The following is a 227,261-nucleotide window of genomic DNA, read 5'->3' as shown; positions in this document are numbered from 1 at the left end:
GACGTCGCGTGATGTCCGTCACGCTGCCGGTTTCGCCGGCTTCTTGGTCTTGCGCGGCTTGGCGCTCACGGCCTTGCGCGGCGTTGCCGGCCGGATCACCGTCGGCCGGCCTACGGACCTCGCCGCAACTTCATCCGGCTCGGGTCCGGCCCTGAAATGCGCGCGGCAAGGCGGCGAAAGCTGCGATCTGTTGCGGATCATGCAGGCCGTGATGCGGTCGATATCGGGAATGTCGGAACTGCACAAGCGGAACGCATCGCCCGTGCAGGCCTGCTGCTGTTCGGCGGTATAGGCATGGCCCGCCGTGGACCAGATCGAAACCAAAAACGGGACGGCAAGCAGCCATCCAGGCTGGAAACTCACTGCTTGAAAAAGCTTCATTAAATCCCCCAGCGCAAAGTTTGGCGGAATTGTGAGTGAACGCTCCCGGATTCGCAAGCACGGGTGGCCGACGCGTCACAGCACAAGTGTCGCGGCAGTTCGCGCGCCAAACCAGGTTCAAAGGGAATTCAGTGGGATGAAGGCTGGTACAGTTGGGTGGGTACTGCCGCGCTTCAGCTTCTTCGTTGATTTTCCTAAGTATTTTGCGCCCGAATCATTCCACTTTGTAGCAGAGTTTTGTATTCCCGGATAGCGCGCAGCTCGAGGGCTCTCACGGAGCGCACATACAACTACAGGCCCCACGATTGTTTGCCCGATGATGTAGGTGCGCTAAGGCCTTGTTGCGAACGTAATTCCACGATTGCGGTGGATTTCTAAACTCGGACGTCTTCATTCCTTTGACTGTCTCCTTCAGTTCCCGCAACCTGTAGATTAGTTCATCGGGAGACGATAGTTTGTCTGATCTAGTCAAGATCCGGCTGCGCTCTGGAGATGCCGAAATTGAGCTTGAGGGGGCACGCTCCGACGTTGATCACCTGCTGGAGCGATGGTGGCAGCAGCTCGGCCCCAGCAAGGGACGCCGTGAAAGCCCGGAGGGGGGCTCTGGTCGCGAGGAGCGTAAGGCGTCTTCCCGGCGCCCCGCCCCGGCAGTACCTACAGACTCGAAGACAGCAAACGGCCCAGACCCCACCGACGTTGCGAACCGAGTCAAGGAGAGTGAGCACTTTCGCCAGATCGAGCGTAAGATACTTCATGCCCCCCGGGACCTTTACAACAAGGCTGCGTTTCCCCTCTGGTTCTCGGATGAGGCGCTCACATCCGGAGCGGTTCATCGCATTTTGGAGGCCCTCGACGTGCGCATTGATTTGCCGTCGATTTCGAGGGTCATGAAAAAACACTCGAAGCAATTCTTGTTGAGCGGAAAACGTCAAAGGGGCGGTGCGCCATCCGCCTATCGATTGACTGCGAATGCTCGGTCTGAATTTCAGAAATGGTTGATGGCCGAGGATGCAGACCGAGCTTAGGCAATTCGCTCAGAAGATTGCAAAGAATGGCCTGACGGAAGTTGGATGCGCAGTTGCTCTAATGTGGTTTTTAGAGCGGGGGCGGACAACAACTGAGGTGACGCCCGCTTATCTTGCCGAGTTGATGCATGATCTTGCCCTCAAGGGCAGAGTTAATTTGACGCGCTTCCGGGAGCAGCTGCTCAGAAATTCCGACGTTATAAAGGGAAAGACTTCCGGTAGCGTACGGCTGCGCTTGGCCAGCAAATCTCGGCTCGACGACAAGTATCTACCGTTGTGTAGGAACTCAGAGCCCGTCCAGACCGACGACCATCTCATCAGGGCGGACCTATTTGCCACTGGGCCAGCGTATTTGGCTCGGTTGGTCGCAGAAATTAACGGCTGCTACCATTATGGGTTCTACAACGGGTGCGCAGTCCTCTGTCGGCGCCTGATGGAGCGGCTGTTGATCTCGGCATTTGAGAAACAGGGGCACGGGTCGGCGATCAGAGACGGTTTGGGAGAGTATATGGCCCTCGCGGACATCATTGGACGAGCTGCCTCTGGCCACCACATCAAATTGTCTCGTGGTACGCAAGGCGCAATGTCAGCAATCAAGAGTTTGGGCGACCTTGGTGCCCATCATCCGTTTCACATGGTCCGGCAGAGGGAAGTTGACGATCACAGGCTCGATTTTGCGAAAGTCATTTCGGAACTGGACGCTTTGGCAAAGTGATAGGACCGGCTCCACAAAGACGGTTCGCTGCGAAAAGCGGAACGTGCAACTGGGAGCGGTTCGAATGATAGCCTTGGGGAAGCAATGGTAGACAACTTCGTAAAGGTCGTTGAAGCCCTTTCAAAGCTCGGGAGTGCGCTCGCGTGGCCCTTGGTTGCCCTCACAGTTCTGTGGTGGTTTCGCACCTCCCTTCGGGAATTTATTACCAACATGTCCGAAGGATCGGTCAAGCTGTTTGGATTGGAAGCGTTTGCCAAGCGTAAAGCTATTGAAGCAGTCGCCACAGCAGAAGTCGCCAAAATCGAGGCTTCTGACGGCCCCACTCCTAGATCGATGATATGGCTTCAATCAGTGGGAAAGTCTCGACGTCTTGCTGATTGGCTCGCTCATGTATCGTTGAACGACCTCGCCGGTAGAAAGGTGCTTTGGGTTGATGACAACCCGGACAACAACGTCTTCGAAACGGAGGCACTCCAGGCATTGGGAATTGAGGTCGAATTTGTAACGACCACCTCTGAGGCTATGCGCAAACTGCAGAAAAATGATTACGACGTTGTCATTTCTGACATGACTCGCTTCGAAGATGAGAAGGCTGGATATTCGTTACTGAATAGGCTTCGGGATTTCCGGCCCGGCACGCCTTTTATCCTCTACAGCAGCACCAATACGCCGGATCAAGAGCGCGCTATTGTCTCACAAGGTGCATATGGCTCGACTTCGAGGGCATCAGAGCTAGTCGAGCTTGTCGTCTCAGCAATCCGGGAAGAGATCAGTGGCACCAGCCGCCACTCCCGAGCTGTCCGAGATATGATGGCTCTCCGAAACCGACGAGCCGGTTGACAGACGCCAAGCAGCCGAGTCCTTTCAATAGGAGCCATGCAATACCGAATCGTTGAGATTCCAAAAGGCGCATTGTCCTAATCTAAACGGACCATTGGGCGCCTTACGGCGGGCGGCTCCCTAAGGCGCCCTCGAAGTGACGTCCAGCCCCTGCCCATCCATCAAAACGGAATCGCTGGGATTCCAAAACGCGCATTGCCCTCGCGCCCATCTGTATCTATTTCTCAAAATTTTAGTACGAGACACACCCTGGCCCTCCCTAGGGCAGGGAATGGTCCTTGCAGGAAATCAGCTTGCTGCTTGGGCCATTGCTATCACACGCTGCGACTATCCCGCAACGGCTGGTCGATGGGCGGTGAGCAGAACATCGGAAACGCTATCGGAAGCTTGCTTGGCCATTGATGCGACTACTGATCAGGAGTTGGAGGAATATGTTCTCCTTCAATGGGCAGCGCTTGTTTGGCGAACGAATTTCGATTTACCCGCTCGATCGACACCGCTAAAAAGGCTCACTTCGCTCTTTCTGAGGACTCATCACGAGCGATTAGTATGTATCGGCCTGTTACGTATCACCGAGGACGAATTTGAAAAGTCGCGGGTTGCTGGTTCAGTTGATTAGCCCCTTACTCAAGCGCAAGGCTTTGCTTCCCTCGGGATGCGGTCGTGTTGCACTGGCCCTCGGTATCTATGCAGTGCTCGGCCTATCAACGTCCGGTTTGGCTTCGGATGTTCCAATGCCAAGCGGCTTCGCTACCGCTGCCGGCAATCCGCCAGCGCCAGACACGCAATTTACCGATCAGAACGGCCAGAGAATTACGCTCGGATCATTCCGAGGAACGGTGACTGTAGTGAATCTGTGGGCCACGTGGTGCGCGCCCTGCATCAAGGAAATGCCCTCTCTTGCGCGACTTGCGGCGCGACTACCCGACGCGGTCAAAGTCATTGCGGTTAGTCAAGATAAGGGGGGCGCCGCAGCAGCCAAGCCGTTCTTGGATCGAGTCGATGTGAAGGGCTTACAGGTCTACTACGACCCTTCGGGTAAGCTATTCCGGGATTTTGGGGGGCGCGGCATGCCCACAACATTTATCCTGCGAGGTGATGGGGCTGTCGTCGCCCGGCTGGAGGGCGTCACAGAGTGGGACGCCGAAAGTGTGGTGGCTTTTCTGCTTGCTCTGGCCAAAAAATAGCCACCATGGTTGCAAGCCCAACTAGAAACTGTATAAGTTAGCGACTTCAGCAATTAGGGGCATCACCATGATACTTTTGCGGGCATTGGCCTTCGTTTTGGCCGTAGTTCTCTTTAGCTCACCTTCTGCGGCAACTGAACTTTGTGACAAGTCGTCTGCAGCGCAGGCCGCAGAGATTGCAGGCCTAGGCGCTCCCGATGCGAAATTTGTGATCGCTTCGGTTGACACACTTGGTAAGGGACTGGTCGAGCAAGTATCGAAGGATTCGAACGTTGGCGACCAAGGGAGCGCTATGCAGGTTGCACAGTCCCGAAGCACCGGCTGCTCGGTGGGCTGCTCTACCGGTTGTTCGAGTGGCTGCTCTTCCGGCTGTTCGGTCGGGTGCTCGGTCGGCTGCCGTTAACAACTGTCTACGATCAGTACCATCCATCGGACTGCGGCCCGATCGAAAGATTGGGCCGTTTTCGTATGGGCATTGGTCACAACGACCTTAGGTACTTTAGCGATCATCGAGGGGAACGAGGCTGCTAAACTTCTCGCCGCAGTGGCTCTGCCGCTTGCTCCGAGATTCGAGTCAATTGCAACACGCGTCTGCCTCAGCGTTGTCGCCGCAATCGTACTCTTCCTTGGCGAGTCCAGCTTCACTGTGGCGCTTCCGCTGGCTCTTTGGTTGGCTCGCCTAAATGGCGCGGGAGCTACAGCAATCCTTGCGCTGACCGCCATCAAGCTCCTTGCATTCCACTTTCAGTCCCTGTCCGACCTGTCCGAAGTATCTGTGCATGTCGGTTCACTAGTATTCTTGAGCCTGCCTGCCCTAACCGCTGCAGTCATATTAGGTCGCGACATTGGGCTTCGAGCTACAGCTGCATTCATCATCAGCAGTCTAGCGGTGCTTCTTTGCGTGAACTTGGGGGGCGCTCGATGGATCACATATGAAACGTTTACTTCGCCCACTTTCCGTGCGGTTTTGGTGCTGCTGCCGATTGCGGGCGTGATTCCGTTCTTGAGATTGAGCGTGGACGATTCTTCACGCCGACTTGTCGTTTGGCTAGGCCCAGGCTGCCTTCTTGGCCTGATAATTGCCCTGCTCCTTCCGACGCGACCAATCAGCTCAATTGTCTTCGATGAGTCCCACGGACGCTGGGAAACGGTCCTAGCCTCATTTGGACCGTCCGATTTCGGCCGAGCCGCGAATTACACCTACAGTCTCTTACTCCATCATGCCGCGAGACTCGTCGGAACAGCATCAGCGTTCGAGACCGAAGACATGCCCCTCCCGCAAACGGACGCAGCGTTTGTACTGAAAATGCCGTCCGAAGCGCTTTCGTTAGAATTTTCAAATCGGCTAGAGGCGTGGATAAGAGGAGGCGGCAGGCTGATTGTAGTTGCCGATCACACCGACCTTTTTGACAGCACGCAGAACCTAAACGCGTTCCTGAGACGATTCGGCGTGATGATTGGCACCAATGCCGTTTTCGATGCACGAGGACTGCCGAATGTGCCGACTACGAGTTGGGTAGATTTCGCGTTTGGTAAAATCAATGCAACGGGCGAACCGTGGGCTTGGCAGACCGGGGCAAGCGTAAGCTTGTTGCCTATGCACTCAGTAGAACTTGCAAGCTACGGCCTATCATTCTCCGAACCCGGCGATTATTCACGTGCTAATCGATTCGGAAAGTTTATGCCTCGCGTTTCTCTCCGCTTTGGGAATCATACTTCTGTTGCAGGTCTAACCGTTGGTAGCGGCGCCGTTGTCGCTGTCCTCGACAGCACGCCCTGGTCGAATTTTTCGTTTTTTGCGGGTCAGTACAAGGCCCTTTTTAATTCCATTGTCAACGCGCTCACCCATCAAGCTTCTCTCAAGGTTTGGGGATGGAGTGTTCTCGCGCTCGCTGCTTTTGCTTGCGTTGTGGCGGTGTGGCGTCATCCGCTCGCATTGGTGGCTGGGGGGTTGACGCTAGGGCTGGTGATTGGGTCTGCCTCACGAGTTGGATTCAGCTCGTTCGATCCCCCTGTCGAGGGCCGTGATTACGGTTTGAAGGTTGTTATCGGCGGCAGCGTTCGTACTGAGTTTCTCAAACAGCTGATCGCGCCTGGTGAAAGAAGCTTTGCGCGCATCATCTCGGCGATGGCGAAATACGACCTGAATCCGTCGTCCTCTAGACCTGGATTAGAAATCACTGAGCTTTCTGCGAGTAGTCGGTGGTTGCTTGTTCAGCCCGATGTGCGTCAACTGCCAAGCGCGCAACATGTTATTTCACACTTGGAGAGGGGCGGAGACCTGACGGTTCTGTTTAGTCCGGAACAGGCGGCGAGCCCGGAGATACGCGCCTGGATAGAAGGCCTCGGGCTCGTTACGCAACGGTCGATTGGCCTTTCCGTGGGCGAGGATTCGCGACCGGGCGGAATCCTGAATAGACGGGGGGCGATGCTTCTGCGCGACATACGCACCATAACGGTGGCAAAGCAAACGAGTCGTTTGAAAGAACGCGCGAGCGACGCACTCATGCAATCCTATACGGTTCGGCCAACGAGGTTTCCGCGCACAAGCGGGCTGTTCAATGTGGGGTTTTCGAGTGATCAATTTTCCGATGATTCGGTCGGAGACATTTGGGAAGGCACATCTCCCTCTGCCCTCGGCAAGCTCCGCGAACAACAACTAGCTGCGGCATTGTTGGGAAAAGACGTCGACGATCCTATGCCGCGAGATATTTTTCAGCAGCAGAGCAACGAACAGCATCCGCACCTTCCTGAGTACATCATGCTGGTTGACGGAAAGACTGCAGTTAAGGGCACATTCCAAGACGAGACGAGGAGCCCTTCAACTCCCCACCAGTCCCTCCTCCATTTTCCAACACTCAATGAAGATCCGGTGGGGTACCTGAAGGAGCTGCGCAACCGCTCACTTTCGTTTGTGAAAGCGGCGTGTCCCAGAAAGGCTAAGATAACGCAGTGTGAAAGCCGATTGATAGGACCGGATATGATGGAATGGATGGTGTCCTGGGCGTCGTCAGATGACGAAGATATGATCGCTGTGGAATTGCTCCACGAAAGGCGTTTTTCTGGTCTTGGTCAGACAGTGAATGTCGTTTTTGCTAATTAGGCCTTCGGGGCAATGCGCCGCCATATCGGCAGCGGCTGGAATCAGCAGTTTTGCATTTCCACTAATGTCGCCCTGGCATCTTCTTTGTCCGACTTTCGCCGGCATCGCCCTGATTGTCGCGGTGCAGTCGAAGATGGCGGGTAACGCAATTTCTTTTCTCACAGTCGCCGCAGTTTCTTTTCTCACAGTCGCCGCAGTGCTCTCAGGGTTGATTCCCTCGCCGCTCGCTACGTCCACTCTTGCTGCAGCTGTGCTTGCTTTTTCTGCGGCCCCGACTGTTGGTGCAGCCATTCTGTTGTTGGAGACGTCGTTCGTCGGAACACTTCAACAGCTTAGTGCGCAAGCTTTGTTTTTCGTGGGGCTCGAAAGCACGGCGCCGGCCTTACTCGCTATCCTGTGCATAGCAGCGTTGAAGCCGCGAATTGCGATCCAGGCTATGATCGGCGGAACATTCGTCCTTGTGATTGGCTTCGCCGCACACCGCCTGGGTGGATCGCCCCAGCTTCAGATGGCTCTTTCCGCGTTGCCAGCGTGCGGCCTGGGCGCATGGGCGGCAACCAAAAAGCGGCATTCGCTCGGGGGCGCTCTTCCGATCGGCATTGCCGTTGCGCTGATAGTTGTCTCCTGGTTGTGGACGCCTCCGCGTAGCGGAAATGAGGTCTTTGTTTTCACTCCCACAGCCGACGAGACCAGCGAAGCGAGTTTCTTTAGGAACTATGAAAGGGCCCTAAATTTTGCTGGTATCGCGGCAAAGCAAGTGACCACACCCGAGAAAATACCTCCTCACGCCACGGTGCTGTTGCCCTGGTTAACAGTTCCGTCTCGCACAGAGATTGGGCGGGAAGCCAACGAGTTACTTGGCCAACTGGCGCGGACACGCAAGTGGACTGTGATCCTTTTCGGCGAACACAACAACCTCGGTGGAAGCTCGGAGCGCATTCGCGAAATAACTGGCAAGTCCTTGTTACGGAATGATCTGACGGTACCGCCCGGCAACACAGATGACTCAGGCCCCCTCCGCGTCCTCGATTTTTTTGATTGGCCGCAGGCCTCGATTTTGAACCGCGGGGCTAGTGTCGCCGCGGGGTCGCTTTGGGACAAAGTTCTGATCTCAGGAGACGGTTGGTGGGCCGAGCGTGACATTGATGAGTGGCTTTGGGTCGGAGACTACGTTTGGCAGCGCGGTGACAGAACGGGCCGATTGCCGTTGGCGGTAGCATCTGACACCGGCGATGCTCGCTGGGTGGTGGTTGGTGACAATAGCTTCGTGCTCAACAACCAAATCTATTCTGATCCTCGGGCCCTTCTCAGAGTTTTGGAGATGGCGACACTGTGGCCCGCTTTCCTTCGAGACATCCTGCTGAGCTTGCTAGCCATAGCGGCTTGTGGGGTATCGCATCTTTTGGCGGCACAAAGACTTGCTGCCGGCTTCGCGCTCATGCCAGCCAGCCTGGCTGTCGTGGCGGCGGTGTATACCTTGGCAACACGGCCAATCCATTGGCAGGACACATACATCGGGCAGGCCGGTTTCGATCAAAGCAATTTCAATGTTACTTTCGCCGACTATCCTGAACTCTTTGAGACTGGTCGGGTGCTTAGGTTAGATTCGCCCATGTCCGGACGTGTGAATCTTCCAACTGGTGACGTATTGCTATTTGGCCTCGTTGACAGTGAAGCTGACATCGGAGAAGCGAAATTAGATGGCTGTCGCAGACTGGGCGCACTCACTTCGTCCGAGGGGCCCTTGCTCATGGACGCACAAGTGTGCCGTGTGCAAGGCTCAGCTAAAGTATTAATGGGTACGCCCACCGGGGCTGCAGCTATCGCTACCGCCAATAAGAACCAGCGAATATTTGTTATTCTCGATCGAGCATTCCTTGCGCAAAACGCCCCCGTTGCGAATATCGAGTGGTTGAAGAAAGAACTCAGAGCGTGGCGCGAACAGCCCCTCCCACAATAGTCCGAATTGTAGCAGGCGACGTGTCGTTGCGAGAGCCTTGGCCGGGCGAACTCGACTTCTTTCGTGGCCGTCCAGACGTGGCTGGTCTAGCTGCAGAGGACAATTGCGTGGTGCTAAATCCTTATACTGATCTGAACGAAGAGCAGAAATCTGCTGTGGCATTGAACGAGGCGGCACGCATCGTGATGCGACGTGAGGGGCTCTGCCCAGATTTTGATCTAACGATAGAACAGAAGACGGCATTCGCAAGCTACGGCCCGATTGATGCCATTCGGGCGACGATAGTCGCGCGGATCGTGTCAGGCGACCCGAGCTCGTGCGAGCCAACTCCCGAGCAGATTGAGTTTGCAAAGATAGTTGCGGGGAAGATGGGCCTGACAACGGGGTAGCTCTTCATTTGCCGAATCCGTTGCTCAACGTTCAGTAGTTGACTACTCGGGAGGCCTACCGCAACCAAGCTCATCCAAAAGCGCCGGAGACCCCGATCAGCCATGCAAAACGGAATCAGTGGGATTCCAAATCGCATGTTGTATAAAAACTAAATGGTCGTATATGTTTTATACAAATGGTCGCGAGGACCTTTGCATGTCTACGGCTCCCCTAATCACCTACGTCCGCGTATCCACCTCGGCTCAGGGCCGGTCAGGCTTGGGCATTGAGGCGCAGCGAAACGCCCTCGCCCACTTCGCGGCCACCGAGGGATACGAGGTGGCCCGGGAGTTCGTTGAGGTCGAGACGGGCAAGGGCTCGGACGCGCTGGACCGCAGGCCACAGCTCAAGGCCGCCCTGGCTGCAGCCCGAAAGCTCAAGTGCCATGTGGGTGTGGCGAAGCTCGACCGGCTCAGCCGCGACGTTCACTTCATCTCCGGCCTCATGGCCCACAAGGTGCCCTTCGTGGTCGCTGAGCTTGGCCCCGACGTAGACCCGTTCGTGCTGCACCTCTTTGCCGCCCTGGCCGAGAAGGAACGCGCGCTGATCTCGACCCGCACGCGGCAGGCCCTTTCGGCTGCAAAGGCTCGTGGGGTCACCTTGGGCAACCCAAGGCTCCACGCGGCTCGCAAGGGCGCAGTTGAGGCCGTGAAGGCGGAAGCAGATCGGTATGCTGCGAATGTCCTCCCCATCATTCGAGAGGCTCAGAGGGCGGGCGCGCGAACACTCAGGGAAATCGCGGAGGCGCTCAACGCACGAGGGATAGCCACGGCACGCGGTGGCCAATGGTACGCCCAGTCAATCGCAAACATTCTGGAACGGGCTTGAGAGAAGGAGCAGCCACCAAGGGCAGCAGGGCGCGTGGCGCACATTACCTAAGGGGCGCGGGGCAGTGGGCACAGCGAGCTGTGTGGGCTTCCTGGGCGCCTCTAGCCCTGGCCGCCTACGCTCTCGTAGATGCACCCCGCCCCCCAGTGTGCATAAATATGAGCAGCTTCCCCGGCTTAGCCCTAGCTAAGCCTGTGTTCGGTTTGGCAATCCGGTGCGCTGGGTAGCCAAGCGGGGGAACGGGGGGCATTTTGGGTCCCATCTGGCGGTATGGTACCGTTTCCAGGAGCAACCCCACCCCCTGGCTTCAAAAAGCGAGGGCTAAAGCCAAAGGCCTCTGCTCGACTTCAGAGAGCCGAGTGGCCTTTCGAACAGTACCGCTTGGGGCCCCCATACGCCCTCACAGCGGTCAAGCTAATGCTGGAGCGTGATCCGGGCCGTGGCATCTAGTCGTCGTCGTTATCGCGACCGATTGTCCTTGGGTCTAATCCACGGCTCCAATCGCGGTCCGGCCCTAGTCCTCCACCCGGGGCGATGGACAAGCCACCGTCGGGGCCGATTGATTGTCCGCCTCCCGGACCGATCGATAGTCCACCACCCGGACCAATTGACAGCCCGCCTCCGGGACCGATGGACCTGCCACCACCGGGACCAATCGAGTCACACCCACCGGGACCGATTGAACCTTGAATGCAGTTTCTCCATGCCTGGGCGTGCGCTGATGACGTGTACCAACTCACAAGCAGCAGCACGAGAAGTGAAATGCGGTTCATGGTCCCAGCCCCTCGACGGTTCAAAGTGTTACGACCGAGTCTAGTGCTCGCGTGCGATGCCAGGCAAGTGCTACCTCTCGGGTGCCTGCGGTTTCCAATGCCCCCGCGAAAACCGATGAGACACCTCCATATGACTCTACGGAGTCCACTGGGAGGCGTTTGGGCGTCCGCTACCCTGTTGGCCGAAGGAGCTGGAAACGAATCCAGAGTCCCTTCTGGCCTCTGAGGAGTATGCTGGGCTCGGCGCCCCTCTCCGACCCTGCTGCCCAAATCACGTTTTTGCAACACCGCGAGCCTTGGCAGGACCAGCTGTCGGTAGTGTCAAATTCGTTCTCCGTTATGCTCCGGGCCCCCTCCGGCGCTCCTCCCCCCTCCCCTCTCTCTTCCGGTGTATATTAGCTGCTAGCAGCTATAGGTGGTCCCCCTTAAGGTAACCCTAGGGGGGTCTAGTGTCATGGTGATCGTCTGTTGACCTTGATTAGAGGCTCCGCATGCAGATGGTACCAATAAGAGCTGCGCAAGACTTCGCAGGTCACGGCGGCATGCTCTTGAGGCACAATCAGGCTGTCGTGCACGGCTAGGCTTGGGATGGCCCGCATTTTCATTAGCGCGACCATCGTCCCAACAATTACCTGGCTCTCCGCAAACATAAGGTCCGCCCAAGTGCGAACACGGCCGCCTATGGGCTGGCCCCAGCGTTCAAGAATGGGATGGTGAGCGATGATCTCATCCCGAAGCTTGCCCACAGTGTATCGCTTTCGGTCCAAAGGATGCCCGTGGTCCTTTTCGTAGTTCTTCAGGAGGTCCGAAGGCCATTTGCGGAGCAGCGCGGTATTCCCGAACGTCGCGGCCACCCAAAGCTTGACGATGTCCCGCGCCTCCTCGCCCAGTTCAGGGATAAAGTAGGGGTCCTTTTCCCTGTCGAGTTGCACGCCATGCCAAGCGTGGAAGATGGTCAGGTAACTTGCTCGCAGATCAATCTCGACTACCGGCGAGCCATTGACGGTCATTTCAAGGCGCTTTTCGCCGCTCTGCTGTTGGTAGTTCGTGGTTGCGGGTTGGCTGTAAAGACGCCCGCCCTGATTCCAATTGAAGTGTGAGGCGTCGCCGTTCTGGAAGATGCGGACATAGCCACGGTGTATGCAGCCACCGCCGAGGGACTGCTTTGCAAGAAACTCATTCAGCTCCCGCACGTCTGCTTCCAGCTTTTGGGACAGGTCCGTGTGCTCGAACTTCATGATGCTGCCCCGAACCTTGCGGCCTGCATCCCGCGTGCTCGCGGCGCGCTTCTGCAGCGGGTGCTTCGGCAAGCCGTAGTCGAAGTGATCAACCGCGTTGTCCAAAGTAATCCCGTGCTCGGCTGCGAGCGCAAGGAGCTTATCTGTAGGACGATAGCGCGAAGCATACCGCCGACTGACCAAATCCGGGCCGCCCTCATCAAACCCGCCAAACCACTGATTGACGCCCTCCTGATGTTCCACAAGGTCCAGTTCTCTTAGAGCTAGTTGGAGGGGAAGAAACACGCGGGCTCCTACAGGAGCGCCTGTGAAGCCGTCTGTCTTTAGTGACCGAAAGACCCATTTGCTGTTAGTGGTCAGCAGATCAGCTAGGAAAGCTGCGATAGCTAGCTTGAGTTTCTTGCGGTTCGTCTTGGCTGCCCCCGTAGCCTCTGCGCGGGCCAACTGATGCAGCACCTGTTCATAAACTGCTTCGGTGAGAGCCTGCGCCGCTTCGGTGCAAGCGTGCCCCTCAAGGGAAGCGAAAGTAGCATCTCGCAGCTCAGCTCCATTGGATGCCTCCGTTTCCGGGACGGCCTTAAGTGCGTGTGTCGGCAAAGTGGTCTTCTTCCTCTCGTTACTTGTGTAGACGTTGGTGTGCCCAGCGACCGCACGCAGGTGTTCCTCGGCGTACGGGATTGCTCATTGGTATTAGAGCCGAACCGGTTGCAGCCACGTCAAAAATTCAGGTTGGGCCAGCTACTCGGCAGCGGCCTAATTGGCGGCGATTTCCTCCCGAGTAGCGCATGCGGCGAGCAGCACACGGGAAGATCAGCAACGATATTGAGTTGGCCCGACGGCTGGCGTGCTCAGGCGGAGTGAGCTGCAATGAGTGTGGCGACGTTTGTCGTGATGCTCGACATCGGTATTCCTCTCTTTTCTTGGTGTCCCGGTGAGCCCCTTACCGGTCGTTAGGTTGCCTTGGTGCCGCGTGTTCGCTTTGTTGCCCCCAGTGGCCGGACACGCGACCTGTTCGGCGAGGGGTTACACGTTCAATCCAGCTTGTAGCGCGGGAATTTCTTGAGTGCCTTGGCCATGTCCTCGGCGGTCGGCTGTCCGTACTTTCTGCCTTCACTAGCGGGAGCGTGGCCCGTGATGGCGTCGTGCACTTTCTCCGTGATCCCCACGCGCTCGGCGATCTGCTTAAACGTGTGCCGCCACGCGTGCGTTGGGCTCAGTTCCGGGTCGGTTACGCCTTGCTCTCGCACCCACTCCGCCAGCTCTCCCCGAACGTTGCCCGCCCTGCTCCGACTGGGGTTCATTGGATCGCTGCTTGCACGGTGCGGTGTCTTATCGTCGTAAAATAGTGCGCCCTTCCCTACCGATCGGACCATGTCAAGGAACCCTTGGGCGATCAGATGCTCATGGAGCGGCACAATACGCGTCTTCCTTGTCTTGATCGTGCCCGCATCTGGCATGAGCTTGATGAAATGGAAGCTGCCGCGCTGCTCGATATCATCGCCACGGAGTTGCGTGACCTCGCCCGCACGCGCACCAGAATACGCGCAGAGCCAAGGCACCCACCGCTTAGCTCGGTCCACAGGTGTCTTCGGGTTCTTGACGGCCAATGCGGCCTTCAGGATCGTGCGAGCTTCTTCCTCGGTGAAAGCCTTTGTCTCGCGACTCCGAAGTTTCCTCGGAACATCCACCTTGATGTCAACGAATGGATTTTTTCTGACGTGCTTTTGCTCCGCGCCCCAACCAAACACGCGACGCGATGACGAAAGCCACACTTCACGCACCGTAGTCGCGGAACGCTCCTCGGTGACCAAGCCTCTCACCCAAGAACGTGCGGCCTCCTCGGTGATCCCATCGGCACCGACATCCGCAAAATGACGCTGCATCTCAAGAAACACGGCACGCCAGCGCTGCACAGTATTTTCTGCGGGCTTAAGGGCCTTCACAAATGCTTCGAACAATTCCCAGCAGCTAATGCCTGTAGCTCGCGGTGACCCATCGGTGAACGCTGGGAAGCTGTCCGGAGTATCGTCACGGGAGTAGTCGCCGTTGGCGCGCCGTTCTAGCAACGTTATGGCAGGCAGGAGATTGTCACTAAGAGCATCGACAAAGAGCGCATAGGCGGTGGTGTTCAGCGCCTTGCCCTCGCTGGCAAGAAATGTCGCCACACGCGCCATCTCCGCGACCCGCGGCCTCACTGCTTCGCGAACCTCGGGCTCCTTCTGCCACTCCCAGTGAGGATCGGCCTTGGGGTTATCGTGGTAGCTTTCGGGTGCCTCGGGATAAATCACATCCCACACGAGGTGATCACTCATTTCCCTCCAGCGCTTCGCCGGTCCAGGGTCATTCTCGTGCAGCTTCACAAACCAATTGTACCAGCGGCCCGCGAGCGCGATTGCGTTGAGCCTCGTCAGTGGCTGGCCCTCGCCGTTCCTTTGCGCCCGCAGGGTGGCAATGCGGGTCTCGACCTCGGCCTCCCACTCTCCTAAGCGGGCCTTGGCTTCATGTCGGGGCGTGTCAGCTGGCAGCTTCAGATGGGCCTCGCGCTTCACGCCGTACAGCCGTTGGTAATCCTCGCGAACGTCCTCGGGGACGACCTTGCGGGCGAACCATCGATTGTCAGGAAGTCTGTTGAGTGCGACCATTCGCAACGCCATTTGTGCAGCCTTTTGTATTTTAGGCGGCGCAAATACTGCTGGTCTATCAGTAAGATGCTGAGAACGCGGTGTTATCCGCAATCTTGGTACAGTTGGGTGGGCTCGAACCACCGACCTCCTGTTCCACAGACAGGCGCTCTAACCAACTGAGCTACAACTGCATCCTGCGCGAGGGCTCCTAAGCGTCCCTCGAATGGGCCGGAAACTAGGTGCAACGCCTCGCTTTGGCAAGGCCGCTACATCACCGATTATAGTCGCCGCAGAAGTGTTTTGCGTTCATTTTTTGGATGGGCGACCAGGTGGCCGGCCCGGTCGTGACAGTAAAAAGCCCGGGCCGCTTCGCCCGGGCTTTTCGTCGTCGAGGTGAAGCGCGATCAGGCCGCGGGTTTGTAGTACTTGGCAGCGGACGCCTTGATCGGCTCGACGGTTTCGGTCGCAACCTTCTGGCCGAGCTCTGCAAGCTCCTTGGCCTGGGCGGCGAAGGTCTCGTACTGCTTCTTGGTATGCGCGGTCCACAGCTCGAGCGCCGCAGCCGGTGTCTTCACGCCGAACAGCTCCTGCGCGAAATCGAGTGAGGCCGAAGTGTTGGCCTTGAAGAACTCGATCAGCTTGGCGCTGTACTCGCTGGCGCCTTTGCTGGCCGAGGTGAACACGGCCTCGATGGTGCCGTTATGGGTTTCGGCCGCATCCTTGAACTTGGCGTAGCTGTCGCGGGCCTGCGAGACGCCCTTTTCAGCGAGTGCGCGCATCTGCTCGGGCACTTCGAAGGGGATGATGGAGGCAGAGAAGGGATCGGTGGAGCTGGTCACGGCTTGCATCCTTCACAACGGGGTTAAACGATGTTCCCCCTCGCGGACGCGGGGCAGATAAGCGGCCGAAAGGGTCACGTACACGCGCATTCACGGAAGTGCCCATCCACGGGCTTGCCTAATAAGCACCCGTATCATGTCAAATTTGTGCAACGCAATGCACATTTTGGTGCAACGCCAAAATATTCTCGCTCCGGGTGCGGGTTCCATCCAGAGTGTTCGGTGGTTGCAGCTGTGGCGGTGCGGTCAGATCAGCTTTTTAGGCGTTGTCGCGTCGAGAGCGGCCCCGCTGACGACCTGGCCCATTTCAGTGGCCTGCTCCGCCAGCGCGCGTAGTTGCGCCTGCACACATTCGCTGTGCAATCGCATCAACGCGTCGGCAAGGTGAAGGCTCGAGGCGGTTGAAAGTGGCGCGGCCAGGTTAAGGTTATCCGCCGCTAAGATTACCGGCGACGGGGTAGGCCCGTGGACCGCCGGGGCCGGCTTGCGATACTAACGAAGTCTTAACCCTATCGGCGTTCAGGCTGCCGATTTGATGCCGGACGGTCATGTAGCTAACGATGAAGGATGCGGAATCTCAGTGGCGGGCGCAAAGCGACCCGCGATTGGCGGCCTATGCGGCAAGCCGCCTGCCCGCATGGTTGTGGACGGCCGACGGCCGTCGGATCCTGTGGGCCAATGCGGCCGGCGTCCGCGTGTTCGGCGCCACCAGCGCCGCAGCCCTTACGGAGCGAACCTTCGGGCCGGCCGACCGGCACCGGCGGCAGATCGCGCGGCTGGCCGGCCGGTTGCTCGCCAACGGCGCCATCCGCCTGGAGCGCCTGCAGGGATTTGGCGCAGCCCCTGGCATGCTCGCGACCTGCGGCTGTTCGCGGTTCGACTTTCCGAATGGCAGCCACGGCGTCCTCATCGCTGCCGGCAATCTCGCGCTAATCGCGCCTCGGCTGACGCAGGCATATCAGCCGCCGGAGGTCGAGATGCAGCCGGTCATCGCAGCGTCACGACCGGACTCGCAACCGGTCGCGCCCGCCATGCCCGCCATGGAGCAGCCGGTCACCCGGTCACCGGCTCCGGACTATCAACAGCCGGCGCTATCGGGCGAAGCGCCCGCCGAGTTTGCGCTGTTCGACGCATTGGCCGAACCGGACGTCGCCGAAGCGCCTCCCGTGGCCGAAACCATTTCGCGCACGCCCTCACCTGCGTTCGAGGCATTTGCCGGCCAGACCGCGCAGGGACGCCGCCTGCCACTGCGTTTCACCTGGCAAATGGATAAAGAAGGCCGCTTCACGCTCGGCAGCGACGAATTCACCGGCCTGATCGGCCCGCGCTCCACGGCCGTGTTCGGCCGTCCCTGGCGCGAGATCGCCGAGACGTTCGGATTCGATCCGGACGGGCGGATGATAAAGGCGTTCGCGACGGGCGCGACCTGGAGCGGCATCACGCTGAACTGGCCGGTCGATGGCGGCGGCACGCTGCCGGTCGAATTGTCGGGATTGCCGATCTTCGACGGGGCGCGGAATTTCATCGGCTATCGCGGCTTTGGCGTCTGCCGCGATTTCGATGCCCTCGCGCGGCTGGCCGCCCGACGCCTTGCGGAATTGTCCGGGCAAACGGTGATGCCGCCAGAAGCGCCCGCTGCTGGGTCTGTTGAGGCGGCCAGCGCTACCTCGCCTTCGCAGGACGAATTTCCCGAACCGATTGCTGCCGAGACTTCACATCAAGAAGATCTGGAGACGGCGATGGAACGTCCCCAGGAAAGCGTCGAGGAAAGTGCCAAGGAGAGCATCGAGCAAAGCATCAAGGAAAGCATCGAGGAAAACGTCGAGGAAAGCGACAACGACACGCTGACGGAATTTCCGGCAGATAATATCCTGCCATTCCGCGCGCCCGGCGACACCAAGCCGCTGTCGCTGACGCCGGTTGAAAACAGTGCCTTCCACGAACTTGCGCGCCAATTGTCGGCGCGGCTCGACACCGAGAATGGCAATGAGACGGACGCGCCCGACGGCGAGCGAGAAACCATCTTCGCACCACTGACGGCATCGCCCGTGCGCGAAGTGGCCAGTGTGCCGCCCGAATGGCTGGCGCCACCCGAGCCGCCCGCGCGCGGCGAAGCCGCGCGCGACAAGACGCTGCTCGACCTCTTGCCGGTCGGCATCCTGATCTATCGGCTCGACCGGCTGCTCTATGCCAATCCCGCCTTCCTGACCCAGATAGGCTATGCGAGCCTGCATGCGCTGGAAGATGCCGGCGGCCTCGACGCGCTCTATGTCGAACCCGGCGCTTCGAATGCGTCCTCGACATCGGACACTGGCCGGCCGGTGATCATCTCTGCAAGCGAGCCTGCAGATGGCGATGCGCCGTCATCGGCCGCAGAGGCCCGCCTCTACACGATTTCATGGGACGGCGATTCTGCCCTCGCCCTGATCTTCTCGGGCACCCGCCATGAGGCCGAGGCAGTCACGGCCACCATCGCGCAGACCGAGCCGGCAGCCGAGGCGGAAATTTCGCCGCCATCCGACGTCGGCCACGCCAATGCCGAAGAACTCGCTGCCATCCTCGACACTACGGCCGAGGGCATCGTGATGTTCGATGCCAAGGGCGACATCAACGCAGCCAACCGCAGCGCCGAAGCGCTGTTCGGCCGCGACGGCGACGAGCTCGTGCAGCGCAATCTCGCCGATCTCTTTGCGCCCGAGAGCCAGCACGCCGTGTTCGAATATCTCGCCGGCATCAAGGCATCCGGCGTCGAAAGCCTGCTGGAGCAGGGCCGCGAGGTGCTCGGCCGCGAAAGCAAGGGCGGCATCATCCCGCTGTCGATGACCATCGGCCGCACACGGGCCGACGGCCCGAACTTCTTCGCAGTGTTCCGCGATCTATCGCAGGCCAAGAAGACCGAGAGCGACTTGCGCGAGGCGCGGCGGCTGGCCGAACGCGCCGCCAACGCCAAGGCCGACGTGCTGGCGCGGATCAGCCACGAGGTGCGGACGCCGCTGAACGCCATCATCGGCTTCTCCGAAGTGATGATCGGCGAGCGCTTCGGCGCGCTCGGCAATGAGCGCTATCGCGAATACTTGAAGGACATCCGCGCCTCCGGCGAACGCGTGGTCGCCATCATCAACGACCTGCTCGATATATCGAGGATCGAAACCGGCAAGCTCGACCTCGCTTTCAGCCCTCAGAACCTCAACGAGCTGGTCGAGACCTGCGTGGCGGTGATGCAGCCGCAGGCCAATCGCGAGCGCATCATCATCCGCACCTCGCTGGCGCACGCGCTACCGCCGGTGGTCGCGGATGCGCGGGCGCTGCGCCAGATCACGCTCAACTTGATCGGCAATTCGATCCATCTCGCCAAGGCCGGCGCGCAGGTCATCGTCTCGACCGCCTTGTCCGATTTCGGCGAGGCGATGCTGCGGGTCCGCGACACCGGCAATGGCCTCAACCACAATGAGGTGGCTGCCGCGCTCGAGCCGTTCCGCACGCGGGCGCCGTCGGACAAGTCCGAGAATTCGGCCGTCAGCCTGTCGCTGACCAAGGCGCTCGTCGAAGCCAACCGCGCCAGATTCCAGATCAAGACCGGCGGCCGCAGCGGCACGCTGATCGAGATCGTGTTTCCGCACGCGGTGGCGCGCGCCTAATCGGACGAACGGCGCGTAGGCGCGGCGTTGATCAAGCGGCTTTTTGCGGAAGAAAGTCCGGAACGCTGAGCCGCTGGCTGCGCAGGTAATCGGCCATTGGTCCGACCACCTTGAGGACGGCCGGTCTTGCCGTCATGCGCTGCCGCCATTGCAGAAGTCTCGGCGTTTCACTGGTCATGTCGGCGCCCCAGCGGGCACCGAAGAGCTGGGCCATATAGAACGCGATATCGGCAAAGGAATATTCGCCGCCAAGAAACTCGCGATCGCCGAGCACGCTTTCCATCGTTTGGTAGTAGGCGGCAGCGCCGGCGCGCGCGAGCTCTGCCGCAGGATCGTCAGGGGTTTTCCAGAGCTGCATCAATTTGATGATGTGCGGGAAATAGACCTCATCCGATTCATGCTCCAGCCGACGCGACCAGGCCCGTGCCGCAGAGGTCGCTGGCCACAGCGCAGGCTCGGGCTTGATGTCCTCCAGATACTCGAAGATCTGGGTGGAATCGAAGAGCTCGAGGTCACCGTCGATCAGCACGGGCACCTGGCGTTTTGGATTGATGCGCAGCACTTCCGGATGCTTCGGCGAGTATCCCTCCTTCATGGTGAAGGGGACCATGATCAGTTCGAAATCGATGTTCTTCTCATGCGCGGCGATCTGAACCTTGGCACCGAACATGCTGAGGGGACCGGAGAACAGCCGAATTCTGCCGGTGCTGCTTCGATGCGCTTCTCGATCGGATTCGCTGTTCTCTTGCATCGATGTCCCACTTCTCATCATCCGGCAAAACAAACAGGTTGCCCTGTTTTTGTCAATCCGGTAGACCGCTCACGATACGAACAGCGGCGGGAGTTTTATGACGAAAAAGCCGGCCAGCGGCCGCTCGCGAACCAACGATCCAGCCGGCGTCCGAAAACGCATTCTGGATGCCACAGCGGACGCCTTTCAGAAGCGTGGCTATCACTCGACCAGCACGCACGACATTGTTAGCGCGGCCGGTGTGACGGCGGGCGCCCTGCACCATCATTTCCCGACCAAGAAGGTGCTTGCGCTCAACGTCATCGAGGAGCGGGTGGCGCGAGCCGTCGAGAGGCATTGGCTCGAGCCGGTCAGGTCGGCACGCCGCGCCGAGGAAGGAATACGCAACGCGTTCGAGCAGATCGCGTCAAGCCTCGACCGGTCCCGGACCATCCTGGGATGCCCGCTCAACAATCTGGCGCTCGAGCTTTGCGCGGCAGATTCCGAATTCCGAGAGGCGATCGAGCGGATCTATGACAATTGGCGCCAGGTGATTGCGGACAAGCTGCGGGGGGATTTCGTCGCCGCTTCCGACGCCGAGGCCCTGGCCACTTTCGTCATTGCCTCCTATTCGGGCGCAATTACCCAGGCGAAGGCCAAGCAGAGCACGGCCCCGCTTAGGACCTGCGCCGCGCAATTGTCGGTTCACTTTCGCTCCCGGCAAGCGCCGAAGGCCAAAGGCGCTCACGTTTCAAAGTCTTAGCGAAATCTTCGGGCCCGGCTCGGACACGTGAACGTCCGTCTGGACAGCGGCGGCATTTCCGGCTGATATGCGGCGAATTGACACACAGCCGCTCCGCGTGAGCCTGGAGGAAATCCCATGATTCCGTTTCAAACGCGCCTGTTCGGCGCGGTCGTTGCGTTGGCGCTTGCAGCCAGCCCTGCCCTCGCGCAGCAGCTCGAGCTCAAGATCATGGCGCCCGCAGCCCCCGGCGGCGGATGGGACCAGACTGCCCGCTCGATGCAGCAGGCGCTCGTCGCCGCCAAGATCGCCCGCAGCGTCCAGGTCACCAACGTGGCAGGTGCGGGCGGCAGCGTCGGAATCGCGCAGTTCGTCAACGGCGCCAAGGGCGACGGTAACCAGATGATGGTGAACGGCTTCGTCATGGTGGGCGCGCTCGCGATGAACAAGTCGCCGGTGACGCTCGATCAGGTGACGCCGATTGCGCGGCTCACCGAGGAAATCCAAGTGATCGTGGTGCCGGCGAATTCGCCGCTCAAAACCGCACAGGACCTTGCCAATGCCGTGAAGGCCGACATCGCCAAGGTCACCTTTGCCGGCGGTTCGGCCGGTGGTGTCGACCATGTGATGGCGGCGCTGTTTGCAGGGACGATCGGCGCTGACGCCAAGAAGATCAACTACATTCCGTTCTCCGGCGGCGGCGAGTCCCTGGCAGCCATTCTCGGCGGCAAGGTCACCGCGGGTATTTCGGGCCTTTCCGAATACGAAGGCCAGATCAAGTCAGGCAAATTGCGCGCGCTCGGCGTCACCTCCGAGAAACGCATCGCCGGCGTCGACATTCCGACGTTCAAGGAACAGGGCATCGACCTCGTGATCGCCAACTGGCGCTCGGTCGTCGCGCCTCCCGGTATCACGGCAGAACAGCGCAAGGTGTTGAGCAATGCCGTGGAGAGCATGGTCAAGTCGGATGCCTGGAAGGAGATCCTCAAGCAGAAGGGCTGGGAGGACGCCTATCTCGGCGGTGATGCCTTCGCCGATTTCCTGAAGAAGGAAACGACGCGCGTCACCGACGTGCTGAAGTCGGTCGGTCTCGTCAAATCATGACGGCTGACAACGCCTCCAACGATGCTCCGCAGGCACCGCCCTCGCGGCGCATCGATCCCGCCGGTCTCGTCATTGCAGCGGCACTCGCGGTGCTCGCCGCGGTATTGGTGTGGGACGCAAGCCGCCTGCCCACCACCACGATGTACGGCATGGGACCTGAGGCGATGCCGATCGTTGTCGCCGTCGGGCTTGGCCTGCTCGCGATCGGCAATTTGATCGATGCCTTGCGCGGCAACCTGCCGCCGCGCGAGAGCGCCGATCCCAAGCCGGTGCTGCTGATCCTCGGCGGACTGGCGCTGTTGATCGCCATCATCGGCTTCGGCGGCGGCTTCATTCTTGCGACCTCGGTGCTGTTCGTCGCGACATCGGCAGCGTTCGGGCGGCGCGCCATCCTGACCGACCTCGTCATCGCCCTCGTGATGAGCACGCTGATCTATCTCGCTTTCGATCGGCTCTTGACGCTCAGCCTGCCCGCCGGCCCCCTGGAAAGACTGCTGTAATGGAAAGTTTCGCCGCGCTTGCGCATGGCATGGCCGTCGCCGTGCAGCCCATGAACCTGCTCTATGCGCTGATCGGCGTATTCCTCGGCACGGCGGTCGGCGTGCTGCCCGGCATCGGGCCGGCGCTCACCGTCGCCTTGCTGCTGCCGGTAACCTACAAGCTCGATCCGGGCGGCTCGCTGATCATGTTCGCGGGAATCTATTACGGCGGCATGTATGGCGGATCGACCACCGCCATTCTCATCAACACGCCGGGCGAGAGCGCCTCGATGGCGACCGCGCTCGAAGGCAACAAGATGGCGAAGGCCGGCCGCGGTGGTCCGGCGCTGGCAACGGCTGCGATCGGCTCGTTCGTCGCCGGCACCATCGCCACAATCGGCCTCGCCTTTCTCGCGCCATGGCTGGTGGATTTCGCGGTGCGCTTTGGGCCTGAGGATTATTTCGCGCTGATGTGCGTGGCCTTTGTTACGGTATCCGCGACGTTCGGCGATTCGCCGATCCGCGGGCTGACCAGCCTGTTCATCGGGCTAACGCTCGGCCTGATCGGCATCGATAAGCTCACCGGGCAGGCCCGGCTCGCCTTCGGCATCCCGGAGCTGCTCGATGGCGTCGAGGTGACGACGCTGGCGGTCGGCTTGTTCGCTGTCGGCGAGGCACTCTACGTCGCCTCGCGCCGCCATCACGCCGAGGAGCAGATCGAGCCGGTGCGCGGCTCGCTGTGGATGACGATGCAAGACTGGAAGCGGTCGTGGAAAGCGTGGCTGCGCGGCACGATGTTCGGCTTTCCGATCGGCGCCCTGCCCGCCGGCGGCGCTGAGATTCCGACCTTCCTGTCCTATTCCACCGAGAAGCGGCTGACGAAACACCCGGAAGAATTCGGCAAGGGCGCGATCGAAGGCGTCGCGGGGCCAGAAGCCGCCAACAACGCTTCCGCCGCCGGCACGCTTGTGCCGCTCTTGACACTCGGGCTGCCGACTTCGGCCACCGCTGCGATGATGCTGGCGGGCTTTCAGCAATACGGGCTGAACCCGGGACCGCTATTGTTCGCGGAACGGCCGGACTTGGTATGGGGCCTGATCGCGAGCCTCTTCATCGCCAACGTCATGCTGTTGGTGCTCAACCTGCCGCTGGTCGGCCTCTGGGTACGGCTGCTCGCAATTCCGCAGCCGTGGCTGTATGCCGGCATTCTCGTTTTTGCGACCATGGGCACCATCGCGGCGAAGCCGTCGGTGGTCGAGCTCTCGATGCTGGCGGGTTTCGGCCTGCTCGGCTTTCTGATGCGCCGGTTCGATTTTCCGATTGCGCCTGTGGTCGTCGGTCTCATCCTGGGGCCGATCGCCGAAAGCCAGTTGCGCCGCGCGCTCGCGATCAGCCTCGGCGATCCCATCGTGCTGCTGCAGAGCCCGATGTCGGCGACGCTGCTAGCCATCGCGCTGATCGCGCTAGTAGCGCCCTTCGTGCTGAAGGGCCTCGACCGCTTCAAGGCAAGCGAGGATTAGTTCTTCGGCGCCCTTCGCAGCCCGCGGGCGGCACAGATCTTGCTCGAATCCAGCCTGCTCCATTGCATCCGCCTGCGGATCGCCTGTTCCGGGCATTTTGGATTGCGCTGCCTTGTCGTTGCCGATCTGCACTATTCGTTGCCACAATTCGACTGGCTGCTCGCCGCGGCTCCGCAGTTCGATGTCGTCATTTTTGCCGGCGACGCACTCGACATCGGATCGTTCGTCGACTTCGACCTGGGGTGGCAAGCGTTTCTTCGGCGATGTCGAACTGGAGCAATGGATCGCGCAATACCAGCCGTCGATGGTAATCTCGGGCCACGTGCACCAGTCGCCCTTCATCCCCGATGGCTCCTGGTTTGATCGCATCGGCACGACCTGGGTCTTCAACACCGGCCTGCAGCACGGCCGCCCGCCGGTCTGTATCGTGATCGACCTCAATGAGAACGCAGCGTTCTGGATTGCCGCCGGCGAAGCGCAACGCATCGACCTGCGCGCGCCCCTGCTGCGGCCGGCGACGCCGATCGAAACTCCACCGACCTGGCTTATATCATTGGGTCGGATTGCTGACCCGCTTTTCTCCTCATCGACAAGCGCTGGAGAAGTTCAGGAAAAGCAGGCGTGACATGTTTCACGAAGGGAGTCATTCAAGGGCTCTCGCGGAAAGCGTCAGATTGTTCGCTATCGAACGTTCGTTACGCAAACCGGATATTCCGCAACGAGTTGTCGTGTTGCACTGACAAGCAGATCCTGCGCGAATTTCTCGTCACGAGCTCCCGCGCAATTTGCCACCGGCGTTGATCGTATCAGCTTGGTTGCTGCGCGTGAGGTTTCGTAAGCCCGCAGCCTAATACCGCAAGCGACATACCATCGCGCAAATATTGAATAGCTTTTTTGTAGCAGTGGTCCAAAATCCGAGCCCGCCAGCCAGAACAGTTTGGGGGAGCCAATGCAGCAGATTGCAGACTGGCTCGAGAAGCTTGGGCTTGGACAATACGCATTGCGTTTCGCCGAGAACGGAATCGATCTCAGTGTCCTTCCCGAGCTGACGGATCAGGACTTCGATAGACTTGGAGTCCTGATCGGTCATCGCCGCAAGATGCTGCGCGCGATTGCCGAACTCAACCAGGCCGAATTAGTCGACGCGCAGACTCGGCATGCTGCCGAGCGACGTCACCTCACCGTGATGTTCTGCGATCTGGTAGGCTCGACTGAACTCTCTGCTCGCCTTGATCCCGAGGACATGTGGGAGGTGATCCGCGCCTATCGGACCGCATGCGCGAGGGCTATTGCCGCCTACGACGGCAGCATCGCCAGGTTTATCGGCGACGGAGTGCTTGCCTATTTCGGCTATCCTCGCGCGCACGAGGATGATGCCGAGCGCGCCGTGCGCGCCGGGCTCGACATGATCGCCGCAATAAGACTTGAAACCCGCGCGGAACGGGTTGAGGTGCGGATCGCGATCGCGACCGGGCTTGTGGTGGTAGGCGACCTCATCAGCGGCGGCGCCTCGGAGCAGCAGGCGATGGTCGGCGATACGCCGAACATCGCGGCCCGGCTGCAGAGCCTGGCCGAGCCGGGGGCGGTCATCGTTGCGGCATCGACGCGCGATCTGCTTGGCGATCTATTCACTTTCCGCAGCCTCGGCCTCCGCCAAGTCAAGGGCATCTCCGAGCCGATCGCGGTCTGGGCGGTCGAAGGTGGAGCTGCGTCGGAGAGCCGCTTCGAGGCAGTGCGCACAGCGCGTTCGATGGGCTTTGTCGGCCGCAAGCCAGAAATCGAGTTCGTGCTCTCGCGTCAGCAGCTGGCCTGGCAGGGCCAGGGCCAGGCGGTGTTGATTTCGGGCGAGGCCGGCATCGGCAAATCGCGCCTCGTCGCAATGCTCTGCGAGAACGCTTCGCTCGGGGCACATTGCAGGGTGCGGTATCAGTGCTCGCCTTACCACATCAACAGTGCGCTTCATCCCTTTGTTGCTCAACTCGAGCGCGCCGCCGCCATCAGGTCACAGGACACGCCCGAGCAAAAGCTCGACAAGTTGGAGGCAATGCTTACACGCGGAACGCAGCGGGTGGCCAACGCGGCGCCGCTGATCGCAGCACTTCTTTCGATCGCAACAGGCGAGCGCTATCCGCCACTCGGCTTGAATCCAGTGCAGCAGCGGCGACAGACGTTCGCCGCCCTGCTCGATCAGCTTGAGGGTTTGGCCCGGCAGCAGCCTGTGTTGATCGTCTGTGAAGACATGCATTGGGCCGACGCCACCACGCTTGAGCTGTTTGATCTCGCGGTCGACCGGATCAGGGGCTTGCCGATCCTCGCGCTCATGACGTTCCGGCCGGAGTTCGAACCGCCCTGGGCCGGTCTCGCCAATGTCAGCGTGCTGCGGCTCGATCGGCTTGACCGGCAAGACGCGCGCGCCCTGGTCGAGCAGGTAACCGTCGGTCGACAGCTGCCAGGCGAAATGATGCGGCAGATCATCGATAGGACGGACGGCATCCCGCTGTTCATCGAGGAGTTGACCAAGACAGTACTGGAGTCCGGACTGCTCGTGGAAGACGCCGGACGCTATCGCCTCGATCGTCCGCTACCGCCGCTCGCCATTCCCGCGACGCTGCAGGACTCGCTGATGGCGCGTCTTGACCGGTTGGCCCCGGTCAAGGAAGTAGCACAGATAGGCGCCGCCATCGGCCGCGACTTCTCATACACGCTGCTGCGGTGTGTGGCGGGGCGCGATGATCTGACGCTGAACGCCGCGCTGAGGCAGTTGGAAGAGGCCGAACTGCTACTGCGCCGCGGGACGCCGCCGGAAGCTAGCTACACCTTCAAGCACGCGCTCGTCCAGGAGGCGGCTTATGAGAGCCTGCTCAAGAGCCGCCGGCAATTGCTTCACAAACATATTGGCGATGTACTGCGCGACCAGTTTCCGGCCATCGCCGAAACCGAGCCGGAAGTCGTGGCCTATCACTTCACCGAAGCGGGGCTCGACGGGATCGCCCTCGACTGGTGGCGCAAAGCAGGTCAGCAGGCGCTCAAGCGCTCCGCCTATACCGAGGCAATCGCGCATCTCGGCAAGGCGGTTGCGATTGCCGATGGACTGCCGGACGACCCGGGCCGAACCATGAACCGGCTTCATCTTCAAATCACTTACAGCCGCGCGCTGCGGGGTAACCTTGGGCACAACGCCCCCGAAACGGTCGCCGCATGGACACGCGCTCGGCAGTTCGCCGCTGATATCAATGATCCGGTTGAACTGGCCCCGATCTATTCGGGTCTGTTCAATGCCTGCCTCACTCATGGCGAGATCGCGCCGATGTGGGAGCTGGCGGATGCAACCATGACCGCCGCCAACAGACGACCGGACTCGCCGGTAGCCGCAGTGGTAGCACATTGGACGAACGGGGCGACCTGCTGGTTCGGCGGCGACTATTTGAACGCGAGGGCGCATCTCGAGCAGGCGCTCGCGATCTATGGTGCTGAACCAAATCTCGAGACTTTCAGGGCGTCGACGCTGGACCTGCCGTTCGTCATCATGAGATTTCTTGCGTTGGTGCTTTGGCCGATCGGGCAGATCGATCGCGCCCGCCGGTTTGCCACGGAAGCGGTGCGCTCCTCGGGAGAACAGCGCGCGCTCTCCCAAGCCAACGCGCTGGTTCACAAGGCGGTTTTCGATGGACTATGCGGCGGGCCATTACAGCAAACCGAGACAATCCTTGCGCTCGCTCTCGCCCGTGACCATACAATGCCTTTGTATGTCGCCGCCGGCACATACCTGACTGGCCTTGCAAAGTGGCGTGCCGGCGACCGAGAGGCCGGGCTTCTTGAAATGCGTCGAGGCTGGACCTTGCTGCACGAAAATGACTGCTACCTTTGTGAACCATTTTGGGGAATGCAAGTGGCCGTGGCGAATGCCGCGGCGGGGCAAACGGACACTGCATTGGAGATTTTGCGCGAGTTGATCGCCACGACCGAACAGTCAGGTCAGCATTGGCTTGATGCCGAACTGCATCGTGTGCAGGGTGAACTCCTGTTGCGCCGCGATCCCTCGAACGTCGGCGGGGCCGAATGCGCCTTTAGCAAGGCGCTCGAGATAGCTCGAAGCCAGCAGACGAAAGTTTTCGAGTTGCGCAGCGCAATTGGACTTGCGCACCTTTGCATCAACAGCGGCCGAGAAGCGGCCGGATCCGAGGCGCTCGCGCGCGCCTTGATCGATTTTGATGAGGGGCAAGAGCTCCCCGAGATCGAGCAAGCGAAGAAGCTGTTTAGGAGAAGCTGCTAGCTCTACTGTCATGGCCGCTCAAACCCCTCATCCTGAGGAGCCGCGAAGCGGCGTCTCGAAGGATGTAGGCCACAGACGGGGCCTCATGGTTCGAGACGCGCTTCGCGCTCCTCACCATGAGGAGCTTACGACCCAGTACGACCAGCCGATGCTTTTGCCAATGCGTCTAAAGCCGCGAATCGGGAGCCTGGCGAAACCTCTGTCGGCGTCAGGTTGATCATGCCCGCAACTGTCGCACTAAGCGGCTGATCGAGCAGTACCGACATCTCACGGTACGCCGGCGCCAACTGCCTCAGATCTTCGCGAGCATGGCGGCTTTGAGCTTCGCGATGCGCGCTTCATCGCGCTTGTAGAACGTCCATTGCTTGACCCGCTTGGCGCTCAACAGTCCCGCCTGCGAGAGTATCTTCAGATGCTCGCTCACCGTGGGCTGGCTGACGCCGAGCTTCTCGGCAATCAGCGCCCCGCAGACTCCGTCCTTGACCAGATCGCCGTCGAGCTGCTCGCGAAAATGCGCGCGGGGGCGTTTCAACCATTCCAGGATCAGGAGCCGCCGATCGCTGGCCAGCGCGCGAAATGCAGACTCGACGTCGTCGTCCAAAGAAGGCATATTGCTAATTAGCTAAATAACTAATTCCTGTCAAATCTGGAAATGCCTTGATGAACGCGCCGGTGGACGCCGTAACCTCTGAAACGATCGCAAAATGTGAGCCACTCATTCGGCCCTTTATCCGGAGGACGCCGGTCGTCGAAGTCGACGGCAGCGAGTTCGGCCTTCCCGGCCACACGCTGACGCTCAAGCTCGAGCTGCTTCAGCACTCCGGCTCGTTCAAGGCGCGCGGCGCTTTCGCCAATCTGTTGACCCGCAACGTGCCGGAGGCTGGCGTGGTCGCGGCGTCCGGCGGCAACCACGGCGCGGCGGTCGCTTATGCCGCGATGAAGCTCGGCAAGCCTGCCAAGATTTTCGTCCCCAGCGTCTCTTCGCCTGCGAAGGTGCAACGCATCCGCGACTATGGCGCCGATCTCGCGATCGAGGGCGACCGCTATGCCGATGCACTCGCAGCCAGCGAAACATGGGCAGAGCGAACCGGCGCATTGCCGGTGCCGGCCTTCGACCAGCAGGAAACCATCATGGGGCAGGGAACGATCGGCATTGAACTTGCCGATCAAGCGCCGGATATCGACACGCTGCTTGTATCGGTGGGCGGCGGCGGATTGATCGCGGGGATCGCCGCGTGGTACGCCGGCCGCATCAACGTGATCGGCGTCGAGCCGCTGGCATCGCCGACCTTGACCAAGGCTTTTGAAGCCGGCCGTCCCGTCGATGCGGAGGCCGGAGGGCTGGCGGCGGATTCGCTGGCGCCGCGGCGCGTCGGTGAGCAGGTCTTTCCGATCGTGCAAAAATACGCGCGACAGACCGTGCTCGTTTCCGATGCCGCGATCGTCGACGCACAGGCCGCGCTCTGGCGCACCTTGCGCATCGTCGCAGAACCCGGTGGCGCAGCGGCGTTCTCGGCAATCCTGTCGGGCGTTTACAGGCCCGCCGCGGGCGAACGGGTCGCCGTCGTCATCAGTGGAGGCAATACAGCCGCGGTGAATTTCGAGCAGGCGCGTTGATCGCCGGTAGGACGCTACTTCCAGTTAACGTCCTTGCACTCAGCACCGAGCATTACTTTGGAATCACTCTAAATCGTTTGCTGGAATCGCTCTAAATCGAGGCATTCGCGACATCCGGTCGCTGACGGCAGGATAGAGGCTGCGCTACTGAGACCGGCATCTCCACCAGCTTTTGTCGGGCAGCTTTCATGACGAAATTCCGCGCTACCGCCGCAACCGCAGCGTTGCTTTGTTTCATCGCGTTCGGAGCCTCGCCGGCGTCCGCCGATGGCGAGGTCAACGTCTACACCTATCGCGAAACCAAGCTGATCCAGCCATTGTTCGATGCCTTCACCAAGGATACCGGCATCAAGGTCAACGTCGTCTCGGCAAGCTCCGGCCTCGAGCAGCGCATGAAGGCCGAAGGCGCCAACAGCCCGGCCGACGTGCTGCTGACGGTCGATCTCGGCCGCCTTGACGATGCCGTGCAGGCCGGCGTCACCCAGCCGATCAAGTCGGTGGTGATCGACGAGATCGTGCCGGCGCAATATCGCGATCCGGACGGCCAGTGGGCCGGCATCTCCATGCGCGCGCGCGTCATCTACGCCTCGAAGGACCGCGTCAAGCAGGACAAGATCACCTATGAAGAGCTCGCCGATCCCAAGTGGAAGGGCAAGATCTGCATCCGCTCTGGCCAGCACATCTACAATAACGGGCTGTTCGCGGCCTATGTGGCCAAGTACGGCGAGGCCAAGGCCGAGGAATGGCTGAAGGGCGTGAAGGCCAACCTGGCGCAGAAGCCGTCCGGCGGCGACCGCGAAGCCGCGCGCGACGTTGCGGCCGGCAAGTGCGACATCGGCATCGGCAACACCTATTACTGGGCGCTGATGATGAACAACGACCCCGAGAAGAAGCCGTGGGCGGAAGCCACCAAGGTGATCCTGCCGACCTTCGAAGGCGGCGGCACCCACGTCAATCTCTCCGGCGTCCTTCTCGCCAAGCACGCACCGAACAAGGCCAACGGCATCAAGCTGATCGAGTGGCTCGCCGGCGCGAAGGCGCAGCAGATCTACGCCGATGCCAACTACGAATACCCGATCCGCGCCGGCGTCGCCGTCAACCCGACCATTGCGGGCTATGGCAAGCTTGTCGCCGATCCGATGCCGATCGCCAAGATCGTCGCCAACCGCAAGGCAGCCTCAACGCTGGTCGACAAGGTCGGCTTCGACAATTGATCGCGATCGGCGGCAAAGCGTTGGAATCGTGATCGTACGGCACACACAACTGCGTCCCCTCTCCCATTGCGGGGGAGGGTTAGGGAGAGGGATGGCGGCAACGGCGGTGTGCGTGCCTTACCCCTCTCCCCAGCCCTCCCCCGCAAGGGGGGAGGGAGCCCACCTGCGCAAGCGGAAAAATCTCGGCTCATCTCGCCGACGTGTGTCGGCGTGACTCCCGTCACCCACTCGGGCCGGATCGCCGCAGCGATTGCGGTTGCGACCGCCATTCTCGTCGCTGCCCCCGTCATCTCCATCGTCACCCTCGCGCTGCAGCCAGCGCCTGATGTCTGGCAACACCTGATCGACTATGTGCTGCCGGCAACCATTCTCGATACTTCGCTGCTACTCGGCGGCGTCGGCGTCTTGTCGCTGGCAATGGGCACCGGCACCGCGTGGCTGATCTCGCTGCATGAATTTCGCGGCCGAGGCATTCTGCTGTGGCTGGTGCCGCTGCCGCTGGCGATCCCGACCTATCTTGCGGCCTACGTCTATGTCGACCTGTTCGAGCCGCTGGGGCTGGTCCACCGGACACTTGCGCTGTGGCTTCCGATGCAGGACGCGGTGCGCATGCTTCCCAACTTGCGCTCACTGCCCGGCGCGATCTTCGTGATCGCGCTGGTGCTCTACCCCTACGTCTATTTTTCGGCCCGGCCGATGTTCCAGCTTCAGAGCGCCGAATTCGCGGAAGCCGCGCGGACGCTCGGCGCCGGGCGATGGACCATCTTCTGGCGCGTCTCGCTGCCGATGGCGCGGCCGGCGCTGGCGGTCGGCGTCGCACTGGTGTCGCTCGAGACGCTGAACGATATCGGCGCCAGCGAATATCTCGGCGTCCGCACGCTCACCGTCTCGGTGTTCACGACCTGGCTAAATCGCGGCAGCCTTGCCGGCGCGGCGCAGCTTTCCTGCTTAATGCTCGCGATCGTGGCCGGCCTGATCGCGATCGAGCGTTACGGCCGGCGCAACATCACGGCGGAGTTCTCGGCCGAGAGCCCTCGGCTCACCCAGCGGACTGAGCTTGCCGGCGTCAAGGGCGCCTGCGCCTTCGCGGCCTGCCTGTTGCCGGTCGCGCTCGGCTTTCTGGTGCCGCTGCTGTTTCTGGCGCATCAGAGTTTCAAGCGCGGGCTGCTGGCGAATTTCGATGCAGCGTTGTGGCGCGACGCCTTCAACTCGGTCGCATTCGCGAGCCTTGCCTCGCTGGCGGCGCTGCTGCTCGGCTTTGCCACCATTCTGGCCTGGCGCTGGCGGCCGGATGCGCTGCGCGCGGTTGCCCTGAACGTTGCGCAGACCGGCTACACCCTTCCAGGCCTCGTGCTGGCGATCGGGCTGCTCGGGCCGGTGCTCGCGATCGATAACGCGCTGAACGCGATCGCAGGCTGGCTCGGGCGATCGCTGCCGGGACTGATCGTGGTCGGCTCCGGCGCCGCCGTGGTGATCGCCTATGTGATCCGGTTTCTGGCGGTGCCGACCGGGTTCATCAAGGCAGGGTTCGAGCGGATCCCGCGCGACTATGACGACAGCGCGCGGGCCGTCGGCGCCGGCCAGACTACGACGATGCGGCTGATCCATCTGCCCCTGTTGCGCCCCGCGATGCTGGGCGCGGTCATTGTCGTGTTCGTGGATTGCCTGAAAGAATTGCCCGCAACTCTGCTGTTGCGGCCCCTCAATGTCGAGACGCTGGCGACATCGATCTATCAATACGCGAGCCGCGGCAGTTTCGAGGACGGCGCACTGGCGGCGCTATTGATCGTCGCCGCCAGCATCGGCCCGGTAGCGTGGCTGACGCGGTTTTCCGATGTGCCGGCCGGGCCGGCGTGATTCCTAGCCCACGCGACTACGCGACTAGATCGCACGCGTGAAGCGGCGAAAGCCCGGCGATCCCGTGATCGACTCGAATGCCGGATCGCGCTTCTCTTCGGCAAAGGTAAAACCGGCTTTGGCATAGCATCGCTCCGCGGCCTCGTTGCCGATCAGAAACGATATCGAGGCCTGATTGAAGCCCGCCTGCTTACCGGCCGATAGCGCATGATCGATCAGGGCCTGCACCAGTCCGCGGCCGCGATATTCAGGCAGCGTCGCGACATGCTCGATCAGCCATTCGCCCTCGCCGCCCTGCACCCAGCAATTCGCTCCATAGGCGCCGCGGCGGAAGATCGCCGTCAGATCGGTGGCGCTCAACCCTATCGCGGTCGCCACCTCCTTGATCGCCGCCCGCGCGGCGGCCTCGGTGCCGGTTGCGGGCAGCGCGCAGAGCGATGCCGCCGGGTGGCCCTCGACCTCAGCGACGATGAATTGGGTGATGTGCCACCAGGATCGGGTTTGCGCGATCGCGGTGCATTCGACGAACGACAGGCATTGCGGCTCATTCCAGCCAAGCGCGATGTCGAACCAGCCGCGCGGAAACGGGCCGCGCTGCGACGAGAGGATATTGCGGGCAATGAAGCTTACGTCTTCAGGACGAGCGGGACGGATCGCAGGCTGCGACTGCCCCGCCGCCATAGCCTCAGACGTTCTTCAGCGCGACACGGAACTCGGCTTCGGTCTTGGCCTTCACCTCGTCCAGCGTGACGCCATCGGCAAGCTCGATCAGCGCCATGCCGTCCTTGCCGTGCTTGTCGATGGTGAACACCGCGAGATCGGTGACGACCATGTCGACGACGCGCTCGCCGGTCAGCGGCAGCGTGCACTTCTTAAGGAGCTTCGGGCCGTCCTTGGCGGAATGCTCCATCACCACGACGACGCGCTTGACGCCGGCAACGAGATCCATCGCGCCGCCCATGCCCTTCACCATCTTGCCGGGAATCATCCAGTTGGCGAGGTCGCCGTTCTGCGCCACCTGCATTGCTCCGAGGATCGACAGATCGATGTGTGCGCCCCGCACCATGCCGAAGGAATCGGCCGACGAGAAATAGCTGGTCGACGGCAGTTCGCTCACCGTCTGCTTGCCGGCGTTGATGAGGTCGGCGTCCACCTCATCCTCATAAGGAAACGGGCCCATGCCGAGCATGCCGTTCTCGCTCTGCAGGCTGACGTCGATGCCTTCGGGGATGTAGTTCGAGACCAGCGTCGGAATGCCGATACCGAGATTGACGTAGTAGCCGTCGCGCAACTCTTTCGCGGCACGAGCGGCCATCTGTTCACGGGTCCAGGCCATGAGGGCTCTCCTGCTTCGAGTTGGGTTAAGCGGCGGGCCGCGGGCGGGTGTTGCGGAACTCGATCCGCTTCTTGCCCGTGCCGACCTCGATGATGCGTTTGACGAAAATGCCGGGCGTGTGGATGCAGTCCGGATCGAGTTCGCCGGCCGGAACCAGATGCTCGACCTCCGCCACCGTGATCTTCGCGGCCGTCGCCATCATCGGGTTAAAATTGCGCGCGGTCTTGCGGTAGATCAAGTTACCGGCGGTGTCACCCTTCCAGGCGTGGACGATCGCGAGATCGGCGAACAGGCCGCGCTCCATGATGTACTTCTCGCCGTCGAATTCCTTCACTTCCTTGCCTTCGGCGATCAGCGTGCCGACGCCAGTTTTGGTGTAGAAAGCCGGGATACCGGCGCCGCCAGCGCGGATGCGCTCGGCCAGCGTGCCCTGCGGGTTGAATTCGAGTTCCAGCTCACCGGCAAGGTATTGCTGCGCGAACAGCTTGTTCTCGCCGACATAGGACGAGATCATCTTTTTGATCTGCCGGGTTTCCAACAGACGGCTGAGCCCGATGCCGTCGACGCCCGCATTGTTGGAAACGACCGTCAGATTCTTGACGCCGGAATCGCGGATCGCGTCCGACAGGGTTTCGGGGATACCGCACAGACCGAAACCGCCCGACATGATCATCATGCCGTCCTTGAGAACGCCCTCGAGTGCCGATTTGGCGTCGGGATAAACCTTGTTCATGGAAATAAGACCTGATGGAGGGAACGGCCGAAAGCCGGCATTATCGGGAATTATTAGGCGAATTCTTCGCGGTGCGTCAATGACGCGGGGATTATGCCACCGAAGTGCCTGCGGAGCGCCATGTCGGCCTTGAAAGCGTCAAGAAAACCCTTCAAGTTGCGTGAGTTGGCACCGGCTGACCGATGCGGCGCCTGTCCTGATCAGCGCCTCTTAATCAGCAAGACCCTAAAGACAGCAACCCGACTTCGGTTTAATCAGATCCGGAAATGTCATTGACGATGGCCCAAGGAATGAAGCGCCTCGGGATGCCGATTGCGGCGCTGTTCGGGGTGGCCGTGCTCGCCCTGATCGGAACTTCCTGGTTCCTCAACCGCGATGCGCTCCGGCAGGCGGTCGAGGCGCAGATCCGCGCCGTCACCGGGCTCGATCTGATCGTCACCGGCGCCATCGACGTCTCGGTGTTTCCGGGCAGCTACGTCTCCTTCCACAATGTTGGGCTGAAGGGCGGCGGCACTACCGACCCCGCCCTGCAGGTCGACGTGCTGACCGCGAACCTGCGCCTCTTACCATTGCTGCTGCGCCGCTTCGAAATCGCTGACGTCATGATGCTGCGGCCGCATATCCGCGTCGTGAGGGCGGGCAATGGCGAAAGCAACTGGACGCCGTTCGTCGAACGGATCGCGCGCACGATGAAACCCGGCGCGGAAAACCAGGTGTCGTTCTCCGAAATCCGGATCCAGGACGGCGCGCTGAAATACGAGGACGCCACCAACAACGTCAAAGAGCAGCTCAACGACATCGATCTCTCGCTGGCCTGGCCGTCGATTTCGCGTTCCTTCGCGGCGACCGGACAGTTCGACTTTCGCGGCGAACGCGTCGACGGCTCGATCTCCGCCAGCGACTTCGTCGCAATGCTCTCGGGCGAGCGCTCGGGCCTGAAGGCGCGGCTGGTCAGCGCGCCCTTGAAGCTCGCCTTCGACGGTTCGGTCGCCAACCGCACCAGCCTGATGATGGAAGGCACTGTGACCGTCGACAGCCTGTCGCTTCGCAACGCGCTGCGCTGGATGGGACAGCAGGTGCCCGGCAGCGGCGGGTTCGGCCGCTTCGCGCTGAAGGCCCGCGCCAGCGTCGTCGGCGCTTCGGTTGCGCTGACCAACGTGAATGTCGAGCTCGATGGCAATGTCGCCGAAGGCGTGATGACGGTCGCCAATAACGGTCGCCAGACGTTGCAGGCGACGCTCGCCGCCGGCAACCTCGATTTCACGCCCTACATCTCGACTGTCCGCCTGCTGGCGAGCGGCGCGCGCGACTGGAATCGGCAATTGTTCGACCTGTCGTCGCTCTCGGCTACCGACCTCGACATGCGCCTGTCGGCGGCGCGGGTGACCGTCGGCGGCACCAGACTCGGCCGCACCGCCCTTGGCGCCAACCTGCGCGGCGGCGCGCTGGCCCTGTCGGTCGGCGAAGCACAGATGTATGGCGGCATTGCCAAGGGCTCGTTCGGGATCGCGCGCTCGGATACGGTGGCCGACGTCAAGGCGCAGTTGCAGTTTACCGACGTCGATCTGCAAACCTGCGCCAACGAATTGTTCGGCATCACCAAACTGTCCGGCCGCGGCAATCTCGGCCTCTCGCTGGTGGCGTCGGGCTCAAGCCCGTTCGGCCTCGCCTCCTCGCTCGACGGCACCGCGACCCTCACCGGTCATGACGGCGCGATCGCGGGTTTCAATGTCGAGCAATTGTTGAAGCGGCTGGAGCGGCGGCCGCTGTCCGGCGGCGGCAATCTGCGCAGCGGCTCGACGCCTTACGACAATCTCAACGTTTCCGTGCGGTTCAATGACGGCATCGCAACCGTCGAGGACCTCCGCGTCGACGGCCCGACAACGCGCCTGACCTTGACTGGCACGGCCTCGGTGCCGGCCCGCGAATACGATCTCAAGGGCGTCGCCAGCCTTACCCAGGCTGCCGGGGGCGGCGGCGACAAGGGATTTGAGCTGCCCTTCGTGGTGCAGGGGCCGTGGGACGATCCGCTGGTATTTCCCGATCCGGAAAGCCTGATCCGCCGTTCTCCGGGAGCGGCCCCGCTGCTCGATGCGGTGAAGGACCGCAAGACGCGCGATGCCGTACGCTCGGTGATCGAACGGTTCACCGGCGGCGCGGCGAAGCCGCCGGCACCGGAGACGGCCGACGGAGCGAAAACGAACTGAAGTCTGGTTGCTGCGGTTCGCAGGCGGCGTGAAGCTGCGAGCGTGAAGGCGATCGGGAACTACGCGGCTCAGCCAGATCAGTCATTCGCATGCGGTGCCCTCCCTCCAGGACTGATCGTCGCCGGTTCACTTAGGAACCCGGCTCCTCCCTGCGTGCTTATCCCTGAAACAACGGTCGTTCCCCAAACGCCGTGCATAGGCGCGATATGCCGACCTCACGCGCGAGACAGGGATCGCCTGCTCACGAGAGTCGCAGCTCCGATCTCACGTCTCGTCTGGAGCGGGCAGCGCCGACGGCCGGCAGGGAGCGACGGAGGAGACGACGATGAACCAGCCGACGGAAAAGGAAATTGAGAACCGCGCGTATGAGATTTGGGAGCGTCACGGCAGGCCAGAAGGCAGAGACGCCGAATTCTGGCGTCTGGCGGAGCAGGAGCTGCGAAACGAGGACAAGTCCTCGCCCGTGCGCACGCCCGACACGCTGTAAGCGGATTGCGCTCTCGCGCGGCGACAGTCGCGCATGGTGCAACATGATGTCAGTCGTCCAATCTGAAGCGCCTCTTCCGCAGCCTTTCGTTCGAGCCCTGTGCTTGCGAAAGCAGGCGTGACCTCTCACGCGGGAGCCGGTCATGCAGATAGCCGTGATAGGAGGGACAGGACTGATCGGATCGGCGATCGTGGCTCGCCTCGCCTCGCGTGGTCATTCGGTCATCTCGATGAGCAGGAGCGGTAGCGATTCCGCTGCCACAGCCGACAGAGTCGATCTCTCCGAGGCGACCTCGCCCGCCTATTGGCTGCCACATCTCGCCGGCGTGGAGGCGGTCGTCAATTGCGCCGGCGTGCTCCAGGACAGTCCGGGCGTATCGGCTTCCATGGTCCATCACCACGGCATCGCCAATCTCTTTGCCGCCTGCGAGCAACTGCAGATACGCCGCGTCATTCATTTTTCTGCCATCGGAGTCGACCGCGAGACGCCGAGCGCATTCTCTCGAACGAAACTATCCGGCGACAAAGACCTGATGGCGCGCGACCTCGACTGGGTCATCTTGCGTCCGTCCGTGGTGATCGGCCGCGCAGCTTACGGCGCCAGCGCACTGATGCGCGGCTTGGCTGCCTTGCCTGTCATTCCGATCATGCCGAACACGGGACAGCTGCAGATCGTCCTGCTTGAGGATGTAGTGCGAACGGTGGAACATTTTCTCGACCCTGCTGCGCCGTCGCGGCAGGTCGTCGAGCTGGTCGGCCCGCATCGTTATTCATTCGGCGAGGTGGTTGCCTTGATCCGCCGCTGGTTCCGCTGGCCGCCGGCGCGGCAGGTTAGCCTGCCGCAGTTCGCGTCGAGCCTCATGTACAGGCTCGGCGACATGATCTCTTATTTCGGCTGGCGGCCTCCGGTACGAAGCACCGCCGAGCGGGAAATGGTGCGCGGCGCCATCGGCAATCCCGACGACATGCAGCGGCTTGGGCTCCAGCCCAAAAGCCTGCCCGAATTCTTCGCCGCTGAACCCGCTTCCGTGCAGGAGCGCTGGTTTGCCGGCATGTATTTGCTCAAGCCGCTGATCTTTGTCGTCATAGCTTTGTTCTGGATTGCAACGGGAATCATTTCGCTCGGCCCCGGCTGGGGTTATGGCATGGGCCTGATGGCCGAAGGCGGTGTGGAAGGAACGGCCGCCGCACTCACCGTCATCGCGGGCGCCTTGGCCGATCTGGTAATCGGGCTTGCGATCGCCTATCGGCCGACCAGCCGCTATGGCCTCTATGCGGCTATCGCGATTTCCTTCGCCTACGCGATCATCGGCACCATCCTCGTTCCCCGCCTCTGGGCTGATCCGTTGGGGCCGATGCTGAAGATCTGGCCGATCATCGTGCTGCACTTCGCGGCGCTGGCAGTTCTCGAGGATCGATGATGCTGTATTTCGTCCTCAAATATCTCCACATTGTCGGCGCCGCCGTACTGCTCGGCACGGGATCGGGCATCGCGTTTTTCATGCTGATGGCGCATCTTTCCGGCAAGCCGGCCGTGATCGCGGGCGTCGCCCGCATCGTCGTGATTGCGGACTTCATCTTCACCGCGACCGCTGTCGTCGTACAGCCGATCACGGGCGCGCTGCTCGTCTTGCATGTCGGCTATTCGTTCTGGGATGGCTGGGTGATCTGGTCGATCGTGCTGTACATATTGACGGGCGCGCTGTGGCTGCCGGTGGTGTGGATGCAAGTGCGCCTGCGGGATTTCGCGATAGAGGCTGCGGCGAAGGGCAAGCCGCTTCCGGCCGAATACCATCGAATCTTCTGGCTCTGGTTTGCCTTCGGCATTCCTGCATTCACAGCTGTTGCTGTGATCATGTGGCTGATGATCGCAAAGCCGCAAATTGCGTTTTTCTGAGACGGGCTATTTGCTGATCATCTGATAGAAAGCGAGGACGTCGATCAATGCTGCGGCTCCCGCGACCACGACGATCATCAAGGTGAACGCGTGAAGGAGATACTTTTTGTACGCAGGCCGCCTTTCACGCGCCGCCGAAAACTCTCTTGCGAACGGCTTTGAGAAAACGAGAATCACCGCGATAGCCAGACCAAGAACGGTCATTGCAACGCCCCAGAAGGCGCCGACATTGACCTGTCCGGCAAATCTCCAAAGCGCAAAAGCGGCAGCTCCCAGAAAGAAGATAAAACGCAGCACCTGCATATCGGGCAATTCTGCTGAACAACCAAAGTCCCACCAGAATAACCAGCGCAGCTACCGCGTGAATCGCAAAACCATCGCTGACGCGTGGCAGATACCATTGTGAATAAAGGAAGGCGCTGCAATTCACGGCCGCTATCAAAGCTGAAAGCCAAAGCGCCGTCCTGTAACCGCATCGCTCAAGCATGTACCCCCCTGCAAATGTCGCGCGATTCCACTGAAATCGAAGCCATAACCCCGAAGCCAGACAGTCACGGAACGTCGCTGCTCCGGCCACTACCAACACTATAGGGCTTGTTCAAAAAATAACTGCGGTTGCCCAGCGCCGCTTCGGCATACTGGTCGATCGCGACGATGATCGCCTGGACGTGGGCGTGGCACCAGCCTTCGCGCGTCGCCATGATGCGAACTTCCGCCAGCGCCTTTATCCACGGCGGATTATCCGCGTTGTGGTCGTACCATCGGAGCGGTCCTGACATCCCCGGCCTCTGTTGATGAAATCTTCCAGCTCCGCCCGCTTGCGCGAGAGCAGAAGCTGCGCCCTCGCACTGGCCAGGCCGGATTGATCGAGCTGGCGCGCAAGCTGGTCCAGCTCGATAATCCGCCGGCGCAGGGCCTCTATCGGGTCATTGCTCACGGCAGGCGGTCGCCCCCGGCTGAGGGCTTCCTGCTGGCCGCACGCACTTCCAGTTTCAGCCGCTCGTCGACATTGAGCAGCCGCTCTTCGCCGCCGAGCCGGTTCCGCTCGCCGATCAGACCGACCATCGCAACCCGCATCGCCATCAAGCGCGTGGCCGCCGCCGAGCAATCCTCATCCCGGTTGACCTGTTTGCGGATGTTATCCTCCGCGCTCAGCATATCCGCCCGCAACATCCTGATTTTTCTGCGAATTTCATTAAGCTTGTTGTCCATGGGCCACCTCGCTGGGACTGAACCCTATAAGAACAAATAAAGAACAAATTTCAAGTTAAGAGTCCGCATCGAATTAAAAATTCTTCCGGTAAAGAATCCTGGAGTTGCCCGATGCCCCGCCTCCCCGACCAGGTGGACGCTCCGATGACACCCCGCCAATCGGCGATGCTCCGCACCCTCAGCGCCGAGGCCTATCAGCCCAAATTATTCGAGAAGAACCTGACCGCGCAGGAAGCCGAACGGCGCATTGCGGCGCTGAAGGCGGAGATTGAGCTGGCGAATTCGTTTTGAAGCGTAAGCGTGGCCCGGATGGGGCCACCGGTCGTTACCCGCCAGTTGCTATGGCGATCTTCGAATAGACCAGAGGATGGCGTTCGTGAGAATTCGCTGGAAGCGGGCGTCCTGCCAAACTGAGGGCGCGTGGCCGAGCGCCGTATAGAATACGCGTCCCTCGCCGTAGAGACGGGTCCATGCGAGAGGCCAACCATAGAACCGTTGATGCACTCCGGGCCTGCCGAGGTCCACCGTGCGTGGGTCGAGGCGCAGGAGCACGCTTGATCCACGATAGTCGAAGTCGCTGATCTGGTAGATCTCGTCCTCGATTTGCAATGAATTCCCGAGAAACGCCACCAGAGGATCGCTGGGATCAACCACCTCGATTGTCACAGCCTGATGCCAGGGATGGCCATTGAAGTAGCCGCCGATCAGATCGAGATAGTCCGGCCATGTGTAGAATGTGTCCGTCGCCGAATGAACACCGAGGAATCCGCCGCCCGAGAGCACAAAATTGAGAAGAGCCGCCTTCTGCGCGTCGCTCATCGGAAGCTCTCCTGATGTGAAAAACATCACCGCGGCGTAGCGCTGGAGGTTCTCGGCGGAAAATTCAGACATGTCCTCCGTTGCGGTGACTTCAAAGTTACCCGAATTGCTCCCAAGCTGAGTCAGGATTGCCTTGGAAAGCGGTATGACGTCATGCCGGTAGCCGGCCGAGTAAGAGAAATAGAGGATGCGCGCTGCCGAGCGCTGCGCATGCGCGCCAAGTGGTCGGATCGCCGCCGCGCCGCCGAGGAGTGCGATGAACTCGCGTCGCCTCACAATGCTCTCCGCGAAATCCACTCAACCAACCTGTGTTGAAAGAATTTAGCACAGATCGAGCCCAGCTTCCTGCGGCATCGCCTTCTGCCGTCCTATCAGCGTCACGCGGAGCGGAGGTGAGCGCGCAAAGCAGACTGGTTCCTGATGTGCGCCGCGCTCCCGCGCAACGGATTGCTTCCATCTTCGTTGAAGCGTCGGGGACAAGGTGCTTTGCCCGCAATGACGCCACAAACGTGTTTTTCCACCCTACGCAAGTCGGGCATCTGCCATCTGGATAACGTCGGATGGTTGCGCTATCATTATCCAACCGGTTAAAAACCCGGCGTTTTCAGGGAGAATAACGTGATATCTAGGAGACTTAGCTCGCTTTCGCTCGCCGTCGCTGCCGTTGGGCTGTTTTACGCCACGGCACCCGCGCTGGCCCAGCAGAAGACCATCACCGTCTGGTTCGGCAAGGGTTTTTACAAGTCAGAAGACGACGCGCTGCTGGAAGCGATCAAGAAATTTGAGGCCAAGACCGGCATCAAGGTCGAACTGTCACAATACGCGATCCAGGACATGATTCCGAAGACGGTGGCGGCGCTCGATTCCGGCACTGTGCCCGACGTCGCCTATTCCGACAGCTATGACGTGCAGGCGCAGGGCAAGTGGGCCTTCGAAGGCAAGCTGGAAGATCTTTCCGATATCATGACGCCGATGAAGTCGGCGTTCGCGCCGAACACGCTGGAGACCGTCAATCTCTACAACGACGTCACCAAGAAGCGCGCCTATTACGGCTTTCCGCTGAAGCAGCAGAGCATGCATGTGCAGATCTGGCAGGACATGCTGGAGCAGGCCGGCTTCAAGCAGAGCGACATTCCGACCAAGTGGGAAGACTACTGGTCGTTCTGGTGCACCAAGGTGCAGCCGGCTATCCGCAAAGCCACCGGCCAGCGCGTCTACGCCGTCGGCCAGCCGATGGGCGTGGAATCCACCGACAGCTTCCAATCGTTCTACACCTTCATGGATGCCCACAACGTCAAGCTAGTCGACGACGACGGCAAGCTCCTGGTCGACGATCCCAAGGTGCGCGAAAATCTGGTCAAGGCGCTGAAGGATTACACCGATACTTACATCAAGGGCTGCGCGCCGCCCTCTTCCACCACCTGGAAGGATCCGGACAACAACGTCGCCTTCCACAACAAGACGATCGTGATGACGCACAACTTCACGATCTCGATCGCGGCAAAATGGCTCGACGATGCCAATAATCCGGCACTGACGCCCGAGCAGCGCGCGCTTGGCAAGAAGAACTATGACGAGGTCATCATCACCTCGTCCTTCCCGAACAAGCCGGACGGCACGCCGATCAAATATCGCTCCGACGTCAAGACCGGACTGATGTTCACGTCAGCCAAGAACAAGGCGGAAGGCAAGGAGTTCATCAAATTCCTGATGCAGGAAGAGAATCTCCGCCCCTATATCGAGGGCGCGCTTGGCCGCTGGTTCCCGGTGACCACAGCCAGCCAGCAGAGCCCGTTCTGGCAAGCTGACCGCCATCGCAAGGCCGTGTACAATCAGTTCACCGGCGGCACCACACCGTTCGACTTCACCAAGAACTGGAAGTTCACGATTTTGAACAACGAGAACGTCTGGGCCAAGGCGATGAACCGCGTGGTGAGCGAGAAGGTGCCGGTCGACAAGGCCGTCGACGAACTGATCGCCCGCATCAAGCAGGTCGCGGGTTGATGTAAACGATCCCGGCCGCCGCGAAGTATGATCTCTGTCGTCCCTGCGAACGCATGGACCCATACGCCGCGGCGGTCGTTCTAAAGGGCGCTGGTCGACGGCTTGTGCTCAACAACAAAAGCCGATGGTTATGGGTCCCTGCTTTCGCAGGGACGACGCCTTAGCCTGAGCCGGCATCTCGTTTTAAGAGTGAACGTATGGCAATCACGCTTTCGGGCGATCACGCGATCCCAAGCCCGCCTTTGTCAGCCCGGCTGACGCCGCCTCAGGTCTGGGGCATCCTGCTGCTCGCGCCGTATCTGCTCGTGTTCCTGGCCTTCGTGGTCTACCCAGTCGGCTACGGCCTGTGGCTGGCGCGGCATCCGGCGAGCTATGTCGCGCTCTATCACGACCCGATCTTCGCGCGCGCCGCCGTCAACACGCTGATCTTCCTGCTCGTCGGCATCAACGTCAAAATGGCGATCGCGCTGTTCCTGTCCGGCTTCTTTGCCCAGCAGCGCACCTGGATCAAATGGCTGTCGGTGCTTTTCATTCTGCCCTGGGCGGTGCCGTCGATCCCGACCATCCTCTCCGTGCGCTTCATGCTCAATCCGGAATGGGGCGTGATCAACCAGCTGATCTTCAAGTTCACCGCCGAGGACGGCCCGAACTGGCTGAACGATCCGACGGTCGCGCTCGGCATGGCGATCGGCGTGCACATCTGGAAGTCGCTGCCGTTCTGGACACTGATCCTGCTGACCGGGCGGCTTGCCATCTCGCATGATCTTTATGAAGCGGCCGAGGTCGACGGGGCGAGTTGGTCGCAGAAGTTTCGCTACATCACCTGGCCGTCGATGCAGACGCTCTACATCACCTGCACGCTGCTTTCGATGATATGGACGCTCGGCGACTTCAACAGCGTCTATCTGCTCACCGGCGGCGGCCCTGCCGATCTCACCCACGTTCTGGCCACGCTCGGCATCCGCTACCTCAGGCTCGACCAGCTTTCGCTCGCGATGGCGTCCATCGTATGCGCGCTGCCGTTCGTGCTGCCGCTGGTCTATTTCATGATGAAACGGTTGTCGCGATGAAGCTGCCCTCACTCAAGGAAATCGGCAACGAGGCCAAACTGCTTCTGATCGGCATCCCCGTGCTGATCTGGACGCTGGTGCCGATCTACCACATGTTCCTGTTCGCGATCTCGCCGAAGGAAGACGCGTTCTCGGGCAAGCTGTGGCCCACGCATCCGACGCTGAACAATTTCAAAATCGTGTTCTATCAGGAGCACTACTTCCTGCGCGATTTCTGGATCCAGTTCTTCAATTCGGTGGTGATCGCGCTTTCCGCCGGCGCACTGACGCTGGTGATCGCGACCGCCGCGGCGTTCTCGATCTCGCGGCTGCGCGTTCCCGGCGGACGCTGGGTGATGAATCTCGCGCTGTTCACCTATTTCATCCCGGCGGCATTCCTCGCCGTGCCGATGTACCGCACCATGGGCAACTACGGCCTTCTCAACAATCACTGGTCGCTGATTCTGGCGATGGTGACGATCGCCTCGCCTTACGCGATCTGGGTGTTGAAGCAGGCCTCCGACAAGCTGCCGGTCGAGCTGGATGAAGCCGCCACCATGGACGGCGCCACCACGTTGCAGCTGTTCCGCCTGGTCTATATCCCCTTGATGATGCCCTCGCTGGTCGCGATCGGCACCTATGCAATCCTGCTCGCCTGGAACGAGTATCTCTACGCGTTCCTGCTGCTCTCGAAGGATACCGAGATCACGCTTCCCGTGGCGCTCGGCAACTTCCTGGCCGCGGACGACTCGCCGTGGGAATTGTTGATGACCACCGGCTTCATCTACGCGCTGCCGCCAGCCGCGATCTACTACGCGTTCAAGCGCTACATGGTGGGCGGGCTGACGGCGGGTGCGGTTAAATCCTGAAGCCGCGTCTTAGAACGTCATTGCGAGGAGCGCAGCGACCAAGCAATCCATTCCTCCGCTTGCCGCGACATGGATTGCTTCGCTTCGCTCGCAATGACGGCGGCTAGAGCGGCGCTGCGCTCTTGCCTTGCGAGCCCGACAGCTTCGAAGCGAGCGAGGCGATCACGATGACGACGGAGATCAACGCGATCACCATGGTTGAGATCGCGTTGATCCCGGGCTTCACGCCGAGCCGCACTTCGGAATAGATCCGGATCGGCAGCGTCGCCGAGCCCGGGCCGGTGGTGAAGCTTGCGATGACGACGTCATCAAGCGAGAGCGTGAACGCCAGCATCCAGCCGGCGACAATCGACGGCACGATCAGCGGCAGCGTCACGCGAAGAAAGGCCTGCACCGGATCGCAGCCAAGATCCATCGCGGCCTCTTCCAGGCTCCGGTCGATCGAGGCGAGACGCGACTGCACGACCACGGTGACGAAACACATGGTCAGCGTGGTGTGGGCGATCGTCACCGTCCAGAAGCCGCGCTCGGCATTCAGCGCCACGAACAACAAAAGCAGGGAAAGCCCCGAGATCACTTCCGGCATTACCAACGGCGCATAGAGCATGCCGGAAAACAGCGCCCGGCCGCGGAAGCGTTCGCCGCGCACCAGCCCGACCGCGGCGAGCGTGCCGAGCAGCGTTGCGATCGTGGCCGAGAGCGCGGCGACGCGCAGGCTCATCCAGGCCGCATCCAGCATGGCGCGGTCGTTGAAGAATTCATGGTACCAGCGCAAGGACCAGCCGCCCCACACCGTGACCAGGCGCGAATCGTTGAAGGAATAGATCACGAGGATCACGATCGGCAGGTACAGAAACGCCATCCCGAGCGCGAGCGCGGTGATGTTGAAGCGCGACATTTGGCCGATCCGCGGCGCCATCAGCCACCTCCCGCAAGCGTGCGGCGCTGCAGCCGGTCGTACAGCAACAGCGGCGGTACCAGCAGCACCAGCAATGCGACGGCGGCCGCAGCGGCCACCGGCCAGTCCTTGTTGGTGAAGAATTCGAGCCACAGCGTCTGGCCGATCATCATCGAGCCGGAACCTGCCAGGAGATCGGGGATCACGAACTCGCCGACGATCGGGATGAAGCACAACAGCGCACCGGCGCCGACGCCCGGCAGGGATAGTGGAAACGTCACCAGCCAGAACGCCTGCCGCGGCGATGCGCCGAGATCGGCGGCCGCCTCCAGCAGCGACGCGTCCATCTTGGAGAGCGTCGCATAGAGCGGCAGGATCATGAACGGCAGGTAGGAATAGACGATGCCGATATACATCGCGGTATCGGTCGACAGCCAGACCACCGGTGCGGAGACCAGGTGCAGCGCCAGCAGCACCTGGTTGAGCAGGCCATCATGCTGCAAAATGTTGATCCAGGCATAGATGCGGATGAGAAACGACGTCCAGAACGGCACGATCACCAGCATCATGGCGATCGGCTGCCAGCGTTGCGGCAGGCGCGCCATGCCGTAGGCGATGGGATAGCCGATCAACAGCAGGATCAGCGTCGACGTCACGGCGACGACAATGCTGCGCAGGTAGGAGCTGATGTAGAGGCTATCCGAGGTCAGTAGCTTGAAATTGTCGAATGAGAGCTGGGCGAAGGCTTCCTTGATCGCCGTCCATCCTTCCGCGAAATCGAACACTGGCACGTAAGGCGGCTGCGCGATTGCGGTCTGCGACAGGCTGATTTTCAGCACGAAGCCGAACGGCACCAGGAAGAACAGCACCATCCACAGATAGGGTGCGATAGCGGCATAGCGCGCCGGCTGCGCGAAGATGCGGCGCGCGCTCATCGCTCCAGCACCACGCCATCGTCAGGCGTGAACCACGCTAGCACGCGCTGGCTTACGCCATAGGTATGGATGTCCAGCCGCGTGGTATTGGTCATCGACGAGCGTACGACCGTACCGGAATCGAGCTTGATCCTGTAGACGGTCGAGCCGCCGAGATAGCTGACATCGGCGACTACGCCTGCCAACCGGTTGACTGCGTGCGAATGGCCGGCGTCCGACGCCGGGCCGTGATGCCACAGCTTCACCTTCTCGGGGCGGATCGCAACCGAGACGGCGGTCCCGGTGACCATCTGACGCTGCTCCGCGACCACGATGTTTCCCGCATCCCTCGTCGCAATGGTCAGGCGATGGTGATCATGCGAAACGACTTCGCCGTCGAACAGGTTGACGTCGCCGACGAACTCGGCAACCCAGCGCGAGCGAGGGGCCTCGTAGAGATCGCGCGGCGTTGCGACCTGTTCGAGCCGCCCGGCGTTCATGACGCCGATCCGGGTCGCCATCGTCATCGCCTCTTCCTGGTCGTGGGTGACGACGATGAAGGTCATGCCGAGGCTGCGCTGCAGCTCCATCAATTCCTGTTGCGTGCTCTCGCGCAGCTTCTTGTCGAGCGCGGCCAAGGGCTCATCGAGCAGCAGCACCTTTGGCCGCCGCGCCAGCGAGCGAGCCAGCGCCACGCGCTGCCGCTGGCCGCCGGAAAGCTGATCCGGCTTGCGCCTCTCCATGCCCTCAAGCCTGACCAGCGCAACCATCTCGCCCACGCGGGTATCGATCGCGGCGCGCGCCATCCCGGCGCGCTTCAGGCCGAACGCGATGTTGTCCCGCACCGAAAGATGCGGAAACAGCGCGTAGTTCTGGAACATCATGTTGACGGGCCGCTCATGCGGCAGCACCGGCGCGATGTCGCGGCCGCCGAGCAGGATGCGGCCCTCGTCAGGCGTCTCGAAGCCGGCCAGCATCCTGAGCAGCGTGGTCTTGCCGCAGCCGCTCGGACCGAGCAGCGCAAAGAATTCGCCCGCCTTGATGTCGAGCGAGAGCCGGTCTACCGCGCGAAAACTGCCGAAATTCTTGGTAACCCCCTCGATCCGCAGCAAGGGCATGTCGGCGGCCGCATCGGCAGGCGCAGCGGGCCTTGCCGACGCCGCTGCCTTGTCGATCTTCGGCGTGTCGATATTGGGCGATTCTCCGGTCATGCCACCTGCCAGTCGCGAAGGTCGAGCAAAACGGCTGAAGCGCCGTCCGTATCAGCTACGGCGCTCTATCGCAAATACCTCAATGGCCGCAGTCCGGCCCCGCAGGCGAACCTCTCCCAGCGCTTCGACGGCGAAGGCCGGCTTGAGCTTCATGAGGCGCAGCAGATCGGCCGATACCAGCAGATTCCGCCCGGCCTCCTTGCAGTGCTCCTGCAGCCGCGCCGTCACATTCACGGTATCGCCGAAATAGGCAAGCTGGCGGCGTGAGCTGCCGCACTCGCTGATTGCGACGTGACCGGCATGCAGACCGGCGCGGAAGCTCGGCACCATGCCGAACTCCTGCCGGTAAGACTCCGCTCGTTCCGCGATGCTGTCGGCAATCGCAAAGAAGCAGTCGATGCAGCGTCCGCCCGACATCCTGCGATCAAGCGGCCATGTCACGATGACCTCATCGCCGACATAGGCGTGGACCTCGCCGCCATGCGCGACGATCGCGCCGTCAATGTCGAAGAAGAAGCGGGTAAGCAGGCCTTGCACGCGCACCTCACCCATCGACTCAGCAAGCGAGGTCGAGCCCGCGAGATCGAGAAACATCAGCACGCGCGCTTCCCGCACCGGGCTGCGGTAGCGCCCGAGCGCCACGTTGAACAGCACGCGGCTGCCGACCAGCCGCGTCAGTTCGAAGGCTGACAAGACGACCAGGGACGCGAAGAAGCTGATCGCAACGATGCCGGGAAACTGTTCGATCAGCCACTTCGTCTCGATCCATTCCCAGTACAGCGTCACTTGCAAGACCAGCGCCGCGCTCGCGACAACGATGGCCATGGTCGCGGAGCGCACCGCCAGATCCATCAGCAGCGGCCATTTGCTGATCCACGCACTTCGTCGCGACGTGAAGTAAAGATGAACACCCCAGCAGGCCAGCGTGATACCCATCCCATGCAGGATGCTCCGGAGATAGTTTGGCCACGTGGCTTCGATCGGATCGTCAATGAAATAGCGATAGGCTATTCCCCCGAGTGAGCCGACAAAGGCCAGGAAAACAGTTGGCCTGATTACGCGCCGCATCTCCAAACCATTCCTCAGCTTGACGCGGCCATGAACGCCGCCAGGGCCTCGCGATCCGCCGGTTGCATAGTCATGCCGAGCTTCGAGCGCCGCCACAGGATATCGTCCGGAAAGCGCGCCCATTCCTTCTGCATGAGATAGCGGACCTCGGCACCCGTCAATTCCGATCCGAAGGCCGGGCCGAGATCGCTGCGCTCTCTGGCGTCGCCCAGGATCTCTTTGACTTTCGTTCCGTAGGCGGCGACCAGACGTTTGGCCTGATCCTCGCCGAGAAACCGCCAGCGCTCCCGCACCTCCTCGACCTCATCGTCGAAACGGTTCCAGGCAAAATCGCCGCCGGGCAGCGGCGCGTTCGCGGTCCAGCGCGGCGACATGGGATAGAACGGCGTCAGCTCCGAGACTGCCCTCTCCGCGCGCAACCGCGCGGTCGTGACGTCGCCGCCGCAAACCGTGAGCAACGGCGCCTTGCCGCGCCCATGATCGAGCAGCATCGCCCCATCGCGCTGATGCCGCCTGCCCGCGAGACTCGGCACCACGTTGGCGCCGGAAAGCGTGCGCACCACGTCGACGGTTTCGATCCGTTCGCGGAAATAGCGGTTCGCTGCATCGCAGAGATAGGCGACGTCGTCCGCCGCCATCGCAACGATGGCGGGATCACCCTTGAAGGCATGGCTGGCGGTGCCGATCAGCGTAAAATCGCGCTCATAGGGGCTTGCGAAGATCAGCCGTCCGTCGCTGTTCTGAAACACATAGATGTTGTCGCAGTCGAACAGGCGGCTCACGACGATCTGGCTCATCTGCACGGCGGCGACCTTCGGCGGCGTCACGCGCAACACCGTCTCGGCGACGGACGGCGTCCAGGCGCCGGTGACATTGGCGACCGCCCTCGCCGTGACCACTTGGCGAAAGCCGCGATCGATCGTTACCAGCCGCCACTCCTTGCCGCGCTCGGCGCGGGTACAGCGCGCGCCGGTGCGGATCACGGCGCCGCGCGCCGCGGCATCGACCGCGGTGAGGACCACGAGGCGCGAATCGTCGACGACACAATCGGAACATTCGAAGGCAGTGCCGAACGGCCGCTTCAGCGCGTTGCCGAGTGGATGATGCGTGACGTCCACGGTTGCCGAAGCCGGCAGGCCGCTGCGCGAGCCCAGCCGGTCGTACAGCAGGAGCCAGGAGCGCAACTGCCAGTCCGGACGCTCTTCCGAATGGGCGGGAATAGCAAAGCGCATCGGACGCACCAGATGCGGCGCGATCCTGAGCCAGACATCGCGCTCAGCAAGCGCCGAGCGAACGCGCAGAATATGCCGCCGCTCCAGTCCCGCGAAATCACCGTGGATCAGCCGCGGCGAGGCCGAGGAGGCGCCACCGCCGAGATCGCCCTGCTCCAGCAGGATGACGCGCAAGCCACGTCCGACGGCGTCGCGCGCGATGCTGACGCCGTTTAGTCCGCCGCCAATGATCGCGAGATCGTAGTCCGCCATACGCAAGGCTAGTGAAAGAGAACTTCAGTTCACTACACTAGGCCATGATGGCCAAAAGAGGATGTCGCTCGCGGGATCAGGCGCTGGCGAGCTTGCGCTCGGTCTCGACGTTGTTGGCAGCGTTGCGGCCCACCAGGATGGCGTAATGCCCGATCGGCTGGGGCTTGCCGAGCAGATAGCCCTGCACTGCGTCGCAGCCTTCGTCCGAGAGGAAGCCGAGTTGTTCCTGGGTCTCCACGCCTTCGGCAACGATCGACATTTCGAGGCCGTGGCCGAGATCGATGACGGCACGCACGATCGCCGCCGATTGCGGGTTGCGTCCGAGATTCATGACGAAGGTGCGGTCGATCTTGATCTTGTCGAACGGGAACGCCTGGAGGTAGCTCAGCGAGGAGTAGCCGGAACCGAAATCGTCCATCGAGATCCGCACGCCGAGCGCCTTCAGCCGCCGCAGCAGCGCCAGGCCGCGGTCGAAATCCTCGATCAGCACGCCTTCGGTAATTTCGAGCTCGAGCCGGTCGGGCGCCAGGCCAGTCTCGAGCAGGATCGAATGCACTAGGCTGACGACGTCGCCGTGCATGAACTGCGCCGGCGACAGGTTGACGGCGATCTGCAGCGGCACCGGCCAGGAGGCAGCCTCGCGGCAGGCTTCGCGCAGAATCCAAACGCCCATCTCGACGATCAGGCCGCTTTCTTCGGCGAGCGGGATGAAATCGCCCGGTGAAACGAAGCCGCGCACCGGATGGATCCAGCGCGCCAGCGCCTCGAAGCCGATGACCTTGCTGGTAGCGGCCGTCGGTCCTGCCGCGGCCTGCGGCTGGTAGTACAACGACAGTTCGCCGTTCCTGATCGCCATCGAGAGGTCCTGGTGCAGCACGCGGCGATCGCGGATCTGCTGGTCCATCTCGGGCTCGAACACGCTGATCGAGCCGCGCGACTTCTGCTTGGCGCGGAACAACGCCGCGCCGGAATTGGCGAGCAAGGAGGCGGCGTCCGAGCCGTTATGCGGGAACACCGAAATGCCGGTCGTGACTCCGGTCCGCACCGACTTGCCGTCGATCACGAACTCGTCCGACAGCGTATGCGCAAGCTTCTCGGCGAGCGCCTTGCCCGCCTCGGGCTGCTTGCCGTCGATGATCAGGCCGAACTCGTCGCCGGAAAGGCGAGCCACCACCCCGCCGCGGGCGCAGGCCTGGATACGGCCGGCAACCTCGATCAGGAGCTTGTCGCCGGTGGCATGGCCGAACACGTCGTTGATTTCCTTCAGGCCGTCGAGGTCGACGCACAGCACCGCGAATTCCTCGTCGGTGCCGGCACAGGCCTCGATCATCTGCGCCAGCGCCTGCAAGAAGGCTGCGCGGTTCGGCAGATCGGTCAGGCCGTCATGATAGGCCATGTGCGCCATCCGCGATTCGGTCTGGCGGCGATCTGTGACGTCCTCGTGGGTCTTGATCAGGTATTGCGGCTCGCCAGCCTCATCGAGAACCGTCATGCGGCGGGTCAGGAACAGCCGCAAGCCATCCTTGGTCGAGATCGGATGCTCTTCGGTGAGCAGGCCGCGTTTCTTGATCGCGGCCTCGTCGCGCGCGATGATCAATTTAGCTTCGCGCGGATTGAAAATGTCGGCGGCGGTCAGGCCGGTGGCATCCTCGCGGCGGCGGTTGAGAATGGTCTCCGCGCTGCGGTTGGCGAGCAAATATCGTCCATCGCTGACGCGCTCCACGATCAGCGACACCGGGATGTTGTCGACCACCAGTTCGAGGAATTTCTTGGTGTTTTCGAGCTCGCGCGACAGCGACCGGCGGTCGGTCACGTCGTCAAACAGCGTGATCAGGAATTCCGGCTTGTTGCTCTCGTTGCGCGCCACCACGCGGTTTGCGGACAGAACGCGCTTATCGTCGCCCCGTTCGACGACGTATTCATTGCGATGATAGCCTTCCGGCGCGGTCAGCGCCGCCTGGTCCGCCGCCTCGATGCTCTTCGCAGTGTCGGGCCGGAAGATCTCGTCAGCACGCTTGCCGATGACGTGATCGCGGGAGAAGCGCGAGAACCGCTCGAACGCGCGGTTGGCGAAGATATAGCGGCCGTCCTCGATGTTCTTGGCGGCGACGCAGACCGGCACGTTGTCGAGCACCGACTCCAGAAACTTGGTGGTCGATGCCAGCTTGCGCGACAGCTGGCGCTGCTCCGTGCAATCCTCATGTGTTCCGATCGTGCCGCCATTGGGCAGGCGGAAGATCTTCGACAGCACCGACCGCCCACCCGGCAGCTCGGTGACGATGCCTTCGGGACGGCGGGCAAGCTTGCTGAACTCGTCGACGGAGAGATTGAGCAATCCCCGCGCGCGCCGCAGTTCGAGCAGTTCGCGGCCGGTCATTTTGCTCGAAATCTCGGCGCGGCTGAGCCCGTATATTTCGAGAAAGCGGTCGTTGCAGAAGACCACGCGGTTTTGCGCGTTGGTCATCATCACGCCCTGGTTCAGCGTGTTGAGGGCGGAGCTGATAAACGCGCTGCGCTGGGCCTGGGCGCTCCTGGCCCCGCGCCGAGCCGTCAATATCCAGATCCCGATCGCAACCAGGAAGGAGAAGGCGGCGATCCCCCCGAGCAGGAGCTCCCAGGCCAGATGGGGATCGAATTCGCCGATATAGCTCGCTGGCGCAAAGCCCGAAGGCGCGGCGGCCTGCGCAAATCCGCAGCTCGCAGCCATGGCGAGCAGACAGACGAGGGCCTGCGCCGGAATCGAATTCTTCCGTCCTGCCTGCCGGTTGCTGTCAGCCATTACCCACCCGAGGTTTGCGGGCGGAGTGTCTGGCTTGACGGGTTTGGATCGGGTAAACGCCTACCCGTACAATTCTAAAATATGACCCAAATTACGGCAATTGCCCCGACATGATTAATGCTTCACTAACGGGAAGACGTGCGAGACGTATTTCGAGGCAAACCAAAGGGTTGGCTGACGGCTTCACCGAAGGAAATGATCATCGCGGCGTGTGGCAGGCGCCGACTTACGCACCAAAATCCCGGGCCTGAAGCTGACATGGAAAAGGTTGATTGCGTCGTCGTCGGAGCGGGTGTGATCGGGCTTGCGATCGCACGACGCCTGGCCCAGGCGGGCCGCGAAGTCATCGTGATTGAGGCCGCCGAGGGCATCGGCACCGTCACCTCCTCGCGCAACAGCGAGGTGATCCACGCCGGCATCTATTACCGCGCTGGCAGCCTGATGGCGCAGATGTGCGTCAGCGGCAAGCACGCGCTGTACCGTTACTGCCGCGACCATGGCATTCCGCATCGCAATTGCGGCAAGCTGATCGTGGCGACGACACCGAGCGAAACCGAGAAGCTGCAGTCGATCCGGGCCCATGCCGAGGCCAATGGCGTCGACGATCTGCAACTGCTGACGGGCGAGGCAGCGCGGGCGCTGGAGCCGGCGCTGAACTGCGATGCTGCCCTGCTCTCGCCGTCCACCGGCATCATCGACAGCCATGCCTACATGCTGGCGCTGCGCGGCGATGCGGAAGAGGCCGGCGCGGCCTATGCCTTCCATACGCCGCTGCTGCACGCCCGGGCCGGCAGCGACCGGATCGAAATCGAGACCGGCGGGGAGGCGCCGATGACGCTTGCCTGCGACCTGCTCGTCAACGCTGCAGGGCTCGGCGCCCCCGCGGTAGCCCGCGGCATCGATGGGATGCCGGTCGGGATGATCCCATGCGCTTATCTCGCCAAGGGCAATTATTTCAGCTGCAGCGCGCGGGCGCCGTTTTCCCGCCTGATCTATCCAGTGCCGGAGCCCGGCGGGCTCGGCGTGCATCTGACGCTCGACATGGCCGGACAGGCGCGTTTCGGTCCGGACGTCGAATGGGTCGAGAGCATCGACTATGCAGTGGATCCAGCCCGTGCCGAACGCTTCTATCCCGCGATCCGACGCTACTGGCCGACGCTACCGGACGGCGCGCTGATGCCGAGCTATTCCGGAATTCGACCGAAGATCGTGCCGCCGGCCGTCGCCACGCAGGACTTCCTGATCCAGGGCCCCGCCGATCACGGCGTTGCCGGACTGATCAATCTGTTCGGTATTGAATCGCCGGGACTAACGTCGTCGCTCGCGATCGCCGATCACGTCGGCAACCTCGCAGGGCTTTGATGGAAGTCGAAAGCGGTACCTACAGGCGGATGAGCGCAGCGGCACCCATCCGGCCGTGTGGAATTTGATACTTTGTGGGACTGGTTAGTGGAGAGTTTCGTCGGCGGTTTGTTTCAGCCGCTCGATCTGATCCTTCACCATCAGCTTGCGGCGCTTCAACTCGACAATTTGCAGATCGTCTGTGGATAGGTGCAAGAGCGCTTCGTGCAACTCGTTCTCGAGAATCTTGTGTTTACGTTCAAGTTCAACAAGATGCGCCTGTAGTGCCATTCGAAATCTCCTCGGTGGGTGAACCTCAGATTCGATCCGGACGCGGGAGTGTACACCAGCCGACAAATCTGTCGATGGGTATCCCAAAATCGCGCCTCTCAATATTTTCGGATTTATCTGTAACCAATCGTGAGTATGGAACTGGATCAGCTTGCGTAGCAGCGCCGCAGGCACGATATTGATCGCCAGCCAGTAAAATCCGTTCACAACCTCATCGCGTTTTCAGCTAAGCTACACCATGACCGACGATGATGAGCGCGAGCTTGAAAACGAGCTCGCCCGGCTGCAGCAGGAACATCGCGATCTCGATGCGGCGATCGATGCGCTGCATCAGTCGCCTGCGCCGGATTTGTTGCGGCTGCAGCGGCTGAAAAAGCGCAAGCTGCAACTGCGCGACCGCATCGCCTTCATCGAAGACCAGATCACGCCCGACATTATCGCCTGATCGCTGCGCCGCCTCGTTCGGCCTATTCACTTCGCCGCAAGCGCTGGCGCGTTCGGCAGTTCTTTCCCCGACATCCACAGGCGCGACGATCCCGCCGCGCGCCCTGCCGAAAAAAAACCGGCTTGCGACCGGCGGATGCGCCTTGACTTGATGAGAACAAAAAGTGAACATATGCCTCTGCCGCCAGCCTCGGGAGTACAGCCATGTCCACCACGCCGCCCCTCTCCGACAACAGCCGCTACGAGCAGGCCTGCGATCAGGCCATCGCGATGTGCGACGGCAATCTGCGCTCGACGATCAAGGCGCTGATCATGGCAAACGAGTACCTGGAAATCGAGCTGGAGGAATTGCAGGCAGCCATCGCTGCTGGCTGTGTGCCGGCGCGAAGCTCTCATCTGGAGAGCGACGCTGCCTGATCGATCACAACAGGAGCAAGACAATGGCCGATGTCACCTATTACGTCGCAATGCCATTCCTGCAGGACGATAGCGGCGCGCCGGTCGCGGGCACCGCGGAAGAATGCCAGAGCCCGACGACGGCGTTGCGGCGCGCCGAAACCATGTCGCGAATGGCCGGCAGCATCGGCGCCATCGCCTTCAGCCGCAGTGGCGATCCCATGCTCGGTGAATTCAGCGATGCGAAGCTGCTGCGCAAATTCGGCAATGTGCCTGATGATCTCAGTGAGCTGTAACAGATCGCATTTCTGGACCGCGCGTCTCTATCTCGGACCCGGAGCCGACGCGTAGTGCATTCCCATGCCGGCGCTCTGCTATCTCCATCATCGCGCTCCGCTGGCTTGCAACGCGCGTTCGCGCAAATTGGCGCGGCGCGATTTCACACTTCGTGCCGCCGCAGCGCCTTGCGCACATACATCGCGCTGTCGGCCGCTTCCAGCGCGCGGCCCGCTTCGGAGTGGGTGTCGAGAATGGTGACGCCGGCAGACGCGCCCGCGGTGATGGTGCGGCCATCGAACTCGAATGTCAGGCTATCGATCGCTTCCTCCAGTGCGGCGGCCTTGGCCCTGGCGTCGGTCTCGCTTAGATTCCAGAGCAGCAGCGCAAACTCGTCGCCCCCGAGACGGCCGACGACGTCGGAAGCGCGCACATGCGCCGTTAGCGTCGCGACGATGGCCTTGAGCACCTGGTCGCCAGCGGCGTGGCCGAAGGCGTCGTTGATCGGCTTGAGGCGATCGACGTCGAGCACGACCAGGGCGCCGGAGGCGCGGTAGCGTTTCATATAGGCAATCGCGCGATTGAGTTCGCGCTCGAAGCCGCGACGGTTCGCAATGCCCAAGAGGTAGTCGGTATCAGCGGAAGCCTGAAGTTCCTCGATCTGCGCCTGGGTCCGGGCCAGTTCCGCCTTGAGCCGGCGAATCGTTGCCCTGGCGCCGTTGGATACCGTCGGCGGCCGGGACACCTGTTCCGATGCCCGTCGGGACGCGACTTTTCGCCCGGAAGCCGCGCTTTTGGGGCGTTTTCTGGCCCCCGAGGCGCTCGCCCTGGTTTTTTTCTTCATGGCCTTCCCTGTGCAGGCTCGCTTATCAAGGCTTGCCGGGATTCACCAAGACAGGATAGTCCATTCCTGATCCCTTGCCACGCCTTGGATGAACCCCTGGCCGATCCTATAATTCGGCCTATGTTTCTGGATTCCCGAACAGAATTGACGAGATGACCGCCCCAATCGCCATCATCATGGGCAGCCAGTCCGACTGGGAGACCATGCGCCACGCCGCCGAGACGCTGACGGCGCTCGGGATCGACTGCGAAAAGCGCATCGTCTCGGCCCATCGGACGCCGGACCGGCTATTTGCCTTCGCCAAGGGCGCCAAGGCGGCTGGCTTCAAGGTCATCATCGCCGGCGCAGGCGGCGCGGCGCATCTGCCGGGCATGGCGGCGGCGCTGACGGAACTGCCGGTGTTCGGCGTGCCCGTCGAATCCAAAGTGCTTTCGGGTGTCGATTCGCTGTACTCGATCGTGCAGATGCCGGCAGGCGTTCCCGTCGGGACGCTGGCGATCGGCAAGGCCGGCGCCATCAACGCTGCGCTGCTCGCGGCCAGCGTGCTCGCGCTGAATGATGTCGCGCTCGCCGGCCGGCTCGCCGCCTGGCGCCAGCAGCAAACGGATGCGGTCAAGGAGCGCCCAGAGTGACGGCTGAAGGCAAGGTGAAGCTGAAGCCGGGCGACACCATCGGAATTCTCGGCGGCGGACAATTGGGCCGGATGCTGGCCATGGCGGCGGCGCGCCTTGGCCTCAAGTGCCAGGTGTTTTCACCGGACCCGGACTCGCCCGCCTTCGACGTCGTGCTGAACGCGACCTGCGCCGAATATGCCGACGTCGAGGCGCTTGAGCTGTTCGCCAACGACGTCGACGTCATCACCTATGAATTCGAGAACGTGCCGGCTGCGACCGCCATGGTGCTGGCCGCACGCCGTCCCGTGTTGCCGGCGCAGACGATCCTCGAAACCACGCAGGACCGGCTGATCGAAAAAGATTTCGTCAAGCGCCTCGGCATCGGCACCGCCGATTACGCCGATGTGTCGTCGCCGGAAACGCTGCAGGCCGCCATTGCGCGCATCGGCCTTCCCGCCGTGATCAAGACCCGCCGCTTCGGCTATGACGGCAAGGGCCAGTCGATCATTCGCGAGGGCGACGATCCCGTGCGCATCTGGGAAGAGCTCGGCACCAAATCCGCGATCCTCGAAGCCTTCGTTCCGTTCGAGCGCGAGATATCCGTGATCGCCGCGCGCTCGGTGGACGGTCAAGTCGAATGCTACGACGTCACCGAAAACGAGCACCGCGATCACATCCTGAAATTCTCGCGCGTACCGGCTGCGATATCGGATGAGCTGGCTGCGGAGGCGCGCGCCGTCGCCGAGAAGATCGCAACCGCGCTCGACTATGTCGGTGTGCTCGCAGTCGAATTGTTCGTGGTCACCGAGAATGGCAAGCCGAAAGTGCTGGTCAACGAGATCGCGCCGCGGGTACATAATTCCGGGCACTGGACGCTGGACGGCGCCTCGATCTCGCAATTCGAGCAGCACATCCGCGCGATCGCCGGCTGGCCGCTCGGCAAGCCGGTTCGTCACGGCGAGATCACCATGACCAATTTGATCGGCGACGACATCTTGACCTACGAGCGATGGCTCGCGGTCCCCGGCGCCACGGTCCACCTCTATGGCAAGGGCGCGCCGCGGCCGGGCCGCAAGATGGGCCATGTCACCGAGGTGGTCCCGGCGCGCAGGAAATAACGCTTACCGGCTTTCGCCGATCAGGCTGTTTTCAAGCCTTCGACAACGCCGGCGGGCTCCTCACTGAGCCAGCGATAGATGACGCCGCCGAGCGCTCCGCCAATCAGCGGCGCCACCCAGAACAGCCAAAGCTGCACTATCGCCCAGCCGCCGACGAACAACGCGGGTCCAGTGCTGCGCGCCGGATTCACCGAGGTGTTGGTGACGGGAATGCTGACGAGATGGATCATCACCAGCGCCAACCCGATCGCCAGCGGCGCAAAACCCGCGGGCGCCTTGCCGTGGGTGGCGCCCATGATGATGAACAGGAACATCATGGTCATCACCACCTCGGTGATGAAGCAGGCCATCATGGTGTACTGGCCGGGCGAATGCGCATCATAGCCGTTAGCGGCGAACCCCTTGCCGAGATCGAACCCCGGCGCGCCGATTGCGATCACATAGAGCAACGCCGCAGCAACAATGGCGCCGACCACCTGCGCGATCACATAGGGGAGAATCTGCTGCGCCGGAAATCGTCCGCCCGCCGCGAGGCCGACCGTAACCGCGGGATTGAGGTGGCAGCCCGAGATGTGGCCGATGGCATAGGCCATGGTCACGACGCTCAGGCCGAATGCCAGAGACACTCCGACGAGCCCGATCCCGACCTGGGGGAAGCCGGCCGCAATGACTGCGCTGCCGCATCCCGCAAATGTGAGCCAAAACGTGCCGATTGCTTCAGCGGCATATTTCTTGGTGTTCATACGCGCCTCCCGCATGTTTTTGCGTTCCCGGATGCTAGGAGGACGCCGTGAAGGGTGCGTTATTTGAGGAATTCGGGGTTCGCAGCGGCCGAATCCCGCCGATTTTCGGGGCCTTTCCGGGCCAGAAACCGCCTTCTCAGGTGGACATCTGCGCTTTTGTCTGCTACATGCCCGCGCTCAGGGTTAAGGGCCAGGGCTTTCGCCGGCCCTTCGCTTTACCAGAATTCCGATCCGATCAATTGAAAGAGGATGCCGCGTGCAGGTTCTCGTTCGCGATAACAACGTCGATCAAGCCCTCAAGGCGCTGAAGAAGAAGATGCAGCGCGAGGGTATCTTCCGCGAGATGAAGCTCCGCGGCCACTACGAAAAACCGTCCGAGAAGAAGGCCCGTGAAAAGGCCGAAGCCGTGCGCCGCGCGCGCAAGCTGGCCCGCAAGAAGCTGCAGCGTGAAGGCCTGCTGCCGATGAAGCCGAAGCCGGTGTTCGGCGCCGGCCCAGGTGCGGACCGCGCCGGCGGCCGTGGTGGCCCGGGTGCCGGGCGTGGACCGCGCTGAGCGCGTCCTTCAGAGATTGAACTGAAACGCGGGCCCCGAGCCCGCGTTTTTGTTTTCGCGTTCCGTCCTCCGCAACAGCGGCTGCACGAAACATGTGGTGGGGCCATTTTGGCCGATGCATTTTGCGGCCCGTCACGCTACCTACGGCGCATTGAACGCGAGAGTAAGCCGCTGCATGGCCGTTACGGATTGCAATGCCCTTCACTGCGCTTCACGGTCCACGGCCATTCCCATCACGCTGCTCGCGATTGTTCTCACCATTCCCCTCGGTGGCTGTTCGTTTGATCTGGGATCATGGGGATCGGACAAGCCGCAGGCAATCGATCAGAAGCCGACAGGCACGATCAGCGGACAGAATGTCAGCGACGCCCAAGGCTACGCCGCGCGCGGCCAAGCCCTCGCCAAATCCGGCAAGACCGAGGAAGCGCTCGCGGACTTCGACCGCGCGCTCGCGCTCGATCCCTACAACGTGCAGGCCCTCTATGGCCGCGGCCTGATCTATCAGGCCGACAAACAGCATGAGCAGGCGATTGCAGACTTCACCGCCGCCAACGGCCTGACCCCGCAACGGGTCGAGCCGCTGCTGGCGCGTGCCAACAGCTATCTCGCCATCGACAAAGCAAAGGAAGCCGCTTCCGATCTCGACGAAGCAGTGCAGGCCGATCCGAGCAGCGCGCAAGCCTGGTCAGCCCGCGGTGTCACCTACGAACGGCTCGGCGACAAGGCCAAGGCGTTCACCTCGTACGGCCGTGCGCTGGCGCTACGGCCCAAGGATGAAGCTGCGCGAAGTGGCCTGGCGCGCACCGGCGGTTAGCCTTCTTCGGATTTGATTGGATCCGAATCTCGCCGCCGTCTGCTTGATGCGCTTTCGCGCGCCAAACAAAAAGCCCCCGGATCAAGTCCGAGGGCACGCTTCGCTCAAAGAGCCGTAGATTATTTCGGCAGCACCGCGTGGAAGATCGACTTGGCGGTCGACAGCGCGTCCTCGGCCGCCGCCGTGGCGCGTTCGCGCACGGAAGGTTCGGCCATTTCGGCACGCAGATCGAGCGGGCGCGAGGTCGGAATATCGGCGGGCGGGACCGGACGGTTCGGATCGTTGGCCTCTGCATAAGGCGGACGCGCCTGCGAGCGGGTCTGGCCAAACGGCTCGCCAGCCGGTGAACCCGAAATCATGATGGGCGGCGGCAGCGGACGAAGCGCCGGTGCATTCGTGGTGGTGGGCGCGTTCGCGACCTTCGGCGCTTCGGGTGCGCGGGCCGGTTCGGCAACGCGCGGCGAGGTCTCGCCGTTGGCGCGCAAGCGCTCGATCGCAGCGCGCGCCAGGTCGTTGGCGTCGCGACGTTCCTCCGGCGCAGCCGCAGTCTCGACCGGGACAGCCGGCGCGGGCGGTGCGGCCGGCGCAGCCGCCGCAACCGGAGCCGCCGGAGTATTGACGGGCTGGATGGGCGACGGCAGCACCACGCGAATCTTTTCCTTCTCGCGCGGCGCTGCGGCATGACGGCGGTCGACGTCGGCCGGGCTTTCGGCCGATTTCACCTCGGACTTGTTCGTATCGGGCTTGTTCGTGTCGGCCTTGTTCGCATCAGGCTTGGCGTCAGCTTTGATCTCAGCCTTCTCATCGGCCTTCTGGATCTTTTCGGCCACCGCCGACCGTTCGGCGGCGTTCTTTTCCATGATGGCCTTCTCGGAGATTCCCCTCGCCTTCACGCCGGCCGCCGGGAGATTGCTGACGTTGGCTGAGCTCTCGCCAGACTTGGCATCTGCCTTGTCTTCAGCGGCATTGGCTTCAGCCTTGCCGTCGCCCTTGGGGTTAGCCGCAGACACCGCGGCGGCGGCAGGGGCGTCCGCCGGCTTGGCCACGATGTAGTGATTGACGATGTACGCCCCGATGACGGTCGCAGCCACCGAGGGGAAGATGTCCACCGCAAATTTCTTGAGGTAATTCAGCATTTAGGGCACTCCCCACGGTCGTCCAAATGCCGGAACTTTGAGGCACATTGAGGGATCAACTGCGACGGATCGGTGGCAATTCAGCAGTTCCTGTGCAGACGCCGCGCTCTCGGCGTTGGACGACGGAAAATGCCCCGCGGTTCCCCACGCCATTGAAGGCAGCCCACCGCGCTCAGCAAGCTGGGAACCTGACATGAATGGTCAGGGCTTCAGCTCGACCTCCAGGAACACGATCTCGCTTGCCGTCTCGTTGAGCACATCATGCTGGACGCCGGCTTTCCGGAAATAGGATTTGCCGGCCGCGAGCTGCGATTTCGTCCGTTCGCCGTTCGGCGCGACGATGGTCATCTCGCCCGAGGTCACCGGCACGATCACGTAGTCCATCTCGTGGGTGTGGTAGCCGGTAGCGCTGCCCGGCGCCAACCGCCATTCGGTGACGCGGACTTCTGATGTATCGACCTGAACGTCGGATTTGGCGGCGAGCATGCGTTCACTCCAGTGGGATTACGGCACGAATACCATGAACAGGTACACGGCAAACACCAGCATGTGCACGAGCCCGAACAGGATGTTGGTGCGCCCGGTGCCGAAGGTGAGCATGCTGACAACGAAGGTCAGTACCAACAGCACCATCTCGGGCGCGTTGAGCCCGAGATGCAATTGCTTGTCGAGCGTGTAGGCGACCACCGCGACCGCCGGCACCGTCAGCCCGATCGTGGCGAGCGAAGAGCCAAGTGCGAGATTGATGCTCTTCTGCAGGTCGTTCCGGCGCGCCGCGCCGACAGCCGCAACGCTCTCCGGCATCAGGATCAACAGCGCCACCACCACGCCTGCGAAGGCCGGCGGCGCGCCGATCATGGCGGTTACCGCATCGACGGTCGCCGAAAATTTTTTCGCCAGCAGCACCACCGCCAGCAGCGACAGCAGCAGCAGCACGATGCTGACCACAAGCATCCGATTGGACAGCCGGGATTCGTCAAATGTCTTTCCATCGGCCCGGTTGATGAAATAGTCACGATGCCGGATGGTCTGGGTGTAGAGGAAGAAAGCGTAGAGCACGACGGTGATGACGCTGACGAAACCGAGCTGGGCCGCCGAATAGACCGGCCCGGGCGCCGTCAGCGTATAGTTCGGCATGATCAACGTGATGGTCGCCAGCACAAACAGGACGCTGAGATAAAGGTTCGAACCCGAGACCTGAACATCCTGCTCTCGGTAGCGGAAGCCGCCGATGAAGATGCAGAGGCCGACGAGGCCGTTGCACACGATCATCACCACCGCAAACACTGTGTCGCGCGCCAGTGCCGGCAGCGGCTTTTCGCCGGCCATGATGGTTGCGATCAGGGCGACCTCTATGATGGTGACCGCAAGCGTTAAAAGCAACGTGCCGTAGGGCTCGCCGATCCGCTCGGCGATCACCTCGGCGTGGTGCACGGCCGCAAACACGGTGCCGAACAGGATCGCCAGCAGCACCACGGCAAACACGCCCCCGCCGACCGACGGCGTAAAGCTGATCCCGAGGCCGGTAGCCGTGGCAAACAACAGCACCGCCAGCGCGGGGAATATCCACGCCGATTTCGGCATCGGTCCGTATGAGCTCATGCGGAAAAATCCTCGAAAGTTCGTGGACGGCCGAAGGCGCCCTCTGAGCGGCCATCACCCCCCTGCAAGGTTGATGAAATTTCGCGCGATTTCAATCGCGCCGAAATTGTCCAGATCGTTATGACCGCCCCTCGCTAGGCGGACGAACCGTTTCGGTTCGTTCGCCAGCGCAAACAGCCGTTCGCCAAAGGCGACGGGTATCGCGACATCAAGCGCGCCATGCATGACGAGCAGCGGAACCTTGATCCTCGCGATGCGCTTGTCCGAATGGAACTGATCCCGCATAAAAATGCGGACCGGCGCGAACCAGAACGCTGACGCGCCCACGTCCGCGAGGGAGGTATAGGCCGATTCCAGGATCAGTTTTCCGATAGGCTGTTCAGCCGCCAGCGCAACAGCGACACCGGTGCCGAGTGAAAATCCCCACGCAACGATCCTGTCCGCGCGGTAGCGCGCTGCCGTGAAAGCGTAGGCCGCTGCGGCATCCTGCAGCAATCCCTGCTCGCTCGGGTGCCCGCTCGAGCCGGCATAGCCGCGATACGAGAGTGCGACGATGCCCATCCCGTCGGCGATCAGGCCGCGAAAGCGGCCGAAGAAGCCGGCGAGATAATCGCCATTGCCGTGGAAATACAGGATGACCGGGCGGCCGGGTCTCGCCGGAACATGCCAGACGATGACCTTCTCGCCATCAGCCGTGTTGAGAACGTGCTCTTCAGCTTCCGGAAAGCCCATTGCTTGCGGCGGCGTACGCACGCTCGTCGGGGCAGGAAACAGGACGGCGCGCTGCGCGAAGAAAAGCGCGATGAGGCCCAAGACATAACCGGCTGAGACGGTGATCAGCAGCCATTTCAGCGCGGTCATGAATTTCCTGCGATCGCGTTACATCCCCTTGACGATATTCTCGGTCACCTTCTTGGCATCACCAAGGAGCATCATGGTGTTGTCGCGATAAAACAGCGGATTGTCGATGCCGGCATAACCCGAAGCCAGAGAGCGCTTGATGAACATCACGGTGCCGGCCTTCCAGACCTGCAGCACCGGCATGCCGTAGATCGGCGAGCTCTTGTCTTCCTCGGCGGCCGGGTTGGTCACGTCATTGGCGCCGATCACGAAAGCAATGTCGGCCTGCGCGAATTCGGAGTTGATGTCCTCGAGCTCGAACACCTCGTCATAGGGCACGTTGGCTTCCGCCAGCAGCACATTCATGTGACCTGGCATGCGGCCCGCCACCGGGTGAATCGCGTACTTCACCTCGACGCCTTCCTTCTTCAACAGGTCGGCCATTTCACGTAGCGCGTGCTGCGCCTGCGCCACGGCCATGCCATAGCCGGGGACGATGATAACCTTGGAGGCGTTCTTCATGATGAAGGCGGCGTCGTCGGCCGAGCCGAGCTTGGCCGGCTTCTGTTCGCCGGAGCCGCCGCCAGCCGCCGCGGTCTCGCCGCCGAAGCCGCCGAGAATGACCGAGATGAACGAGCGGTTCATCGCGTGGCACATGATGTAGGACAGGATCGCGCCCGAGGAGCCGACCAGCGCGCCGGTGATGATCAGCGCGGAGTTACCCAGCGTGAAACCGATGCCGGCCGCGGCCCAGCCGGAATAGGAGTTCAGCATCGAGATCACGACCGGCATGTCGGCGCCGCCGATCGGGATGATCATGAGCACACCGAGCACCAGCGCGATGATGGTGATCAGCCAGAAGTCGATCGCGCTGCCAGAGCGTACCAGACCGAAGATGAAGAACACTAGCGCAAGTCCGAGCGCGATGTTGATGGCGTGGCGGAATGGCAAAATGATCGGCGCACCGCTCATGCGAGCCGAAAGCTTGAGGAACGCGATCACCGAACCGGTGAAGGTCAGCGCGCCGATGGCGACGCCAAGCGACATTTCGACGAGGCTGGAGGCGTGAATGGCGCCGGGCTTGCCGATATCGAAGGCTTCCGGTGCGTAAAAGGCGCCCGCGGCGACCAGCACCGCGGCCATGCCGACCAGCGAGTGGAAGGCCGCGACAAGTTCCGGCATCGATGTCATTGGCACCCGCCGCGCGATGACAGCGCCGATGCCGCCGCCAATGGCGATGCCGAGCACAACCAATAGCCAGGCCACGCCGTCAGCCGGCGGATGGCTCGCGAGCGTCGTGCCGATTGCGATCGCCATGCCGATCATGCCGAACAGATTGCCCTGGCGTGATGTCGCGGGGCTGGATAGCCCGCGCAGCGACAGGATGAAGAGCACGCCCGCCACGAGATACAGCAGTGCAGCCAGATTGGCGTTCATCTCAGGTCCCCATTGTCTTCGTCACCCGCGAGGTGCACGCCATTTCACTTGGCCTTCTTCTTGTACATCGCCAGCATGCGCTGGGTGACAAGGAACCCGCCGAAGATATTCACACAGGCAAAGATCAGCGCGACGAAGCCGAACGCGCGTGCCCAGCCGCTGCCGCTCGAGATCATCGGCACGCCGACCGCGAGCAGCGCGCCGACCACGATTACCGAGGAGATCGCGTTGGTCACCGACATCAGCGGCGTGTGCAGCGCGGGCGTGACCGACCAGACCACGAAGTAGCCCACGAATACGGCGAGGACGAAGATCGACAGCCGGAATACGAAGGGATCGACGGCTTGAGCGATATGCTCCATGGCTTCTCTCCTTAGGCTTTCGGCTGGAAGTTCGGATGAATGACGGCGCCGTCTTTGGTCAGCGCCGTGGCTTTCACCAGTTCGTCGTCCCAATTGACCGCGAGCGCCTTGTTTGCCTTGTCGACCAGGGTCTCGATGAAGGAAAAAAGGTTGCGGGCATAGAGGCCGGATGCCGAGGCCGCCACGCGGCCGGCGACGTTGGTGTAGCCGACGATCTTGACGCCATCGACCTCGACGACTTCGCCCGCTTTCGCGCCCTCGACATTGCCGCCGCGCTCGATGGCGAGGTCGACCAGCACCGAGCCCGGCTTCATCGATTTTACCATCTCGGCGCTGACGAGCCTCGGCGCCGGGCGGCCCGGGATCAGCGCGGTGGTGATGACGATGTCCTGCTTCTTGACATGCTCGGCGGTGAGCGCGGCCTGCTTGGCCTGATACTCTTTCGACATTTCCTTGGCGTAGCCGCCGGCGGTCTGCGCGTTCTTGAATTCCTCATCCTCGACGGCGAGGAACTTGGCGCCGAGCGATTCGACCTGCTCCTTGGTGGCCGGGCGCACGTCGGTTGCGGTGACGACGGCGCCAAGTCGGCGCGCGGTCGCGATTGCTTGCAGGCCGGCGACGCCGACGCCCATCACGAATACCTTCGCCGCCGGCACGGTGCCGGCCGCGGTCATCATCATCGGGAAGGCGCGGCCGAAGGCTTCGGCCGCCTCGATCACCGCGCGATAGCCTGCGAGGTTCGCCTGGGAGGACAGCACGTCCATCACCTGCGCGCGGGTGATGCGCGGCATCAGTTCCATCGCAAATGCCGAGATACCGGCATCTGCCATCGTCTTCAGCGCCGCTTCATTGCCGTAGGGATCCATGATCGCGATCACCAGCGCGCCGCGCTTGTATTTGGCGAGTTCGCTGGCTTCGGGCCGCTTCACCTTGATGACGATGTCGGCGTCCTTCAAGGCGTCCGCGCTGACGGTGGCGCCGACCGCGGTGAATTCGGAATCCGGCAGGCCCGACTTGATGCCCGCGCCCGGCTCGATCGCGACTTCGGCGCCGAGCGCCTTGAACTTCTTCACGGTATCGGGGGAAGCGGCAACGCGCGGTTCGGACGGATCGATTTCCTTGGCAATCGCAATCTTCATGGAGCCTCCCCCGGCGCGGCGGGCGCGCGCGCAAGCAAACTAGCGTCTTTTTCGCTTAGTTGGATACCGGTTTCGCAACCGGCATGCGTGCAGAATTCTGGCCACCGCCGTTGCCGGCGGTGCAGCCAGAGATGCGTCAGGTCAGGAAATAGCCCATCAGGGCGACGATGATCACGACCGCGGCCGTGCCGTATTTGACGAGCATGATGAACCCTTCATAGGTCTGCTCGTGGGCTTCATAATCGTTGCCGTCGGCGGTCGTGTAGGCAACTTCGCTATGGTCTGCCATCGGTATCCCCAGTGAAAATCCGCGTTTCTCGCGTGCAATTACCGCAAAGCCCTTGGGAGGGCAACGGTCCCTTGCCTATCGGGTCATTCGGAAGGCCAATTATCCCGGATCCAGCAGGCAACGAAGCCGTTTCGGGGCCCGACTAACTCGGACGGAAGGCGAGCCGCTCCTAGGCCACCACGAAATCGAAACGCCCGGCGAGCCAGCCCGCGTTCTTGGCCGTGCGCACCAATAGCTCGCGGCGGAACAGGCCGTCGGTGCGATTGAGCGATTCGCCCGGAAAATAGAGCTGGGTGGTCAGCACGCGGCCGCCGCGCGGCTGCACCTTCACGTGGATATGGCGCGTGCGGCCGACATAGGCGCCGGGCACGATGCTGCGCAACCGGTAGCGCCCTTCCGCGTCGGAGAACTGATGGCCGCGCAGGCGGAAACCGGAATTGTCGTAGCGGCCCTGGTCGTCGGCCTGCCAGAAATCCAGCAAGGCTCCGGCGACCGGCTTGCAGGCGCGGGTCAGAACGAAGCCGGCCAGTTCGATCCGTTGTCCCGCCATGCCCTCTTCAATCAGTTCGATCCGCTCCGGCGAGGATGGCTTGAAGAACGGCCCTTCGGTCTGCGCCAAGGTGGCGGCGTCGCCGTCATGGCATGCGGGCGTAAGGGCCAGCGGGGCTTCGGCAATGCCAGCGTCGATGGTGAGCAGCGAACCGGCGGCGAAGACGCCCGCTCCAAGCACCGCGCGTCGTGTCGGGGTGTCAATCATGGGGCACTCCCCTCTTGTCACCACCACAATGTAGGGCGACGGCGGCGGAAATTGTATCCGCGCCCCATCACAAATCCGTTCCGCGGCCGAGCGATCAGCTCATCGCTTCGAGTTCGTCGATCAAACCCGAGATGACGGAGAGCCCGCCGTCCCAGAACTTGGGATCCTTGGCATCCAGCCCGAACGGCTTCAGCAGCTCGGAATAATGCTTGGTGCCACCGGCCGCGAGCATGGCGAGGTAGCGCTCGGCGAACCCCTCGGAAGCATTCTCATAGACCGCATAGAGCGAGTTCACCAGGCAGTCGCCGAACGCATAGGCATAGACGTAGAACGGCGAATGGATGAAATGCGGGATGTACATCCAGAAGTTCTCGTAGCCCGGACGGATGTCGATCGCCGATCCCAGGCTCTCGCTTTGCACGCTGAGCCAGATCTGGCCGATCCGCTCGGCGGTCAATTCGCCGTCCTTGCGCTCGGTGTGCACGGCGCGCTCGAATGAATAGAACGCGATCTGCCGCACCACGGTGTTGATCATGTCCTCGACCTTGCCGGCGAGCAGCGCCTGGCGCTGCTTGGCGTTCTTGGTCTGAGACAACAGCCGCTTGAACGTCAGCATCTCGCCGAACACGCTTGCCGTCTCGGCCAGCGTCAGCGGCGTCGGCGCCATCAACGCGCCGTTCTTGGCCGCAAGCACCTGGTGCACGCCATGGCCGAGCTCATGCGCAAGCGTCATCACGTCGCGAGGCTTGCCCTGGTAGTTCATGAGCACATAGGGATGCGCCGACGGCGTGGTCGGGTGCGAGAACGCACCCGGCGCCTTGCCGGGCCGCACCGGCGCGTCGATCCAGCGATCGGTGAAGAAGCGCTCCGCGATCGCGGCCATCTCGGTGGAAAATCCGCGATAGGCCGTCAGCACCATTTTCTGCGCTTCCGGCCAGGCGATGGTACCGGTCGCCGCAAAAGGCAGCGGCGCGTTGCGGTCCCAATGCGCGAGCTTCTTCTTTTTGAACCAGCCGGCCTTCAGTTTGTAGTAGCGATGCGACAGTAGCGGATAGGCTGCGCGAACCGAGCCGACCAGCGCATCGACCACCTCACGCTCGACGCGGTTGTTGAGATGGCGCGAATCCGCAACATCCTGGAAGCCGCGCCAGCGGTCGGAAATCTCCTTGTCCTTCGCAAGCGTGTTGGTGATGAGCGCAAACGTCCGCTCATTGTCCTTGAACGTCTTCGCCAGCGCCTGCGCGGCAGCCTTGCGCTTTGCCGGTGCACGGTCCTGCAACAGATTGAGTGTCGGTTCGATCGCGAGTTCCTTGCCGGCGACCTTGAAGCGTAGGCTGGAGATGGTCTGGTCGAACAACCGATTCCAGGCGGCATAACCGCTCTGCGACTTCTCGTGAAACAGCTGCTCGACGCGATCCTCGAGCTGATACGGCTTGTCCTTGCGCAGATCCTCGATCCAGGGTCGGTAATGCCCGAGCTCTGGCGTCTCCATCGCGCGCTCGATCACGGCATCGTCGATGCGGTTGAGTTCGAGCGCGAAGAACAGCAGGTGCAGTGAAGCTGCCGTTAGCCGCTCGGAGACATCACCATAAAACTTGGAGATCGCGGGATCGACGGTGTCGCCTGCATGAACGAGGCCGGCATAGGAGCCGAGTCGGCCGGCGAGATCGTCGATCGCCTCGTAGCGCCTGACGGCTTCGGCAAGCCAAACACCGCCATCGTCGCGAGCAACACCTTCCGCCAGCTTTCCTTTGTAGTCCGTCTCGAACACCACGCAATCGGCATCCATCTTCTGCAGGTCGCGCGCGATCTCGGGCGCATCGATCCCCGAATAAAGATCAGCAAGGTTCCATTCCGGCAGCTTGCCGGCCTTGGATCTGGCTGCGCTCGCCTTGCTGGCCGTGGCGGGCTTGCGGGACGTCTTGCCGGCCCGAGAGGTCGCAGATTTTGCGCTCATGACACTTTCAAAATCAGGAGGTGATCAGGAAATCGGCGGGAGATCAGGCGAAAGCCGCAAGCTGCGGGACTAGCTGGACGAACAGCTCTTCGCCTTCGACGAGCCACGGCTCGGCCCTTTCGTGGACTGCGCTGCGAGCCGCGCACCACAACGTGATCGCGCGGACCATGAGCCACGATGTCGACGGGACTGCGGCCCTGGCGTGCAACGCAACAAGATCGAGGTTTCGGTGCTCGAACAGCAGCCGGCCGAATCCGTCTTCCAGGATGTAGCGATCGCCGATTCGGGAAACGCACAATTCACAAGCTTGATCCGGCAGCGGACTCAGCAGATAAAATTGGACGTCGCCCTTTTCCGTCGTGCCGGTTTCCCATTCGCGTCCGGTCCCCGGTGCTGTCGCGACGCTCAGTGCCGCCAGGATAGTGCTCAGCTCCCTTTGGCTCCATTCGCCGGAGTTCTGTTTGCGCTCGAACGCAACGACGCTCATTTGCTCTCCGCTCCGAACAGCAGCCGGTGCAATTCCGGCTCGTAGTACATTAACAAATGCTTCGCGAAGGCTGCTTGTTCAATACCTAATTCGTTAGCCCATGCCCCCATGATTTCAGTTGGAACTCGGCTGAAGCCATTCTCGACCTGTGAAATGAAAGTGTAATACTTCAGGCCAAGACGTGCAGCGAGATCCGCCTGCGACAATTCGGCATCCGCCCGGCGCTGCTTGAGCCAGTCCCCCGCCAGCTTCCGCAATTGCTTGGCTTCCGGCGCAGCCTTGCCGGCAGACCGTTCAGCGAAACCGTCTTGATGTTTCACTCGTTTCATGATTACTAAACTAGTCAGATGGGATACCAGGATCGGTGAAGTTCCCTACCACAATCCCAGCTCGCGAATAAGCATCCGATGGCCTTCTTGGATCGCAGTCAGATTGTCCGAACGAACGACCGAGGACCTTCGGCTCGGGGCAAGGAGCTGTTTGCCGGCATCCTGATCGTGGCGCTGATCGCGACCGTCGGAATCCGGAACGTGGTGCCGGTAGATGCACTGGCGCCGGCGATCGTCACCCTGCTCTTTGCGGTTGCCGCGGTAGCGGCCGGTTTCGCGCTGCTCTGTCGGAGCGATCGTTTCCGTACCATGTGGTTCGACCTCGCTGGAGGCCTGACGTTCATCGGCGTCGTGCTCTCCGCTCTGATCGAGCCGGACCAGATGATCAGACTATTCAACCTCTCGCAGCAGCCAGAGTAACGAGAAGAAATCTGCGCAGTTTGACTGCGATGTTTTTTACGCGCGTCCAAGCCCGGGCCCCTCTGGCAGTTCAAGCGAACTGCGATGTCGGATTGGACCAATTCACGGAGTGGCCCGCATGCTGGAATTAATCACCTCACAACACCTGACGGCGCTTTTCCAGGTCATCATGATCGACCTGGTGCTCGCCGGCGATAATGCGATCGTCATCGGGCTTGCAGCCGCTGGACTACCCGAGGGTCAGCGCAAAAAAGCGATTCTGATCGGCATATTGGCCGCCACGGCGCTGCGCATCGGCTTCGCCTCCGTCACGGTTCAATTGCTGCAGATCATCGGACTGCTGCTCGCCGGCGGCGTTCTGCTGCTTTGGGTGTGCTGGAAGATGTGGCGCGAGCTGCGTACGTCACATGATGAACCGAAATTGCAGAGTCTCTCGGCCGCAAGCGCCGCCGATGCGTCAGCCACTACGGGTCCTCGAAAGACGCTTGGTCAGGCCGTGTGGCAGATTACGCTCGCAGACGTCTCGATGTCGCTGGACAACGTACTCGCCGTCGCGGGCGCGGCCCGCGAGCATCCGATGATTCTGGTCTTCGGCTTGGCACTCTCCATCGCGCTGATGGGCCTCGCCGCCAACTTCATCGCGCGCCTCCTGGAAAAGCAGCGCTGGATCGCCTATGTCGGCCTCGCCATCATCCTCTATGTGGCTCTCGACATGTGCTACCGCGGCGCTTTGGAGGTATGGCCACACCTCAACATCTAGCCGCTTCTCAACAACGCCGTTTTTCAACGATTAAGAGGTCCTTAATCGGCTTCGGCGAAAGTGCCCCGATTCGATACACTGCAGTAGCGTTCGGGGAGAGCCATGGCTGCCACCATTTTGATTGCCGACGACGACGCCGTGCAGCGCCGTTTGGTTGAAAACATGGTGCAGAAGTGCGGCTATGAGCCCCTCATCGTCGATAGCGGCGATGCGGCCGTGGCCTTGCTGACGGCGCCCGATGCGCAGGCGATTGATGCAGTCGTGCTCGACCTCGTGATGCCCGGCCTCGACGGGCTCGGCGTGCTCGCCAAAATGCGCGAAGCGGGCCTCGGCATCCCCGTAATCGTGCAGACCGCCCATGGCGGCATCGACAATGTCGTTTCGGCGATGCGCGCCGGCGCGCAGGATTTCGTGGTCAAGCCGGTCGGCTTCGAGCGGTTGCAGGTGTCGCTCCGCAACGCGCTCAATACCAGCGCGCTCAAGGGTGAATTGCAGCGCATCCGCCATAGCCGCGAAGGCCGCCTGACCTTCGCCGACATCATCACCCGCAGCGAGACCATGGCAGCCGTGCTGCGCACCGCGCAGAAGGCGGCCGCTTCCAGCATCCCGGTGCTGATCGAGGGCGAGTCCGGCGTCGGCAAAGAATTGTTCGCCCGCGCCATTCATGGTTCCAGTGACCGCAAGTCCAAGGCCTTCGTCGCGGTCAATTGCGGCGCCATCCCCGACAATCTCGTGGAGTCGATCCTGTTCGGTCACGAGAAAGGCGCCTTCACCGGCGCCACCGAGCGCCACATGGGCAAGTTCGTCGAAGCTTCCGGCGGCACGCTGTTTCTCGATGAGATCGGCGAGTTACCGCTGGCTGCGCAGGTAAAGCTATTGCGCGCGCTGCAGGAAGGCACCGTCGAAGCGGTCGGCGGCCGCAAGCCGGTGAAGGTCGACGTTCGCATCATTTCGGCGACCAACCGCAAGCTGCTCGACCTCGTGAAGAGCGGCGCATTCCGCGAGGACCTGTTCTACCGCCTTCATGTGTTGCCGCTGACGATCCCGCCCTTGCGGATGCGGCGCGAAGACATCCCGCATCTGTTGCGGCATTTCCTGGCGCGCTTTGCCGCCGAGGAAAACCGCACCATCACCGGAATCAGCGGAGAGGCCGTGGCCCATCTCGCGCAACTCGACTGGCCCGGCAATATCCGCCAGCTTGAGAACGCGGTGTATCGCGCTGTGGTGTTGAGCGAGAGCGACATGCTCGGCCTAACCGATTTTCCGCAGACGGCCGGCCAGGCCACACCGGACGGCCAACTCCCGCACAGCGAACCGCTGATCGTCGCGCCATCGGCGGCGCCATCCTTGGTTTCGGGTAGCGAAATACCGATTGCGCCGCTCGCCGGTGCCGGCAGCCTTTCCATGCTGACCGCCACCGGCGAGGTGCGGCCGCTCGAAGAAATGGAGAACGAGATCATTCGTTTCGCGATCTCGCATTACCGCGGGCAGATGTCGGAAGTCGCGCGCCGGCTCAAGATCGGTCGTTCCACGCTCTATCGCAAACTCGATGAAGCCGCGGCCAGTGATCCGGCCGAAGGCGGCGCGCGGGACGTTAGTTGAGCCGCGATGGAGCGCACGGCGCCTTGCGCGATTATGGCGTCCGCAAGGCAAAGATCATGGCAAACCAACGACATCCGTCGTTCGGAAGCTTTTGAACCGTGGCTTGGCGGTGACAGACAAAGGGCGGGGCGCGTGGCAAAAACGCTCGACCCGAGTTCAAATAGTCAAATAGGTAGTTTGAGGTCAGTTTGTCGTGAGTTGTCCCGCATGGCGCTGGCTGCATGAGAGGGGCATATGTATCGTCTGCGTTGAATCGTGGCGTGCAGGCGTACGACTGAACCGAAGCCAGCGCTTTCCCGCGCAAGCTATGATGAGCGATGTCAACTGTTCCATGCCGGGGCAGTTTCGCCCAAGGGGGTTTGATGATGCGTGACTGTTCGATCAATCGTGCAGGATTTGACCGCGTGCTGATGGCCGTCGCGGCAACCTTCCTCACGGTGTCTGCGACCTCAGCACTGGCGGGTCAGTCGACGACGCCACGCCCCAGCGCTGCCGAGCTCGCGATCGATGCAGCAATTCCCCGTCCCGAACCCGCCAACGTTCCGCCGCCGACGATCGGCGATTTCAAGATGGATTCCACCGCCTCAGTGCCTGATGCAACCAAGGCGATCGACAAGCCGGCCGAGCCGAGCGCGCCTGCCAAGGCCCCCGAGTCCAAACCGGCCGACGTTGCTACCGCGCCTGCAGCCAACGATCCGGCCATCTCCGCACCTCCGGCTGCGACAGCTGCCGCGCCCGCCGCCGAACCCGCCAAGGAGCCCGTGAAGGTCAGCACCGTCGCACCGGCAGACCAGCCGGTCGCGGACAGGCTGCGCGACATGCTCGGCACCAAGTCGCTGCGCTATTTCGACCGCAAGAACGAGCGCGCGGCCGTCGAAAAATTCTACGCGGCGCGCGACTACGCGCCGCAATGGACGCAGGCCGGCAAGTTGACCGACAGCGGCAAGGGCGTGATCGCCCGCCTGAAGGACGCCGCCGCCGAAGGCCTCAATCCGGCCGACTATCCGCTGCCGGATTTTGTTTCCGCCGCCGCTTCGCCCGATCAGCTCGCCGAAGCCGAGCTGAAGCTGACCGCAAGCATGCTCGACTATGCGCGACAGGCCCAGAGCGGTCGGATGCACTGGTCGCAGGTTTCGGCCGACATCCTCTATCCCGAGCACCCGACCGACCCGGCCGAAGTGCTCGCCAACATCTCCACTGCCAAGGATGCGTCCGCCGCACTCGACGGCTACAACCCGCCACACAAGCTCTACAAGGATCTGAAGGCCAAGCTCGCCGAGCTGCGCGGCCAGGGCGACGGACCGATGATCTATATCGCCGAAGGTCCGGCGCTGGCGTTCAAGGCCGCCACCAAGAAACAGGGCGAAGTGGCGCCGGAAGATCCGCGCGTGCCGCAACTGCGCGCCAAGCTCGGCGTCGCCGAGAACCCCGACAGCACCCACTACGACGCCAAGGTTGCCGCCGCTGTGCGCAAGTTCCAGGAAAGCGTCGATCTCAAGCCGACCGGCGTGCTCGACGATCGCACTGTCAAGGCTATTAACAGCCCGAAGCGCGACCGGCACATCGATACCATCCTCGTCAATATGGAGCGCCTGCGCTGGCTGCCGCGCCAGCTCGGCGCAGCCTCGCTCGGCAATGCCTATGTCATTCTCAACGTTCCTGACTTCACGCTCAAGGTGATGCAGAACGGCGCCCCGGTCTGGACGACGCGCGTGGTGACCGGAAAGCCAGGTAAGCACGCCACGCCGATGCTGACGGAGACGATGAAGTTCATCACCGTCAATCCGACCTGGAACGTACCGCCGTCGATCATCTACAACGAATACCTGCCGGCCCTGCAGCAGGATCCAACCGTGCTGGATCGCATGGGTCTGAGGCTCGAGCGCCGCCGCGACGGCAGCATCCACATCTCGCAGCCGCCCGGTGAAGCCAATGCGCTCGGGCGTATCCGCTTCAACTTCCCGAACAAGTTCCTGGTTTATCAGCACGACACCCCGGACAAACATCTGTTCGCCAAGGAAGAGCGTGCGTTCAGTCATGGCTGCATGCGGGTGCAGAACCCGGATGTGTACGCAGCAACGCTGCTCAACATCACCATGCCGAACGAGCGCTACACGCCGGAAAGAATTCGCAGCATGTACGGCCGCAGCGAGATCGACCTGAAATTCCCCACGCCGATCCCGGTCAACATCACCTATCAGACGGCGTTCGTGGATGACGCCGGCAAGCTGCAATTCCGCAAGGATATCTACGGCCGCGATGCTGCGATGATCGCGCTGCTCAAGAACAGCCGCAGCAAGGACCTGGAGGCGATGATCGCCCACGCACAGCCGAGCTATTCGCGGCCAAGGGACCCTCTGCCGGCTGGGGTCAGCTTTGCCAGCGACAACACCTTCTCGTCTGGTCCGTCGTTCTTTGAGCGCCTGTTCGGGGGTCCGTCGACCATGACGCCGCCGGCCCCGATCGGCCGTAGGCCGCAGCCGCGCTTCACCCGGTAATCCGGAGGATTACGGCCTAATGACCAGATTTCTCAATGAAATCAACAATCTCTCCCTCCCGGAGAGATTGTTTACGTTAACCATTATCCCTGCTGCATAAGGCACCATCCCTGCCGGATCAGGCACCGGCCCTTTTTCGCCACAGTCGACGCGTTAGGTTAAGGCTTGCTTGGGGGCAGGACGGTAAACCTCGGTTAACCGTCCTGCTTTAAGAAAGCGTTCACCGTCTTTTGCCGGGGGTCTGCAAAAGAACAACGTGAACGCTCGTCGACTGGGTGGGCTCATACGTGCTGGCTGGTTTCGCGCGCCAATTCAATCCGCTTGCTCTGCCAAAGGCCGGATGTCGAATCGGGCTGACCACGCTATTGCTGCTGGCCGGCGCCGGCACGGTGCATGATGCGACGGCGCTGAACGAAACCCGCACCCTCTCCTTCCACCACACCCATTCCGGCGAAGACCTCACCGTCACCTTCAAGCGCGACGGCCGCTACGACGAAGAAGCGCTGAAAAAACTCAATCACTTCCTCCGCGACTGGCGCAGCCAGGAACAGACCACGATGGATCGGCACCTGTTCGATATCATCTGGGAAGTCTACCGCGACGTCGATGGCAAGAAGCCGATCCAAATCATCTCCGCCTACCGTTCCCCCGCCACCAACTCCATGCTCCGTCGCCGCTCCTCCGGCGTGGCGCGTTTCAGCCAGCACATGCTCGGCCACGCGATGGATTTCTACATCCCGGACGTGCCGCTCGAGCAGATCCGGGCGGCAGGCCTCCGCCTGCAGCGTGGCGGCGTCGGGTTCTATCCGACCTCCGGGTCGCCGTTCGTTCATCTCGATACCGGCAGCGTCCGTCACTGGCCGCGCATGACCCACGATCAGCTCGCCAAGATCTTCCCGGACGGACGGACCGTGCATCTGCCGTCCAATGGCGGGCCGATGAAGGGTTATGAGCTGGCACGCGCCGACATCGAGCGTCGCGCCAATGGCAGCGACGCGCCAACTATCAAAATGCCGAACCTGTTCGCGGCGCTGTTCAAGAGCGGCAAGCAGACGGAAGAGGATGACGAGGGCGCCAGCGCTCCCATCAAGAACGAGAAGCCGGCGCCCACCAGCGTGGCCGCCGTCAAATCCGCCGAACCGGTCCCGACGCCGCGCGCCAAGCCGGTCGGTGCGACCATCCAGCTCGCCGCAGCCGACGCGCAAATCGTCGCGGCGTCGAAAGCGAAGCCCGAATCCAAGCCTGAGGCGAAGCCGGTTGTGCAGGCCGCCGCCGATGGCGGCGAGCCGAAGCCGCAGACGCCGGCCGATATCATCAATTCCCGCGGCTTCTGGGACGATGTGCCGAAAGATCCCAACCAGGCCACTCCCGCGCAAATCGCAGCTTTCCGCGCCCGCCAAGCGCTCGCAGCCGCCACCGATCCGCAGCCGACCGCCAGCGTCACCGAATCGTTCAACCGGGCGATGGCTTATGCACCGGCCGCCTCGCCGGTCGACCGCGCTAATATCGTCGCGGCCTCCGCGCCGGTTCCGCGCTCCGTCCGCCCGGCGCGCAATGCCGGCACCGCCGCGACCGAAATCAACACCGTGGTCGCCAAGGGACCGCAGGGTAGCGCCCAGGGTCAGGGCGGCGTAGTCGCAACCTCGACCCGTCTTGCCGCTGCGCGCGGCAACGATATCTGGATGCGGGTCGTAATGCTGGCGCCGAGCGCAAGCACCTCGATGTCAACGACTGTGTTCGGCGACACCGAAATGACCCAGATGCGCGCCTACTTCGTCAAGCCGCAGGCCGCGATCGCCATGACCTTCTCGGATGATCCGATGATGGGCATGAGCTGCGACAGCTTCACGGGATCGGCGACCGCGCAATTGCCGACCCAGTCGTTCGTGATGCGCACCGCCGCGCTGCGCTAGGCGCTCATCGTCATTGCCGGGCCTGACCCGGCAATCCATCCCTCTCGCATGAATCTTTCTGAAGCTAGACGGATACGCGGGTCCCGGCCACGCGAAGGCTTCGCCGCGGCTTTTTCCGTGCTGGCGCGCCGAAGCTTTAGCGGAGGCGGCAAGCCCGCGTATGACATCGTGAGACGCCTCACAGCATTCCGAGAGCCTGCATATAGGTCTCCAGGATGGTTTCCTGCTCGGCGCGCTCATTGGCGTCCTGCTTGCGCATGCGCACGATGGTGCGCAGCGCCTTGGTGTCGAAGCCGTTGCCCTTGGCTTCGGCATAGACGTCGCGGATGTCGTCGGAGATCGTCTTCTTTTCTTCTTCCAGCCGTTCGATGCGCTCGACGATGGCCTTGAGCTGGTCTTTGGCGAATCGGGTTGCGGGCTCGTCCTGGACGGCAGCGGCGGCGGAGGTGGCCATCGGATACTCCTGAAATGGAACTGATGGGTGATGCTGAAAGATCAAGCGCCGCACGCGTTACCGCACGGCGCTTTTGCAGGAGTGACCCTCAAGATCGGGGGCCCTTGCGTCAAGGCAACATCACGCTCATCCACAGCGCGCCCACAGGAGATGACGGCGAGCCGTCATTCGGGGCGATGCGAAGCATCAAGCTATGCTGCGCGGTTGCGCACCTCGCAATCTCGAGATTCCCCGATGCGAGCCCAGTTACGTCGAGATTAAAAAAGCGGATTAGAGCTCAGTGCCCGGGATTAACCTTCTTCATCGCCGACAGCTGCTCGGCCGTCGCCGTCCCCTGATATTTCGCCTTCCACTCCTCATAGGGCATGCCGTAGACCGCCTCGCGGCTCTCGTCCTTGCTGATGGCGATACCCTTGGCATCGGCCTCCTCTTTCATCCAGTTGGAGAGGCAGTTGCGGCAGAAGCCGGCCAGATTCATCAGATCGATGTTCTGAACGTCCGTCCGGCTACGCAGGTGGCTGACCAGGCGCCGGAAAGCGGCGGCTTCCAGTTCTGTTCTGGTTTTGTCGTTGATCGTCATGGCGGTGCTGCCTCACATGGTGCCGGGCATATTGATGTCAGGTGGGAATTTGTCACAGATTTTGCCATATCTGCGCGCAAAATTGGCAACCTCACATGGAGTCCGGATTTCCCATAGCGCGGGAAAGGCGTTTCCCGGCCGTTGACAGTTCCCGCCGGGTTACGCGAAATCATCAATGATTTTGATATAGCTTCGCTGCATGACCGCAAAAGATTCGCGCTGCTTGGCCCACTTCCCCGCTCGCATGGCCGCCGGTCTGGCGCCCGTGCTGGCATTGGCGGCCGCGTGTCTATGGAGCAACCCGGCGGCGGCCGATTTCCGGCTCTGCAACAACACATCCAGCCGGGTCGGCATTGCGCTCGGCTACAAGGATGCCGAAGGATGGACCACCGAAGGCTGGTGGAACGTGTCCTCGCGCAGCTGCGAGACCCTGCTGCGCGGAACTCTTGTCGCACGTTACTATTACATCTACGCGCTCGACTATGACCGCGGCGGTGAATGGTCGGGACAGGCCTTCATGTGTTCGCGTGACAAGGAATTCACAATCAAAGGCACCGAGAATTGCCTGGCGCGCGGCTACGACCGCACGGGCTTCTTCGAGGTCGATACAGGCGAACAGCGAGCGTGGACCGTGCAACTGACCGAAGCCAACGAGCAGCCCGCACAACGCGTACCGGGAATTCCGGGCACGATGGGACCGGGCGGCCCCGGCGGGGTTCCCGGCCTGTCCAATCCGCCGGGCGGACCGGGTCTGCCGCCAGCCCCGGCGCCCAAGCAATGAGACGGCTTCGTCGCATCAAGATTCTCGCGACCCTCGGCCCGGCATCATCAGACAGCGCGATGATCCGGAAGCTGTTCGAGGCCGGCGCGGACGTGTTCCGCATCAATATGAGCCACACGCCGCACGACAAGATGCGGGAGCTGGTCACGACCATCCGCAATGTCGAGAGCAGCTACGGCCGGCCGATCGGCATTCTGGTCGACCTGCAAGGACCGAAGCTGCGTCTTGGCGCCTTCGCCGAAGGTTCGACCCAGCTCAAGAACGGCCAGAGCTTCGTGCTCGATTCCGACAAGGCGCCGGGCGACAATAGCCGCGTGCAGCTGCCGCACCCGGAAATCCTCGCGGCCCTTAGGCCGGGCCATGCGTTGCTGCTCGATGACGGCAAGGTGCGCCTGATCGCCGAGGAAACCTCGCCTGAGCGCGCGGTGACGCGGGTCGTGATCGGCGGCAAGATGTCGGATCGCAAGGGCGTCAGCCTGCCTGATACTGATCTGCCGGTGTCGGCAATGACGCCGAAGGACCGCGCCGATCTCGAAGCTGCGCTGACCACGGGGATCGACTGGGTCGCGCTCTCCTTCGTGCAGCGCGCCGAGGACGTTCAGGAAGCCAAGCGGATGATCCGAGGCCGCGCCGCTGTCATGGCCAAGATCGAGAAGCCGCAGGCCATCGACCGTCTCGCTGAAATCATCGACGCTTCGGATGCGCTGATGGTGGCGCGCGGCGATCTCGGCGTCGAACTGCCGCTGGAGCGGGTGCCGAGCCTGCAGAAGCAGATGACGCGGATGGCGCGCCGCGCCGGCAAGCCGGTGGTGATCGCAACGCAAATGCTGGAATCGATGATCCAGGCGCCGGTGCCGACCCGCGCTGAAGTCTCCGACGTCGCAACCGCCGTCTATGAAGGGGCCGATGCCATCATGCTGTCGGCGGAGTCCGCCGCCGGCAAATTCCCGGTCGAGGCGGTCTCGACCATGAACCGCATTGGCGAGGAAGTGGAGCGCGACCCGACCTATCGCGCGGTGCTGTCGGCGCAACGGGCCGAACCCGAAAATACGGTCGGCGACGCCATCGCTGACGCTGCGAGGCAGATCGCCGAGACACTGGAATTGTCGGCGATCATCTGCTGGACCTCATCAGGCTCCACCGCGATCCGCGTGGCGCGCGAGCGGCCGAAGCTGCCGGTGGTCGCGATCACGCCCAACATTGCGACGGGCCGCAAATTGTCTGTCGTGTGGGGCGTGCATTGCGTGGTGGCTGAAGACGCCCACGACCAGGACGACATGGTCGATCGCGCCGGCTCGATCGCGTTCCGCGACGGCTTTGCCAAGGCAGGCCAGCGCGTGATCATCGTCGCCGGTGTGCCGCTCCGCATCCCCGGCACCACCAACATGGTGCGCATCGCCAATGTCGAGCCGGAAGGCGCTGCGGAGAAGTGAGGCGTCACGCCGTTCCGGGCACGGCTCAGCGCCACGGAGAATGACGCTGCAGAGCAGCGGGAGCAGCACTAAACCAGTGTCGCGTCCAGCGTGATGTTCGTGTTCAGAACTTTCGACACCGGACAACCGGCTTTGGCCTTGCCGGCCAGCTCCTGAAATGCCGCATGGTCAGCGCCCGGTATCTTCGCCTTCAGCGTGAGATGAATCGAGGTGATGGCAAAACCATCGCCCTGCTTTTCCAGCGTGACGTCGGCGTTGGTTTCCATATGTTCGGCGGTGAGCTTGGCTTCGCCCAAAATCAGCGACAGCGCCATGGTGAAACAGGCGGCATGCGCCGCGCCGATCAGCTCTTCCGGATTGGAGCCCGTCTTGCCCTCGAAGCGACTGGAGAAGCCGTAGGGATAATCGTTCAGCGCGCCGCTTTTGGTGGAGATCGTGCCCTTGCCGTCCTTGATGCCGCCCTGCCATTTGGCAGACCCTGATGTCGTGGTCATTGCATGCTCCTATCGCGGGTTGGACCGTCGATAAGCCGCAAGCTGGCAAATGGTTGCGACAAATACGTGTAGCAGACAGAAGAAAAGTTCCTACGCTCCGACCAGCGCCTTGGCCGGCAGCACTGCCTGAACCACAAGGCCACGAGCGCGCGCATCCATCACGCCGACGGCGCGCAGCGCCAGGAGCGTGACGGTTTGCACGGCGTCGCGCAGCTTCGCAGGATCCTCGAGATTCTCAGGCGCCAGCGGCCCGACCAGCGATTCATGCAGTGCGCCGAGCAGCGCGGTGGCGGCAAGCGCCGTATCCTGTGCCGGCAGATGGCCGGCTCGCACCGCGGCATCGATCCTCGCGGCAATCTCGCCGGAGATTTCGCGGCGGCTGGCGAGCCGCGACACCGAGACGTCGACATCTACGGGCTCCGCCAGAATGCCCCAGGCGAGCTTGCGCTGTGACAGCACATGCACGGCGACGGTCGTGACGGCGGCGGCGAGCGCCGAGGACGGCCCCGGCGCGGCATCCGCCGCGCGGCGGATCGCTGCCAGTTCGTCGCGCGACACCTCTGCAATCAGTTCGGAGATCAGCTCGGCCTTGGACGGGAAGTAGCGGTAGACGGTGCCCGCCGCGACGTTGGCGCGGACCGCCACGGGCGCGATCTGCACCGCCGCCATTCCGCCCTCGGCCGCCGCATCCCGCGCCGCCGCCAGGATGGCGCTACGCCGCGCCGCCAGCCGCTTTACGACCTGATGGGTTCGCCGATAGACCATGGCGCGTTTTCCGTCCCCGGCGCGCCCTCAAGCCGGCGGAGCCTGCCGGAACGCGCACACCTTCAATGGCTTGAGCGATAAGGCACACTCATCGCTTTGAAGAAGTGAACAACTATTCACGGCTGATGACAAGATGGTTTCAGGACTATCGGAACCGATAACAGGATCGAAACGCCGGTCCGCTAGCCTGCTCCGGATGAGCAACCCCAGATTGTAGCGCGCGAGTGTACCCATGCCTTTGACCATCGCAGGATGGCGCCCGGCTTCGACGAGAAGCGCGCCATCCGCGGACTCTTCGATACGGCGTAAAGCAGCGTTTTTAATGGGTGGCGTGCTGATCGGCGCGATTGCCTACAGGCTTCTGACCCCGGCCACTCCCGGCATTGATTTGGCCACCCTCGCGCTACCGGGCGCGGGACGAGCGGCCGTGCGCCGGCGCATCTGCGCGAACGGCCGTCATCGTCGTGCACGGCCAGAGCAACGCGGCGAACTATGGAAGCGCCCGATATACGGCGCGCGAAGCGGTCGACAATTTCGATCCCGCGACCGGCAAATGCTTCGCCGCAGTCGATCCCCTGCTGGGCACCGATGGCTTGGGTGGGAGCTTTGCAACGCGGCTCGGCGACATTCTGATCCAGACGGGACGCTACGATCGCGTAATCCTGGTGCCGCTCGCCAAGGGCAGCTCATCGCTGTCCTTCCTGAACAACGAGGGAGCGCATCTGACAACAAACGGCATCTCGAAGCTCAAGGCTGCCGGAATGACGCCGACGCATATTCTTTTCCAGCAAGGGGAAACCGACGCGAGATTGACGACGACCACCGAAGAATATGCTTCGTTGCTGCATCAGCTCGTGAAGCGATTTCGTGCGGCTGGTTTTCACGCGCCGTTCTATCTGTCGCGAAGCACAAAATGCGGCAATGCCGAGCCGAAGAACATGGCTGCGGTCCGCGCCGGTCAACTCGCCGCGGTCGACGAAGCGTCGCTGAACGTCCGCCTCGGGCCTGACACCGACACGATCGGTAATGAAGGCCGCAGCCCCGACGGCTGCCACATGAACGAGGCCGGGACGCTTGCGAATGCCGCGCTATGGGCGGCGTTCATCAGATAGTGACCGGCGATTCCGCGCCGTCGTGCGAAGCACTGAAGACGTCCCCCGTGCGCTGTTCACGCGCCTGCCGCGACGAGCCTGGGCGCCGGCTCTTGCCGCCACCACGACCCGGCGCGGCGCAGGATCAGCGCGCCCACGATCAGCGTGGCGCCAAGACCGGTCGGGATGCCGGTGAACATGTAGCAAACGATGAGCGCGATGACGGCTCCCAGCGCCGGGAGCTCGTAAGGACGAAAGTCGCTCTTTAGTCCCATGCGCATCAGGAAAGCGATCGGGATCGCCAAGACCATCATGTCGTACATGAAGAGATAGGGCGTGGTCAGCAGCGTGCCGGCGGCAAGGGCTGCGGCCTTCAACGTGTAGGGTACGCGGCTTCGCCACATCAGCGCCAGCACCACGGCAACGGAAGCAGTCAGAACCCATTGGAACGCCCAGCCGAGCGGCTCGCTGCCGCCGAAGTAGCGCACCATCGAGAAGATGCTTTGCAGCTTCCACCAGGTGGCCTTGCCCTCGGTCAGGAAGGCCTGCGAGAATCGCGGCATCCAATGGAAGAACGCCAGCCAACTTTCGATGCCGAAGGCGAACGCGGAGGCAAGCGCTACCACGACTGCCGTGACGGCGGCGCTGATGAACACCCGCCAATGCCCCGCTGCGATCAGCACGATCGGAAACAGCAATCCGTATTGCGGCTTGTAGGTCAGAAGCCCGAGGCAGATCCCTGCAAGGACCGGACGGACGGGAATCAGATAGAGCGTGCCGCCGATCAGCGCCGCGGTGAGGAAGCCGTTCTGCCCGACAAAGGAATTGACGATCACGGTCGGAATGGCGAGCGCAACCAGAAGGCCGAAATTGCTGCCGACGACCGCACGCATGACGGCAAGATAGGGCAGCATGCTGACATACACCCAGCCGGCATAGCCGACCGAATAAGGCAACATCGCCAGCAGCGCGGCGACGAACAGGAAAGGCGGCGGATAGTGCCAGGCAAAATAGCCGACGAAATCCTGACCGAGCTTGGCGAGCTCGATCTGTTTCTGGATATCCCAATCGTAGGCCTGCGCCGGAGCGCCATCGAGCACCAGGCGGCCAGCGGCCCAGACGTTGATGAAATCCGTCGGAATACCGAGGCCGTTCGAATCGTAGATCCACGCGCTCGAGAAATAGGCCACGGGGCACAGCGCGACGTTGGCAAGCGCCAGCGCAAAGCACACCTTCACGAGCCACTCGGGAATCGAGGACTGCTCACGTGCGGTCTTGGGGGTGGAAACAAAGGCAGTCATGCGCGGTCCTTGCCAGGGCGCGCCCCTGTCCCAAGGCGCACGTCCCAAAGCAATAGGCCGGACTGAATTGAGGAAGTCTTAAGTTTTCGCGCGGCGACGGCGGTTTTTCGTTGCCGTCCCCTGCCTTCGCAAGGGACGATATGTTGCAGAAGCACGCCCCCCTACTCCCAGCTCAGCGCCCCGCCGTTCTGGTATTCGATCACCCGCGTCTCGAAGAAGTTTTTCTCCTTCTTCAGATCCATCGCCTCCGACATCCAGGGAAACGGATTTTCGGTCTCCGCGAACACCCGCTCCAGTCCGAGCTGCGCGCAACGCCGGTTGGCGATGAAATGCATATAGGTTTCGCACAGCGCTGCATTGAGGCCGAGAAAACCGCGCGGCATGGTGTCCCGTCCATACGCCGCCTCGAGTTCGGCCGCCTCGCGCACCATGGCGCGCACTTCTTCCTGAAAGGCCTTGGTCCACAGATGCGGATTCTCGATCTTGATCTGGTTGATGACGTCGATGCCGAAATTCAGGTGAATCGATTCATCGCGCAGGATGTATTGGTACTGCTCAGCGATGCCGACCATCTTGTTGCGACGGCCGAGCGAGAGGATCTGCGCGAACCCCGTATAGAACCACATGCCTTCGAAGATGACGTAGAAGGCGACGAGATCGCGCAGGAAAGCCTGGTCGGCCGCTGGCGTTCCGGTTTTGAAATCGGGATCGTCGAGATGCTGAGTGTGCTTGAGCGCCCACGCTGCTTTATCCGTAATCGAGGGCACCTCGCGGTACATATTGAACAGCTCGCCCTCGTCCAATCCCAGACTCTCGACGATGTATTCGAAGGTGTGGGTGTGAACGGCCTCCTCGAAGGCTTGCCGCAACAAATATTGCCGGCATTCCGGGTTGGTCAGATGGCGATAGATCGCCAGCACGATGTTGTTGGCGACGAGGCTTTCGGAAGCCGCGAAGAAGCCGAGATTGCGCTTGATGGCGCGGCGTTCGTCCTCGGTGAGGCCGTCGCGCGATTTCCATAACGCGATGTCGGCCTGCATCGAGACTTCGGTCGGCATCCAATGATTGTTGCAGCCGGCGAGATATTTCTCCCACGCCCATTTGTATTTCAGCGGCAGCAATTGATTGACGTCGGCGCGGCAATTGATCATGCGCTTGTCGTCCACGGATACCCTAGCGCCGCCCCGGTCGATGGCGCCGAGGCCGGCTTGGTCGGCTGCCGGGGCTGCCACGGGAGGCGGCATTCGGCGCAGGGGCGCGGAGGGTTCTGACCAGTCGAGCACTTTGATGTCCTTTTCTTCTGGCCGCTTACTGGCAGGCCTCGCATTCGGGGTTGTCGATCGAGCACGCCACCGCACCGGATAGATCAGGCGCCGTGACCTCGGACGGGACAATGATCGGCGCGGCCGCCGACAGGACAGGCGCGGCCGCGACGGCATTGAGCTTGCCGTCGGTGCCCCGAAGCGTCGACTTCTCAACATGCGTCGCGCTGCGCGAGCGCAGGTAATAGGTCGTCTTCAGGCCACGCGCCCAGGCCAGGCGATAGAGCGCATCGAGCTTCTTGCCGGAAGGATTGGCGATATAGAGATTGAGCGACTGCGACTGGTCGATCCATTTCTGCCGCCGCGAGGCCGCCTCGATCAGCCAGCTGCTGTCGATCTCGAAGGCGGTGGCGTAGAGCGCCTTGAGGTCATCGGGAATGCGATCGATGGCGCCCAGGCTACCGTCGAAATATTTTAGGTCGTTGACCATCACCTCGTCCCACAGCCCGCGCGCCTTGAGGTCGCGCACCAAAAACTCGTTCACCACGGTGAAGTCGCCCGACATGTTGGATTTGACATAGAGGTTCTGATAGGCGGGCTCGATCGACTGCGCCACGCCGCAGATGTTGGAAATCGTCGCCGTCGGCGCGATCGCCATCACGTTCGAATTGCGCATGCCGGTCGATTTGACGCGCTCGCGCAAGCGATCCCAATCGAGCGTCATGCCGCGATCCATCGAGAGACCCTCGCGGGCTTCCGCCAGCAGTTCGATCGAATCGATCGGCAAAATGCCCCGGCTCCATAGCGAGCCGTCGAATGACGGATAGCGCCCGCGCTCGGCCGCGAGATCGATGGAGGCCGAGATCGCGTAATAGGAAATCATCTCCATGCTGAGATCGGCGAACGTCACCGCCGCATCGGAAGCGATCGCGATCCGCAGCGCCTGCAGCGCATCCTGGAAGCCCATCAGTCCGAGACCGACCGGGCGGTGCCGTAAGTTGGAGCGGCGCGCCTCGGGAATGGTGTAGAAGTTGATGTCGATGACGTTGTCGAGCATCCGCATCGCGGTCGCCACGCTGCGCTTCAGCCGCGTCTCGTCGAGCCGGCCCTCGCGCACATGGTTGAGCAGGTTGATAGAGCCGAGATTGCAGACCGCGGTTTCGTCGTCGGAAGTATTGAGCGTGATTTCGGTGCAGAGATTGGAGGAATGGATCACGCCGGCATGGCGCTGCGGAGAGCGCAGGTTGCATGGATCCTTGAACGTGATCCAGGGATGCCCGGTCTCGAACAGCATGGTCAGCATCCTGCGCCAGAGATCGGTGGCGCGGACCTGCTTGAACACGCGGATTTCGCCGCGCGCCGCCTTTTCTTCATAGAACGCGTAGCGCTCGGCGAACGCCTTGCCGTAGAGGTCGTGCAGGTCGGGCGTCTCGTCCGGCGAGAACAGCGTCCATTCACCATCTTGCTCGACGCGCTGCATGAAAAGGTCCGGCACCCAGTTCGCGGTGTTCATGTCGTGGGTGCGGCGGCGGTCATCGCCGGTGTTTTTGCGCAGGTCGAGGAATTCTTCGATGTCGATGTGCCAGGTTTCGAGATAGGCGCAAACCGCGCCCTTGCGCTTTCCACCCTGGTTGACGGCGATCGCGGTGTCGTTGGCGACCTTCAGGAACGGCACCACGCCCTGGCTCTCGCCATTGGTGCCCTTGATGTGCGCGCCGAGCCCGCGCACGCGGGTCCAGTCGTTGCCGAGCCCGCCGGAATACTTTGCCAGCAGTGCGTTGTCCTTGACCGACTTGAAGATGCCGTCGAGGTCGTCGGCGATTGTGGTGAGGAAGCACGATGACAGCTGCGGCCGCAGCGTTCCCGAATTGAACAGCGTCGGCGTCGACGCCATGAAGTCGAACGACGACAGCAAATCATAGAATTCGATCGCGCGCGCCTCCCGGTCGATCTCACGGAGCGCCAGGCCCATGGCGACGCGCATGAAGAACGCCTGCGGCAGCTCGATGCGATTGCCGCGCACATGCAGGAAATAGCGGTCGTAGAGCGTCTGCAGCCCCAAAAACTGGAACGCCAGATCGCGCTCCGGCTTCAGCGCGGCGGCGAGCTTGTTCAGGTCGAAGCGCGCCAGATCCGGATCGAGCAGTTCGGCCTTGACGCCGGCCTTGATGTAGGCCGGAAAGTACTCGGGATATCGCACAGCCATGTCGGCCTGCGAGGCGCTGGTCGGCGCGCCCTGCACGAAAGAGAGCACCTCGGTGCGCAGCTTGTCGAGCAAGAGTCGCGCGCTGACATAGGCGTAGTTCGGCTCCTGCTCCACAAGCGTGCGCGCGGCCATCACCGATGCCAGCGCCAGCTCACCCTCGCCGATGCCGTCATAGAGATTGCGTTGCGTTTCGGCGAGTACGGAGGGGGCGGCCACACCCTCGAGGCCGGCACAGGCTTCCTCGATGATCAGCGTCAAGCGCGCGATATCGAGCGGAACCTGCGCGCCGCTCACCAATGTGACGCGCAGCGAAGGCTCGCCCGAGGGCTTTGCAGCCTTCACCGTTTCCTGCTCGGCACGCTGACGCGTGCGCTCCTCGCGATACAGCACATAGGCGCGCGCCACCTTGTGGTGCTCGCTGCGCATCAAGGCCAATTCGACCTGGTCCTGCACGTCCTCGATATGAAAGGTGCGCCCCTCGCTCATCCGGCGGGCCAGCGCGCCGACGACATCCGCGGTCAGTTGCTCGACGATTTCATGCACGCGGCGGGAAGCCGCGGCACTATGTCCCTCAACCGCGAGAAACGCCTTGGTCATCGCAACCGAAATCTTGCTGGCATCGAATTTCGAAACCGTGCCGTTGCGGCGGATCACCTGCATCGGGGGCTGCGCATTCGGCACGGCGAGCTGCTCGGGGCGCAGGTGAACGAATGGAGCAGCGCTGACTTCGCGATCGAGAGAGAGTGACATCAAGAGACCCCGTGATGTTGTTGAGGCCGGATGTCAGAGAGGACGCTGCTTCAAATGCGGGCGGGAAACGCCGGCATGAGTCTGCAAGCGCCGCCGGGACACCCCGCCCGTGGACGTTGTTTCGGTGTCGCGGCAGGTCTCCTGGCTCGCAGGTCGCCGTTGTTCCCAGTCTTCCCAATGCGATGCCGCATCAGTGACTTCAGGGATGGGAACAACTCACTGCTTACAGTTGCGGGGGCAGCGCCGGATTCTTGCGCTCGTTCGCGCAATCACCGGCTTCCCTCTTAGCCACCAAGACTTGCGTCATAGCGGACCGTGACGTCTATATCTGGTGCGATTTGAACAATCGTGTCAATGGCGCGCACACCTCCCGCGCAAAAATTTTGGTCCATGCTGTTGAAGCTTGTGAACAACCGCTGCCTCGCGCCGATACGGCCGATCGAGTTGACGCGCGTGCCGTGTTGCCGATAAGTGATCGCGTCGTGGTTCTTCGGGCTCTCTCTGGCCCGAAGCTAAGAGGGAAGCCGGTGCGAAGCCGGAGCTGCCCCCGCAACTGTAAGCGGCGAGCCGCTGTCCACCAAAGCCACTGAGACCTCGCGAGGTTTCGGGAAGGCCGGACAGCAGCGAGGACCCGCGAGCCAGGAGACCTGCCTCGGCAACATACACGTCCTCGGGCGGGGTGTCCCGGTGGTGCGGTTGCGATTCCGCGCGCGCTGCTACAGCGGAATCCAGACGTGTCACTTCGGCCTTTGCCCCCAACTTTATGGGGTTAAGCCATGTCTTCCAAAGCTGCGTCTTCCACAGCTGCGTCTACTTCCACAATCTCCACTTCACTTCCCGTCGCCTCGCTCGGCACGCCGCGTATCGGCCCGCGCCGCGAATTGAAATTCGCCCTCGAAAGCTTCTGGTCGGGCGCGTCAGACGAGAAAGCCCTGATCGAAGCCGGCGTCGGGCTTCGCGCCGCCAACTGGGCGCGCCAGAAAAAGCTCGGCGTCAGCGTGATCCCGTCGAACGATTTCTCGTTCTATGACCAGGTGCTCGATACCGCTGCGATGGTCGGCGCCATTCCAGAAATCTATGGCTGGAACGGCGGCCCGGTCCCGCTTGCGACCTACTTTGCGATGGCCCGGGGCGCGCAAGGCAAAACGCATGAGGCAGGTTGCGGCCATGCCCACGGGCACGACGCGGCGCATGGCGTGCCAGCACTGGAAATGACGAAATGGTTCGACACCAACTACCATTACATGGTGCCGGAGCTGACCAGAGAGCAAAAGTTCGTCCTCGCCTCGCGCAAGCCGATCGAGGAGTATGAGGAAGCGAAAGCGCTGGGCTATCAGACTCGTCCCGTGCTGCTCGGCCCGGTCACGTTTCTCAAGCTCGCCAAGAGCAAGGATGCCGGATTTAATTCTCTATCCCTGCTCGACCGCCTGCTGCCGGTTTACATCGAGGTGCTGCGCGAGCTCGCCTCCCGGGGCGCGGGTTGGGTTCAGATCGATGAGCCATGCCTTGTGCTCGACCTCGATATCGTCGCACAGCAGGCGCTGCAGCATGCCTATGTGGAGATCGCGAGCGCCGTGCCGCAGCTCAAGATCATGCTGGCGACCTATTTCGGCGGCCTCGGTGGCAACCGCGATACCGCGCTGGCGCTGCCGGTCGCCGGCCTGCATCTCGACCTGGTGCGCGCGCCCGAGCAAATCGAGGATCTCGCCGACTTTCCTGATGAACGCGTGCTGTCGCTCGGAATCATCGACGGTCGCAACATCTGGCGCGCTGATTTGAGCCGGATTCTCGATTCGATCGAACCCGTGGTCGCAAAACTTGGCAAGCACCGGGTGCAAATCGCCCCATCCTGCTCGCTGCTGCATGTCCCGATCGACCTGGCGCTCGAGACCGGGCTCGATCCCGAGATCAGGAGCTGGCTGGCATTTTCGGTGCAGAAGCTCGAGGAACTGACCACGCTCGGAACGGCGCTTGGCAGCGGCCGCGCAGCGGTCGAAGCGAGCCTGAAAAATTCGGACCAGGCAGCCGCCGCGCGCAAGGCCTCGCCGCGAATCCATGATGCGAAGGTGGCGGCGCGCGTCGCCGGCATCGATGGTGCGATGCGTCGCCGCGCGAGCGCGTTCGCCGAACGCTCGACCGTTCAGCGCAAACGTTTCAACCTGCCGGCGTTTCCGACCACGACGATCGGCTCGTTTCCGCAGACGGCCGAAGTGCGAAAAGCCCGCGCGGCGCATGGCAAGGGCACCCTGACCGACGAAGTCTACAAGATCTACCTGCAGGACCAAACGGCGCGCGCAGTGCAGTGGCAGGAAACCATCGGGCTGGACGTACTCGTGCATGGCGAATTCGAGCGCAACGACATGGTGCAGTATTTCGGCGAACAGCTCTCAGGCTTCGCCTTCACCACGCATGGCTGGGTGCAGTCCTACGGATCGCGCTATGTCCGTCCGCCGGTTCTGTTCGGCGACGTCTCACGCCCAAAGCCGATGACGGTCGAGTGGTGGCAATACGCCCAGTCGCTGACCAAAAGGCCGATGAAGGCGATGCTGACCGGTCCGGTCACCATCCTGAACTGGTCGTTCGTCCGCGACGATATTGCGCGCAGCGAGGCCTGCCGGCAGATCGCGCTGGCGATCCGCGACGAAGTTGCCGACCTCGAGGCCGCCGGCGCCGGCATGATTCAGATCGACGAGGCGGCGCTGCGCGAGGGCCTGCCGCTGCGCAAATCGGATTGGAAGGCCTATCTGGACTGGGCCGTCGACGCCTTCCGCCTCTGTTCGTCCGGCGTCCGCGACGAGACGCAGATCCACACCCACATGTGCTACTCGGAGTTCAACGACATCATCGGCGCGATCGGCGCGATGGACGCCGACGTGATCTCGATCGAGACCTCGCGCTCGAAAATGGAGCTGCTCGACGCCTTCAGGGATTACCGATATCCGAACGAGATCGGCCCCGGCGTCTATGACATCCATTCTCCGCGCGTGCCCCAAATTACCGAGATGACCGGCCTCCTCCGGCTGGCGCGAGAGCGGCTTGCCGACACCCAGATCTGGGTCAATCCGGATTGCGGATTGAAGACGCGCAAATGGGAGGAGGTGCAGCCCGCGCTCGTCAACATGGTCGCCGCGGCTCGCGAATTGCGGGAATCCGCCTAGCGTGAGACGCGCCCCGTCTCTAGTCTTGCCGCAAATGAAGGAGATCGCGATGCGCTTCTGGATTCAATGCACGAGGTTCGAGACGGGCCAGCCCATCCATATCAACATCGCGCTCGTCGGCAGCATGGCGCGCGACGGCGAGCGCACCGTGCTCGCCTTTGTCGGCGGCGACGGCGAGACGATCGAGGTGACGGAGACGCCGGAACATATCCTGGCCGTTCATCTTGGCGCGACGGGAATGGCGTAACGTGCAGGGACCGCCACTCCGTCATTGCGAGCGAAGCGAAGCAATCCATTCTATCCCCGTGCCGAGGCATGGATTGCTTCGTCGCCTCGCTCTTCGCAATGACGACGACAAAAAAACGCGGCGTTTCCGCCGCGTTTCTTGTTCGATATGCAACCCGCTTTACGCCTGCGGCTGCGGCTCCAGGCCGGGGTCCGGATCAGGACGCGGGCGCGGCTTGCCGGCGGGCGGCACGGCGGAAGCGCGCGGCGTGCTCGGCTCGAGCACCGACTCGCGGTTGGGCTTCTTGCCCTTCAACAAATCGATGATCTCCTCGCCGGTCAGCGTTTCGAACTCGAGCAGGCCCTTGGCCAGGGTCTCGAGATCCTCGCGCTTCTCGGTGAGAATCCTCGTGGCCTCCTTGTAGCCTTCCTCAACCAGCCGCTTGATCTCCTTGTCGATCTTCTGGACGGTAGCTTCCGAGGCATTCTGGGTGCGCGACACTGACATCCCCAGGAATACCTCGTCCTGATTCTCGCCATAGGACACGGTGCCGAGCTCTTCCGACAGGCCCCAGCGCGTCACCATCATACGCGCCAGACGCGTCGCCTGTTCAATGTCGGAGGCAGCGCCCGAGGTAACCTTCTCGCGGCCGAAGACCAGTTCTTCGGCGACGCGGCCGCCCATCATGATCGCCAGTCGCGAGGTCATCTGCTCGAGCGACATCGACAGCTTGTCGCGTTCGGGCAGCTGCATCACCATGCCGAGCGCACGGCCGCGCGGAATGATCGTGGCCTTGTGGATTGGATCGGTCGCGACGACGTTGAGGCCGACGATGGCGTGGCCGCCTTCGTGATAAGCCGTCAGCAGCTTCTCTTCCTCGGTCATGACGAGCGACTTGCGCTCGGCGCCCATCATCACCTTGTCCTTGGCTTCCTCGAACTCGGCCTGCGTCACCATGCGCTTGTTGCGCCGGGCGGCGGTCAGCGCGGCCTCGTTGACGAGGTTCATCAGGTCGGCGCCGGAGAAGCCCGGGGTGCCGCGCGCGATGGTCTTGAGGTTGATATCCGGCGCCAGCGGCACCTTGCGGACGTGAACCTTCAGGATCTGCTCGCGACCGACGACGTCAGGGTTCGGCACCACCACCTGGCGGTCGAAACGGCCGGGACGCAGCAGCGCGGGATCAAGCACGTCGGGGCGGTTGGTCGCCGCGATCAGGATCACGCCTTCATTGGCCTCAAAGCCGTCCATCTCGACCAGCAATTGGTTGAGCGTCTGTTCGCGCTCGTCATTGCCGCCGCCAAGGCCGGCGCCGCGATGACGGCCGACCGCATCGATTTCGTCGATGAAGATGATGCACGGCGCGTTCTTCTTGGCCTGCTCGAACATGTCGCGGACGCGGGAAGCGCCGACGCCGACGAACATTTCGACGAAGTCCGAACCCGAGATGGTGAAGAACGGCACGTTGGCTTCGCCCGCGACCGCGCGCGCGATCAGCGTCTTGCCGGTACCGGGAGGGCCGACCAAGAGCACGCCGCGCGGAATGCGGCCACCAAGGCGCTGGAATTTGCCGGGATCGCGCAGAAACTCGACGATCTCCTGCAGGTCCTGCTTGGCCTCGTCAACACCGGCGACGTCCTCGAAGGTGACGCGGCCATGGGCCTCCGTCAGCATCTTGGCGCGTGACTTGCCGAAGCCCATCGCCTTGCCGGCGCCGCCCTGCATCTGCCGTGACAGGAAGATCCACACGCCGATCAAAGCGATGAAGGGCAGCCAGGAGACGAGCAGTGAGACGAACCACGGCACGTTGTCGCCGGGCGGCTTCGCGGTGATAGAGACCTTGCCGTCATAGAGGCGCTTGACCAGCGTCGGGTCGTTCGGCGCATAGGTCTGGAATGAGGAGCCGTTGGTGAAGGTGCCGTGGATTTCCGGGCCCTGGATCACGACATCGCGCACGCGGCCCTGGTCGACCTCGCTGAGCAGCTGCGAGAACGAGATGTCCTGCGAAGAGGTACGCTGACCCGGATTCTGGAAAAGCGTGAACAATGCCAATAGCAGCAAGACAATGATGACCCAGAGGGCGAAGTTGCGCAGATTGGCGTTCATTGATCTTCCTTCGTGGTCGCGCGGATCGCGGCCCTATGTCCTTGGCAGTAAGCCTTGAGTATCCTTGGGTAGTGAGGCGAGAATCCCCGATCCACTGCATCCCAATTTAGGTGGCGCCAGGGTCAATGCCAAGGGAACCACACAGGACTATTTAACGCATCTTAACGCGATTCCCGGTCAAAAAATGGGGCAAAAAGCCGAGGTTTATCCGGGGTGGTTAAGGCTCTCAGTCCCGATAGCGCAAATGTTGCCGAATGGAAATGCTTCTCACACCCGCCTGCCCCGGCGCGGCGGCGCGGGATCGATATGAATCCGCCCCTCGGTCAGGCTGATCGCAGCCCCGGCAAGCGTTTGTTTGAGCCTTGCCTGCTTCCGCCCGTTCGCAATGGCGTTGTCCAATACCGCCGATAGCGTCTCGACCTTGCCGAGTTCCGCAGGCCCTTCGTGGCCGGCCCGGTCAATTGCGCGCTTGAGCAGCCTAATCCGGATCTCCTCGGGCAGACCGGCAAACGCCTGCGCGTCGAACCCGAAACGCGCGGCATCGTCGCGACCACTTAAAGCGAGGTAGCGCTCGGCACCATCGGCCAATACTTCGATAGCGGCATTGGCGCGCGCCAGCCTCGACGCCAGCCGCGCCAGGTTTCGACTGTCGCCGCCCTCCTCGGCCAGAGCCGGCATCAAAGCGCGCAGCCGCGGGCGCGTGAAGTTCATGTCGCGATTGGTGGGATCGTCGGCAAAGGCAATCTTCGCCTTGCCCAGCGTCGCAACGAGCCGGGATTTCGGGATGTCCAGGAGCGGCCGCGCGAGCCACAAGTCTTCGCGCTCTGTCTCGCGCGCCATCGCTGCGAGGCCGGCGATACCGCTGCCGCGCAGCAACCGCATCAACAGCGTCTCGGCCTGATCGTCTCGGGTATGCGCGGTCAGGATATGGGTTGCGCCGGTCGCCCGCGCGGCGTTCGCCAACAGCCGATAGCGCGCCGCGCGGGCCGCGGCCGGCAAGCCGGTCTTCGGTTTGGCTCCGGTCCAACGCAGCGTGCGATGGGGCACTTCGAGCGCGCGTGCGAGGCGCTTGACGTCGCGTGCTTCGCGCGCGGCCTCGGGCCGCAAGCCGTGATCGACGGTGACGGCCAGCAATCGCGGCCCGCGCGAGAGCGCCCGGCGCCAACGCGCGGCAAGCCACATCAGCGCAAGTGAATCCGGACCGCCGGACACCGCCAGCACAAGCGCGGGCGCGGCCTTCCAAGGCGCGAACAGCTCTTTTGCTTGCTGCACCGAAATCGGCGCGTGGTCGTCGTCAGGCATGGCGTCGCCAGTCTATCCGAGACCGATGGCGGCCTCGACCGGCTTTCGCTTTAGCACTTAACCCGCTTCTGCTCACGATCGACGGCGGCTTTCACGCCGGCAGATGCGCGCGGATATTTCCGCGTGACTTCCCCGAGCGCCGCGCAGGCAGCTTCCTTTTCTTTCAGCGCTGCCAGCGACTGGCCGAGGCGCAAGAGCGCGTCGGGCGCCTTGCCCGACTTGTCGTATTTGGAGGTCACGCCGAGAAACGCTTCGGCAGCGTCGCGGTATTGCTGGCGCTGGAAATAGCTTTCGCCGAGCCAATACTGCGCATCCCCGACCAGCGGATCGCTCGGATATTTCTGCGCAAAGTTCTTCATGGTCTCTTCGGCCAGCGCATAGTCCTTACGCTGCATATAGCCGATGCCGAGATCGAACTCGTCCTTCGGCGTTGCCGAGGGCGGCAGCGTGGTCAGTGCGGCGCTGGCGCCCGGTCCTGGACCGCGCGGAGGCGGCGCGGCTGCGGCAGGCGGCGGCAACGCTCCGCCCGCATCGCGCGGGCCACCAAGGTTGAGCGGCTCGCCGGCACCGCGTCCGCCTGGGGGGCCGACCGCGGCATCGCTCGAAATCGGCAGCTGGCCACCGCCGAGCGCCCGTGGCGCTCCGGGGGCGTTGGGATTCTGGGTCGGGTCGAAAGCATCGCCGCGGCGCCTTCCGCCTGCTGCCGGGGCTCCGGGCTCCTGCACGATGGGCGCGGGCGAGGCGATCTGCGGCTGCCGGTCATAGCCGGGCTGCGCCTGCGGGTAACCCTGGGGCTCGCGATAGCCCTGCCGCCCGTACTGCGGATCGGCGGCCGGACCGGGCTGGACTGGCGGCGGTGCAGCAGCCACGCTGGGCTGCGCCGCTGGAGGCTGACCGCCCGGTGCCGGCGGCGCGGCGCCGAGTTGGCGCAGCCGCTCTTCGAGCTGCCGATTGCGGTACTGCAACTCCTCGTTCTGGCCGGTCAGTTGCCGGAGCTGGTTTTCCAGCCGCTGAATCCGCATTTCCGCGTCCGCATCGTCGGACTGGACCTGGCCCTGCGGGTAGCCTTGCGGAGAGCGTTCACGTTCCCAAGGGAACGTGATCTGGGCGGACGAGGGCTGGACAGACAAAGCGAGCATCGCGGCCATCGCCGCGACGCCCGCTGCATTGAGGAATCTGGATGACATTTTGCCCTGACGACGAAATTCACGTGTCAAACGAAAGCAGAACACTCTGAGTGAGGGAGTACGCCGGAATTGTGACTGGCATCTCCGAATCGGTTCGCTCGTTCCGGTATGGTTTAGTATCCCCTTCAAGACAAGCCATATGGCCCGGCGGGTCGTTCACAAATCCAGGGAGCTGCAGCTCATGCACGTGTCCGTGAACGGGGTGCGGCTGTTCTTCGACGTCGAGGGCGCGAAGCTCGTTCCCGATGGCCCCATCATGCGGGAAAAGCCGGTGCTGCTGATGCTGCATGGCGGCCCGGGCGCCGACCATTCGATCTACCGGCCAGCCTATTCCGTCTTGTCCGACGTGGCCCAGATCATCTATCTCGACCATCGCGGCAACGGCCGCAGCGAGGACGGCCGGCAAGACGGCTGGAATCTGGCACAATGGGGCGACGATGTTGCCGCGTTCTGCGACACGCTCGGCATCGTCGATCCGATCGTGCTCGGGGCATCGTTTGGCGGCACGGTCGCGCTGTCCTATGCCACGCGGCACCCGGAGCACCCCTCCAAGCTGATCCTGATCAGCACCGAAGCCCGGGGCGGTTCCTATCCGGAGCGTCGCGTCGCGTTGTTCGAGCGCTTTGGCGGGCCGGAAGCGGGCGCGCTGGCTAGGCGCCGGTTCCTGCAGACTCAAGAGCCGTGGGACCTGGCAGAGCGCGACGCCTGGCGGCGGATCGCGATGCCGGCCTATACGCGAATTCCGCGTGATCCGGATATGGCGCGCCGTGCGGTCAATCGTCCGGAGGTGGCGCTGCACTGGTTCGCGAGACCCGACGGCGAAAGCGACAAGTTCAACATGTTTCCGGATCTTGCCCGCATCCGGTGTCCAACCTTGGTGCTGGGCGGGGAGGACGATCCGATGCACCCGATTGAGAGCCAGGCAGATATCGCCGCCGCCCTGCCGCCGCATCTCGTGCAGTTCGAACGCTTTGCGGGCTGCGGACATGGCGTCGTACCCGACGTACCCGAGCGCGCCATGGCCGTCATCCGCCAGTTCATCACCCGGCCAAAATAAAACCGGCGCCCGAAGGCGCCGGCTGTGAACTGCGGAAAAGCGATTCGCCTCAAGCGCCGGCGTTCAGCACCGTGACGGCGCGGCGGTTCTGCGACCAGCAGGAGATGTCGTTGCAGACCGCTACGGGGCGCTCCTTGCCGTAGGAGATCGTGCGCATCCGGTTCGGATCGATGCCGCGCGAAGCGAGATAGCTGCGCACCGACTGGGCGCGGCGTGCGCCGAGCGCGATGTTGTATTCGCGGGTGCCGCGCTCGTCGGCATGACCTTCGATGGTGAAGGAATAGCGGTTGTAGGTCTGCAGCCACTGCGCCTGCTTGTCTAGCGTGGCGATCGCCTGCGGGCTCAGATCGGTTTGGTCGCTCTCGAAGAACACGCGGTCGCCGACATTGACCACAAAATCCTGCTGGCTCCCCGGGGTCGCCGCGCTGGCCATCGCGCCATCGGCGCCGACGTTGTTCTTGGCGCAGGCGCCCATCGACAGCGCCACAGCGACCACAGCCGCCAGCTTCCATCCCTGGAGGATACGCATCTGGTATTTCATTCCGGAGCCTCCACGCTCACGTTTTTCGACTGCTATCCGGTCTACAGATCGATGGTTAAACGAACGTTCCGTCAACCTTGATGGAACCTTGCCAGACCCGATCAAATGCCGACAAACCGTGAAAAGCGATTGCGATAGTTAATGATTTGTAAATGTGGCGCGATGGTGAAGGCAAGCATCATCTTGCCCAAAAACCCGACGGGTGAGGTTTAGCCAAAATTCGCAGGCTCAGCCGTTCGGCACAATCGAGGGGCGCTCGAAGGATTTGACAACCGCGCCCGGAAAGAATCGGCCCTCAGCCGGGCGCTCGAACAGCATCCGCCGCTCAAAGGCGCTCGAGCGCATGATAGGAAAACGGGTCAAGACACGTTCCCGCACGGTTGGAAAATCGCACGCCATCAATGCCACTTTCTTCAACACGTTGGGAAACGAACGGGGCTCGGCAATGGTCTCCTGCAGGAAGACCCGGCGATAAAACGCCTGATGCTCGGCACGAACCTGCGCGAGCCCGGTATCGGCGTTGAAATGCTCACATGCCAGATAGGCTAGCCGCACCGTCAAGTAGGGCAGTTCCGGATAACGTTGTGCCTTGTCGGGATCTGCAACAAATCGAGCGGGATCAATGATGACTTCGCCGCGATCGAGGCGCGGGTGAAGAACATCGCCGAACAGTTCGGTTGCAAAGGACGTCCGCGATTCCGGCGTCAGAACGTGTACGCGGAGAGAACTGCAGAGTTCACGGTCGACATAGATTCCGAACGTCCAGGCGTTCGGCGCATCGTCGTAAGGATCGCTGACGCGCTGAGACTCTGATGGCAGGATTAATCCGCCATGCAGATAGGCTCTGTAACGCATCAAATAGAGAGCGTCCTTTTCCTCGGGAGTTTCTAGGAGTCGGTAGTCGACGCGATCGAATAGCCCTGCCCCCCGCACAAAGAGCGGATTGCGCGGTTCGGCTCCAGCCTTCATATGAGCTCCTAATCTTCCGACAACTTCCACGAGTAACGGAAGATTAATGGTTCCTTAACAAAATTGCAAAGGCTTAGAAACGTTAGGGTTAACCTTTGCAGCCCGCAAAAATCCGGATGAGCCGTATCGAGCGCACGGACACCCCGGGGTTGATTACCCTGAAGTCAGGGCGATAGATCGCGAAGCAACAGCGACGATCTGATCGTCAGGCAAGCGGCGACCATGCGACGCGTTGAGCAGCTGCCTGACGCGCACGGCGGGGACCGGCGGGCTGAACAGATAGCCCTGCGCTTCCGTTACCGCCCCGTCGGCGCTGATCAATTCGAGTTGCTCGTTGGTCTCGATGCCCTCGACCGCGACCGACATTCCAAGATCGGCTGACAGCCTGGCTACGCCGCGCAGGAGCGTCAGCGGTCGGTCGCTATCGATCCCTTCCAGGAAGGAGCGATCGATCTTCACCTTCTGCAAGGGGAAGTTGTGCAGATAGCTGAGGCTCGAATAGCCGGTGCCGAAATCGTCGAGCGATATCCGCACACCGAGCGAATGCAATTGCGACAGCACATCGTGCGTCAGTTGCGTGTTACGCAGCAGCGAGGATTCCGTGATCTCGATTTCGAGCCGGTTCGCCGGCAGGCCGGAGACTTCGAGGGCGTAGCGGACTTCGCTCAGCACGTCGCGTTGGTGGAATTGCTGCGGCGAGAAGTTGACGGCGACGCTGACACCTTCGGGCCACTTCATGCATTCCATGCAGGCCTTGCGCAAGATCCAGCGGCCGAGGTCGACGATCAGACCCATGTCCTCGGCGATCGGAATGATATCGGTCGGCGAAACCGTGCCACGAACCGGATGATTCCAGCGTATCAGCGCCTCGCAGGTGGAAATCCGTCCCGATTTGAGATTCACCAGCGGCTGGAAGAACAGCTCGAATTCCTCGTTGGCCAGCGCCTTGCGCAGGTCCAGTTCGAGGATACGGCGGGATTCGACGATTTGCGCCATCTCATCGCGGAAGAAGCAGAAGGTGCCGCGGCCGTCGGCCTTGGCGCGGTAGAGCGCCATATCGGCGTTCTTGAGCAGTGTGTCGGCACTAATGCCGTGCGAAGTCATGGCGATGCCGACGCTGGCGCCGATCTCGACCAGATGATTGTCGATCTTGTAGCGCTCGCTCAGGCGGTCGACGATGCGCCGGGCGAGGCCGGCGGCGTCGTCGGCGGAATGGATGTTCTGCTGGAACACTACGAACTCGTCGCCACCGAAGCGAGCCACGAAATCCTCGGGCCGCAGCATCTCACGCAGGCGACCAGCTACGGCGCACAGCAACTGGTCGCCACAGGGATGACCGAGCGTGTCGTTGACCTGCTTGAACTGGTCGAGGTCGATGAACAGCAATGCCGATAACTGTTCGGCGCCCTGTTGGGCCGCCAGAAGATGTCCGATCTCGTCGCGGAAATTGACCCGGTTGGGGAGATCGGTCAGTTCGTCGTACCGCGCCAGATGGCTGATCTTGGCTTCGGAGTTACGCCGCTCGGTAATGTCTTCCAGGAGCACGACCGCGCCGCCGCCAGCCATCGGTTGGAAAGTCCAGGATAGCGAGCGGTTTCTGGAGATGTCGGGATCGGCGGTGACGAGGTCCTTGGCCTGCGAATTCTCGATTTCGGCGAGGATCATTTGTCCGCTCGCCGTCGAGATCGATCCGGCACCCACGCAAGCGGCGATGATGTCACGCGCGTTAGCGCCCTGCTGCACGAGATCTTCGGACAGATCCATCATTTCGCGGAAGCGGTGATTCATCACCGCAAGCTCTCCGTCGCTTCGAAACATGCACAGACCGTGGGGCATGTTGTTCAAGGCAGTATCGAATTGTGCAGCGAGCGCCGCCTCGCGCTCGCGCGCCAGAAGCGCCCGCAAGAATATGCCGTGCAGATTGGCCGACATCTGCATGACGACAAGCAGGAATGCGGCGGTGATAATTGACATGGCGACGTAGTAGGGCGTGCCACGCAGCGCCAACGCGATCACCATCGGACCGAAGGCAAGTGCAGCCTGCAGCTGGAATATCCATTGGCGTCCATAAGCCCTGCCTGCACCTCCCGACACGACCCCGGTAATGACGGACAAACAAATCATGTGGGCGACGGCATCGTCGCTGCTCAGCATAGTGACAGCGCCCCATATGCCGATTGCAGCGGCCTGGATCATCGCCCCGATCTGATATCGCTGTTTCCAGCGTTCAGCTTCATCAGCCGTCAGGCTCGCTTTGCGCGCTTGGTACCGCTGCAAATCGAAAGCCCGGATCGCGCCGGCCATCAGCAGAAGCCCGAGGCATGCCCAGATCAGATTTTCGCCGGTCTTCAGCGCGGTCAGGCTCGCGGCGACGGCCAGGAAGAAGATTCCAACATGCACCGGACCTTGAGTTTCGAAGAGCGAATCGATCAGCGCTGCCGAAATCTTCGGCGATATCTGTCGCTGATCCGGCTCTCCGCTCTGATGGGCGAGCTGCATTTCGGGGGCACGTGTCCTGTTGGGGTAGGTAGTTCTACCCTTCCCAGATGAAGTCTTTCTGAGGGAACATCGTTACCGAGACGTTGCTCTTCTCCAGCGCGAGTAAAAATTTGCCTGAAAAATCAGCAGGCTAGGCAATGTTTGCCGATTAACGACTGTGCGGCCGCGCGGCCCTGTTCCATCAGGACAACAATGGCGACCAGGCCGGATCGGAGGCAAAACCGGGCGTTGGTACGCGCAATTCGTTGCGACCGGAGATATCGACCGTGTAAAGCGACGGCCCGGCGTTGCCACCGGGATCGCGGAAGAACATCACGACGCGGCCATTCGGCGAGAAGGTCGGCCCTTCGTTGTGGAAGCCGGAGGTGAGGATGCGTTCGCCCGAACCGTCGGTCTTCATGATGCCGATGGCGAATGCGCCGCCGCCCTGCTTGGTGAAGGCGATGTAGTCGCCGCGCGGCGACCACACCGGCGTCGAATAGCTGCCCTCGCCGAACGAGATGCGCTGCGCGCCACCGCCATTGGCCGACATCACGTAGATCTGCGGCTTGCCGCCGCGGTCGGACTCGAAGCAGATCCGGCTGCCGTCGGGCGAATAGGACGGCGAGGTGTCGATCGCCGGCGTATCGGTAAGCCGCGTCATCGATTTCGAGCGCAGGTCCATCACGAACAGGTTCGAGTTGCCGCCCTGCTGAAGGCTCATGATGATGCGCTGGCCGTCCGGCGAGAACCGCGGCGAGAACGACATGCCGGGGAAGTTGCCGACGATCTCGCGCTGCCCGGTCTCGACATTGAACAGATAGACGCGCGGATCACCCTGGCCGAACTCCATGTAGGTGATCTCTTGCGTTGACGGCGAGAACCGCGGCGTCAGCACCAGATCGGAGCCCTTGGTGAGATAGCGGACATTGGCGCCGTCCTGATCCATCAGCGCCAGCCGCTTGACGCGGCGCTCCTTGGATCCGGTCTCGTCGACGAACACGACGCGACTGTCGAAATAGCCCTTCTCGCCGGTCAGACGCTCGTAAATCTGGTCGGAGATGATGTGGGCGATGCGCCGCCAATATTCCGGCGAGGTGAAATATTGCTGCCCCGCGAGTTGCTGCTGCTGGTTGACGTCCCAGAGACGGAATTCGGCCTTGAGGCGGCCGTCACCTTGCCGTGTCATGCGGCCGAGCACCAACGCCTGCGCGCCGAGTTGCTTCCAGCTCTGAAACTGCGGGGGGCTGTCGGGATTGCTGATGCGCTCGATGAACGCCGCCTGGTCGATCGGTGCGAACAGCCCGCTGCGCTTGAGGTTGTTCGTGATGACTTGCGACACGCCGACGCCGACCTCGGCGTCGCCAGGCGTACCTGCCACGAAATTCGTAATCGCGATCGGAAGCGGGGTGAATTCGCCCTCGGGAATGACGACGCGCTTTGGCGCCTGTGCGAAGGCGCGCGGGCCGGCCATCAGCAGGCCTGCCGAGGCCATCCCAGTGATGATCTGTCGACGGCTCGGGCGAAACAACATGCGTGGCAATCCATCTTTGTCAGTCATTGCTTCGATCTTGCTCATGTGTGATCGCCAAGGGGCGAGCGCAATCAGACCTTTTCTTTGAACACCGGCGCAAAATATTTCCACTCCTCATAGAACGCCGCCGGCAGTTTGTAAGGCTGGCATTCGATGATCGCGCGCAGCGCGCTCTCCTGATAGACGCGAAGGAAGGGCGTCGCCGGAACGCCTTCCGGAACCGGCGCGCCTTCGAGGGTGCCGTCGCGCTTCAGACGAATGGCAAACGCCACTTCAGGCTTCTGCGACTCGATCCCGCCATAGGGCTTCTTCCAGCACCGCTCGACCTGGCGCTGGAACATCGCGCCCCAGGTCGCGGAATTGTCCGCAGCCGTCCCTTTGGCGGTGCCGAGCGCGGCATTGGAATTCATCGTGTCACCAGTCGTGGCCTGACGCGTCGGGTCGCGCTTGTCGAGCAGGGCCGCAATCTGGTTCTGGTCGAAGTGCCGTTCCACAATCCGCTGCTGCTTCGGCGGCTCCGGTGGCTTGGCGGCCTGCACCGGCTTCGGCGGCGGCTTCTTCTCTTCCTTCTTGATGGTATCGCCGATCTGATCGACCTTCTGCTCAGGCTTTTTCTCGACCGGCTTTGCCTCTTCCTTCGGCTTCTCGACGACTTTCGGCGGGTCGGGTTTCTTCTCGACCGGCTTCTCCTCGGCCTTGGGCTGTGGCGGCGGTGCGGTCTCGGTCACGACCGGCGCCTTGTCGCTGATCTTGCCAACGGTGTCGTCGACCGGCTTGGCCTCGGCGATCTTCTCGACCAGCGGCTTCGGATTTTCTTTCTTGCCGGTCTTCATGCCGGCCATCACCTTGGAAAGCTGGTCGGACGAAACGACATCGACCGGCACAGAATCTTCCGGCGGCATCTCAAGCGCCTTGGTCGAGAACGACAGCATCACCCACCCCAGCACGAGCACGTGCAGGGCAACCGACGCCAGAACCGTCTTGTCGACCTTGACATTCACTTGAGCTTTCCCGCTCCCAAGTTTTCCGCTGCCAAGTCAGCCGTCGCGTGCCGCATACTTTAGGACCCCTGCTCCGGCACGATCACAATATTCGCCTTGAATCCCGCCTGCCGAATATACCCCAATAATTTCATCATATCCGTGTAACAAACGTCCTTATCCCCCCGCAGGTATACCACCCTCTCGGTCTCCGATCTGGTCTCCCGGATCGCCGTTATCTTGGGCAGGAGCTCATTGGCCGGGATCAGCGTATCCCCCAGATAGAGCTCGACATTCGAATTGCAGGCACCGCCGGTGCGCTTGACCGACAATGTCAACGGCGGGGCGTTGGCCTGGAGCTGCTTGCCGCCGCCGGCGACGGGCAGATCGATATCGATCGTCGAGGTCATCAGCGGCGCCGCCACCATAAAGATGATGAGCAGCACCAGCATCACGTCGACCATTGGCGTGACGTTGATCTCCGCCATCACGGCGGCGCGACGCCGGCCGCGGCGTCCACCGCCGCCACCGGCCGAACCTGCCATGTTCATCGCCATGATCGTGATCTCACGCTGCGCTCATCATGTGCCGTCCTCATCCCCGCTCATCGATCTGGCGGGACAGGATGGCGGAAAATTCGTCGGCGAAGCCTTCCAGCCGCTGCGCCTGCCGGTTCACCTCTGATGTGAACTTATTGTAGAAAATGGTCGCGGGGATGGCGGCGATAAGACCGATGGCGGTCGCAAACAGCGCCTCCGCGATGCCCGGCGCCACCACGGCGAGCGACGTGTTTTTCGAGGCCGCGATCGACTGGAAGCTCGACATGATGCCCCAGACGGTTCCGAACAGGCCGACAAAGGGGCCTGCCGAGCCGACGGTCGCCAGCACAAGGAGCCTCCGCTCCAGACGCTCGACCTCGCGCGCGATGGAGACGTTCATCACCTTCTCGATCCGCATCTGCAGGCCAGCGAAGGAGCGCGACTGGCTCTCGAACGAGCGCTTCCACTCGCGCATCGCCGCGACAAAGCACGCCGCCATCGATTGCGTCGGTTTTGCCGACAGCGCGCGGTAGAGTTCCTCGATCGACTGTCCCGACCAGAACGCCTGTTCGAAGCGGTCCATCGCGCGTTTGGTGCGCGAATAGAGGAAAATCTTGTCGATCGCGATCGCCCAGACCCAGACCGAGCAGGCGAGCAAGCCGAGCATGACTGCCTTGACGACCCAGTGGGCCTGCAGAAACAGCGCGATCAGCGACACGTCGGCCGACACCATCGGCAAGGCTGACTGAGCCACGTCGGCGGGATTCATGAGCGGTATCCTCTCAACGCAAGTGTCCCTATTTCCTCCGGGAGCAAATGGCTGCCGGTTTCCACAGCCGCGCGTCGGGCCGGCGATTTTGCGCCAGCGCGAGAGCCTCTCTTTTGTCGCGTGGGGGGCCCGCCGAAAGCCGGGCTTTGCTTCCCCTGCCAACATGTCAAAACGAGGGCTGTCAGCGCGTCATTCCGTCCCTAACCAGACGCTAAGCATAGTTAACGCGAGGTTACCAATAGGGAATTTGGCTGCCGGAAATCTAGGCAGGCGAGGCGGTTACCGGCCTCAAGCCCCCCCGGTTCCCTGCCCGGACAGGTGTCCCGGGCCCGTGGCCTCGCCCTTCGGGACGAGCGCTTCGCAGCTTCTTCAGAGTGAGGGAACAAGGAATTCGCCGTCGTCCCTGCGAACGCAGGGACCCATACTCCGCGGCCGTTACTGCTGAAAAAGACAAGATGACAAACACCTCACAAAGCCAATTGCCGCCGATGGTTATGGGTCCCTGCGTTCGCAGGGACGACGGAAGAGCTTTCGGACTCAATTTTCAAAAGGTGACATACCTTCGCGATCTCGCGGCGCTGATCGCCCGAGGTTTGCATCTTCTTTCGCCCTTCTGAAGATCAGAGGGCGCAGGGAAGACCGGGTGCTGGCTGCACCCGCGGTCTCGTGTGCGGCTTGCGCATAAGAAAATGCACACGAGCATACAGGTACAGCGGAAACACTCCGGCCTTCCCTGCGCAATGGCTTTACGGCTTATAACGTGCTCTTCCCGGCGAACGGCTTTTTTGCCACCGTCGCCCGTGAGAAGCTTCGCTTCTCCAGGACTTAATGCCAGCACCGCGACATCAGAACCACACGACTTCGCCGTACGCATCCGGCGCGCACGTCTTTCGCGCCATCAGCGTCCATCGCATCTCACCGCGCGTTCGTGACGTTCGCGAAGCGCCCCTCATCTTGCGGTGAGACGGACGGAGTTATGCCGCTGATTTGGGTGAAAACGGAAGCGGAATATTTTTGATTCCGGCACTTGACACTATTTCTGAAAATCAGAAGCAATTTGCCATCGGTTGAAATATCGCAGGCCGCAGCGTGAAATTGCGCTTGCGTGCAAGGCAAATCAGTTCGCAGCAACTGCATGAAATTGTAGCCCGCATGAGCGCAAGCGACATGCGTGGTTCGTTCCGAGATCGCCACGACGAGCACGACAATGAGTGCCCAGCAAGCGAGATAAGAATGCGTTTGATCATTGCTGGCGTGACGGAGAATTTCCGAGTGTGCCGGTTACCGTCAGGCAGCAGCTTTGTTCTTGATTGCACCAGCTAGCGCCGTGAATATGGCCCCGCCAGCACCTCCGGCGACCGCGTGTGAGACAATACCGCCAATACTCAGATCGCCCGACTGCGCTGCGGCCATGATCGATGGCAGCAACAGTGTTACGACCTGGCCGAGCACCCCGCCTCCGACCAAGCCGGCAACAACGTTACCAATCGTACCGAGATCGAAAGTTGGCGATGACTTGCCCGCACCCAGACCGCCAAGCGCTCCTGCAACGAGGTTTATCAGAATCTGTTCCATGCTGATCTCCGTATGACTCGCGACAAACGGGATTGATCTCGCGTAGACTATCACCGCACACGAAACCGATCCATGGATAAATCTCAGGTTGAGTCAGGCGCGACTTGGCGGGTCGAGCGGCCTGTCCGGTTTCCTTCTAGGATCCAGACGCGGTGCCAGCGCTGGACTTGTTCAGTTCGCAGTCCGCGGATGAAATTGTAGCCCGCATGAGCGCAAGCGAGAATACGGGGTCTCTCTCAACATGGGTCCCGGGGGTCGCTTCGCGGGCTACGGTCCCGTGCGCCTTCAGGCGGAAACCTCCGGCTCCGGACAATTGGTCAATCGCGCGGGCACGCCGACGGCGGTGCAACCTGCGGGCACGTCGTGCTCGACGACCGCGCCGGCGCCGATCTTGGCGAAGTCGCCGACGCTGACGTTGCCGATGATGGTCGATCCGGCGCCGAGATAAACGCCGCGGCCGATCTTGGGCGCGCGATCCGGCTCGGAGTTTTTTCGGCCAATGGTGACGTTCTGCAAAATCGTCACCTCGTCGCCGATGACGGCAAAGGCGCCGATGATGATGCCGGTGGCGTGATCGAGAAACACCGACGTTCCGATCGAAGCGGAGGGGTGAATGCTGACGGAAAGCTGGTCGGACGACAGGCTTTGCAGGAGCAGCGCGAGATCGTTGCGCTTATCGCGCCAGAGCCAGTTGGAGACGCGCCAGGCCTGCAGCGCGACGTAGCCCTTGAAGTTCAAGAGCGGCGGTAGCAGCGTTGTCATCGCGGGATCGTGAATGGCGATGCTCTGCAGATCGCGACTTGCGGCGTCAATCAGATCGGGCGAAGCCGCGAACGCCTCACGGGCGAGCTGCGTAAAGCGCGCGCGATCTTGCGCGGTATTGCCGAGCCGCGCGCCGATCTGGTGCGCGAGCGCGTGGGCGAAGTCTGGATGATCGAGAATGGATGAGGAAAGCGCGGCGCCGAATACGCCGTCGCGCGCCACGGCGCTTTCGGCTTCGCTACGGATCGCGTGCCAAAGGTGATCGACTGAGGCAATTCCGTTCATGGCAGCCGCCTGAAGTTAGCGTTCGGAGAATATAGAGCGGCCGCGAGGAAGCGCCAGACGCTTAATCTTGAATGATCGCTCTCCTCTCCCGCTTACGGGGATGTCGCATCGTCATTGCGAGAAGCGCAGCGACGACTTGTCCGCCGAAGCCTTGGCGAAGGCGGAAGCAATCCATCTATCCGCTTGCGGCGCTATGGATTGCTTCGCTGCGCTCGCAATGACGGCCGGATGGGGAACTCTCTCCATACGGGCAGTGTGACTCGTGGAGGCCCCCCACTCCGGGCCTCCCCCGCAAGCGGGAGAGGGAGAGCGGTGCCGGCGCGGCTGCGTCTCGATCCTGTTCGCGCTTAAGACACTAGACATTATTCAAAAACAAACCGCCCACCTGCTTTCGCAGATGGGCGGCTGTATCCGCCGTCGGGCGTCATGGGGGCATCACGCCTGCGGCTGAATGCCTGTCCCGAGGTCTCGAACCTCAACCCTGCTGCGGCTGGTCGTTCGGCGGGGTCGGACGCTGCTTGTGCTGCGCCATGAAGGCGTCGAACTCTTCCTTGTCCTTGGCGTGGCGCAGGCGCTCGAGGAAATTCTTGAACTCGACCTGCTCTTCCTCGAGCCGGCGCAGGGTTTCCATGCGGTACTCGTCGAAGGCGCGGTTGCCGCTCGAGGGCGGGCCGAAGCCGAAGCCGCCGAAGCCGCGACGCTCCATGCGGTTGCGCATCCGGTCCATCTTGTACTGCATCCGCTCCATCTTGTTCTGCCAGCGGTCTCCGTTGCTCCAGCAACCCATTCTTCTGCTCCCTAGTGTGAATAAGAGAAGGGCAAGTCCGATCGGCCACCAGATGATGAAGCCTAGGATCGTCACGACAATCCAGCCGGGATGCCAGGGGCTCTCAAGCATATTGGGGCGATAGGTCTGTTCAGTCGGGCCGCGCCATCGATTGACATCTGCGGTGTAGGCCATTTCCCTCTCCATGACGGCAATCACGCCGTTGTGAATGTAAATAACATTTACATACCTAAACCAATCCGCGTTTTTGTCAAGCGGGCGCCTCGCCGCGCCCTCGAAAATTATTTTCGGTTCCCCCAAGGACCAGATGGTGCGCCGCCGGCGGGCGGCACCGGCGGCGGGCCTGACGGTTTTGGCTCCGACCGGCGGTCGGTCGGGAAGCCGAGCCCGCGCAGATAAATCAGCACTTCGGCTTCCAGGAGATCCTCGGGCGACATCGGCAGTTTGCGCCGCGCCGCATCGCCGCGCCCGAACAGCGAGGCCACGCCGTGCGACATCGACCAGATGTGCAACGCCATCATCATCGCCGGCGGCCGCGGCACACCGGGCGGCGTCATCGCCGCGAGCCGCTCGGCGGCGGCGCGGATAATGGCGAATGCGCGCTCGCTCGCAGCCATCAATGTCGGGTTGGAATCGACTGGAATCCCGGATTCGAACATCGCCGAATAGAACGCCGGCTCGTTGCGCGCGAAGGCGAGATAGGCCTTGCCGACCCGCTCGAACGCCGTGACGGTGTCGGGACGGCCGTCGTCCCAGGCCTGCGTCAGCATGGCCTCGAACTGCTCGAAGCCACGTTGCGCGATCGAGGACAGCAATTCATCGCGGTCGCGAAAATGCCGGTACGGCGCGGCCGGACTGACGCCGGCCATGCGTGCGGCGTCCGCAAAGGTGAAGCCGGCCGGGCCCTTTTGCGAAATCAGGTCGAGCGCCGCCTGCAGCAATGCCTCTTTCAGATTGCCGTGATGGTAGCCACGCTCGCCGCGGCGGTCCTTTTGCCAGCTCATGTGAATGGCTTTTACATGAGCTGGCCGTAAAGGTCACTTATTTTGAGACCGTTAACCGGGCGTTCATCAAGGTTAACAGCGTGCAGGGCGACGCCAATTCCGGACGATTCTACCCGCCCGGGTCTAACCGCCCGGGATCGGGAGGACCGGCATGACCTCGACGCGCTCGCCGGGAAAGATCGTAAAGTGCGGGTGGTTCTCGAACAGTTTCGCGGCGGCCTCATGCGAGCCGGCGCGGACCACCGTGAAGGCGCCCATCTCGTTGGCGATGTCGGCAATACCGTTTGAATCGACCTTCTTGGTCTTGCCGAGCGGGCCACCAATGGCGGTGATCGCCGCCTGGTGCTTTTCGACCCAAGCCTTCCATGCCGCGATACCCTGCTGTTCCCTGGCGCGCCGCTCGACCTCAGGCAGCGCATTCCAGGCCGCCATTTTCGCGCTGGTCTTGCTGCCGAGGAAGACGGCGAGGAACGTACCGTTGGTGCTCATGATGTTTCTCCTCCCTTGACGGATGGGCGATAGGCTCCCGACTTAACGGCGCACGCGGAGCCCTGTTGCAGCGCCTCCAGACTCACTGCGCCTTGTGCGCATTTCCCTTCTGCAGCTCCTCGAAGCCTTTCGCCGCCTGCTGCACTTCCTCGGAGAAATCCTCGATCTCCTGCACCTGGCGGATTTCGATGATCTCGTTCGCAGAGGCCGGGCACTTTTTCGCCCACTCGATCGCCTCCTCGCGCGACTTCACGTTGATCATCCAATAGCCGCCGAGCACCTCCTTGGCCTCGGTGAAGGGGCCGTCGGTGACGACAGGCTTGCCGGTGGCGAAGGAGACCCGCGCGCCCATCGACGGCGGATGCAGCCCGTCGAGCGCGATGAGGACGCCGGCTTCCTTCAGCGCCTCGTTGTACGCCATCATCGCCTTGACCCGTTCGGGGTCGAGTTGGACGTCCGGCGGCGCGGTCTCATAGCCCAGGGGGATCATCAGCATCATGAATCGCATGGTGGGTGTCCTCGTTCGAGTTGTTGTCATTCCGGGGCGCGCAAAGCGCGAACTACGGTGCGCGATCGCGCACCTGAGAATCTAGCGCTACAATCTCGGGATTCCGGGTTCATCGCTGCGCGATGCCCCGGAATGACAGGGATGTTATTTCTTCGCCGTCTGGGCGCGCAGCCGCTCTTCCTGCTCGCGCAGTTCGGGGGTGAGGGCTTCGCCGAAATCTTCCGTTGAAAACACCTGACGGATTTCGATCTCGTCGCCTTCGGCGAATGGCGCACGCTTCATCCACTCGATCGCTTCATCCAGCGACTTGGCGTTGATCAACCAGAATCCGGCGACGAGATCGCCAGACAGCGGAAACGGACCGCGGGTGACGCCCTGCCCGCTGCCATACTTGATCCTTGCACCCTTGGAGGTCGGATGCAGGCCCTCGCCCGCCTCCATCATGCCAGCCTTGACCAGTTCCTCGTTGAACTTGCCCATTGCGGTCAGGAGTTCCGTGCTCGGCATCACGCCAGCTTCGGTATCCTTGCTGGCCTTCACAATCACCATGAATCGCATCGCTGTTCTCCGTTTCGCTCCTGTTGGGCGGCGAGGGTCGCGCCGGCCTTCGTCAACAAGACGATCGGGCTTTTACGCCCCCGACATGTCAGTGAGAATTATTTCTGGAGTAATCGTGCCCCGGGGCGCGGTGCAGCAAGCCGCTTGGCTTGATGCGCCGCAGAACCGGGGCCCATAGGTGTGAAAGCCGCTGGACCCCGGCTCTGCGAAGCGGCACTGCGTGCCGCATCGCGTCCGGGGAACGAGACAGAATGCACGGTGGCGCTACCCATTCTGCTTGACGAACACGCCGTTCTGATACGACGCGCCGAAGTAGACGTCGATGCGTTTTACCTTGTCGCCGTCGAACACGAAGAACTCGGTATTGCGAAAGCTTTTGCCGTCCTTGGCCACACAGCGATAGGTCACGAAAGCCTCGGTACCGTCGACCACGATCTTCTCAAGCTCGTGCCGCTCGATCCAGTCGCTGTTCCGCCAGCAGCGCTCGAAATAGGTCGGCTTGTCGATGGCATCGTCGTAGGGGCTGGTGAAGCGGAATTCATCACTGAACGCGTCCTCGACGAATTTGCGATCGCTGGCCAGATAGGCGGCAAAAATCGCGCGGATCGTATCCGCCCTGCTTGCATGAACCATTTAGCGCTCCTTCTTAGGTTTCCTTGGGCACCATATGGAAATAGGGCTCCGCTTCCTTCAGCACGCGCGCGAAGGAGGGCCGCGCCTTCAGCCGCTCCAGATAGGCGGCGACGTTGTTGTGTTCGTCGCCGAACGGCTCTGCCATGTTGCCGTAGAACAGCGATGGCGCCGCGGCGCAATCAGCCAGCGTGAAATCCTCGCCCATCGCCCAGCCGCCGCCGGCCATCTGCTGCTCGATCATGGCGTAGGAGGTCCGCAGCTGCGCCCTCGCCTCCTCGACACCGAAAGGATCCCGCTTTCCTTCCGGCCGCAGCCGGTCAACCACGATCTTCTGCATCGGCAGATGCACATAGAGATCGTAGAAGCGGTCGCGCAGCCGCGTTTGCAACGCCCGCGCAGGGTCGTCGGGGATCAGCCGCGTGCGGCCACCATGGTAGCGGTCGAGATATTCGACGATGATGCTGGATTCCGGAACGATCTCGCCTCGGCCATCGTCCTGCAGAACCGGGAACTTGCCGATGCCCCACAGCTTCACCAGCGCCGCGCGCTCGGCTGGATTGCCGAGGTCGACCAGGTTCGGCGCGAACGGGATCTCGTTCTCGTAGAGCGCAATCAGCGCCTTCCAGCAATACGACGCCAGTGGATGGAAATGAAGCGTGAGCGACATGAGCAACTCCCTGGACAACTCCCTCACAAGTCGGCGCGCCGCCAAGCGCGCCGACATTCAATCATCGATTACTTCGCCGTTGCCGGCGCGTAGCGCAGGATGACGATGCCGGTCGACAATGGCCGGCTGTCGATCAGCCTGAGCTTGACCTTCTCGCCCGGCTTGAACAGCGGAGTACCGCCGCCAAGGATGATCGGGTTCACCGCGATGCGGAATTCGTCGATCAATCCGTGCGGAATTAGCGTGGCGGCAAGATCGGCGCTGCCGAACAGAAAAATATCCTTGGTGCTGTCGCGCTTCAGACGGGCAACCGTCCCCGGCGCATCGGCGTCGAACAGTTGCGTGTTGTTCCAGTCAGACTTCTTCACCGTGCGCGAGAAGACGTACTTGGGCGCCGCGTTCATGAAATCGGCGACCTCGCCGGTCGCGTTCGGCCAGTGGCCCGCCATCAATTCGTAGGTGACGCGGCCGAACAGCAATCCGCCGGCCTCGTTCAGCTGCTGGACCGACAACTGCTCGAGCTCCTCACCCCAGACGTCGGAATGCCAGGAAATGTCGCGATTCGGACCGGCGATGAAGCCATCCAGCGTCATCAGGTTCCACATGTTCAACCTCGCCATTGCATTTCTCCCTTCAAAACCGATTGCGGATTGCAACTGGTTGTACCCTGAGGCAACTGGTGCAATATTGCAAGCAGTTTTTTTCGCCGGCGCCAGGCTGCCGGCCGGAGACCGCCCATGACCGACGCCCAGCGTTCCGGTTGCCCGATCAATCTCTCGCTGGAAGTGCTCGGCGACAAATGGAGCCTTCTGATCATCCGCGACATGATGTTCGGCAACCGGCGGCACTTTCGCGAGCTATTGACCAAGTCGGAGGAAGGCATCTCCTCCAACATCCTTGCCGACCGGCTGAAGACCCTGCTCGAGCAGGGCATCATCACCCGCGAGGATGATCCCACGCACAAGCAGAAGGGAATCTATTCGCTCACCGAACAGGGTATCGAGCTGTTACCCGTCCTCGCGCAGATGGCGGCCTGGGGTTATCGATATCTGCCCGTCACCGAGGAACTCGGCATCCGCGCGCGGCTGCTCAGCGAGGGCGGACCGAAGATGTGGGCCGAATTCATGGACGAGTTGCGCGAGAGCCATCTCGGCGCGAAGCGGCGCAAGCGAACCGGTCCATCTGTCGGCGAGCGTTTGCAGGCGGCGTATGAGAGCGTCGTGAAACGGAGTTAAGTCTGCGGCGCACGCGCACGGCGAGCGCCGCGCCCTGAGACATCTTTAAAGATCAATATCAGATTGCGATGTGATCCGTCATATTACGGAGAACAGCGTTAACGCAATCTTTCTGCCTTCCGGTCAACGTCGCGCCATAGCAACGAGGCTCGGGTGGATTGGGTCATGGCCTCGTCATTTACCGCCAGTGGATGGGGCCTTCCGTGTTTCAGCTTCTCAAGAGTTCTTCGGCAGACAAGGCGCTGGTCGACGCGCTCGGCCGCTCGCAGGCCATGATCGAGTTCAATCTCGACGGCACCATCATCACCGCCAACGACAATTTCCTCAGAACACTCGGCTACTCGCTCGGCGAAATCCGGGGCAAGCATCACAGCATGTTTGTTGCCCCGTCGGAGCGGGACAGTGCGGCGTATCGCGACTTCTGGGCGGCGCTGAAGCGCGGCGAATACCAGGCGGCCGAATACAAGCGGATCGGCAAGGGCGGCCGCGAGGTCTGGATCCAGGCGACCTACAATCCCGTTCTCGACGCTGCCGGCAAGCCGGTCAAGGTGGTGAAGTTCGCGACCGACATCACCGCGCGCAAGATCAAGAGCCTGGAGGACGCCAGTCAGATCGCGGCGATCAGCCGCACCCAGGCAGTCATCGCCTTCGAGATGAACGGCACCATCGTCACCGCCAACGAAAACTTCCTGCGCGCGATGGGCTATACGCTCGCCGAAATCCACGGCAAGCACCACAGCATGTTCGTCGAGCCGTCGGAGCGCGACAGCGCGGCCTATCGCGAGTTCTGGACAAAGCTCAACCGCGGCGAAAACCAGTCGGCCGAATACAAGCGGATCGGCAAGGGCGGCCGCGAAGTCTGGATCATTGCCTCCTACAACCCCGTGCTCGACGACAACGGCAAGCCGTTCCGGGTGGTGAAGTTCGCGACCGACGTCACCAAGCAGAAGCTTTCGACTGCCGACCTCGCCGGCCAGATCGCCGCCATCGGCAAGTCGCAGGCCGTGATTGAATTCAACATGGACGGCACCATCATCGGCGCCAACCAGAACTTCCTGAAAACGGTCGGCTACTCGCTGGAGGAAATTCGCGGCCGGCATCACAGCATGTTCGTCGAGCAAGGCGAGCGCGACAGCGCAGCCTATCGCGAATTCTGGGCAAAGCTGGGCCGTGGCGAATATCAGGCCGCCGAATACAAGCGGATCGGAAAACACGGCAAGGAGGTCTGGATCCAGGCATCCTACAATCCGATCCTCGACCTCAACGGCAAGCCGTTCAAGGTGGTGAAATACGCTACCGACACCACCACGCAGGTGCTGGTGCGGCTCGGCAATGAGCGCGTGCGCGGCATGATGGAATCGGTCGCAGCGGGTACGGAGGAACTGAACGCTTCGGTGCGGGAAATCTCCGAGGCGATGACCAAGTCGCGCGAGACGGCGTCGACGGCGGTCGAGCGGGTGGAAGCGGCCGACGCCCAGGCGCAGCGGCTGAACGAAGCGGCGCAGGCGATGAGCGGCATTGTCGAACTGATCGGCAACATCACCGGCCAGATCAACCTCTTGGCGCTGAATGCGACGATCGAATCGGCGCGCGCCGGCGAAGCGGGCCGCGGCTTCGCCGTGGTCGCCTCCGAGGTCAAGAACCTCGCCACCCAGGCCAAGCAGGCAACCGACAAGATCGGGCAGGAGATCGGCAACCTCAACGGCATTTCCGGCGACGTCGTCGGCGCGCTAAACAGCATCAAACAGGCGATCCAGGGCGTCAGCCAATACGTCACCGCGACCGCTGCTGCAGTCGAGGAGCAGAGCACGGTCACCTCTGAGATGTCCTCCAGCATGCAGCGTGCCGCCGCCGAAGCAAAGGCGATCGCGCAGCGCTAGCGATACGACATGCAAGACGCATTGATCCGATATGGGATGACCGCCTGTATCGGATTCTGCATATCGGGCGTCCGGCAGGGCCGAATTCTGCATCGCTGCCGCCGCGACACGCGTTGGAGCTTGGGTTATTAGAAGCGGGAAATCTTCTCTCTCGCTAACGGACCTGCCCATGCCCTCCGCTGCTCAGAAAGTTGCTCTCGTCACCGGCGCCGCGCGCGGCATCGGGCTTGCAACCGCCAAACGCTTTCTCGCCGAGGGCTGGAAGGTGGCGCTGCTCGACATCGAGAACGAGTTGCTGCATGGCGCCCTGGCCGGCATCGCCGAGCCCGACAATACGCTGGCGCTGCATTGCGACGTTTCGGACGCGAGCGCAGTGGCAACCGCGATTGCGTCGGTGAGCGCGCGCTTCGGCCGGCTCGACGCGCTGGTCAACAATGCCGGCATCGCCGTGTTCGCGCCGCTGCTCGACACGTCAAACGAAGACTGGAGCCGGATCCTGGCGGTCAACCTCACCGGGCCGTTCCTCTGCACCAAGGCGGCGGCGCCCCTGATGCGCGAACATGGCGGCGCGATCGTCAACATCACGTCGATCTCGGCGGTGCGCGCCTCGACGCTCCGCTCGGCCTACGGCACCAGCAAAGCCGGCTTGGCGCATCTCACCAAACAGCTCGCGGTCGAACTGGCTTCGCTCGGCATCCGCGTCAACGCCGTCGCGCCCGGCCCGGTCGAGACCGCGATGGCGAAGCAGGTCCATACGCCGGAAATCCGCGCCGACTATCACGACGCCATTCCGCTCAACCGCTACGGCCTTGAGGAGGAACTGGCGGAGGCGATCTTCTTCCTGTGCAGCGATCGCGCCAGTTACATCACTGGCCAGGTTCTCGCCGTCGACGGCGGTTTTGACGCCGCCGGCATCGGCCTGCCGACCCTGCGCGGCCAGCGGCGGAATGGGTAAAAGTACACGCTTCGCTTTGCCACCTGGACATCTATCGCGCCGCAATACGGAGCAACACGGCCCTTTCAGGTGGAACATCCGGCTTCATGCTCGGTGTTCCCAGTGCAAATGCGGTCACGAGCAGTAGAACGCCCGCGCAGATAGTGCTGAGAAATAGCTGATCCATTCGGCCCAACGAATTGCCCTAGCGTTCGTTCCGGGGTCAATTCAACGAATAGCCCCGTCCGGTACCTGCGAAATTTCAAACGAAGCAGCCCCCGCCGAACCGCGTGGCGACTTGCGATCTGCGGCACTGAGCGGCCGTGCGATTGCGTCATGGTTCACCGAGGCTGGCGGCCCCGGTGCAGGCACTTGACGAAACCTTGCCACATATCTCAGCGTAACTGCGCCGGGGGTCAGTGCTGACGAGGGAGCCGCGCATGCGAATGGCGGTCATCAGGGTAGTCGTTGTCGCCGCCGCACTGGTTGCGGCAACTGTTCCTGCGGGGGCGGAGATCCGCATCCTCGCGAGCCCGGGCGGACAGGTCGGACCGTTTCTCGAACTGTTCGATCGCGTGCGCGAATCCGGCGAGCGGGTGGTGATCGACGGGCCCTGCCTGTCGGCCTGCACGCTGGTGCTGATGACGGTGCCAACGGACCGCATCTGCGTGACGCGCCGCGCGGTGCTCGGATTTCACGCCGCGCGCTCGGTCGATGGCCGCGGCCGGATCTATGCCGAGCCGGAAGCCTCGATCGCGGTGCACGCGGCCTATCCGCGGCCGGTGCGGGACTGGATCAGTCGTCACGGCGGACTGACGTCGCGGCTGTTGCTGCTGCGCGGCCGCGAGCTTGCGGCGATTTATCCGCGGTGCAGATAATCCGAGGTGCAGATAAAATGTAGGGTGGGTTAGCGGAAGCGTAACCCACCAAAGTCTCGATGCCGGTTAGTCCGTTGGTGGGTTACGGCTTCGCCTAACCACCCTACGAAGCTGCGGCCTCAGATCCCTTCCTTCGGGCAGTTCACCATCCAGGGGATGCCGAACTTGTCGACGCACATGCCAAAGCCGTTGGAGAAGAAGGTCTGGCCGAACGGCATCCGTACGGTGCCGCCTTCGGCGAGCGCTTTGAAGCGGCGCTCGGCCTCCGCGGGATCCTCGATCTGCAGCGAGACGGAAAAGCCCTGTGGTTGATGGTAATCGCCGGGGGTGGCGTCGGAGGCCATCAAGACCTCACCGTCGATGGTAACGCTCGCATGCATGAGCTTGTTTTTCCAGTCCGGCGGGACCGGCATATCGGGCGGTCCGCCCTCATACCGAAACATCGCTCCGATCTGGGCCCCGAGAACCTTCTCATAATATTTTAGCGCTTCCTCGCAATTGCCGTTGTAGAACAGATAGGGATTGAGCTGCATCGCCGGCTCCTTTGCTTGTTAGGCAGTGTCATTTGCGTTCCCCCGACGAAGCGCAACGCGAAGTGATGCGCTGCTGTTCCTGGCTCCATCGATGGGTCCCGGCTCAGCGTCGCATCACCTCGTGCTGCGCCGCGCTCGGGACACGATAGTTGCTTTCATGTCTCGGTGAGCTTCTTCAGCTTGGCGAGACCGGCTTCGAAGTCACGGCCGATCATGTTGTCCAGATTGATGAATACCTGGATCAGCCTGGACATGAAGTTCGCCGGACCATGCATCACCCATGTGACATGGGTGCCATCGCCCTGCGGCAGCATTGTGAACTCGGCCGTGTTGTGCCCTTCGAAAGGCGTAAAGAAATCGAGCTTGATGACGATCCTGGACGGCGGCGCCGCCTCGAGAATTTCCATGCGGCCGGAACCGACATTCTTGTACCGTCCCACGCATAGGTAGCGCCCTTGCCGCTATCAGCACCGCCATAGGTGCGCTTCATCGCCGGGTCCTTCTCTTCATAGGGCGACCAGCCGCGCCACTGGTGAAAATCCGAAATCAGCGGAAAGATCTTTTCGGCCGGCGCCTTGATATCGATCGCGCGCGTTACGTGCAGCGTAGCCGGCTTGGTCGCGGCGAGAACGAGGATGACCGCGATGGCGATCGCCAGGATGATCGCGATGATGACAATGACTTCGAACATGATCAGCTCCGTGACGGCAATTCTCGTTGAAGCAAGTCAGCGGCGGAAGGGAATCAGGCGCTGCAAATTGCGATCGCGCAGCCACAGCCCGCCCCACAGCATCAGGCCCAAATAGAGCCCGAACAACGTATGCGTGAACAGCGGGCTGTCGATACGGACATGCGAAGCGATGGCGCTGCCGAGATAACCCGTGAGCAGGATCGCGCCGAGGATCGATGTCGGCGGTATCGCGTAGAGCATCGTGCAGATGATGGTGATGGCGCCGAGGCTGCGCATCAGCGTATCGCTTGAGCCATAGCCCATCCGGTCCATGGTTTCGGTGACCACCGGCCACGGCACCAGCTTGATGGCGCCGTCGAACAACAGAAACAGAATGACGAGGCCGGAGAGAATGCGGCCGACCCAGCGTGTGGGAGTTGCGACGGGCGCAGTCTCGGTGATAATAGTCATGATCGATCCCCGTTGTCTTGAATGGCTGCTCGGATTCAAGACGAACGAGGGAGGTGGAAACCGACAAGGAGCGAGAACTTTTTTGCAGCCGCCCGGAGGGGAAAGTGGACATCGCCCAGGGCTGAGACGAGGTCCGAAAATGAGAGAAAGCGGACGTCATCCAGAGCCACATCGCTAAAGATAATAGCTATGTGGTTAGGATCGTCAGCATGGCCTCACAGGCTTTCTCGGCTTCGGCATACGTCTTAAAGGGTGATCCGCCCACCCTGATCGCAGGCTTGTTAATATGGATAGGACGCCATGAAGCTACAAAGCCGGGCTTGCCGTGAAGTCCGGGCCCACCGCTACTCTCGTTACTGATCACGAACGAAAATCCGCGCTCGCTCGCGCTCCATATCTCCATCTCCTCTGTCGCAGGACCAATGCGGCTGAAGTGCAGGGGCATTTCACCCTCAACGTATCGGTGAGACTGCCGTAACTCGACGCTTCTCCGTTTCCGTGGTTCCAACCTTCCTTGCAACTTTTCCCGGCGCAATCCTCCATGCGGATCGACCAAGCCTCGTTGTCCGCCTGATTGGGTGCACGGCATGGAAAACCCAATGGTATAATGCCAGTCTTATCAAGTTCGCCAACTTCCAAATCGCAATCTTCCGGCGCGAGTTGGATCGGTAGCCACCGCAGAGCCTGACACGACATCCCTGAGGGCCTAAAGGGCGCGTGTAACCAATGCCGCCACCCGCCTCTGGAAGCCGCTGATCTGTCTGAATGCTTCCCGCCGCTCTGATCCTTCAGGCAGCCGTTGCGCGGCTTCCCACAAGTTCACTAGCAACCGCGCCATATCGATCAATTCATTAAATTCCGGCATTCCAACGGTGCGTTGGTTCAATGTTAGATCCTTTTGATACGAACGAACCAATTGAGGGATGGCTTGATAGCGCGCGGTTCGTAAGGGAAGAGAGTAAAATACAACTCGCCTTATCGATGCAGTTGCCGCTCGGAAGTACTGGCGCAACAAAAGGTGCTCTTCTCCACGCACGCGGCGTAACATCGATCTCCAGCTTTTACTCATGTTGAGTACGAGGAGCAGGCAGCGTTTGCGACATCCCTAATGTCGTGCAGTCGTCATATTGGCGCCGGTGCGTTCTAGGCTACGCGCTGATGGCCAAGGCGAACTGGGTTCTCTCTCTGCCATGGGCGAATGACATGCATTGTAATGCGCAGCCGCTGGGCACAAGGCTTGACTGAGTGCGCACCATTGCGGGCATAGGAACAGACATGAAAGCCGCGAGTTGATCGCTGAATGCAGAAGTCGTTCCTGACAGGGTTATTGGGCTATGAGAAACATTGTGAACGAGACCGGTGAGATCATCGCCAAGGCAACACATGACGGCACATTGGTCGGCGGGCAACACCGCATCGCGGTGGCGGCTAGCCTCGGTCAAAAGCTGCTTTGGCAAGACAACGGCGAACCTGTGAACCTTGACGCCTTCTTCAGGCATCCGAGTTCTCAGCGACACATAGCTTGAGGCGCTCGCTGACATAGCGCCAGCCGGACCAGCCCTCACTGAGTATGACGAGCAGCACATGATCACGTACATGCGCGTGCTTGATGCTGATCAACAAGGCGCCGATTGGCGTGATGTCTCTCGGATCGTGCTGCGCATCGACCCCGACACCCGAGGCCGACCGCGCGGCTTGCGTTCGAAGGTCGTCGCGCGCGGTATAATCGCAAACTTGGATGCTTCGATGCCAGCGAACACTCGCGTCAGGCGGTCGCTATCATACAAAATACGCGGGCCGTTCCGACATATTCCTAATCGTCTCATTTGAAATTAGCTTCTGCACTTCCCCAGCTCTGTGCCACCCCGTTCCTGCCCATTTGAGAAACACCGGCCACATGGGGCCATCGGAGTTTCGGTGCTGATCACATCGAAGGCGGCATCACAGAGCGAATTCTAGCGCCACCTTCTCCCACAACGGGAGAAGGGAAGAAACCGCACGAGAAAGAAACTACTTCCCCGCTTTCTTGCCCCGGGGCTGGCTGTCGCGCTGCAGGCGGTCGAGGTGCATGCGGATGTGGGCGGCTTCGGCCGACGTGTTCGCCAGCGCGATGGCACGGTCGAAGGCGACGCGGGCTTCCTCGTTGCGGCCTAGCTGCATCAGGAACGCGCCGCGCACGCCGAAGAAATGAAAATAGTTCGACAGCCGCGCCGCCAAGGGCTCGATCATGTCGAGCGCGGCCTGCGGGCCCTTCACCTTGGACACGGCAACCGCGCGGTTCAGCGTCACCACCGGCGACGGCTGCATGATCTCGAGCGCGCCGTAGAGCAAGTCGATCTGGGTCCAGTCGGTATCCTCGGGCTTTTCGGCGCGGGCATGCAGCGCCGCAATCGCAGCCTGCACCTGATAGGGCCCGCTGCGGCGATGGCGCATCGCCTTGTCGATGAGCGCCAGCCCCTCGGCGATCAGCGCTTTGTTCCACTTCGATCGGTCCTGGTCGTCGAGCAGGATCACCGCGCCATCGGCATCGAACCGCGCATCCGCCCGCGCATGCTGCAGCAGCAATAGCGCCGTCAGCCCCATGATCTCGGGCTCGCTCTGGAACAGCCGCAGCAGCAGCCGCGCTAGGCGAATGGCCTCCTCGCACAGCGGCGCGCGGATCTCGGCAGTGTCGCCGCTCGCCGAATAGCCCTCGTTGAAGATCAGGTAGATCATGGCGGCGACGGAGGCGAGGCGTTCCGAACGCTCCACCGCGCCCGGCGTCTCGAACGGCACGTTGGCATCGGCGACACGCGCCTTCGCCCGGGTGATGCGCTGCTCCATTGCGGCTTCCGAGACCAGGAAGGCGCGCGCGATCTGCTTCACCGTCAGCCCTGATACGATGCGCAGCGCCAGCGCAATCTGCTGCGTCGCCGGCAGGTCCGGATGGCAGCAGATGAAGAGCAGCCGCAAAATGTCGTCGCGGTAGTGCGAGCCGTCGAGCCGCTCGGCAAGCTGTTCCTCGGCGTCATCGAGATCGGAGATCGCCTCGTCCTCGGGCAGCGCCTCCTGCTTCTTGCTCCGCCTGATATCGTCGATCGCGACGTTGCGCCCAACCATGATCAGCCACGCCGCGGGATCGCGCGGCGGGCCATTCTGTGGCCAGCTCTTCAGCGCGCGTAAACAGGCGTTCTGAAACGCTTCCTCGGCGGTGTCGAGATCGCGGAAATAACGCAAGAGCGCGCCGACCGCCTGGGGGCGAGCCGAGGTCAGCGCGCCATCGATCCAGGCGGTATCGGTCATGGCTGCACGCTCCCCAGCGTAAAGTGGCCGACGGGCCGGATCTCATAGGCGCCGCCGGGATTGGCCGAGCCAAGATCGCGCGCAACCTCGAGCGCCTCGTCGAGATTCTTGCAATCGACGACATAGAAGCCGAGCAGTTGCTCCTTGGTTTCGGCAAAGGGGCCGTCCAGCACCAGCGGCGGGTTCTCCTTGCGCAGCGTGGTTGCCGCCGTCGTCGGCAACAGCCGCGCCACCGGGCCGAGCCGGCCCTGCTTGGTGAGCTTGTCCTGCACGACGGCAAGTTTCTTCATAACCGCGGCATCCTGTTCCTTGGTCCAGGAGCCGACGAAATCCTCGTCGTGATAGCAAAGAATGGCGTAAAGCATGGCAGCCAGGCATCTCCGTTCGTATTGATGACGAACGATTATGCCCGCTGCCGACAGGTGCGTCGAAGAAATTTTGGATTGTTCCGCCGTCAGGGCCCGACGATTGGAGGCGGCGGCGGATTGAAGTGTCTGTAAGCGCCAACGATCGCCGTGGAACAAAGGCCGCACAGCGCCAGGACAAGGAAGATGATCTTCGCCCTACGCCCGAAGGCCTCGGTCCGACTGGAGCCTGCGCAACGGTGGCTGTTCCGCCAGGAAAGCGCGAGCGAGATCGCAATCGCCGCGATGATCACAGCCTGAACCATCGGCAGACACCATACCTGGCGGCGTCCCGGTGCGACTTCCTCGCTTCAAGCCGCAATTTGCGCATGGGAAGTCTCCCTTGTTGCATCAAAGGAGGCTAGACAGACGGATCGATCCACGATGTGAGGCGGGTCACGCCGTCTTTGGCGCTAGATGAGGAATGGCAATGACGAAAGGTGCGCTCGCGCTGCTGGTGCATGGCGGGACTGAAAACTGGTCGCCGCAGCGCTGGAAGCGCCGGTTCGACGAGGTCTGCTCCGACCGGCCCGTTCTGCTGCTTCCCAGTGCCGCGTTCCATCCGGCCGAGGTGCATTATGCCGCGGTGTGGAAGCCGCGGCCGGGCGAACTCGCCGCCTTCCCCAATTTGCGGGTGATCTTCAACCTCGGCGCCGGCGTCGATGCGCTGATGGTCGACCGCACCCTGCCCGACGTGCCGCTGGTGCGCGTTGCGGTTGGCGACCTCACCGCGCGAATGACCGAATATGTCGTGCTGCATGTGCTGATGCACCATCGGCAGGAGCCTTACTTGCGGCAGTCGCAGCGTGAAAAGCGCTGGGCGCCGAAATCGCAGTGGGCGGCCGGCGCGATCTCCGTCGGGATCATGGGGCTCGGCACGCTCGGCGCTGACGCGACCGACGCCCTCATGCGCCTCGGCTTTCGCGTCGCGGGCTGGAGCCGGAGCCCGAAGACGATCGACGGCATCGAATGCTTTCACGGCGAGGCACAGTTTGATGCATTCCTGCGGCGGACTGACATCCTGGTCTGTCTCTTGCCGCTGACGCCGGAGACGCGGCACATTCTGAACCGGCGGCTATTTGAGAAACTGAACCGCACCAGCCCGCTCGGCGCACCGGTTCTGATCAATGCCGGCCGCGGCGGCCTGCAGAACGAGGCCGACATCCTGCAATGCCTCGATGACGGCACGCTCGGCGGCGCCTCGCTCGATGTCTACGCCACCGAGCCGTTGCCCACCGACAGCCCGTTCTGGACCCACCCGAAGGTGGTGCTGACCCCGCACAACGCCGCCGACACCGATCCCGACGAGATATCGAAATATGTCGCCGAGCAGATCAGGCGCTTCGAGGCCGGCGAGGCGCTCGAGAATGTGGTGGACCGCAAGCGGGGGTATTAGTCTCCGTCATTGCGAGCCAACGGGTCGCGCGAATGCGCGCCGATGACACGAGAGCAATGACGGCCGTAGGTGCGGCAGACGGTGCAGAACTAGGCCCGCAGCATCACATCGATCGCGCCGCTAACGATCGCTTCCAGCTCCTTGCGCGGCATCCGGGCGCGGGCGCGGATGGCGATGGTATGGATGGTGGCGGAGGCAAGCTGCGCCAGCACGACCGGATCCGCGCTCTCGGATAGCTCGCCCTTCTCCTTCGCGACACGGAAACACGCGGCGAACGCCTTGTCGAGCTCGGTGAACCCTTCCAGCACCATGGCGCGGATATCGGGATCGTGCACCGCTTCGGAAGCCGCGGTCATCACCGTGAAGCAGCCGCGCGGGCCGGATTCGCCTGACAGATAGATGTCGAGCGCCACCGCATAGATGCGCTCCAGCCGCTTTCGGATCGGCAGTTCGTTCCTGAAAACGTCACCCATCGCGACCCGCGCGTCATCGCGATAGCGCCGATAGCTCTTGATGAAGAGCTCGCGCTTGTCGCCGAACGCGCCATAGAGGCTCGGCCGGTTCATGCCTGTTGCGGCCGAGAGATCGTCGAGTGAGGTGGCCGCAAATCCGTCGCGCCGGAACAGGTCGAGCGCCTTACCGAGCGCGACATCAGGCTCATAGGCGCGTGGGCGGCCCCGACGCCTGGGCGGGGCGTCGATCCTGGGCACGGGCGGCTTCTTACTTTTTTGTACCATTTCGCAAGAAATTCCTTGACCAGCTTTATATTATGCGAGACGGTATAAAAATCAACCGAGCCGGCCTTTGGTTAGCGGCGCGGTCGATCAACCGCCAAGGAGGCAAACCATGGATCTCTATTTCTCGCCGCTCGCCTGCTCGCTGGCGACACGGATTGCGCTGTACGAAGCCGGCGCCGAGGCCAACTATCTCGAGGTCGATCCCAAGACCAAGGTCGTGCAGAACGACGGCTCGGATTTTCGTAGCGTCAACCCGCTCGGGCTGGTGCCGACGCTGCGCACCGACGACGGCACCGTGCTGACGGAGAACGCGGCCATCCTGCAATATGTCGCCGATCGCTTTCCGACGGCCGGCATCTCGGCCAATTCGGCTGAGGAGCGCAGCCGCCTGCATCAATGGCTCTGCTTCATCGGCACCGAACTGCACAAGGCGCTGTTCGTACCGCTGCTCGACAAGACCGCGCCGCAGGATGCGAAGACATATGCGCTGACCAAGAATATCTCGCGGCTCGACTATCTCGAAAACTACCTGAAAGGCCGCGAGTTCCTGCTTGATCATTTCAGCGTGGCCGATGCCTATCTCGTCACCATCATCAACTGGACGATGGCAACACCGCCGGTTGAACTCGCGAAATGGCCGGCCGTGAAGGCCTATTATGAGCGGCTGCGCGCCCGCCCGAGCATCGCGAGGGCGGTCGCTGAGGAGTATGAGCTCTACAAGGCCGAGCTCGCGCGGCATAAGGCAGCGGCGTAACGCAGTCTCGTGTCCCGGACGCGGTGCAGCACCTTTTGGTGATGCACCGCAGAGCCGGGACCCATTCTTGTCGTTGCAGCATGGACCCCGGATCAGCAGCGCACCGCTTTCGCGCTGCGCAGCGTCCGGGGAACGCAAATGGCAAGCAGTCGTCACTCCGCCGGCGCCAGCAGCCGTTTCGTCAGATCGCTCAACGCCCGGCGAAATATCCCGGCATCATTGCGCGCCCGCGCTAGCACCAGCGCGCCCTGGATGGTGAGCAGCGCATCTTCCGCGCGGCGCTGCGCCTGGCTCTTGCTCAATCCGGATCGCCGCAGGAGCTGCGCCAGCGCCGTCTGCCAGCGCGCAAAGTAGCTATCGACGCTCGCCGCAAACGTATCACGAGCGGCGCCGAGCGCGACCAGGCCGACCAGGCAGATACGATCGCCGGAATGAAAATACTGGTCGACGCCCGCGATCATGGCAGCGATCGCGCGCGCGGGGTCGTCCGCGTCGCGCAAAGGGGCATAGATGTTGAGCTCGAACCAGCCGTCGATCTCGGCCAGCACCTCGGAGGCCATCTGCTCCTTGCCGCCGGGAAAGAGATGATAAAGGCTGCCCTTGCCGAGCCCGGTCGCCTCGGTGATCAGCGTCAGCGAAGCGCCCTCATAACCGTGCGCGCGAAATACCTCGGAGAGCGCCCGCAATATTTCCTTGCGCTCGACGCCCTTCTTCAGCATCTGATCACAGCGGATTCTCGCCGAGGCCGGGAACGTCGGCCGGGCGCGGCCCCGGCGCCGGCCAATGGAAGCGGCGCTCGCTTTCCTTGATCGCGAGATCGTTGATGCTGGCCTCGCGCCGGCGCATCAGGCCATGCTCATCGAACTCCCACTGCTCGTTGCCGTAAGAGCGGTGCCACTGCCCGGCATCGTCGTGCCACTCGTACTGGAAGCGCACGGCGATGCGGTTGTGGTCGAACGCCCAGAGATCCTTGATCAGGCGATAGTCGTGCTCCTTCGCCCATTTGCGGGTGAGGAATTCGACGATCGCCTCGCGCCCCTGGAAGAATTCGGAGCGGTTGCGCCAGCGGCTGTCTTGGGTATAGGCCAGCGACACCTTCACAGGATCGCGCGAATTCCAGGCGTCCTCGGCCATGCGCGCCTTCTGCGCAGCGGTTTCGCGGGTGAAGGGCGGCAGCGGCGGACGCGACATGGCATTTCTCCGGCGTGATGACCAGAGAAGATTGTACCGATCGGTACAGGGAGTCAATACGAAGATTTAATCGGGGGCCAAGTCTGCCTTCATCAACAGCCGCAGCGATTTCGGGATCGGCTGTGCCCTGCCCTCGCTGATGAAGGCGACCCGCACCTCGGCCTTGACCAGCACCTCGTCGCCGCGGCGCACCTCCTGCGCCAGCGTGATCGAGGCGCCCTTCACCGCGACCGGCCATGTTACGACGTCAAGCACGTCGTCCATCCGCGCCGGCCGCAGGAAGTCGAGTTGCATCGAGCGCACCACGAAGGCAAAGCCCGGTGTCTCCGCTTCCGCCTGCTCGAACAGCGCGTGCTGCGAGGCGCCCATCAGCCGCAGATGATTGGTGCGGCCGCGCTCCATGAAGCGCAGATAGTTTGCGTGATAGACGATGCCGGAGAAATCCGTGTCCTCGTAGTAGACGCGGACCTGCATGTGATGCCGACCGTCGCGGATCTCGCCGTCGAGAATGGGTGATGTCACTTACGGTTCCTGCTCGCGCTGGAAAGCGCTGGTTTTGCGCAAAATCAGCGCGACGCGCAAGCGCCGCCAGGAACGCTACGCCACCGCCGGCGGCGCCGCCCCGACTGTCACCAGCACGATTTCCGGGGGAACGCCGAGGCGGAACGGCATGATGCTGCAGCCGAGGCCGCCGGAGACGACGATGTCGCAGTTCATCTTGATGTGGCCATAGGCGAGCTGCTGTCCGGACGGCGAAATCGGCGACCAGCCGAGCATCCGCACCTGGCCGCCATGGGTATGTCCAGAGAGCTGCAGCGCGACGCGCGAGGGCACGCGGCGGGCGATGTCGGGTTCGTGCGCCATCATGATCACCGGCGCATCATCAGTGATCTTCGCCAGCGTCGCACCGAGATCGTCGACGCCGATCCGCTTGAGCGGGCGGAAGCGGCGCGCCGGAACGTAGGCGAGCTGATCGCCAAGGCCGGCGAGCCAGAACGAATGGCCGTTCTTGCTGAGCTTGTTCGCGTCGTTCTCGTAGACGGGAATGCCGACATTCTCCAGTGCGCGACCGGCGGACGGCAATCCATACCCGTCGCGCTGCACGGCCTTGTCTTCCCACCAGTCGTGATTGCCGAGCACCGCATGCACGCCAAGCGGCGCCTTCAACCCGGCCAGCACTGCCGCCCATTCGGCATCGGGGATGACACGCGTTATCTTGCGGTGTCCGGTCACGTAGTCGCCGAGCATGACGACGATGTCAGGCTTGAGCGCATTGGTCCGCTCGACGATCTCCTGAATGTGATCAAGCGACATCCATGGATCGCAGGCGTGCAGGTCAGCGATGGCGGCGATCCTGAGCTTGAGATCTGCCGGCCATTGCGGCGGCGAGATGTTGTACCTGACGACGCGAAGCCGGACGACCGGCGCGCTGAATCCGTAAGCGGTGGTCGAGACGCCCAGCGCGCCCAGCCCACCCATGGTCTTCAGAAGATGACGGCGTGTTAACATGTGATCCAATCGTGATGCAGCGCAAACATGCGGACGGATTGAGCCCGAATTGCGGTCCGTTTGTGCAGATCGTCAGCAGACCTCAAGCAGCTTCTCACCACCGGTTCTGCCCCACCAGCGCGTCCAGCCGCGCCTTCAGCTCAGCGGGTGCACGATAATACCACACGCCGCCGAGCAGATCGTGGAAGCGCTTGTTGGCGGACGCTTCGCGCTCGATCCGGTCGATGGTCTCCATGCTGATGACATCCTCCAGCGGCCCCGCCGCGAGTAGCGACAATAGCACCGGATTGGCCTCGATCTTCAGGATTTCGAGGATGAGATCGATCGCCCTATCGGGATCCTCCTTCCGCAGGTCGCGCTCATAATCCATCATGATGAAGAAATTGTCATCGCGGTCGCGCTCGGATTTCGAGTACTGCTCGACCCAGGCGCGTGCCAATTCTACCACCGACATCGCCTCGCAATCGAGCGGGCGCTTCGGCGTGCGCCGCGCGAGATCGTCGGCGCGCCAGCCCTTCAAGTCGGCGATCGCCTCGATGCGGCGCTGGAACGGCTCGTCGGGTCCGAAGTGAATTCCGCCCAAGAGCCAGCGCAGCGCGGCATTCTGCTTCGCCTCGGCCTCGATACGCTCGATCACGGCGGCGCCATGGGCGTAGAGCAGCGACAGCATGAACTTGTCATTGAGCTGCATCACCGTCGGTTTGTCGGTCTCCGAGCGCAGCACTTCGAGCGCGAGATCGAGCGCACGCTCCGGCCGCTTGTGCGGCAGATGATCGAAATAGAGGATCGCCGACCAGGCGGCGCCGGTCTGGTCGCGGCGGCTGAGGCGCTGCAACGCGCCCCACATCGAGGCAAGCTCCGAAATCGGCATGCCGTCGAGGAAGGCCTCGGTGTCATCGGGCGTCGCCAGTTCCGGCGCCGCGGCAATGAGAGCGAGCATGTCAGCGTCTTCGGTCGATCCCATCGATAGTGCCCCTCCACGGCGAGCAAAACTGGCGCTGCGCGCCGGCCATTTTGCCCTTAGTGCACCGCCGGAATGATCGGGTTCGAAGCAGTCAGTCGTCGCTGTCGCCGTTGCCGAACAGGCCGAATTGGGCGGGATCGCGCGTGGGCTCGGCCAGGCCGAGATGGCGGAAGGCGTGCGAGGTCAAGAGCCGGCCGCGCGGGGTGCGCTGCAGATAGCCGCACTGGATCAGATAGGGCTCGATGATGTCCTCGATCGCATCGCGCGGCTCCGACAGCGCCGCCGCCATGGTTTCAACGCCGACAGGTCCGCCGCCATAGTTCAGCGCGATCGTCGTGAGGTAGCGCCGGTCCATGGCATCGAGGCCGGCGGCATCGACTTCCAGCGCGCTCAGCGCGTGGTCGGCGATGGCGCGGTCGACGGAGCTGGCGTCCGCTGCGGAGGCAAAGTCGCGCACGCGGCGCAACAGTCGGCCGGCGATGCGCGGCGTGCCGCGGGCGCGGCGCGCAATCTCGTTGGCGCCGTCGGACGTCATGCCGATATTGAGCACGCGCGCGCCGCGGGACACGATCTTCTCCAGCTCTTCCTCGGTATAGAAATTCAGCCGGATTGGAATGCCGAAGCGGTCGCGCAGCGGATTGGTCAACAGGCCCGCGCGCGTGGTGGCGCCGACGAGGGTGAATTTTGCAAGCTCAATCTTCACCGAACGCGCCGCCGGCCCCTCGCCGATGATGAGGTCGAGCTGAAAGTCCTCCATCGCCGGATACAGCACTTCCTCGACCGCCGGGCTGAGGCGATGGATTTCGTCGATGAAGAGCACGTCGCGCTCCTCGAGGTTCGTCAGCAGCGCCGCGAGATCACCGGCCTTCGCAATCACCGGACCTGACGTGGCGCGAAAGCCGACGCCGAGTTCGCGCGCGACGATCTGCGCCAGCGTGGTCTTGCCGAGGCCGGGAGGTCCTACGAACAGCACGTGATCCAGCGCCTCGCCGCGCTTGCGTGCCGCCTCGATGAAGATCGAGAGGTTCTTGCGCGCCTGCGCCTGGCCGACGAATTCGGACAGCAGTTGCGGGCGCAGCGCGGTGTCGCCGACATCGTCGCTGCGGCGCTCGGGGGTGACGATGCGGGAGGGCGTGTTCACTCGCTGCCCCGCTTGTACTTGTTCGGCAGGAGTTTGCCGACGCTCACGGCTTTCGGCTCACGGCCGTTGTCGGGGACGATGACCCGAGCGTTGGCATCATAGTCGTGGATCAGCTCGCGACAGATGCCGCAGGGAGACACCACCGCGACCTTGCCGGGTTCACCGGGCTTGGGGTGGCGCACGGCGACGATGGTTTCAATGCCGCGGTCGCCGTTTTCAGTGATGGCACGACCGATGGCAATCGCTTCGGCGCAGACCGCGATCCGGCCGATATAGGCGTCGATATTCACGCCGGTGACAATACGGCCGTCGCGGGTGCGCATGGCGGCGCCGACTTCCTGCCAGTCGTTGCGATAGCGCAAGGTGATGACTTCGGTGGCGGCGGCGATCAGCTCCTCGTCCTTCTTGCTCAGCAAAATGCGTTCCTTCGTCAGTCGGGGGCCAGCCGACGGCAGTCTATTTCGACAATTCCTTCAGACCTAGCCGGATCAGTTGTGCGGTCTCGGCATTTTCACCGGCGCTGCGCGAAGCGGATGCAATGGCGGCGGCGGCCTGCGGCTGGCCGTAGCCGAGATTGACGAGGGCCGAGATCGCATCAGTCACCGGGCGCGGCGCGCGGTGATCGTCGACGGCGCCGGCAAGATGCACGACGGCGGGATCGACATTGGCGAATGCAGGTGCCTTGTCCTTGAGTTCGCTGACGATGCGCTCGGCGACTTTCGGGCCGACGCCGGGCGTGCGCGACACCGCGGCCTTGTCGCGCAGCGCAATCGCGTTGGCGAGTTCGGCCGGCGGCAAGGTGCCGAGCACCGCAAGCGCGACCTTAGCGCCGACGCCCTGGACGGTCTGGAGCAGGCGAAACCATTCGCGCTCGGTGTCGGTGCGGAAGCCGAACAGCTTTATCTGGTCTTCGCGGACATAGGTCTCGATCGACAGCACCGCGGCCTCGCCGGGCGACGGCAGCGCCTGCAGCGTGCGCGAGGAGCAATGCACCTGATAGCCCACGCCGCCGACGTCGAGGATCACGAAATCCTCGCCGTAGGAATCGATCAGGCCTTTGAGTTTGCCGATCATCTTGGAGTCCGCAATTCGACGCTGGTGACGGCGGAGCCGATAACGGTGGTGGCGATATCAGCGAGGGACACACCGGCGGGCGGGTTCCCTCCCCCCTTGCGGGGGAGGGCTAGGGAGAGGGGTGCCGCTTGTTCAGTTGGTTGACGTACAGCAAGAACGTTCTGTCCGATGATCTCGATCGGTTCGTCGATAGAGGGCCGCCGCATGTCTTCGATCTGAGCCCGGGGCTTACCCCTCTCCCCAACCCTCCCCCGCAAGGGGGGAGGGAGCCCGACCGATGTGCTCTCCTCACTTTGCTTCACACAGCAACCGCTCACCATGCGTCGGCCACCTTCATCCGCAGCGCGGCGCCCTGGCGGTGATGGGCGTGGGTAATGGCGATGGCGAGCGCGTCCGCTGCATCTGGGGATTTCGGCTCGGCCTTCGGCAAAAGAATCTTCAGCATCACCGCGATCTGGTTCTTGTCCGCATGTCCGGCGCCGACCACGGTCTTCTTGACCTGGTTGGGCGCATATTCGGCAACGGCAATACCGAACATCGCGGGCGCCAGCATGGCGACGCCGCGGGCCTGACCGAGCTTCAGCGTCGCAACGCCGTCCTTGTTCACAAAGGTTTGCTCGACCGCGGCCTCCGCTGGGCGGAGGTCGCCGAGCACGGCGCCGAGCCCCTCATGGATCGCGAGCAGTCGGCTCGCCAAGGGCAGATCGTCCGGCGGCTCGACAGAGCCACAGCCGATAAAGACCAGTCGGTTGCCCTCGCTCTCGATCACGCCCCAGCCGGTGCGGCGCAGGCCGGGGTCGATACCGATGATGCGAACGGGTTGGCGAATCGGTGGGGATGTCATGGCGTAGTGATAGCGCCAGAGCGGGGTGAACGAAACATAAAGAGAACGGAAATCCCCTGGGATGCGCGCTCCGGACGTACCCACACATTCCGCGCATCATCCCCGCGAAGGCAGCGGCTTCTCGGCAGAAGCACTACCGCCTCTGGCATACTGGATCGCCCGGTCAAGCCGGGCGACGACAGTAGAGGGTGGAGAGGCGCTATGGTCTACCCGCCCATCTTCGCCATCAGGGCGTCGGAGACCTCGAAATTGGCGTAGACGTTCTGAACGTCGTCGTGCTCGTTGAGCAGATCTATCAGCTTGAGCAGCTTCTCGCCGGTCTCGTCGTCGACCGCGACCGTGTTCTGCGGCTTCCAGGTCAGCGCTGCCTTGCGGGCTTCGCCGAACTTGCCTTCCAGCGCTTTGGCGACTTCGCGGAAGGTTTCCTGCGAGGCGTAGATCTCGTGGCCGCTTTCGCTGGAGACCACGTCGTCGGCGCCGGCCTCGATCGCGGCTTCCAGCATGGCGTCGTCGGAGGCGACGCTGGCGTCATATTCGATGATGCCGGTGCGGTCGAACATGAAGGCGACCGAGCCGGTTTCGCCGAGATTGCCGCCGGATTTGGTGAAGTAGGAGCGGATGTCCGAGGCGGCGCGGTTGCGGTTATCGGTCAGTGCCTCGACGATCACGGCGACCCCGCCAGGCCCGTAGCCCTCGTAGCGGATTTCGTCATAGCTCTCGCTCTCGCCGCCGACCGCCTTCTTGATGGCGCGCTCGATATTGTCCTTCGGCATGTTTTCCTGACGCGCCGCGATGACGGCCGAGCGCAGCCGGGGGTTCATGGCCGGGTCCGGAGTTCCCAGCTTGGCCGCAACGGTGATTTCGCGGGCCAACTTGCTGAACAGCTTGGACTTCTGGGCATCCTGCCGGCCCTTGCGGTGCATGATGTTCTTGAATTGGGAATGGCCGGCCATGCGGGGTCTCTTCGTCCAGGAAATGTAGGTGAAGCGCGGCTTATAGGCCGCCACTCGGCTGAAATCAAAGATTTGCGGCCGATTCGGCTACTAAAGTAGTGCGTGCCTGCGGGAAAAACAGGCAGTTGTTAACCATGACTTCATGCTCGGATGAGAGGATTTCGCACGCGGTCCTCAACTTTTAAGAGACATCATGGCCTTCGGTTTGTTCAAAAAGCGGATGCCGGAACCGGCCGCGCCCGCCGTCCCGCCCAAGGTTCAGGCCGCCACTGCGGCGGAAACCACCTCCGACGACGGCGATTCAGCCAAGGCGATCCTCGAACTTCTGGAACTCGAACTCGGCGCGATGATCCGCCAGCTCGAGCGTGCGGCCAACTCGGTCGCTGGCGGCGCCGAGGCCACGGCTGCGACGCTCTCGACCATCCGCCAGCGCACCGACGCGCTGACGAGTCGTTCCAGCGCCGCCCAGAGCACGGCAACGAGTTTTTCGCACGCCGCCGACAAGTTCACCCATTCGGCGCAGGGGATCGGCGCGCAGGTGCGCGACGCCGGCAAGCTCGCCGACCAGGCCAGCGAGGCCGCCCGCGAAGCCAGCACCAATGTCGATCGGCTGCGGGAGTCCTCGGCGGCGATCGGCAATGTCGTCAATCTGATCGCGCAGATCGCGCGCCAGACCACCCTGCTGGCGCTCAATTCCACCATCGAGGCCGCGCGCGCCGGCGAGGCCGGCCGCGGCTTCGCTGTCGTCGCCACCGAAGTGAAGGCGCTCGCGGTTCAAACGCAGAACGCCACCGAAGAGATCACCAAGAAGATCGATGCGCTGCAGCGCGATGCCGCCGGCTCGGTCGACGCCGTTCATCGCATTACGCAGGCAATCGCGGCGATCCGCCCGGTATTCGAGAACGTCAACGGCGCGGTCGCCGAGCAGAACGCGACCACCGGCGAAATCGCCGACAACGCGGCTTCCGCCTCCAGCTTCATCGTCTCGGTCAGCGACAGCGCAAGCGAGATCGACAGCGCGACCAAGGAAGCCGAGGCGCGTGGCGAAAGCGTTGCCAAGGCCGGACGGGCCGTCACCGCATTCGCGCAAAAACTCAAGGCGCGCTGCGCCGTGCTGCTGCGCCATGGTGAAAAGGATGGCGAGCGCACCGAGCGGCGCGAGCAGCAGAAGCTGCCCTGTAGCCTCAAGATCGAGATGCAGACGCCGCGCGGCATCATCTCTGCGCCGGTCTACGAAATCTCGATGGATGGCATCCTGGTCAGTGGACCCGATGCCGAAAGGCTGGCCCAGGGCCAGAGTTTTGATGCGACGCTGCAGGACGTCGGCGCCTGCCGCATTCGCGTCAGTGAGCGCTCCAAGGCCGGCACGCACGCGCGATTCGAACGGCCGAGCGCCGCGCTGGTCGAGAAGCTCGAAGACAAGATGTGGTCGATCCAGGACGACAACACCGAGGCGGTCACCCGCGCGATGGAAGCCGGCGCTGCCTTGAAGAAGATCTTCGAGAGCGGCATCGACAGCGGCGCCATCTCGATGGAAGACATGTTCGACACCAACTATGTCGAAATACCCGGTACCAACCCGGTGCAATACCGCACAAGGATCCTGGACTGGGCCGATCGCGCCCTGCCGCCGTTCCAGGAAGCATTTCTTGCCAAGGACAAGCGGATGGCGTTCTGCGCCATGGTCGACACCAATGGCTATCTGCCTGTTCACAACAAGATCTATTCGCACCCGCAGCGGCCCGGCGACGTCACCTGGAACACCGCCAACAGCCGCAACCGCCGCATCTTCAACGATCCGGCGGGCCTTGCCGCCGGCCGCAATCAGCGCGCCTATCTGATCCAGAGCTACGCCCGCGACATGGGCAACGGTAATACCGTGATGATGCGCGAGATCGACGTGCCGGTCCGCGTCAAGGGCCGCCACTGGGGCGGGTTCCGCACGGCCTACAGGCTTTAGTGCGCTCTCAGGCACAAGACGGCGGCGCGAATCGCGCTCTAACTTGAAATTGGAATGCGATCGCCGCGGTGAGCCGACTATCGGCTCTGACTGGAGAAAGCTCTGATATGTCGGTTGTGCAGCGTGCAGTCCTGGACACTCAATCCAACCAGACACTGGCCGAACGACTTATCGACCAGCTTGCCAATCGCATCGGCGGGCTCGGCGTGGAACTTGCGGATATCGCCGGCAGCGTCCAGGAGGTCGCAAGCCGCGTCGCGAACCAGTCGGAGCGATTTCACCACTTACAGAAGACGGCCGAGACCATGGTCTCGGCCAACCGTGACATCGCGAACGCATCGCAGGCGGTGCAATCGACCACGTCCGCTGCCGTCGTAGAGATCGTTCAGTCGCGTAGCGCGGTGGATACGGCGGTCAAGCACATCGCCGAACTCGTCGAAGCGGTCGGCCGCATCGAGGCCTGGCTCATCGCCGTCGGCTCGGCCCTGTCGCAGGTTGCAAAGGTTTCCGGCTCGATCGAGGCGATGCGAAGCAGACTAACCTCTTGGCGCTCAATGCCACGATCGAGGCGGCGCGCGCCGGAACCGCCGGCCGCGGCTTTGCTGTGGTCGCGAGCGAAGTGAAGAGCCTGGCGGAAGGGACTCGCCAGGCCACACAGCAAATTTCCGATACCATGCGCGATCTCGACGGCCAGATCGGCAGCCTGATCGGCGAAAGCGGAGACGCCTCGCTCCGCGCCAAGAGCGCCGGCGAGGGCGCACAGCAGATCAGCGGCATCATCGCGCGCGTGCATCAGGGCATCGCATCCGTTGGCCAGGAGATCGACGGCGTCGCCAGGGCAGCGACCTCCAATCTCGGCCATTGCGACACTGTTATCACCGAGCTCAGCGAGCTCGCCAAGGGCGTCGACCTCTCCTCGCGCGATCTCAAGCACGCGGATGACAGGGTGGCAAAGCTGCTCGATACCTCCGAAGACCTGATCGCGTTGATCGCCGACAGCGGCGTCGAGACCTCGGACGCACCGCTGATCTGCGTCGTTATCGACACCGCAAAGCGCATCGCGGCCGAGTTCGAGGCCGCGATCGACCGCGGCGAGATCACCCTCAACCAGCTCATGGACGAGAAGTATCGGGAAATCGCAGGTACCGACCCGAAGCAATATCTGACCGACTATGTCGCCTTCACGGACCGCATTCTACCTTCGATCCAGGATCCCATCCAGAAATCCGATCCGCGGATCGTGTTCTGCGTCGCCTGGGCCAAGGGCGGTTATCTGCCGACCCATAATCCGAACTACCGCCTACCGCAGGGCCCTGATCCCGTCTGGAACAACGCCAACTGCCGCAACCGCCGCTTGTTCAACGACCGCGCGGTGAAGAAGGTGGCGGCGAACACAAAGCCGTTTTTGCTGCAGACCTACCGGCGCGACATGGGCGGCGGTAATTTCGTGCTGATGAAGGACCTGTCGTCACCGATCTTTATCCGCGGCCGCCACTGGGGCGCATTCCGGATGGGTTTTCGGCAGAACTGACCCTCGGTTGCCGTGGCTCAGGTTCGACGTGCCTGCCAGCGTCAAGGGCCCGCGGTCTGGCATGGCCTACAAGCTGTGATCACACATTTCATCTAATTGCGCGCGTCGCTTCGGGCGGTTCGTCGCAGGCTACCTGGAAGATGCGCACCGCAACGGTCCTTGTGTAAGGCCGGTCCGATGTTTTTCGTAATGGCACGATTGTTGGTGATGCAGCCAAGCTCCGGGATCGGCATATCGCTCCCTCTCCTTGAACCTTCGTCGCCTTAGCTGGTTGTAGACAAGCTCGGAAATCCAGGCTTGAGCAATCCAGCCTCTTTGCGCACGACAACGGGGCGTTGAAAGTCATCGTACTGACGTGCGGATGTGACATCTCCAGGCGGGTAAACCAGGCGGAGAAGAAGAATGACGCATTCTGGGACAGCAGCGCCCACAGGGCGCGTCGCCACAATGCCCGAGAAAATTTCGGTAACTCTGAGCGTCAACCGCAAGCCGGTCAGACTTCTGGTCGCACCGTGGACAACGCTCCTCGACGCGCTACGTGACCATCTTGATCTAACGGGTACGAAGAAAGGCTGCGATCACGGCCAGTGCGGCGCGTGTACCGTCCTCGTTGAGGGACGGCGGATCAATTCCTGCCTGACGCTGGCGGTGATGCAGGAAGGCGCCGAAATCACCACCATTGAGGGCCTTGCCCGTGATGGCGAGTTGCATCCGCTGCAGCAGGCCTTCATCGATCACGACGCGTTTCAATGCGGCTATTGCACGTCGGGACAGATCTGCTCGGCGGCCGGGCTGATCGCGGAAGGCAGGGCCAAGACGGCTGCCGAAATTCGCGAACTGATGAGCGGCAATATCTGCCGCTGCGGCGCCTATCCGAACATCGTGGCGGCAATCCAGCAGGCGATGGAGCGATCATGATCCCATTTCAATATACACGCGCCAACGACGTCGCCGATGCCATCAAGCAGATCGCCACCGATCCTTCCGCGAAGTTCATTGCCGGCGGCACCAATCTGATCGACCTGATCAAATACGATGTCGCGGCGCCCACGCGGCTGATCGACATCTCGCGCCTGCCGCTCAGGAATGTGGAGGAGACAGCGACCGGTGGCGTTCTGATCGGGGCACTGGTCCCGAACACGGACCTTGCCTACCATCCCGTGATCGAACAGCGCTATCCGCTGCTGTCACGGTCGATACTGGCAGGCGCCTCGCAGCAGTTGCGCAACATGGCCTCGACCGGCGGCAATCTCGTGCAGCGGACGCGCTGCTTCTATTTCTACGATGTAGCAACGCCCTGCAACAAGCGCGAGCCGGGCAGCGGCTGTTCGGCGATCGACGGCATCAACCGCATCAATGCGATCCTCGGAACAAGCGACTCCTGCATCGCGACCCATCCTTCCGACATGTGTGTGGCGCTCGCAGTGCTCGAAGCGATCGTGCATGTCGTCGGCCCCGCGGGGGCGCGCAATATTGCATTTGCGGATTTCCATCGGCTGCCCGGCAACACGCCGCAGCGCGACACCAATCTCGAGCCCGACGAGATCATCACGGCCATCGAGCTTCCCCCGAAAGGTTTTAGCGCAAACTATTCCTACCTGAAGATCCGCGATCGGCTGTCGTATGCGTTCGCCCTGGTTTCAGTGGCGGCGGCGCTTGAACTCGAGGGCGATACGATCAAGGAGGCGCGCCTGGCGCTCGGGGGCGTGGCGCACAAACCATGGCGCAGTTCGGCCGCCGAAGCGGCGCTGCTCGGACAGCGAGCCGACAGGGCTGCATTTACAAAAGCCGCGGATTGGCTGCTGCACGGCGCCAAAGGCTACGGACACAACGATTTCAAGATCGGCCTGGCGCGGCGCGCCATCATCCGGACGCTGAGTCAGGCTGCGCGGGGCACGCCGCAGTCGATCTCCGACAAGAAAATACGGTGACCACCATGGCAAGCTATATCGGAACAGCGACATCCCGTGTCGATGGCCGGGCCAAGGTCACCGGCGAAGCCAAATATGCCGGCGAGTTCAACGTCCCCGGCCTCGTCCACGGCTATGTCGTCGACTCGACAATCCCAAAGGGGCGGATCGCGCGTATTGACACCAGCGGCGCGTTGGGCATGGCCGGCGTGATCGACGTGCTCACTCACCAGAATCGGCCGCAGATGCCCGACAAGGACGCTGCTTACAAGGACGAAGTCGCGCCGGAGAACGGCTCGCCCTACCGCCCGCTCTACGACGACAGGATCCTTTTCACCGGCCAGCCGGTCGCACTGGTGCTGGCGGAAGATTGGGAGACCGCGCGTGTCGCAGCGTCGCAGGTCAAGATCGAATATGAGAAGGAGCCGCACGTCACCGACCTGCAGGCAGAGCGCAGCAGGGCGTTCACCGTGGACGCGCCGGAGAAGCCGCGCGGCGATGCCGAACAGGCATTTGCGTCCGCCCCGGTCCGCCACGCGGCCGAATACTCCATTCCGACCGAGCACCACAATCCGATGGAATTGTTTGCTTCGACCGCGATCTGGGAAGACGGCCGGCTCACCGTCTACGACAAGACGCAGGGCGTGCAGAACGTGCAAAAATATCTTTGCGGCGTGTTCAAGATGAAGCCGGACGAGGTGCGTGTGATGTCGCCCTATATGGGCGGCGGCTTCGGGGCGGGCCTGCGCCCGCAATACCAGGTCATGCTGGCGGTGCTGGGCGCGTGTGCGCTGAAACGCCCGGTTCGCGTCATGCTGACAAGGGCGCAGATGTATGCGCTCGGCTACCGGCCCGCGAGCATCGAACGGCTTGCGCTCGGCGCGAACGAGGGCGGCACGCTCGAATCCATGCAACATGAAGCGATCGCCGTGACCTCGCAGTTCGAGGAGTTCGCGCGCAACGATACCGGCTGGGGCAATCTGCTCTACAAGAGCCCCAACGCGAAATTCTCGCACAAGCTCGTCAAGCTCGATCTGCCGACGTCCTGCGACATGCGCGCGCCGGGGGCCGCAACCGGAGTCTATGCGCTGGAATGCGCGATGGATGAACTCGCCATCGCGCTCAAGACCGATCCGGTGCAGCTGCGCCTGCAATGCTACTCCGACCGCCATCAGGGCGAGGACCTTCCCTATACCAGCAAGCAATTGCGCGAATGCTATCGGCAGGGCGCCGCGGAATTCGGCTGGGAAAAGCGCAACCCTGAGCCGCGCTCGATGCGGGATGGCAGCGAGCTGGTCGGCTGGGGCATGGCTTCGGGCGTATGGGAAGCGCTACAGATGCCGGCCACGGTCCGCATCGTGCTGACGGCCAACGGGCACGCGGAAGTCGCAACCGCAGCTTCCGATATCGGCACCGGGACCTACACGATCATGGCGCAGGTCGCAGCCGACATGCTCGGCCTTCCCATCGACAATATCAGCGTCAAGCTCGGCGATTCGACCTTGCCGCAGTGCCCGTTGGAAGGCGGCTCGTGGATTGCATCATCCGTGTGCAACGCCATCGCGAATACCGCCCGCGCGGTTCGCGGCGACCTGCTTGAGCTTGCGAAGCAAGCAAAGGATTCACCGTTCGCGGGCGTCGGCGTAGACGACGTCGGGCTCGTGGACGGCAAGATCGTCAGCAAGCGGGATGCGAGCTGCGCGATGCCGATCGCGAGCGCGATGCTATCCGGCAAGGCCGAGCGCATCACGCGCGAGGAAACCAACAACGTGGCGGAAGACAAATCTCACGCGCGCAATGTGCACTCGGCGATCTTCGCCGAGGTCAAGGTTGACGAAGAGCTGGGAGTGATCCGCGTCACCCGCGTGGTGAAGGCCGTCGCCGCCGGCCGCATTCTCAACCCGAAAACCGCCCACAGCCAGGTGATGGGCGGCGTGGTCTGGGGCATCGGCATGGCGCTGCACGAGGAAACGCTGTACGACCACCGCTTCGGGCGCGTCATGAACGCCAATATCGCCGAATACCATGTGCCCGTGAATGCCGACATTCACGACATCAAGGTCATCTTCGTCGACGAGCCGGACGCGATCGTCAACCCGCTCGGCATCAAGGGGCTCGGCGAAATCGGCATTGTCGGCGTGGCGGCAGCGATCGCCAATGCGGTCTATCACGCCACCGGAAAGCGCGTGCGCGATCTGCCGATCACGCTCGACAAGGTGATTCAGTTCAATTGAGGCTGTCGGCGCATCCATGTCGGCCGACGTCGTACCGCCGGGCGCCTGCCGAGCGTTTGTCAGACCCAAAACGCCGGAACGACCGGCTCAAGCCTGCCGCCGGCCCGCACCGGCGCAACCCGCAGCGCGAGGCCGGTGGCATCATCGGTCTCGACTGCAACACCGCTGAGTGTGGCAACGCCTGTCGCGGGTTCGAAGCGGGCCGAAGGAATGCCGGTCGTGAAACGCCGCAACGGCTCTTCCTTCTGCATGCCGATCACGGAGTCATAGTCGCCCGTCATGCCAGCATCGGTCATGTACGCGGTGCCGCCGGAAAGAATCTGATGATCGGCGGTCGGCACATGGGTATGGGTGCCGACGACGAGGCTGGCGCGGCCGTCGCAGAAATAGCCGATCGCCTGTTTCTCGCTCGTCGCCTCAGCGTGAAAGTCGATCACGACCGCATCCGCGGCCTGCCGCAGCGGGCAGGCCTCGAGCTCCTGATTGAGCACCGCAAAGGGATCGTCGAATGGTGTCATGAAGACGCGGCCGATCGCGTTGACGATCAATGCGCGCTTGCCGTTCTTGGTATCGACCAGTGCCGCGCCGCGGCCTGGCGTGCCCTTCGGAAAGTTCGCAGGCCGAACCAGCTTCGGCGCGCGTTCAATGAACACCAGCGCCTCGCGCTGATCCCAAGCGTGATTGCCGAGCGTGATGGCGTCCGCACCGGCGTCGAGCAGCTCCTGATAGACCGCCTCGGTGATACCGAAACCGCCGGCGGAATTCTCGCCATTGACGATCACGAGATCGAGCGCCCAGTCCCTGACCATGCCGGGCAGATGTTCCGCGACCGCGGTGCGGCCCGCCCGGCCGACCACGTCACCCACGAATAGAATACGCAAAGTTCAGCTCCGGAAATCGAACACTTTCTTTTCCGTTAGCACATAATCCAGCGCCACGTCGTGCGGCAGCGCTGGAACGGTTCTTATTTCCTGCACGGAAAACGCCGTGCCGATCGCCGTGATGGCCTTCGCCTTGCGCAAATGGGCGAGCGTGAAGTCGTAATGGCCGGCACCATAGCCGATGCGGTGACCCTCACGGTCGAACGCCGCCAGCGGCACCAGCATGATGTCGGGAATGAGTTCTTCCGCTGCCGGCGACGGCTCGGGGATGCCGAGCGGCCCCAGCATCAACCGGTCATCGGGCGACCACGCGCGAAAGGCGAGCGATTTTCCGCGCGACAGCACGGCAGGCAGCGCGAGCTTTGCGCCTTGCCCGGCCAGCTTGCGCATCAGGGGCACTGGGTCGATCTCGCTGCGGATCGGCGAATAGCCTGACACGACCATGCCCGGCGCGATCTCGAATGGCAGACCGCGCTTTGCCATCGCTTCTGCAGCGGCGGTGCGCTGCTCGTCGCTCAAGGCATCGCGCTTGGACAGCGCTGTGGCGCGAAGGTCGGCTTTCGACAGGGTTGCGGTCATGCAGTATCTTTCCGCCGTCATCACACCGCCTTGTGCGCAATTGCGCACCGGGTGATCCAGTATTTCCAGAGACTTCAGTGATTCAACCGAGACGCCGCGGCGTACTGGATGCCCCGCATTCGCATTCGCGGGGCATGACGGACGCGCGCGGGTTAGAGAAGTCGCACGCAACAAATCAAAGTGCGAGGCCGCGAACGCCGTTGAAGCACTCGATCCCGGAGTTCCCTACGAAAGTAGGTGGGCACCATATGTCCGGATCCACGGACCCGGCCAGGGACAGTTCCCTAAAGGATCGATAAGGCCCCGGGGATATATGGCTCCTGACGCACGACGCAGCTTCGCGGGATGCAATGTAAGCGTTACCGGCCGAATCCGCCAGCGGTTACCAGCCGGCTATCCCTTCGGCATTACCAAAAGCGACTTTCGAACAGCCACTTCACTCACCTTAAGATTGCGCTCAACTTCACCCTCCCCCGCAAGGGCAGGATAAGAGACGAACGCCCCCTTCAGCCGATCGCGACGCCGCTGCCGATGGTGCGGTTGAGGATTTGCGTGGTTTTTTCGATGCGGTCGGCGGCGGCGTTCAGCGCGTTGGCTACGGCGACTTGCGTCGCCTTGGCGCGGTCGGCGGCGGCGACGCGCACGTTGCGCAGCGTTTCGAGTTCGCTTTCCAGCGCGCGGATGCGCGCGTTGGCATCGACCAGTTCGTCGCACACCGTGAGTGCGGCCATCACGGTGAGGCGCGCATCGCCGATCTCGCCGAACTTGCCCCGCAGTTCGCCGACCCGTGATTCCAGGCTCTCGGCGAGCTTGAGGAGCCGCACCTCCTGCCCTTCCTCGCAGGCCATGCGGTACTGCCGGCCGTTGATAGTGACGTTGATGTGGCTCATTCGTCCTCTCCGGCCTCCAGCACCGCGCGGATGGTGCCGATCGCGGCATCCAGCCTTTCAGCGATCTCGCGGTTGGCGCGCTCCAGCCGCCGTGTCTTCACCAGCGAGCCATCGAGTTCGTCGGCAAGCCGCGAGCGATCGGCGCCGAGCGCCTGGATACGGCTCGCCAATTCGTTCTCGTCGCGGTCGGCATCGCGTCGCCGTTCGGCCGCCGCCTCGAGCGCATCGAGCGCCAGCATCAGGCGCCGCGTGGCAGCGTCGATGTCGACTTGGACCGGCTCGGCATTCCCGGTCCCGTTGATCTGACGATCGCTCATGAAAGACAGCACGCCTTCGCGTAAGCCCGCCGCACGGCAGCAAAATCCGCGGTTCGGCAAGCGGTTAGAGCACGAAATTTACGTGGCAAGCGAGCCAAGCGCAACGCCCGCGCGAAGCTATGCACCGCTAGATCGGGGTGACCCACACCCCGATCTAGCAGTCAAGTGGGGCATGACCTCTTCGGAAACCGGTACCCACTTTTCCGGGGTCATGCCGTAAGCAACTTTTCGCACCAAAAGCGCGTTTCCTCGCCTTGGACTCGACGGGATTGAGGTGCTATCCAGCCCCGACCTTCCCTTATCCACGTCCGTATTGCGGCCATTCGCCCGGTACGTTACCCGCAACCAAGCACCTCATTTCAGGCGGATTTTCATCATGACGCAGGTCGATCATACCCGTATGGCCAATGCGATTCGCGGGCTTGCCATGGATGCCGTCGAAAAGGCGAAATCCGGCCATCCCGGCCTGCCGATGGGCGCCGCCGACATCGCAACGGTGCTGTTCACACAGTTCCTGAAGTTCGACGCGGCGGCTCCGAACTGGCCGGACCGCGACCGCTTCGTGCTCTCCGCCGGCCACGGCTCGATGCTGCTCTATGCGCTCCTGTACCTCACCGGCAACAAGGATATGACGCTCGACCAGATCAGGAATTTCCGTCAGCTCGGCTCCAAGACGCCGGGACATCCGGAGAATTTCGAGACCAGCGGCGTCGAGACCACGACCGGCCCGCTCGGCCAGGGCATCGCGACCGCCGTCGGCATGGCGCTGGCTGAAAAGATGCTCGCTGCCGAGTTCGGCAAGAAGGTCGTCAGCCATCACACTTACGTTCTTGCTTCCGACGGCGATCTGATGGAAGGCGTATCGCAGGAAGCGATCGCGCTGGCCGGGCACTGGAAGCTGAGCAAGCTGATCGTGCTGTATGACGATAACGGCATCTCGATCGACGGCCCGACCTCGATGGCCGATTCGGTCGATCAGGTTAAGCGCTTCAAGTCCGCCGGCTGGGCCGCGGAGTTGATCGACGGCCATGATCCGAAGGCCATCGCAGCGGCGATTACGCGCGCGCAGAAATCCAACAAGCCGTCGCTGATCGCCTGCAAGACCACGATCGGCTTTGGCGCGCCGACGAAGGCCGGCACCGCGAAGGTCCATGGCGAGGCGCTCGGTGCCGACGAGCTCAAGGCCGCCAAGGAAAAACTCGGCATCTCGCTCGAACCGTTCTCGGTGCCTGACGATGTGCTCAAGGCGTGGCGCGCCGCCGGCAGCCGCGGCGCGGCTGCGCGCGAAGAATGGGAAAGCGTGTTCGGCGAGCTCGGCCCGCGCAAGCGCGCCGAGTTCGAGCGGCGGCTGCGGCACGAGCGGCCGGCGGCGCTGGCGAAAGCGCTGCGCGCGCACAAGAAGGCGCTGTTGGAATCCCCGCTGAATGTCGCCACGCGGAAATCGTCCGAAGCCGCGATCGAGGCGATTGCGGCTGCGATGCCGATGGAATTTCTCGCCGGCTCCGCCGACCTCACCGGCTCCAACAACAACAAGGCGAGGTCGGCAACTGCCTTCTCGGCCAAGACGCCGAAGGGCCGCTTCATCCATTACGGCGTCCGCGAGCACGGCATGGCTGCGGCGATGAACGGCATCTTCCTGCATGGCGGCTTCGCCCCGAACGGCGCGACGTTCCTGGTGTTCACCGATTACGCCCGGCCCGCGATGCGGCTCGCCGCACTGATGGGCAACGGCGTCGTCTATGTGATGACCCATGACTCGATCGGTCTCGGCGAGGACGGACCTACGCATCAGCCGGTCGAGCATCTCGCTGCGCTCCGCGCTATACCCAACATGCGCGTGTTCCGGCCCTGCGACGCCATCGAAGTCGCGGAGTGCTGGGAACTGGCGCTCAACCGGGTCGACGGCCCGACGGTGCTGGCGCTGACCCGCCAGAACCTGCCGCAACTCCGCACCAATGCACCGAACGATAATCCCTGCGCCTTGGGCGCCTACGAACTGGTCGCGGCCCAAGGCGACGCCAAAGTCTCGCTATTCGCCTCGGGTTCCGAGGTCGAGATCGCAGTTGCCGCCCAGAAGCAGCTCACCGAGCGCGGTATCGCATCACGGGTGGTGTCGGTGCCCTCGGTCGACCTCCTCTTGGAGCAGCCGGCGGACCGCCGGAAGGCCCTCATCGGCAATGCGCCAGTCAAGGTCGCGATCGAGGCCGGCGTACGCTGGGGCTGGGATGCCATCATCGGCCAGGATGGTGATTTCATCGGTATGCACGGTTTTGGGGCCAGCGCTCCGGGCAAGGACCTTTTCAAGCACTTCGGAATTACCGCTGAGGCTGCGGTTAACGCTGTCCTGAAGCGCTTGGGCTGATGGTTGAGGTCTAGGCAAAAAAGGACTACCTAGACCCCATCTTGACCGTTCCCGCCCGGCCGAACCGGGCGTTCCGCCGTAAGCCCCTCGTGGATCAGCTCCGCGGGGATGGCATCAGCTTTTAAGGGAGAAACAGCATGGCAGTCCGCGTCGCGATCAACGGATTTGGCCGCATTGGCCGCAATGTGTTGCGGGCGATTGCGGAATCTGGCCGCAAGGATATCGAGGTGGTCGGCATTAACGATCTCGGCCCGGTCGAGACCAACGCCCACCTGCTGCGCTACGATTCCGTGCACGGCCGCTTCCCCGGAACCGTGACTGTCGACGGCGACTCGATCAGCCTCGGCAATGGCAAGATCAAGGTTTCCGCCGAACGCGATCCCTCCAAGCTGCCGTGGAAGGAACTCGGCGTCGACATCGCGCTGGAATGCACCGGCATCTTCACAGCGAAGGACAAGGCCTCCGCGCACCTCGCCGCCGGCGCCAAGCGCGTGCTGGTCTCGGCGCCCGCCGACAATGCCGACGCCACGATCGTCTACGGCGTCAACCATGACACCCTGACCAAGGATCACCTGGTCGTTTCCAACGGCTCCTGCACCACCAACTGCCTGGCGCCGGTCGCCAAAGTGCTGAACGACACGGTGGGCATCGAGACCGGCTTCATGACTACGATCCACGCCTATACCGGCGACCAGCCCACCCTCGACACCCTGCACAAGGATCTCTATCGCGCCCGTGCGGCGGCGATGTCGATGATCCCGACGTCAACCGGTGCGGCCAAGGCGATCGGCCTCGTGCTGCCGGAATTGAAGGGCAAGCTCGATGGCGTCGCGATCCGCGTGCCGACCCCGAACGTTTCGGTGGTCGATCTCAAGATCGTCGCCAAGCGCGCTACCGACGCCAAGGAGATCAACGCGGCGATGAAGCGCGCTTCCGAGCAGCAGCTCAAGGGCATCCTCGGTTACACCACTGCGCCCAATGTCTCGATCGACTTCAACCACGATCCGCATTCCTCGACGTTCCACGAGGACCAGACCAAGGTGCTGAACGGCACGCTGGTGCGCGTGATGTCCTGGTACGACAATGAATGGGGTTTCTCCAACCGCATGGCCGACACTGCCGTGGCGATGGGGAAGCTGCTCTAACCGATCTCGTGTCCCGGACGCGTCGCGTCACGGAGTGACGCGACGCAGAGCCGGGACCCATTCCAACGTAGGTCCCGGTTCGGCACAGCGGCGCTTCGCGCCGCAGTGCGCCGGGACAAGAGACCCGCCCATGCCGAAATCATTCCGCACCCTCGATGACGTCGACGTGAAGAGCAAGCGCGTGCTGCTGCGCGTCGACCTTAACGTGCCCATGGAGAACGGCCGCGTCACCGACGCGACCAGGCTCGAGCGCGTCGCGCCGACCATCACCGAAATTTCCGACAAAGGCGGCAAGGTCATCCTGCTCGCCCATTTCGGCCGGCCGAAGGGACGCGACGCCAAGGATTCGCTCAAACCCGTCGCCGAAGCCCTGTCGAAGGTCATCAAGAAGCCGGTCGCTTTCGCCGACGACTGTATCGGCGAGGCCGCGGCCAAGGCTGTCGCTGCGATGAAGGATGGCGACATCCTCTGCCTGGAGAACACCCGCTTCCACAAGGAGGAAGAAAAGAACGACCCCGCCTTCGTTGCAGAGCTCGTCAAGCTCGGCGACATCTGGGTCAACGATGCGTTCTCGGCCGCGCACCGCGCACACGCTTCCACCGAAGGCGTCGGCCACAAGCTGCCCGCCTATGCCGGACGCACCATGCAGGCCGAGCTCAATGCGCTTGAGAAGGCGCTGGAAGCGCCGACCAAGCCGGTCATCGCGATCATCGGTGGCGCCAAGGTCTCGACCAAGATCGACCTGCTCGAAAACCTCGTCACCAAAGTGGACGCGCTGGTGATCGGCGGCGGCATGGCCAACACCTTCCTGCATGCGCAGGGCGTCAATGTCGGTAAGTCGCTGGCCGAGAAGGACCTCGCTGCGACCGCGCTGCGCATCGTGGAAAAGGCCAATGACGCGAAATGCGCCATCATTCTTCCCGTTGACGCCGTGGTCGCCTATCATTTCGCGGCCAACTCGCCCTCGCATGCCTATGGCCTCGACGCCATTCCGGCCGATGGCATGATCCTCGACGTCGGCCCGCAATCGATCGCGCGGATTCACGCGGCGATCGACGACGCCGCGACGCTGGTCTGGAACGGACCGCTCGGCGCTTTCGAGATGACGCCGTTCGACCGTGGCACCGTGGTTGCGGCCAAGCATGCAGCAGAGCGCACCAAGACGAAGAACCTGATCTCGGTTGCTGGCGGCGGCGACACCGTTGCGGCGCTGAACCAGGCCGGCGTGGCCGAAGATTTTTCCTACGTTTCGACGGCCGGCGGCGCGTTTCTCGAATGGATGGAAGGGAAACCGCTGCCCGGCGTGGAAGTTCTGAAATCACGTTAGACCAGGACCTAATGGGGCGCCAAAAGCGCGGCAAATACAGGAGAATTTGAATGGCTCGCATTACCTTGCGTCAACTGCTCGATCATGCGGCAGAACACGATTACGGTGTGCCGGCGTTCAACATCAACAACATGGAGCAGGCGCTCTCGATCATGGAGGCCGCCTCCGCGGTCGACGCGCCCGTCATTATTCAGGCCTCCCGCGGTGCGCGCTCCTACGCCAATGACGTGATGCTCAAGCACATGATGGATGCCGTCACCGAAATCTATCCGCAGATCCCGGTCTGCGTGCATCTCGATCACGGCAATGAGCCCGCCACCTGCATGACCGCGATCCAGGCCGGCTTCACCTCCGTGATGATGGACGGATCGCTGAAGGCTGACGGCAAGACCCCCGGCGACTGGGACTACAATGTCGGTGTGACCAAGACTGTCACCGACATGGCCCATCTCGGCGGTATCTCGGTGGAAGGCGAGCTCGGTGTGCTCGGCTCGCTCGAGACCGGCATGGGCGACAAGGAAGACGGCCACGGCGCCGAAGGCAAGCTTTCGCACGACCAGTTGCTCACCAATCCCGATGAAGCCGTGAAGTTCGTCAAGGAGACCAAGGTCGACGCGCTGGCGATCGCCATGGGCACCTCGCACGGCGCCTACAAGTTCACCCGCAAGCCTGACGGCGACATCCTCGCCATGAACGTGATCGAGGAAATCCATCGCAAGCTGCCGAACACGCATCTGGTGATGCATGGTTCGTCCTCGGTGCCGCAGGAACTGCAGGAGATCATCAACGCCAATGGCGGCAAGATGAAGCCGACCTGGGGCGTGCCGGTTTCCGAAATCCAGCGCGGCATCAAGAACGGCGTGCGCAAGATCAATATTGACACCGACAATCGAATGGCGATGACCGGGCAGATCCGGAAAGTGCTGAAGGACAACCCGGAAGAGTTCGATCCGCGCAAATACTTGAAGCCCGCGATGGAAGCGATGACCAAGCTGTGCAAGCAACGGCTGCAGGAATTCAATACCGCAGGACAAGCCAGCAAGATCAAGAAGGTGCTGACGACGGCCGAAATGGCCAAGCGGTATGCCAAGGGTGAGCTTGACCCGCGGGTCGCCTGAGCCGGGCGCCCCGCCTCGCAATCACCCCTGGTGCGACGAACGTTTTCTAGGCAATTGCCCGAGAACCGCCTATTTTGGTTTGCAAGGGCATGATGTTTCCGGAGAACGTTCCCATGAATCTTGCTGACCTCAACAAGGTTGCCCTCGCCATGGTCACCCCAGGCAAGGGCATTCTCGCCGCCGACGAATCTTCAGGCACGATCAAGAAGCGCTTCGACGCCATCAAGGTCGAGTCGACCGAGGAGAACCGCCGCGATTATCGCGAGATGCTGTTCCGCTCCACCGAGGCGATGAGCAAGTACGTCTCGGGCGTGATCCTCTACGACGAGACCATCTGGCAGACGGCACGCGACGGCACGCCGCTGATCAAGCTGATCGAGCAATCCGGCGCGATCCCCGGCATCAAGGTCGATGAAGGGACGCAGGCGCTGCCGCAATGTCCCGGCGAACTCGTCACCGTCGGTCTCGACAAGCTCGCCGAGCGGCTGAAGAAATATTACGAGCGCGGTGCGCGCTTTGCCAAATGGCGCGCGGTGATCGATATCGGCAGCGGCATCCCCACCATGACCGCGATCAGCGTCAATGCGCATGCGCTGGCGCGCTATGCGGCGCTGTGCCAGGCGGCGCAGATCGTCCCGATCGTCGAGCCGGAAGTGCTGATGGACGGCGATCATGACATCGATCGCTGCTATGACGTGACGCAGAGCGTGCTGAACAAGACGTTCCAGGAATTGCGGCTGCAGCGCGTCGAGCTCGAAGGCATGGTGCTGAAGCCCAACATGGCCATCTCTGGCAAGAAGTGTGCGAAGCAGGCGTCCGTCGACGAAGTCGCGGAGAAGACGGTTCGGATGCTGAAGGCCTGCGTTCCCGCGGCCGTGCCGGGCATCGCCTTCCTTTCCGGCGGGCAATCCGACGAGGAAGCGACCGCGCATCTGAATGCCATGAACCGGATCGGCGGCCTGCCCTGGAAGCTCACCTTCTCCTATGGCCGCGCGTTGCAGGCGGCGCCGCAGAAGGCGTGGTCCGGAAAGGCCGAGAACATCGCTGCGGGCCAGCGCGCGTTCACGCACCGTGCGAAGATGAATGCGCTGGCGAGCAAGGGCGAGTGGGAAACCGGCCTGGAAAAGAAGGTCGCTTAGACTTGGCCAACAAACCCGCTCCGCCGCGCCCGGCGCCGCGGCTCTATCTCGCGACATCAGAGGTGGACGATCCGTCGCAGCTTGCAAGCCAGCTTCCTGAGCTGCTGGCAGCGGCGGATGTCGCGGCGGTGCTGGTGCGGCTGAAGCAAACCGACCAGCGCACGATGATCACGCGCGCGAAAGCGCTGGCGCCTGCAATCCAGAATGCCGGCGCGGCGCTCCTGCTTGACGGTCATGCCGAGCTGGTGGCGCGCGCTGGCGCCGATGGCGCGCATCTGAACGGCCTTGCCGCACTGGAAGATGCCTGGCCGTCGCTGAAGCCGGACCGCATTGCCGGCGTCGGCGGTCTTGCCACGCGGCACGATTCGATGACCGCGGGCGAAGCCGGCGCCGACTACGTGCTGTTCGGCGAGCCGGATGCCAGGGGTCAGCGGCCCTCGGTGGAAGCGATCGCCGAGCGCCTACAGTGGTGGGATGAATTGTTCGAACCGCCTTGCGTCGGCTTTGCCGCCTCGCGCGAGGAGGCTTTCGAATTCGCCTCTGCCGGCGCAGATTTCGTTCTCGTCGGCGATTTCATCTGGGCCGACCCGCGCGGCGCAAAAGCCGCGCTGATCGATGCCGGAGAGGTGATCCGCCAAGCGCATGAAGCCGCGTTCGGACGAGCCAAAGCGGGGCACGGATAGCGCCGGACATGAAATTCCTGCGTTCCATAGCGTTGCTTGCGGGCTGCGTGATGACGATGGCCGGCGCCTCCGCGCAGGTCTCGCTGACGCCGCCTGCCGCGCAGCCGCCCGCCGCTCCGCCGGCGGCAAAAAAGGAAGCACCGAAACCAAAGGCTCCGCCCGCAGCGAAGCAGCCCACAGCGACGCCCAAGCCGGCTGCAACGCCGAAGCCTGCGGCAACGCCGACGCCCTCGCCATCGCCGAGCGCCGCCTTCGAGGACCCGAATGTCGATCTCGTCTACGGCGCCTATCAGCGCGGCATGTACAAGACGGCGTTCGATCTCGCGACTACGCGCGCGCAATATAACGGCGACCCCAAGGCGATGACGATGCTGGGCGAGCTCTATGCCAACGGGCTCGGCATCAAGCGCGACTACGCTAAAGCCGCCGATTGGTATCAACGCGCGGTCGACGCCGGCGACCGCGAGGCGATGTTTGCGCTTGCGATGATGCGGCTATCCGGCCGCGGCGGAAACACCAATCGCGAGCAGGCCGTCAGGCTGCTGGCTTCCGCGGCCAAGCTCGGCAATGCCAAGGCGGCCTACAATCTGGCGCTGCTTTATCTCGACGGCAACACGATGCCGCAGGACGTCAGGCGCGCCGCGGAATTGCTGCGCGTCGCGGCGGACGCCGGCAATCCGGAAGCGCAATACGCGCTGGCGACGTTCTACAAGGAAGGCACCGGCGTGCCGAAGGACATCGACAAGGCGGTGCGGCTGTTGCAGGCGGCGTCGCTCGCCGACAATGTCGACGCCGAGGTCGAGTATGCCATTGCGCTTTTCAACGGCACGGGCACGCCGAAGAACCAGACCGCGGCGGTCGCGCTGCTGCGCAAGGCGGCGCGGCAGAACTCGCCGATCGCGCAGAACCGCCTTGCTCGCGTTCTCGTGAGCGGACTGGGCGTGCCGGTGGACAAGATCGAGGGCCTTAAGTGGCACCTGGTCGCCAAGACCGCAGGCAAGGGCGATCCCGAGCTTGACGAACGGTTTTCGGAGCTCAGCCCCGAGGATCGCGCCAAAGTGGAGGAAGCGGCTCGGAAATGGACCGGCGCCGGCAAGAAATGACGCCTTGACGGCAGCGGCTTCAGAGGGCACCCATGCCTGACCCCGCCGGAGTCCGTCGTCGTTCAAGACACGCGTTCCGCGCTCCCAGCAACAACGGCGTAGCCGTTGTGCGGGGATGACGGAACAACATTCCAGCCCGCCTCTCTTTCGCGCTAACGAAACCTGTTCATCATGCTCCACTCCGCCCTTATCAACGTCATGGTGAAAGCTGCGCGCCGCGCCGGCCGCAGCCTCAAGCGCGATCTTGGCGAGATCGAGCACCTGCAGGTTTCGCTCAAGGGCCCGGCGAACTTCGTCAGCAAGGCCGACAAGCGCGCCGAGGAAATGCTCTACGAGGATCTTGCCAAGGCGCGGCCTGGTTACGGCTTCGTTGGCGAGGAAGGTGGAACACGCGAGGGCGCCGACAAGACCCACACCTGGATCGTCGATCCACTCGACGGCACCACCAACTTCCTGCACGGCATCCCGCAATTTGCGATCTCGATCGGCCTGGCGCGCGAGGGCACCGTCATCGCCGGCGTGATCTACAATCCCGCGAATGACGAGCTCTACATCGCCGAGCGCGGCAAGGGCGCGTTCCTCAATGACCAGCGCCTGCGCGTCGCCGGCCGGCGCCGGCTAGATGAATGCGTCGTCGCCTGTGGCCTGCCGCATATCGGCCGCGGCGACCATCAGCTGGCACTGAAGGAAATGGCCGCGCTGCAGAACAGGGTCGCAGGCTTCCGCCGCTTCGGCGCCGCCTCTCTCGACCTCGCCTTCGTCGCCGCAGGCCGCATCGACGGCTACTGGGAACGCAACCTCTCGCCCTGGGACATCGCCGCCGGACAGATCATGATCCGCGAAGCCGGCGGCACGATCTCCGATATCGGCGGCAAGGCCGACGCGCTGAACACCGGGCACGTGGTCTGCGGCAATGAGTTCGTGCACGGCGAATTGGTGAAGATATTGGGGCCGCTGGGTTAGTAGGCGCCACGGCGTTTGCTGTCATCATCCGCGAAAGCGGATGATCCAGTACGCCGCGGCAGCAGTGACGTGCCACATCTGGCGGCACGGAGTACTGGATGCCCCGCCTGCGCGGGGCATGACGAGTGTCAGGACTTGGCAGGCGCCGGAGGCCCATGCGGCTCGGCCACCACCTCTTCCACCTTCTCCCGGTCTCCCGCCAGCACGCGCTGCACTGAGACGAAGAACACCGGCACCATCAGAAGCGCCAGGATCACCACCGCGATCATGCCGCCCATGACGCTGGTGCCGAGCGCCTGCTGGCTGGCGCCGCCGGCGCCGGTCGCGATTGCCATCGGCAGCACGCCGCAGACGAAGGCAAGGCCCGTCATCAGGATCGGGCGGAAACGAAGCGAGCAGGCTTCGATCGTCGCCTCCATCAGCGGCTTGCCCTGCGCGCGCAGATCCTTGGCGAACTCGATGATGAGGATGGCGTCCTTGGCCGCAAGGCCAATGATAGTGATCAGGCCGACGGTGAAATAGACGTCGTTCGGCAGCCCGCGCATGGTCGCGGCGATCACCGCGCCGCAGACGCCGAGCGGCACCGTCAGCAGCACCGCCAGCGGAATGGTCCAGCTCTCATAGAGCGCGGCGAGCAGCAAAAACACCACCAGCACCGAGAGGCCGAGCAGGAACGGCGCCTGCGAACCCGACAGCTTTTCCTGCAGCGACTGGCCGGTCCATTCATAGCCAAATCCGCGCGGCAGCTTGTTTGCGAGCCGTTCCATCTCGGCGATGGCGTTGCCTGACGTGAAGCCGGGCTTGGCCTCGCCCGAAATACGCACGGCGGGATAATAGTTGAAGCCTGCGATCTGCGTCGGGCCCCTCTGCCACTGTACGGTGGCGAAAGCGGAGAACGGCACCAGTTGCCCGCGGCTGTTCTTGACATTGTAATTGAGGATGTCGTCCGCGTTCATGCGGCTACTGCGGTCGGCCTGCACGATCACGCGCTGCATCCGCCCGCGGTTCGGGAAATCGTTGATGTAGTTCGAGCCGAGATTGGTCGAAATGGTCTGGTTGATGTCCTCGAAGGTGACGCCGAAGGCACCGGCCTTTTCGCGGTCGATCAAGAGATTGACCTGCGGCGCTGGCGGCAGGCCTTCGACATAGACCTTCTGCAGCACCGGGCTGGCGTTGGCTTCGGCGATCAGCCGGTCGGCGGCGGCAACCAGTGCCGGATAGCCCTTCTGGCCACGATCCTGCAGGCGGAACGAGAAGCCCGAGGAGTTGCCGAGGTTGTCGATCGGCGGCGGCTGCAGCGCCGAAATCCTGGCGTCGCGGATCGACGACAGGTCGCGGTTGATATCAGCGACGATCGCAGCGGCGGAATCCTTCGGACCACGCTCCTTCCAATCCTTCAGCGTGATGAAGGCCTGCGCCGTGTTCATGCCCTGGCCGAGGAAACTGAAACCGGTCAGGAACGTCACGTCCTCAACGCCGGCGCGATTGAGCAGATACTTCTCCACGGCCTCGACCGCGGCCTCGGTGCGGGCATAGGACGAGTCGGACGGCGTCTGCACGTCGGTCGTGATGAAGCCCTGATCGTCGACCGGGAGGAAGCCGCCGGGCAGGCGGACGAAGGCCCAGCCAAGGCCGATCAGCAGCACCGCGTAGATCAGCATCAACCGCCCGGTGCGCTTCAGCGAGCCCTTGACGGTGCGCGTATAACCGCCGCGGCTGCTTTCGAGCACGCGGTTGAACCAGCCGAACACGCCTTTGCTGGTATGGCCGTGACCGGCCTCGACCGGCTTCAAGAGCGTCGCACACAGCGCCGGCGTCAGCGACAGCGCCATCAGGGCGGAGAAGGCGATCGCGGAGACCATGGTGACCGAGAACTGGCGGTAAATGATGCCGACCGATCCCGGGAAGAACGCCATGGGCACGAACACCGCCATCAGCACCAGCGTGATGCCGATGATGGCGCCGGTGATTTGCGACATCGCCTTGCGGGTGGCTTCCTTCGGCGGCAGGCCCTCTTCCGCCATGATGCGCTCGACGTTCTCGACCACGACGATGGCGTCGTCGACAAGGATGCCGACCGCGAGCACCATGCCGAACATGGTCAGCATGTTGATGGAGTAGCCGGCCGCCATCAGCGTCGCGCAGGTGCCGAGCAGCGCCACCGGCACCACAATGGTCGGGATGATCGTGTAGCGGATGTTCTGCAGGAACAGGAACATCACGATGAAGACCAGCACCACTGCTTCCACCAGCGTCATCAGCACCTTGTTGATGGACGCCTTGACGACGGGAGTGATGTTGTAGGGAATGTCGTAGCTGATATTGGCCGGAAAGAACTTCGATAGTTCCTTCATCTTGGCTTCGACGGCGCTGGCGGTCGCGAGCGCGTTGCCGGTCGGCGACAGCAGCACCGAGAGACCCGCCGTCGGCTTGCCGTTTAGCCGCGTGTTGAACTGGTAGCTCAATCCGCCGATCTCGATGCGCGCGACATCGCGCAGCCGCACCGTGGAACCGTCGGGATTGGCGCGCAGCGTAATCGCGCCGAATTCCTCCGGCGAGGAAAGCTGGCCCTTGACCAGTACCAGCGCCGAAATCTTCTGCTCCGGCGTGCTCGGCTCGGCGCCGACGCTGCCGGAGGCGACTTGCGCGTTCTGTGCCGAGATCGCCTTGTTGACGTCATCGGCGGTGAGGCCGTAGCCGACCAGCTTCGCCGGATCGACCCAGATCCGCAGCGAACGTTCGGTCGAATAGAGCGTGGCGCGGCCGACGCCGGGAATGCGTCTGATCTCACCGAGCACGTTGCGAATCATGAAATCGCCGAGGCCGATTTCGTCGAGCGAGCCGTCGGTCGAGTTCAGCGTGATGATCTGCAGCACCGCAGAGGAAGCTTCCTCGACCAGGATGCCCTGCTGGATCACGGCGCGCGGAAGCCGCGCCTCGACGCGCTTGAGGCGGTTCTGCACTTCCACCGATGCCGCGCCGGTTTCGGTGCCGGGCACGAAATTGGCGATGATTTCGACCTGCCCCAGCGAGTCGGAGGTGGATTCGAAATTGAGGATGCCGGAGGCGCCGTTGAGCTCCTCCTCGATCAGCCGCGTGACGCTGTTATAGAGGTTTTCCGGAGACGCGCCCGGATAGCTGGTCGAGATCGAGATCGAAGGCGGCGCGATGATCGGATATTGCGCGACCGCCAAGAGCGGGATCGAAATCGCGCCGATCAAACAGATGAAAAGCGCGACTACCCAGGCGAAGATCGGCCTGTCGATGAAGAAGCTGGGCATCGCTCAGGCTCAGCGCGAGGCTTGCGTCGCCGGTGCGCTCGACACTGACCCAACCGAGGCATCCGCATCGATCCACGCCTTCGGCTTGACCTTGTCGCCGGGCACGAATTTCTGGAACCCGTCGACCACGATACGGTCGCCGTCCTTCAGGCCCTCGCTGACCAGCCACAGGCCGTCCTGCACCGCGCCGGTACGAACCGGCTGCGTCGCGATACGGCCGTCATCCTTGACCACGAAGACCTCGCTGCCGCCGCCGGCGTCACGCTGGATCGCCTGCTGCGGCACGGCAATGGCGTCGGAATCGATGCCCTGTTCGATCAGCACGCGAACATACATGCCCGGCAGTAGCTCGCGATTGGGATTCGGGAACTGGCCGCGCAGCGTGACCTGCCCGGTATAGGCATCCACCTTGGCTTCAGAAAACAGCAGTTTGCCGGAAATCGGGTAGACCGTGCCGTCGTCGAGCACGAGGCGGACCTTGGCCGTATCCGGCGCGATCCGGTCGAGATCGCCGCTGTCGAACGCACGGCGCAGCTTGTGCATCTCCGCGACCGATTGGGTGAAGTCGGCGTAGATCGAGTCGAGCTGCTGGATCGTGGCGAGGCTGGTGGAATCGTTCTGCACCACCAGCGCGCCCTCGCTCACCAGCGCGGCGCCGACCACGCCACTGATCGGCGCGCGGATCGTTGCGTAATCGAGATTGAGTTTGGCGCGCGCAACGTCGGCCCGGCGGCTGCCGACCTCGGCCTCGGCCTGGCGCTGGGCCGCGATAGCCTTTTCGTTCTCGGCTTCCGGCGCCGCGCGCTGGCTGGTCAGCGTCGCAATGCGCTTCGCATGTTGCGTGGCCAGATCGAGCGCTGCCTCCGCTTTATCCAAGGCGGCTTCGCTTGCCTGCAGTTCCACCTCGAACGGCTTGGGATCGATCCGGTAAAGCGGATCACCGGCCTTCACCTCGGTGCCCTGCTGGAACAGGCGCTCGACGATGATGCCCGACACGCGGGCGCGAACTTCGGAAACCCGCGTGGGTGCGATTCGGCCCGGCAGTTCACGAATGATGGCGCGAGCCTGAGATCTGACGGTAAAGGTGCCGACTTCGGGTTCGGCGGGTTTGGCCGCCGCGCTCGCGGCGGGCGGTTCGTTGCAACCAGCCAGAAGCGGCGCCATCGCCGTCAACATCAAAATGATGCGTGCCGATCGCGTTGGTAGTCCGGACATTGAAAGCATTGCCCCAGTTCAAAGTTGATGCGCGAATTGACCATTCGCGACGTTGTCGTAGGAGATCTTCGGAACTCACGGTTGATGGCATAGAGGATAGGGGGAGCCTACTGCGATGCAATAGTCCGCGCGGCGGCCCAATGTCACACGACGCTATCGTCCTGATTTTCCGCCGATTTCCGGGGACTCACTCGATTGTGAGCCGGTTCCATTGCAGCATTAGCCGCCGAAATTGCCAGCAATCTGTCGTTTGGCTGCATCCGGTTGCAGCGGATGCCGAGTCGGAGCGAACTTCGGCATGATTCGGTTAATAGCAGCCTAACCGGCAGGGCTCTGAGCCGCTGGTGGCTGACGGCCATTCGCTGCGATCGGCGTAACCGAACAGGCCGGCGGTGGCGAGCAGCAACCAGCACCAGCGCCGCATCCACAATGCGGTCTCGCCGTCATGGACATCGCGAAGCAGGCGCTCGATCTCGTCGCTGCGCCGATCAAAGATCCCCGGTGGGCATGACGCGACTCTCCGCGTCGCGTCATGCCGACGGCGGGCGCGAAGACCCCGCTGGTGTGCAACTGGCAGTCTCGATGGCGCCGAAGTCCCGCGACGAGCGCGCGCCATCGCACGGCTGCAAGGCAGTTCGGCAGGCGCCCGCCTTCAGCGCAGGCCACGCTCCTCGGCGCCCGATATAAGAGCGTCATGAAAAATCCCCGTTGGACATCGAACAGTTCCCAAATACGGTGGTATCAAGGCCGCGTTTCGGGAAGGGGGTCCGCCATGGTCTACCCGAAATGGCGGCTTGCCAGCTTTTATCTCCGGCCCGCTGTGCCATATTGGCCGCCAGTGCGGCTTTTCGTAACGGATGACACCCGCAAATGCCCTCAGGCCCCTCCTCCCGCTCCGACATGGAGATCGAACTGAGCAAACTGTCGTCGCCCCGGATTTTTCTGGTGCGGATGCTGGTGTTCCTGGTGCTGTGCGCGCTGGTCGCATTCGTGCTCTACAAGCAGATCATCGTCGCATTCTTTGCCAATCCCGGCCTCAATGCGCTGATCGGCGGGGTGCTCCTGATCGGCATCATCCTGTCGTTCCGCCAGGTGGTTCGGCTCTATCCGGAGGTGTCCTGGGTCAACAGTTTCCGGATTGCCGATCCGGGACTCGCCATGGACAGGCGCCCGACCTTGCTGGCACCGATGGCAGCCATTCTCGGCGGCGAGCGTTCGGGTCGGATGACGATCTCGCAGCAGACCATGCGGCATCTGTTGGATTCGATTGCGACGCGGCTGGATGAAGCCCGCGACATTTCCCGTTACATGACTGGCCTCCTGGTCTTTCTCGGCCTGCTCGGTACCTTCTGGGGCCTGATCGAGACCGTGAGTTCCGTCGGCAAGGTGATCGACGGCCTGAAGGTCGGCGGCGACGCCGCCTCCGTCTTCGACACCCTCAAAGAGGGGTTGGCGGCGCCGCTCGGCGGCATGGGCATTTCGTTCTCGTCCTCGCTGTTCGGCCTTGCCGGTTCCCTGATCCTTGGCTTTCTCGACCTGCAGTCGAGCCAGGCGCAGAACCGCTTCTATACCGACCTGGAGGACTGGCTCGCCTCCACCGTGCGTGAATATGGCGATGGGACCGGCATGGGCGGCGAAATACAGCATGCGATGGAGCGGATCCGCGCCGTGGTCGAAGAGAGCGGCGGCAGCCGCAACACCACGGCGGCGATGGCCAACCTCGCCGAAGCGATCCAGGGCCTGGTCGCGCATATGCGCACCGAGCAGCAGATGATCCGCGAATGGGCCGACGGCCAGGGCGAGCAGAACCGCGAGATCAAGAAGCTGTTGGAGCGGATCGCCAAGCAGCCCGAGAAGAGCTGAGGGGGCTCTCGTGCCCCGGACGCAGCGCAGCGCCACAAGCATGTTTACGTGCGTCTTCGACGCACTATGGTGCTGCCCTGCAGAGCCGGGGCCCATGAACGGTTACCAGGTCCCGGCTCTGCGGAGCAGCGTTTCACGCCGCACCGCGCCCGGGACACGATAGTGGAGACAATAAATGGCCCTCGCCCGCGCCCGCCGCAGTGAATCCGGTTTCAACTATTGGCCGGGTTTCGTCGACGCGCTGTCGACGCTGGTCCTGTCGGTCGTGTTCCTGCTGTCAGTGTTCCTGGTGGTGCAGTTCTTCCTGTCGCAGGAGGTCACCGGCAAGGACAAGGCGCTGGAGCAGCTCAACGCCAAGATTGCGCAGCTCAACGACCTCTTGTCGCTGGAAAAGCTCGGCAAGATCACGCTCGACGACCAGATCGCGCAATTGCGCGCCGGCCTTGCCGCGGCGGAAAGCGAGCGCGACCGCATCAAGGGGCTTTACGAGGGGCTCGCGGGGGCCGGCGGCGACGCGCAAGGGCGCGCCAACGAGCTCACCAAGGCGCTCGAATCCGAAAAGAGCGTCAGCGCACGCGCGCTCGCCCAGATCGAGGTGCTGAACCAACAGATCAGCGCGCTGCGCCGCCAGCTCGCGGCGCTCGAGGAAGCGCTGGAAGCCTCCGAAAAGCGCGACAAGGAATCGCAAGGGCGAATCGCCGATCTTGGCCAGCGCCTCAATGTCGCGCTGGCGCAGCGCGTGCAGGAATTGTCGCGCTACCGCTCGGAATTCTTCGGCCGCCTGCGCGCCATTCTCGGCAATCGCCCGGATATCCGCATCGTCGGGGATCGCTTTGTCTTCCAGGCGGAAGTGTTCTTCGATAGCGGCCAGGCGCTGCTGCTCCCCGAGGGCCGCGCCGAACTCGACAAGCTCGCCACCGCGTTGATCGATCTCGATAAGCAGATACCGAACGAGATCGGCTGGGTGCTGCGGGTCGATGGCCACACCGATGTCCGGCCGATCAACTCGCCGCTGTTCAAGTCGAACTGGGAATTGTCGTCGGCGCGCGCCATCTCCGTGGTGCAGTATCTGATCTTCCTCGGCGTCCCGGCGCAGCGGCTGGTCGCCGCCGGCTTTGCCGAATTTCAGCCGCTCGACAGCGCATCCAACGAAGAAGCCTACAAGCGTAACCGCCGCATCGAATTGAAGCTGACGGAGCGATAGTGGCTGCGGATTTCACGCTCCGCCCCTATCGCGCCGAGGACGAAGACGGGGCGATCGAGTTGTGGCGTGCGACCTGGCAGCAGGCCTATTCTTCCATCGACTTCAACGCACGCGTGGCGTGGTGGCGCGAGCGCTGGCGCAATGAACTGGTGCCGAACGCCGCGATCATCGTCGCCGAGCAGTCGGACGCGCTGGTCGGGTTCGTCACCATCGACGGGGCAGGCTATCTCGACCAGCTCGTAGTCGGTCCCGATCATTGGGGCTCTCCAGTCGCCACCGCATTGGTCGACGAGGCCAAGCGCCTGTCGCCTGGCGGCGTCACGCTCCTCGTCAACAAGGACAACGCGCGCGCCATCCGCTTCTACGAGCGCAACGGCTTTGTGCATGCCGGTGAAGATGTGAACCCCACATCGGGCCGGCCGGTGCTGAAGATGCGGTGGGGCTGAATTCACTTGCACAACAGGACGATTTAAGTTCCCGCTGCTCGGCTACACGCCCTCGAATTGCAGTCGCGCCAATCGCGCGTAGAGCCCGTTTGCTGCAACTAGCTCCGCGTGCGTGCCCTGCTCGACGATGCGGCCCTGGTCCATCACCATGATGCGGTCACACGACAGCACGGTCGCGAGGCGATGGGCGATCACCAGCGTGGTGCGGTGGCGCATCAACTCTTCCAGCGCGGTCTGCACCAGCGTCTCGCTTTCAGCATCGAGCGCGGAGGTCGCCTCATCGAGCAGCAATAGCGGCGCGTCGCGCAAGATAGCGCGGGCGATCGCGATGCGCTGGCGCTGGCCGCCCGACAGCGTCACGCCGCGCTCGCCGAGCTGCGTCTCGAAGCCACCCGGCAGCTTGCGCAGGAATTCGGTGGCATGCGCAAGATCCGCGGCGCGCTCTACTTCGGCATCCGTTGCATCGGGCCGGCCGAAGCGGATGTTTTCGCGCGCGGAGGCTGCGAACACCACGGAGTCCTGCGGTACCAGCGCAATCCGCGAGCGGACGTCGACCGGATCGGCCGATTTGATCGGCACGCCATCAAGCGAAATCGTGCCGCGCACGGGATCGTAGAAGCGCAGCAGGAGGTGAAACAGCGTGCTCTTGCCAGCCCCTGACGGTCCGACGATCGCGACCTTCTCGCCGGCCTTGACCGAGAGCGAGACGTTATCGACCGCGAGGACGTCCGGACGCGCCGGATAGGCGAAGCTGACATTCTCGAACCCGACATCGCCGCGCGCCGGCTGCGGCAGCGCGGCCGGCTGCGCCGGCGCCGTGATCTGCGATTTCACCCGAAGAATTTCGAACAGCCGCTCGGCGGCGCCGGACGCAGCCGAGACTTCACCCCAGACCTCGCTGAGCTGGCCGAGACCGGCTGCGGCGAACGCCGCGTACAGCACGAACTGGCCGAGCCGGCCCGGCGTGATCTGGCCCGTCAGCACATCGTGGGAGCCGACCCAGAGGATGGCGACAACGCTGGAGAACACAATGAAGATGATGATCAGCGTCAGCACTGCGCGCGCGCGCGTCGAGCTGCGTGCCGCCTCATAGGCCTGTTCCACCTCGCCGCCGAAACGGGTCGTCGCCAGCCGCTCGCTGGTATAGGCCTGCACGGTCCTGATCGCGCCGACCAGTTCGGAAGCATACGCACTGGCATCCGCCAGCGTATCCTGCGCATTGCGCGACAGCCGCCGCACCCAGCGCCCGAAGGCGACCAGCGGGATCACGATCACGGGGATGGCGAGCAGCACGAAGCCGGACAGTTTCGGACTCGTGATCACCATCATGGTGGCGGCGCCGACGAACAGCATCATGTTGCGCAGCGCGATCGACACCGAGGCGCCGACGGCCGACTTGATCTGGGTGGTGTCGGCGGTCAGCCGCGATACCAGCTCGCCCGAACGCGCTGAATCGAAGAAGGCGGGCGACAGCGAGATCAGGTGCGCGAACACATCGCGCCTGATGTCGGCGACGATGCGTTCGCCGATCGTCATGACGAGGTAATAGCGCGCTGCGCTGGCCGCAGCGAGCACGGCGACGACCGCGATCATCACGCTGAAATAGCTGTTGATCAGGACGATGCCTTCGGGGCTGAAGCCGAAATCGATCATGCGGCGCACCGCGACCGGCACGATCAGCGTGGTGATCGCCGCGACCGTCAGCGCGATGAAGGCGAGCAGCGCGCGCCCGCGGTAGCGCGCGACATAGGGCGCCAGCGCGAGTAGCGGCCGCAGCCTCGCCCGCGTCTTGGCCGGCGACTGCGTCAGCTGCGTCTCGATGAATGCCTCTTCCTCGAGCAGGGCGTCGCGCGGCGGCGTGCCGCGAGGGGCTTCAATCTGTTCCACTGCGCTCATGAGATCGGACCCATCTTTTCGCCCCCAGATAGGCCGGACGGTCCCCTCTGGCAAATCCGGGGATTCCCAATCAGGGCATATACGTAGCTTGTTTTGGCAGGCGGCTTACGTTATAGAGCCGCCAAATCCCGTATCCCCAGACATTTGAGACGGGCGCCGGCGCGCCGAAGGATATGCCATGAAAGCCGAAATTCATCCGAATTATCATACGATTACGGTCGTGATGACCGACGGGACCGAGTATCAGACCCGCTCCACTTGGGGCAAGGAAGGCGACAAGCTGAACCTCGATATCGATCCCAAATCGCACCCGGCCTGGACCGGCGGGTCGCAGCAGATCCTCGATCGCGGCGGCCGAGTGTCGCGCTTCCAGAAGAAGTTTTCAGGCTTCCTCAAGAAGGACTGAGGGCTTTCGGATCGCTCTCCTCCTGCCTAGAAATGCAAAACGCCCCGGCAAACCGGGGCGTTTTTTGTTATTCCGTCATTGCGAGCGAAGCGAAGCAATCCATCGCGCAGCAGGTGGAAGCATGGATTGCTTCGCTACGCTCGCAATGACGGTCGAGAGAGCTTTCGACCTTACTGCTCGAACGCCGCCTTCAGGCGGTTGAGCTGCGGCACCAGCGGATTGCCGATCGGCGCGCGTTCGGCCGATGGGGCGTGGATCGTCGTGTCGAGCCGGCGGACCCGCGCCTGCAGGCTCATCGAGCGCGCGATCAGGTCCTGCAACTGCGGAGGCAGTTTGGCGATCATGTCCTCGGGACCGGGATCGGCGGCCGTGAGCTTGACCTTGGTCTTTTCGCGGTTGGCCTGGGTCAGCGTCATCTCGCCTTCCTTGACCGCGCGGTGCAGCAGCAGCCAGGACGCGAGCTGCATCAGGCGGGTGGTGAGACGCATGCTTTCGGTTGCGTAAGTGAGGCTGACAGAACGTTCGAGCGCCTTGGCTTCGGTGCGGCCGTCGCCGTCCAGATAGGCGGCGGTTTCTTCGACCAGGTCCATGCCTTCCCGAAACAAGGTTCCGAATGCCGCCGAATTGGTAAGTCGCTCGCTGAACAGAACGAGCGCGGATTCGCCTTGCGAACGGTCCGCCATGGTTAACGCCCTCACGCCACTATTTGCCCCAACCGGCTGTGAACCCACCGGCTTATGATGAACAAATCATTGCTCGGGCGAGGTCGAGAGTCCAGCGGCAACCAAATTTATGGTTTCCAGCTCGTGGGGGCACAAAATAGCCGTAGAGAGCACAAAAAAGAGCCGCCGTTTCCGGCGGCTTTTGAAGTTGATAACAGGGAGGCGTCAAACAGAGTGGACAGGAGCCACTCGGTGTCCAAACGAGGACAATGACAGTCATAATCGAGAAAGCTTAACCCTTCGTAAACGAGCGAATTTCTTTAAGCTTTATTTGCCATGTCGGCCATTGGCCGAGCTTTCGGAGTTAACCTCGGATCGGTCGTGCGGCGGCCGAGCGCCGCGGGATTACGCTTTGTACGCGACCCAGCCTCTGAAAGTGAAAGCCGCATAGAACAATGCGACGTCAGCAAATCCCGCTTCTCTCAGCAGCGCTTCGTCCTGTTCCGGGGATAGCAGCGGCAAGCGTTCGCTGATCGCCGCAATCGCGCTCTCGGCGTTTGATGCGGGTACGCCGGAGGCCGCCGCAAAGGCGGCATAGCGCGCCAACCATTTTGCCTTTTCGCCGTCTTGCTGGGGGAAGCTGTGATGCGCGACGACGAGCGGAGCACCGGGTTTCAACCGCCGATGTATCTCTGTCAACGTGCGTCGGCGCTCCTCTTCGGGAATGAAATGCAAGGTCAGGAGGCACGTCGCCGCATCGAACGGCCCTGGCGGCGCGCTGTTGATGTAGCCTTGGCAAAGGTCGACGCGCGACGCGAGCGGACCAAGCGTGCGCTCGGCCAGAGCAAGCATTTCCGGCGATGGATCGACACCGCAAAAACACCATCCGCGCTGTGCTTCGGCGAAAGCTTTCAGCTCCAGCCCGCCGCCGGCGCCGAGGACGAGCACATGGCCATCGTCCCGGATTCGTTCGGCGAGAAGCAGGCGCGTCATCTGTTGCAGGGCGAGAAATCCTGGAACCTGACGTATCGGGCCTTCGGCATAGCGGGCGACGCTATCCGGATCAGAAAAAGGTATCAACGCGCCTGTCCCGCTACGATTTGAAGAACGCGTTCGCGGCGTCCTTCGAGGCGCGCTTTTTGGTTACCGCCTCTTTCAAGCGGTCGGCTTCCGCATTCAACAGCGCGATACGCTCGGTCAATTCCTCGACCGACAGGAGCGACAGGTCCTGACCGATCTCATGGCTCTTTCGTGGCTTGTCGTCATCCTCGATCGCCATGCACCTCTCCTTCCGCTGGTTCGTAACAGCTTGCTGATCCCGCAAGCGGTTGCCAGCCGCATCCGGGCTGGCTAATCAGGGGCCTCCTTTAAAATTCTTAGCCTTTCGCAAGGACAAATCATGGAAAAGCTGCCCGCGCAAATGACCGTTATCGGCATCAGCAAACCCGGCGGCCCCGAAGTCCTGCTGCCCGAAACGCGCAGCGTGCCAAAGCCCGGTCCGGGCGAAATCCTGGTCAAAGTCATGGCCGCCGGCGTCAACCGTCCCGATGTCGCGCAGCGCTCCGGCAGCTACCCGCCTCCGCCCGGCACCAGCGACCTGCCCGGCCTCGAAATCGCCGGTGAAGTGGTCGCGCTCGGCGAAGGCGCCACCAAGCACAAGCTCGGCGACAAGGTGATGTCGCTGGTGGCGGGCGGCGGCTACGCCCAATATTGCATTGCGCAAGACGCACAGGCGATGGCGGTGCCGCCATCGCTTTCGATCCAGGAAGCCGGCGCGATCCCGGAAACGTTGATGACCGTGTGGCATAACGTGTTCGAGCGCGGCGCGCTGAAGCCGGGAGAAACCCTGCTGATCCATGGCGGCTCGTCCGGTATCGGCACGATGGCAATCCAGCTCGCCAAGGCATTTGGCTCCAAGGTGATCGTGACTGTCGGCTCGCAGGACAAGATCAACGCCTGCCTGAAACTCGGCGCCGACCGCGCCATCAATTACAAGACCGAAGACTTCGTCGCCGTGGTCAAGGCGGAGACCAACAATGTCGGCGCCAACCTGATCCTGGACATGGTCGCCGGCGACTATGTTGATCGCAACTATGATGCCGCCGCGGTCGATGGCCGGATCGTGCAGATCGCGACCCTCAACGGTCCCAAGGTTACCGTCAACATCGCCAAGGTAATGGTGAAACGGCTGACCCATACCGGCTCCACGCTGCGCCCCCGTACTAATGCGGATAAGGCGGCGATGGTGGCGGCAATCGAAGCCAAGGTCATGCCGCTATTGCGCGAAGGACGCGTAAAACCGCTGATGGACAGCTCATTCCCGCTGGAAAAAGCAGCCGACGCGCACCGGCGGATGGAGACCTCTGCACATATTGGCAAAATTGTGTTGGCGGTTTAGCGATCGCCCGGCGAAGCGTGGGTGGAAACCCTTTGATTTGCTTCGCTTTCATGTCATTTATCGCCGCTACGCCGACCCGTTCGCTGGGCCGGGAGAATCGCTGGTCGCGGAGTACTGACATTGCGTCTGATCAGGTGCCTGGCGCTACTTGCGCTGGGCCTCATGATTGTTGCGGCGGCGCCTTCGGCGCACGCCATTGACGCTGTCAGCGTCCGCAGCGACGCGCCCGCGATCGATCTCACCGCAGTCCTCGATCATCAACGCAGCGAAACTGATCGCATCCAGGTTTCGACCGCGCCCGGAACCGACGGCATCGTCCGCCGCATCGAAGTCCGCGCCCGCGAAGGCGGGCAGAACTGGGTGGTGTTCGCGCTGGCCAACAATACCGATGACCAGCTCGACCGTCTGATTGTCGCCCCGCATTATCGCATCGTGTCATCAGGCCTGCTGTGGCCCGATCTCGGCCTGTCGCGCATCGCAACGATCACGCCGTCGACCGGAGATCGCCCCGAGCGACAGGAAAGCGCGACCGCCGACATCTTCCGCATCACGCTTGATCCCGGTGCCGTCATCACATTCGTGGCGGAACTGCGCACCGATAAACTTCCGCAGCTCTATCTGTGGGAACCGGACGCCTACAAGGACAAGGTCAACTCGTTCACCCTCTACCAGGGCATCGTGATCGGCATCTCCGGCCTTTTGGCGTTGGTGCTAACGATCCTGTTCGTGGTGAAGGGCAGCATCATGTTCCCGGCGGCCGCCGCACTGGCCTGGGCGGTGCTGGTCTATATCGGCGTCGATTTCGGTTTCTGGGGCAAGGTGCTCGACATGTCGAACAACGCCGAGCGCGTCTGGCGCGCGGCGGGCGAAGCGATCCTTGCGGCGACGCTGCTGGTGTTCCTGTTCGCTTATCTCAACCTCAGCCGCTGGCATGTACGCTATTCCCACATCACCGTCGGTTGGCTCGCTTTCCTCGGCTCACTGGTGGCGCTGGCGCTGTTCGATCCCGCGGTTGCCTCCGGCATTGCGCGCATCTCGCTGGTGCTGATCGCCTTCGCCGGCTTCGCGCTGATCGTCTATCTCTCGACGCATGGCTTCGACCGCGCGGTGCTGCTGATCCCGACCTGGTTCCTGCTGGTGGTCTGGGTGATCGCCGCCGGAATGACGGTGGCGGGAAGCGTCACCAACGACATCGTAGGCCCCGCGCTGCTCGGCGGCCTCGTGCTGATCGTGATGCTGATCGGATTTACGGTCATGCAGCACGCTTTCGCCGGCGGCGGAGCCACCACCGGCATCGTCTCCGACGTCGAGCGACGCGCGCTGGCGCTGACCGGCTCGGGCGATCTGATCTGGGACTGGGACGTCTCCGCCGACAAGGTTTTCACCAGCCCGGAGACCGAAAGCCTGCTGGGGCTAAAGCGTGGCACGCTGGAGGGTCCCGCTGCCAAATGGCTCGAAGTGCTGCATCCGCTCGACCAGGATCGCTTCCGCGCCGCGCTAGACAGCGTGCTCGACCAGCGCCGCGGCCGGCTTGTGCAGGATTTTCGCCTGCGCACCCCCGACGGCCACTTCATGTGGTTCGCGCTGAAGGCGCGTCCGGTGGTCGGTTCCGACGGCGAAGTGTCGCGAGTCGTCGGGACGCTCACTGACGTCACCGAGTTCAAGAACGCCGAAGAGCGCATGCTGCACGACTCCGTGCACGATAACCTCACCGGCCTGCCAAACCGCAAACTGTTCATGGACCGCCTCGGCGCGGTGGCCAATTTCGCCAAGAGCGTGCCGAACCTTCGTCCCACGCTGATGGTGATCGATCTCGACCGCTTCAAGCAGGTCAACGACTCCGTCGGCATCGCGGTCGGCGACTCGATTCTGCTGACGCTGGCGCGGCGGCTGACGCGCATCCTCAAACCGCAGGACACGCTGGCGCGGCTGGCCGGCGACCAGTTCGGCCTGATCCTGTTGTCGGAGCAGGATCCGGCGCGCATCACTAATTTCGCCGAGACCATCCGCAAGACGATCCGCGCGCCGATTGCATTCAACGACCGCGAGATATTCCTGACGGCCTCCATCGGCCTTGCGCTCTCCGATCCGCAGACGCAGCTCTCCAACGATATCATCAAGGACGCCGAGCTTGCGATGTATCATTCCAAGCGCATCGGCGGCGACCGCATCGACGTCTACAAGCCGGCGATGCGCGCGCGCAAGACCGACCGCCTGACGCTGGAAAGCGAGCTGCGCCGCGCCATCGAGCGCCAGGAAATCACGATTCTTTATCAGCCGATCGTGCGGCTGGAAGATCGCTCGATCGCGGGCTTCGAGGCCTTGGCGCGCTGGGATCATCCCAAACTCGGCCGGATGTCACCGTCGGAATTCATCACGATTGCCGAGGAAATCGGCCTGATCGTCGATCTCGGCATGTTCGTGCTGGACCAGACCGCGCGGCAGCTTTCGGTGTGGCAACGTGCAATGCGCTCGCGCGAACCGATCTTCGCCTCCGTCAACGTCTCCTCGCGGCAATTGCTGCGGCACGACCTGATCCACGACATCCGCACCGTGCTGTCGCGCTCATCGGTGGCGCGCGGCACGCTGAAACTGGAGCTGACGGAATCGCTCGTCATGGAGAATCCCGAGCATGCCGCGCAGATGCTGACGCGCATCCGCGAGCTCGGCACCGGGCTGTCGCTCGACGATTTCGGCACTGGCCATTCCTCGCTGGCCTATCTGCAGCGCTTCCCGTTCGATACCATCAAGATCGACCAGTCATTCGTGCGCACAACCAGCCGCGGCACCCGCCCGGTGATCCTCAAATCGATCATCGCGCTGGCGCACGATCTCGGCATGGACGTCGTGGCGGAAGGCGCAGAGACGGATTCAGATGCAGTGGAGCTATATCAGCTCGGTTGCGAATACGCTCAAGGCTTCGCCTTCGGCGAACCGATGGATGCCGACGCCGCGATGCGGCTACTCACCGAAGAGCGGCTTGAAGCGGCGAGCTGATAGTGTCGTCAGCAAAACGCGCTGCTCCTGGGCCATCGTCATACCCCGCGAAGGCGGGGTATCCAGTACGCCGCGGCCTCTCGATTCCAGCGCCAGCGTCTCTGGAATACTGGATCGCCCGCCTGCGCGGGCGATGACAGCCGCGGGATAGCAGCCGAAGTCCTTGCCACATCACCGCCTCGCCGGCATCCGCTTGAACTTGACGCTTTTGCCATCGGCCTGGCGCGTGGCGATGTAGCCTCCTTCGAGGCACGCCTCGCGCTGCGGCATCTTTTCCTGCGGGCTGCGCAGGCTGTCCCACCACGACGCACGCTGGGCCGCACGCGGCAGCGCGGCGTCGATGATCTCCTCGATCTCCTCAAAACTCAGCACGAATTCGGAACGCGTTTGCGCCTTCAGATAGTCCCGTAACGGGTCGTAAACGTTCACGCGGGTCCTCGATGGTGATTTGCACAAAACCGTCGGCGCCGGCAACCAGCCGTTAACTCTTTATCATAACCCGCTCGCCGCTTAAGGCCGCAACAATTTATACGGCGCATACCGGATGGCCTGGAGCAGACGATGCTATTCGGACGGCAAAGCGACGTGGCCGGAAAGGGTTGGTTCAGGAAAGTCTCCGGCCGCCGGCCCTGGCGCTTGTCCGTGAAGCTCTTGATTGCATCCTCGATCGCAACCGTGATCGGCTTCTCCGCGATTTGCACCAGCGTCATGCTCGACATGCGCCGCGGCGAGGAAGAGCTCGCACGCCAGACGCTGGAGAATCTCGCAGCTGGCATCGACGCAGATATCAGCCGCAATATCGAGCTCTACGATCTGTCGCTGCGCGCCGTCGCCAGCAATCTGGTGTTGCCGGAAGTCAAGGGCGTCAGCAAGGAGATCCAGCACCTGATCCTGTTCGATCATGCCGCCACCGCCAAACATTTTGGCGTGATCCAGGTGTTCGACACGGAGGGCAAGCTGACGCACGACGCCTCAAGTCTCGATCCGGCACCGGAGGATCGCAGCGACGAGGAGTACTTTCAGGTCCATCGCGCCAGTCCTGATGTCGGCCTCTATATGAGCCGCCCGATGCTGCGCCGCAGCGCCTATTCGATCGTGCTCAGCCGGCGCATCAATGACTCCGACGGCGGCTTCCTCGGCGTTGTGGTGGGCTCGATCCGTTTCAGCTATTTCCATGAACTGTTCGGCCGGCTCACGCTCGATCCCGGCGATACGATCACGGTATTGCGTCAGGATCGAACGATCATCATGCGCAAACCGTTCGACCTCGACATCATCGGAAAGAATCTGGCCCAGCGGCCAAAGTGGAATCCGGCGGCTCCTATGCCGGCGTCGGGCCCGTCGATCCGACACCGCGGCTTTACGTCAGGAGCGGCAGCACGAACTTGTTCTTTGTCGTGGTCGGCAAGCCGCTAGACAGCATCCTGAAGCTTTGGCACCGCGAAGTGCTGCGGATCGGAGCCATTATGCTGGTGCTGATCCTGTTCGTGGTCGGCACCACGCTGTTCCTCGCGCGCGAGATCGGCCGCCGCGCCGAGGCCGAGGACAAGCTCGAAGAGCTGGCTACCACCGATTCGCTCACCGGGCTGAAGAACCGGCGCAAGTTTGATATCGAGATCGACGCCGAATGGCGGCGGGCGGCGCGCAACAAGACGCCGGTCGCGGTGCTGATGATCGATGCCGATCATTTCAAATCCTACAACGACACGTTCGGGCATCAGGCCGGCGATCAGGTGCTGGTCGGCATCGCGATCTGCATTTCGGACGCGGTGCGGCGGGCCGGCGATTGTTCGGCACGCTACGGCGGCGAGGAGTTCGCGGTGCTGCTGCCGGGCCTCTCGGCGATCGAAGCCTTCGCTGTTGCCGAGACCATCCGCCTGAAAGTCGAGCAGTGGTCGGAAGATCCGGGCGTGACGACCGTTAGCATCGGCGTGGCCAGCATAACGCCGTCTGCGTCGCTAAATTGGTCCGACCTCATCGAAGCCGCCGACAAGGCGCTCTACGCCGCCAAAGCCAACGGCCGCAACCAGTCGGTGGTCGCCGCAATCCCGCAGCTCGCGCTGGTGGCTTAGGAATCAGTGTCGTCATGCCCGAAGGCGGGCATCCAGTACGTCGGACCGCTTCGGATCGAGCATCAACGCCGTGGAGTACTGGATCATCCGCTTTCGCGGATGATGACAGCTGAGGAACGCGGAATGCGCCCCTCTCCTCACTTCGCCAGATACTTCTTCATCTCCGCCCGCAGGCTGTCGCGCAGTTCGTCGCGAGCCATGCCGTAGGCAATGTTGGCGCGCAGGAAGCCTGACTTCGAGCCGCAATCGTGCCGCTCGCCCGCGAACTCCACGCCATAGAATTTCTGCGTCTTGGCGAGGGTTTTCATCGCGTCGGTGAGCTGAATCTCGTTGCCCGCACCGCGCTCCTGCTTTTCCAGGATCTTGAAGATTTCCGGCTGCAGGATATAGCGCCCGGTGATCGAGAGGTTTGACGGCGCCGTACCCTTCGGCGGTTTCTCGACCATGCCGTCGACCTCGAACATGTTGCTGGCGAGGCGCTTGCCGACGCCGCAAATGCCGTATTGGTGGGTGAGATCGTCAGGCACCGCTTCGACCGCAAGCAGATTGGACTTGGCGCCGAGCGTGGCTGCTGCCTCGATCATCTGCTTCAGGCAGCCCGGCGTGTTCAGCACCAGTTCATCCGGCAGCACCACCGCGAACGGCTCGTCGCCGACGATGTGGCGCGCGCACCAGACCGCATGTCCGAGGCCGAGCGGCGCCTGCTGGCGGGTGAAGCTCATGGCGCCGGCTTCAGGCTGGTCGCGCGCCAGAATGTCCTGCTCGGCCTTCTTGCCGCGCTGAGCCAGCGTGGTGTCGAGCTCGAACATGCGGTCGAAATGGTCCTCGATCACGCCCTTGTTGCGACCGGTAACGAAGACGAAATGCTCGATCCCGGCCTCCTTGGCTTCGTCGACCACATACTGGATCAGCGGCTTGTCGACGATGGTCAGCATCTCCTTGGGCATCGCCTTGGTGGCGGGCAGGACGCGGGTGCCTAGGCCGGCGACCGGAAAAACGGCTTTACGGATTTTCATGGGATATCGGGAGCCTTAGAAATGAGGAAAGTGCTTTGAAAGCACGTTGATAGCCGGTTTGCAGCCCCGAACAAAGGCGGATGTATGGTGACCATTCACCTCCCTTGCGCGCGGGCGGCGCGACAACAAAATGCCCACTGTTAAGCTATTGGAAACCGTGGCAGGGACTTCTGGCACTGGGTTGGTTACGACGGACGGACACTGCATGGGCGTAGCTGAACGAGCGATGAGTAATCGAACCGGCGCGATCTTAATCGCGGCCGCGCTGTTGTGTTCCTGTCCGGCAACTTTCGTCACCCCGTCCTATGCTCAATCGGCCGGCAGCGACGGGATTTCGAACTTTTTGGGCAACATCTTCTCGGGTCCGAAGGCCACTCCTGCGCCGCAGGCAGCGCCGGGCCCGAACGGCGCTCCGCCGCCGTGGAGCGGCGAGGACGGCGCTTCCGGCCATCCCCTGATGACCGCGAGTGCGATCCGGCAGGCGGCAGAGAATTTTCAAAATTGCGTCGCCTCGATGTGGCCTGATGCCGCACGGCGCAACATCAACCAAGAAAATTTCCAGCGCTTCACCGCAGGCCTCGAGCCTGATTTGCGCATCATGGACCTGATGGATTCGCAGCCCGAATTCACCAAGGCGATCTGGGACTATCTCGACATTCTCGTGAACGACAACCGCCTCGCCAAGGGGCGCGAGATCCTTGCGAAATACAAACCGCAATTCGATGCGGTGGAGAGAAGCTATGGCGTCGATCGCTACGTCGTCGCTTCGATCTGGGGCATCGAATCCAACTACTCGACCCAGATCGGCGACCGCAGCGTGGTGAATTCGACGGCGACGCTCGCCTGCATCGGCCGCCGACAGGCCTATTTCAAGGACGAGTTCCTCACCGCGCTGGAAATCCTTAACCGCGGCGATCTGCGTCCCGAACAGATGCGCGGCTCCTGGGCGGGCGCGTTCGGGCCGACGCAGTTCATGCCGACCGCCTTCAAGCGCTATGCGGTCGATGGAGATGGCGATGGCCGCCGCGACGTCGTCGATAACGCCGCCGACCTGATCGCCTCCACCGCCAACAACCTCAAGAAGGACGGCTGGCAGACCGGCCGGAGTTGGGGATACGAGGTGGTGCTGCCGCAGGGCTTCAATTTCATGCTGGCGGACAAATCCAAGGCAATGACGATCGCGCAGTGGCAGGCCCAAGGCCTGACCCGGGCCGACGGCAAACCTTTCCCCGATACGGCCGAAAAGGCCTACCTTCTGGCACCTGCCGGCATGCAGGGACCTGGCTTCCTGATGCTGCAGAATTTCCGGGTGATCATGAAATACAACCCGGCGGAGGCGTATGCGTTGGCGATCGGCCATTTTGCCGACCGCCTGCGCGGCGGACCGCCCTTCGTGCAGCCCTGGCCGCGCCAGGAACGGGTGCTGTCGCGGGCGGAGCGGCTGGAACTGCAGCAGCTTCTAGCCCAGCGCGGCTTCTACCGCGGCACCCCGGACGGCCAGTTCGGCGGCCAGACGCGGGAGGCGCTCCGCAGCTTCCAGGCCTCCATCGGCGCGCCGGCGGACGGATTCGCCTCGGCGGACGTGCTGGAGCGCCTGAGAGGGCGGTGAAACCCCGCGTTTGGGGGCCGAAGGGAGCCCCAAAACCAAGATTCGGCAGAAGTCTTGACGGTCCGGCGGGAACACCGGCTTATGTTTATGGGGAAAATCTGCCCGCTTGTGGTCCGATTCCAATACTATATTTGACGCTTCACGATCCATTTTGCGACCGAGCCGGATGCGAAAGCCAAAATCCTTCTTGCACGTGTTCACCGAGACCGGCCCGCTGGTGGCGCTGGCGGTTGCGATCGCACTTCTGGTGGGGATCGCGGGACCGGCTTCCGCGCAGTTTTTCAACTTCGGCGGATTCGGCGGTGCGCCGCGGCAAGCGCCACAACGCGGCGGCGGCTGGTTCGGTGGCGATTTCTTTGCGCCCTTCCAGCAGCAGCCTCAACAGCAGGCGCCGCGCCAGGATTTCTCCCGCGCACCGGCGCCCGCCAAGCGCGACACGGTGCCGGAGCGTAACGTGCTGGTGCTCGGCGACGCCATGGCCGACTGGCTCGGCTACGGCCTGGAAGACGCCTATTCTGAGCAGCCCGACATGGGCGTGATCCGCAAGCACAAGACCGTCTCTGGCCTGATCAAGTATCAGCCGCGCGGCGAGCCCGCCGATTGGGCCGCGGCCGCAAAGGGCATCCTCGCCACCGAAAAGGCTGACGCCATCGTCGTCATGCTCGGCCTCCACGACCGCCAGGCGATCCGCGAGGCGGCCACCGAGAAGAAGACCGACAAGAAGGAAGAGAAGAAGGACGCGCGCGGCAAGCCGGACGCCACCAAGCCGGCGGACGCCAAGCCGAAGCCGGAAGGTTCGACTGATACCGCCAAACGCGACGACAAACCTGCCGATGCCGAATTGTCGCCTGACGATGCGACCGACGACGCGCCACAGAGCGGCGCGCCGGACAAGAACGCACGTTCGGGCGGCGGGCTCTACGAATTCCGCGACGAGCGCTGGGTCGAGCTCTATGCCAAGAAGATCGAAGAGCTGATCGGCATCCTGAAATCCAAGGGCGTGCCGGTGCTGTGGGTCGGCCTGCCGGCGATCCGCGGGCAAAAGGGAACAGCCGACATGCTGTTCCTCGATGCGCTCTATCGCGATGGCGCGGGCAAGGCCGGCATCACCTATGTCGATATCTGGGATGGCTTTGTCGATGAAGCCGGCCGCTTCCTGCAGAAGGGTCCCGATTTCGAAGGCCAGATCCGGCAACTCCGCACCGCCGATGGCGTCTTCTTCACCAAGCCCGGCGCGCGCAAGCTTGCGCATTATGTCGAGCGCGAGGTGACGCGCCTCTTGGCAGCGCGCTCCGGACCGATCGCCGTGCCGATCGAGCCGACGACACCAGAGGCCAATGTCGCACCCGGCCAGCCGGCGCCGCGCCCCTTGGCCGGACCGGTGATGCCGCTGGTGGCCTCTTCGGTCGGCACCGATCAGCTGCTCGGTGGTCCCGGCTCGCGCCCGGCGGCGGTCGACGCGCTCGCCGCGCGCACGCTGGTGAAGGGTGAAGCGCTGGCGCCGCCTGCCGGCCGAGCCGACGATTACGTCTGGCCTCGCCGGGAAATCGGCCGCGAGCCGGCCAGAGGCGATACGCCGGTTGCGGCCACTTCGCCTAGCGGAGCGGTCGCGGCTGCGCCCGCCCAGAAACAGCTTCTGCTGCCGCCGCCGCAGCAAACGCTGCAGCAACAGCAGAGGAGACTGCCGCCGCCGCCGATGCAGATTCGGCCGCCGCAAAACAACGGGCCGTCGCTGCGCGACTTCTTCGGCGGCTTCGGTGCGGCGCCGCGGCCGCCCGCGCCTCCCGCGGCCGCACCGCCGCGTGGTGGACCGTTTGCTCCGGGCGCGCCGCGTCCGCCGGGTAGCGTTGGACGATCGGCCGAGATGCCGCCCGGCGCATTCATGCGATAAGGGCTGCCATCCGAAGCGATGCGCCGGCATCGAATTACGGTGTGCTATTGCACAGCGTCGTACGTCTCGATCCAAAACGTCTGGTTTCGGCCTTCGCGCTGCTGCGCGTCGCGGAATGACTGCTACGGTTTAGCCGTAATAGCGCCAGCGCGGCGGCGGCGGACGGCGCGGCGGGCGCGTCATCAGCAGCGCCAGCGCGAATCCAATTCCGGCTGCGACCAATAGCGCGCCGAGCGGATTTTCCTGCACGGTCTTCGCCACCGCTTTTTGGCCGCTGCGAACCGTCGCGCCGCTGTTTTCGTAAGCATCCTTGGCATAGTTGACGGCAGCGTCGGTGGCGTCGCGGGCGGCATCCTTGGCCTGGCCGTAAAGATTCTGCACGGTGCCGGCCGCTTCGCGCACGCGGCCCTCGGCTTGCGTCTTCGCATCGCCGGCCATGTCGCCGGCCGCGCTTTCGACCTTACCGCCAAACTCCTTCGCCGAGCCGACAATCCGATCCTTGTCCATCGCGGTTACTCCTGTTTTTCAACTGAAGTAACCGACGAGCGCGGTCCGGGTTCCGGCTGCTCGCTTTACGCCGAGTGTTGGGCTTACAGGATCAGCCCGCCATCGACCACGATCGTCTGGCCGATGATGTAGGACGCCAGCGGCGAGGCAAGGAACAGCGCCGCGCCGGCCATATCGGCGGGCGTGCCGAGCCGCTTCAGTGGAATCCGCTCCAGCGCGCCTTCGAGCCTTTTCGGATTAGCCGTGGTCGCCTTGGTCATCTTGGTGTCGACCAGGCCGGGCGCGATGCCGTTGACGCGAATGCCGTTTCCCGCCCAGGCCTCACCAAGCGTGCGCGTCAGGCCCACCGCGCCGGTCTTCGAGGCGTTGTAGGCTGGATTGCCCATGGTGGAATGATAGGCGGCGGTCGAACTGACGATGATCAGCGATCCCTGGCTCGCACTCAGCATCGGCTGAAACTTGGTCGCGCACGCCATCAAGCTGATCAGGTTGACTTCCAGCACTTTTCGAAAGCCCTCCATCTCGAACTCGCCGCGGCGGTAGATCACCGCGCCTTGCGCGAGCACCAGCACATGGAGTTTTTCGAAAGACGGCTTGAGGAATTGAATGGCCTGCGCATCGCTGACGTCGAGCTGAAAATAGTCGAGCCCTTCAAGATGCGATCCCTCGTCGGGCGAGTAATCGGCCGCGCTATTGCGGGTGCCGCAGACCGCGACCTTCGCGCCCTTTGCGCGAAAGGCCTGCGCGATGCCGTTACCGATGCCGCTGGAGCCACCAACCACCAACACCTGCTTGCCGCTGAAATCCAGTTCGTTCATCCCTGCGATCCTTTTTTGTTGTGCTCTAGTTCAAGCCTTCATCGAGGAATTTGACCATCAGAAACTCGTCCTAATATCGTTCACGTTTGCACCTCGCTCGGCTTCGTTTGACCTGTCTGCGGATCGGTGCCAGCCTTGTCAATCCTGCAACGCGCACCTCTGTCCGGATCACATCATGTCAGATTTCAAAGAGCTCAGCCGCTCGGTCAAAGGCCTGACCGTTCTCGTCACCGGTGCCGCCAGCGGCATGGGCCGCGCTACGGCGCTGGTGTTCGCGGCCGAGGGAGCCAATGTTGCCGTCACCGATCTCAATGCGGAAGCCACACAGGCCGTCGCCGGCGAGATCACCGCAAAAGGCGGCGCCGCGAAAGCCTGGGTGCTTGATGTCGCCAAGCCCGATGACATCATCAGGGTCGTCAACGATGTCGCCGCCCATTTTGGCGGACTCGATATCGTCATCAACAATGCCGGCATCTCCGTGCGCGTGGCGATCGACGAGCAAGGTTATGATGCCGCCTGGGACAAGGCACTGTCCGTGATGCTGTCAGCGCATCCACGCATCATCCGCGCCGCGCTGCCGCATTTGCGCCGATCGAAGTGCCCGCGCATCGTCAATATCGCCTCGACCGAGGCGCTCGGCGCGACCGCGCTGCACAGCCCCTACTCTGCGGCGAAGGGCGGCGTCACCAGCCTCACCCGCTCGCTCGCCGTCGAACTCGGCCGCGAGGGCATCACCGTGAACTGCATCTGCCCGGGTCCAATCCGCACTGCGATTACCGAACGGATTTCCGAAGAGCACAAGACGATCTACGCCAAGCGCCGCACCGCGCTCGGCCGCTACGGCGATCCTGAGGAAGTGGCGCACATGACGCTGAGCCTCTGCCTGCCGGCCGCCTCGTTCCTGACCGGCGCCGTCATTCCCGTGGACGGAGGGCTCATGGCCAGGAATGCCTGAGCGTTCCCGGATGCTGCGCAGGATGCAATGCTGAACCGGCGTCCAGTGCGTCCCTGCCCTGCGGTTCACCGTTTAAGTGAAGCTACCTGCGTCCGGGACACAAGGCCATGCGGCGCCGGCAGACCCGGGCTCGTTGACATCGCGCGCCTCGGGAGTAGCCTTTCCGAAAAAGCAATATTAGGGGAGAGCAGCCCATGGCCTTGGCCATTCGTCAGTTGCACAAGCATTTTGTCGGCGAGGTGTCCGGCCTCGATTTGCGCGTGCCGCTCACCAAGGAGCAGGCGGCCGAGGTCGAAGCGGCCATGGACAAATATGCCGTGCTGGTGTTTCACGGCCAGGACATCACTGACGAGCAGCAGCTGGCCTTTGCGCTGAATTTCGGCGAGCGCGAAAAGGCGCGCGGCGGCACGATCGTAAAGAAGGAAGAGTATCGCCTCACCACGGGCCTGAACGACGTCTCCAATCTCGGCAAGGACGGCAAGCCGCTGCCGCGCGACAGCCGCGCGCATCTCTTCAATCTTGGCAATTGCCTCTGGCATTCCGACAGCTCGTTCCGCCCGATCCCGGCGAAATTCTCACTGTTGTCCGCGCGGGTGGTGAACCCGAAGGGCGGCAATACCGAATTTGCCGATATGCGCGCGGCCTATGATGCGCTCGACGACGAGACCAAGGCCGAGATCGAAGACCTGATCTGCGAGCATTCGCTGATGTATTCGCGCGGCTCGCTCGGCTTCCTCGATTATACCGATGAAGAGAAAGAGATGTTCAAGCCGGTGCTGCAGCGGCTGGTGCGGACGCATCCGGTGCATGGCCGCAAGTCGCTGTATCTGTCGTCGCATGCGGGCGCCATCAAAGGCATGAGCATGCCCGAGGCGCGGCTTCTGCTGCGCGACCTCACTGAGCACGCAACGCAGCCGGAATTCGTCTACGTTCACAAATGGACGTTGCATGACCTCGTGATGTGGGACAACCGCCAGACCATGCACCGGGTGCGGCGCTACGATCAGTCGCAACCGCGCGACATGCGCCGCGCTACGGTCGCCGGCACCGAGCCGACGGTGGCGCAACAGGCGGCGGAGTAATCTGTCGACGCTCACAGACCGTCATGCGCGGGCTTGCCGCCTGCGCTAAAGCTTCGGCGCGCCAGCACTGGAAAGCCGCGGCGAAGCCTTGGCGTAGCCGGGACCCGCGCATCCATCACCTTCGCAAAAGCATCTTTTTGATCGATTGCCGGGTCGAGCCCGGCAATGACGACCTCAGGCGTGCCCGGCTTCGTTCGACAGCATGCCGGGATCGATGCCGATCTTGCGCAGCGCGCGCTGGTACTTTTCTTCGACGTCGTCGCCGAAAATCAGATCCGGATCGGCGTCGCAATGCAGCCAGCCATTGTGCTGGATCTCGTTCTCGAGCTGGCCCGGCGCCCAGCCGGCATAGCCCAGCGCCAGGATCGCGTGCTTTGGTCCAGTGCCCTGGGCGATGGCCTTGAGGATATCCACCGTTGCCGTCAGGCAGATGCCCTCGTCGATGTTCAGCGTCGCGTCCTTGATGAAGAAATCGCTCGAATGCAGCACGAAGCCGCGGCCGGTATCGACCGGGCCGCCTCGCAGCACCTGCAACGTTTCGGCGGTTTCCGGCAGCTTGATCTGGTCGGCCTTCTGGATGATGTCGAGTTGCACCAGCAATCCCGGAAAATCGATGCTGCCGGCCGGACGGTTGACGATGATGCCCATCGCGCCTTCCGACGAATGGGCGCACATATAGATGACAGAGCGCTCGAAGCGCGGATCGCCCATGACAGGCATCGCGATCAGCAGGCGGCCGTCCAGATAGCCTTCGCCGGACGAATTGTCGCCAAGGCCGGCGGGTTTGCGGCGAACGGGCTTCGGTGTCTTGCCTTCAGGGCTCATCCGAAAAAGGCCTCTCTTGATGGTATCATATCCTGATATCGGGTGCGGTTTCTGTCAATCAAGCTTCCGGTATCATTCGCCCTGCGATCACACGCAATTCAATGGTTAGCGCCGAAACTTGCTTGTAAAGACGTGCCATGATCCTGATGGTTCCCCTGCGCGCCGCGCTCGGCGTCGCCGCACTATATCTCGCGTGTACAGCACCGGAGGTTCGCGCCCAGGATGCTTCGCCGTGGCAACACGACGCACATTCCGCGCTTCGGCTGCTGGCGGGATCGCGCAGCGGCACTGTGCTGCTCGGCGGCATTGCCATTCAGTTGCAGCCGGGCTGGAAGACCTATTGGCGCACCCCGGGCGATTCCGGCGTCCCGCCCCGCTTCGATTTCTCCAAATCCGATAATGTCGAAGCCGTGACGGTGCTGTGGCCGGCGCCAACCAAATTTGACGACGGCGCCGGCGGCACGGCGCTGGGCTACAAGCAGCAGGTCGTGCTGCCGCTGCGCATCGTCGCCAAGAATGCCGACAAGCCGGTGATGCTGCGGGCCAACATCAGTTACGCGGTCTGCGAGAAGATCTGCATACCCGTCGAGGCCCGCGCCGAACTCGCCTTTGCCAGCGTGGCAAGCACCGAGGACGGCACGCTGTCCGATGCGCTCAATGCGGTGCCGAAGCCTGCCAATATCGGTGACCCCAATCCGCTGACCATCCGCGACGTCAGACGCGAGGGAAAGACTGGCGTGCTGGTCGATGTCACGGCGCCCGAGGCCAAGGAGGTCAACCTGTTCGTCGAGGGGCCGACGCCCGACTGGGCGCTGCCGGTGCCGAGGCTGGTCGAGCAAAGTCCGCCCGGCGTCAAGCGCTTCGCATTCGAACTCGAGGGCCTGCCTCCCGGCGCCAGCCCCGAAGGAGCCGCGCTCAAGCTGACCCTCGTCGGTGGCGACCGGGCCTACGAGTTCAACGTCAATCTGAATTGAGGCCTGCCAGCTTTCGCCAAGCGTTCGATAACGCCATCGGCGCGCAAGAAACACCTGCGCGCCGCGCCAAAAGGCTTTCCGAACCGGTTCAGAAATGTTTTCGATACGAGGAGAGCCGGTCAGCCGGCTCTCCTTTGGGGATAACTCCTAGCTTTTCTGCCCGCTGATTTGCTGAGCGCGCATATAGCTCTTGCAAGCACCCCGCATATCGCCCTTTGCCATAGCGGCATTTGCCGCACCCATCTCCTTCATCATCGCAGCCTTAGCCGGAGTGTCAGGCATAGTGGCGCTGGAGGTGACGAGTTTGGCCATGTTTTCGCTGGTGCAAGCCGCCATCTTCGCAGCAAAAGCCGGGCTTACAGCCAGCGCAGTGGTGATCGTAATAGCGGTAACAAGCAGTTTCATATTGTCCTCCCCGGCCGCACCATGCGACCGGAGCTAAAAGTTCAAAAAATCAGAAAAGTTCCCGCCAGCCCAGCAACCGGTATCGCCGTCGCCGGAAAGTCGCTCCGAAGCCGGGCGCTCACGCGCCGACCGAGTGCCGACACGCTGCGCGGCAAGATGTGCCCTCCTGTTCGGCAACCAACGGTACGAAAGGAATGCGCTACGAGACTGGGGGCATTGCCTGCACGGCCGGCGGCGCCGTATGGACTGGCAGGGGATCGGGCGTCATGACGAGATAGAGCGTACCAGCCACCAGCATGACGGCAGCTATCGCCAATCCTAACATCGCCAGAACCAGGTCGCTTGGGTCGTCCATCTCGCGGCTTGGGCGCGGGACCATACGGGTTGGATGGCAGCCATCGCCTTTGGCTATCCGCGCGAGCGCTCGTGTTGAATAACGGCGGGTCCTTTAGACCTTTGGCTATCCGCTACAGGCGCCGTTGTGACGGCGGGCGATGGCTCCGCGCATTAAACCATGACACGGCGGTTTTGTTCCGGTGACCTGCATCGTTTCGGCACCAGCGACAGTTGCGCAAGGCTACAGCTCGGCCGGTCCCCGCGCGCATCAAAAATTTTTGGCCGACCTCTTGAACCCAATTTTTCCGCCTCCCAGATCGTTTTCCGCGCCGGAGGCGCTTTGACGCCGCAGGGGCGCTACTGAATGCAGAGCCTGGCTTCGAAACCAAGCGACGCATTCGCCAAACAAAGAAAGGATGCAACGACGGGAGCTTGAGATGAGCACATCTGTTCGGCGAAGGCCGCTCAAGCGTGCAGCGCTCGCTCTGGATTGGCTCATGTTCGCAATGAGCTTCGCAACAATCGCCTGGATCAGTTTTCGAACGATAGGAGGATGAGATGATCACTGATCACACCATTGTCTCCGCTCGGGCGGAGATGGGCAAAAAGGCCACCAAGGATCGCCGCTTTATCCGGCGCTTGATTGCAGCTTGCATCGGTACGGCGTTGGCCATGCCGGCGCTGGCAGCGTGGGGAATGGATAGTCCGCATAACCAGCAGCCTTCCGATCGCGCCGTGACTTCGATCACCTTGCCACCAGTTCCCTACATCGACTCGATACCCTGGATGAAATGGGACACGACGAGCAACGCATTCAAAACCGACCTCCTGCTGTCGCCAACATTGCGCTGGGGAATCGATCGGACGCCACAGGCGGACGACAAGCAAAAGCTATCAGCTAATTGAGCCAAATCTGCCCGGATGCGATTTGCGATCACTCACGCGGGTCGCATCCCTCTCCAACCCTGCTCATGCGATGATGCCCAATTCGCCGATCCATTCTCGCCTCTCGGCTAGGCCAACGTTCCGAGCGTCCGATCGTTACTGATCGAAAGTGAGCGCGAACCTTGCCTCCGTCTATTGGTATCGCGAGACCTCCCCCAGACCGTCGCCCACCGCCCTGTCCAGCGAGCCGGGCTCGCTGAAGCCCATCTCCAGCTCGCCCGGTGCTAACGATCATTAGGCGCGCGTCGCGTCGGTCGCAAAACGCGCAAAGCTCGCCCGGCATGCGACTACAAAGCCCCTTTCAGGGTACCCCGCCAACGGGACCTGACAGGTTCCGCCCAACCGAATCTTAACGAATGGTTGATACATCCAACCGATCGCCGCTACCTCGCGGCGTATTTCGGGGATGCACCCTTGTGGCCGTGATGGATACGCAATCCGCAACCGCCCCGCCTGCCGGCGTGATCGCGCGCCTGCGCGCGATGCTCGGCGGCTCCAATGAAGCTTCCGTCACGCGGCGCCTGGCCGGCACGATCTTCATCATCCGCGTGCTCAGCGCTGCGCTCGCTTATTTCTCGCAGATCCTGCTGGCGCGCTGGATGGGCGGCTCGGATTACGGCGTCTATGTCTATGTCTGGACCTGGGTGCTTCTGCTCGGCAGCATGATGGATTTCGGCATCTCGGCATCGGCGCAGAAGATCATTCCGGAGTACCGGATCCGTGGCGAACATGCCCTGCTGCGCGGCTTTCTCTCGGGCAGCCGCTGGATCACCTTCACGGTTTCCTCCCTCGTCTCGCTGCTGCTGGCGGGCGTGGTGAAGGCATTGTCGCCGTGGATCGAGGCCAATGCGATCGTTCCTCTCTATATTGGCTGCCTGACACTGCCGGCCTTCGTCGTCGCCAACACCCAGGACGGCATCGCGCGATCGCATGACTGGATGCAACTCGGCCTGATGCCGCAATTCATCGTGCGGCAGGCGCTGATCGTCGGCTTCACTGCCGGTGCCTTCGTGCTCGGCTTCAATCTCGGCGCCACCGCCGCGATGCTGGCGAGCGCCGCGGCGGTATGGATCGCGATGATCGGCCAGATGGTCGTGCTCAACCGCAGGCTCGGCGGCCATGTCGAACCCGGCCCCAAGGCCTATGATTTCCGCGGCTGGCTCGCGGTCTCGCTGCCGATCCTGATGGTCGAAGGATTTTACCTGCTGCTGTCCTACACCGACGTCCTGGTGCTGCAGCAATTCCGCTCGTCGGAAGAAGTCGGCATCTATTTCGCCGTGGTGAAGACGTTGGCGCTGGTCTCGTTCATTCACTACGCGATGTCGGCAACGACGGCGCATCGCTTTGCAGAATATCATGCGCAGGGCGACAAGCAGCGGCTATCGGCCTATGTGGCACATGCGATCCAGTGGACGTTCTGGCCGTCGCTTGCCGCAACCATCCTGCTATTGGCGCTCGGCAAGCCGCTATTGTGGCTGTTCGGGCCGCAATTCGTGGTCGGCTATGACATCATGTTCATCGCCGCTGTCGGACTCGTGGTGCGCTCCGCGATTGGCCCAGTCGAGCGGCTGCTCAACATGCTTGGCCATCAGCACATCTGCGCCCTGGCCTATGCGCTCGCCTTCGTCATGAACGTTGTGCTCTGCGTGATGCTGGTGCCGCGCTTCGGCGGTCACGGCGCGGCGGCCGCGACCTCGATCTCGCTGGCGTTCGAGACGGTGCTGCTGTTCTGGATCGTGCGCCGGCGGCTCGGCCTGCACGTGCTGGCGTTCGGGAAAGGCTGATCCGGATAGGACAGGATCGCGCAACATCGCCGCCTCTTCACACCGGGAACAAATGATTATCGCTGTGTTCCCTGCGGCGGCCTCATTTGAGGCCAAAGGATGTCGCTATCGTCGTGCTGGCATAATGGAGAAATTATCCAGCGCATTTCGGGCGAACAAAAAACATTCTTATTTCAGTCAATCAGGACGCCCACACCTGCGCTGCTATATACTCCACGAAATCAAAGATCTGACCTGGAAATGATTGATCCCCTTTACGTTGCATCGGGATTTGGCGTCGGCCTCTTAGTCGGGATGACGGGTGTCGGCGGCGGCTCGCTGATGACGCCGCTCCTGATCCTGCTGTTCGGCGTCCATCCGTCGACTGCTGTTGGCACGGACCTGCTTTACGCCGCGGCGACCAAGACCGGCGGCAGCCTCGTGCATGGCTGGTCGCAGAGTATTCACTGGCCGGCGGTGATCCGCCTCGCCAGCGGCAGCATTCCGGCGAGCCTCGTCACATTGCTCGTGCTGTGGCAGCTCGAACTTCATGGGGATGCGGCGCGTAGCTTGATCAATCTGGTGCTGTGCTTTGCGCTGATCCTGACCGCGACCTCGTTGATCTTCCGCAAGGCCATCATGGAGCGATACCGCCGGCGCATGGAGCGGCTAGACGCTTCGACCACCGACCACGCGACCGTACTGGTGGGCGTAGCGCTCGGCGTATTGGTTTCGCTTTCCTCCGTCGGCGCCGGCGCGGTTGGCGTCACCGCGCTCCTGCTGCTCTATCCGCGCCTGCCGATGGCAACTATCGTTGGCTCCGACATTGCGCACGCGGTGCCGCTGACGTTGGTCGCCGGCATTGGTCACTGGGCGCTGGGTTCGGTCGATTGGGCGCTGATGGGCGTGCTGCTGATCGGCTCGCTGCCCGGCATCATCATCGGCAGCTACTGCGCCGTTCGCGTGCCGGAAACGGTGCTCAGGCTGCTGCTGGCCACCGTGCTGATTCTGGTGGCCAGCAAGCTTGGCTTCAGTGAATTGCACATCGCGACGGAAAGTGTCGCGGCCGCAGCCCGGAGCGTCACCCAATAGGAATTGCGTTCGCGCCCGGCCGCCTGCAATTTTACGCCGCGGTCCAGCCGCCGTCGATCGACAGGTTGGCACCGGTGATCTGGGCGGCATCGTCGCTGCACAGGAACAGCGCGAGCGCCGCGACCTGCTCCGAGGTCACGAATTCCTTGGTCGGCTGCGCGTCCAGCAGTACGTCGTTGATGACCTGCTCCTTGGTCATGTTGCGCGCCTTCATGGTCTCCGGAATCTGCTTTTCGACCAGCGGCGTCCAGACGTACCCGGGACTAATGCAGTTACAGGTGATCTTGAACGTCGCAAGCTCCAGTGCCACCGTCTTGGTGAGACCGGCGATGCCGTGCTTGGCCGAGACATAGGCCGACTTGAACGGCGAAGCGACCAGCGAATGGGCGGATGCGGTGTTGATGATACGGCCCCAACCGCGCTTCTTCATGCCGGGGACTGCGGCACGGATGCCATAAAAAGCAGACGACAGGTTGATCGCAATGATGCCTTCCCACTTCTCGGGCGGAAATTCCTCGATCGGCGACACGAACTGGATGCCGGCATTGTTGACGAGGATGTCGACCGAGCCGAACGTCTTCTCGCCGAGTGCAATCATTTCGGCGATCTCGGCGGGCTTGGTCATGTCGGCGGGCGAATGCACGGCGCGGACCTTGAAATCGGTCTCGATGCCGGAGCGCTCGCGCTCGATATCGGCCGGGACACCCATACCGTTGAGGACGACATTGGCGCCGGCGGCGGCGAACGCCCGCGCATAGGCCAATCCGATGCCGCTGGTCGAGCCGGTCACGACGGCAGTCTTGCCTTTCAACGTACCCATTGCATTCACTCCTGCTTGGCACCGGGGGTCTTGGGAACAGCCCCCGACATATCGTAGGCCATCATGGTCTCGCCGGATTGCGGGCGCTCGAGCACATCCCTGTGACGCATCGACTGATGAACGTCGCGGACGCCCGCGTTCCAGTGCTCGACCATAGCTATGTGTGAAAAGTCGTAATCCTTGGAGGAGGTTTCGTAGTTCTTGCTCTTGTAGATCAGGTGCACGACGGTGACGGTGTTCTCCTTCGCCGCGTTGCAGAGCACTTCCACCGACGGATCGTTCTTGAGGTTATCGGGCAGTTTTCCAAGCAGCTCACGCAGCGCCTTACGCGCGTTGTGCAGTTGCTTGTTTTTGTCGGTAGTCATGCGCGTACGGCTGGAATAGCGGATGTCTTTTTCGCGCTCCGCGGCCTCCAGCAGCGACGCCGGCAAGTCGCCGCGCGCGCTGAACAGGTCGACCTGGAAGATCAGAAGATCGCGGTTGGTTTCCTCACCCAGCACGTAATCGAGCGGCGTGTTGGAGGCGATGCCCCCGTCCCAATAGTGCTCGTCCTCGATCTTGATAGAAGGAAAGCCGGGCGGCAGCGCACCGGAGGCCATGATGTGCTCGGGTCCGATCTTCTTGCCGAGCTTCCTGAATTCGAAATTATCGAAATATTTCAGATTGCCCGAGGTCACGCTGACCGCGCCGACACTCAGTCGCGTCTTCAAATCATTGATGCGATCGAAGTCGACCAACCGCTCCAGCGTCTTCTTCAAGGGCGCGGTGTCATAATAGCTCTGCGATTGCGGACTACCGGGCGGCCACCAGGGTGCAGGCGGAACGCGCGGCGTGAAAAAGCCGGGCACGCCGAAGGTAGCAATCAGCGCGGCGCTCGTTTCATTGAACAGCGAGCGGGCGCGATCGCCCGGCGTCACCGGGCTCCAGGATACCGGAGACGATACCATCTCCCAGAATTCCTTGAGGCGATCGACACGTGTTTCGGGACCATTGCCGGCGATGATCGCGGCATTAATGGCCCCGATCGAGATGCCGGCAATCCATTCCGGTTCGAAGCCCGAGCGGCACAGCGCCTGAAAGGCACCGGCCTGGTAGGAGCCGAGCGCGCCGCCGCCTTGCAGGACCAGTACACGCTGCGCCTTGGCGGGCGTGGTGGCTGGCGCAGAGGTCGCAGGGTGGGGAAAATCATCCATCGTGACCGTCAGCTAGTGGACAATGACCGGGGCACCGTGGCGACAGTTCGCGACGGCGTCAATCGGCGAGATCGAAGCAAGGATCACGCCGGGTTTATCGCTTTGTGAGGCGTTGGTCGCCCGTATCCAGGTTTGTTTCAGGTTGACGCAAGGATGAGCGTCCAGAACACCTTGTATTTGGTGTTCGGAGCATAAGTCGCCGCGATGCCCAGTTTTGTGACACCGTTCTTGAGCATGTTGGCCTTGTGCGGGGGCGAATCGCGCCAGCCGGAGAACGCCTCTGCCAAGGTGTGGTATCCGGCCGAGACGTTTTCGACCGCGAGCGTCGCCGGATAGCCGGAAGCGCCCAGCCGCTTCTCCAGCGGGCCCTTCACGTCATGGTCCATCTTGTTGCGGGCCGCCATGGCCTGCGACTGCTGCTCGGCAAGCCTCGTCAGCTCCGGATCGACCACCACGGCGCCAAGGCCGTTGTTCTGGCGGTATTGCGAGATCATGGTCGCCGCCGCGACCGTATCGAGGGTGGCGCCAGGTCTGGCCATATCGACATACATGGCCGGCTGATCCGGGAGCTTGACGTCTCCCGCGCAGCCGGCAAGCAGCAAAAGCCCGATAATGGCGCTAGTCGCCCGTTTCACCGATAGAATCCCCCGAATCCCTAAGGCTGAGGGTGCGTTGTTGCATACCAACCGTGGCTGAATGGTGAACGGGGACTGATTTTGGCCATCGCCCCACCCACCGCTGTCATCGTCCGCATAGGCAGACGATCCCGTATCCCGCGTAGTCGCGCTTCGAGAGACGGCGGCGATTACTGGATACCCGCCTTCGCGGCCATGACGGCGGCGCTTGTGGCGTCAATCCCGGCCAAGAACACTATTCCTGGGCCGCAAAAATCCGGTAGCGGCGGGGCTGCAGGCCGATGATCTCGCCAGCCTGGAGCTCCCGGTCCCGGGGGGCATCGATCTCGATCACGGTCTTGCCCTCGCCATCCGTCAAGGCGATTTCCGCCCGCTGGATCGGGCCGAATGAGCGGACATGGCGCACCGCGCCCTCGAGCGAGCCGGTTCCGGCGGGGCCAATCTGCATGTCATGGCGGCGGACGAAAAGTTTCGAGGCGCCGGAGGCCGCGCCCTCGGCGGCGATGTTAAGCGGCCGGCCACCGAGATGTACCGAGCCGCCGGTAACCTCGACCGGCAGCACGATGGATTCGCCGATGAAGCCATGGACAAAGGCGGTCGCGGGATTGTCATAGACCTCGCCAGGCGAGCCGATCTGCTCGATGCGGCCCTTGTCCATCACAACGACCCGGTTAGCGACTTCGAGCGCTTCTTCCTGATCGTGGGTGACGAAGATCGAAGTGACGTGGATCTCATTGTGCAGCGAGCGTAGCCATTGCCGAAGCTCTTTGCGAACCTTGGCATCGAGCGCGCCGAACGGCTCGTCGAGCAGCAGGATACGCGGCTCGATTGCAAGCGCCCGCGCCAGCGCGATGCGCTGCCGCTGACCGCCGGAGAGCTGGCTCGGATAGCGATTGGCCAGCCAGTCGAGTTGCACCAGATCGAGCAATTCCTTGACGCGGGCGCGGATCGTTGCCTCGTCCTTGCGCACGGCGCGCGGCTGCACGCGCAGGCCGAAGGCCACGTTCTCGAACACCGTCATGTGGCGGAACAGCGCATAGTGCTGGAATACGAAGCCGACATGACGCTCGCTGGCGCCGTGTCCCAGCGCATCCTCACCATCGATCCGCACCTCGCCGGCATCCGGCCAGTCGAGACCGGCAATGATCCGCAGCAGCGTCGTCTTCCCCGAACCGGATGGGCCGAGCAGCGCCAGCAATTCACCCTTGCCGACCTTCAGATCGACGTTGTCGAGCGCGGCAAATGAGCCGAACTTCTTGACGATGTTTTTGACTTCAATGGTCACCTGGAATCGTCCTTTGGAGTTTGCTCTTCGTCCAGACGCTGTTCGAGAATGGTCTTCACGACCAGCGTGATCAGGGCCAGCATTGCCAGCAGGGAGGCAATCGCAAACGAGGCCACGAATTGATATTCATTATAGAGGATCTCGACCAAAAGCGGCATGGTATTGGTCTCGCCGCGGATGTGGCCCGAGACGACTGACACCGCGCCGAACTCGCCCATGGCGCGCGCATTGCACAATAGTACGCCATAGAGCAGGCCCCATTTGATATTGGGCAGGGTGACGCGGAAGAAGGTCTGTAGGCCAGACGCGCCCAGCGAGATCGCCGCCTCTTCCTCCTGCGTGCCCTGCTCCTGCATCAAGGGGATCAGCGAGCGGGCGACGAACGGGAACGTGACGAAGATGGTCGCCAGCGCAATGCCCGGCAGCGCGAACAGGATATGGATATTGTGCGCCTGCAGCCAGGCGCCCCAATAGCCCTGCGCGCCGAACAGCAGCACGAAGACGAGACCCGAGATGACGGGGCTGACCGAGAATGGCAGGTCGATCAGCGTGATCAGGATAGTCTTGCCGGGAAAATCGAACTTTGCGATCGCCCAGGCGGCGATCACGCCGAACACCAGATTGAGGCTGACCGAGATCGCCGCCACCAGCAGCGTGAGCTTGATCGCCGAAAGCGCCTCCGGCTCAGACAATGCGGCAAAATAGGCGCTGACGCCCTTGGAGAAGGCCGATGCGAACACCACCACGAGGGGCAGCACGACGAAGATCGTGAGAAAGGAGAGCGCGAGCGCAATGATGATGAACCGGATCGGCCCGGGCTCACTGCGCAGATCCTTCGAGGCAGCAGCCAGGCGGGCGCGACCTCTCGCTTCGCGGGTGGGCGGGGAGATGGCAAGATCTGTCGTAGAAGTGTAGGCCGGCAACGCGGTGGCCTGAGTTACAAAGCTCGTTTGCGTCGACATCGGCCAGGCCCTCAATGCGCGGGAATGCGGGTTTGCGCCCAGCGTTGCAGGCGATTGACGGCGAAGATGATCACGAAGGCGGCCAGCAGCATGACGACGGCGATCGCCGTCGCGTCGGCATAGCGGAATTCGGACAACCGGATCACGATCAGGAGCGGCGCGATCTCGGAGACATTCGGCAGATTGCCGGCGATGAAGATCACCGAGCCGTATTCACCGACCGCGCGCGCGAACGCCAGGGCAAAGCCGGTCAATAGCGCGGGAATCAAGCTCGGCATGATTACCCGAAACACGGTGTGCCAGCGGTTGGCGCCGAGGCTCGCGGCGGCCTCCTCGATCTCGGGATCGAGATCGATCAGGACGGGCTGCACCGTGCGCACGACGAAGGGAATACCGATAAAGACCATCGCCACGAAAATGCCGATCGGCGTGAAAGCGACCTTGATGCCGAGTTCAGCCAGCGGTGCGCCAAGCCAACCCTTCTGCGCGAACAATTGCGTCAGCGCCACGCCTGCAACTGCAGTCGGCAGCGCGAAGGGAATGTCGACGATGGCGTCGAATATACGGCGGCCGGGAAAACGATAGCGCACCAGCGCCCAGACGATGATCGTGCCCATGACCAGATTGACGCACGCGGCGGCAAAGGAGAGGCCGAAGGAAATCTTCAGCGCGTTCAAGGTGCGACGGCTGGTGAGGATTTCCCAGAACTGGAAGGGCGATAGCTCAAGCGTCTTGAGAAACAGGCCGGCGAGCGGAATCAAGATAATAATGGAAAGCCAGGTCAGGGTCAGTCCCATGGTAAGACCAAACCCGGGCAAGCTGCTTCGTCGCGCGACCGCTGTGCTCACATGTCCCCCTGCTTCCGCTCCGGCCGTTCGTTCGCCACAGATCAATTTTTGTAGATTTGGTCGAAAATGCCGCCTTCGCCGAAGTGATCTTTCTGCGCCTTGGTCCAACCACCAAAAACGTCGTCGATGGTGAAAAGTTCGACCTTGGCGAAGGATTTTTCGTACTCCTTCGCAATTTCCGAATCGCGCGGACGATAGGAATTGCGTGCGGCGATTTCCTGACCTTCTTTGGTATACCAATATTTTAGATAGGCTTCAGCGACCGCGCGAGTGCCTTTTTTATCGGCAACCTTGTCGACAACAGCTACCGGCGGCTCGGCGAGAATCGATAGCGGCGGCGCGATGATCTCGAACTTGTCCTTGCCGAACTCGCGCTGCGCTAGAAATGCCTCGTTCTCCCACGCCAGCAGCACGTCGCCGACGCCGCGCTCGACGAAGGTCACCGTCGAGCCGCGCGCGCCGGTATCGAGCACCGGCACGTTCTTGAAGAGATCGGCGACGAACTTTTTCGCCTTATCGGCTGAACCCAATTTCTTTTCGGCGAAGCCCCACGCGGCGAGATAGTTCCAGCGCGCGCCGCCCGATGTTTTGGGATTGGGCGTGATCACCTGCACGCCGGACTTGATCAGATCGTCCCAATCCTTGATGGCCTTCGGATTGCCCTTGCGCACCAGAAACACGATCGTCGAGGTGTAGGGCGAGGCGTTGAGCGACAGCTTCTTCTGCCAATCCGCAGCCACCAGGCCTTTGGCGGCGATGGCGTCAATGTCATAGGCCAGCGCCAGCGTGACGATATCCGCCTGCAGTCCGTCGATCACGGCGCGCGCTTGCGATCCCGAGCCGCCATGCGACTGCTTGATCTCGACGCTCTTGCCGGTTTCCTTCTGATAGGCCGCGATGAACGCCTTGTTGAAATCGGCGTAGAGCTCGCGCGTCGGATCATAGGATACGTTGAGCAGCGTGTAGTCGGCCGCGAAGGCCGAACTCGCCCAGAGCAAGCCCGCGACGAGTGGCAGAATGCGACGGATCATCGTTGATCTCCATTCGGCTCGATGAAGCATACCATCAAAAGCACGAACGCATAAGTCGCGACGAAAGGTCGCTCAGTCAATGAAACCACGTTTCATAGTTTTTGGTTCCGCAGCTTCAATGTCCTATGAAGGCGGCGTCCTACGACGTCTTCATCGTGTGGATGCCGCATTCGCTCTTCGACCGGCCGCGCCAGCGCCCGGCACGGGCATCCTCGCCGGACAAGCTTCGGCTCGAGCACGGCATGCAGCCGACCGACAGATAGCCCGAGGCGACCAGCGGATGTGGCGGCAATTTGGCAAGCTTGTAGATCGCCTCGATCTCTTCACGCGACACATTGGCGAACGGATTGAATTTCAACCTCTCGCCATCCTCTTCGACGACGGGAAGCTCGGCGCGCGCACCGCCCTGAAAGCGCTTGCGTCCGTTGATCCAGGCCGAGAACGGCTTGAGCGCCCGTGCCAGCGGCTCCACCTTGCGGATACGGCAGCAGGCATCGGGATCTGAAAACCACAATTCGCGATCGGGATCCTGGCGTGACAGGGCTTCTTCCGACGGTTTGATCGAGCGAACGTCGCGAAGGCCGAGCACCGCGATCAGCGTATGGCGATAGGCAAGCGTCTCCTCGAACAGCCAGCCGGTATCGAGGAAGATCACGGGAATCGCGGGATCGACATCTGCCATCACCTTGAGCAGCGCGGCCGACTCCGTGCCGAACGATGAGACCAGCGCAAGCTGTTCGCGGCCGACGGTCTTCAACGCGGTCTCAATGACCTGCGCCGGCGATGCATCGCGCAATGTATGGTCGAGCGTCTGTACCGAATGAAGGATCGCGGCCTCTGTGGCGAGCGCGTGTCGTGAAATCGTGGTCACTGGCCGGCACTCTCCGAATGGCGCAACTGCATCCGCCGATTGAGCGCGGTGACACGACCATCGCCGGTCGGCTGGTAGAACACCGAATAGCGCTTCATGGTCTCGGCGAACGCGTCGGCGTCGGCATCCTTCTTCACCTCGAAGGTGTCGAAGCCGGCGCGCGACATGAACACGAACTGATCGCGCAGCACCTGGCCGATGGCGCGCAGCTCACCGTCATAGCCGTGCCGCTCGCGCAGCAGCCGCGCCTGGCTGTAGGCACGGCCGTCACGGAAAGTCGGGAACACCAGCGCAACGGCAGCCAGACGATCGAGATAGGGAACGAGATCGTCGACTGCGCGATTGTTGGGCCAGATCACGCCGGTCTTGCCGGAACGACGCAACAGCGCTTCGGGATCGACGAGAAAGCGTTCCGAGGAAATCAGAATGTCGCCGTTGCCCGGCAGTTCATCGCCGTCGGCGACGCGCACGAACAGGTCGGTTGTGATTCTTCCGTTCTTAACGAGTGGCATAGACCCGCTCCTTGAAAGGCTCGACGCCCAGACGCTTGACCGTATCGACGAACAATTCCTCGGGACGGTCACGCAGGGCGAGATAGGCTTCGACGATATCTTCGATCACGTCGGCAACTTCGGCATAGGGAACGGCCGGTCCGATCAAGACGCCCATCTGCGCATTTTCGTCCGCGCGGCCGCCAATGGTGATCTGGTAAAATTCCTCGCCGTTCTTCTCGACGCCGAGAATGCCGATATGGCCGACATGATGATGGCCGCAGGCGTTGATGCAGCCGGAGATGTTGATGTGCAGCCGGCCGATCATGTTGGCGGTGTCGTGGTTGGCGAAACGCCGGGTCAGTTCCTGCGCGATCGGGATCGAGCGCGCATTGGCCAGTGAGCAGTAGTCCAGCCCTGGGCAGGCGATGATGTCGGTGACCAGGTTGACGTTCGGCGTGGCCAGCCCAAGACGATCAAGCGCCCGCCAGAGCTGCGGCAGGTCGCGCTTGGCGACATGCGGCAGCGCCAGGTTCTGCTCGTGGCCGACGCGGATTTCGCCGAATGAGTACCTGTCGGCGAGATCGGCGATCGCGTCCATCTGGTCGGCGGTGGCATCGCCGGGCGGTCCGCCTACCGGCTTCAACGACAGCGTCACGATCGAATAGCCCTGCACCTTGTGCGGGGCCACCGAGTTCTTGCGCCAGCGTTCGAACAGCGGATCAGCCGCGGCCTGCTTCAACTCGTCCGGCATGTGCGGCAGCTTTTCGTAAGCCGGATAGGAGAATCGCGAGCGCACCTCCTCAATGGCGGAATGATCGAGCGTCAGGGCGCTGTGGCCCATCTGCTTCCATTCTTCCTCGACCTCGCGCGCGAACTTCTCGATGCCGAGTTCATGAACGAGGATCTTGATCCGCGCCTTGTAGATGTTGTCGCGCCGGCCGTACTGGTTGTAGACGCGCAGGATCGCCTCGACATAGCTCAAGATGTCGCGGCCATGCACGAACGGCTTGATCGTCTTGGCGATGAACGGCGTGCGGCCAAGGCCGCCGCCGACCAGCACCTCGAAGCCGATTTCTCCGTCCGCATTCTTGTGCAGGCGTAGGCCGATATCGTGAATCTTGATCGCGGCGCGGTCGTGCTCGGATGCGGTAATGGCGATCTTGAACTTGCGCGGCAGGAACGAGAATTCCGGATGCAGCGTGGTGTGCTGGCGCAGGATCTCCGACCAGATACGGGGATCTTCGACCTCGCCGGGTGCCACGCCCGCCCATTGGTCGGAGGTAACGTTGCGCATGTTGTTGCCGGAGGTCTGCATCGCGTGGATGCCGACTTCGGCGAGCTCAGCCAGCGCATCAGGCAGCTCGGCCAGCTTGATCCAGTTGAACTGGATGTTCTGCCGCGTGGTGAAATGGCCATAGCCGCGGTCGTAGCGACGCGCGACATGGGCCAGCCGGCGCATCTGCTTCGATGATAGCGTGCCGTAGGGGATCGCGACGCGGAACATGTAGGCGTGCAATTGCAGGTACACGCCGTTCTGCAGGCGCAGAATCTTGAATTCGTCCTCAGTCAGCTCGCCCGAGAGGCGGCGCTTCACCTGATCGCGGAATTCCGAAACACGCTCATTGATGAGCGTGCGGTCGAGTTCGTCATATGCATACATGATGGATCAGCCTCAGGCCGGAAGAAGGTCGATGGTGACACCTTTCGACCGGATGTGTTCGCGGAGATTGCCGGGCTTGATCGCCCCGCCCTTGAGCTCGACCGGCGCGATATAGGCACCGACCGCGCCGACGTCATCGGCCACCCCTTCGGCGAGCAACGCCCGCGCATCATCCGAGGTGCTCACGATCGCGGCCTCAGACAGCGCGGTCGACCAACCCTGTTGTGCGGTCCGGTAGACCACGGCGCCATCCCATGTGCGGTTGGCGGTCACCACCGACGGCCCAGTGATTCTGATTTTCTTCTGTTCAAGCGGAGAGGTCATTCGGCAGCATCCAGCAGTTTCGAGATCACTTGATTGAGGTTGGCTTGGCGCCATGGCGCGGAATGCGCAACGACGTCGCCGATGATGAGGATGGCAGGACCGCCATCGATTTTTTCGACCAGCTTGGGAAGGTTTTCGAGCGTGCCGACCACGGCCTGCGCATCCGGCCGCGTCACCCGCGCAAACACGCCGACGGGGGTTTTCGGCAGGCGTCCCGCGGCCAGAAGGCCAGCGCGCACCGATGGTGCAGCGGTCATGCCCATGTAGACCACGATGGTCATCTTCTTGTCTGTCAGCACCGACCAGTCGACGGCTTCGGCGTCCTTTGCCTTGTGCGCGGTCAGGAAGGTGATGCGCAGCGCCTCATGCCGGTAGGTCAGCGGCGCCTCGAACTGCGCAGCGGCACCGAGCCCTGCGGTGATGCCGGGCACCACCGAATAGGCAACGCCGGCTGCGCGCAGTATTTCGATTTCCTCACCACCGCGGCCGAAGATGAAGGGATCGCCGCCCTTTAGCCGCACCGCGCGCTGTCCGGCCTTCGCGGCCTCGATCAGCAGCTTGTTGATTGCATCCTGGCCGATGCCGGGCTTGCCGACGCGGCGGCCGACCGGAATGCGCGAAGCGTCGCGGCGCACGCGATCGAGAATTTCCGGCGAGACCAGCTCATCGTAGAAAACGACGTCGGCATCCTGCAACGCACGCAGCGCCTTGATGGTCAGCAGATCCGGATCGCCCGGCCCTGCGCCGACCAGCGTCACCCTGCCCTCGGCCTTGCCGTCCTTGTTCGCGCCGGCGAAGGCGGAGGGATCGGCAATTTCGCTTAGTGCTTTTTCAGCCTCGCCCTTGCGCCCGGCCAGCACCAGCGCGCCGATCGGTCCGTCGATCACGCGCTCCCAGAAGCGGCGGCGCAACGCGAACTCGGGAATGCGCGCATGGATCGCTTTACGAAAGCTGCCGATGAAGGTGGCGAGATCGCCGATGCGCGCGGGCAGCACCGCTTCGATGCGCTCGCGAATGCGGCGCGCGACCACCGGCGACGTGCCGCCGGTGCCGACGGCGACGACGACGTCGCCGCGATCGACGATCGCGGGAAAGATGAAGGTAGAATGCGCGAGGTCGTCCATCACATTGACGGGCAGACCAACCGCTTTCGCACGCGCTGACATCGCAACGCCGATGTCGCCGGCGCCCGCGCATAGGATTGCAATGATGCCAGAGAGATCAGCTGACAGCGGATCGCCCGTGGCGGGCTCGATCCGCACCGCGTCGGCGGCGGCAATGCCAGCGAGATCGTGATTGCCGTCGGTCGCGTACCAGCGGACCTCTGCGCCCGCCGCAGCCAGCAGCCGTAACTTCGCGCGAGCGAGCTCGCCCGCTCCAACGAGCAGCACCTTGCCACTTTGCAAATCCAGGAAGACAGGCAGATAGCGCATCCGACACTCGCTTTCCCCAAGTTGGGGTTGACTGAAATTATTTTCTATTTATGTCTCGATCAAGAGCCACAAAGAGAAAATTCTTTCTTCTCTATTGCGGCGCGACTTTAGAATTTTTCCACTCTCAAGTCCAAGGCCCAGAGATGCATCTTCTCGACCATGAATCCAGCGGACGCGGGTTGCAGCCCGCAGCGTTGCACCAAGCATCATCTGTGCCGAAAATTTTTAACGGTCAGCCGCTCCCGCCGCCGTCGATGGACCATCTCGACGAGCTCGAAGCGCAGAGCATCTATATTCTGCGGGAAGCGTTCGCGCGGTTGAAAAAGCTCGCACTGCTGTGGTCGCTGGGGAAAGACTCCAACGTGATGATCTGGCTGGCGCGCAAGGCGTTCTTTGGCCGCGTCCCCTTCCCTGCCCTTCACGTCGACACCGGCAAGAAATTTCCGGAGATGTATGCGTTCCGCGACCACTACGGAAAGGAATGGGATCTCGATCTCAGGGTCGAGCCCTGTCCGCCGATCGACGCCGTCGATCCGACTCTTCCGCCGGCCGCACGTTCGGCCGCACGCAAGACCGAAGGGCTTAAGCTGGCGCTAAACAAATACGGCTTCGACGGCCTGATCGCCGGCATCCGCCGCGATGAGGAAGCCACGCGCGCCAAGGAGCGCGTGTTCTCGCCGCGCGGCCTTGAAGGCGGTTGGGACGTGCGTGATCAGCCCCCGGAGTTCTGGGACCAATTCAACGCTTCGGTGCCGCCCGGCGCGCATTTGCGCATCCACCCGATCCTGCATTGGACCGAGGCCGACATCTGGGCCTACACCAAGCGCGAGAACATTCCGATCATCCCGCTTTATCTCTCGAATAACGGCAAGCGTTATCGTTCGCTCGGCGACGCCGACATTACCTTTCCGGTGGCTTCGAGCGCCTCGAATATCGATGAGATCCTGACCGAACTCGACGGCACCAAAGTGCCCGAGCGCGCCGGCCGCGCGCTGGATCACGAGACCGAAGACGCTTTCGAGCGGCTGCGTGTCGCAGGTTACCTCTGACGGACATTTGGTGTGAGCGTCGCCATGAACATGATCCTTCCCGCCAGCGTTTCGGCCACGCCGAACGGCACTACCCGCCCGCAAGTCCGCATCGTCATCGTCGGCCATGTCGATCACGGCAAATCCACTCTGGTCGGCCGCCTGCTGCACGAGACCGGCAGCTTGCCTGAAGGCAAGCTGGAGATGCTGAAAGCGGTCAGCGCGCGTCGCGGCATGCCGTTCGAATGGTCGTTCCTGCTCGATGCGCTGCAGACCGAGCGCGACCAGGGCATCACCATCGACACCACGCAGATCCGTTTCCGCACCCGCTCGCGCGACGTCGTGCTGATCGATGCGCCCGGTCACGCCGAATTCCTGCGCAACATGATCACCGGCGCTTCGCAGGCTGACGGTGCGGTACTGATCATCGACGCGCTGGAAGGCGTGCGCGACCAGACCCGGCGCCATGGCTATCTGCTGCATCTGCTCGGCATCAAGCAGGTCGCGATCGTCGTCAACAAGATGGATCGCGTCGACTTCAGCGCTGAGCGCTTCAAGGAGATTAGCGACGAGATTTCGGCGCATCTGACCGGCCTCGGCGTGAAGCCGTCGGCTGTGATTCCGATCTCAGCGCGCGACGGCGACGGCGTTGCCGAACACACGGCGCGCAGCGGCTGGTATCAGGGACCAACTGTCGTCGAAGCGCTCGACGCGCTCGAACCGGCGCGGCCGCTGGAGCAGCTCGCGCTGCGTCTGCCGGTGCAGGCGATCTATAAGTTCGACGACCGCCGCATCGTTGCCGGCCGCATCGAGTCCGGTCATCTCGCAGCCGGCGACGAAATCGTCATCATGCCGGCCGGTAAGATCGCGAAGATCAAGACGGTAGAGAGCTGGCCGGTGACGCCGCTCAAGGGCAGTCACGGCGCCGGTCGCTCGGTCGGCATCACGCTCGACCGCGAACTGTTCGTCGAGCGTGGCGATGTCATCGCCCATGCCGGCGCCATTCCGCGCGATACGCGGCGAGTCCGCGCTCGGATTTTCTGGCTGCATGAGAAGCCGCTGTCGAAGGGCGATCAGATCCTGATCCGCCTCGGCACGCGAGAGACCCGCGCCAGCGTGGTCGCAATCGAAAAGGCGGTCGATCCCGGCGAGCTCTCCAATGAGGAGACCACGGCGATCGCACGCAACCACGTCGGCGAAATCGATATCTCGCTGGCGCAGCCGATTGCTGCCGATCCCTATCAGGATAATCCGCGCACCGGGCGACTGGTGATCGAGGTCAACGGCCGCATCGCCGGCGGTGGTCTCGTGCTGTCGGTTGACGCCGGCGCACGCGCCGTTCCGATCGACATCGTCCCGGTCGAGTCAGCGCTTCGGCCCGAGGAACGCTCGGCGCGCTACCGCCACAACGGCGCAGTGGTCTGGCTGACTGGCTTGCCGGGAGCCGGAAAATCCACGCTCGCGCGCGCGCTCGAGCGGCGGCTGTTCTCGCGTGGCGGCTCGCCGATCCTGCTCGATGGCGACACGTTGCGCGCCGGCCTCAATGGCGATCTTGGCTTCTCGGCCAAGGATCGCGCTGAAAACATCCGTCGGCTGGCCGAAGTTGCAACCCACCTGGCGCGGAACGGACACATCGCAGTTGTTGCCGCGGTCTCGCCTTCGGCGGATGATCGCGCAGCCGCGCGCCGCATCGCCGACAGTGCGTTCCGCGAGATCTATGTCGCAACACCTGCCGAAGTCTGCGAGAGCCGCGACCCCAAGGGTCACTACGCCAAGGCGCGTGCGGGCACGCTGCAGGCGTTCACCGGAATCGGCAACGATTACCAGCCGCCGGCCCAGGCAGAGCTGAGCATCGACACCTCGGCCAAGTCTGTTTCGGACGCGACCGACGAGATCGAGCAGATGCTGGCCGAGACCGGCATTTTGTTCGACGAACTGGTCGATCTGGCGGCTAACATCTAGGCCTTTTGGGGCCTTCTCATCGACCCGGCTTTAAGGCTAAAAGGGCGGCCAACGCCGCCCCTTTGGCGCGTTTTTTGCTGTTTTGGCCTGAAAACAGCTTGTAAACGCCATTTCTTTTGAGAAAGCCCATCATGAAGCGTGTCGATGCCCACGGATTGAAGATCGCCCCTGTCCTGTTCGATTTCATCGCCAAGGAGGCGACTCCCAAAACCGGGATTTCTCCCGACGCGTTCTGGGCCGGTGTCGCCGCTATCATCAAGAAGTTGGGCCCGAAAAATCGCGAGCTACTCGCGTTCCGCGACACGCTGCAGGCCAAGATCGACGACTGGCATCGCGCCAACAAGGGCAAGCCGTTCGACATCAACGCCTACACAGCCTTCCTCAAGGAGATCGGCTATCTCCTCCCCGAGCCGGCGACGCAGAAGGTTGAGACCGCCAATGTCGACGAGGAGATCGGCAAGATCTGTGGACCGCAGCTCGTCGTTCCCCTGACCAACGCACGCTACGCGCTGAACGCGGCGAATGCGCGTTGGGGCTCGCTATACGATGCATTCTACGGCACGGACGCGATCCCGCACGATCCGAGCGAGAGCGGAAAGGGCTACAACAAGGCGCGCGGCGACAAGGTGATCGCCAAGGCGAAGACCTTCCTCGACGCCGCCGCGCCGCTCGCGACCGGCAGCCATACCGATGTGACGTCGTATAGCGTGATCGCCGGCCAGCTCGCGGTGAAGCTGAAGAGCGGCAACGCCACCGCGCTGAAATCAGCGGCGCAGTTCGCTGGCTTCCAGGGTGATGCCGCATCGCCAAGCGCGATCCTGCTCGTCAATAATGACATGCATATCGAGATCGTGATCGACCGCAATCATGCGATCGGCAAGGATGATGCAGCCGGCGTCGCCGACATCATCCTGGAAGCAGCGGTCTCGACTATTCTCGACATGGAAGACTCGGTTGCCGCGGTCGACGCCGAGGACAAGGTGCTGGTCTATCGCAACACGCTTGGCCTGATGAACGGCACGCTCTCTGCCGATTTCGAAAAGGGCGGCAAGACGGTCAAGCGCGCGCTCAATCCCGATCGCACCTACAAGACGCCCGACGGCAAGGATCTGACGCTGCATGGCCGCAGCCTGCTGCTGATGCGCAATGTCGGCCATCACATGTTCACCGACGCGGTGCTCGACGAGAACGGCGAGGAGATTCCGGAAGGCTTGCTCGATGCGGCGGTCGCCGGCTTGCTCGCGATCCACGACCTCAAGGGCAATTCGAAAGTCAGGAACAGCCGCACCGGTTCAGTCTACATCGTCAAGCCGAAGATGCACGGCCCCGACGAAGTGGCGCTGACCTGCGAACTGTTCAGCGAAGTGGAGAAGCTGCTCGGCCTACCCGACAACACCATGAAGGTCGGTATCATGGACGAGGAACGCCGCACCACGGTGAATCTGAAGGCCTGCATCCAGAACGCCTCGAAGCGCATCTGCTTCATCAACACCGGCTTCCTCGACCGCACCGGCGACGAAATCCATACTTCGATGGAAGCGGGTCCGATGATCCGCAAAAACGACATGAAGGCGCAGCCCTGGATCAAGGCCTATGAAGACTGGAACGTCGACATGGGCCTGATCGACGGCCTGCCCGGCCACGCCCAGATCGGCAAGGGCATGTGGGCGGCGCCCGACAAGATGGCCGACATGCTCGCGCAGAAGCTCGGTCATCCGCAGGCCGGCGCGACCACCGCGTGGGTCCCCTCGCCGACCGCCGCCACGCTGCACGCGCTGCATTATCATCAGGTAAACGTGATCGCGCGGCAGCAGGAACTCGCCAAGGGCGGCCAGCGCGCAAAGCTCTCCGACATCCTCACCATCCCGGTGTCGCAGTCGAACTGGGCGCCTGATGATGTGAAGCAGGAGATCGACAACAACTGCCAGGGCATCCTCGGCTATGTGGTGCGCTGGATCGACCAGGGCGTCGGCTGCTCCAAGGTGCCTGACATTCATGATGTCGGCCTGATGGAAGACCGCGCTACCTTGCGCATCTCCAGCCAGCATCTGGCGAACTGGCTGGCGCATGGCGTCGTCACCAGGGATCAGGTGATGGAATCGCTGAAGCGCATGGCGGTCGTGGTCGACAAGCAGAACGCCGGCGATCCGCTCTACAAGCCGATGGCGCCCTCGTTCGACGGCGTTGCGTTCCAGGCCGCCTGCGACCTGATCTTCAAGGGCCGCGAGCAGCCGAACGGATACACCGAATACATTCTCACCGCGCGGCGCCGCGAGGCGAAAGCGGCGGGCTGAGCCTTGTCATGATGCCGCAGTTCCGGCCGGAACGTCCGGTGCGGACTGTCGTTGATCGTCATCTCAAAAATAGGAGGAGATGATGATGGACTGGAACAGGGTTGAAGGCAACTGGAAGCAATTCAAGGGCTCCGCCAAGGAGAAGTGGGGCAAGCTCACCGATGACGATCTCAACGTTATCGAGGGCCGCCGCGAGCAACTCGAAGGCAAGCTGCAGCAGCGCTACGGTTTTGCCAAGGAGCAGATCCGCAAGGACGTGGACGACTGGTTCAACAGCTTGAAGTAGGGTCGCGCTTCTCAACATCGAAAGCCCCGGCGGTTGGCCGGGGCTTTTCGTTTGGGCCGTCGCTTTAAACGGTGATGTATCTCAACAGCGAGATCACGCCGAGCACGATCACGATAACTCGCGCGATCTGTTTGGCACGGCTGTCGAGGGGGAGCAGGTTGATCAGATAGAGCACGAGGATAACGACCAAAAACGTGATGAGTATGCTGACGAGCATGCGGGTCCCCCCTTGGGCATCTGCGTGAAATTGCGTAGCGATTTGTTAACGTGAACCCCCGCCACGGGTTCCCACTCTGGGAACTTCACGCTGCTCGGCCTATGCAAATGCCTCTTCGCTTGAGAGCTCGAGACGAGCGAAGCTCGCGCTTCGGTCGACGCACTCGCCAGAACCCAGCTCCCTCACTCCCTTGCCACTACGGGCGCTTGGCCATACTTGGCGCGGACCTTGTCGGGGGCCGGCGAGAAATTCAGTTCGGCGCCGCGCCTGTCGCCGCTGCGGCCGGCGACCAACAGGCCATTCGCGCCGGCGACGATGTCGCCCTTGCGCAGCGTCGGATCGTCCTCGATCTTGACCTGCGCGAGCCCGACCGGGTCCTTGCCGTTGCAGGTGCAGCCGCCAACGAGTTCGTTGCGATAGCGGAACGCGTTCGGCAACTCGGAATAGGATTTTCCATTCTCGGCGGTCGCGTCGTCGATGTTACCGCCGGAGTACACCTTGGTCTCGCTCGCCGGACATAGCTTGTTGCAGGCGGCAGCACGGCTCGCATTGTCAGAGGCCGTGACCGGGAAGTAGCGCCCGTCGCAGGTCCGCACGCAATACGCCTGGCTTCCACCGCCATAACTACGGCTACGTCCCTCGCCGCGCGGCGCGTAGACTTCGCCATCATTGCCGGCAAACGGCATCTGGACATAAGGTTGGTGACGCGGACGGGCGAAGCCGCCGAACAGTTGCGAGAAAAAGTCCTGAGCCTGCGCGGTAGGAGCCAACACGGAAGCGCACACCAGTGCGGCTGTCCCCCACACTGCCAGTTTTCCTGTTCGCATCACGCCTCTCCAGTCACGCATCACGACGCCTTCGTCAGTTCACTTGCGGCGCAACAAGGTTCATTGCTTGCCGACCCGAGGGGGCACTCATGGCTGGACGCAAATGCGCGCCGGCCGGCCGAACCGTCCTGCCGTCGCCGCCGCGCGCCATCACCGGCGCGCTCTTCGGCAGCACCACGACCTTGGTGCCGACATCGACCCGATTGAACAGATCGATAGCGTCCTCATTGGTCAGACGGATACAGCCCGACGAGACGAATTTGCCGATTGTCGAGGGATCGTTGGTGCCGTGGATGCGGTACTGGCTGGTGCCGAGATACAGCGCCCGCGCGCCCAGCGGATTGCCCGGACCGCCGGCCATGAAGCGCGGCAGATAAGGCTGGCGCGCGATCATCTGGCTTGGCGGATGCCAATCCGGCCATTCCGCCTTGCGGCTGATGGTCTGCACCCCCGACCAGGTAAAGCCTTCGCGGCCGACGCCGACGCCATAACGGATAGCTCGGCCCTGGCCGAGCACATAGTACAGCGTGGTGTTGGCGGTATCGATGATGATCGTGCCCGGCGCCTCCGTCGTACCAAAGGTAACGACGGCGCGGCGCAGCCGCTCGGGCGTCGCGCCCTCGTCGACGCCGATCACCTCATCGGCCGGATATGCACTCTGTTGGATGGAAGCATAGCCGGGCGTCTGCGCGATCGCCGCACCCGATATCATCAACGGCGTCAGCAACGCGGCGCTGACGAGAACAAGCGCGCTTGCCACGCGCGACGAAAGCCGGCGGTCGGAGAACTCTGTCACGAGACTGCCCCGTGGGATGTGCATCGCTGGATGCTCTGCTCCAACAAACGCGAATCCACGGCGGCGGTTCCACGCGGGCTGCGCACACGGCTTCACGTCAGATACGACACCGCTCACGCCTGCGCGATGGAACTCGCGCCGCCGCACCACGTTATGATGCAGTCCGTTTTGCGACGTCGCTTTTGCCGTGTCATCGCCGCTTCGGGCGAGGGAAAACTATTGTGAGCGTCATTCCCACCAAGCCTTCGCCCATCAAGCCTTCGGCCGCAAAACCCCCACCGTCCAAACATCTGCCGAGTGAGCGCCAGCTTGCCCACGAAGGGGAAGGCACGCCGGTCGCCGAGAGCAAGCTCGAATTGCCGCCGGTTATCCGCCGCCAGGAAGTGGTGGCAATCTGCCTTGTCGGCCTCCTGATCATCTGCATCATCACCGGCCTTTATCTTGCCAAGGCATTCCTTCTGCCGATCACGATGGCTTTCATCATCGGCACCATGCTGTCGCCGGCCGCCAACCTTCTGGAGCAATTGCGCATCCCGCGCGCAATTGCTGCCGTGCTGATCGTCGCCGCAGTCAGCGCTGCGGCGGCATTCATGGTGGGGCTGATCGCCTCGCCCGCGATCGAATGGAGCGGCAAACTCCCTGAACTGGGAGCGCGGCTGAAGGACAAGCTGCACGTGTTCGATCGGCCGCTCGCGCTCTGGCAGGAGCTGCAGAGCACGATCGGCGGCCCCGGCACGCTCACCACATTCCATCTGCCTAAGATCGACTGGGTGCAGCCGACGCTGGAATTCCTGTCTCCGACTTTTGCCGAATTCCTGCTGTTCATCGCAACCCTGATCCTGTTCATCGCGAGCTGGCGCGACCTGCGCCGAGCCTTGATCCTGAATTTCGGCGAGCGCGAGTGGCGGCTGCGGACGCTGCGGATCCTCAACGAGATCGAGGAGCATCTCGGCAACTATCTGTTGGTCGTGACCATGATCAATGTCGGCGTCGGCATCGCCACCGGCCTGATCTGTGCCGCTACGGGCATGCCCAACCCGGCCAGTCTCGGCGCGCTGGCCGCGATTCTCAATTTCATTCCGATCATCGGCCCGGTGGCGATGTTCGTCGTGCTGGTCGTGGTCGGCCTCGTCTCGTTCCAGACCTTGAGCGCCGGCCTTCTGGCGTCGGCGATGTTTGCAGTCATGACCTTCCTGGAAGGCCATTTCCTGACGCCGACGATCGTCGGGCGCCGCCTGGCGCTGAACGCGCTCGCCGTGTTCCTGGCGGTCGCGTTCTGGACCTGGCTGTGGGGGCCGATGGGCGCGTTCCTGTCCTCGCCGCTCCTGATCGTCGCGCTGATCGTGAAGGAGCATCTGGCGCCGTCCGATGCGCCGCAACTGCCGGAAGGCTAGATCACGGAACTTCCTGTTCCACGAAGCGTTGGTTCCGCAGCTGAATTCGGTACCCGGGAGCTTTCGATGTCTGACGCCGCTATGAAAAATCTGACGGACAAAGCGACCTATGAACGCCTGCAAGAGGAAGTCACCGCCGTGAAAAACGATATTGCAGCCCTGACCGAGCAGATCACCGACGCGCTGAACAATTTTGCCGGCACCGCCGGAAAGCAGGCCCGGCGCGGCTACAGACAGGCCCGCGCCAACGCGGAGGCGGCGGCCGACGACATGTCGGAGCGCGGCGCCGCGATGATGGATGCCGCGCAGAATGCAGCCGCCTCGATCGAGGAGACGCTTGAGGATGTCATCACGCAGCGCCCTCTGGCGACCGTTGGCCTTGCGCTTGGCATTGGCTTTCTGATCGGCGTGACCTGGCGCAGGTAGATTTGGCGCATGTGAATTTGGCGCAGGCAGGTTTCGCGCAAACCGACTTGGCGCCGACAGTTTTCGGCGGCGTGTGGCGGCGGACCAAACGTCGCGGCGATGTCGCGCATCGTGGCTTGCTTTGTTGACGTCGTTTTCAGATCGGATTGAGGCTCGGCGATGTTTCAGCGACTGATCGATGATTTCAAGGATTCTACCGGCAACGTGGTGAGGCTGACATCGCTGGCGGCCGCCGCGGCCATGGCGATGCTGGTCACGACCGCTTTTCTCTGCGCCGCAGCTTTCGTCTTCGTGCTTCAGAATTACGGTCCCGTGCAGGCCTGCCTCACGGGAGCTGCGATCTTCTTCGTGGTCACGCTGATTGCCGCCGGCTGCTACATGATGCGCAAGCGGCAGATCGAGGCGCGCGCCGAGCAGGCGGCGAGGCACGCAAAATCCACGGCGCAGACCATGCTCTCCGATCCGGCAATGGTTGCGGTGGGCATCCAGGTGATCCGCGCCATCGGCGTCAAGCGGCTGATCCCGATCCTCGCCGTCGGCGGCCTGGCGCTGGGATTTCTTGCGAGCCGGGCCAACAGTAACAGCAGCAGCGAAGCGCCGGCGGAGTAGAGGACCGCGTGAGCCGAGCGGAGCATGATGTCCTGCGCATGCAAGTATTTTTCGTGCGCTGCGGCCCATGCCGTCATTGCGAGCGCAGCGAAGCAATCCATAGCTCGGCTCGGGGACAGATGGATTGCTTCGCTGCGCTCGCAATGACGCGGAGGTAGCGACGCAACACACCACCGTCATCCCCCGCGCATGCGGGGGATCCAGTACGCCGCGGCTTCTCGGTTCTATCACTGCTGTCTCTGGAATGCTGGATCGTCCGCCCCAGTGCGCAATTGCGCACAAGGCGGACGATGACAACCGAATATGAGGAGGCGTTCTCGCGACATGTTTTGCCCGAGGTTTGCATCTTCGTTTGCCCTTCTGAAGTTCAGAGGGCGCAGGGAAGACCGGGTGCTGGCTGCACCCGCGGTCTCGTGTGCTGCTTGCGCATAAAGAAAACGCACACGAGCATACAGGTACAGCGGAAACACTCCGGCCTTCCCTGCGCAATGGCTTTACGGCTTACTTCGTGCTCTTCCTGGTGAACGGCTTTATTGCCACCATCGCCCGCGAAAACTTAGCTCTCGCCGACTTAACGCCAGCACCGCGGCATCCGAACCACACGACTTCGCCGTACGCTTCCGGCGCGCAACGTCTCTCGCGCCATCTGCGTCCATCGCATCTCACCGCGCGTTCGTGACGTGGCCGCCGCCCCTCATCTTGCGGTGAGACGGGCGGAGTTATGCGACTGATTTGGGTGAAAACGGAAGCGGAATATTTTTGATTCGCGGGCTTGACACGATTTCTGAAAATCAGAAGTGATTTGCCTGTCGCGTTACTGTGTCGCGGGCTGATGCATGAAATGTCTTGCGCGAGAGAGCAAATCACTCCGCAGCCGTGGGCAGTTCGTAGGGCGGGTTAGCGCAAGCGTAACCCGCCACCTTGCGCGAAGAAATGGTGGGTTACGCTTCGCTAACCTACCCTACACTTCCGAGCGCGCCGCGATCAGGTGAGGCAGCGGCCCGGCTGCAGCAGTTTGGCGACTTCGGTCAGGACGCTGACCGGCGGCTCGCATGCGATTGCGATCTTCGATTTGCCCGGCTTCGATCCGTCGGGCTTGGCCGGCGGCGGCGGCGCGGAACGGTTCCGCGCCTCTTCCTTCACTACGGGAACACGGACGACTACCGACGTGTCGTCGAGGCCCACTGCACGGATCGTGATCGTCTCGGTCTGGTTGGAAGCGGCCTTGAGCGCCCAGCGATCAGCCTTGCCGGCGCGGTTGACGTCCGACTGAGGTGAGGTTGCAGCGAGTTGCCGAAGCGCAGCGAGATCATGACCTGAGGCGAACTGGACGGCGCCGAAGGTTCCAGTGACGGCAAGAACACCAAAAAAAGCTTTGAAAATCTGTGGCATGACGGTTTGTCCCTCGCCCCATGGCGATCCCGGAAACAACCCGAAGCGAGCCGCAGGGGGTCCTGCGCTTTGCGATCACTTAACCGTGTACGAAAATTATTTGGAAACCACGGGAACGAAATCGGGGCCCGCGAGTCATTCCGGCAGCCGGTTATTCCCCCTGCCCCATTGACCGGCGACGTAGGGCGCGATCGTGGTGATGCCGATCGTGCCCTACTTTTTTGTGCGGTAGTCGAAGGCTAGGAACCGCCCATCAGTCGATATATAGCGCACGCGCGTTCGCAAAATGCAGTTCTGCAATTCCTCCGATCTTCGGAGCGCCGGGTGGAAGCACAATGGCACGCATCGAGAAAGTCGAAGCCGGATTGTACCGGATCCCCCTCACCGTCACCCTTTCCGACAGCACGCACGGCGAAATCAGCGTCTTCGAACTGATCACCGTCCGCATCCACGATGCCGATGGCGCCGAAGGCGTCGGCTATACCTATACTGTCGGCCGCAACGGCGGCGCCATTGCCGATATTCTGCGGCGGGAAATTCCTGAACTGATCGAGGGCCGCGAGGCCGACGACACCGAGGCGATCTGGCATCACGTCTGGTGGAGCCTGCATTACGGCGGGCGCGGCGGACCGCCCGTGCTCGCGCAATCGGCGCTCGACATCGCGCTGTGGGACCTGAAAGCGCGCCGCGCCAATCTGCCGCTCTACCGTCTGCTTGGCGGCTTCGACGCGCGCGTGCCCTGCTATGCCGGCGGCATCGACCTCGATCTCTCCGTCGCGGAGCTCTTGAAGCAAACCGACGACAATCTCGCCAAGGGCTTTCGCGCGATCAAGATGAAGGCGGGTCGCCCCGATCTCGCCTCCGACGTCGCGCGGGTGCAGGCGATGCGCAAGCATCTCGGCGACGGCTTCTCGCTCATGGTTGATGCGAACATGAAATGGACGGTCGAGGAAGCCATCCGCGCGGCCCGTGCACTGCAACCCTACGATCTCACCTGGCTCGAAGAGCCGATCATCCCTGACGACATCGCAGGCCACGCCCGCATCATCGCGGCCGGCGGCGTGCCGATCGCGGCCGGCGAAAACCTGCGCTCGCTTTGGGAGTTCAAAAACTACATCGCCGCCGGCGCGGTGTCCTATCCGGAGCCCGATGTCACCAATTGCGGCGGCGTCACCGCTTTCATGAAGATCGCGCGGCTTGCCGAAGCGTTCAATCTGCCGGTGACCAGCCACGGCGCTCATGACGTTACCGTGCATCTGCTCGCGGCATGCCCGAACCGCTCGTATCTGGAAGCGCACGGATTTGGGCTTGATCGCTATATCGAACACCCGCTCGTCCTCGATCAGGGCATGGCTTTGGCGCCTTCCCGGGCCGGGCATGGCGTTGCGTTCGATTGGGAAGGATTATCACGGCTCGCGCGGTGACTGGCGAGGCCAGCTCGGCCGCTCTCGTCTAACTTCGGCTTGAGCCCCGACTTACTCTTTTGGTTCCTTCGACTGCCGCTCCCGCGCCCGCAAATAGCTGAGACCATGCACGGTCAACCGGCCGGGATCGTGCGTTCCCTGTTCGGCAACCGCCTTGATGTGCCTGGCGAGATCGCGCTGTGTCCGCATGTCCAGATCATGTCTGGTCATGGAACGATAAATATTGATCGCGCGAGCTATTGGCTTTGCAATGTTCGATGCGGACATGTCGGGCAACGCGCAATGCGTTGCGACGTTCCCATTCCCGCCGGCGCAGGAACTCCCGGGCCGTTCCTCTACTTCCTCGCCCTCATCTCCTCGCTCGGCTTCACATCCTGCGAACGGCTGTAGACCGCAACCGCCACAAGCAGCACCAGCGTCAGCGTGCCGAACAGTGCGCGATAGGCGTCCTCCGTGCGGGCGCCGCTGGCGAGCGGCTCGAAGGCGCCGATGATGATGCCGGAGAGCGTCTGCATGCAGGCGACGCCGAGCATCACTGATGTGTTCATGGTCGAGATGCCGCGGCCGATCAGGCGGTCGGGGAAGATGCCGCGGCCGTGGGTCATCACCATGGTGCTGGACGCCGAGAAGAAGCCCATGGCGACGATGACGGCCACCGGCAGCCAGGCCGGCGGATGGGAGAGCAGCGCGAGGATCGCGAGCAGGACAACGATCACCAGCGTGCCGCCGATCGCAATGCCCTTGCGAGTGTCGAGCCGGCGGTCGAGCGGGCCGAAAGCGAGCATGCCGGCCTGGTAGGCGATCACCGCGAAGAACAATACATTGCCCGCCGCGATCGGACTGAGCCCATGCACCTCGCGCAGGAACGGACCGCCCCACAGCCCCTGCACGGTGAAGGTGCAGGCATAGTTGCAGAAGTTCAGCGCCAGGATCGGCTTCAGACGCGGGTTGCGCAGCACTTCGAGGAGACCACGGAGCATCTCGCCGGGCGGCTCCGCCTTGCGGCTGAGGAAGGGATGGCCGGGCGGCGCATCGCGCACCACCAGAAAGATCGCAACCGTCGCCAGCGCCGTGAACACGACAACGGCGCCGAACACCGGACGCCAGCCGACTGCCTCCGATGCCCAGGCCAGCGGCGTGGTGGCGGCGAGATTGCCGAGCAGGCCGATCGACAGCACGATCGCCGTCAGTGTCGAGAAGCGGTCCGGCGGAAACCAGCGCGAGATCACCACCATGCTGCCGATCAGCATGACGCCGCAGCCGGCGCCCATCAGCACCCGACCCGTCAGCAGCACCGGCCAGCTCGGCGCCAGCGTGAACATGGCGCCGCCGAGGCACGCGACGATCAGCATGCCGACCACAGTGTAGCGCGGCCCGAAGCGGTCGAAGAAGAAGCCGCAGGGAATCTGCATCGCGGCAAAGCCGAAGAAGAAGGCCCCGGTCAGCGCCCCCAGCGCTTCCGGCCCGATGGCGAGATCGCGCATCAAATCGAGGCCGATGGTGACATTGGAGGCGCGGAAGAAATGGCTGGCGACATACGCCGTGGCCATTGTCGCAACGATGATCAGGCCCCGGCGGTGGGGGAAAGGCCGCTCGGCGGACTGCATCGGTAAGGGGCGCTTCCGGCTGTTATTGTTGTTGCTGCCGCAAGCCTATGCGGGCGGGGAACGCAGTTCAACAGGCGATCAAGTCATTGAGACCTGTACGATCAGCATTCCGCCGTCGGCAAAATTGGGTTTGCCCCGCAGCGGAGCGATCCGCACCGAGTAGAACGAGTAGGTGGCGGCGTCATCGTCGCCATAGCCGGAAGTAGAAGCGCTAAAAATGAAGAGAACTCCCAGCGCAACCATCAAGCTGAAGTTGGCGAACCTAAAAGCAAACAGGAGCGGCTCGGCACCATAGGACAAGGGGCGATAAGCCCCTCCGTGCACCACCAACTGGCCGGTCTCATACCATCCATACAATCGATAACAACCCATGGAAATGAAGCCCAGGCCAAATGCGACCAAGCCAATTGTTCGGAAAAGCTCCTTCACAGACATCGCCCCATCTAACGCCAGAACACCAGCCAAGCTATTGGTACCAGGATCAGAAGAGATAGCGTCACTCCCATTGCCAGCCGAGCAATTCGATGAAGCAGCGGAAGTTGATCAGGGGTGCGGTCCGGCAAGCGATCCAGGTAGTCGCGAACCCAGGCGCATCGCGATCAGATGCTCCACATGACTTTCCTTGGCACTTATGTTCGGTCCTTCGGCCAATCTAGCTGTGGTTGCTGAAATTTTTCTTATCGCATCACGTTCAATCTGATGTGCAGGGACGTTTTCACAACGGCACCGCATAGGACGAGGCCCCTCACACCTTCTGCAACGCCAGCGTCACGCCGCCGAGCACCAGCACCACCGCAGCGACTTCGCGGAGGCCGAGAGGTTCGCCGAGAATGAGAGCTGCGGAGATCACGCCGATCAGCGGCACCAGCAGCATGCCGGTCGAGGCTGAGGATGGCGGCAGACGGCGCAGGGTCTCGAACCAGGTGAGATAACAGAGCCCCATCGGCACCAGCGTCATGTAGATGAAGCAGGCCAGCCCTTGCGCCGTCAGCGCACCATAGTTTGGCTGCTCGAACACGACGCCAAGGATCAGCATCACGAGGCAGCCGAGCCCGACCTGCCAGGCGACCACGACCAGCGGCGGCATCGGTAAGGCGACGCGGTTCAGAATATTGCCGATCGCAAAGAAGATCGCGGCGGAGAACAGCAAAGCGATGCCGATGATCCGTCCGCTGTCGAAGGAAAATCCATTGCCGCCCAAGAGCACGGCGATGCCGCCGACGCCGAGGACGAGCGCTGCGATATCGACCAGCTTCGGCCGCATGCCGGCCAGGGGCCAAGCCAGCAGCGTCGCCCAGATCGGCATGGTGTAGACGATCAGCGCGCCTTCGCCCACGGGAACGAATTTCATCGCCACCGTGGAAAATCCCATCCAGGCGAACACGTTGGTGAAGGACGCAAACGACAGCCGTGAGATCGCCTCTCGCGGGATTTCAAGCTCCTGCCCCCGCGCCTTCGCGATCGAAAACAGGATCAGCGCTGCGGCCACGCCAGCGAGCCCGCGAGCGAACAGAGGCGGCCATTGCTGCAGCAAGAGCTTTATCAGCGGCCAGTTCAGCGCCCATCCGAACGCCGTCACGCCGAGGCAGAGAAACCCGATCCATTTGCCGCGCCGCGCCGCATCCATCCCGGTCGCATAGCAGCTTGCAGCCCAAGGCTCCACGGTCGGTGTGCGCAAAAAAAGAACCGGCGCGCTAGGTGGGACGCGCCGGATAAGTCCGACCAGCTATGAAATTGAAGCTGGTGGCCCGAGCCGGGGGGAGGTGCCCGGCCGCGAACTTGGATATCACCCGCCGGAGGTCGTCTCCGTTTCGCGACAATGATAGCGCGAGCGCGGGGAGAATGACGTGAACTGGTTCACACGATCACTTCGTGACATCGTTTCCATTGACCGTGGCACGCAGGAATTGCGGCGATTGCTGGCGGATGTCGCGTGCCGCCGGCCGCTCCGACGGATCGCGCCCGATCCTTGATTTCAGATCCGCCAGATCAAGAAAGGCGTCGGCTTGACGCCGCAGTTCGTCGGCCACCATCGGCGGCTGACTGGCCAAAGTGGAGACCACGGTAACGTGAACGCCGCGTCGCTGCACCGCTTCCAGCAACGGGCGGAAATCCCCGTCGCCCGAGAACAGAACCATTGCGTCGATACGGTCGGCCAGCTCCATCGCGTTGACGGCGAGCTCGATATTCATGCTGCCCTTGACCTTGCGACGGCCCCCGGCATCGAAGAATTCCTTGGTGAGCTTGGTGACGACCGTGTAGCCGTTATAGTCGAGCCAATCGATCAGGGGACGAAGCGATACGTACTCCTGGTCCTCGATGAGGGTCGTGTAATAGAAGGCCCGCAACAGCGCGCCTCGATCCTGGAACTCCTTGAGCAGGCGCCTGTAGTCGATGTCGAAGCCGAGCGCTCTGGCGGTCGCGTACAAATTGGCGCCATCAATGAAGAGCGCGGTTGTGGCAGACGGTGACATCAGACCAATAAACCCTCATTCAAATATGCGTGCACGCATCGGCTCAGCTTTGCCCGCAGGCAGGCGCCGCGGCGACCGAGGTGACGAGGCAGGCGGCGCCCGCTAACCGGGAGGAGGAAGCGACGGTGCGCCAGGCAATGCGACAATGTATATCCTGCCTCGACGCACCCACGCTAAGACTCATATGCGCCGTGCTCAATTGTACGGAGGTAAACAACCGACATCGAAACGGATGGACCTTCTATACAAAGGTTTAGGAGCGGGCCTCCTGCCGACCCGATGCTGCGCCGGCGCAGACGGAACCTCACTTCGCGCTGCCCCGCGCTTCCAAGGAGGCAAGCGGCACGGCCTATGGCCGGCCGCTGTTCACGGAGCCAGCCTATTCCCACGGCGATGCAGAAGACGCTTCAGCCGTTTCCATGCCGGTGCGAAGACAAATCCGACGGCCGGAATCGATGCGGCGCCGATCAGCAGGCCTATGACGCCAGAGATGGCCGCCTCAACCGTCCATTCCAGAATCGCGGCAAGCGATGGAAAGGCGTGGGCCACAGCTTCGGCTGCGTTGGTGACGGCGTCGTGGATCGCAGGCGGACCGTAGACCTCGAGGCCGTGCAGGATGATGCCGCCACCAACCCAGATCATCGCGGCCGTCCCGATCACGCTGAGAATTTTCAGGAGCGCGGGCATGCCGCGAACAATGCCGCGTCCGACCGACCTGCCCACCGGCGTGACGCCGCTGCGTGCCATCGCCAAGCCGACGTCGTCGGCTTTCACGATGAGGGCCACCACGCCATACACGGCGGCGGTGATTCCGATCGCCACAACCGCCAGCACCAGCGCCTGCTTCCAGATGCTGCCCACAGGCAGGGTCGCCAATGTGATCGACATGATCTCGGCCGAGAGGATAAAGTCGGTCTTGATCGCACTTGCGACCTTCTCATCTTCGACCGACTGCGGGTTCACCGCCACCGTGCCGATCTGGGCTTCATGGTCATGCGCCTGATGGGGCATGACCGCTTCCATCACCTTCTCCACCCCTTCATAGCAGAGATACGCACCGCCCAGCATCAAGAGCGGCGTAATCGTCCAGGGGAGGAAGTAGCTCAGCACCAGGGCGGCCGGCAGCAGGATCAAGAGCTTGTTACGCAGCGATCCCGCCGCGATTTTCCCTACAATGGGAAGCTCGCGCTTCGGCTCGAACCCGATCACGTATCCGGGCGTGACGGCGGTATCGTCGATGACGACGCCGGCCGCCTTCACACCCGCTCTGGCGGCCTGGCTCGCCACATCGTCGAGCGAGGCTGCAGCCACCTTGGCTATTGCCGCGACATCATCGAGCAGGCCGATCAGCCCAACACTCATCGATCCCTGCTCCACATCATCAAGACGTTCGTCGCCCGAAAGGCCGCAACGGTTCGACCCAACAAAAATCCGGCGCGCAGTGCGGCGCGCCGGATCATTCCAACTCTACATTCCAACTCTACACTACGACGCTTCGATCAGCCAGTGGCTGCGCGCGGGGCGCGGTTGCGCGAGTTGCGCTGGAAGAACAGCGCCTGACTCGCCACCGCCGACACCATCGCGGGCTGGAACGGCTTTGAGATCAGGAACGCGGGCTCGGGCCGCTCGCCGGTCAGGAAGCGCTCGGGGTAAGCGGTGATGAACACCACCGGCACCTCGAACACGCGCAGCAATTCGTTGACCGCATCGAGGCCCGACGAGCCGTCGGCGAGCTGGATGTCGGCGAGGATCAGGCCGGGCTTCTTGTTCTTCGCCAGCGCCACCGCATCGGCATGGGTGCGCGCGACGCCGATCACGTTGTGGCCGAGATTCTTGACGAGGCTCTCGAGGTCCATCGCGATGAAGGTCTCGTCTTCGATGATCAGCACGTCGGTGGCGATTTCCGCCGCCATCTCGCGGCCGGCTTCGTCGGTCAAGCGCCGGGTCTCGGCGATGTCGGTATTGAGAATGAACGCCACCTCCTCCTCGGAGAAGCCTTCAAGCGAGAGCAGGAGGAAGGCCTGCCGCGGCAGCGGCGTGATGTTGGACAGCCGGCGCTCCGGCGGCAGCGCCAATGTCGCGACATCAGGGTTATCGTTGAGCGAGACCGAATTCCAGATCTGGGTGAACAGCTTGAACAGCCCGGCGCGCGGGCCATGCCGTTCGTCCAGCAACGAGGAATCCTGCAGCAAGGCCTCCAGCATGGCGGCCACATAGGCGTCGCCCGAGGCCTGGTTTCCGGTCAGCGCACGGGCATAGCGCCGCAACAGCGGCAGATGTTCAGCAACGAGCTGTGATCGCGACATCCCCATTCCATCCTTATCTTGGGCCGTATCCTTGGCCGTAGTTAGGGTCTCAGCCGGGCGGACGTAACCTTTATGCGCCGCGTCGGGCGTCAATTTTAGTTGCGGCGGGGGGACCCTGGTTCCCCTGTCCACCCGACTACTCCCGGGGGACAAAAAAGTTCCAGAAAAAGTTCCAGGAATTCGGAACCTTCCGCAACTATTCGCATTAGCCTTTGATCTATAACTCGGCGGCAAAGGCCCAATTTCGAGGTAACCTCTTGAAACCACAGAGAATTAACTCTCGGGGAAGCGTGGATCAGACCATGAAGGAAGTAAAGAAACAGGGCGGGCTCAACGCCGAGATTCAATCCAGAATCGGCCACCAGCTCCGCGCCATGTACGACGATGTGGTTCGACAGGGCGTGCCGGACCGCTTTGCGGAGCTGATCCGTAAACTCGACGGGCCGGAGGCGGCGGCGGCCCAGATCGACGAAACAGCAAAAAATGACGGGAGGGACTAATGCCTCTCACGGACTCTCTTCGCGACGACATTTTGGCGTCGGTGCCTAGCCTGCGCGCGTTCGCGATCTCGCTTTCGGGTAATGGCGATCGCGCGGACGACCTCGTTCAGGAAACGCTGCTGCGCGCCATTGCCAACATCGATTCGTTCCAGCCCGGCTCGAACCTGCCGGCCTGGTTGTTCACCATCCTGCGCAACCTGTTTCGCTCCGACTACCGGAAGCGGCGGCGCGAGGTGGAGGATGCCGAGGGCAATTATGCGAAGACCTTGAAGACCCAGCCGTCGCAAGGCGCGCATCTGGAATTCGAGGAGTTTCGCGCCGCGCTCGACAAGTTGCCGCAGGACCAGCGCGAAGCGTTGATCCTGGTCGGCGCCTCCGGCTTCTCCTATGAGGACGCCGCTGCCATCTGCGGCTGCGCCGTCGGCACTATCAAGAGCCGCGTCAACCGCGCGCGCTCGAAACTCTCTGCGCTGCTCTATGTCGAGGGCGCCGAGGATTTCGGACCTGACGAGACCGTGCGCGCCGTGATCGGCGGCAACGGCGGATGATGACGACATCGAAATGAAACGAAAGGGCGGCACAGCGGCCGCCCTTGTTGTCAGTAGATCGTCGCAGTCGTTCTCAGTCCGTCGCCAAACTCAATTCAGGCCGTCGAAGGCAACGCCATACAACACGATTCATACGTGTGCTTGAAATTCATACGTGTGCTTGAAATGTGCCGACGCTGCGCTGCGCCTATCCTCCGATTCAAAGATCGCTACCTGACCGGCCGCACCGGCGCGGAAATCTCTCCGGTGCGGTCGCGCTCGGTCATGTCGACGACAGTGACCATCGGCGCGGTGAGTTCGTAGACGTAGCTGACGTCGGTGAAGTAGCGCTTCGCGGTGCCGCCGAGCGCTTCCGGCGCAACGCGGTCGAGCAGGATGAGGCCGAAATCACTGTCCTCTCGCCGCGTCGCCGCGCTGGTGTTGAACTCTTCCCAACGGAAATGAAAGATCGTATCCGGCTCCTCGCCGGTGACTTCCCAGTTTGCGACGATGTGCGGATGCTTGCCGACCAGCGACAGGCCCTCGTCGGAATGCGAGGCCAGCTCGAAGAACAGCAGCGACAGCGACTGCGCGGCGCGCGCGCTGACCGCAATGTCAGGACCGTTCACCACGATGCGGTCGGCATGCGGGATGGCGCGTGACTCGAACAGGCCCCGGAGCTTCACACCCTGCCACTGGCTTTCGCTGAGCAGCGTCACAACGTTCGACATCGCGTGGATGCGGCCGATCAAAAGCTCACGCGATACGTCCATGTCGGAGCCATGGCGCAGCGTGCGTGTCACGATCGACTGGATCACCGCCAGGATATTTTTGACCCGGTGATTCAGCTCGTCGATGACCGCGGTCAATCGCCGCTCGAAACCGATGCGGACCTGGATCTCGCGGCTGAGGCGCAAATTGTTGTAGGCGACATAGCCGAACAGGCCGCAGATGATGCCGGTGAGCGCGAGGCCGATGGCCGCGACGACGATCGCCGTCTGCTGCGCGCGCTGGGCGGCGTTGTTCTTGGCATAGTATGCGAGCGACCAGTCGCGGCCACCGAACGTCACCGTCCGCACCACCGAGGGCAGCGGATCGCCCTGCTTCACCGGGCGCAAACTGACGACGCCCTGATCGTTGGCGACATATTCGTCGCTTGCGTCATCGGGATCCTTCAGCACCACCGAAAACAGCGAGCGGTCGTCATTGGTCAGCATCAACGGCGCCAGCTCGTAGGAAAAGGTGACGAAGCCGACCGGCTCGGTGTTGCCTTCCTTCAGAATGGCCGACGCCAGCACGATGCCGATCGGCCCGCTCTGCCGCAACAGCGGGATGGGATCCGAAGCCACCGGCTTGCCGGCCGCTGCCGCCTGCGCCAGCATCGGCCCGATCACCGAATGGCGATCATAGGCGCGGCCTGGAAAGCCCAGCGTGTCCGCGCTGCGCGGTTCCTGGTCCATCAGCACGTCGAGTGGCTTGTCGACGGTCTTGATGTCGATGGGCTTGTCGTTGAAATCGCGGATTACCGGATTGGTGAAGCCGGCGCTCTTCAGCTCCGCCTGTGCCGCGGCCAGATCGGCGGGCCTCAGTCGCGCGATCCAAGACGCGATCACGAAATCGGTCTTGAAGGCGTAGATGGCCGAGCGCAACGGCTGCAGCATGTTCGCTCTCACTACCGAGGGTGAGCGAAACAACCCTGATGCAACGCGCGCGAGCAATTCGCGTTCGGTGAGCCGGTCCTGCACCAGGCTGGCATGAACGTCGATGGCGCGAGCGAGCGCGATCCCGTCAAGCGCCAGTTCCTGATCGTGGACGCGATAGGCTGCGAGACCGGAGAGCAGAACTCCGATCAGCGCGATGAAGCCAATAATGAAGCCCAGCCGAACCACTCGCTTACTCAGGAATGACGTATTGGCGAAGACGTATTGGAAGCATCTTTGGGTCTGCCGGAGCAGAGACACGTGGCAATGAAGCGACGGCCAACCGCGGCGAATATGACGGAGCGATCATCAGCACGCAACTGAGAGGTTGGCAGCAGGCAACAATGATAAGGCCACCGTTAACGCTGATTTGGCGGGCCAGAAGGTGATAAGCAGACAGCGCCGATTTAGTTCCGGCGAGAACAGACAATTCCGCAAGCGCGGCGGCGGGACCGGATATTAATCTTAACGTGGTGCTCACCTGGCCGCTGGCCTGCCCCTTAGCCGCCCTGCCCGGCGGGGCCGTTCATCTAACTTAACTGACCTACTTGGCCTTTGCCGCGGGACGCAGACCGCCCTTGGCCTCGATGAAGCCGATGATGCGATCGAGCCCCTCGCTCTTCTTCAGGTTCGTCATCACGAATGGCCGCGCACCGCGCATCCTTTTCGCATCGGTCTCCATCTTCTCCAGTGAGGCGCCGACGTAAGGCGCGAGGTCGATCTTGTTGATCACGAGCAGGTCCGAGCGCGTGATGCCGGGACCGCCCTTGGAGGGGATCTTGTCGCCGGCGGCGACGTCGATCACGTAGATCGTGAGATCGGCGAGCTCAGGCGAGAATGTCGCGGCAAGATTGTCGCCGCCGGACTCGATCAGCACCAGATCGAGATCGGGAAATTTCGCACGCATGTCGGCGACTGCCGCGAGATTCATCGAGGCGTCCTCGCGGATCGCGGTGTGCGGGCAGCCGCCGGTCTCGACGCCGGCGATGCGGTCCGGCGTCAGAGAGCCCGAACGCACCAGATATTCCGCATCCCATTTGGTGTAGATGTCGTTGGTGATCGCGGCGATGTCGTAGCGGTCGCGCATCGATTTGCAAAGCAAGTCCATCAGCGCAGTCTTGCCGGAGCCGACGGGGCCGCCGACGCCGATGCGGAGGGGGCCGTGAGATTTAGACATGTGAGGTGCTCTTTCCGTGTTGTCGTCCCTGCGGACGCAGGGACCCATAACCACTGAACGTGATTGTTGCGACGCACTGCAGCCCCAGCCCGGCATAATCGCAAACATTTGTGGTTATGGGTCCCCGCGTTCGCGGGGACGACGGGCGGAGAGTGCATCGCATCGTCATGACCTGAACAGCCGCGTATACTGCGTCTCGTGGCGGAGACTGGCGAGATCGGCGCGAAAGGTGGCGCTGCCGAGATCATCGAGTGACGCCGTGAGCGCGCGCTTCGCGGTGGCGGCGACGTCAGTTTCGAGGCCCGCGAGAATGCGCTGGCTGTCGGTTTGTCCGAGCGGCACGAGGCGAGCGGCGGCGGAAATCCAGTTCGAGACCACCGCATGCAGGAACGCATGCAGCGCCGGCGCCGGCGGAACGCCATGGGCGGCGCTGACGATGCCGACCGCGACCGGATAGACTGTATCACCGGCGCACGCGGCAACCAAATCGTCGAGCCCGGCGCAGGACCAGGCGGCACGGGCGATGTCGATAAAGGCGCGGCCCTGTGTCGCGGTCTCAAGCTGACGCTCGCGCGAGGGCACGAAGGCGGAAGCGAGTTCGGCGGTCTCGCGCAGTCCGGCGCTGTCCTGCGCGGACGCGGCGCGATGCGCCTGCGCCAGAAACACGGCGTCGCAGAATCCGGCGCCATCGCTCAGCATCGCTCCCAGCCAATCGCGCAGCGAGGCGGCATCCGCGATGTCGCCCGCCTCCACCGCCCATTCGATGCCGCTTGAATAGGAGAACGCGCCGACTGGAAAGGACGGCGACAGCCAGGTCATCATTCGATAGAGCGCCGCGGATTGCTCCGCCGTCATCTCGCCATGGCCGTCGACGGGGACTGGCTCACCTGTGGTCATGAGCATGGGAGTGGTCGTGGTGGTGATGATCGTGGTCGCAATGCTCGTCGTGGTGATGGTGATCGTGGTCACCGTGATGATCGTGATCACCATGATGGTGATGATGATCCTGATGGTGATGATGATCGTGACGGTGCGCGGCATGATCATGCGAAGCCTGCGCATAGGCGCCGCCTTCGGGATCGAACGGCGCCTCGATCTCGATGATGCGTGCGCCGAGCCCCTTCACCATCGCCTCGATGACGTGATCGCGGCGGATACGCAGGCCCTTTGGCATGATCTGGGTCGGCAGATGGCGGTTGCCGAGATGCCAGGCGATGCGGACCAGGTGCAACGGATCGGCGCCGCGGATCTCGATCAAGGGCTCGGCCGCCGCGACCACCTCGATCAGCCTTCCGTCTTCGAGCACCAGCGCGTCGCCGCCGCGCAGCGCCACGGCATTCTCCAGATCGAGCAGGAATTCCAGCCCGCGCGTGCCGGTCATCGCCATCCGCCGCCGATGCCGGTCGTCGAAATCGAGCACGACGGTATCGGCGGCTGATTGCGTCCAGCGATGCTGGCCCAAAACTTTGGTCGCGCGAATCATTAGGTCAGAACTTCTCCACCTTGCCGTCGCTGATGATCTCGATCACCGTCGGGCCTGTCTTCATCTGCGAGGAATATTCCCGCCATACCTTCATGTGCGGCGCACGGCCATGCGCATTCAGATCCTCGCGGGTCTCCCAGCGCTCCACCACCACGTAGAGATTGGGATCGTTCACGCTGACATGGCCTTCATAGGAGATGCAGCCCTTTTCCTTCAGTGTCTCAGCGATGCAGGCCTTGTGCCCCCTGATGAAGTCGTCCTTGTTTTCCGGCTTCATCGGCGTGGTGGCGATAACGTAGATCATGAACTTTTTCTCCCGTTGGCTTTTCTTGTTAGCGGGTTTCGACCTTTGCGGGCGTGATGTATTCGATCTTTGGCGGCGCCGTCATGCACTTCACAGCGACGCGTCCGAATGCCTTCATATGCTCCGCCGTGCGGTGCGGTCCCAGGGCTTCCATGTTTTCCCACTGCTCGACGAACACCATCTTGGATGGGTCGGTGACGCTTTCGTGCAGGTCATAGGCGATATTGCCGGGCTCTTTGCGGGTTTCCTTGATGCAGGCGGTCGCCGCCGCGATGAACTCGGCGCGCGTTTCGGGTTTCACGGTCAGCGTGGCAACGACGTAAATCACTTAGATCCTCCCGGACTTTGCTTCTGGCTTTGATCGCCCGGGAGCGACCTTAGCTCAGAAGCGCGATCGGACGCAAAACCGGAATCCACTTTTGCTGATCGCGCTTTAGAACATGAAATACCGCTGCGCCATGGGCAGGACCTCCGCCGGCGCGCATGTCAGAAGCTCGCCGTCTGCGCGCACCTCATAGGTCTCGGCATCGACCTCGATCTTCGGGGTGGCGCCGTTATGGATCATGCTCTTTTTGGAGATGCCGCCGCGGGTGTTTTTCACCGGGTATAGCGTCTTGCTGATACCAAGCTTGCGCGCCAGCCCGCCCGTGATGGCGGCCTTCGAGGTGAACACCACCGAGGATGCGATCAGCGACTTGCCGAAGGCTGCGAACATCGGCTGGTAGTGCACCGGCTGCGGCGTCGGGATCGACGCGTTGGGATCGCCCATCGGAGCCGCCACGATCGAGCCGCCCTTGATGATGCAGTCAGGCTTGACGCCGAAGAACGCCGGCGACCACAGCACGAGGTCGGCGAGCTTGCCTTTCTCCACCGAGCCGATCAGCTTCGACACGCCATGCGCGATTGCGGGGTTGATGGTGTATTTGGCGATGTAGCGCTTGACGCGGAAATTGTCGTTGTCGTTGCCCTTGTCCTCGGGCAACGCGCCGCGCTGCTTCTTCATCTTGTCGGCGGTCTGCCAGGTACGGATAATGACTTCGCCTAACCGGCCCATCGCCTGCGAGTCTGACGACATCATCGAGAGCGCGCCGAGATCGTGCAGGATGTCTTCGGCGGCAATCGTCTCTTTCCGGATGCGGCTCTCAGCGAAGGCAAGGTCTTCCGCAATCGACGGATCGAGATGGTGGCACACCATCAGCATGTCCAGATGCTCGTCGATCGTGTTGCGCGTGAACGGGCGCGTCGGATTGGTCGATGACGGCAGCACGTTCTTCAGGCCCGCGATCTTGATGATGTCAGGTGCGTGGCCGCCGCCGGCGCCCTCGGTATGGAAGGCATGAATGGTGCGGCCCTTGAACGCCTTCACGGTGTCCTCGACGAAGCCGGATTCGTTCAGCGTGTCCGAATGCAGCATCACCTGGATGTCGTAATCGTCGGCGACGCTCAGGCAATTGTCGATCGCGGCCGGCGTCGTGCCCCAGTCCTCGTGCAGCTTCAGCGCGCAGGCGCCACCCTTTATCATCTCGACCAGCGCGGCCGGGCGCGCGGCATTGCCCTTGCCGGAAATGCCGAGATTGACCGGGAAGGCATCGAACGACTGAATCATCCGCGCCATGTGCCACGGCCCCGGCGTGCACGTGGTCGCAAATGTGCCGTGCGACGGACCGGTGCCGCCGCCCAGCATCGAGGTGACGCCAGACATCAGCGCGTGCTCGATCTGCTGCGGGCAGATGAAATGGATGTGGCTGTCGAACCCGCCGGCAGTGAGGATTTTTCCCTCGCCCGCGATCACGTCGGTGCCGGGGCCGATCACGATGGTGACACCCGGCTGGATGTCGGGATTGCCGGCCTTGCCGATGGCAGCGATCATGCCTTCCTTGATCGCGACGTCGGCCTTCACGATGCCCCAGTGATCGACGATCAGCGCATTGGTGATGACGGTATCGGCCGCGCCCTGCCTGTTGGTCGCCTGCGACTGCCCCATGCCGTCTCGGATCACCTTGCCGCCGCCGAACTTCACCTCCTCGCCATAGGTGGTGAAATCCTTCTCCACCTCGATGATGAGATCAGTGTCCGCGAGCCGCACCTTGTCGCCGGTGGTCGGCCCGAACATGTCGGCATAGACGGAACGTTTGATTTTTACGGACATGTCAGGCTCCAGCCTTTGGATCGGTCGTTGTTTGCGGAAATAGAAATCGGACGCAGCGGGAAGCGTGTCAGGGACGCACCGGCGGAAGGGTTCCCTCCCCCCTTGCGGGAGAGGGCTAGGGAGAGGGGTGCCGCTTGCTCCGCTGTGTGACGATCAGCAAGAACAGGACTCTCCACGCGTGCTGCTGTCTCGTCGAGGCACCGCCGGATTCCTTCTCCCATCGCCGCCCGCGGCTTACCCCTCTCCCCAACCCTCCCCCGCAAGGGGGGAGGGAGCCCTAGCAGCGTGCTCACCTCACAATGCGTCACGGCTGCTCCTCGCCGCCTTTGAGATCAGTCAGGGACGCACCGGCGTTAGGGTTCCCTCTCCCCTTGCGGGAGAGGGTTAGGGAGAGGGGTGCCGCTTGCTCCGCTGCTTCGAGAATGGAAAGAACGACGCCCTCGAGATTCTTCATCACGTCATCATTGGTGAAGCGGAGCACGCGATAGCCGCGCGACGCGAACCATGGATCGCGTCTGGCATCGTGGCGAAGACGAGATTCGAAATCGTGACTTTCACCATCGACTTCAACAACGAGTTTGCAGGAATGCGCGACGAAATCGGCGATGTAGTCGCCCATGGGAGTTTGCCGGCGAAAGCCAAGGCCGCCGAGCCGACCGGCCTTCAGATGACGCCACAGCAGTGTCTCCGCGCGGGTCATCGTGCGCCTTAGCCGCTTGGCGCGATCTCGCTGAATCTTGCTGACCTCGTCGTGCGGCATGCCCCTCTCCCCAACCTCGAGAGCGAGCTTCGCTCGCCTTGCGCGTGTCTGGTTGATGCGCCGTCGGACTCCTTCTCCCGCCCTCGCCCGCGGCTTACCCCTCTCCCCAACCCTCCCCCGCAAGGGGGGAGGGAGCCCGAC

The 227,261-nt window shown here is 62.6% G+C and carries 211 protein-coding genes, 1 tRNA gene, 1 other RNA gene, 5 pseudogenes and 2 riboswitches; of the genes and pseudogenes, 89 read left to right on the top strand and 129 right to left on the bottom strand.

Translation table 11 applies throughout. The features are described from left to right. Positions 1–18: 18 nt before the first annotated feature. The gene (locus J6524_RS25485; protein WP_225675660.1) at positions 19–381 is read right to left on the bottom strand and encodes a hypothetical protein; all 363 of its coding nucleotides are present in this window, start codon (positions 379–381) and stop codon (positions 19–21) included. Positions 382–836: 455 nt separating this feature from the next. Here J6524_RS25485 and J6524_RS25480 point away from each other — a divergent pair, with 455 nt between their 5' ends. The 8 genes from J6524_RS25480 (at position 837) to J6524_RS25445 (ending at position 10,468) form a co-directional block, all read left to right on the top strand. After that, complete coding sequence (locus J6524_RS25480) at positions 837–1,406, top strand: hypothetical protein (protein ID WP_225675658.1); 570 nt, start codon at positions 837–839, stop codon at positions 1,404–1,406. Next, complete coding sequence (locus tag J6524_RS25475) at positions 1,390–2,121, top strand: hypothetical protein (RefSeq protein WP_225675656.1); 732 nt, start codon at positions 1,390–1,392, stop codon at positions 2,119–2,121. Before J6524_RS25480 ends, J6524_RS25475 begins: the two co-directional genes overlap by 17 nt. Positions 2,122–2,205: 84 nt before the next feature. Beyond that, positions 2,206–2,961 carry a response regulator gene (locus J6524_RS25470; RefSeq protein WP_225675654.1) on the top strand — a complete coding sequence of 252 codons (756 nt, stop codon included), beginning with the start codon at positions 2,206–2,208 and terminating at the stop codon, positions 2,959–2,961. A 599-nt stretch (positions 2,962–3,560) separates the two neighbouring features. Continuing rightward, positions 3,561–4,148: a TlpA family protein disulfide reductase gene (locus J6524_RS25465; protein WP_225675653.1), complete on the top strand. Its 588-nt coding sequence runs from the start codon at positions 3,561–3,563 to the stop codon at positions 4,146–4,148. 475 nt (positions 4,149–4,623) lie between these two features. Further along, positions 4,624–7,251, top strand: coding sequence for a hypothetical protein (locus J6524_RS25460; protein ID WP_225675651.1), 2,628 nt, complete (start codon positions 4,624–4,626; stop codon positions 7,249–7,251). Positions 7,252–7,315: 64 nt separating this feature from the next. Continuing rightward, entirely contained in the window at positions 7,316–9,211 is a 1,896-nt protein-coding gene (locus tag J6524_RS25455; RefSeq protein ID WP_225675649.1) for a hypothetical protein, read from the top strand. 107 nt (positions 9,212–9,318) lie between these two features. After that, positions 9,319–9,600 carry a hypothetical protein gene (locus J6524_RS25450; protein WP_225675647.1) on the top strand — a complete coding sequence of 94 codons (282 nt, stop codon included), beginning with the start codon at positions 9,319–9,321 and terminating at the stop codon, positions 9,598–9,600. 196 nt (positions 9,601–9,796) lie between these two features. Then, the gene (locus J6524_RS25445; RefSeq protein ID WP_225675645.1) at positions 9,797–10,468 is read left to right on the top strand and encodes a recombinase family protein; all 672 of its coding nucleotides are present in this window, start codon (positions 9,797–9,799) and stop codon (positions 10,466–10,468) included. A gap of 1,225 nt (positions 10,469–11,693) precedes the next feature. Here J6524_RS25445 and J6524_RS25440 read toward each other — a convergent pair. The 4 genes from J6524_RS25440 to J6524_RS25425 form a co-directional block, all read right to left on the bottom strand. Next, positions 11,694–13,076, bottom strand: coding sequence for a hypothetical protein (locus tag J6524_RS25440; protein ID WP_225675643.1), 1,383 nt, complete (start codon positions 13,074–13,076; stop codon positions 11,694–11,696). A gap of 434 nt (positions 13,077–13,510) precedes the next feature. Continuing rightward, positions 13,511–15,121 carry a tyrosine-type recombinase/integrase gene (locus J6524_RS25435; RefSeq protein WP_225675641.1) on the bottom strand — a complete coding sequence of 537 codons (1,611 nt, stop codon included), beginning with the start codon at positions 15,119–15,121 and terminating at the stop codon, positions 13,511–13,513. Positions 15,122–15,217: 96 nt separating this feature from the next. Beyond that, positions 15,218–15,294: transfer RNA gene (locus J6524_RS25430), tRNA-His, on the bottom strand. A 213-nt stretch (positions 15,295–15,507) separates the two neighbouring features. Beyond that, on the bottom strand, positions 15,508–15,942 hold the full coding sequence (locus tag J6524_RS25425) for a phasin (protein WP_225675639.1): 435 nt from the start codon (positions 15,940–15,942) through the stop codon (positions 15,508–15,510). Positions 15,943–16,502: 560 nt separating this feature from the next. On the opposite strand from J6524_RS25425, the gene J6524_RS25415 reads away from it, so the two are divergent. Beyond that, positions 16,503–19,580, top strand: a complete 3,078-nt coding sequence (locus J6524_RS25415; protein ID WP_225675637.1) for a PAS domain S-box protein — start codon at positions 16,503–16,505, stop codon at positions 19,578–19,580. Between the two features lie 31 nt (positions 19,581–19,611). Here the strand turns inward: J6524_RS25415 and J6524_RS25410 are convergent, their stop codons facing one another. After that, positions 19,612–20,331, bottom strand: coding sequence for a glutathione S-transferase family protein (locus J6524_RS25410; RefSeq protein WP_225675635.1), 720 nt, complete (start codon positions 20,329–20,331; stop codon positions 19,612–19,614). 97 nt (positions 20,332–20,428) lie between these two features. Between J6524_RS25410 and J6524_RS25405 the strand changes: the two genes are divergently transcribed. From J6524_RS25405 to J6524_RS25380, 6 genes and pseudogenes are all read left to right on the top strand, one after another. Then, positions 20,429–21,073 carry a TetR/AcrR family transcriptional regulator gene (locus J6524_RS25405; protein ID WP_225675633.1) on the top strand — a complete coding sequence of 215 codons (645 nt, stop codon included), beginning with the start codon at positions 20,429–20,431 and terminating at the stop codon, positions 21,071–21,073. Positions 21,074–21,190: 117 nt separating this feature from the next. Beyond that, positions 21,191–22,156: a Bug family tripartite tricarboxylate transporter substrate binding protein gene (locus J6524_RS25400; protein WP_225675631.1), complete on the top strand. Its 966-nt coding sequence runs from the start codon at positions 21,191–21,193 to the stop codon at positions 22,154–22,156. Then, positions 22,153–22,656, top strand: coding sequence for a tripartite tricarboxylate transporter TctB family protein (locus J6524_RS25395; RefSeq protein ID WP_225675629.1), 504 nt, complete (start codon positions 22,153–22,155; stop codon positions 22,654–22,656). The genes J6524_RS25400 and J6524_RS25395 overlap by 4 nt, the downstream gene beginning before the upstream one ends. Then, complete coding sequence (locus J6524_RS25390) at positions 22,656–24,155, top strand: tripartite tricarboxylate transporter permease (protein ID WP_225675627.1); 1,500 nt, start codon at positions 22,656–22,658, stop codon at positions 24,153–24,155. Before J6524_RS25395 ends, J6524_RS25390 begins: the two co-directional genes overlap by 1 nt. A 102-nt stretch (positions 24,156–24,257) precedes the next feature. Next, positions 24,258–24,780: pseudogene (locus tag J6524_RS25385) on the top strand (hypothetical protein). 324 nt (positions 24,781–25,104) lie between these two features. Then, positions 25,105–28,428 carry an adenylate/guanylate cyclase domain-containing protein gene (locus J6524_RS25380; RefSeq protein WP_225675625.1) on the top strand — a complete coding sequence of 1,108 codons (3,324 nt, stop codon included), beginning with the start codon at positions 25,105–25,107 and terminating at the stop codon, positions 28,426–28,428. Between the two features lie 292 nt (positions 28,429–28,720). Here the strand turns inward: J6524_RS25380 and J6524_RS25375 are convergent, their stop codons facing one another. After that, positions 28,721–29,038 (bottom strand): ArsR/SmtB family transcription factor, encoded by a 318-nt coding sequence (locus tag J6524_RS25375; protein WP_225675622.1) that lies wholly within the window; start codon positions 29,036–29,038, stop codon positions 28,721–28,723. Positions 29,039–29,088: 50 nt separating this feature from the next. On the opposite strand from J6524_RS25375, the gene J6524_RS25370 reads away from it, so the two are divergent. The 3 genes from J6524_RS25370 to J6524_RS25360 all read left to right on the top strand — a co-directional run bounded on the left by J6524_RS25370 (position 29,089) and on the right by J6524_RS25360 (position 33,116). Then, positions 29,089–30,045, top strand: coding sequence for a threonine/serine dehydratase (locus J6524_RS25370; RefSeq protein WP_225675620.1), 957 nt, complete (start codon positions 29,089–29,091; stop codon positions 30,043–30,045). 188 nt (positions 30,046–30,233) lie between these two features. Then, on the top strand, positions 30,234–31,259 hold the full coding sequence (locus tag J6524_RS25365) for a Fe(3+) ABC transporter substrate-binding protein (protein ID WP_225675618.1): 1,026 nt from the start codon (positions 30,234–30,236) through the stop codon (positions 31,257–31,259). A gap of 210 nt (positions 31,260–31,469) precedes the next feature. After that, the gene (locus tag J6524_RS25360; protein WP_225675616.1) at positions 31,470–33,116 is read left to right on the top strand and encodes an ABC transporter permease; all 1,647 of its coding nucleotides are present in this window, start codon (positions 31,470–31,472) and stop codon (positions 33,114–33,116) included. Between the two features lie 24 nt (positions 33,117–33,140). Here J6524_RS25360 and J6524_RS25355 read toward each other — a convergent pair whose 3' ends face one another. The 3 genes from J6524_RS25355 to J6524_RS25345 are packed head-to-tail and all read right to left on the bottom strand — an operon-like array spanning position 33,141 to position 35,185. After that, entirely contained in the window at positions 33,141–33,797 is a 657-nt protein-coding gene (locus J6524_RS25355) for a GNAT family N-acetyltransferase (protein WP_225675614.1), read from the bottom strand. 4 nt (positions 33,798–33,801) lie between these two features. Further along, a complete protein-coding gene (locus J6524_RS25350; RefSeq protein WP_225675612.1) occupies positions 33,802–34,452 on the bottom strand; it encodes a 3-oxoacid CoA-transferase subunit B in 651 nt (216 codons plus the stop codon). A gap of 25 nt (positions 34,453–34,477) precedes the next feature. Further along, positions 34,478–35,185: a CoA transferase subunit A gene (locus J6524_RS25345; protein ID WP_225675610.1), complete on the bottom strand. Its 708-nt coding sequence runs from the start codon at positions 35,183–35,185 to the stop codon at positions 34,478–34,480. Between the two features lie 278 nt (positions 35,186–35,463). Here J6524_RS25345 and J6524_RS25340 point away from each other — a divergent pair, with 278 nt between their 5' ends. The 4 genes from J6524_RS25340 (at position 35,464) to J6524_RS25325 (ending at position 39,775) form a co-directional block, all read left to right on the top strand. After that, complete coding sequence (locus J6524_RS25340; protein ID WP_225675608.1) at positions 35,464–37,392, top strand: AsmA family protein; 1,929 nt, start codon at positions 35,464–35,466, stop codon at positions 37,390–37,392. 325 nt (positions 37,393–37,717) lie between these two features. Further along, positions 37,718–37,879 (top strand): DUF2934 domain-containing protein, encoded by a 162-nt coding sequence (locus J6524_RS25335; RefSeq protein ID WP_225675606.1) that lies wholly within the window; start codon positions 37,718–37,720, stop codon positions 37,877–37,879. A 142-nt stretch (positions 37,880–38,021) separates the two neighbouring features. Beyond that, positions 38,022–39,299, top strand: a complete 1,278-nt coding sequence (locus tag J6524_RS25330) for an SDR family oxidoreductase (RefSeq protein ID WP_225675604.1) — start codon at positions 38,022–38,024, stop codon at positions 39,297–39,299. Continuing rightward, a complete protein-coding gene (locus J6524_RS25325) occupies positions 39,299–39,775 on the top strand; it encodes a DUF2269 family protein (RefSeq protein ID WP_225675602.1) in 477 nt (158 codons plus the stop codon). The genes J6524_RS25330 and J6524_RS25325 overlap by 1 nt, the downstream gene beginning before the upstream one ends. Before the next feature lie 6 nt (positions 39,776–39,781). Here the strand turns inward: J6524_RS25325 and J6524_RS25320 are convergent, their stop codons facing one another. From J6524_RS25320 to J6524_RS25310, 3 genes are all read right to left on the bottom strand, one after another. Continuing rightward, the gene (locus J6524_RS25320; RefSeq protein WP_225675600.1) at positions 39,782–40,078 is read right to left on the bottom strand and encodes a hypothetical protein; all 297 of its coding nucleotides are present in this window, start codon (positions 40,076–40,078) and stop codon (positions 39,782–39,784) included. A gap of 248 nt (positions 40,079–40,326) precedes the next feature. Beyond that, complete coding sequence (locus tag J6524_RS25315) at positions 40,327–40,554, bottom strand: hypothetical protein (RefSeq protein ID WP_225675598.1); 228 nt, start codon at positions 40,552–40,554, stop codon at positions 40,327–40,329. 154 nt (positions 40,555–40,708) lie between these two features. After that, positions 40,709–40,987 (bottom strand): hypothetical protein, encoded by a 279-nt coding sequence (locus J6524_RS25310; RefSeq protein ID WP_225675596.1) that lies wholly within the window; start codon positions 40,985–40,987, stop codon positions 40,709–40,711. 111 nt (positions 40,988–41,098) lie between these two features. Between J6524_RS25310 and J6524_RS25305 the strand changes: the two genes are divergently transcribed. Further along, positions 41,099–41,278: a DUF3072 domain-containing protein gene (locus J6524_RS25305; protein WP_225675594.1), complete on the top strand. Its 180-nt coding sequence runs from the start codon at positions 41,099–41,101 to the stop codon at positions 41,276–41,278. Positions 41,279–41,326: 48 nt separating this feature from the next. Here the strand turns inward: J6524_RS25305 and J6524_RS25300 are convergent, their stop codons facing one another. Beyond that, positions 41,327–42,082 carry a ThuA domain-containing protein gene (locus J6524_RS25300; RefSeq protein WP_225675592.1) on the bottom strand — a complete coding sequence of 252 codons (756 nt, stop codon included), beginning with the start codon at positions 42,080–42,082 and terminating at the stop codon, positions 41,327–41,329. A gap of 342 nt (positions 42,083–42,424) precedes the next feature. Here J6524_RS25300 and J6524_RS25295 point away from each other — a divergent pair, with 342 nt between their 5' ends. From J6524_RS25295 to J6524_RS25285, 3 genes are all read left to right on the top strand, one after another. Beyond that, positions 42,425–43,810: an ABC transporter substrate-binding protein gene (locus tag J6524_RS25295; RefSeq protein ID WP_225675590.1), complete on the top strand. Its 1,386-nt coding sequence runs from the start codon at positions 42,425–42,427 to the stop codon at positions 43,808–43,810. A 197-nt stretch (positions 43,811–44,007) separates the two neighbouring features. Then, on the top strand, positions 44,008–44,880 hold the full coding sequence (locus J6524_RS25290) for a carbohydrate ABC transporter permease (protein ID WP_225675588.1): 873 nt from the start codon (positions 44,008–44,010) through the stop codon (positions 44,878–44,880). Continuing rightward, positions 44,877–45,728, top strand: a complete 852-nt coding sequence (locus tag J6524_RS25285) for a carbohydrate ABC transporter permease (protein ID WP_225675586.1) — start codon at positions 44,877–44,879, stop codon at positions 45,726–45,728. The genes J6524_RS25290 and J6524_RS25285 overlap by 4 nt, the downstream gene beginning before the upstream one ends. Positions 45,729–45,831: 103 nt before the next feature. Here the strand turns inward: J6524_RS25285 and J6524_RS25280 are convergent, their stop codons facing one another. The 6 genes from J6524_RS25280 to J6524_RS25255 all read right to left on the bottom strand — a co-directional run bounded on the left by J6524_RS25280 (position 45,832) and on the right by J6524_RS25255 (position 54,082). Further along, a complete protein-coding gene (locus J6524_RS25280) occupies positions 45,832–46,647 on the bottom strand; it encodes an ABC transporter permease (protein WP_225675585.1) in 816 nt (271 codons plus the stop codon). Continuing rightward, entirely contained in the window at positions 46,647–47,561 is a 915-nt protein-coding gene (locus J6524_RS25275) for an ABC transporter permease (RefSeq protein ID WP_225675583.1), read from the bottom strand. The genes J6524_RS25280 and J6524_RS25275 overlap by 1 nt, the downstream gene beginning before the upstream one ends. Then, positions 47,558–48,751 (bottom strand): ABC transporter ATP-binding protein, encoded by a 1,194-nt coding sequence (locus J6524_RS25270; RefSeq protein ID WP_376712074.1) that lies wholly within the window; start codon positions 48,749–48,751, stop codon positions 47,558–47,560. The genes J6524_RS25275 and J6524_RS25270 overlap by 4 nt, the downstream gene beginning before the upstream one ends. Positions 48,752–48,802: 51 nt before the next feature. Continuing rightward, entirely contained in the window at positions 48,803–49,819 is a 1,017-nt protein-coding gene (locus J6524_RS25265) for an adenylate/guanylate cyclase domain-containing protein (RefSeq protein ID WP_225675581.1), read from the bottom strand. 14 nt (positions 49,820–49,833) lie between these two features. Beyond that, positions 49,834–51,303, bottom strand: coding sequence for a glycerol-3-phosphate dehydrogenase (locus tag J6524_RS25260; protein WP_225675580.1), 1,470 nt, complete (start codon positions 51,301–51,303; stop codon positions 49,834–49,836). Between the two features lie 76 nt (positions 51,304–51,379). After that, positions 51,380–54,082, bottom strand: a complete 2,703-nt coding sequence (locus J6524_RS25255) for a sensor domain-containing protein (RefSeq protein WP_225675578.1) — start codon at positions 54,080–54,082, stop codon at positions 51,380–51,382. 258 nt (positions 54,083–54,340) lie between these two features. Here J6524_RS25255 and J6524_RS25250 point away from each other — a divergent pair, with 258 nt between their 5' ends. Further along, positions 54,341–55,444, top strand: coding sequence for an NAD(P)/FAD-dependent oxidoreductase (locus J6524_RS25250; RefSeq protein ID WP_249789614.1), 1,104 nt, complete (start codon positions 54,341–54,343; stop codon positions 55,442–55,444). Positions 55,445–55,528: 84 nt separating this feature from the next. Here J6524_RS25250 and J6524_RS25245 read toward each other — a convergent pair whose 3' ends face one another. Further along, entirely contained in the window at positions 55,529–55,714 is a 186-nt protein-coding gene (locus J6524_RS25245; RefSeq protein WP_225675761.1) for a YdcH family protein, read from the bottom strand. Positions 55,715–55,952: 238 nt separating this feature from the next. Here J6524_RS25245 and J6524_RS25240 point away from each other — a divergent pair, with 238 nt between their 5' ends. The 3 genes from J6524_RS25240 to J6524_RS25230 all read left to right on the top strand — a co-directional run bounded on the left by J6524_RS25240 (position 55,953) and on the right by J6524_RS25230 (position 56,850). Next, positions 55,953–56,159 carry a YdcH family protein gene (locus tag J6524_RS25240; RefSeq protein WP_057851906.1) on the top strand — a complete coding sequence of 69 codons (207 nt, stop codon included), beginning with the start codon at positions 55,953–55,955 and terminating at the stop codon, positions 56,157–56,159. 203 nt (positions 56,160–56,362) lie between these two features. Beyond that, positions 56,363–56,575: a hypothetical protein gene (locus tag J6524_RS25235; protein WP_225675576.1), complete on the top strand. Its 213-nt coding sequence runs from the start codon at positions 56,363–56,365 to the stop codon at positions 56,573–56,575. A gap of 23 nt (positions 56,576–56,598) precedes the next feature. Continuing rightward, a complete protein-coding gene (locus tag J6524_RS25230; RefSeq protein ID WP_225675574.1) occupies positions 56,599–56,850 on the top strand; it encodes a hypothetical protein in 252 nt (83 codons plus the stop codon). A 143-nt stretch (positions 56,851–56,993) separates the two neighbouring features. Here J6524_RS25230 and J6524_RS25225 read toward each other — a convergent pair whose 3' ends face one another. Beyond that, a complete protein-coding gene (locus J6524_RS25225; RefSeq protein WP_225675572.1) occupies positions 56,994–57,674 on the bottom strand; it encodes a GGDEF domain-containing protein in 681 nt (226 codons plus the stop codon). Between the two features lie 152 nt (positions 57,675–57,826). On the opposite strand from J6524_RS25225, the gene purE reads away from it, so the two are divergent. Both purE and J6524_RS25215 read left to right on the top strand, forming a co-directional pair. Continuing rightward, on the top strand, positions 57,827–58,306 hold the full coding sequence (gene purE, locus J6524_RS25220; protein ID WP_225675570.1) for a 5-(carboxyamino)imidazole ribonucleotide mutase: 480 nt from the start codon (positions 57,827–57,829) through the stop codon (positions 58,304–58,306). Beyond that, positions 58,303–59,406 carry a 5-(carboxyamino)imidazole ribonucleotide synthase gene (locus J6524_RS25215; RefSeq protein WP_225675568.1) on the top strand — a complete coding sequence of 368 codons (1,104 nt, stop codon included), beginning with the start codon at positions 58,303–58,305 and terminating at the stop codon, positions 59,404–59,406. The genes purE and J6524_RS25215 overlap by 4 nt, the downstream gene beginning before the upstream one ends. 20 nt (positions 59,407–59,426) lie before the next feature. On the opposite strand, the gene aqpZ is transcribed toward J6524_RS25215, so the two are convergent. Beyond that, the gene (gene aqpZ, locus J6524_RS25210; protein ID WP_225675566.1) at positions 59,427–60,149 is read right to left on the bottom strand and encodes an aquaporin Z; all 723 of its coding nucleotides are present in this window, start codon (positions 60,147–60,149) and stop codon (positions 59,427–59,429) included. Positions 60,150–60,405: 256 nt separating this feature from the next. On the opposite strand from aqpZ, the gene rpsU reads away from it, so the two are divergent. Then, complete coding sequence (gene rpsU / locus J6524_RS25205; protein ID WP_225675564.1) at positions 60,406–60,702, top strand: 30S ribosomal protein S21; 297 nt, start codon at positions 60,406–60,408, stop codon at positions 60,700–60,702. 175 nt (positions 60,703–60,877) lie between these two features. Beyond that, positions 60,878–61,516, top strand: coding sequence for a tetratricopeptide repeat protein (locus tag J6524_RS25200; protein ID WP_225675563.1), 639 nt, complete (start codon positions 60,878–60,880; stop codon positions 61,514–61,516). A gap of 119 nt (positions 61,517–61,635) precedes the next feature. Here the strand turns inward: J6524_RS25200 and J6524_RS25195 are convergent, their stop codons facing one another. From J6524_RS25195 to J6524_RS25140, 12 genes are all read right to left on the bottom strand, one after another. Then, positions 61,636–62,652 carry a hypothetical protein gene (locus J6524_RS25195; protein WP_225675561.1) on the bottom strand — a complete coding sequence of 339 codons (1,017 nt, stop codon included), beginning with the start codon at positions 62,650–62,652 and terminating at the stop codon, positions 61,636–61,638. A 201-nt stretch (positions 62,653–62,853) separates the two neighbouring features. Further along, positions 62,854–63,138: a cupin domain-containing protein gene (locus J6524_RS25190; protein WP_225675558.1), complete on the bottom strand. Its 285-nt coding sequence runs from the start codon at positions 63,136–63,138 to the stop codon at positions 62,854–62,856. Positions 63,139–63,156: 18 nt separating this feature from the next. Further along, the gene (locus tag J6524_RS25185; protein ID WP_225675556.1) at positions 63,157–64,254 is read right to left on the bottom strand and encodes a calcium:cation antiporter; all 1,098 of its coding nucleotides are present in this window, start codon (positions 64,252–64,254) and stop codon (positions 63,157–63,159) included. A 54-nt stretch (positions 64,255–64,308) separates the two neighbouring features. Then, a complete protein-coding gene (locus J6524_RS25180; protein ID WP_225675554.1) occupies positions 64,309–65,115 on the bottom strand; it encodes an alpha/beta hydrolase in 807 nt (268 codons plus the stop codon). An 18-nt stretch (positions 65,116–65,133) separates the two neighbouring features. Beyond that, entirely contained in the window at positions 65,134–66,531 is a 1,398-nt protein-coding gene (locus tag J6524_RS25175; protein ID WP_225675552.1) for an NAD(P)(+) transhydrogenase (Re/Si-specific) subunit beta, read from the bottom strand. Positions 66,532–66,575: 44 nt separating this feature from the next. Next, positions 66,576–66,893, bottom strand: a complete 318-nt coding sequence (locus J6524_RS25170; RefSeq protein WP_225675551.1) for a proton-translocating transhydrogenase family protein — start codon at positions 66,891–66,893, stop codon at positions 66,576–66,578. Positions 66,894–66,904: 11 nt separating this feature from the next. After that, positions 66,905–68,032: a Re/Si-specific NAD(P)(+) transhydrogenase subunit alpha gene (locus J6524_RS25165; protein WP_225675548.1), complete on the bottom strand. Its 1,128-nt coding sequence runs from the start codon at positions 68,030–68,032 to the stop codon at positions 66,905–66,907. Positions 68,033–68,168: 136 nt separating this feature from the next. Beyond that, a complete protein-coding gene (locus J6524_RS25160; RefSeq protein ID WP_225675547.1) occupies positions 68,169–68,321 on the bottom strand; it encodes an aa3-type cytochrome c oxidase subunit IV in 153 nt (50 codons plus the stop codon). 169 nt (positions 68,322–68,490) lie between these two features. Continuing rightward, on the bottom strand, positions 68,491–69,078 hold the full coding sequence (locus J6524_RS25155; protein ID WP_225675545.1) for a dioxygenase family protein: 588 nt from the start codon (positions 69,076–69,078) through the stop codon (positions 68,491–68,493). A gap of 94 nt (positions 69,079–69,172) precedes the next feature. Continuing rightward, the gene (locus J6524_RS25150) at positions 69,173–71,035 is read right to left on the bottom strand and encodes a M3 family oligoendopeptidase (protein ID WP_225675542.1); all 1,863 of its coding nucleotides are present in this window, start codon (positions 71,033–71,035) and stop codon (positions 69,173–69,175) included. A gap of 43 nt (positions 71,036–71,078) precedes the next feature. After that, a complete protein-coding gene (locus tag J6524_RS25145; RefSeq protein WP_225675540.1) occupies positions 71,079–71,522 on the bottom strand; it encodes a hypothetical protein in 444 nt (147 codons plus the stop codon). Next, positions 71,519–71,851 (bottom strand): helix-turn-helix domain-containing protein, encoded by a 333-nt coding sequence (locus tag J6524_RS25140; protein WP_225675538.1) that lies wholly within the window; start codon positions 71,849–71,851, stop codon positions 71,519–71,521. The genes J6524_RS25145 and J6524_RS25140 overlap by 4 nt, the downstream gene beginning before the upstream one ends. 78 nt (positions 71,852–71,929) lie before the next feature. Here J6524_RS25140 and J6524_RS25135 point away from each other — a divergent pair, with 78 nt between their 5' ends. The 5 genes from J6524_RS25135 to mepK all read left to right on the top strand — a co-directional run bounded on the left by J6524_RS25135 (position 71,930) and on the right by mepK (position 79,044). Then, positions 71,930–72,271 (top strand): hypothetical protein, encoded by a 342-nt coding sequence (locus J6524_RS25135; protein ID WP_225675536.1) that lies wholly within the window; start codon positions 71,930–71,932, stop codon positions 72,269–72,271. 118 nt (positions 72,272–72,389) lie between these two features. Next, entirely contained in the window at positions 72,390–73,031 is a 642-nt protein-coding gene (locus tag J6524_RS25130; RefSeq protein WP_225675534.1) for a TerC family protein, read from the top strand. A 102-nt stretch (positions 73,032–73,133) separates the two neighbouring features. After that, positions 73,134–74,633 carry a sigma-54-dependent transcriptional regulator gene (locus J6524_RS25125; protein WP_225675532.1) on the top strand — a complete coding sequence of 500 codons (1,500 nt, stop codon included), beginning with the start codon at positions 73,134–73,136 and terminating at the stop codon, positions 74,631–74,633. A 365-nt stretch (positions 74,634–74,998) separates the two neighbouring features. After that, positions 74,999–77,131: a L,D-transpeptidase scaffold domain-containing protein gene (locus J6524_RS25120; RefSeq protein WP_225675530.1), complete on the top strand. Its 2,133-nt coding sequence runs from the start codon at positions 74,999–75,001 to the stop codon at positions 77,129–77,131. A gap of 287 nt (positions 77,132–77,418) precedes the next feature. Next, complete coding sequence (mepK, locus tag J6524_RS25115) at positions 77,419–79,044, top strand: peptidoglycan L,D-endopeptidase MepK (protein WP_225675528.1); 1,626 nt, start codon at positions 77,419–77,421, stop codon at positions 79,042–79,044. 178 nt (positions 79,045–79,222) lie between these two features. Here the strand turns inward: mepK and J6524_RS25110 are convergent, their stop codons facing one another. Continuing rightward, positions 79,223–79,498, bottom strand: coding sequence for a DUF2312 domain-containing protein (locus J6524_RS25110; protein ID WP_171709805.1), 276 nt, complete (start codon positions 79,496–79,498; stop codon positions 79,223–79,225). A gap of 277 nt (positions 79,499–79,775) precedes the next feature. Continuing rightward, positions 79,776–80,078, bottom strand: coding sequence for a DUF1244 domain-containing protein (locus J6524_RS25105; protein ID WP_225675526.1), 303 nt, complete (start codon positions 80,076–80,078; stop codon positions 79,776–79,778). Positions 80,079–80,277: 199 nt separating this feature from the next. On the opposite strand from J6524_RS25105, the gene J6524_RS25100 reads away from it, so the two are divergent. After that, a complete protein-coding gene (locus J6524_RS25100; protein WP_376712073.1) occupies positions 80,278–80,859 on the top strand; it encodes a DUF1036 domain-containing protein in 582 nt (193 codons plus the stop codon). Further along, positions 80,856–82,292: a pyruvate kinase gene (gene pyk / locus J6524_RS25095; protein ID WP_225675525.1), complete on the top strand. Its 1,437-nt coding sequence runs from the start codon at positions 80,856–80,858 to the stop codon at positions 82,290–82,292. Before J6524_RS25100 ends, pyk begins: the two co-directional genes overlap by 4 nt. 68 nt (positions 82,293–82,360) lie before the next feature. Here pyk and J6524_RS25090 read toward each other — a convergent pair whose 3' ends face one another. Both J6524_RS25090 and J6524_RS25085 read right to left on the bottom strand, forming a co-directional pair. Next, positions 82,361–82,786, bottom strand: coding sequence for an OsmC family protein (locus tag J6524_RS25090; protein WP_225675523.1), 426 nt, complete (start codon positions 82,784–82,786; stop codon positions 82,361–82,363). A 90-nt stretch (positions 82,787–82,876) separates the two neighbouring features. Continuing rightward, positions 82,877–83,551: a TetR/AcrR family transcriptional regulator gene (locus tag J6524_RS25085; protein ID WP_225675521.1), complete on the bottom strand. Its 675-nt coding sequence runs from the start codon at positions 83,549–83,551 to the stop codon at positions 82,877–82,879. 383 nt (positions 83,552–83,934) lie between these two features. Here J6524_RS25085 and J6524_RS25080 point away from each other — a divergent pair, with 383 nt between their 5' ends. Continuing rightward, the gene (locus J6524_RS25080) at positions 83,935–84,663 is read left to right on the top strand and encodes a sialate O-acetylesterase (RefSeq protein ID WP_225675519.1); all 729 of its coding nucleotides are present in this window, start codon (positions 83,935–83,937) and stop codon (positions 84,661–84,663) included. Between the two features lie 56 nt (positions 84,664–84,719). Here J6524_RS25080 and J6524_RS25075 read toward each other — a convergent pair whose 3' ends face one another. From J6524_RS25075 to J6524_RS25065, 3 genes are all read right to left on the bottom strand, one after another. Next, a complete protein-coding gene (locus tag J6524_RS25075; RefSeq protein ID WP_225675517.1) occupies positions 84,720–85,943 on the bottom strand; it encodes a glycosyltransferase family 87 protein in 1,224 nt (407 codons plus the stop codon). 161 nt (positions 85,944–86,104) lie between these two features. After that, complete coding sequence (locus J6524_RS25070; protein ID WP_312002467.1) at positions 86,105–87,226, bottom strand: ribonucleotide-diphosphate reductase subunit beta; 1,122 nt, start codon at positions 87,224–87,226, stop codon at positions 86,105–86,107. A gap of 25 nt (positions 87,227–87,251) precedes the next feature. Continuing rightward, positions 87,252–90,161 carry a ribonucleoside-diphosphate reductase subunit alpha gene (locus tag J6524_RS25065; RefSeq protein ID WP_225675515.1) on the bottom strand — a complete coding sequence of 970 codons (2,910 nt, stop codon included), beginning with the start codon at positions 90,159–90,161 and terminating at the stop codon, positions 87,252–87,254. A 114-nt stretch (positions 90,162–90,275) separates the two neighbouring features. Next, a riboswitch (cobalamin riboswitch) is annotated at positions 90,276–90,494 on the bottom strand. Between the two features lie 133 nt (positions 90,495–90,627). After that, a riboswitch (cobalamin riboswitch) is annotated at positions 90,628–90,830 on the top strand. 107 nt (positions 90,831–90,937) lie between these two features. On the opposite strand from J6524_RS25065, the gene metE reads away from it, so the two are divergent. Beyond that, positions 90,938–93,319: a 5-methyltetrahydropteroyltriglutamate--homocysteine S-methyltransferase gene (gene metE / locus J6524_RS25060; RefSeq protein ID WP_225675513.1), complete on the top strand. Its 2,382-nt coding sequence runs from the start codon at positions 90,938–90,940 to the stop codon at positions 93,317–93,319. Between the two features lie 49 nt (positions 93,320–93,368). Beyond that, positions 93,369–93,566, top strand: a complete 198-nt coding sequence (locus J6524_RS25055) for a hypothetical protein (RefSeq protein ID WP_225675511.1) — start codon at positions 93,369–93,371, stop codon at positions 93,564–93,566. Between the two features lie 159 nt (positions 93,567–93,725). Here J6524_RS25055 and ftsH read toward each other — a convergent pair whose 3' ends face one another. From ftsH to ybgF, 3 genes are all read right to left on the bottom strand, one after another. Next, positions 93,726–95,648 carry an ATP-dependent zinc metalloprotease FtsH gene (gene ftsH / locus J6524_RS25050; protein WP_225675508.1) on the bottom strand — a complete coding sequence of 641 codons (1,923 nt, stop codon included), beginning with the start codon at positions 95,646–95,648 and terminating at the stop codon, positions 93,726–93,728. Positions 95,649–95,915: 267 nt separating this feature from the next. Continuing rightward, positions 95,916–96,950 carry a tRNA lysidine(34) synthetase TilS gene (gene tilS, locus J6524_RS25045; RefSeq protein ID WP_225675506.1) on the bottom strand — a complete coding sequence of 345 codons (1,035 nt, stop codon included), beginning with the start codon at positions 96,948–96,950 and terminating at the stop codon, positions 95,916–95,918. A gap of 50 nt (positions 96,951–97,000) precedes the next feature. Next, the gene (gene ybgF / locus J6524_RS25040; RefSeq protein WP_225675504.1) at positions 97,001–98,137 is read right to left on the bottom strand and encodes a tol-pal system protein YbgF; all 1,137 of its coding nucleotides are present in this window, start codon (positions 98,135–98,137) and stop codon (positions 97,001–97,003) included. Between the two features lie 181 nt (positions 98,138–98,318). Here ybgF and J6524_RS25035 point away from each other — a divergent pair, with 181 nt between their 5' ends. Further along, positions 98,319–99,194, top strand: a complete 876-nt coding sequence (locus J6524_RS25035; protein ID WP_225675502.1) for an alpha/beta fold hydrolase — start codon at positions 98,319–98,321, stop codon at positions 99,192–99,194. A gap of 49 nt (positions 99,195–99,243) precedes the next feature. Here J6524_RS25035 and pal read toward each other — a convergent pair whose 3' ends face one another. The 17 genes from pal to J6524_RS24950 all read right to left on the bottom strand — a co-directional run bounded on the left by pal (position 99,244) and on the right by J6524_RS24950 (position 114,892). Further along, positions 99,244–99,735, bottom strand: a complete 492-nt coding sequence (gene pal / locus J6524_RS25030; RefSeq protein ID WP_171709790.1) for a peptidoglycan-associated lipoprotein Pal — start codon at positions 99,733–99,735, stop codon at positions 99,244–99,246. A 228-nt stretch (positions 99,736–99,963) separates the two neighbouring features. Continuing rightward, positions 99,964–100,704: an N-acyl amino acid synthase FeeM domain-containing protein gene (locus J6524_RS25025; protein WP_225675500.1), complete on the bottom strand. Its 741-nt coding sequence runs from the start codon at positions 100,702–100,704 to the stop codon at positions 99,964–99,966. A 153-nt stretch (positions 100,705–100,857) separates the two neighbouring features. Further along, the gene (locus J6524_RS25020; protein ID WP_225675498.1) at positions 100,858–103,203 is read right to left on the bottom strand and encodes a putative bifunctional diguanylate cyclase/phosphodiesterase; all 2,346 of its coding nucleotides are present in this window, start codon (positions 103,201–103,203) and stop codon (positions 100,858–100,860) included. 181 nt (positions 103,204–103,384) lie between these two features. After that, positions 103,385–104,716: a Tol-Pal system beta propeller repeat protein TolB gene (gene tolB / locus J6524_RS25015; protein ID WP_225675756.1), complete on the bottom strand. Its 1,332-nt coding sequence runs from the start codon at positions 104,714–104,716 to the stop codon at positions 103,385–103,387. A gap of 71 nt (positions 104,717–104,787) precedes the next feature. After that, positions 104,788–105,717: a cell envelope integrity protein TolA gene (gene tolA, locus J6524_RS25010; RefSeq protein WP_225675496.1), complete on the bottom strand. Its 930-nt coding sequence runs from the start codon at positions 105,715–105,717 to the stop codon at positions 104,788–104,790. 59 nt (positions 105,718–105,776) lie between these two features. After that, entirely contained in the window at positions 105,777–106,253 is a 477-nt protein-coding gene (locus J6524_RS25005) for a biopolymer transporter ExbD (RefSeq protein WP_225675494.1), read from the bottom strand. 37 nt (positions 106,254–106,290) lie between these two features. Continuing rightward, positions 106,291–107,004 carry a protein TolQ gene (tolQ, locus tag J6524_RS25000; RefSeq protein WP_225675492.1) on the bottom strand — a complete coding sequence of 238 codons (714 nt, stop codon included), beginning with the start codon at positions 107,002–107,004 and terminating at the stop codon, positions 106,291–106,293. Positions 107,005–108,291: 1,287 nt separating this feature from the next. Then, positions 108,292–108,579 carry a hypothetical protein gene (locus tag J6524_RS24995; RefSeq protein WP_225675490.1) on the bottom strand — a complete coding sequence of 96 codons (288 nt, stop codon included), beginning with the start codon at positions 108,577–108,579 and terminating at the stop codon, positions 108,292–108,294. A 285-nt stretch (positions 108,580–108,864) separates the two neighbouring features. Next, positions 108,865–109,626 carry a serine acetyltransferase domain-containing protein gene (locus J6524_RS24990; protein WP_225675488.1) on the bottom strand — a complete coding sequence of 254 codons (762 nt, stop codon included), beginning with the start codon at positions 109,624–109,626 and terminating at the stop codon, positions 108,865–108,867. A gap of 475 nt (positions 109,627–110,101) precedes the next feature. Beyond that, entirely contained in the window at positions 110,102–110,587 is a 486-nt protein-coding gene (locus J6524_RS24985; RefSeq protein WP_225675486.1) for a DUF2852 domain-containing protein, read from the bottom strand. Between the two features lie 107 nt (positions 110,588–110,694). Further along, complete coding sequence (locus J6524_RS24980; RefSeq protein WP_225675484.1) at positions 110,695–111,417, bottom strand: TetR/AcrR family transcriptional regulator; 723 nt, start codon at positions 111,415–111,417, stop codon at positions 110,695–110,697. A 123-nt stretch (positions 111,418–111,540) separates the two neighbouring features. Further along, the gene (locus J6524_RS24975; RefSeq protein ID WP_225675482.1) at positions 111,541–111,906 is read right to left on the bottom strand and encodes a hypothetical protein; all 366 of its coding nucleotides are present in this window, start codon (positions 111,904–111,906) and stop codon (positions 111,541–111,543) included. Between the two features lie 82 nt (positions 111,907–111,988). After that, positions 111,989–112,414 carry a YciI family protein gene (locus J6524_RS24970; protein ID WP_225675480.1) on the bottom strand — a complete coding sequence of 142 codons (426 nt, stop codon included), beginning with the start codon at positions 112,412–112,414 and terminating at the stop codon, positions 111,989–111,991. A gap of 144 nt (positions 112,415–112,558) precedes the next feature. Further along, on the bottom strand, positions 112,559–112,972 hold the full coding sequence (locus J6524_RS24965; protein ID WP_225675478.1) for a YciI family protein: 414 nt from the start codon (positions 112,970–112,972) through the stop codon (positions 112,559–112,561). A 264-nt stretch (positions 112,973–113,236) separates the two neighbouring features. Next, positions 113,237–113,605 (bottom strand): nuclear transport factor 2 family protein, encoded by a 369-nt coding sequence (locus tag J6524_RS24960; protein WP_225675476.1) that lies wholly within the window; start codon positions 113,603–113,605, stop codon positions 113,237–113,239. A 13-nt stretch (positions 113,606–113,618) separates the two neighbouring features. Then, positions 113,619–114,272 carry a glutathione S-transferase family protein gene (locus J6524_RS24955; RefSeq protein WP_225675474.1) on the bottom strand — a complete coding sequence of 218 codons (654 nt, stop codon included), beginning with the start codon at positions 114,270–114,272 and terminating at the stop codon, positions 113,619–113,621. 68 nt (positions 114,273–114,340) lie between these two features. Next, the gene (locus J6524_RS24950; protein ID WP_225675472.1) at positions 114,341–114,892 is read right to left on the bottom strand and encodes a dihydrofolate reductase family protein; all 552 of its coding nucleotides are present in this window, start codon (positions 114,890–114,892) and stop codon (positions 114,341–114,343) included. Between the two features lie 117 nt (positions 114,893–115,009). Here J6524_RS24950 and J6524_RS24945 point away from each other — a divergent pair, with 117 nt between their 5' ends. The 4 genes from J6524_RS24945 to J6524_RS24930 all read left to right on the top strand — a co-directional run bounded on the left by J6524_RS24945 (position 115,010) and on the right by J6524_RS24930 (position 119,199). Continuing rightward, positions 115,010–115,507 (top strand): winged helix-turn-helix transcriptional regulator, encoded by a 498-nt coding sequence (locus tag J6524_RS24945; RefSeq protein WP_225675470.1) that lies wholly within the window; start codon positions 115,010–115,012, stop codon positions 115,505–115,507. A gap of 203 nt (positions 115,508–115,710) precedes the next feature. Continuing rightward, complete coding sequence (locus J6524_RS24940; protein WP_225675468.1) at positions 115,711–117,387, top strand: methyl-accepting chemotaxis protein; 1,677 nt, start codon at positions 115,711–115,713, stop codon at positions 117,385–117,387. A gap of 169 nt (positions 117,388–117,556) precedes the next feature. Then, a complete protein-coding gene (locus J6524_RS24935) occupies positions 117,557–118,342 on the top strand; it encodes an SDR family NAD(P)-dependent oxidoreductase (RefSeq protein ID WP_225675457.1) in 786 nt (261 codons plus the stop codon). Between the two features lie 419 nt (positions 118,343–118,761). Then, positions 118,762–119,199, top strand: a complete 438-nt coding sequence (locus J6524_RS24930; RefSeq protein WP_225675455.1) for a hypothetical protein — start codon at positions 118,762–118,764, stop codon at positions 119,197–119,199. Positions 119,200–119,318: 119 nt separating this feature from the next. Here the strand turns inward: J6524_RS24930 and J6524_RS24925 are convergent, their stop codons facing one another. The 7 genes and pseudogenes from J6524_RS24925 to J6524_RS24890 form a co-directional block, all read right to left on the bottom strand. Beyond that, entirely contained in the window at positions 119,319–119,732 is a 414-nt protein-coding gene (locus J6524_RS24925; protein ID WP_225675453.1) for a VOC family protein, read from the bottom strand. 155 nt (positions 119,733–119,887) lie between these two features. Beyond that, positions 119,888–120,423: pseudogene (locus tag J6524_RS24920) on the bottom strand (SRPBCC family protein). A gap of 36 nt (positions 120,424–120,459) precedes the next feature. Further along, positions 120,460–120,873 (bottom strand): DoxX family protein, encoded by a 414-nt coding sequence (locus J6524_RS24915; protein WP_225675451.1) that lies wholly within the window; start codon positions 120,871–120,873, stop codon positions 120,460–120,462. Between the two features lie 706 nt (positions 120,874–121,579). Then, positions 121,580–121,921, bottom strand: a complete 342-nt coding sequence (locus J6524_RS24905; RefSeq protein ID WP_225675447.1) for a hypothetical protein — start codon at positions 121,919–121,921, stop codon at positions 121,580–121,582. Between the two features lie 100 nt (positions 121,922–122,021). Further along, positions 122,022–122,372 carry a hypothetical protein gene (locus J6524_RS24900; RefSeq protein WP_225675445.1) on the bottom strand — a complete coding sequence of 117 codons (351 nt, stop codon included), beginning with the start codon at positions 122,370–122,372 and terminating at the stop codon, positions 122,022–122,024. Between the two features lie 511 nt (positions 122,373–122,883). After that, a complete protein-coding gene (locus tag J6524_RS24895; protein ID WP_225675443.1) occupies positions 122,884–124,155 on the bottom strand; it encodes an RNA polymerase sigma factor in 1,272 nt (423 codons plus the stop codon). Continuing rightward, entirely contained in the window at positions 124,152–124,520 is a 369-nt protein-coding gene (locus tag J6524_RS24890; protein WP_225675442.1) for a YciI family protein, read from the bottom strand. Before J6524_RS24890 ends, J6524_RS24895 begins: the two co-directional genes overlap by 4 nt. A gap of 469 nt (positions 124,521–124,989) precedes the next feature. Between J6524_RS24890 and J6524_RS24885 the strand changes: the two genes are divergently transcribed. Then, positions 124,990–125,955: a 2-hydroxyacid dehydrogenase gene (locus tag J6524_RS24885; protein ID WP_225675440.1), complete on the top strand. Its 966-nt coding sequence runs from the start codon at positions 124,990–124,992 to the stop codon at positions 125,953–125,955. An 89-nt stretch (positions 125,956–126,044) separates the two neighbouring features. On the opposite strand, the gene J6524_RS24880 is transcribed toward J6524_RS24885, so the two are convergent. Next, positions 126,045–126,692 carry a TetR/AcrR family transcriptional regulator gene (locus J6524_RS24880; RefSeq protein WP_225675438.1) on the bottom strand — a complete coding sequence of 216 codons (648 nt, stop codon included), beginning with the start codon at positions 126,690–126,692 and terminating at the stop codon, positions 126,045–126,047. Between the two features lie 109 nt (positions 126,693–126,801). Between J6524_RS24880 and J6524_RS24875 the strand changes: the two genes are divergently transcribed. Continuing rightward, positions 126,802–127,446 (top strand): glutathione binding-like protein, encoded by a 645-nt coding sequence (locus J6524_RS24875; RefSeq protein WP_225675436.1) that lies wholly within the window; start codon positions 126,802–126,804, stop codon positions 127,444–127,446. A 152-nt stretch (positions 127,447–127,598) separates the two neighbouring features. Here the strand turns inward: J6524_RS24875 and J6524_RS24870 are convergent, their stop codons facing one another. The 10 genes from J6524_RS24870 to J6524_RS24825 all read right to left on the bottom strand — a co-directional run bounded on the left by J6524_RS24870 (position 127,599) and on the right by J6524_RS24825 (position 135,122). Beyond that, positions 127,599–128,165: a TetR/AcrR family transcriptional regulator gene (locus J6524_RS24870; protein ID WP_225675433.1), complete on the bottom strand. Its 567-nt coding sequence runs from the start codon at positions 128,163–128,165 to the stop codon at positions 127,599–127,601. 4 nt (positions 128,166–128,169) lie between these two features. Next, positions 128,170–128,637, bottom strand: coding sequence for a nuclear transport factor 2 family protein (locus J6524_RS24865; RefSeq protein ID WP_225675431.1), 468 nt, complete (start codon positions 128,635–128,637; stop codon positions 128,170–128,172). 66 nt (positions 128,638–128,703) lie between these two features. Further along, on the bottom strand, positions 128,704–129,159 hold the full coding sequence (gene ybgC / locus J6524_RS24860) for a tol-pal system-associated acyl-CoA thioesterase (RefSeq protein ID WP_225675429.1): 456 nt from the start codon (positions 129,157–129,159) through the stop codon (positions 128,704–128,706). Positions 129,160–129,234: 75 nt separating this feature from the next. After that, positions 129,235–130,146, bottom strand: coding sequence for a metallophosphoesterase (locus tag J6524_RS24855; RefSeq protein ID WP_225675428.1), 912 nt, complete (start codon positions 130,144–130,146; stop codon positions 129,235–129,237). Between the two features lie 94 nt (positions 130,147–130,240). After that, positions 130,241–131,110, bottom strand: coding sequence for a DUF6869 domain-containing protein (locus J6524_RS24850; protein ID WP_225675426.1), 870 nt, complete (start codon positions 131,108–131,110; stop codon positions 130,241–130,243). A gap of 91 nt (positions 131,111–131,201) precedes the next feature. Beyond that, positions 131,202–132,251, bottom strand: coding sequence for a Holliday junction branch migration DNA helicase RuvB (gene ruvB, locus J6524_RS24845; RefSeq protein WP_225675424.1), 1,050 nt, complete (start codon positions 132,249–132,251; stop codon positions 131,202–131,204). Continuing rightward, a complete protein-coding gene (locus J6524_RS24840) occupies positions 132,248–132,667 on the bottom strand; it encodes a cytidine deaminase (protein WP_225675422.1) in 420 nt (139 codons plus the stop codon). The genes ruvB and J6524_RS24840 overlap by 4 nt, the downstream gene beginning before the upstream one ends. A gap of 40 nt (positions 132,668–132,707) precedes the next feature. Next, on the bottom strand, positions 132,708–133,325 hold the full coding sequence (ruvA, locus tag J6524_RS24835; protein WP_225675420.1) for a Holliday junction branch migration protein RuvA: 618 nt from the start codon (positions 133,323–133,325) through the stop codon (positions 132,708–132,710). 313 nt (positions 133,326–133,638) lie between these two features. Further along, positions 133,639–134,169: a crossover junction endodeoxyribonuclease RuvC gene (gene ruvC / locus J6524_RS24830; RefSeq protein ID WP_225675419.1), complete on the bottom strand. Its 531-nt coding sequence runs from the start codon at positions 134,167–134,169 to the stop codon at positions 133,639–133,641. Between the two features lie 206 nt (positions 134,170–134,375). After that, entirely contained in the window at positions 134,376–135,122 is a 747-nt protein-coding gene (locus tag J6524_RS24825) for a YebC/PmpR family DNA-binding transcriptional regulator (protein ID WP_225675417.1), read from the bottom strand. A gap of 193 nt (positions 135,123–135,315) precedes the next feature. On the opposite strand from J6524_RS24825, the gene J6524_RS24820 reads away from it, so the two are divergent. The 5 genes and pseudogenes from J6524_RS24820 (at position 135,316) to J6524_RS24795 (ending at position 142,757) form a co-directional block, all read left to right on the top strand. After that, on the top strand, positions 135,316–137,082 hold the full coding sequence (locus J6524_RS24820; protein ID WP_225675415.1) for a methyl-accepting chemotaxis protein: 1,767 nt from the start codon (positions 135,316–135,318) through the stop codon (positions 137,080–137,082). Positions 137,083–137,189: 107 nt separating this feature from the next. Next, a pseudogene (locus J6524_RS24810) lies at positions 137,190–138,613 on the top strand (methyl-accepting chemotaxis protein). A gap of 447 nt (positions 138,614–139,060) precedes the next feature. Continuing rightward, positions 139,061–139,531 (top strand): (2Fe-2S)-binding protein, encoded by a 471-nt coding sequence (locus tag J6524_RS24805; RefSeq protein ID WP_225675411.1) that lies wholly within the window; start codon positions 139,061–139,063, stop codon positions 139,529–139,531. Next, positions 139,528–140,544, top strand: a complete 1,017-nt coding sequence (locus J6524_RS24800; RefSeq protein ID WP_225675409.1) for an FAD binding domain-containing protein — start codon at positions 139,528–139,530, stop codon at positions 140,542–140,544. The genes J6524_RS24805 and J6524_RS24800 overlap by 4 nt, the downstream gene beginning before the upstream one ends. Before the next feature lie 5 nt (positions 140,545–140,549). Continuing rightward, on the top strand, positions 140,550–142,757 hold the full coding sequence (locus J6524_RS24795; RefSeq protein ID WP_225675408.1) for a xanthine dehydrogenase family protein molybdopterin-binding subunit: 2,208 nt from the start codon (positions 140,550–140,552) through the stop codon (positions 142,755–142,757). A gap of 59 nt (positions 142,758–142,816) precedes the next feature. On the opposite strand, the gene J6524_RS24790 is transcribed toward J6524_RS24795, so the two are convergent. The 5 genes and pseudogenes from J6524_RS24790 to J6524_RS24770 all read right to left on the bottom strand — a co-directional run bounded on the left by J6524_RS24790 (position 142,817) and on the right by J6524_RS24770 (position 145,424). Further along, complete coding sequence (locus J6524_RS24790; RefSeq protein ID WP_225675406.1) at positions 142,817–143,638, bottom strand: TIGR00282 family metallophosphoesterase; 822 nt, start codon at positions 143,636–143,638, stop codon at positions 142,817–142,819. Next, positions 143,616–144,217 (bottom strand): annotated as a pseudogene (locus tag J6524_RS24785) (5-formyltetrahydrofolate cyclo-ligase). Before J6524_RS24785 ends, J6524_RS24790 begins: the two are co-directional and overlap by 23 nt. A gap of 181 nt (positions 144,218–144,398) precedes the next feature. Then, a non-coding RNA gene (gene ssrS / locus J6524_RS24780) (6S RNA) lies at positions 144,399–144,559 on the bottom strand. A gap of 164 nt (positions 144,560–144,723) precedes the next feature. After that, positions 144,724–145,107: a cell division protein ZapA gene (locus tag J6524_RS24775; protein ID WP_225675402.1), complete on the bottom strand. Its 384-nt coding sequence runs from the start codon at positions 145,105–145,107 to the stop codon at positions 144,724–144,726. After that, on the bottom strand, positions 145,104–145,424 hold the full coding sequence (locus tag J6524_RS24770; RefSeq protein WP_225675400.1) for a DUF4164 domain-containing protein: 321 nt from the start codon (positions 145,422–145,424) through the stop codon (positions 145,104–145,106). Before J6524_RS24770 ends, J6524_RS24775 begins: the two co-directional genes overlap by 4 nt. 376 nt (positions 145,425–145,800) lie before the next feature. On the opposite strand from J6524_RS24770, the gene tkt reads away from it, so the two are divergent. The 8 genes from tkt to J6524_RS24730 all read left to right on the top strand — a co-directional run bounded on the left by tkt (position 145,801) and on the right by J6524_RS24730 (position 155,264). Further along, positions 145,801–147,786, top strand: coding sequence for a transketolase (tkt, locus tag J6524_RS24765; protein ID WP_225675398.1), 1,986 nt, complete (start codon positions 145,801–145,803; stop codon positions 147,784–147,786). Positions 147,787–147,923: 137 nt separating this feature from the next. Further along, the gene (gene gap, locus J6524_RS24760) at positions 147,924–148,931 is read left to right on the top strand and encodes a type I glyceraldehyde-3-phosphate dehydrogenase (RefSeq protein ID WP_225675396.1); all 1,008 of its coding nucleotides are present in this window, start codon (positions 147,924–147,926) and stop codon (positions 148,929–148,931) included. A 130-nt stretch (positions 148,932–149,061) separates the two neighbouring features. Further along, positions 149,062–150,258: a phosphoglycerate kinase gene (locus J6524_RS24755; protein ID WP_225675394.1), complete on the top strand. Its 1,197-nt coding sequence runs from the start codon at positions 149,062–149,064 to the stop codon at positions 150,256–150,258. A 50-nt stretch (positions 150,259–150,308) separates the two neighbouring features. Next, a complete protein-coding gene (gene fba, locus J6524_RS24750; RefSeq protein WP_225675392.1) occupies positions 150,309–151,376 on the top strand; it encodes a class II fructose-bisphosphate aldolase in 1,068 nt (355 codons plus the stop codon). A gap of 113 nt (positions 151,377–151,489) precedes the next feature. Beyond that, positions 151,490–152,515 (top strand): class I fructose-bisphosphate aldolase, encoded by a 1,026-nt coding sequence (locus J6524_RS24745; protein ID WP_225675390.1) that lies wholly within the window; start codon positions 151,490–151,492, stop codon positions 152,513–152,515. A gap of 2 nt (positions 152,516–152,517) precedes the next feature. After that, positions 152,518–153,198, top strand: a complete 681-nt coding sequence (locus J6524_RS24740; RefSeq protein WP_225675388.1) for a thiamine phosphate synthase — start codon at positions 152,518–152,520, stop codon at positions 153,196–153,198. An 8-nt stretch (positions 153,199–153,206) separates the two neighbouring features. Then, positions 153,207–154,301: a tetratricopeptide repeat protein gene (locus J6524_RS24735; RefSeq protein ID WP_225675386.1), complete on the top strand. Its 1,095-nt coding sequence runs from the start codon at positions 153,207–153,209 to the stop codon at positions 154,299–154,301. Between the two features lie 171 nt (positions 154,302–154,472). Continuing rightward, complete coding sequence (locus J6524_RS24730; RefSeq protein WP_225675384.1) at positions 154,473–155,264, top strand: inositol monophosphatase family protein; 792 nt, start codon at positions 154,473–154,475, stop codon at positions 155,262–155,264. Between the two features lie 128 nt (positions 155,265–155,392). On the opposite strand, the gene J6524_RS24725 is transcribed toward J6524_RS24730, so the two are convergent. Further along, entirely contained in the window at positions 155,393–158,545 is a 3,153-nt protein-coding gene (locus J6524_RS24725) for a multidrug efflux RND transporter permease subunit (RefSeq protein WP_225675382.1), read from the bottom strand. 9 nt (positions 158,546–158,554) lie between these two features. Then, a complete protein-coding gene (locus J6524_RS24720; RefSeq protein WP_225675380.1) occupies positions 158,555–159,760 on the bottom strand; it encodes an efflux RND transporter periplasmic adaptor subunit in 1,206 nt (401 codons plus the stop codon). 870 nt (positions 159,761–160,630) lie between these two features. Here J6524_RS24720 and J6524_RS24710 point away from each other — a divergent pair. From J6524_RS24710 to J6524_RS24700, 3 genes are all read left to right on the top strand, one after another. Beyond that, positions 160,631–161,623, top strand: coding sequence for a flagellar motor protein MotA (locus J6524_RS24710; RefSeq protein WP_225675378.1), 993 nt, complete (start codon positions 160,631–160,633; stop codon positions 161,621–161,623). A 175-nt stretch (positions 161,624–161,798) separates the two neighbouring features. Next, a complete protein-coding gene (locus J6524_RS24705) occupies positions 161,799–162,827 on the top strand; it encodes a peptidoglycan -binding protein (RefSeq protein ID WP_225675376.1) in 1,029 nt (342 codons plus the stop codon). Further along, positions 162,827–163,273: a GNAT family N-acetyltransferase gene (locus tag J6524_RS24700; protein WP_225675374.1), complete on the top strand. Its 447-nt coding sequence runs from the start codon at positions 162,827–162,829 to the stop codon at positions 163,271–163,273. The genes J6524_RS24705 and J6524_RS24700 overlap by 1 nt, the downstream gene beginning before the upstream one ends. Positions 163,274–163,315: 42 nt before the next feature. Here the strand turns inward: J6524_RS24700 and J6524_RS24695 are convergent, their stop codons facing one another. Then, complete coding sequence (locus J6524_RS24695; protein WP_225675372.1) at positions 163,316–165,169, bottom strand: ABC transporter ATP-binding protein/permease; 1,854 nt, start codon at positions 165,167–165,169, stop codon at positions 163,316–163,318. A 178-nt stretch (positions 165,170–165,347) separates the two neighbouring features. On the opposite strand from J6524_RS24695, the gene rpmE reads away from it, so the two are divergent. Then, the gene (rpmE, locus tag J6524_RS24690) at positions 165,348–165,575 is read left to right on the top strand and encodes a 50S ribosomal protein L31 (protein ID WP_057833964.1); all 228 of its coding nucleotides are present in this window, start codon (positions 165,348–165,350) and stop codon (positions 165,573–165,575) included. Between the two features lie 170 nt (positions 165,576–165,745). On the opposite strand, the gene rcdA is transcribed toward rpmE, so the two are convergent. From rcdA to J6524_RS24675, 3 genes are all read right to left on the bottom strand, one after another. Then, positions 165,746–166,258, bottom strand: coding sequence for a protease adaptor protein RcdA (gene rcdA, locus J6524_RS24685; protein WP_225675369.1), 513 nt, complete (start codon positions 166,256–166,258; stop codon positions 165,746–165,748). A 384-nt stretch (positions 166,259–166,642) separates the two neighbouring features. Further along, the gene (locus J6524_RS24680) at positions 166,643–167,317 is read right to left on the bottom strand and encodes a class I SAM-dependent methyltransferase (protein WP_225675367.1); all 675 of its coding nucleotides are present in this window, start codon (positions 167,315–167,317) and stop codon (positions 166,643–166,645) included. A gap of 13 nt (positions 167,318–167,330) precedes the next feature. Then, the gene (locus J6524_RS24675) at positions 167,331–167,516 is read right to left on the bottom strand and encodes a DUF1192 domain-containing protein (RefSeq protein ID WP_225675365.1); all 186 of its coding nucleotides are present in this window, start codon (positions 167,514–167,516) and stop codon (positions 167,331–167,333) included. 120 nt (positions 167,517–167,636) lie between these two features. Between J6524_RS24675 and J6524_RS24670 the strand changes: the two genes are divergently transcribed. Together J6524_RS24670 and J6524_RS24665 are read left to right on the top strand one after the other, a co-directional pair. Beyond that, a complete protein-coding gene (locus J6524_RS24670) occupies positions 167,637–168,635 on the top strand; it encodes an NAD(P)H-quinone oxidoreductase (protein WP_225675363.1) in 999 nt (332 codons plus the stop codon). Between the two features lie 120 nt (positions 168,636–168,755). Next, the gene (locus J6524_RS24665; protein ID WP_225675361.1) at positions 168,756–171,632 is read left to right on the top strand and encodes an EAL domain-containing protein; all 2,877 of its coding nucleotides are present in this window, start codon (positions 168,756–168,758) and stop codon (positions 171,630–171,632) included. 171 nt (positions 171,633–171,803) lie between these two features. On the opposite strand, the gene J6524_RS24660 is transcribed toward J6524_RS24665, so the two are convergent. Then, on the bottom strand, positions 171,804–172,061 hold the full coding sequence (locus J6524_RS24660) for a DUF7662 domain-containing protein (RefSeq protein WP_225675359.1): 258 nt from the start codon (positions 172,059–172,061) through the stop codon (positions 171,804–171,806). Between the two features lie 132 nt (positions 172,062–172,193). Between J6524_RS24660 and J6524_RS24655 the strand changes: the two are divergent. Then, positions 172,194–173,704 (top strand): annotated as a pseudogene (locus J6524_RS24655) (sensor domain-containing diguanylate cyclase). Positions 173,705–173,841: 137 nt separating this feature from the next. Here J6524_RS24655 and galU read toward each other — a convergent pair. Continuing rightward, positions 173,842–174,720 (bottom strand): UTP--glucose-1-phosphate uridylyltransferase GalU, encoded by an 879-nt coding sequence (gene galU, locus J6524_RS24650; RefSeq protein ID WP_225675357.1) that lies wholly within the window; start codon positions 174,718–174,720, stop codon positions 173,842–173,844. A gap of 226 nt (positions 174,721–174,946) precedes the next feature. Here galU and J6524_RS24645 point away from each other — a divergent pair, with 226 nt between their 5' ends. Beyond that, positions 174,947–176,329: a lytic murein transglycosylase gene (locus J6524_RS24645; RefSeq protein ID WP_225675355.1), complete on the top strand. Its 1,383-nt coding sequence runs from the start codon at positions 174,947–174,949 to the stop codon at positions 176,327–176,329. 166 nt (positions 176,330–176,495) lie between these two features. Further along, positions 176,496–178,220 (top strand): SGNH/GDSL hydrolase family protein, encoded by a 1,725-nt coding sequence (locus tag J6524_RS24640; protein WP_225675354.1) that lies wholly within the window; start codon positions 176,496–176,498, stop codon positions 178,218–178,220. 129 nt (positions 178,221–178,349) lie between these two features. Here J6524_RS24640 and J6524_RS24635 read toward each other — a convergent pair whose 3' ends face one another. Beyond that, positions 178,350–178,727 (bottom strand): CsbD family protein, encoded by a 378-nt coding sequence (locus J6524_RS24635; protein ID WP_225675352.1) that lies wholly within the window; start codon positions 178,725–178,727, stop codon positions 178,350–178,352. An 83-nt stretch (positions 178,728–178,810) separates the two neighbouring features. Further along, complete coding sequence (locus J6524_RS24630; protein ID WP_225675350.1) at positions 178,811–179,545, bottom strand: SDR family oxidoreductase; 735 nt, start codon at positions 179,543–179,545, stop codon at positions 178,811–178,813. A gap of 175 nt (positions 179,546–179,720) precedes the next feature. Between J6524_RS24630 and J6524_RS24625 the strand changes: the two genes are divergently transcribed. Together J6524_RS24625 and J6524_RS24620 are read left to right on the top strand one after the other, a co-directional pair. Next, entirely contained in the window at positions 179,721–180,500 is a 780-nt protein-coding gene (locus J6524_RS24625) for an SDR family NAD(P)-dependent oxidoreductase (protein ID WP_225675348.1), read from the top strand. 194 nt (positions 180,501–180,694) lie between these two features. After that, positions 180,695–181,582, top strand: coding sequence for a TauD/TfdA dioxygenase family protein (locus J6524_RS24620; RefSeq protein ID WP_225675346.1), 888 nt, complete (start codon positions 180,695–180,697; stop codon positions 181,580–181,582). Between the two features lie 174 nt (positions 181,583–181,756). Here J6524_RS24620 and J6524_RS24615 read toward each other — a convergent pair whose 3' ends face one another. Further along, positions 181,757–182,407 carry a YqgE/AlgH family protein gene (locus tag J6524_RS24615; RefSeq protein ID WP_225675344.1) on the bottom strand — a complete coding sequence of 217 codons (651 nt, stop codon included), beginning with the start codon at positions 182,405–182,407 and terminating at the stop codon, positions 181,757–181,759. A 137-nt stretch (positions 182,408–182,544) separates the two neighbouring features. Between J6524_RS24615 and J6524_RS24610 the strand changes: the two genes are divergently transcribed. Next, positions 182,545–183,381 carry a protein-disulfide reductase DsbD domain-containing protein gene (locus tag J6524_RS24610; protein WP_225675342.1) on the top strand — a complete coding sequence of 279 codons (837 nt, stop codon included), beginning with the start codon at positions 182,545–182,547 and terminating at the stop codon, positions 183,379–183,381. A 147-nt stretch (positions 183,382–183,528) separates the two neighbouring features. Here the strand turns inward: J6524_RS24610 and J6524_RS24605 are convergent, their stop codons facing one another. Together J6524_RS24605 and J6524_RS24600 are read right to left on the bottom strand one after the other, a co-directional pair. Then, entirely contained in the window at positions 183,529–183,786 is a 258-nt protein-coding gene (locus tag J6524_RS24605; RefSeq protein WP_225675341.1) for a hypothetical protein, read from the bottom strand. A gap of 199 nt (positions 183,787–183,985) precedes the next feature. Further along, positions 183,986–184,141, bottom strand: coding sequence for a hypothetical protein (locus tag J6524_RS24600; RefSeq protein ID WP_225675339.1), 156 nt, complete (start codon positions 184,139–184,141; stop codon positions 183,986–183,988). A 539-nt stretch (positions 184,142–184,680) separates the two neighbouring features. Between J6524_RS24600 and J6524_RS24595 the strand changes: the two genes are divergently transcribed. From J6524_RS24595 to J6524_RS24585, 3 genes are all read left to right on the top strand, one after another. Beyond that, a complete protein-coding gene (locus tag J6524_RS24595) occupies positions 184,681–185,028 on the top strand; it encodes a hypothetical protein (protein WP_225675337.1) in 348 nt (115 codons plus the stop codon). A 464-nt stretch (positions 185,029–185,492) separates the two neighbouring features. Further along, positions 185,493–186,851, top strand: coding sequence for an oligosaccharide flippase family protein (locus J6524_RS24590; protein WP_225675335.1), 1,359 nt, complete (start codon positions 185,493–185,495; stop codon positions 186,849–186,851). 240 nt (positions 186,852–187,091) lie between these two features. Continuing rightward, the gene (locus tag J6524_RS24585; protein WP_225675333.1) at positions 187,092–187,922 is read left to right on the top strand and encodes a sulfite exporter TauE/SafE family protein; all 831 of its coding nucleotides are present in this window, start codon (positions 187,092–187,094) and stop codon (positions 187,920–187,922) included. A gap of 31 nt (positions 187,923–187,953) precedes the next feature. Here J6524_RS24585 and J6524_RS24580 read toward each other — a convergent pair whose 3' ends face one another. From J6524_RS24580 to cysG, 12 genes are all read right to left on the bottom strand, one after another. Then, the gene (locus tag J6524_RS24580) at positions 187,954–188,742 is read right to left on the bottom strand and encodes a 3-hydroxybutyrate dehydrogenase (RefSeq protein ID WP_225675331.1); all 789 of its coding nucleotides are present in this window, start codon (positions 188,740–188,742) and stop codon (positions 187,954–187,956) included. 5 nt (positions 188,743–188,747) lie between these two features. Beyond that, the gene (locus tag J6524_RS24575; RefSeq protein ID WP_225675329.1) at positions 188,748–189,935 is read right to left on the bottom strand and encodes a DUF3734 domain-containing protein; all 1,188 of its coding nucleotides are present in this window, start codon (positions 189,933–189,935) and stop codon (positions 188,748–188,750) included. 137 nt (positions 189,936–190,072) lie between these two features. Then, positions 190,073–190,570 (bottom strand): CAP domain-containing protein, encoded by a 498-nt coding sequence (locus tag J6524_RS24570; RefSeq protein ID WP_225675327.1) that lies wholly within the window; start codon positions 190,568–190,570, stop codon positions 190,073–190,075. A gap of 235 nt (positions 190,571–190,805) precedes the next feature. Beyond that, positions 190,806–191,855, bottom strand: a complete 1,050-nt coding sequence (locus J6524_RS24565; protein ID WP_225675325.1) for a sulfate/molybdate ABC transporter ATP-binding protein — start codon at positions 191,853–191,855, stop codon at positions 190,806–190,808. Then, positions 191,852–192,817 carry a sulfate ABC transporter permease subunit CysW gene (cysW, locus tag J6524_RS24560; protein ID WP_225675323.1) on the bottom strand — a complete coding sequence of 322 codons (966 nt, stop codon included), beginning with the start codon at positions 192,815–192,817 and terminating at the stop codon, positions 191,852–191,854. Before cysW ends, J6524_RS24565 begins: the two co-directional genes overlap by 4 nt. Positions 192,818–192,828: 11 nt before the next feature. Continuing rightward, positions 192,829–193,635 (bottom strand): sulfate ABC transporter permease subunit CysT, encoded by an 807-nt coding sequence (gene cysT / locus J6524_RS24555; RefSeq protein ID WP_225675754.1) that lies wholly within the window; start codon positions 193,633–193,635, stop codon positions 192,829–192,831. Between the two features lie 71 nt (positions 193,636–193,706). Next, positions 193,707–194,696, bottom strand: coding sequence for a sulfate ABC transporter substrate-binding protein (locus J6524_RS24550; protein ID WP_225675321.1), 990 nt, complete (start codon positions 194,694–194,696; stop codon positions 193,707–193,709). A 139-nt stretch (positions 194,697–194,835) separates the two neighbouring features. Further along, entirely contained in the window at positions 194,836–195,558 is a 723-nt protein-coding gene (locus J6524_RS24545) for a phosphoadenylyl-sulfate reductase (protein ID WP_376712077.1), read from the bottom strand. 5 nt (positions 195,559–195,563) lie between these two features. After that, positions 195,564–196,079 carry a DUF934 domain-containing protein gene (locus J6524_RS24540; protein WP_225675319.1) on the bottom strand — a complete coding sequence of 172 codons (516 nt, stop codon included), beginning with the start codon at positions 196,077–196,079 and terminating at the stop codon, positions 195,564–195,566. Next, the gene (locus tag J6524_RS24535) at positions 196,066–197,721 is read right to left on the bottom strand and encodes a nitrite/sulfite reductase (RefSeq protein ID WP_225675316.1); all 1,656 of its coding nucleotides are present in this window, start codon (positions 197,719–197,721) and stop codon (positions 196,066–196,068) included. Before J6524_RS24535 ends, J6524_RS24540 begins: the two co-directional genes overlap by 14 nt. Positions 197,722–197,733: 12 nt before the next feature. Beyond that, entirely contained in the window at positions 197,734–198,045 is a 312-nt protein-coding gene (locus J6524_RS24530) for a DUF2849 domain-containing protein (RefSeq protein WP_225675314.1), read from the bottom strand. Then, positions 198,042–199,478 carry a siroheme synthase CysG gene (gene cysG, locus J6524_RS24525; RefSeq protein ID WP_225675312.1) on the bottom strand — a complete coding sequence of 479 codons (1,437 nt, stop codon included), beginning with the start codon at positions 199,476–199,478 and terminating at the stop codon, positions 198,042–198,044. The genes J6524_RS24530 and cysG overlap by 4 nt, the downstream gene beginning before the upstream one ends. A gap of 254 nt (positions 199,479–199,732) precedes the next feature. Here cysG and cysD point away from each other — a divergent pair, with 254 nt between their 5' ends. From cysD to J6524_RS24505, 4 genes are all read left to right on the top strand, one after another. Continuing rightward, on the top strand, positions 199,733–200,527 hold the full coding sequence (gene cysD / locus J6524_RS24520; RefSeq protein ID WP_312002476.1) for a sulfate adenylyltransferase subunit CysD: 795 nt from the start codon (positions 199,733–199,735) through the stop codon (positions 200,525–200,527). A 24-nt stretch (positions 200,528–200,551) separates the two neighbouring features. Further along, the gene (gene cysC / locus J6524_RS24515) at positions 200,552–202,468 is read left to right on the top strand and encodes an adenylyl-sulfate kinase (protein ID WP_225675308.1); all 1,917 of its coding nucleotides are present in this window, start codon (positions 200,552–200,554) and stop codon (positions 202,466–202,468) included. 131 nt (positions 202,469–202,599) lie between these two features. After that, a complete protein-coding gene (locus J6524_RS24510; protein WP_225675307.1) occupies positions 202,600–204,762 on the top strand; it encodes a malate synthase G in 2,163 nt (720 codons plus the stop codon). A gap of 85 nt (positions 204,763–204,847) precedes the next feature. Continuing rightward, positions 204,848–205,048, top strand: a complete 201-nt coding sequence (locus J6524_RS24505) for a CsbD family protein (RefSeq protein WP_225675305.1) — start codon at positions 204,848–204,850, stop codon at positions 205,046–205,048. Positions 205,049–205,112: 64 nt separating this feature from the next. Here J6524_RS24505 and J6524_RS24500 read toward each other — a convergent pair whose 3' ends face one another. The 3 genes from J6524_RS24500 to J6524_RS24490 form a co-directional block, all read right to left on the bottom strand. After that, a complete protein-coding gene (locus tag J6524_RS24500; protein WP_225675303.1) occupies positions 205,113–205,265 on the bottom strand; it encodes a Thivi_2564 family membrane protein in 153 nt (50 codons plus the stop codon). A 182-nt stretch (positions 205,266–205,447) separates the two neighbouring features. After that, positions 205,448–206,092 (bottom strand): DUF2865 domain-containing protein, encoded by a 645-nt coding sequence (locus J6524_RS24495; protein WP_225675301.1) that lies wholly within the window; start codon positions 206,090–206,092, stop codon positions 205,448–205,450. A 34-nt stretch (positions 206,093–206,126) separates the two neighbouring features. After that, positions 206,127–206,888: a L,D-transpeptidase gene (locus J6524_RS24490; RefSeq protein ID WP_225675299.1), complete on the bottom strand. Its 762-nt coding sequence runs from the start codon at positions 206,886–206,888 to the stop codon at positions 206,127–206,129. Positions 206,889–207,178: 290 nt separating this feature from the next. On the opposite strand from J6524_RS24490, the gene J6524_RS24485 reads away from it, so the two are divergent. The 3 genes from J6524_RS24485 (at position 207,179) to J6524_RS24475 (ending at position 209,317) form a co-directional block, all read left to right on the top strand. Then, positions 207,179–208,282: an AI-2E family transporter gene (locus J6524_RS24485; RefSeq protein ID WP_225675750.1), complete on the top strand. Its 1,104-nt coding sequence runs from the start codon at positions 207,179–207,181 to the stop codon at positions 208,280–208,282. 66 nt (positions 208,283–208,348) lie between these two features. Then, positions 208,349–208,708: an ElaB/YgaM/YqjD family protein gene (locus tag J6524_RS24480; protein WP_225675297.1), complete on the top strand. Its 360-nt coding sequence runs from the start codon at positions 208,349–208,351 to the stop codon at positions 208,706–208,708. Between the two features lie 159 nt (positions 208,709–208,867). Beyond that, positions 208,868–209,317 carry a hypothetical protein gene (locus J6524_RS24475; protein ID WP_225675295.1) on the top strand — a complete coding sequence of 150 codons (450 nt, stop codon included), beginning with the start codon at positions 208,868–208,870 and terminating at the stop codon, positions 209,315–209,317. Between the two features lie 984 nt (positions 209,318–210,301). Here J6524_RS24475 and J6524_RS24470 read toward each other — a convergent pair. Beyond that, on the bottom strand, positions 210,302–210,709 hold the full coding sequence (locus J6524_RS24470) for a hypothetical protein (RefSeq protein ID WP_225675293.1): 408 nt from the start codon (positions 210,707–210,709) through the stop codon (positions 210,302–210,304). 335 nt (positions 210,710–211,044) lie between these two features. Between J6524_RS24470 and J6524_RS24465 the strand changes: the two genes are divergently transcribed. Then, positions 211,045–212,133, top strand: a complete 1,089-nt coding sequence (locus J6524_RS24465) for a mandelate racemase/muconate lactonizing enzyme family protein (protein WP_225675291.1) — start codon at positions 211,045–211,047, stop codon at positions 212,131–212,133. 51 nt (positions 212,134–212,184) lie between these two features. Here J6524_RS24465 and J6524_RS24460 read toward each other — a convergent pair whose 3' ends face one another. The 7 genes from J6524_RS24460 to J6524_RS24430 form a co-directional block, all read right to left on the bottom strand. Beyond that, complete coding sequence (locus J6524_RS24460; protein ID WP_225675289.1) at positions 212,185–212,322, bottom strand: hypothetical protein; 138 nt, start codon at positions 212,320–212,322, stop codon at positions 212,185–212,187. A 146-nt stretch (positions 212,323–212,468) separates the two neighbouring features. Next, a complete protein-coding gene (locus J6524_RS24455) occupies positions 212,469–213,683 on the bottom strand; it encodes an MFS transporter (protein WP_225675287.1) in 1,215 nt (404 codons plus the stop codon). A 135-nt stretch (positions 213,684–213,818) separates the two neighbouring features. Further along, positions 213,819–214,205, bottom strand: coding sequence for a hypothetical protein (locus J6524_RS24450; protein WP_225675285.1), 387 nt, complete (start codon positions 214,203–214,205; stop codon positions 213,819–213,821). Positions 214,206–214,485: 280 nt separating this feature from the next. Further along, complete coding sequence (locus J6524_RS24445) at positions 214,486–215,367, bottom strand: DMT family transporter (RefSeq protein ID WP_225675748.1); 882 nt, start codon at positions 215,365–215,367, stop codon at positions 214,486–214,488. Between the two features lie 238 nt (positions 215,368–215,605). Then, entirely contained in the window at positions 215,606–216,214 is a 609-nt protein-coding gene (locus J6524_RS24440; protein ID WP_225675283.1) for a LabA-like NYN domain-containing protein, read from the bottom strand. Between the two features lie 366 nt (positions 216,215–216,580). Then, positions 216,581–217,576: a DUF808 domain-containing protein gene (locus J6524_RS24435; protein WP_225675281.1), complete on the bottom strand. Its 996-nt coding sequence runs from the start codon at positions 217,574–217,576 to the stop codon at positions 216,581–216,583. Positions 217,577–217,713: 137 nt separating this feature from the next. Next, positions 217,714–218,520, bottom strand: a complete 807-nt coding sequence (locus tag J6524_RS24430; protein WP_225675279.1) for a response regulator — start codon at positions 218,518–218,520, stop codon at positions 217,714–217,716. Between the two features lie 302 nt (positions 218,521–218,822). Here J6524_RS24430 and J6524_RS24425 point away from each other — a divergent pair, with 302 nt between their 5' ends. Together J6524_RS24425 and J6524_RS24420 are read left to right on the top strand one after the other, a co-directional pair. Continuing rightward, a complete protein-coding gene (locus J6524_RS24425) occupies positions 218,823–219,020 on the top strand; it encodes a NepR family anti-sigma factor (protein WP_057838541.1) in 198 nt (65 codons plus the stop codon). Then, positions 219,020–219,568, top strand: coding sequence for a sigma-70 family RNA polymerase sigma factor (locus J6524_RS24420; protein ID WP_225675277.1), 549 nt, complete (start codon positions 219,020–219,022; stop codon positions 219,566–219,568). Before J6524_RS24425 ends, J6524_RS24420 begins: the two co-directional genes overlap by 1 nt. Before the next feature lie 209 nt (positions 219,569–219,777). Here J6524_RS24420 and J6524_RS24415 read toward each other — a convergent pair whose 3' ends face one another. From J6524_RS24415 to J6524_RS24380, 8 genes are all read right to left on the bottom strand, one after another. Next, complete coding sequence (locus J6524_RS24415; RefSeq protein WP_225675275.1) at positions 219,778–221,436, bottom strand: CHASE domain-containing protein; 1,659 nt, start codon at positions 221,434–221,436, stop codon at positions 219,778–219,780. A 355-nt stretch (positions 221,437–221,791) separates the two neighbouring features. Next, complete coding sequence (ureG, locus tag J6524_RS24410) at positions 221,792–222,424, bottom strand: urease accessory protein UreG (protein WP_225675272.1); 633 nt, start codon at positions 222,422–222,424, stop codon at positions 221,792–221,794. A gap of 165 nt (positions 222,425–222,589) precedes the next feature. Beyond that, positions 222,590–223,327 carry an urease accessory protein UreF gene (locus tag J6524_RS24405; protein ID WP_225675747.1) on the bottom strand — a complete coding sequence of 246 codons (738 nt, stop codon included), beginning with the start codon at positions 223,325–223,327 and terminating at the stop codon, positions 222,590–222,592. Further along, positions 223,308–223,907 carry an urease accessory protein UreE gene (locus J6524_RS24400; protein WP_225675270.1) on the bottom strand — a complete coding sequence of 200 codons (600 nt, stop codon included), beginning with the start codon at positions 223,905–223,907 and terminating at the stop codon, positions 223,308–223,310. Before J6524_RS24400 ends, J6524_RS24405 begins: the two co-directional genes overlap by 20 nt. Positions 223,908–223,911: 4 nt before the next feature. Next, positions 223,912–224,211, bottom strand: coding sequence for a putative quinol monooxygenase (locus J6524_RS24395; protein WP_225675268.1), 300 nt, complete (start codon positions 224,209–224,211; stop codon positions 223,912–223,914). Between the two features lie 28 nt (positions 224,212–224,239). Then, positions 224,240–224,539: a putative quinol monooxygenase gene (locus tag J6524_RS24390; protein ID WP_171709683.1), complete on the bottom strand. Its 300-nt coding sequence runs from the start codon at positions 224,537–224,539 to the stop codon at positions 224,240–224,242. Positions 224,540–224,644: 105 nt separating this feature from the next. Further along, positions 224,645–226,360, bottom strand: a complete 1,716-nt coding sequence (gene ureC, locus J6524_RS24385) for an urease subunit alpha (RefSeq protein WP_225675266.1) — start codon at positions 226,358–226,360, stop codon at positions 224,645–224,647. A 304-nt stretch (positions 226,361–226,664) separates the two neighbouring features. Continuing rightward, positions 226,665–227,120 carry an endonuclease domain-containing protein gene (locus J6524_RS24380; protein ID WP_225675264.1) on the bottom strand — a complete coding sequence of 152 codons (456 nt, stop codon included), beginning with the start codon at positions 227,118–227,120 and terminating at the stop codon, positions 226,665–226,667. Positions 227,121–227,261 lie beyond the last annotated feature (141 nt).

The sequence above is a fragment of the Bradyrhizobium hereditatis genome, assembly GCF_020329435.1.
Classification (GTDB): domain Bacteria; phylum Pseudomonadota; class Alphaproteobacteria; order Rhizobiales; family Xanthobacteraceae; genus Bradyrhizobium; species Bradyrhizobium hereditatis.
Note: the sequence above shows the minus strand (reverse complement) of the source record. Positions and strands in the feature narration are given on the sequence as shown.

What these genes read in the sequence shown, in the direction of transcription:
- J6524_RS25485 (WP_225675660.1), bottom strand. Translation starts at nt 381, where the DNA reads ATGAAGCTTTTTCAAGCAGTGAGTTTCCAGCCTGGATGGCTGCTTGCC.
- J6524_RS25475 (WP_225675656.1), top strand. Translation starts at nt 1,390, where the DNA reads ATGCAGACCGAGCTTAGGCAATTCGCTCAGAAGATTGCAAAGAATGGC.
- J6524_RS25470 (WP_225675654.1), top strand. Translation starts at nt 2,206, where the DNA reads ATGGTAGACAACTTCGTAAAGGTCGTTGAAGCCCTTTCAAAGCTCGGG.
- J6524_RS25455 (WP_225675649.1), top strand. Translation starts at nt 7,316, where the DNA reads ATGTCGCCCTGGCATCTTCTTTGTCCGACTTTCGCCGGCATCGCCCTG.
- J6524_RS25445 (WP_225675645.1), top strand. Translation starts at nt 9,797, where the DNA reads ATGTCTACGGCTCCCCTAATCACCTACGTCCGCGTATCCACCTCGGCT.
- J6524_RS25435 (WP_225675641.1), bottom strand. Translation starts at nt 15,121, where the DNA reads ATGGTCGCACTCAACAGACTTCCTGACAATCGATGGTTCGCCCGCAAG.
- J6524_RS25415 (WP_225675637.1), top strand. Translation starts at nt 16,503, where the DNA reads ATGAAGGATGCGGAATCTCAGTGGCGGGCGCAAAGCGACCCGCGATTG.
- J6524_RS25410 (WP_225675635.1), bottom strand. Translation starts at nt 20,331, where the DNA reads ATGCAAGAGAACAGCGAATCCGATCGAGAAGCGCATCGAAGCAGCACC.
- J6524_RS25405 (WP_225675633.1), top strand. Translation starts at nt 20,429, where the DNA reads ATGACGAAAAAGCCGGCCAGCGGCCGCTCGCGAACCAACGATCCAGCC.
- J6524_RS25400 (WP_225675631.1), top strand. Translation starts at nt 21,191, where the DNA reads ATGATTCCGTTTCAAACGCGCCTGTTCGGCGCGGTCGTTGCGTTGGCG.
- J6524_RS25395 (WP_225675629.1), top strand. Translation starts at nt 22,153, where the DNA reads ATGACGGCTGACAACGCCTCCAACGATGCTCCGCAGGCACCGCCCTCG.
- J6524_RS25390 (WP_225675627.1), top strand. Translation starts at nt 22,656, where the DNA reads ATGGAAAGTTTCGCCGCGCTTGCGCATGGCATGGCCGTCGCCGTGCAG.
- J6524_RS25380 (WP_225675625.1), top strand. Translation starts at nt 25,105, where the DNA reads ATGCAGCAGATTGCAGACTGGCTCGAGAAGCTTGGGCTTGGACAATAC.
- J6524_RS25375 (WP_225675622.1), bottom strand. Translation starts at nt 29,038, where the DNA reads ATGCCTTCTTTGGACGACGACGTCGAGTCTGCATTTCGCGCGCTGGCC.
- J6524_RS25370 (WP_225675620.1), top strand. Translation starts at nt 29,089, where the DNA reads ATGAACGCGCCGGTGGACGCCGTAACCTCTGAAACGATCGCAAAATGT.
- J6524_RS25365 (WP_225675618.1), top strand. Translation starts at nt 30,234, where the DNA reads ATGACGAAATTCCGCGCTACCGCCGCAACCGCAGCGTTGCTTTGTTTC.
- J6524_RS25355 (WP_225675614.1), bottom strand. Translation starts at nt 33,797, where the DNA reads ATGGCGGCGGGGCAGTCGCAGCCTGCGATCCGTCCCGCTCGTCCTGAA.
- J6524_RS25350 (WP_225675612.1), bottom strand. Translation starts at nt 34,452, where the DNA reads ATGGCCTGGACCCGTGAACAGATGGCCGCTCGTGCCGCGAAAGAGTTG.
- J6524_RS25345 (WP_225675610.1), bottom strand. Translation starts at nt 35,185, where the DNA reads ATGAACAAGGTTTATCCCGACGCCAAATCGGCACTCGAGGGCGTTCTC.
- J6524_RS25340 (WP_225675608.1), top strand. Translation starts at nt 35,464, where the DNA reads ATGGCCCAAGGAATGAAGCGCCTCGGGATGCCGATTGCGGCGCTGTTC.
- J6524_RS25335 (WP_225675606.1), top strand. Translation starts at nt 37,718, where the DNA reads ATGAACCAGCCGACGGAAAAGGAAATTGAGAACCGCGCGTATGAGATT.
- J6524_RS25330 (WP_225675604.1), top strand. Translation starts at nt 38,022, where the DNA reads ATGCAGATAGCCGTGATAGGAGGGACAGGACTGATCGGATCGGCGATC.
- J6524_RS25325 (WP_225675602.1), top strand. Translation starts at nt 39,299, where the DNA reads ATGCTGTATTTCGTCCTCAAATATCTCCACATTGTCGGCGCCGCCGTA.
- J6524_RS25320 (WP_225675600.1), bottom strand. Translation starts at nt 40,078, where the DNA reads ATGCAGGTGCTGCGTTTTATCTTCTTTCTGGGAGCTGCCGCTTTTGCG.
- J6524_RS25315 (WP_225675598.1), bottom strand. Translation starts at nt 40,554, where the DNA reads ATGTCAGGACCGCTCCGATGGTACGACCACAACGCGGATAATCCGCCG.
- J6524_RS25310 (WP_225675596.1), bottom strand. Translation starts at nt 40,987, where the DNA reads ATGGACAACAAGCTTAATGAAATTCGCAGAAAAATCAGGATGTTGCGG.
- J6524_RS25305 (WP_225675594.1), top strand. Translation starts at nt 41,099, where the DNA reads ATGCCCCGCCTCCCCGACCAGGTGGACGCTCCGATGACACCCCGCCAA.
- J6524_RS25290 (WP_225675588.1), top strand. Translation starts at nt 44,008, where the DNA reads ATGGCAATCACGCTTTCGGGCGATCACGCGATCCCAAGCCCGCCTTTG.
- J6524_RS25285 (WP_225675586.1), top strand. Translation starts at nt 44,877, where the DNA reads ATGAAGCTGCCCTCACTCAAGGAAATCGGCAACGAGGCCAAACTGCTT.
- J6524_RS25280 (WP_225675585.1), bottom strand. Translation starts at nt 46,647, where the DNA reads ATGGCGCCGCGGATCGGCCAAATGTCGCGCTTCAACATCACCGCGCTC.
- J6524_RS25275 (WP_225675583.1), bottom strand. Translation starts at nt 47,561, where the DNA reads ATGAGCGCGCGCCGCATCTTCGCGCAGCCGGCGCGCTATGCCGCTATC.
- J6524_RS25270 (WP_376712074.1), bottom strand. Translation starts at nt 48,751, where the DNA reads ATGACCGGAGAATCGCCCAATATCGACACGCCGAAGATCGACAAGGCA.
- J6524_RS25265 (WP_225675581.1), bottom strand. Translation starts at nt 49,819, where the DNA reads ATGCGGCGCGTAATCAGGCCAACTGTTTTCCTGGCCTTTGTCGGCTCA.
- J6524_RS25260 (WP_225675580.1), bottom strand. Translation starts at nt 51,303, where the DNA reads ATGGCGGACTACGATCTCGCGATCATTGGCGGCGGACTAAACGGCGTC.
- J6524_RS25255 (WP_225675578.1), bottom strand. Translation starts at nt 54,082, where the DNA reads ATGGCTGACAGCAACCGGCAGGCAGGACGGAAGAATTCGATTCCGGCG.
- J6524_RS25250 (WP_249789614.1), top strand. Translation starts at nt 54,341, where the DNA reads ATGGAAAAGGTTGATTGCGTCGTCGTCGGAGCGGGTGTGATCGGGCTT.
- J6524_RS25245 (WP_225675761.1), bottom strand. Translation starts at nt 55,714, where the DNA reads ATGGCACTACAGGCGCATCTTGTTGAACTTGAACGTAAACACAAGATT.
- J6524_RS25240 (WP_057851906.1), top strand. Translation starts at nt 55,953, where the DNA reads ATGACCGACGATGATGAGCGCGAGCTTGAAAACGAGCTCGCCCGGCTG.
- J6524_RS25235 (WP_225675576.1), top strand. Translation starts at nt 56,363, where the DNA reads ATGTCCACCACGCCGCCCCTCTCCGACAACAGCCGCTACGAGCAGGCC.
- J6524_RS25230 (WP_225675574.1), top strand. Translation starts at nt 56,599, where the DNA reads ATGGCCGATGTCACCTATTACGTCGCAATGCCATTCCTGCAGGACGAT.
- J6524_RS25225 (WP_225675572.1), bottom strand. Translation starts at nt 57,674, where the DNA reads ATGAAGAAAAAAACCAGGGCGAGCGCCTCGGGGGCCAGAAAACGCCCC.
- purE (WP_225675570.1), top strand. Translation starts at nt 57,827, where the DNA reads ATGACCGCCCCAATCGCCATCATCATGGGCAGCCAGTCCGACTGGGAG.
- aqpZ (WP_225675566.1), bottom strand. Translation starts at nt 60,149, where the DNA reads ATGAACACCAAGAAATATGCCGCTGAAGCAATCGGCACGTTTTGGCTC.
- J6524_RS25200 (WP_225675563.1), top strand. Translation starts at nt 60,878, where the DNA reads ATGGCCGTTACGGATTGCAATGCCCTTCACTGCGCTTCACGGTCCACG.
- J6524_RS25195 (WP_225675561.1), bottom strand. Translation starts at nt 62,652, where the DNA reads ATGCTGAATTACCTCAAGAAATTTGCGGTGGACATCTTCCCCTCGGTG.
- J6524_RS25190 (WP_225675558.1), bottom strand. Translation starts at nt 63,138, where the DNA reads ATGCTCGCCGCCAAATCCGACGTTCAGGTCGATACATCAGAAGTCCGC.
- J6524_RS25185 (WP_225675556.1), bottom strand. Translation starts at nt 64,254, where the DNA reads ATGAGCTCATACGGACCGATGCCGAAATCGGCGTGGATATTCCCCGCG.
- J6524_RS25180 (WP_225675554.1), bottom strand. Translation starts at nt 65,115, where the DNA reads ATGACCGCGCTGAAATGGCTGCTGATCACCGTCTCAGCCGGTTATGTC.
- J6524_RS25175 (WP_225675552.1), bottom strand. Translation starts at nt 66,531, where the DNA reads ATGAACGCCAATCTGGCTGCACTGCTGTATCTCGTGGCGGGCGTGCTC.
- J6524_RS25170 (WP_225675551.1), bottom strand. Translation starts at nt 66,893, where the DNA reads ATGGAGCATATCGCTCAAGCCGTCGATCCCTTCGTATTCCGGCTGTCG.
- J6524_RS25165 (WP_225675548.1), bottom strand. Translation starts at nt 68,032, where the DNA reads ATGAAGATTGCGATTGCCAAGGAAATCGATCCGTCCGAACCGCGCGTT.
- J6524_RS25160 (WP_225675547.1), bottom strand. Translation starts at nt 68,321, where the DNA reads ATGGCAGACCATAGCGAAGTTGCCTACACGACCGCCGACGGCAACGAT.
- J6524_RS25155 (WP_225675545.1), bottom strand. Translation starts at nt 69,078, where the DNA reads ATGATTGACACCCCGACACGACGCGCGGTGCTTGGAGCGGGCGTCTTC.
- J6524_RS25150 (WP_225675542.1), bottom strand. Translation starts at nt 71,035, where the DNA reads ATGAGCGCAAAATCTGCGACCTCTCGGGCCGGCAAGACGTCCCGCAAG.
- J6524_RS25145 (WP_225675540.1), bottom strand. Translation starts at nt 71,522, where the DNA reads ATGAGCGTCGTTGCGTTCGAGCGCAAACAGAACTCCGGCGAATGGAGC.
- J6524_RS25140 (WP_225675538.1), bottom strand. Translation starts at nt 71,851, where the DNA reads ATGAAACGAGTGAAACATCAAGACGGTTTCGCTGAACGGTCTGCCGGC.
- J6524_RS25135 (WP_225675536.1), top strand. Translation starts at nt 71,930, where the DNA reads ATGGCCTTCTTGGATCGCAGTCAGATTGTCCGAACGAACGACCGAGGA.
- J6524_RS25130 (WP_225675534.1), top strand. Translation starts at nt 72,390, where the DNA reads ATGCTGGAATTAATCACCTCACAACACCTGACGGCGCTTTTCCAGGTC.
- J6524_RS25125 (WP_225675532.1), top strand. Translation starts at nt 73,134, where the DNA reads ATGGCTGCCACCATTTTGATTGCCGACGACGACGCCGTGCAGCGCCGT.
- J6524_RS25120 (WP_225675530.1), top strand. Translation starts at nt 74,999, where the DNA reads ATGCGTGACTGTTCGATCAATCGTGCAGGATTTGACCGCGTGCTGATG.
- J6524_RS25110 (WP_171709805.1), bottom strand. Translation starts at nt 79,498, where the DNA reads ATGGCCACCTCCGCCGCCGCTGCCGTCCAGGACGAGCCCGCAACCCGA.
- J6524_RS25105 (WP_225675526.1), bottom strand. Translation starts at nt 80,078, where the DNA reads ATGACGATCAACGACAAAACCAGAACAGAACTGGAAGCCGCCGCTTTC.
- J6524_RS25100 (WP_376712073.1), top strand. Translation starts at nt 80,278, where the DNA reads ATGACCGCAAAAGATTCGCGCTGCTTGGCCCACTTCCCCGCTCGCATG.
- pyk (WP_225675525.1), top strand. Translation starts at nt 80,856, where the DNA reads ATGAGACGGCTTCGTCGCATCAAGATTCTCGCGACCCTCGGCCCGGCA.
- J6524_RS25090 (WP_225675523.1), bottom strand. Translation starts at nt 82,786, where the DNA reads ATGACCACGACATCAGGGTCTGCCAAATGGCAGGGCGGCATCAAGGAC.
- J6524_RS25085 (WP_225675521.1), bottom strand. Translation starts at nt 83,551, where the DNA reads ATGGTCTATCGGCGAACCCATCAGGTCGTAAAGCGGCTGGCGGCGCGG.
- J6524_RS25075 (WP_225675517.1), bottom strand. Translation starts at nt 85,943, where the DNA reads ATGACTGCCTTTGTTTCCACCCCCAAGACCGCACGTGAGCAGTCCTCG.
- J6524_RS25065 (WP_225675515.1), bottom strand. Translation starts at nt 90,161, where the DNA reads ATGTCACTCTCTCTCGATCGCGAAGTCAGCGCTGCTCCATTCGTTCAC.
- metE (WP_225675513.1), top strand. Translation starts at nt 90,938, where the DNA reads ATGTCTTCCAAAGCTGCGTCTTCCACAGCTGCGTCTACTTCCACAATC.
- J6524_RS25055 (WP_225675511.1), top strand. Translation starts at nt 93,369, where the DNA reads ATGCGCTTCTGGATTCAATGCACGAGGTTCGAGACGGGCCAGCCCATC.
- ftsH (WP_225675508.1), bottom strand. Translation starts at nt 95,648, where the DNA reads ATGAACGCCAATCTGCGCAACTTCGCCCTCTGGGTCATCATTGTCTTG.
- tilS (WP_225675506.1), bottom strand. Translation starts at nt 96,950, where the DNA reads ATGCCTGACGACGACCACGCGCCGATTTCGGTGCAGCAAGCAAAAGAG.
- ybgF (WP_225675504.1), bottom strand. Translation starts at nt 98,137, where the DNA reads ATGTCATCCAGATTCCTCAATGCAGCGGGCGTCGCGGCGATGGCCGCG.
- J6524_RS25035 (WP_225675502.1), top strand. Translation starts at nt 98,319, where the DNA reads ATGCACGTGTCCGTGAACGGGGTGCGGCTGTTCTTCGACGTCGAGGGC.
- pal (WP_171709790.1), bottom strand. Translation starts at nt 99,735, where the DNA reads ATGAAATACCAGATGCGTATCCTCCAGGGATGGAAGCTGGCGGCTGTG.
- J6524_RS25025 (WP_225675500.1), bottom strand. Translation starts at nt 100,704, where the DNA reads ATGAAGGCTGGAGCCGAACCGCGCAATCCGCTCTTTGTGCGGGGGGCA.
- J6524_RS25020 (WP_225675498.1), bottom strand. Translation starts at nt 103,203, where the DNA reads ATGCAGCTCGCCCATCAGAGCGGAGAGCCGGATCAGCGACAGATATCG.
- tolB (WP_225675756.1), bottom strand. Translation starts at nt 104,716, where the DNA reads ATGTTGTTTCGCCCGAGCCGTCGACAGATCATCACTGGGATGGCCTCG.
- J6524_RS25005 (WP_225675494.1), bottom strand. Translation starts at nt 106,253, where the DNA reads ATGGCGATGAACATGGCAGGTTCGGCCGGTGGCGGCGGTGGACGCCGC.
- tolQ (WP_225675492.1), bottom strand. Translation starts at nt 107,004, where the DNA reads ATGAATCCCGCCGACGTGGCTCAGTCAGCCTTGCCGATGGTGTCGGCC.
- J6524_RS24995 (WP_225675490.1), bottom strand. Translation starts at nt 108,579, where the DNA reads ATGGAACAGATTCTGATAAACCTCGTTGCAGGAGCGCTTGGCGGTCTG.
- J6524_RS24990 (WP_225675488.1), bottom strand. Translation starts at nt 109,626, where the DNA reads ATGAACGGAATTGCCTCAGTCGATCACCTTTGGCACGCGATCCGTAGC.
- J6524_RS24985 (WP_225675486.1), bottom strand. Translation starts at nt 110,587, where the DNA reads ATGGCCTACACCGCAGATGTCAATCGATGGCGCGGCCCGACTGAACAG.
- J6524_RS24980 (WP_225675484.1), bottom strand. Translation starts at nt 111,417, where the DNA reads ATGAGCTGGCAAAAGGACCGCCGCGGCGAGCGTGGCTACCATCACGGC.
- J6524_RS24975 (WP_225675482.1), bottom strand. Translation starts at nt 111,906, where the DNA reads ATGAGCACCAACGGTACGTTCCTCGCCGTCTTCCTCGGCAGCAAGACC.
- J6524_RS24970 (WP_225675480.1), bottom strand. Translation starts at nt 112,414, where the DNA reads ATGCGATTCATGATGCTGATGATCCCCCTGGGCTATGAGACCGCGCCG.
- J6524_RS24965 (WP_225675478.1), bottom strand. Translation starts at nt 112,972, where the DNA reads ATGCGATTCATGGTGATTGTGAAGGCCAGCAAGGATACCGAAGCTGGC.
- J6524_RS24960 (WP_225675476.1), bottom strand. Translation starts at nt 113,605, where the DNA reads ATGGTTCATGCAAGCAGGGCGGATACGATCCGCGCGATTTTTGCCGCC.
- J6524_RS24955 (WP_225675474.1), bottom strand. Translation starts at nt 114,272, where the DNA reads ATGTCGCTCACGCTTCATTTCCATCCACTGGCGTCGTATTGCTGGAAG.
- J6524_RS24950 (WP_225675472.1), bottom strand. Translation starts at nt 114,892, where the DNA reads ATGGCGAGGTTGAACATGTGGAACCTGATGACGCTGGATGGCTTCATC.
- J6524_RS24945 (WP_225675470.1), top strand. Translation starts at nt 115,010, where the DNA reads ATGACCGACGCCCAGCGTTCCGGTTGCCCGATCAATCTCTCGCTGGAA.
- J6524_RS24935 (WP_225675457.1), top strand. Translation starts at nt 117,557, where the DNA reads ATGCCCTCCGCTGCTCAGAAAGTTGCTCTCGTCACCGGCGCCGCGCGC.
- J6524_RS24930 (WP_225675455.1), top strand. Translation starts at nt 118,762, where the DNA reads ATGCGAATGGCGGTCATCAGGGTAGTCGTTGTCGCCGCCGCACTGGTT.
- J6524_RS24925 (WP_225675453.1), bottom strand. Translation starts at nt 119,732, where the DNA reads ATGCAGCTCAATCCCTATCTGTTCTACAACGGCAATTGCGAGGAAGCG.
- J6524_RS24915 (WP_225675451.1), bottom strand. Translation starts at nt 120,873, where the DNA reads ATGACTATTATCACCGAGACTGCGCCCGTCGCAACTCCCACACGCTGG.
- J6524_RS24905 (WP_225675447.1), bottom strand. Translation starts at nt 121,921, where the DNA reads ATGTTACGCCGCGTGCGTGGAGAAGAGCACCTTTTGTTGCGCCAGTAC.
- J6524_RS24900 (WP_225675445.1), bottom strand. Translation starts at nt 122,372, where the DNA reads ATGCCTGAAGAAGGCGTCAAGGTTCACAGGTTCGCCGTTGTCTTGCCA.
- J6524_RS24895 (WP_225675443.1), bottom strand. Translation starts at nt 124,155, where the DNA reads ATGACCGATACCGCCTGGATCGATGGCGCGCTGACCTCGGCTCGCCCC.
- J6524_RS24890 (WP_225675442.1), bottom strand. Translation starts at nt 124,520, where the DNA reads ATGCTTTACGCCATTCTTTGCTATCACGACGAGGATTTCGTCGGCTCC.
- J6524_RS24885 (WP_225675440.1), top strand. Translation starts at nt 124,990, where the DNA reads ATGACGAAAGGTGCGCTCGCGCTGCTGGTGCATGGCGGGACTGAAAAC.
- J6524_RS24880 (WP_225675438.1), bottom strand. Translation starts at nt 126,692, where the DNA reads ATGGTACAAAAAAGTAAGAAGCCGCCCGTGCCCAGGATCGACGCCCCG.
- J6524_RS24875 (WP_225675436.1), top strand. Translation starts at nt 126,802, where the DNA reads ATGGATCTCTATTTCTCGCCGCTCGCCTGCTCGCTGGCGACACGGATT.
- J6524_RS24870 (WP_225675433.1), bottom strand. Translation starts at nt 128,165, where the DNA reads ATGCTGAAGAAGGGCGTCGAGCGCAAGGAAATATTGCGGGCGCTCTCC.
- J6524_RS24865 (WP_225675431.1), bottom strand. Translation starts at nt 128,637, where the DNA reads ATGTCGCGTCCGCCGCTGCCGCCCTTCACCCGCGAAACCGCTGCGCAG.
- J6524_RS24855 (WP_225675428.1), bottom strand. Translation starts at nt 130,146, where the DNA reads ATGTTAACACGCCGTCATCTTCTGAAGACCATGGGTGGGCTGGGCGCG.
- J6524_RS24850 (WP_225675426.1), bottom strand. Translation starts at nt 131,110, where the DNA reads ATGGGATCGACCGAAGACGCTGACATGCTCGCTCTCATTGCCGCGGCG.
- ruvA (WP_225675420.1), bottom strand. Translation starts at nt 133,325, where the DNA reads ATGATCGGCAAACTCAAAGGCCTGATCGATTCCTACGGCGAGGATTTC.
- ruvC (WP_225675419.1), bottom strand. Translation starts at nt 134,169, where the DNA reads ATGACATCCCCACCGATTCGCCAACCCGTTCGCATCATCGGTATCGAC.
- J6524_RS24825 (WP_225675417.1), bottom strand. Translation starts at nt 135,122, where the DNA reads ATGGCCGGCCATTCCCAATTCAAGAACATCATGCACCGCAAGGGCCGG.
- J6524_RS24820 (WP_225675415.1), top strand. Translation starts at nt 135,316, where the DNA reads ATGGCCTTCGGTTTGTTCAAAAAGCGGATGCCGGAACCGGCCGCGCCC.
- J6524_RS24805 (WP_225675411.1), top strand. Translation starts at nt 139,061, where the DNA reads ATGCCCGAGAAAATTTCGGTAACTCTGAGCGTCAACCGCAAGCCGGTC.
- J6524_RS24800 (WP_225675409.1), top strand. Translation starts at nt 139,528, where the DNA reads ATGATCCCATTTCAATATACACGCGCCAACGACGTCGCCGATGCCATC.
- J6524_RS24795 (WP_225675408.1), top strand. Translation starts at nt 140,550, where the DNA reads ATGGCAAGCTATATCGGAACAGCGACATCCCGTGTCGATGGCCGGGCC.
- J6524_RS24775 (WP_225675402.1), bottom strand. Translation starts at nt 145,107, where the DNA reads ATGAGCCACATCAACGTCACTATCAACGGCCGGCAGTACCGCATGGCC.
- J6524_RS24770 (WP_225675400.1), bottom strand. Translation starts at nt 145,424, where the DNA reads ATGAGCGATCGTCAGATCAACGGGACCGGGAATGCCGAGCCGGTCCAA.
- tkt (WP_225675398.1), top strand. Translation starts at nt 145,801, where the DNA reads ATGACGCAGGTCGATCATACCCGTATGGCCAATGCGATTCGCGGGCTT.
- gap (WP_225675396.1), top strand. Translation starts at nt 147,924, where the DNA reads ATGGCAGTCCGCGTCGCGATCAACGGATTTGGCCGCATTGGCCGCAAT.
- J6524_RS24755 (WP_225675394.1), top strand. Translation starts at nt 149,062, where the DNA reads ATGCCGAAATCATTCCGCACCCTCGATGACGTCGACGTGAAGAGCAAG.
- fba (WP_225675392.1), top strand. Translation starts at nt 150,309, where the DNA reads ATGGCTCGCATTACCTTGCGTCAACTGCTCGATCATGCGGCAGAACAC.
- J6524_RS24745 (WP_225675390.1), top strand. Translation starts at nt 151,490, where the DNA reads ATGAATCTTGCTGACCTCAACAAGGTTGCCCTCGCCATGGTCACCCCA.
- J6524_RS24735 (WP_225675386.1), top strand. Translation starts at nt 153,207, where the DNA reads ATGAAATTCCTGCGTTCCATAGCGTTGCTTGCGGGCTGCGTGATGACG.
- J6524_RS24730 (WP_225675384.1), top strand. Translation starts at nt 154,473, where the DNA reads ATGCTCCACTCCGCCCTTATCAACGTCATGGTGAAAGCTGCGCGCCGC.
- J6524_RS24725 (WP_225675382.1), bottom strand. Translation starts at nt 158,545, where the DNA reads ATGCCCAGCTTCTTCATCGACAGGCCGATCTTCGCCTGGGTAGTCGCG.
- J6524_RS24720 (WP_225675380.1), bottom strand. Translation starts at nt 159,760, where the DNA reads ATGTCCGGACTACCAACGCGATCGGCACGCATCATTTTGATGTTGACG.
- J6524_RS24710 (WP_225675378.1), top strand. Translation starts at nt 160,631, where the DNA reads ATGCCCTCAGGCCCCTCCTCCCGCTCCGACATGGAGATCGAACTGAGC.
- J6524_RS24705 (WP_225675376.1), top strand. Translation starts at nt 161,799, where the DNA reads ATGGCCCTCGCCCGCGCCCGCCGCAGTGAATCCGGTTTCAACTATTGG.
- J6524_RS24695 (WP_225675372.1), bottom strand. Translation starts at nt 165,169, where the DNA reads ATGAGCGCAGTGGAACAGATTGAAGCCCCTCGCGGCACGCCGCCGCGC.
- rpmE (WP_057833964.1), top strand. Translation starts at nt 165,348, where the DNA reads ATGAAAGCCGAAATTCATCCGAATTATCATACGATTACGGTCGTGATG.
- rcdA (WP_225675369.1), bottom strand. Translation starts at nt 166,258, where the DNA reads ATGGCGGACCGTTCGCAAGGCGAATCCGCGCTCGTTCTGTTCAGCGAG.
- J6524_RS24675 (WP_225675365.1), bottom strand. Translation starts at nt 167,516, where the DNA reads ATGGCGATCGAGGATGACGACAAGCCACGAAAGAGCCATGAGATCGGT.
- J6524_RS24670 (WP_225675363.1), top strand. Translation starts at nt 167,637, where the DNA reads ATGGAAAAGCTGCCCGCGCAAATGACCGTTATCGGCATCAGCAAACCC.
- galU (WP_225675357.1), bottom strand. Translation starts at nt 174,720, where the DNA reads ATGAAAATCCGTAAAGCCGTTTTTCCGGTCGCCGGCCTAGGCACCCGC.
- J6524_RS24645 (WP_225675355.1), top strand. Translation starts at nt 174,947, where the DNA reads ATGAGTAATCGAACCGGCGCGATCTTAATCGCGGCCGCGCTGTTGTGT.
- J6524_RS24640 (WP_225675354.1), top strand. Translation starts at nt 176,496, where the DNA reads ATGCGAAAGCCAAAATCCTTCTTGCACGTGTTCACCGAGACCGGCCCG.
- J6524_RS24635 (WP_225675352.1), bottom strand. Translation starts at nt 178,727, where the DNA reads ATGGACAAGGATCGGATTGTCGGCTCGGCGAAGGAGTTTGGCGGTAAG.
- J6524_RS24630 (WP_225675350.1), bottom strand. Translation starts at nt 179,545, where the DNA reads ATGAACGAACTGGATTTCAGCGGCAAGCAGGTGTTGGTGGTTGGTGGC.
- J6524_RS24625 (WP_225675348.1), top strand. Translation starts at nt 179,721, where the DNA reads ATGTCAGATTTCAAAGAGCTCAGCCGCTCGGTCAAAGGCCTGACCGTT.
- J6524_RS24620 (WP_225675346.1), top strand. Translation starts at nt 180,695, where the DNA reads ATGGCCTTGGCCATTCGTCAGTTGCACAAGCATTTTGTCGGCGAGGTG.
- J6524_RS24615 (WP_225675344.1), bottom strand. Translation starts at nt 182,407, where the DNA reads ATGAGCCCTGAAGGCAAGACACCGAAGCCCGTTCGCCGCAAACCCGCC.
- J6524_RS24610 (WP_225675342.1), top strand. Translation starts at nt 182,545, where the DNA reads ATGATCCTGATGGTTCCCCTGCGCGCCGCGCTCGGCGTCGCCGCACTA.
- J6524_RS24605 (WP_225675341.1), bottom strand. Translation starts at nt 183,786, where the DNA reads ATGAAACTGCTTGTTACCGCTATTACGATCACCACTGCGCTGGCTGTA.
- J6524_RS24600 (WP_225675339.1), bottom strand. Translation starts at nt 184,141, where the DNA reads ATGGACGACCCAAGCGACCTGGTTCTGGCGATGTTAGGATTGGCGATA.
- J6524_RS24595 (WP_225675337.1), top strand. Translation starts at nt 184,681, where the DNA reads ATGATCACTGATCACACCATTGTCTCCGCTCGGGCGGAGATGGGCAAA.
- J6524_RS24590 (WP_225675335.1), top strand. Translation starts at nt 185,493, where the DNA reads ATGGATACGCAATCCGCAACCGCCCCGCCTGCCGGCGTGATCGCGCGC.
- J6524_RS24585 (WP_225675333.1), top strand. Translation starts at nt 187,092, where the DNA reads ATGATTGATCCCCTTTACGTTGCATCGGGATTTGGCGTCGGCCTCTTA.
- J6524_RS24580 (WP_225675331.1), bottom strand. Translation starts at nt 188,742, where the DNA reads ATGGGTACGTTGAAAGGCAAGACTGCCGTCGTGACCGGCTCGACCAGC.
- J6524_RS24575 (WP_225675329.1), bottom strand. Translation starts at nt 189,935, where the DNA reads ATGGATGATTTTCCCCACCCTGCGACCTCTGCGCCAGCCACCACGCCC.
- cysW (WP_225675323.1), bottom strand. Translation starts at nt 192,817, where the DNA reads ATGTCGACGCAAACGAGCTTTGTAACTCAGGCCACCGCGTTGCCGGCC.
- J6524_RS24550 (WP_225675321.1), bottom strand. Translation starts at nt 194,696, where the DNA reads ATGATCCGTCGCATTCTGCCACTCGTCGCGGGCTTGCTCTGGGCGAGT.
- J6524_RS24540 (WP_225675319.1), bottom strand. Translation starts at nt 196,079, where the DNA reads ATGCCACTCGTTAAGAACGGAAGAATCACAACCGACCTGTTCGTGCGC.
- J6524_RS24535 (WP_225675316.1), bottom strand. Translation starts at nt 197,721, where the DNA reads ATGTATGCATATGACGAACTCGACCGCACGCTCATCAATGAGCGTGTT.
- J6524_RS24530 (WP_225675314.1), bottom strand. Translation starts at nt 198,045, where the DNA reads ATGACCTCTCCGCTTGAACAGAAGAAAATCAGAATCACTGGGCCGTCG.
- cysG (WP_225675312.1), bottom strand. Translation starts at nt 199,478, where the DNA reads ATGCGCTATCTGCCTGTCTTCCTGGATTTGCAAAGTGGCAAGGTGCTG.
- cysD (WP_312002476.1), top strand. Translation starts at nt 199,733, where the DNA reads ATGGACCATCTCGACGAGCTCGAAGCGCAGAGCATCTATATTCTGCGG.
- cysC (WP_225675308.1), top strand. Translation starts at nt 200,552, where the DNA reads ATGAACATGATCCTTCCCGCCAGCGTTTCGGCCACGCCGAACGGCACT.
- J6524_RS24510 (WP_225675307.1), top strand. Translation starts at nt 202,600, where the DNA reads ATGAAGCGTGTCGATGCCCACGGATTGAAGATCGCCCCTGTCCTGTTC.
- J6524_RS24505 (WP_225675305.1), top strand. Translation starts at nt 204,848, where the DNA reads ATGGACTGGAACAGGGTTGAAGGCAACTGGAAGCAATTCAAGGGCTCC.
- J6524_RS24500 (WP_225675303.1), bottom strand. Translation starts at nt 205,265, where the DNA reads ATGCTCGTCAGCATACTCATCACGTTTTTGGTCGTTATCCTCGTGCTC.
- J6524_RS24495 (WP_225675301.1), bottom strand. Translation starts at nt 206,092, where the DNA reads ATGCGAACAGGAAAACTGGCAGTGTGGGGGACAGCCGCACTGGTGTGC.
- J6524_RS24480 (WP_225675297.1), top strand. Translation starts at nt 208,349, where the DNA reads ATGTCTGACGCCGCTATGAAAAATCTGACGGACAAAGCGACCTATGAA.
- J6524_RS24475 (WP_225675295.1), top strand. Translation starts at nt 208,868, where the DNA reads ATGTTTCAGCGACTGATCGATGATTTCAAGGATTCTACCGGCAACGTG.
- J6524_RS24470 (WP_225675293.1), bottom strand. Translation starts at nt 210,709, where the DNA reads ATGCCACAGATTTTCAAAGCTTTTTTTGGTGTTCTTGCCGTCACTGGA.
- J6524_RS24465 (WP_225675291.1), top strand. Translation starts at nt 211,045, where the DNA reads ATGGCACGCATCGAGAAAGTCGAAGCCGGATTGTACCGGATCCCCCTC.
- J6524_RS24460 (WP_225675289.1), bottom strand. Translation starts at nt 212,322, where the DNA reads ATGCGGACACAGCGCGATCTCGCCAGGCACATCAAGGCGGTTGCCGAA.
- J6524_RS24455 (WP_225675287.1), bottom strand. Translation starts at nt 213,683, where the DNA reads ATGGCCACGGCGTATGTCGCCAGCCATTTCTTCCGCGCCTCCAATGTC.
- J6524_RS24445 (WP_225675748.1), bottom strand. Translation starts at nt 215,367, where the DNA reads ATGGATGCGGCGCGGCGCGGCAAATGGATCGGGTTTCTCTGCCTCGGC.
- J6524_RS24440 (WP_225675283.1), bottom strand. Translation starts at nt 216,214, where the DNA reads ATGTCACCGTCTGCCACAACCGCGCTCTTCATTGATGGCGCCAATTTG.
- J6524_RS24435 (WP_225675281.1), bottom strand. Translation starts at nt 217,576, where the DNA reads ATGAGTGTTGGGCTGATCGGCCTGCTCGATGATGTCGCGGCAATAGCC.
- J6524_RS24430 (WP_225675279.1), bottom strand. Translation starts at nt 218,520, where the DNA reads ATGTCGCGATCACAGCTCGTTGCTGAACATCTGCCGCTGTTGCGGCGC.
- J6524_RS24425 (WP_057838541.1), top strand. Translation starts at nt 218,823, where the DNA reads ATGAAGGAAGTAAAGAAACAGGGCGGGCTCAACGCCGAGATTCAATCC.
- J6524_RS24420 (WP_225675277.1), top strand. Translation starts at nt 219,020, where the DNA reads ATGCCTCTCACGGACTCTCTTCGCGACGACATTTTGGCGTCGGTGCCT.
- ureG (WP_225675272.1), bottom strand. Translation starts at nt 222,424, where the DNA reads ATGTCTAAATCTCACGGCCCCCTCCGCATCGGCGTCGGCGGCCCCGTC.
- J6524_RS24405 (WP_225675747.1), bottom strand. Translation starts at nt 223,327, where the DNA reads ATGCTCATGACCACAGGTGAGCCAGTCCCCGTCGACGGCCATGGCGAG.
- J6524_RS24400 (WP_225675270.1), bottom strand. Translation starts at nt 223,907, where the DNA reads ATGATTCGCGCGACCAAAGTTTTGGGCCAGCATCGCTGGACGCAATCA.
- J6524_RS24395 (WP_225675268.1), bottom strand. Translation starts at nt 224,211, where the DNA reads ATGATCTACGTTATCGCCACCACGCCGATGAAGCCGGAAAACAAGGAC.
- ureC (WP_225675266.1), bottom strand. Translation starts at nt 226,360, where the DNA reads ATGTCCGTAAAAATCAAACGTTCCGTCTATGCCGACATGTTCGGGCCG.
- J6524_RS24380 (WP_225675264.1), bottom strand. Translation starts at nt 227,120, where the DNA reads ATGCCGCACGACGAGGTCAGCAAGATTCAGCGAGATCGCGCCAAGCGG.